At 67.0% G+C, this 230686-nt stretch carries 192 protein-coding genes and 1 pseudogene (1 of these 193 running past the window's edge); 113 read left to right on the top strand and 80 right to left on the bottom strand.

What is annotated here, in order from left to right; translation table 11 throughout:
• Both infA and CR918_RS08435 read left to right on the top strand, forming a co-directional pair.
• Positions 1-112, top strand: the 3' portion of a protein-coding gene (infA, locus tag CR918_RS08440) for a translation initiation factor IF-1 (protein WP_005409596.1). It extends 107 nt beyond the left edge of the window; 112 of the gene's 219 nt are visible here — the last part of the coding sequence; its start codon lies beyond the left edge, outside the window; it ends in the stop codon at positions 110-112.
• A gap of 204 nt (positions 113-316) precedes the next feature.
• Positions 317-712, top strand: a complete 396-nt coding sequence (locus tag CR918_RS08435) for a hypothetical protein (RefSeq protein WP_025879129.1) — start codon at positions 317-319, stop codon at positions 710-712.
• 73 nt (positions 713-785) lie between these two features.
• Here the strand turns inward: CR918_RS08435 and clpA are convergent, their stop codons facing one another.
• On the bottom strand, positions 786-3068 hold the full coding sequence (gene clpA, locus CR918_RS08430; protein WP_099842446.1) for an ATP-dependent Clp protease ATP-binding subunit ClpA: 2283 nt from the start codon (positions 3066-3068) through the stop codon (positions 786-788).
• Positions 3069-3205: 137 nt separating this feature from the next.
• Here clpA and CR918_RS08425 point away from each other — a divergent pair, with 137 nt between their 5' ends.
• Complete coding sequence (locus tag CR918_RS08425) at positions 3206-4018, top strand: APH(6) family putative aminoglycoside O-phosphotransferase (RefSeq protein WP_099842445.1); 813 nt, start codon at positions 3206-3208, stop codon at positions 4016-4018.
• A gap of 46 nt (positions 4019-4064) precedes the next feature.
• Here CR918_RS08425 and clpS read toward each other — a convergent pair whose 3' ends face one another.
• Positions 4065-4391 carry an ATP-dependent Clp protease adapter ClpS gene (gene clpS / locus CR918_RS08420; RefSeq protein WP_025879127.1) on the bottom strand — a complete coding sequence of 109 codons (327 nt, stop codon included), beginning with the start codon at positions 4389-4391 and terminating at the stop codon, positions 4065-4067.
• A 113-nt stretch (positions 4392-4504) separates the two neighbouring features.
• On the opposite strand from clpS, the gene CR918_RS08415 reads away from it, so the two are divergent.
• The 8 genes and pseudogenes from CR918_RS08415 to CR918_RS08380 all read left to right on the top strand — a co-directional run bounded on the left by CR918_RS08415 (position 4505) and on the right by CR918_RS08380 (position 10179).
• A complete protein-coding gene (locus CR918_RS08415) occupies positions 4505-4993 on the top strand; it encodes a hypothetical protein (protein WP_025879126.1) in 489 nt (162 codons plus the stop codon).
• A 1-nt stretch (position 4994) separates the two neighbouring features.
• A pseudogene (locus tag CR918_RS08410) lies at positions 4995-5455 on the top strand (NUDIX hydrolase).
• Positions 5452-6594 (top strand): tRNA 2-thiouridine(34) synthase MnmA, encoded by a 1143-nt coding sequence (gene mnmA / locus CR918_RS08405; RefSeq protein ID WP_025879124.1) that lies wholly within the window; start codon positions 5452-5454, stop codon positions 6592-6594. Before CR918_RS08410 ends, mnmA begins: the two are co-directional and overlap by 4 nt.
• The gene (gene hflD, locus CR918_RS08400; RefSeq protein WP_093818272.1) at positions 6591-7205 is read left to right on the top strand and encodes a high frequency lysogenization protein HflD; all 615 of its coding nucleotides are present in this window, start codon (positions 6591-6593) and stop codon (positions 7203-7205) included. The genes mnmA and hflD overlap by 4 nt, the downstream gene beginning before the upstream one ends.
• Positions 7206-7379: 174 nt before the next feature.
• Positions 7380-8570 (top strand): methyl-accepting chemotaxis protein, encoded by a 1191-nt coding sequence (locus CR918_RS08395; RefSeq protein WP_025879122.1) that lies wholly within the window; start codon positions 7380-7382, stop codon positions 8568-8570.
• Between the two features lie 98 nt (positions 8571-8668).
• Positions 8669-8884 carry a hypothetical protein gene (locus tag CR918_RS08390; RefSeq protein ID WP_080148816.1) on the top strand — a complete coding sequence of 72 codons (216 nt, stop codon included), beginning with the start codon at positions 8669-8671 and terminating at the stop codon, positions 8882-8884.
• A 154-nt stretch (positions 8885-9038) separates the two neighbouring features.
• A complete protein-coding gene (locus tag CR918_RS08385; RefSeq protein WP_099842444.1) occupies positions 9039-9503 on the top strand; it encodes a hypothetical protein in 465 nt (154 codons plus the stop codon).
• Positions 9504-9651: 148 nt separating this feature from the next.
• Positions 9652-10179, top strand: a complete 528-nt coding sequence (locus CR918_RS08380) for a hypothetical protein (protein WP_025879120.1) — start codon at positions 9652-9654, stop codon at positions 10177-10179.
• Positions 10180-10346: 167 nt separating this feature from the next.
• Here the strand turns inward: CR918_RS08380 and CR918_RS08375 are convergent, their stop codons facing one another.
• Positions 10347-13106, bottom strand: a complete 2760-nt coding sequence (locus CR918_RS08375) for a bifunctional diguanylate cyclase/phosphodiesterase (protein WP_025879118.1) — start codon at positions 13104-13106, stop codon at positions 10347-10349.
• Between the two features lie 143 nt (positions 13107-13249).
• On the opposite strand from CR918_RS08375, the gene CR918_RS08370 reads away from it, so the two are divergent.
• Positions 13250-15352 carry a sensor histidine kinase gene (locus CR918_RS08370; protein ID WP_099842443.1) on the top strand — a complete coding sequence of 701 codons (2103 nt, stop codon included), beginning with the start codon at positions 13250-13252 and terminating at the stop codon, positions 15350-15352.
• A 4-nt stretch (positions 15353-15356) separates the two neighbouring features.
• A complete protein-coding gene (locus CR918_RS08365; RefSeq protein WP_025879116.1) occupies positions 15357-17132 on the top strand; it encodes an EAL domain-containing protein in 1776 nt (591 codons plus the stop codon).
• 95 nt (positions 17133-17227) lie between these two features.
• Here the strand turns inward: CR918_RS08365 and CR918_RS08360 are convergent, their stop codons facing one another.
• From CR918_RS08360 to flgA, 4 genes are all read right to left on the bottom strand, one after another.
• Entirely contained in the window at positions 17228-18445 is a 1218-nt protein-coding gene (locus tag CR918_RS08360) for an ATP-binding protein (RefSeq protein WP_025879115.1), read from the bottom strand.
• A gap of 92 nt (positions 18446-18537) precedes the next feature.
• Complete coding sequence (locus tag CR918_RS08355; RefSeq protein ID WP_025879114.1) at positions 18538-18876, bottom strand: flagella protein; 339 nt, start codon at positions 18874-18876, stop codon at positions 18538-18540.
• Positions 18873-19178 (bottom strand): flagellar biosynthesis anti-sigma factor FlgM, encoded by a 306-nt coding sequence (flgM, locus tag CR918_RS08350; protein WP_025879113.1) that lies wholly within the window; start codon positions 19176-19178, stop codon positions 18873-18875. The genes CR918_RS08355 and flgM overlap by 4 nt, the downstream gene beginning before the upstream one ends.
• Before the next feature lie 75 nt (positions 19179-19253).
• Positions 19254-19910, bottom strand: coding sequence for a flagellar basal body P-ring formation chaperone FlgA (gene flgA / locus CR918_RS08345; RefSeq protein ID WP_099842442.1), 657 nt, complete (start codon positions 19908-19910; stop codon positions 19254-19256).
• Positions 19911-20042: 132 nt separating this feature from the next.
• On the opposite strand from flgA, the gene CR918_RS08340 reads away from it, so the two are divergent.
• The 65 genes from CR918_RS08340 (at position 20043) to CR918_RS08020 (ending at position 89632) form a co-directional block, all read left to right on the top strand.
• Entirely contained in the window at positions 20043-20987 is a 945-nt protein-coding gene (locus CR918_RS08340; RefSeq protein ID WP_025879111.1) for a chemotaxis protein, read from the top strand.
• Positions 20988-21147: 160 nt separating this feature from the next.
• On the top strand, positions 21148-21543 hold the full coding sequence (flgB, locus tag CR918_RS08335) for a flagellar basal body rod protein FlgB (protein WP_025879110.1): 396 nt from the start codon (positions 21148-21150) through the stop codon (positions 21541-21543).
• Positions 21544-21546: 3 nt separating this feature from the next.
• Positions 21547-21954, top strand: coding sequence for a flagellar basal body rod protein FlgC (gene flgC / locus CR918_RS08330; RefSeq protein ID WP_025879109.1), 408 nt, complete (start codon positions 21547-21549; stop codon positions 21952-21954).
• Positions 21955-21977: 23 nt separating this feature from the next.
• Positions 21978-22661 carry a flagellar hook assembly protein FlgD gene (locus tag CR918_RS08325; RefSeq protein ID WP_025879108.1) on the top strand — a complete coding sequence of 228 codons (684 nt, stop codon included), beginning with the start codon at positions 21978-21980 and terminating at the stop codon, positions 22659-22661.
• 32 nt (positions 22662-22693) lie between these two features.
• The gene (gene flgE / locus CR918_RS08320; RefSeq protein ID WP_032974827.1) at positions 22694-23917 is read left to right on the top strand and encodes a flagellar hook protein FlgE; all 1224 of its coding nucleotides are present in this window, start codon (positions 22694-22696) and stop codon (positions 23915-23917) included.
• A 32-nt stretch (positions 23918-23949) separates the two neighbouring features.
• Complete coding sequence (locus CR918_RS08315; protein ID WP_025879106.1) at positions 23950-24699, top strand: flagellar basal body rod protein FlgF; 750 nt, start codon at positions 23950-23952, stop codon at positions 24697-24699.
• A 103-nt stretch (positions 24700-24802) separates the two neighbouring features.
• Positions 24803-25588 (top strand): flagellar basal-body rod protein FlgG, encoded by a 786-nt coding sequence (gene flgG, locus CR918_RS08310; RefSeq protein WP_025879105.1) that lies wholly within the window; start codon positions 24803-24805, stop codon positions 25586-25588.
• 22 nt (positions 25589-25610) lie between these two features.
• A complete protein-coding gene (flgH, locus tag CR918_RS08305; RefSeq protein ID WP_025879104.1) occupies positions 25611-26303 on the top strand; it encodes a flagellar basal body L-ring protein FlgH in 693 nt (230 codons plus the stop codon).
• A 2-nt stretch (positions 26304-26305) separates the two neighbouring features.
• On the top strand, positions 26306-27448 hold the full coding sequence (locus CR918_RS08300; protein WP_025879103.1) for a flagellar basal body P-ring protein FlgI: 1143 nt from the start codon (positions 26306-26308) through the stop codon (positions 27446-27448).
• 1 nt (position 27449) lies between these two features.
• Positions 27450-28643 carry a flagellar assembly peptidoglycan hydrolase FlgJ gene (gene flgJ, locus CR918_RS08295; protein ID WP_099842441.1) on the top strand — a complete coding sequence of 398 codons (1194 nt, stop codon included), beginning with the start codon at positions 27450-27452 and terminating at the stop codon, positions 28641-28643.
• An 8-nt stretch (positions 28644-28651) separates the two neighbouring features.
• Positions 28652-30532 (top strand): flagellar hook-associated protein FlgK, encoded by a 1881-nt coding sequence (gene flgK, locus CR918_RS08290; protein ID WP_099842440.1) that lies wholly within the window; start codon positions 28652-28654, stop codon positions 30530-30532.
• The gene (gene flgL / locus CR918_RS08285; protein WP_033831049.1) at positions 30529-31731 is read left to right on the top strand and encodes a flagellar hook-associated protein FlgL; all 1203 of its coding nucleotides are present in this window, start codon (positions 30529-30531) and stop codon (positions 31729-31731) included. Before flgK ends, flgL begins: the two co-directional genes overlap by 4 nt.
• Before the next feature lie 563 nt (positions 31732-32294).
• Positions 32295-33515 (top strand): flagellin, encoded by a 1221-nt coding sequence (locus CR918_RS08280; RefSeq protein ID WP_099842439.1) that lies wholly within the window; start codon positions 32295-32297, stop codon positions 33513-33515.
• A 72-nt stretch (positions 33516-33587) separates the two neighbouring features.
• Positions 33588-34763, top strand: a complete 1176-nt coding sequence (locus tag CR918_RS08275; RefSeq protein ID WP_099842438.1) for a flagellin — start codon at positions 33588-33590, stop codon at positions 34761-34763.
• Between the two features lie 86 nt (positions 34764-34849).
• Positions 34850-36028 carry a flagellin gene (locus tag CR918_RS08270; protein ID WP_099842437.1) on the top strand — a complete coding sequence of 393 codons (1179 nt, stop codon included), beginning with the start codon at positions 34850-34852 and terminating at the stop codon, positions 36026-36028.
• Between the two features lie 443 nt (positions 36029-36471).
• Entirely contained in the window at positions 36472-37890 is a 1419-nt protein-coding gene (gene fliD / locus CR918_RS08265) for a flagellar filament capping protein FliD (protein ID WP_099842436.1), read from the top strand.
• Between the two features lie 129 nt (positions 37891-38019).
• Positions 38020-38436, top strand: coding sequence for a flagellar export chaperone FliS (gene fliS / locus CR918_RS08260; protein WP_025879005.1), 417 nt, complete (start codon positions 38020-38022; stop codon positions 38434-38436).
• Positions 38433-38726 carry a hypothetical protein gene (locus tag CR918_RS08255; protein WP_099842435.1) on the top strand — a complete coding sequence of 98 codons (294 nt, stop codon included), beginning with the start codon at positions 38433-38435 and terminating at the stop codon, positions 38724-38726. Before fliS ends, CR918_RS08255 begins: the two co-directional genes overlap by 4 nt.
• On the top strand, positions 38723-39301 hold the full coding sequence (locus CR918_RS08250) for a PilZ domain-containing protein (protein ID WP_099842434.1): 579 nt from the start codon (positions 38723-38725) through the stop codon (positions 39299-39301). Before CR918_RS08255 ends, CR918_RS08250 begins: the two co-directional genes overlap by 4 nt.
• Before the next feature lie 91 nt (positions 39302-39392).
• Positions 39393-40025 (top strand): response regulator, encoded by a 633-nt coding sequence (locus CR918_RS08245; RefSeq protein ID WP_025879002.1) that lies wholly within the window; start codon positions 39393-39395, stop codon positions 40023-40025.
• 304 nt (positions 40026-40329) lie between these two features.
• On the top strand, positions 40330-41739 hold the full coding sequence (rpoN, locus tag CR918_RS08240; protein ID WP_080148826.1) for an RNA polymerase factor sigma-54: 1410 nt from the start codon (positions 40330-40332) through the stop codon (positions 41737-41739).
• Positions 41740-41753: 14 nt separating this feature from the next.
• Entirely contained in the window at positions 41754-42131 is a 378-nt protein-coding gene (locus CR918_RS08235) for a response regulator (RefSeq protein ID WP_025879000.1), read from the top strand.
• Complete coding sequence (locus CR918_RS08230; protein WP_099842433.1) at positions 42128-43633, top strand: sigma-54 dependent transcriptional regulator; 1506 nt, start codon at positions 42128-42130, stop codon at positions 43631-43633. The genes CR918_RS08235 and CR918_RS08230 overlap by 4 nt, the downstream gene beginning before the upstream one ends.
• A gap of 248 nt (positions 43634-43881) precedes the next feature.
• Positions 43882-44298 carry a hypothetical protein gene (locus CR918_RS08225; RefSeq protein ID WP_099842432.1) on the top strand — a complete coding sequence of 139 codons (417 nt, stop codon included), beginning with the start codon at positions 43882-43884 and terminating at the stop codon, positions 44296-44298.
• A gap of 518 nt (positions 44299-44816) precedes the next feature.
• The gene (fliE, locus tag CR918_RS08220; RefSeq protein WP_025878997.1) at positions 44817-45182 is read left to right on the top strand and encodes a flagellar hook-basal body complex protein FliE; all 366 of its coding nucleotides are present in this window, start codon (positions 44817-44819) and stop codon (positions 45180-45182) included.
• A gap of 12 nt (positions 45183-45194) precedes the next feature.
• Positions 45195-46841, top strand: a complete 1647-nt coding sequence (gene fliF / locus CR918_RS08215) for a flagellar basal-body MS-ring/collar protein FliF (RefSeq protein WP_025878996.1) — start codon at positions 45195-45197, stop codon at positions 46839-46841.
• Between the two features lie 10 nt (positions 46842-46851).
• On the top strand, positions 46852-47838 hold the full coding sequence (fliG, locus tag CR918_RS08210) for a flagellar motor switch protein FliG (RefSeq protein ID WP_025878995.1): 987 nt from the start codon (positions 46852-46854) through the stop codon (positions 47836-47838).
• Complete coding sequence (locus CR918_RS08205; RefSeq protein ID WP_099842431.1) at positions 47835-48476, top strand: FliH/SctL family protein; 642 nt, start codon at positions 47835-47837, stop codon at positions 48474-48476. Before fliG ends, CR918_RS08205 begins: the two co-directional genes overlap by 4 nt.
• Positions 48473-49873 (top strand): FliI/YscN family ATPase, encoded by a 1401-nt coding sequence (locus CR918_RS08200; protein ID WP_025878993.1) that lies wholly within the window; start codon positions 48473-48475, stop codon positions 49871-49873. Before CR918_RS08205 ends, CR918_RS08200 begins: the two co-directional genes overlap by 4 nt.
• On the top strand, positions 49870-50337 hold the full coding sequence (gene fliJ / locus CR918_RS08195) for a flagellar export protein FliJ (protein ID WP_025878992.1): 468 nt from the start codon (positions 49870-49872) through the stop codon (positions 50335-50337). The genes CR918_RS08200 and fliJ overlap by 4 nt, the downstream gene beginning before the upstream one ends.
• Positions 50337-51500: a flagellar hook-length control protein FliK gene (locus CR918_RS08190; protein WP_099842430.1), complete on the top strand. Its 1164-nt coding sequence runs from the start codon at positions 50337-50339 to the stop codon at positions 51498-51500. The genes fliJ and CR918_RS08190 overlap by 1 nt, the downstream gene beginning before the upstream one ends.
• A 222-nt stretch (positions 51501-51722) precedes the next feature.
• The gene (locus CR918_RS08185; protein ID WP_099842429.1) at positions 51723-52238 is read left to right on the top strand and encodes a flagellar basal body-associated FliL family protein; all 516 of its coding nucleotides are present in this window, start codon (positions 51723-51725) and stop codon (positions 52236-52238) included.
• A gap of 10 nt (positions 52239-52248) precedes the next feature.
• Positions 52249-53253: a flagellar motor switch protein FliM gene (gene fliM / locus CR918_RS08180; protein WP_025878989.1), complete on the top strand. Its 1005-nt coding sequence runs from the start codon at positions 52249-52251 to the stop codon at positions 53251-53253.
• Complete coding sequence (gene fliN, locus CR918_RS08175; RefSeq protein WP_025878988.1) at positions 53250-53585, top strand: flagellar motor switch protein FliN; 336 nt, start codon at positions 53250-53252, stop codon at positions 53583-53585. Before fliM ends, fliN begins: the two co-directional genes overlap by 4 nt.
• A complete protein-coding gene (fliO, locus tag CR918_RS08170) occupies positions 53582-53986 on the top strand; it encodes a flagellar biosynthetic protein FliO (protein WP_099842428.1) in 405 nt (134 codons plus the stop codon). The genes fliN and fliO overlap by 4 nt, the downstream gene beginning before the upstream one ends.
• Before the next feature lies 1 nt (position 53987).
• Positions 53988-54767 (top strand): flagellar type III secretion system pore protein FliP, encoded by a 780-nt coding sequence (fliP, locus tag CR918_RS08165; RefSeq protein ID WP_025878986.1) that lies wholly within the window; start codon positions 53988-53990, stop codon positions 54765-54767.
• Positions 54768-54876: 109 nt separating this feature from the next.
• Positions 54877-55146 (top strand): flagellar biosynthetic protein FliQ, encoded by a 270-nt coding sequence (locus CR918_RS08160; protein WP_005413254.1) that lies wholly within the window; start codon positions 54877-54879, stop codon positions 55144-55146.
• A gap of 16 nt (positions 55147-55162) precedes the next feature.
• On the top strand, positions 55163-55954 hold the full coding sequence (gene fliR / locus CR918_RS08155; RefSeq protein WP_099842427.1) for a flagellar biosynthetic protein FliR: 792 nt from the start codon (positions 55163-55165) through the stop codon (positions 55952-55954).
• A gap of 161 nt (positions 55955-56115) precedes the next feature.
• On the top strand, positions 56116-58245 hold the full coding sequence (locus CR918_RS08150; RefSeq protein WP_099842426.1) for a putative bifunctional diguanylate cyclase/phosphodiesterase: 2130 nt from the start codon (positions 56116-56118) through the stop codon (positions 58243-58245).
• Positions 58246-58411: 166 nt separating this feature from the next.
• Positions 58412-59542 (top strand): flagellar biosynthesis protein FlhB, encoded by a 1131-nt coding sequence (flhB, locus tag CR918_RS08145; protein WP_033831035.1) that lies wholly within the window; start codon positions 58412-58414, stop codon positions 59540-59542.
• Positions 59539-61641 carry a flagellar biosynthesis protein FlhA gene (gene flhA / locus CR918_RS08140; RefSeq protein WP_032974843.1) on the top strand — a complete coding sequence of 701 codons (2103 nt, stop codon included), beginning with the start codon at positions 59539-59541 and terminating at the stop codon, positions 61639-61641. The genes flhB and flhA overlap by 4 nt, the downstream gene beginning before the upstream one ends.
• A 145-nt stretch (positions 61642-61786) precedes the next feature.
• The gene (flhF, locus tag CR918_RS08135) at positions 61787-63418 is read left to right on the top strand and encodes a flagellar biosynthesis GTPase FlhF (RefSeq protein ID WP_099842425.1); all 1632 of its coding nucleotides are present in this window, start codon (positions 61787-61789) and stop codon (positions 63416-63418) included.
• The gene (locus CR918_RS08130) at positions 63405-64292 is read left to right on the top strand and encodes a MinD/ParA family ATP-binding protein (protein WP_025878980.1); all 888 of its coding nucleotides are present in this window, start codon (positions 63405-63407) and stop codon (positions 64290-64292) included. The genes flhF and CR918_RS08130 overlap by 14 nt, the downstream gene beginning before the upstream one ends.
• Complete coding sequence (locus CR918_RS08125) at positions 64289-65032, top strand: RNA polymerase sigma factor FliA (RefSeq protein WP_025878979.1); 744 nt, start codon at positions 64289-64291, stop codon at positions 65030-65032. The genes CR918_RS08130 and CR918_RS08125 overlap by 4 nt, the downstream gene beginning before the upstream one ends.
• Before the next feature lie 19 nt (positions 65033-65051).
• Positions 65052-65444 (top strand): chemotaxis response regulator CheY, encoded by a 393-nt coding sequence (cheY, locus tag CR918_RS08120; RefSeq protein WP_005413247.1) that lies wholly within the window; start codon positions 65052-65054, stop codon positions 65442-65444.
• A complete protein-coding gene (locus CR918_RS08115) occupies positions 65444-66049 on the top strand; it encodes a protein phosphatase CheZ (RefSeq protein WP_025878978.1) in 606 nt (201 codons plus the stop codon). The genes cheY and CR918_RS08115 overlap by 1 nt, the downstream gene beginning before the upstream one ends.
• A gap of 2 nt (positions 66050-66051) precedes the next feature.
• Positions 66052-67878 (top strand): chemotaxis protein CheA, encoded by a 1827-nt coding sequence (locus CR918_RS08110; RefSeq protein WP_099842424.1) that lies wholly within the window; start codon positions 66052-66054, stop codon positions 67876-67878.
• A gap of 146 nt (positions 67879-68024) precedes the next feature.
• A complete protein-coding gene (locus CR918_RS08105; RefSeq protein WP_025878976.1) occupies positions 68025-68765 on the top strand; it encodes a flagellar motor protein in 741 nt (246 codons plus the stop codon).
• A 1-nt stretch (position 68766) separates the two neighbouring features.
• Complete coding sequence (motD, locus tag CR918_RS08100) at positions 68767-69780, top strand: flagellar motor protein MotD (protein ID WP_025878975.1); 1014 nt, start codon at positions 68767-68769, stop codon at positions 69778-69780.
• A 4-nt stretch (positions 69781-69784) separates the two neighbouring features.
• A complete protein-coding gene (locus tag CR918_RS08095; protein WP_025878974.1) occupies positions 69785-70567 on the top strand; it encodes a ParA family protein in 783 nt (260 codons plus the stop codon).
• Complete coding sequence (locus tag CR918_RS08090) at positions 70564-71928, top strand: chemotaxis protein CheW (RefSeq protein ID WP_099842423.1); 1365 nt, start codon at positions 70564-70566, stop codon at positions 71926-71928. Before CR918_RS08095 ends, CR918_RS08090 begins: the two co-directional genes overlap by 4 nt.
• A 94-nt stretch (positions 71929-72022) precedes the next feature.
• The gene (locus CR918_RS08085; RefSeq protein WP_059064119.1) at positions 72023-72331 is read left to right on the top strand and encodes an STAS domain-containing protein; all 309 of its coding nucleotides are present in this window, start codon (positions 72023-72025) and stop codon (positions 72329-72331) included.
• A complete protein-coding gene (locus tag CR918_RS08080) occupies positions 72328-72693 on the top strand; it encodes a response regulator (RefSeq protein ID WP_025878971.1) in 366 nt (121 codons plus the stop codon). The genes CR918_RS08085 and CR918_RS08080 overlap by 4 nt, the downstream gene beginning before the upstream one ends.
• A 45-nt stretch (positions 72694-72738) precedes the next feature.
• On the top strand, positions 72739-74718 hold the full coding sequence (locus tag CR918_RS08075) for a chemotaxis protein CheA (protein WP_099842422.1): 1980 nt from the start codon (positions 72739-72741) through the stop codon (positions 74716-74718).
• A gap of 385 nt (positions 74719-75103) precedes the next feature.
• Complete coding sequence (locus CR918_RS08070; protein ID WP_099842421.1) at positions 75104-77350, top strand: methyl-accepting chemotaxis protein; 2247 nt, start codon at positions 75104-75106, stop codon at positions 77348-77350.
• Between the two features lie 213 nt (positions 77351-77563).
• Positions 77564-78337 carry a flagellar brake protein gene (locus CR918_RS08065; RefSeq protein ID WP_099842420.1) on the top strand — a complete coding sequence of 258 codons (774 nt, stop codon included), beginning with the start codon at positions 77564-77566 and terminating at the stop codon, positions 78335-78337.
• A gap of 292 nt (positions 78338-78629) precedes the next feature.
• Complete coding sequence (locus CR918_RS08060) at positions 78630-79121, top strand: chemotaxis protein CheW (protein ID WP_099842419.1); 492 nt, start codon at positions 78630-78632, stop codon at positions 79119-79121.
• A 137-nt stretch (positions 79122-79258) separates the two neighbouring features.
• Positions 79259-79642, top strand: coding sequence for a hypothetical protein (locus CR918_RS08055; RefSeq protein ID WP_025878966.1), 384 nt, complete (start codon positions 79259-79261; stop codon positions 79640-79642).
• Positions 79643-79740: 98 nt separating this feature from the next.
• A complete protein-coding gene (locus tag CR918_RS08050; RefSeq protein WP_099842418.1) occupies positions 79741-82116 on the top strand; it encodes a methyl-accepting chemotaxis protein in 2376 nt (791 codons plus the stop codon).
• Positions 82117-82633: 517 nt separating this feature from the next.
• A complete protein-coding gene (locus CR918_RS08045) occupies positions 82634-84898 on the top strand; it encodes a methyl-accepting chemotaxis protein (RefSeq protein ID WP_099842417.1) in 2265 nt (754 codons plus the stop codon).
• Positions 84899-84930: 32 nt separating this feature from the next.
• Positions 84931-85800: a CheR family methyltransferase gene (locus CR918_RS08040; protein WP_032975462.1), complete on the top strand. Its 870-nt coding sequence runs from the start codon at positions 84931-84933 to the stop codon at positions 85798-85800.
• A complete protein-coding gene (gene cheD, locus CR918_RS08035) occupies positions 85797-86393 on the top strand; it encodes a chemoreceptor glutamine deamidase CheD (RefSeq protein WP_025878962.1) in 597 nt (198 codons plus the stop codon). Before CR918_RS08040 ends, cheD begins: the two co-directional genes overlap by 4 nt.
• Positions 86390-87463, top strand: coding sequence for a protein-glutamate methylesterase/protein-glutamine glutaminase (locus CR918_RS08030; RefSeq protein WP_099842416.1), 1074 nt, complete (start codon positions 86390-86392; stop codon positions 87461-87463). The genes cheD and CR918_RS08030 overlap by 4 nt, the downstream gene beginning before the upstream one ends.
• An 87-nt stretch (positions 87464-87550) precedes the next feature.
• Positions 87551-89146 (top strand): hypothetical protein, encoded by a 1596-nt coding sequence (locus CR918_RS08025; RefSeq protein WP_099842415.1) that lies wholly within the window; start codon positions 87551-87553, stop codon positions 89144-89146.
• Between the two features lie 129 nt (positions 89147-89275).
• Positions 89276-89632, top strand: a complete 357-nt coding sequence (locus CR918_RS08020) for a hypothetical protein (RefSeq protein ID WP_133119676.1) — start codon at positions 89276-89278, stop codon at positions 89630-89632.
• 115 nt (positions 89633-89747) lie between these two features.
• On the opposite strand, the gene CR918_RS08015 is transcribed toward CR918_RS08020, so the two are convergent.
• The 4 genes from CR918_RS08015 to CR918_RS08000 form a co-directional block, all read right to left on the bottom strand.
• Positions 89748-91514: a WG repeat-containing protein gene (locus CR918_RS08015; RefSeq protein WP_165780892.1), complete on the bottom strand. Its 1767-nt coding sequence runs from the start codon at positions 91512-91514 to the stop codon at positions 89748-89750.
• Between the two features lie 125 nt (positions 91515-91639).
• Positions 91640-94231 (bottom strand): bifunctional aconitate hydratase 2/2-methylisocitrate dehydratase, encoded by a 2592-nt coding sequence (acnB, locus tag CR918_RS08010; protein WP_099842412.1) that lies wholly within the window; start codon positions 94229-94231, stop codon positions 91640-91642.
• Positions 94232-94272: 41 nt separating this feature from the next.
• On the bottom strand, positions 94273-94674 hold the full coding sequence (locus tag CR918_RS08005; RefSeq protein WP_049466025.1) for a type II toxin-antitoxin system VapC family toxin: 402 nt from the start codon (positions 94672-94674) through the stop codon (positions 94273-94275).
• Positions 94675-94680: 6 nt separating this feature from the next.
• On the bottom strand, positions 94681-94905 hold the full coding sequence (locus tag CR918_RS08000) for an AbrB/MazE/SpoVT family DNA-binding domain-containing protein (protein ID WP_025878955.1): 225 nt from the start codon (positions 94903-94905) through the stop codon (positions 94681-94683).
• 190 nt (positions 94906-95095) lie between these two features.
• Between CR918_RS08000 and bamE the strand changes: the two genes are divergently transcribed.
• Both bamE and acnA read left to right on the top strand, forming a co-directional pair.
• Positions 95096-95467 (top strand): outer membrane protein assembly factor BamE domain-containing protein, encoded by a 372-nt coding sequence (bamE, locus tag CR918_RS07995; RefSeq protein WP_025878954.1) that lies wholly within the window; start codon positions 95096-95098, stop codon positions 95465-95467.
• A gap of 257 nt (positions 95468-95724) precedes the next feature.
• Complete coding sequence (gene acnA / locus CR918_RS07990) at positions 95725-98478, top strand: aconitate hydratase AcnA (RefSeq protein ID WP_099842411.1); 2754 nt, start codon at positions 95725-95727, stop codon at positions 98476-98478.
• A 264-nt stretch (positions 98479-98742) separates the two neighbouring features.
• Here acnA and CR918_RS07985 read toward each other — a convergent pair whose 3' ends face one another.
• A complete protein-coding gene (locus CR918_RS07985; RefSeq protein ID WP_088101333.1) occupies positions 98743-100293 on the bottom strand; it encodes a BCCT family transporter in 1551 nt (516 codons plus the stop codon).
• Positions 100294-100463: 170 nt separating this feature from the next.
• Here CR918_RS07985 and betI point away from each other — a divergent pair, with 170 nt between their 5' ends.
• From betI to CR918_RS07960, 5 genes are all read left to right on the top strand, one after another.
• The gene (gene betI / locus CR918_RS07980) at positions 100464-101054 is read left to right on the top strand and encodes a transcriptional regulator BetI (RefSeq protein WP_025878951.1); all 591 of its coding nucleotides are present in this window, start codon (positions 100464-100466) and stop codon (positions 101052-101054) included.
• Between the two features lie 41 nt (positions 101055-101095).
• On the top strand, positions 101096-102568 hold the full coding sequence (gene betB, locus CR918_RS07975; protein WP_099783888.1) for a betaine-aldehyde dehydrogenase: 1473 nt from the start codon (positions 101096-101098) through the stop codon (positions 102566-102568).
• Between the two features lie 101 nt (positions 102569-102669).
• Positions 102670-104352: a choline dehydrogenase gene (gene betA, locus CR918_RS07970; RefSeq protein WP_059064112.1), complete on the top strand. Its 1683-nt coding sequence runs from the start codon at positions 102670-102672 to the stop codon at positions 104350-104352.
• Positions 104353-104570: 218 nt separating this feature from the next.
• A complete protein-coding gene (locus tag CR918_RS07965; RefSeq protein ID WP_025878948.1) occupies positions 104571-106247 on the top strand; it encodes a long-chain fatty acid--CoA ligase in 1677 nt (558 codons plus the stop codon).
• Between the two features lie 161 nt (positions 106248-106408).
• Positions 106409-107281: a crotonase/enoyl-CoA hydratase family protein gene (locus tag CR918_RS07960; protein WP_025878947.1), complete on the top strand. Its 873-nt coding sequence runs from the start codon at positions 106409-106411 to the stop codon at positions 107279-107281.
• A 114-nt stretch (positions 107282-107395) separates the two neighbouring features.
• On the opposite strand, the gene CR918_RS07955 is transcribed toward CR918_RS07960, so the two are convergent.
• The 8 genes from CR918_RS07955 to CR918_RS07915 all read right to left on the bottom strand — a co-directional run bounded on the left by CR918_RS07955 (position 107396) and on the right by CR918_RS07915 (position 119450).
• A complete protein-coding gene (locus CR918_RS07955) occupies positions 107396-109567 on the bottom strand; it encodes a response regulator (RefSeq protein WP_032975476.1) in 2172 nt (723 codons plus the stop codon).
• Positions 109564-110709: a cyclic di-GMP phosphodiesterase response regulator RpfG gene (rpfG, locus tag CR918_RS07950; protein ID WP_025878945.1), complete on the bottom strand. Its 1146-nt coding sequence runs from the start codon at positions 110707-110709 to the stop codon at positions 109564-109566. Before rpfG ends, CR918_RS07955 begins: the two co-directional genes overlap by 4 nt.
• Positions 110710-110912: 203 nt before the next feature.
• Complete coding sequence (lysS, locus tag CR918_RS07945) at positions 110913-112424, bottom strand: lysine--tRNA ligase (protein ID WP_025878944.1); 1512 nt, start codon at positions 112422-112424, stop codon at positions 110913-110915.
• A 346-nt stretch (positions 112425-112770) separates the two neighbouring features.
• The gene (locus CR918_RS07940) at positions 112771-114411 is read right to left on the bottom strand and encodes an acetolactate synthase large subunit (RefSeq protein WP_025878943.1); all 1641 of its coding nucleotides are present in this window, start codon (positions 114409-114411) and stop codon (positions 112771-112773) included.
• A 75-nt stretch (positions 114412-114486) separates the two neighbouring features.
• Positions 114487-115878 carry an NAD-dependent succinate-semialdehyde dehydrogenase gene (locus CR918_RS07935; protein WP_099842410.1) on the bottom strand — a complete coding sequence of 464 codons (1392 nt, stop codon included), beginning with the start codon at positions 115876-115878 and terminating at the stop codon, positions 114487-114489.
• A 631-nt stretch (positions 115879-116509) separates the two neighbouring features.
• The gene (locus CR918_RS07925; protein WP_025874707.1) at positions 116510-117292 is read right to left on the bottom strand and encodes a helix-turn-helix transcriptional regulator; all 783 of its coding nucleotides are present in this window, start codon (positions 117290-117292) and stop codon (positions 116510-116512) included.
• A gap of 99 nt (positions 117293-117391) precedes the next feature.
• A protein-coding gene (prfB, locus tag CR918_RS07920) for a peptide chain release factor 2 (protein WP_099783880.1) occupies positions 117392-118517 on the bottom strand; the annotation gives its coding sequence in 2 pieces (ribosomal slippage) (positions 117392-118441 and positions 118443-118517; 1125 coding nt in all).
• Positions 118518-118607: 90 nt separating this feature from the next.
• Positions 118608-119450 (bottom strand): LytTR family DNA-binding domain-containing protein, encoded by an 843-nt coding sequence (locus tag CR918_RS07915; RefSeq protein ID WP_099844286.1) that lies wholly within the window; start codon positions 119448-119450, stop codon positions 118608-118610.
• Between the two features lie 197 nt (positions 119451-119647).
• On the opposite strand from CR918_RS07915, the gene CR918_RS07910 reads away from it, so the two are divergent.
• Positions 119648-120937 (top strand): acyltransferase family protein, encoded by a 1290-nt coding sequence (locus CR918_RS07910; protein ID WP_243379018.1) that lies wholly within the window; start codon positions 119648-119650, stop codon positions 120935-120937.
• Here CR918_RS07910 and CR918_RS07905 read toward each other — a convergent pair.
• The gene (locus tag CR918_RS07905; RefSeq protein ID WP_099842408.1) at positions 120876-123785 is read right to left on the bottom strand and encodes a VIT domain-containing protein; all 2910 of its coding nucleotides are present in this window, start codon (positions 123783-123785) and stop codon (positions 120876-120878) included. The genes CR918_RS07910 and CR918_RS07905 overlap by 62 nt on opposite strands.
• Before the next feature lie 133 nt (positions 123786-123918).
• On the opposite strand from CR918_RS07905, the gene CR918_RS07900 reads away from it, so the two are divergent.
• On the top strand, positions 123919-124968 hold the full coding sequence (locus CR918_RS07900) for a DUF1176 domain-containing protein (protein WP_099842407.1): 1050 nt from the start codon (positions 123919-123921) through the stop codon (positions 124966-124968).
• 40 nt (positions 124969-125008) lie between these two features.
• On the opposite strand, the gene recJ is transcribed toward CR918_RS07900, so the two are convergent.
• Positions 125009-126766, bottom strand: coding sequence for a single-stranded-DNA-specific exonuclease RecJ (gene recJ / locus CR918_RS07895; protein WP_099844284.1), 1758 nt, complete (start codon positions 126764-126766; stop codon positions 125009-125011).
• Between the two features lie 121 nt (positions 126767-126887).
• On the opposite strand from recJ, the gene CR918_RS07890 reads away from it, so the two are divergent.
• Together CR918_RS07890 and CR918_RS07885 are read left to right on the top strand one after the other, a co-directional pair.
• Entirely contained in the window at positions 126888-127928 is a 1041-nt protein-coding gene (locus CR918_RS07890; RefSeq protein ID WP_099842406.1) for a DUF1176 domain-containing protein, read from the top strand.
• Positions 127873-128994 (top strand): DUF1176 domain-containing protein, encoded by a 1122-nt coding sequence (locus CR918_RS07885; protein ID WP_165780891.1) that lies wholly within the window; start codon positions 127873-127875, stop codon positions 128992-128994. The genes CR918_RS07890 and CR918_RS07885 overlap by 56 nt, the downstream gene beginning before the upstream one ends.
• A gap of 36 nt (positions 128995-129030) precedes the next feature.
• Here CR918_RS07885 and CR918_RS07880 read toward each other — a convergent pair whose 3' ends face one another.
• From CR918_RS07880 to dapB, 6 genes are all read right to left on the bottom strand, one after another.
• Complete coding sequence (locus CR918_RS07880; protein ID WP_099842404.1) at positions 129031-129951, bottom strand: phosphoglycerate mutase; 921 nt, start codon at positions 129949-129951, stop codon at positions 129031-129033.
• Positions 129952-129954: 3 nt separating this feature from the next.
• Positions 129955-130419, bottom strand: a complete 465-nt coding sequence (greA, locus tag CR918_RS07875; RefSeq protein WP_025874725.1) for a transcription elongation factor GreA — start codon at positions 130417-130419, stop codon at positions 129955-129957.
• Between the two features lie 8 nt (positions 130420-130427).
• Positions 130428-133670, bottom strand: coding sequence for a carbamoyl-phosphate synthase large subunit (gene carB / locus CR918_RS07870; RefSeq protein WP_099842403.1), 3243 nt, complete (start codon positions 133668-133670; stop codon positions 130428-130430).
• A gap of 54 nt (positions 133671-133724) precedes the next feature.
• Positions 133725-134273: a hypothetical protein gene (locus CR918_RS07865; RefSeq protein ID WP_033831007.1), complete on the bottom strand. Its 549-nt coding sequence runs from the start codon at positions 134271-134273 to the stop codon at positions 133725-133727.
• On the bottom strand, positions 134273-135403 hold the full coding sequence (gene carA / locus CR918_RS07860) for a glutamine-hydrolyzing carbamoyl-phosphate synthase small subunit (RefSeq protein WP_099842402.1): 1131 nt from the start codon (positions 135401-135403) through the stop codon (positions 134273-134275). Before carA ends, CR918_RS07865 begins: the two co-directional genes overlap by 1 nt.
• Positions 135404-135692: 289 nt before the next feature.
• A complete protein-coding gene (gene dapB / locus CR918_RS07855; RefSeq protein WP_099842401.1) occupies positions 135693-136421 on the bottom strand; it encodes a 4-hydroxy-tetrahydrodipicolinate reductase in 729 nt (242 codons plus the stop codon).
• A 159-nt stretch (positions 136422-136580) separates the two neighbouring features.
• Here dapB and CR918_RS07845 point away from each other — a divergent pair, with 159 nt between their 5' ends.
• Together CR918_RS07845 and CR918_RS07840 are read left to right on the top strand one after the other, a co-directional pair.
• The gene (locus tag CR918_RS07845) at positions 136581-136976 is read left to right on the top strand and encodes a MerR family transcriptional regulator (protein ID WP_099844283.1); all 396 of its coding nucleotides are present in this window, start codon (positions 136581-136583) and stop codon (positions 136974-136976) included.
• 55 nt (positions 136977-137031) lie between these two features.
• Positions 137032-137613 (top strand): NAD(P)H-dependent oxidoreductase, encoded by a 582-nt coding sequence (locus tag CR918_RS07840; protein ID WP_099842400.1) that lies wholly within the window; start codon positions 137032-137034, stop codon positions 137611-137613.
• A 204-nt stretch (positions 137614-137817) separates the two neighbouring features.
• Here the strand turns inward: CR918_RS07840 and CR918_RS07835 are convergent, their stop codons facing one another.
• From CR918_RS07835 to CR918_RS07825, 3 genes are read right to left on the bottom strand one after another with little or no spacing between them, the layout of a single operon-like run.
• Positions 137818-138072, bottom strand: coding sequence for a DUF6587 family protein (locus CR918_RS07835; RefSeq protein WP_025874739.1), 255 nt, complete (start codon positions 138070-138072; stop codon positions 137818-137820).
• Positions 138072-139934 carry a ferrous iron transport protein B gene (gene feoB, locus CR918_RS07830; RefSeq protein ID WP_099842399.1) on the bottom strand — a complete coding sequence of 621 codons (1863 nt, stop codon included), beginning with the start codon at positions 139932-139934 and terminating at the stop codon, positions 138072-138074. Before feoB ends, CR918_RS07835 begins: the two co-directional genes overlap by 1 nt.
• On the bottom strand, positions 139931-140185 hold the full coding sequence (locus tag CR918_RS07825) for a FeoA family protein (protein ID WP_025874743.1): 255 nt from the start codon (positions 140183-140185) through the stop codon (positions 139931-139933). The genes feoB and CR918_RS07825 overlap by 4 nt, the downstream gene beginning before the upstream one ends.
• Positions 140186-140305: 120 nt before the next feature.
• Here CR918_RS07825 and CR918_RS07820 point away from each other — a divergent pair, with 120 nt between their 5' ends.
• The 7 genes from CR918_RS07820 to CR918_RS07790 all read left to right on the top strand — a co-directional run bounded on the left by CR918_RS07820 (position 140306) and on the right by CR918_RS07790 (position 147106).
• Positions 140306-141094, top strand: coding sequence for an enoyl-CoA hydratase-related protein (locus CR918_RS07820; protein ID WP_025874745.1), 789 nt, complete (start codon positions 140306-140308; stop codon positions 141092-141094).
• 1 nt (position 141095) lies between these two features.
• On the top strand, positions 141096-141482 hold the full coding sequence (locus CR918_RS07815; RefSeq protein WP_099783864.1) for a VOC family protein: 387 nt from the start codon (positions 141096-141098) through the stop codon (positions 141480-141482).
• Between the two features lie 171 nt (positions 141483-141653).
• A complete protein-coding gene (locus CR918_RS07810; protein WP_099842398.1) occupies positions 141654-142547 on the top strand; it encodes a hydroxymethylglutaryl-CoA lyase in 894 nt (297 codons plus the stop codon).
• On the top strand, positions 142544-145117 hold the full coding sequence (locus CR918_RS07805) for a sensor domain-containing protein (RefSeq protein WP_099842397.1): 2574 nt from the start codon (positions 142544-142546) through the stop codon (positions 145115-145117). Before CR918_RS07810 ends, CR918_RS07805 begins: the two co-directional genes overlap by 4 nt.
• 79 nt (positions 145118-145196) lie before the next feature.
• Complete coding sequence (locus CR918_RS07800) at positions 145197-145967, top strand: SDR family NAD(P)-dependent oxidoreductase (protein ID WP_033830999.1); 771 nt, start codon at positions 145197-145199, stop codon at positions 145965-145967.
• A gap of 49 nt (positions 145968-146016) precedes the next feature.
• The gene (yeiP, locus tag CR918_RS07795) at positions 146017-146583 is read left to right on the top strand and encodes an elongation factor P-like protein YeiP (RefSeq protein ID WP_006363947.1); all 567 of its coding nucleotides are present in this window, start codon (positions 146017-146019) and stop codon (positions 146581-146583) included.
• Positions 146573-147106 carry a hypothetical protein gene (locus CR918_RS07790; RefSeq protein WP_099844282.1) on the top strand — a complete coding sequence of 178 codons (534 nt, stop codon included), beginning with the start codon at positions 146573-146575 and terminating at the stop codon, positions 147104-147106. Before yeiP ends, CR918_RS07790 begins: the two co-directional genes overlap by 11 nt.
• 74 nt (positions 147107-147180) lie before the next feature.
• Here CR918_RS07790 and CR918_RS07785 read toward each other — a convergent pair whose 3' ends face one another.
• The 4 genes from CR918_RS07785 to CR918_RS07770 form a co-directional block, all read right to left on the bottom strand.
• On the bottom strand, positions 147181-147885 hold the full coding sequence (locus tag CR918_RS07785) for a COG3650 family protein (protein ID WP_099842396.1): 705 nt from the start codon (positions 147883-147885) through the stop codon (positions 147181-147183).
• A gap of 84 nt (positions 147886-147969) precedes the next feature.
• Positions 147970-148362: a nuclear transport factor 2 family protein gene (locus tag CR918_RS07780; protein ID WP_099842395.1), complete on the bottom strand. Its 393-nt coding sequence runs from the start codon at positions 148360-148362 to the stop codon at positions 147970-147972.
• Complete coding sequence (locus CR918_RS07775) at positions 148343-151507, bottom strand: multidrug efflux RND transporter permease subunit (RefSeq protein ID WP_099842394.1); 3165 nt, start codon at positions 151505-151507, stop codon at positions 148343-148345. The genes CR918_RS07780 and CR918_RS07775 overlap by 20 nt, the downstream gene beginning before the upstream one ends.
• Positions 151508-151528: 21 nt before the next feature.
• Complete coding sequence (locus CR918_RS07770) at positions 151529-152677, bottom strand: efflux RND transporter periplasmic adaptor subunit (RefSeq protein WP_099842393.1); 1149 nt, start codon at positions 152675-152677, stop codon at positions 151529-151531.
• A gap of 130 nt (positions 152678-152807) precedes the next feature.
• Here CR918_RS07770 and CR918_RS07765 point away from each other — a divergent pair, with 130 nt between their 5' ends.
• Entirely contained in the window at positions 152808-153524 is a 717-nt protein-coding gene (locus tag CR918_RS07765; RefSeq protein WP_059064093.1) for a response regulator, read from the top strand.
• Entirely contained in the window at positions 153524-154591 is a 1068-nt protein-coding gene (locus CR918_RS07760) for an ATP-binding protein (protein ID WP_025874770.1), read from the top strand. The genes CR918_RS07765 and CR918_RS07760 overlap by 1 nt, the downstream gene beginning before the upstream one ends.
• On the opposite strand, the gene CR918_RS07755 is transcribed toward CR918_RS07760, so the two are convergent.
• From CR918_RS07755 to CR918_RS07745, 3 genes are all read right to left on the bottom strand, one after another.
• Positions 154569-156401, bottom strand: a complete 1833-nt coding sequence (locus CR918_RS07755; protein ID WP_099842392.1) for a DUF7844 domain-containing protein — start codon at positions 156399-156401, stop codon at positions 154569-154571. The two genes, CR918_RS07760 and CR918_RS07755, sit on opposite strands and share 23 nt — an antisense overlap.
• A 40-nt stretch (positions 156402-156441) precedes the next feature.
• Positions 156442-156741, bottom strand: coding sequence for a DUF2388 domain-containing protein (locus CR918_RS07750; RefSeq protein ID WP_032975508.1), 300 nt, complete (start codon positions 156739-156741; stop codon positions 156442-156444).
• A gap of 62 nt (positions 156742-156803) precedes the next feature.
• Positions 156804-158192, bottom strand: coding sequence for an FAD-binding oxidoreductase (locus CR918_RS07745; protein ID WP_025874775.1), 1389 nt, complete (start codon positions 158190-158192; stop codon positions 156804-156806).
• Positions 158193-158361: 169 nt separating this feature from the next.
• Between CR918_RS07745 and serA the strand changes: the two genes are divergently transcribed.
• On the top strand, positions 158362-159603 hold the full coding sequence (gene serA, locus CR918_RS07740) for a phosphoglycerate dehydrogenase (protein WP_032975510.1): 1242 nt from the start codon (positions 158362-158364) through the stop codon (positions 159601-159603).
• Positions 159604-159720: 117 nt separating this feature from the next.
• Here the strand turns inward: serA and CR918_RS07735 are convergent, their stop codons facing one another.
• Positions 159721-160335, bottom strand: coding sequence for an NUDIX hydrolase (locus CR918_RS07735; RefSeq protein WP_099842391.1), 615 nt, complete (start codon positions 160333-160335; stop codon positions 159721-159723).
• Between the two features lie 132 nt (positions 160336-160467).
• Between CR918_RS07735 and CR918_RS07730 the strand changes: the two genes are divergently transcribed.
• The 5 genes from CR918_RS07730 (at position 160468) to mtnC (ending at position 166005) form a co-directional block, all read left to right on the top strand.
• A complete protein-coding gene (locus tag CR918_RS07730; protein ID WP_025874781.1) occupies positions 160468-161943 on the top strand; it encodes an amino acid permease in 1476 nt (491 codons plus the stop codon).
• 97 nt (positions 161944-162040) lie between these two features.
• On the top strand, positions 162041-163468 hold the full coding sequence (locus CR918_RS07725) for an amino acid permease (RefSeq protein WP_099842390.1): 1428 nt from the start codon (positions 162041-162043) through the stop codon (positions 163466-163468).
• 547 nt (positions 163469-164015) lie between these two features.
• Complete coding sequence (locus CR918_RS07720; protein ID WP_059064090.1) at positions 164016-164657, top strand: methylthioribulose 1-phosphate dehydratase; 642 nt, start codon at positions 164016-164018, stop codon at positions 164655-164657.
• Between the two features lie 91 nt (positions 164658-164748).
• Positions 164749-165306 carry a 1,2-dihydroxy-3-keto-5-methylthiopentene dioxygenase gene (locus tag CR918_RS07715; protein WP_025874787.1) on the top strand — a complete coding sequence of 186 codons (558 nt, stop codon included), beginning with the start codon at positions 164749-164751 and terminating at the stop codon, positions 165304-165306.
• A gap of 3 nt (positions 165307-165309) precedes the next feature.
• Positions 165310-166005: an acireductone synthase gene (gene mtnC / locus CR918_RS07710; RefSeq protein ID WP_099842389.1), complete on the top strand. Its 696-nt coding sequence runs from the start codon at positions 165310-165312 to the stop codon at positions 166003-166005.
• Positions 166006-166154: 149 nt separating this feature from the next.
• Here mtnC and CR918_RS07705 read toward each other — a convergent pair whose 3' ends face one another.
• The 6 genes from CR918_RS07705 to CR918_RS07680 all read right to left on the bottom strand — a co-directional run bounded on the left by CR918_RS07705 (position 166155) and on the right by CR918_RS07680 (position 176110).
• Positions 166155-168773, bottom strand: a complete 2619-nt coding sequence (locus tag CR918_RS07705) for a beta-mannosidase (RefSeq protein WP_099842388.1) — start codon at positions 168771-168773, stop codon at positions 166155-166157.
• 101 nt (positions 168774-168874) lie between these two features.
• Positions 168875-170101, bottom strand: a complete 1227-nt coding sequence (locus tag CR918_RS07700; RefSeq protein WP_099842387.1) for an AGE family epimerase/isomerase — start codon at positions 170099-170101, stop codon at positions 168875-168877.
• Positions 170098-171093, bottom strand: coding sequence for a carbohydrate kinase family protein (locus tag CR918_RS07695; RefSeq protein ID WP_025874794.1), 996 nt, complete (start codon positions 171091-171093; stop codon positions 170098-170100). Before CR918_RS07695 ends, CR918_RS07700 begins: the two co-directional genes overlap by 4 nt.
• A gap of 7 nt (positions 171094-171100) precedes the next feature.
• A complete protein-coding gene (fucP, locus tag CR918_RS07690) occupies positions 171101-172414 on the bottom strand; it encodes an L-fucose:H+ symporter permease (protein WP_099842386.1) in 1314 nt (437 codons plus the stop codon).
• 75 nt (positions 172415-172489) lie between these two features.
• Positions 172490-173539: a LacI family DNA-binding transcriptional regulator gene (locus tag CR918_RS07685; protein ID WP_025874798.1), complete on the bottom strand. Its 1050-nt coding sequence runs from the start codon at positions 173537-173539 to the stop codon at positions 172490-172492.
• Positions 173540-173635: 96 nt separating this feature from the next.
• Positions 173636-176110, bottom strand: coding sequence for a GH92 family glycosyl hydrolase (locus tag CR918_RS07680; protein ID WP_415847013.1), 2475 nt, complete (start codon positions 176108-176110; stop codon positions 173636-173638).
• A 1019-nt stretch (positions 176111-177129) separates the two neighbouring features.
• On the opposite strand from CR918_RS07680, the gene CR918_RS07675 reads away from it, so the two are divergent.
• A complete protein-coding gene (locus CR918_RS07675; protein ID WP_099842385.1) occupies positions 177130-180207 on the top strand; it encodes a TonB-dependent receptor in 3078 nt (1025 codons plus the stop codon).
• A gap of 162 nt (positions 180208-180369) precedes the next feature.
• Positions 180370-180564, top strand: coding sequence for a heavy-metal-associated domain-containing protein (locus CR918_RS07670; protein ID WP_025874804.1), 195 nt, complete (start codon positions 180370-180372; stop codon positions 180562-180564).
• A gap of 77 nt (positions 180565-180641) precedes the next feature.
• Here CR918_RS07670 and cueR read toward each other — a convergent pair whose 3' ends face one another.
• From cueR to hisS, 19 genes are all read right to left on the bottom strand, one after another.
• Complete coding sequence (gene cueR, locus CR918_RS07665) at positions 180642-181094, bottom strand: Cu(I)-responsive transcriptional regulator (RefSeq protein ID WP_025874806.1); 453 nt, start codon at positions 181092-181094, stop codon at positions 180642-180644.
• Positions 181095-181106: 12 nt separating this feature from the next.
• On the bottom strand, positions 181107-183608 hold the full coding sequence (locus CR918_RS07660; RefSeq protein WP_099842384.1) for a heavy metal translocating P-type ATPase: 2502 nt from the start codon (positions 183606-183608) through the stop codon (positions 181107-181109).
• 159 nt (positions 183609-183767) lie between these two features.
• Entirely contained in the window at positions 183768-186725 is a 2958-nt protein-coding gene (locus tag CR918_RS07655) for a TonB-dependent receptor plug domain-containing protein (protein WP_099842383.1), read from the bottom strand.
• 381 nt (positions 186726-187106) lie between these two features.
• Positions 187107-187838: a copper homeostasis protein CutC gene (locus CR918_RS07650; RefSeq protein ID WP_099842382.1), complete on the bottom strand. Its 732-nt coding sequence runs from the start codon at positions 187836-187838 to the stop codon at positions 187107-187109.
• Entirely contained in the window at positions 187835-188833 is a 999-nt protein-coding gene (locus CR918_RS07645) for a glycosylasparaginase (RefSeq protein WP_099844279.1), read from the bottom strand. The genes CR918_RS07650 and CR918_RS07645 overlap by 4 nt, the downstream gene beginning before the upstream one ends.
• A 52-nt stretch (positions 188834-188885) precedes the next feature.
• Positions 188886-189908 carry a glucokinase gene (locus CR918_RS07640; RefSeq protein WP_099842381.1) on the bottom strand — a complete coding sequence of 341 codons (1023 nt, stop codon included), beginning with the start codon at positions 189906-189908 and terminating at the stop codon, positions 188886-188888.
• Between the two features lie 84 nt (positions 189909-189992).
• Positions 189993-190277, bottom strand: a complete 285-nt coding sequence (locus CR918_RS07635; RefSeq protein WP_025874818.1) for a hypothetical protein — start codon at positions 190275-190277, stop codon at positions 189993-189995.
• Positions 190278-190331: 54 nt separating this feature from the next.
• The gene (locus CR918_RS07630) at positions 190332-191921 is read right to left on the bottom strand and encodes a calcineurin-like phosphoesterase C-terminal domain-containing protein (RefSeq protein WP_099842380.1); all 1590 of its coding nucleotides are present in this window, start codon (positions 191919-191921) and stop codon (positions 190332-190334) included.
• 159 nt (positions 191922-192080) lie between these two features.
• Positions 192081-192701: a bifunctional phosphoribosyl-AMP cyclohydrolase/phosphoribosyl-ATP diphosphatase HisIE gene (gene hisIE / locus CR918_RS07625; RefSeq protein WP_099842379.1), complete on the bottom strand. Its 621-nt coding sequence runs from the start codon at positions 192699-192701 to the stop codon at positions 192081-192083.
• Positions 192691-193467, bottom strand: a complete 777-nt coding sequence (gene hisF / locus CR918_RS07620) for an imidazole glycerol phosphate synthase subunit HisF (protein ID WP_049464459.1) — start codon at positions 193465-193467, stop codon at positions 192691-192693. The genes hisIE and hisF overlap by 11 nt, the downstream gene beginning before the upstream one ends.
• Positions 193461-194195 (bottom strand): 1-(5-phosphoribosyl)-5-[(5-phosphoribosylamino)methylideneamino]imidazole-4-carboxamide isomerase, encoded by a 735-nt coding sequence (hisA, locus tag CR918_RS07615; RefSeq protein WP_099842378.1) that lies wholly within the window; start codon positions 194193-194195, stop codon positions 193461-193463. The genes hisF and hisA overlap by 7 nt, the downstream gene beginning before the upstream one ends.
• Positions 194192-194794 carry an imidazole glycerol phosphate synthase subunit HisH gene (gene hisH, locus CR918_RS07610; protein WP_025874829.1) on the bottom strand — a complete coding sequence of 201 codons (603 nt, stop codon included), beginning with the start codon at positions 194792-194794 and terminating at the stop codon, positions 194192-194194. Before hisH ends, hisA begins: the two co-directional genes overlap by 4 nt.
• Entirely contained in the window at positions 194791-195864 is a 1074-nt protein-coding gene (hisB, locus tag CR918_RS07605; RefSeq protein WP_025874831.1) for a bifunctional histidinol-phosphatase/imidazoleglycerol-phosphate dehydratase HisB, read from the bottom strand. Before hisB ends, hisH begins: the two co-directional genes overlap by 4 nt.
• Complete coding sequence (gene hisC, locus CR918_RS07600) at positions 195861-196955, bottom strand: histidinol-phosphate transaminase (protein WP_099842377.1); 1095 nt, start codon at positions 196953-196955, stop codon at positions 195861-195863. The genes hisB and hisC overlap by 4 nt, the downstream gene beginning before the upstream one ends.
• Positions 196952-198247 carry a histidinol dehydrogenase gene (hisD, locus tag CR918_RS07595; RefSeq protein WP_093819685.1) on the bottom strand — a complete coding sequence of 432 codons (1296 nt, stop codon included), beginning with the start codon at positions 198245-198247 and terminating at the stop codon, positions 196952-196954. The genes hisC and hisD overlap by 4 nt, the downstream gene beginning before the upstream one ends.
• A complete protein-coding gene (gene hisG, locus CR918_RS07590; protein WP_033830971.1) occupies positions 198244-199155 on the bottom strand; it encodes an ATP phosphoribosyltransferase in 912 nt (303 codons plus the stop codon). The genes hisD and hisG overlap by 4 nt, the downstream gene beginning before the upstream one ends.
• Positions 199156-199189: 34 nt before the next feature.
• Positions 199190-199498, bottom strand: coding sequence for a YerC/YecD family TrpR-related protein (locus CR918_RS07585; protein ID WP_099842376.1), 309 nt, complete (start codon positions 199496-199498; stop codon positions 199190-199192).
• A gap of 164 nt (positions 199499-199662) precedes the next feature.
• Positions 199663-199932, bottom strand: a complete 270-nt coding sequence (locus CR918_RS07580; RefSeq protein WP_099842375.1) for a hypothetical protein — start codon at positions 199930-199932, stop codon at positions 199663-199665.
• 23 nt (positions 199933-199955) lie between these two features.
• Positions 199956-201353 (bottom strand): histidine--tRNA ligase, encoded by a 1398-nt coding sequence (hisS, locus tag CR918_RS07575; RefSeq protein WP_025874842.1) that lies wholly within the window; start codon positions 201351-201353, stop codon positions 199956-199958.
• Between the two features lie 139 nt (positions 201354-201492).
• Between hisS and CR918_RS07570 the strand changes: the two genes are divergently transcribed.
• Positions 201493-202245, top strand: a complete 753-nt coding sequence (locus tag CR918_RS07570; protein WP_033830968.1) for a Crp/Fnr family transcriptional regulator — start codon at positions 201493-201495, stop codon at positions 202243-202245.
• A gap of 151 nt (positions 202246-202396) precedes the next feature.
• On the opposite strand, the gene thrC is transcribed toward CR918_RS07570, so the two are convergent.
• The 6 genes from thrC to CR918_RS07545 all read right to left on the bottom strand — a co-directional run bounded on the left by thrC (position 202397) and on the right by CR918_RS07545 (position 209242).
• Complete coding sequence (gene thrC / locus CR918_RS07565; protein ID WP_099842374.1) at positions 202397-203686, bottom strand: threonine synthase; 1290 nt, start codon at positions 203684-203686, stop codon at positions 202397-202399.
• Between the two features lie 29 nt (positions 203687-203715).
• Positions 203716-204630: a homoserine kinase gene (locus tag CR918_RS07560; protein WP_099842373.1), complete on the bottom strand. Its 915-nt coding sequence runs from the start codon at positions 204628-204630 to the stop codon at positions 203716-203718.
• On the bottom strand, positions 204627-207131 hold the full coding sequence (gene thrA / locus CR918_RS07555) for a bifunctional aspartate kinase/homoserine dehydrogenase I (RefSeq protein WP_080148954.1): 2505 nt from the start codon (positions 207129-207131) through the stop codon (positions 204627-204629). Before thrA ends, CR918_RS07560 begins: the two co-directional genes overlap by 4 nt.
• A gap of 85 nt (positions 207132-207216) precedes the next feature.
• Positions 207217-207354 (bottom strand): hypothetical protein, encoded by a 138-nt coding sequence (locus CR918_RS21135; protein ID WP_164745120.1) that lies wholly within the window; start codon positions 207352-207354, stop codon positions 207217-207219.
• Between the two features lie 138 nt (positions 207355-207492).
• On the bottom strand, positions 207493-208443 hold the full coding sequence (locus tag CR918_RS07550) for a DMT family transporter (RefSeq protein ID WP_088100681.1): 951 nt from the start codon (positions 208441-208443) through the stop codon (positions 207493-207495).
• A gap of 67 nt (positions 208444-208510) precedes the next feature.
• Positions 208511-209242 (bottom strand): helix-turn-helix transcriptional regulator, encoded by a 732-nt coding sequence (locus CR918_RS07545; protein WP_099842372.1) that lies wholly within the window; start codon positions 209240-209242, stop codon positions 208511-208513.
• Positions 209243-209323: 81 nt separating this feature from the next.
• Here CR918_RS07545 and CR918_RS07540 point away from each other — a divergent pair, with 81 nt between their 5' ends.
• On the top strand, positions 209324-210103 hold the full coding sequence (locus tag CR918_RS07540; RefSeq protein ID WP_099842371.1) for a DUF6491 family protein: 780 nt from the start codon (positions 209324-209326) through the stop codon (positions 210101-210103).
• Here the strand turns inward: CR918_RS07540 and CR918_RS07535 are convergent.
• From CR918_RS07535 to CR918_RS07525, 3 genes are all read right to left on the bottom strand, one after another.
• A complete protein-coding gene (locus CR918_RS07535; RefSeq protein ID WP_099842370.1) occupies positions 210100-211152 on the bottom strand; it encodes a linear amide C-N hydrolase in 1053 nt (350 codons plus the stop codon). The genes CR918_RS07540 and CR918_RS07535 overlap by 4 nt on opposite strands.
• A 63-nt stretch (positions 211153-211215) precedes the next feature.
• Entirely contained in the window at positions 211216-211629 is a 414-nt protein-coding gene (locus tag CR918_RS07530) for a DUF6691 family protein (RefSeq protein ID WP_099842369.1), read from the bottom strand.
• Positions 211626-212063 carry a YeeE/YedE family protein gene (locus CR918_RS07525; RefSeq protein ID WP_099783801.1) on the bottom strand — a complete coding sequence of 146 codons (438 nt, stop codon included), beginning with the start codon at positions 212061-212063 and terminating at the stop codon, positions 211626-211628. Before CR918_RS07525 ends, CR918_RS07530 begins: the two co-directional genes overlap by 4 nt.
• 117 nt (positions 212064-212180) lie before the next feature.
• Between CR918_RS07525 and CR918_RS07520 the strand changes: the two genes are divergently transcribed.
• On the top strand, positions 212181-212468 hold the full coding sequence (locus CR918_RS07520; protein ID WP_099844277.1) for an ArsR/SmtB family transcription factor: 288 nt from the start codon (positions 212181-212183) through the stop codon (positions 212466-212468).
• Between the two features lie 3 nt (positions 212469-212471).
• On the opposite strand, the gene CR918_RS07515 is transcribed toward CR918_RS07520, so the two are convergent.
• The 5 genes from CR918_RS07515 to CR918_RS07495 form a co-directional block, all read right to left on the bottom strand.
• Positions 212472-212900 carry a BLUF domain-containing protein gene (locus CR918_RS07515; RefSeq protein ID WP_033830961.1) on the bottom strand — a complete coding sequence of 143 codons (429 nt, stop codon included), beginning with the start codon at positions 212898-212900 and terminating at the stop codon, positions 212472-212474.
• Between the two features lie 82 nt (positions 212901-212982).
• Positions 212983-214122 (bottom strand): hybrid sensor histidine kinase/response regulator, encoded by a 1140-nt coding sequence (locus CR918_RS07510; protein ID WP_025874868.1) that lies wholly within the window; start codon positions 214120-214122, stop codon positions 212983-212985.
• Positions 214119-214694 (bottom strand): chemotaxis protein CheB, encoded by a 576-nt coding sequence (locus CR918_RS07505; RefSeq protein ID WP_080148964.1) that lies wholly within the window; start codon positions 214692-214694, stop codon positions 214119-214121. The genes CR918_RS07510 and CR918_RS07505 overlap by 4 nt, the downstream gene beginning before the upstream one ends.
• Complete coding sequence (locus CR918_RS07500) at positions 214694-215518, bottom strand: CheR family methyltransferase (protein ID WP_032951761.1); 825 nt, start codon at positions 215516-215518, stop codon at positions 214694-214696. The genes CR918_RS07505 and CR918_RS07500 overlap by 1 nt, the downstream gene beginning before the upstream one ends.
• Positions 215515-218613, bottom strand: coding sequence for a response regulator (locus CR918_RS07495; protein WP_099783799.1), 3099 nt, complete (start codon positions 218611-218613; stop codon positions 215515-215517). The genes CR918_RS07500 and CR918_RS07495 overlap by 4 nt, the downstream gene beginning before the upstream one ends.
• 151 nt (positions 218614-218764) lie before the next feature.
• Between CR918_RS07495 and CR918_RS07490 the strand changes: the two genes are divergently transcribed.
• Both CR918_RS07490 and CR918_RS07485 read left to right on the top strand, forming a co-directional pair.
• Positions 218765-219919 (top strand): two-component system sensor histidine kinase NtrB, encoded by a 1155-nt coding sequence (locus tag CR918_RS07490; protein WP_415847015.1) that lies wholly within the window; start codon positions 218765-218767, stop codon positions 219917-219919.
• Complete coding sequence (locus CR918_RS07485) at positions 219916-220275, top strand: response regulator (RefSeq protein WP_025874874.1); 360 nt, start codon at positions 219916-219918, stop codon at positions 220273-220275. The genes CR918_RS07490 and CR918_RS07485 overlap by 4 nt, the downstream gene beginning before the upstream one ends.
• An 88-nt stretch (positions 220276-220363) precedes the next feature.
• Here the strand turns inward: CR918_RS07485 and CR918_RS07480 are convergent, their stop codons facing one another.
• Positions 220364-224065 carry a TonB-dependent receptor gene (locus CR918_RS07480; RefSeq protein WP_099842368.1) on the bottom strand — a complete coding sequence of 1234 codons (3702 nt, stop codon included), beginning with the start codon at positions 224063-224065 and terminating at the stop codon, positions 220364-220366.
• Entirely contained in the window at positions 224062-230241 is a 6180-nt protein-coding gene (locus CR918_RS07475) for a CshA/CshB family fibrillar adhesin-related protein (RefSeq protein WP_243379007.1), read from the bottom strand. The genes CR918_RS07480 and CR918_RS07475 overlap by 4 nt, the downstream gene beginning before the upstream one ends.
• Positions 230242-230686: the final 445 nt, after the last annotated feature.

Below are 230686 nucleotides of genomic sequence, written 5' to 3'. Positions count from 1 at the left end.
CTCCGGCCGCATGCGCAAGAACTACATCCGCATCCTCACCGGTGACCGGGTCAAGGTTGAAATGACCCCGTACGACCTGACCAAGGGTCGTATCACCTACCGAATGAAGTAAGCGGCTGGCGCGTTGCGCCACCTCGACAAGGCCAGCCCTGGACGCTGGCCTTTTGTCATGCCTGGAATCCGGCCCTGCCGGACGGCACCCTGACCGAATGCACCGTGACATCGGTCAGCCATGCTTGCGGCAGATTCGCATTCGCAGCGGCGGCGTCATCGTGGCATCCGATCCAGTCCGGATCGCCACCCCCTGCCCCCTGCCATGAACGTGACCTCCCTGCCCGCTGGCTTCGCCGCCCTGGTATTCAGCACTGCCGCCCTGATCGCACCCGCCGCCCAGGCCGCCGACACGCCGTCGGCAAGCGCCGGTGACAGCTGCATTGCCTTGAGCGAAGACCAACAGATCGTCCGCGCCGGCGCCGATCGCGATGTGCTGCTGCGCAATGGTGACCAGCACTACCGCGTGGTGTTCAAAGCCTCCTGCAACGGCGCCGTGACCTCGCGCCGGCTGGCCTTTGAAACCCAGGGCGAAAGCAACCAGCTCTGCGCCGGCTCACGCAGCGTACTGAAGACCGACCGCGCCAGCTGCACGGTCGAGCGGATCGAACCCCTCGAAGCTGCCACCTTCCAGCGCATGGCCCGCCAGCGCAGCCGCTGAGGAGCTGACACGACAAGGGCGGCCTGCGCCGCCCTGTCGTTGCTTCCGTTGCCGGGCGCTGCCCGGCACATCCTTACTCCACCGTGGCCGGCAACAGCCGTTCCGGCTCGGCCTGCGCCTCGACCACCAGCTCGTCGTTGCGCACGTCGATGCTGACCTTGCCACCGTTGACCAGCTTGCCGAACAGCAGTTCGTCGGCCAGCGGGCGCTTCACCTTGTCCTGCAGCACCCGCGCCATCGGGCGGGCGCCCATCAGCGGGTCGAAACCGTGGTGGGCCAGCCAGTCACGCGCAGTCGGTGTGGCCGACAGGCTGACGCGCTTCTCCTGCAGCAGCATCTCCAGTTCGATCAGGAACTTGTCCACCACGCGCAGGATGTGTTCGAAGCCCAGCGGCTGGAACTGCACCACCGCATCGAGGCGGTTGCGGAATTCCGGGGTGAACGCACGACGGATGGTCTCCATCGCATCGGTGGCGTGGTCCTGCTTGGTGAAACCGATCGAGCGCCGCGAGGCCTGCGCCGCGCCGGCGTTGGTCGTCATCACCAGCACCACGTTCTTGAAGTTGGCTTCGCGGCCGTTGGTGTCGGTCAGCACGCCGCGGTCCATCACCTGCAACAGGATGTTGAAGATGTCCGGGTGCGCCTTCTCGATTTCATCCAGCAGCAGCACGCAGTGCGGCGTCTTGACGATCTTCTCGGTCAGCAGGCCACCCTGGTCGAAGCCGACGTAGCCCGGGGGCGCACCGATCAGGCGGCTGATCGAATGCGGTTCCATGTACTCGGACATGTCGAATCGGACCAGTTCGATGCCCAGCTGCAGCGCCAGCTGCTTGGTCACCTCGGTCTTGCCGACACCGGTGGGGCCGGCGAACAGGAAGTTGCCGATCGGCTTTTCCGGATTGCCCAGGCCCGAGCGTGCCAGCTTGATGGCCGACGCCAGGGTGCCGATGGCCGGATCCTGGCCGAAGATCACCATCTTCAGGTTGCGCTCCAGGTGCTGCAGCACATCCTTGTCGGTGGCGCTGACCTGCTTGGCCGGGATGCGCGCCATCTTGGCGACGATGGCCTCGACTTCCTCGACGTCGATCAGATCCTTGCGCTGGCCTTCCGGCATCAGGCGCTGGCGGGCACCGGCCTCATCGATCACGTCGATGGCCTTGTCCGGCAGCAGGCGATCGGCGATGTGCTTGACCGACAGGTCGACGGCGGCCTGCAGCGCTTCATCGGCGTAGGTGACGCCGTGGTGGGCTTCGTACTTGGACTTCAGGCCCTGCAGGATCTCGTAGGTTTCGCCCACGGTCGGCTCGACGATGTCGATCTTCTGGAAGCGACGGGCCAGCGCCCGGTCCTTCTCGAAGATGCCGCGGTATTCCTGGAAGGTGGTCGAGCCGATGCAGCGCAGCTCGCCCGACGCCAGTGCCGGCTTGATCAGGTTGGAGGCGTCCATGGTGCCGCCCGACGCCGAACCGGCGCCGATGATGGTATGGATCTCGTCGATGAACAGCACCGCATTGGGCACCTTCTTCAACGCGGTCAGCACGCCCTTCAGGCGCTTTTCGAAGTCGCCACGGTATTTGGTACCGGCCACCAGCGCGCCGAGGTCGAGCGAATAGATGACCGCATCGGCCAGCACGTCCGGCACCGAACCCTCAACGATGCGTCGGGCCAGGCCCTCGGCAATCGCGGTCTTGCCGACGCCGGCCTCGCCCACGTACAGCGGGTTGTTCTTGCGGCGGCGGCACAGGACCTGGATGGTGCGCTCGATCTCGTCGGCACGGCCGACCAGCGGGTCGATGCGACCGGCACGGGCCTGCTCGTTGAGGTTGCTGGCGAACTCGGTCAGGGCATCGCCCTTGGGCTCGCCTTCGCCCCCTTCCATGCGGCCCTCACCCTCGGAGGAGGACGGCTGCTCGCCTTCCTCGCCCAGCTTGGCGATGCCGTGGGACAGGTAATTGACCACATCCAGCCGGGTGACATCCTGCTGGTTGAGGTAATAGACCGCGTGGGAGTCCTTCTCGCCGAAGATGGCAACCAGCACGTTGGCGCCGGTGACCTCCTTCTTGCCGGAGGACTGCACGTGGTACACGGCCCGCTGCAGCACGCGCTGGAAGCCCAGCGTGGGCTGGGTATCGCGGCCGTCATCTTCGGCCAGGCGGGACACGGAGGCCTCGATGGCCTGCTCCAGCTCCTGGCGCAGGCGGTCGGCGTCGGCGCCACAAGCCTTCAATACGGCCTGGGCGGATGGGTTGTCGAGCAGTGCCAACAGCAGGTGTTCGACCGTCATGAACTCATGTCGGGCCTCACGGGCGCGCTTGTAGCACTGGCCGATGGTGTGTTCGAGGTCTTTGCTGAACATGGATTACTCCGGCGGCAGTTGGAGACAATATGCGGCCTGACTACACGATTTCCATCACCCTAGCGGATTGCGACGTTCAGATGGCGTTAGCACTACCAAACGCTTGATCATCGTTCACTCCAGGACAGCCCACCCACATGAGCGAACCCTACCTGAGCCGCTGGCGATTGCGACGTGATGGTCCTTCGATCCGTACCCCCCATGCCCGGCTCTGGCCGGTGCTGACCGCCTCTGGCGAGGCGGCCATGTTGAAGGTGAGCACGGAGACAGAGGAACAGAACGGCCATCGCCTGCTGCGCTGGTGGAACGGCGATGGTGCCGCACGCCTGCTGGCCCACGAGGGGCCGGCGATCCTGATCGAACGGGCGCACGGCGATTCGCTGCGGCAACGCTCGATCAAGGGCGAGGACGACGCCTGCACCATGATCCTGTGCCAGGTCCTGCAGCAGCTGCACCGGCCACGGAGCGCGCCACCAGAAGATCTGGTCTGCCTGCGTAGATGGTTCGCCGATCTGCTGCAACCAAGGGCACCGCTGCCGCCATTGCTGGAACAGTGCAGATCGCTGGCGATGGCACTGCTGGAGGACGAGCAGGAGATCCGGCCCCTGCATGGCGACCTGCACCACGACAACATGCTGGATTTCGGCGCGCGGGGCTGGCTGGCGATCGACCCGAAGCGGTTGCTGGGCGACCGCGCGTTCGACTACACCACGATGTTCAGCAACCCGGACCTGTGCGGGCCGGGCATCCATGTGGCAACACGACCCGAGCGCTTCCATGCCCGGGTGGAACAGGTCTGCCGGCTGGCCGATCTCGAGCGCACGCGGCTGCTGCGCTGGATCGCGGCCAGTGCCGGCCTGTCAGCGGTGTGGTTCAGGGATGATGGCGACCCGGCCGACATCGATGAGGCGGTGGCCGTGATGGCCCTGCAGGCGCTGGCGGAGGCGTGACTCGAACCTGGCAGGTGCCCACCCTGGTGGGCACGCCGCGCCAGGGTCAGGCCTTTTCCATCGTGCACAGCAGCGGGTGCTGGTTCATCCGCGCGTACTCGTTGACCTGGGCCACCTTGGTTTCGGCCACTTCGCGGGTGAACACACCGCAGACGCCACGGCCACGGGTGTGGACGTGCAGCATCACCTGGGTGGCCTTGTCCAGGTCCATGTTGAAGAACTGCTGCAGGACGTCCACGACGAAATCCATCGGGGAGTAGTCGTCGTTGAGCAGCATGACCTGGTAGAACGGCGGCGGCGCCACTTCCGGGCGCGCGGGCTCCACGGCAACGCCGTGCTCGTGGTGGGAATCGGGGGCGGACTCGCGAGGCATCTGCCGATTATAAGGGGTGCGACGGCCTTGCGTAGGCCCCGCGTGGAATGGACGGCACGGGCGCCCGCCGTCACAATTGCACCTTCCCACACACTTGGTTTCACAGGATCTTCATGAAAAGGACCCTTCTCTCCGCCCTGCTGATCGCCCTGGCTGCCGCGGGCACCGCTGGCGCTGCGACCACCACTGACAGCACGAAGGCCGACAAGGCCGTTGCCCGTCACCTGGAAAAGCTGGGTTACACCTACGAGGTCGATGAAGACGGCGATTACCAGATGGTGTTCGATGTCGAAGGCGATCGCACCCAGATCGTCTATGTGCGCTCGTCGGTGGAAGACTTCGGTACCCACAACATCCGCGAGATCTGGTCGCCGGGCTACACCTCGCAGACCAAGCAGTTCCCGGTGGCCGTGGCCAACCGCCTGCTGGAAGATTCGCAGGACGCCAAGATGGGCGGCTGGGTGAAGCAGGAATCGACTGCGATGTTCGTGGTGAAGATCGATGCCGACGCCACCTCCGACCAGCTCAGCGACGCCATCGATGCGGCCATCCGCACCGCCGACGCGATGGAGCTGGAGCTGACCAAGAAGGACGATCTCTGAGTTGAACACCTCGCCGGACCCGCGCTGGGCACCGCATGCAACCGTCGCCACCGTGGTGTCGACGGCGGCAGGGTGCTGCTGGTGGAAGAAACCATCGAGGGCCGGCAGGTGCTGAACCAGCCGGCCGGGCATCTTGAGCCGGGTGAAAGCCTGGCCGAGGCTGCCCTGCGCGAGACCGTCGAGGAAACCGGCTGGACGGTGGAACTGACCGCCTTCATCGGCTGCTACCAGTGGACCGCCGGTGACGGAACCCCGTTCCTGCGCTTCTGTTATGCCGCGCGCCCGGTCTCGCACGACCCGGCGCGGCCGCTGGATGCCGGCATCGATCGGGCGCTGTGGATGACCCCGGCCGAACTGCAGGCCGCCGCCGGACGCCAGCGCAGCCCGCTGGTCTGGCAGGTGCTGGCCGACTACCTGGCCGGCCAGCGCTATCCGCTTGCACTGGTCCGGGAGGTCGCATGAGCAGCCCTCGGGTGATGGTTGGCGTGTCTGGCGGCGTGGATTCTTCCGTGGCTGCCTGGCGCCTGGTGCAGCAGGGCGAGGCCGTGGCCGGTCTGTTCATGCAGAACTGGGCCGACGACGGCAGCGGTGACTGCCGCGCCGAGGACGACCGCCGCGACGCGGTAGCGGTCTGCGGACTGCTGGGCATTCCGTTCCATTTCCGCGATTTCTCCAACGAATACTGGCAGGGCGTGTTCGAGCACTTCCTGGCCGAATACGCCGCCGGCCGCACGCCCAACCCGGACGTGCTGTGCAACCGCGAAGTGAAGTTCAAGCACTTCCTTGATGCGGCCCGCGAACTGGGCGCCGAGCGGATCGCCACCGGCCATTACGCACGCATTGCCCAGCGCGGCCATCAGTGGCTGCTGCTGCGCGGCGCCGACCGCTCCAAGGACCAGAGCTACTTCCTGCACCAGCTGGGGCAGGAGCAGCTGGCGGCCACCCTGTTCCCGATTGGTGACCTGGAAAAGAGCGACCTGCGCCGGATCGCCCGCGACGTCAGCCTGCCAACCCACGCCAAGAAGGATTCCACCGGCATCTGCTTCATCGGCGAGCGCGATTTCCGTGAGTTCCTTGGGCGCTACCTGCCGGCCAAGGCCGGGCAGATCCTCGATCCCAGCGATGGCAGCGTGATCGCCGAACATCCTGGCGTCTTCTATTTCACCCTGGGCCAGCGCGAAGGCCTGAACATCGGCGGCGTGCGCGGCCGCCCTGCCGCGCCCTGGTATGTGGTCGGCAAGGACGTGGCCAGCAACGTGCTGTACGTGGACCAGGACCGTGACAGCCCGTGGATGCTGTCCAACAGGCTGCGCTCGGAGACCGCGCACTGGATTGCCGGCGCACCACCGGCACGGCGTTTTGAATGCACCGCGCAGACCCGCTACCGCCAGCCCGATGAGCCGTGCACGGTGGATGTGCTGGACGACGGCAGCGTGCAGGTCACCTTCGCCCGGCCGCAGCGTGCAGTCACCCCCGGGCAATCCCTGGTGCTGTATGACGGTGAGGTCTGCCTGGGTGGCGCGGTGATCGCCGCCACCGACGCGCCGCTGGAACAGCGCCTGCGCACCACCCCTTCTCCTTTTGAGGTAATCGCTGCATGAGTTTCACTGTCGACGACCGCGTTCTGGCTTTGGCCGGCATTGCCCAGGCCCTGCAGCAGGTACGCCGTATCGCCGATACCGGCCACTCCGACGCCGCTGCCGTGCGCACTGCCGTGGACAGCGTGTTCCGCATCGATGCGGCCTCGCCGCAGGCGGTTTTTGGCGATCGGCACGCCCTGAAATCCGGCCTGCGCCTGCTGCACAATTATTTCCGCAGCCAGGGCCAGGACCCGATCCTGCCCAAGCTGGCCCTGTCGGTACTGCAGCTGGAGCGCCGCTTCGTGCAGGACGGCGCTACCGTGAACAAGGTCGCCTCGGGTATCGAGCGCGCCCAGCGCCAGGCCACCGAGCTGGGTGACAGCGGCCACCCCGATGTGCTGGCCGCGCTGGGCGGCCTGTATGCAGACACCATCAGCCACCTCAAGCCGCGGGTCATGGTGCAGGGCAACCCGCATTACCTGGGCCAGGCCGGCGTGGTGGCCGAGATCCGTGCGCTGCTGCTGGCCGCCGTGCGCGCCGCCGTACTGTGGCGGCAGCTGGGTGGCAGTTACTGGGACTTCCTGCTCAGCCGCAAGGCGATGGTCGAGGCCGTGGACCGGCAGCTGGCCTGAGGGCGGGGAGCCCGCCGGGCATGGCCCGGCGCTGGCGACCGAGCGCCCCGAGGACAGCGCCGGGCCATGTCCGGCGGACGGCGCCAGAAATCCGGCGCATTCAGTGAGCACATCGACGTTAAAGAGAAAGGGGGTACGGCCGATACATCCTCCGTGCACCTCCCGAGAACGTCCATGTACTCACGCATTTTCATCCGTCTGGCCGCCCCCCTGGCTCTGACCCTGCTGCTCCCCTTCGCCATCGGTTTCGAATGGCCGGTTGCCCTGCGTTGGGCGATCCTGACCACGATGACGCTGAGCTGGCTCGGCTTTGCGTGGTGGACCGCCCGCGCCCAGGCGCACCGTTCCCCGGAACATGCCCGTGTCCTGCGTGAGCAGGACCAGCTGCTGACCGAACTGCGCAACTTCGTCGGCAACGAGATCGACGGTTCGCGTGGTGAAGTGGAACGCGCCCGCGACCTGATCCGCCAGGCCGTCTCCAGCCTCGGCGGCAGCTTCGATGCCATGAACCGCAAGTCGCGCCAGCAGAGCCAGGCCCTGTCACGCATCGTCGACCGCGCTGGTGACGAAGGCGGCGCCGGCCTCGACGTTGCCCGTTTCGCCCAGCACGCCAGCCACCGCATGGAACAGCTGGTGGAAGCGCTGGAGCAGGTCAGCGGCCAGAGCAGCACCACCGTGCAGCACATCGACCAGATGGCGCAGCACCTGGATGGCATCTTCGCGCTGCTGGAAGACGTCAAGTCGATTGCCGACCAGACCAACCTGCTGGCCCTGAACGCTGCCATCGAAGCTGCGCGTGCCGGTGAAGCCGGTCGCGGTTTCGCCGTGGTTGCCGACGAGGTCCGCAACCTGTCCGAGCGTTCGACCACCTTCAACGAGCAGATCCGCAAGCTGGCACACAGCTCCAAGGATGCCATCGCCAAGGTCCGCGAGACGGTTTCGCACATGGCCTCGCGCGATATGGACCGCTCCCGTGAAGCGCGCCAGGAAGCGGCGGCGATGCTGGACAACGTGGCCCAGATCAACGCTTCGCTGGGTGACGGCATGCGCGAAGTGTCCGACTGCGCGCGCTCGATCGATGGCAGCGTGGCCGAAGCCGTGCGCGCCCTGCAGTTCGAGGACATCGCCACCCAGGCCCTGGGCGGCGTGCATACCCACCTGGACCGCCTGACCGCGATCAACCGCGAAGCGGTGGCCCTGCAGGAACTGCTGCACCGCAACGGCGGCGTGTTCGACGAAGAAATCGCCTCTGCCCTGCAGCGCACCGGCAACCGCCTGCGCGAACTGCGCAGCGAATGGGAGCGCCCGCCGCACAAGCCGGTTGCCCAGCAGAGCATGGGCGCCGGTACGGTCGAGCTGTTCTGATCCTGATGTCCGCTGCCCCGTCCGGCAGCGTGCGAGGCCCCGGTTCTGCCGGGGCCTTTGCGTGTGACCCGCCTTTGGATGCATCCTGCAAGCGCACCATGACCCTGATCCGCGCCCTGCCCCCGATCAACGAGAACGAGCGCCCGCGCAATGCGGGCGTACGTGAGCAGCTGCGCCAGCTGGAAGAGGTGGCCCGCGAAGAAATCCAGGAGCTGCAGAAGCTGGCCGACGCGCGCCCTGCCCCACCGGCAGCCGGCGATGACGTGCTGGGCCTGGCGTGGGACCTAGGGTTGGATGGGGAAGCCTTGAGGTAGATCCACGCCATGCGTGGATGGCTTTCACCCGAGCACCAGCCATCTCAGGTCTTCCTGTCGATTAGTGCCCGCTGCCAACAGCGATTTGAGAATTGTTGCATGGCTTGAGCCGAGCCGGCAGGACACACTGCCTTTTTGCAACCCAGACATCAGCATGACGCTAGACCTTCACAAGGCCCACGAAGCCTTCGAACAATTTTTGATGATCATGGACGACCAGATTGAATGGCTTGTCGACCAGGCGCACGTCCACGGCATCGACCTTGACGGCAGCCTGGAGAGCCTTGATCGCCTGGAGATCCTGTACACGACGATGGCTGCAACGCTATCGGAGGACGAACAGAATGCTTTGAGGGTTGTGTTTGCACGATATCTGGGCGATGTAGTGTGGGAGCATCACGGCGGCAAATGGACCCTGCCACTGGATGACCCCAAGGACATAAACTTCAACATGCCGGTTATCGTGGGACACTCATCCTGCCCGTGGCTGGAATTCAATCCCATCCATACGATGCGAGCCTATTCACTTCGGCCCAGGCCGGGAATGATCCGAAACATCGTCGCGCACAGTGTTGATCCACAGATTTTGGATCTCAGTGATCTGGCGGAAGAGGATTGATCCAGAGGGACTGCTGGCCACCTGCGCTTTCTCGGGCGTGCACGCCACAACGCTACGGATGTCCTGACATCATCCACGCTTGGCGTGGATCTACTGGCGTGGCGTAATCGCTATGGCATGATGCGCCGGTCCCGTTCATGGAAGACCGATGGCCATCGCCCTGATCGCATTGCTGCTGATCGAACTCCTGCTGCTGGCCCTCTGGGCGCCGTTCTTCTTCCGCACCGGCATCGCGCTGTTCAACCAGCGCATCGCCGCTACGCCGGCAGAGCTGGCGCAGCTTTCACTGGCCGGTCTGGAGCATGACCTGCCGCCCGATACCTGGCTTTGCCTGGTGTTCCGCGCGCTGCCGGACGGCAGCATCGCCTTTCGCGAGAGCTTCGTGCCGAGCGTTGGCCGTCGCTACTTTCCGCTGATGCGCGGGCGGGTGATGATCGATGCACGGCGCAGGGAGGTGCGGGTGATCGGGCTGTGCAGCTGGTTCGCGCTGGGCCTGACACTGATGCTGGTGCCGGTCATCCTCGTCCGACCCGCTGCGTGGCCGATGCTGGTGGCCCTGGTGCTGTTCTACATAGGCTATTTCATCCAGCGCCGACGCTATGTAGAGGTGGTCGAAGCGGTACGCGCACGACTTCGCTCCGAATTTCCGAAGCGCTTGGTTGCCGCGCCGCAGTAGATCCACGCCATGCGTGGATGGCTGCGAGTGCAGGCATCAGTGCCGACCAACGGTCGGCACCCACCAAAGCGTGCCCAACGGTCGCCCCCCCCCCCCCCCAGGCTTGCCCAACGGCACCCACCAGGGCTAGCCTTGGAGTAGATCCACGCCATGCGTGGATGAGTATGTCAGCGCGCCAGCATCACTTCGCTGGCGGCATCGGTGCGGCCTGGGGCGAGGTGCTGCTGGCGCAGCCACTGCGCCAGGTCGCGCGGTGTGAGCGGGCGCGAGTACAGGTAGCCCTGGATCTCGTCGCAGCCCTGGCGGCGCAGCATGTCCTCTTCCTGGTGCGTTTCCACGCCCTCGGCCACCACCTTCATGCCCAGTGCGTGGCCAAGATGGACGATGGCCTGGGTCACCTCGGCGGTGCCCGAGTCGTGCAGCATGCCCTGCACGAAGCTGCGGTCGATCTTCAGGCGGCCGACCGGGAAACGGTTGAGGTAGTTGAGGTTGGAGAAGCCGGTACCGAAGTCGTCCACTGCCAGCGGCACGCCGTGCCGTTCCAGCACATCGAAGCAGTGGCGCAGGATGTCGGTGTCACGGATCAACGCAGATTCGGTCAACTCCAGCTCCAGCCGCTGCGGCGGCCAGCCATGCGCGTGGCAGATCTCGATCACGCGCTCGGCAAAGCCACGATCACGCAACTGCACCGCCGACACGTTTACGGCGATGCGCTCGAAATGCAGGCCGGCACGATCCCACGCGGCTGCCTGGCGACAGGCTTCGGACAATACCCAGTCGCCGATGCGGACGATTTCGCCGCACTTTTCGGCGATCGGAATGAATTCTGCCGGGCTGCAGTAGCCGATGCCCGGGCGATGCCAGCGTAGCAACGCCTCGATTGCGGGGGGCTCGCCGTGATGGGCGTGCAGCAGTGGCTGGTAGGCCAGGCTGAACTCGTCGCGCTCGATGGCGCCGTGCAGGCCGTGCTCGATCTCCAGCCGGCGCTGGATCCGCGCCAGCGCGTCCTGGCTGTAATACTGATAGGTATTGCGACCAGCTTCCTTGGCCGCGTACATCGCCGCGTCGGCAGCGCGCAGCAGCGAATCGAAGTCGGTCTGGCTCTCGCCGAGCATGGCGATGCCCACGCTGGCGCCCACTTTCAAGGTGGTGTCGCCACGGCGCAGCGGCTCGGCCAGCGAGTTGATCAGCTTGCGCGCCACGTGCCCGGCATCTTCCGGTTCGGCCAGGTCGCGCAGCACCACGATGAACTCGTCGCCGCTGAAGCGGCCGAACAGGTCGTTGTTGCGCAGGTTCTGGTGCAGCCGGGTTGCGGCGGCCTTCAGCAGCGCATCGCCGGTGGCGTGGCCGAAGCTGTCGTTGATGTTCTTGAAGCCGTCCAGATCGATGAACAGCATCGCCAGCGAGGTGCCGCGATCACGCGCTTCCTCGATGGCTTCGGAGGTCTGCTCGCCCAGCAGCACCCGGTTGGGCAGTCCGGTCAGCAGGTCGTAGTGGGCAAGCAGTTCAATCCGCTCGTTCGCTTCGCGCTCGCGGGTGATGTCACGGAACAGGACCACAAAGCGCGGCGGCAGGCCATCACGACGGTCCAGTTCGATCAGCACCTGCACCCATACGCGCAACCCGGACTGGCGGTAGAAGCACAGATCCAGCTGCTCCGGCAGGCCGCCACCGGCAATGCGCCCCAGCGCGGCTTCAAACGCCGCACGCGAATCCTCGGCATACAACGCGAGCGCCTGGTCGAGGGTGATCGGTTCCTTGCGCAGGCCGTGGATGCGATAACACTCCTCGGTCCATTGCATGTTGCGCGTCGCCACTTCGATCTCGCAACCACCGATGCGCCCCAGCGCGGACACGCGGTTGAGCAGCTCGGTACGCCAGCGGATGAGGGCATCGGTCTGATGCTGTTCGGTGATGTTCTGCACCTGCCCCAGCAGGCGCTTGGGCTGCCCGTCCATGTCCAGCAACGGTTGCATCCACAACCGCAGATGCTGCGAGGGTTCGTTGCCGCGGGTCAGTTCCAGTTCGAGGTTAGCGGCCCGGCCATCGCGCCACAGGCGGCGCCAGGCCGCACGCAGTGCACCACGTGAGCGCGGGTGCAGCTGCTTGAGCCAGCGTCGCTGCCCCGGGATGCTGTCCTGCCGCAGCGCCAGCAGCGAGCGCAGTTCCGGCGACCACCAGAATTGCCGGCTGTGCGGATCGAACGACCAGCTGCCCATGCTGGCGATGCGCTGGGCTTCGCGCAGATGCAGCTGTTGCTCCTGCAGCAGGGCTTCCAGCTGCTTCTGCTGCTCGATGTCGGTATGGGTGCCGACCATGCGCAGTGGCTGGCCATCGGCGGTACGGGCCACCACCCGGCCGCGGTCCAGCACCCATCGCCACTGGCCATCGGCCTGGCGGAAGCGGAACTGGGCGCTGTACTGCTCACTGTCGCCGTGCAGGTGTTCATCCAGCGCGGCGCGCACCTGGGTGATGTCGTCGGCGTGCACGCGCGCCAGTATCTGCGTGGCCGTTTCCTCGCCCAGCGCGGGCGTGCGCGCCACGCGGTCGCTGGGGATGTCCCAGTCCCACAGGCTGTGGCCGGCGCTGTCCAGTGCAAGTTCCCAGCGACCGCCACCATCAACCGGCACCGGCTCGGGCACGCTGAGGGTGAAGGCGAGCAGGTTGCCGCTGCCGTCATGCACGGCGCGCAGGTGGCCATCGTAATGGCCGCGCGGGCCGCCCGGCAGCGTGCAGGCGACGATGCCACCGTCGGCGGCCAGCAGGCGCAGGTCTTCCAGCATCGGCGCGTAGGCGGCCACCGTGGCCGGCAGGCCATGCTCGCGCGCAGCCGGATTGGCCGCGAGCGGGCGCCCGCTGCGGTCGACGATGACCAGCGCCGAGGCGAGCGGATGCTGCAGCAGGCTGGCGATGATCCCTTGGTCCACGCGATCTTGCTCCGGATGAAACGCCCGACAGCGGGGCACGCAGTGGTTAACGGCGCCTGCGGCGGATAATTGAGTGGCCAGGGCACAGCTGCGCGGTAAGATGGCCCGTACCCCTTCTCCCTGCCCGCCTCCCTGCCCTGTCCATGCCCGTAGAACCGACCGGCACCGCCCCTGTTTCCGACCCGCGGATGGCGCAGGCGCTGGGGCGCGACCGTCGGCGCATCGTGCTGAGCTACCTGGCGATGGCGCTGGCCTGGATGATCGCCACCGACGGCGCGGTGACCGCGCTGGTGCCCGACCCGCAGCAGGCGGCGCTCTGGCAGAGCATGAAGGGCGCGTTCTTCGCTTTGGCCAGCGCCGGCCTGCTGTACCTGCTGCTGCGGCCGCTGGCCGAGCACGTGCTGCACACCCATGCCCGCCTGCAGGCCTCCGAACTGCGCCTGCGGCAGATGTTCGAGGGCAACCCGGGCCCGATCCTGGTGTATGACCTGGACAGCCTGGCCATCCTCGATGCCAATCCGGCCGCCTGCACCACCTTCGGCTGGGACCGCGAGGCGCTTCTGGCGCAGACCATCGACGTGCTCTGGCCACCCGGCCAGGACCAGGCGTTGCAGACCAAGCTGGAGGAGATCCGCGGCGCGCCCGACCAGCTGTGCATCCTGCGCGCGCAGTTGCAGCTGCGTGATGGCAGCCTGCGGCAGATGGAACTGCGTTCGAACGCGATCGACTACGACGGCCACACTGCGCGCCTGCTGATCGCCATCGACCGCACGGCCGAAGACCTGGCCCAACTGCGGCGCGACCAGGCATTGGCCCGCGTGGAAGAAGCCCACGAGTTGGCCCGGATCGGCGCGTGGGAGCTGGACCCGTCCACCGGCCAGGGCCGTTACTCCAACCAGGTCTATCGCCTGCTGGGCCGTCGCCCGCCCGAGGCGCGACGCTGGCACCGTTTCGACGAGCTGCTGGTGGCAGCCGACCCGGCCACGGCGGCACAGACCGACCAGGTGCTGGCCGAGCTGTGCTCGGGTGAGCAGGTGCAGGTGGACGTGCTGCTGCCGGTACTGGCAATGGATGGCCGTGCGCTGATGGTGCACCTGCGTGCCGCCAGCGGCGTGGATGAAGCCGGACGTGACCGGATACTGGGCACGTTGCAGGACGTGACCGAGCGTGAGCAGTCGCGGCGCCTGTTGCGCGAACGCGAAGAGCAGTTCCGCGAGCTGGTGCGGGTGCTGCCCGATGGCGTGGTGATCCTGTCCGACGAACATGTGCTGTATGCCAATGCGTGGGCGGCCGGCCTGTTCGGCTACGGCAGCCACACGCTGCTGGGCGAGCCGCTGTCGGCCCTGGTGGCAGGCGGCGACCTGGCCCGGATGCGCGCGCAGATGCGCGCCGGGCAGCCGCAGCACAGCCCGGGCCACAGCAGCGTGGTGGCCATGCAGCGCGCCGATGGCCGCAGCTTCCAGGCTGGCATTGCGGTGGGCGACGTGCGCTACGGCGGCCGCGACTGCAAGCTGCTGATCGTGCGCGACCTGAGTGAATCCGAACAGACCCGAAGCGCGCTGGAGACCAGCAACCGCGAGCTGCAGGCGATGGCCGGCCGCCTGTTCTCGCTGCAGGAGGACGAGCGCCGGGCAATCTCGCGCGACCTGCACGATGACATCGGCCAGGCGATCACCGCGATCAAGCTGTCGGCCTATGCGGCGCAGGACGAGGACGATGCGCAGCGGCGCGGCGAGGACCTGGCGCAGATCGTCAGCCTGGCTGATACCACTGTCGCCAAGCTGCGCGACATCTCCACCCTGCTGCGGCCGCCGCAGCTGGATGCGCTGGGCCTGGAAGCGGCATTGAGCTGGCAGGCACGCGTGCTGTTCCGCTCGTCCACCGTCGAGCTGCAGGCCGAGATCGAATCGCTGCCCACGCGCCCGGACAACAGCATCGAGCAGGCCTGCTTCCGCATCGCCCAGGAAAGCCTGACCAATGCACTGCGCCACGCGCGCGCCAGCCAGGTGGTGCTGCAGCTGCGCGACGTCGACCAGCGCGGGCTGCACCTGATGATCCGTGACGATGGCGAAGGGTTCGATCCGGATGGCCCGCGCGGCCTCGGCCTGATCGTGATGCGCGAGCGCGCGCAGAGCGTGGGCGGCCACGTGCGGATCGAGTCGGCGCATGGCGCCGGTACCCTCGTCGATGTCCACCTTCCTTACCAGCCCGCTGTTACGGCGGCCGTCGAGTCAGCGGAATACTGAGCCCATGTGGAACCCCAACCTGCCCCCGGTCAGCATCGATGATGCACCTGATCGCCTCGGCGCCGGCAACCCCGAGTTGCAGGCGATGGTCGCCGAAGCCGCCTCCGGAGGTACCCCGCTGATGCTGATGCATGTGGACATCGACCACTTCGCCTCGGTCAACGAGAACATGAGTGCGGAGGTTGGTGACCAGGCCCTGGTGCTGGTGGCCCAGCGCCTGCAGTCCTACCTGCGCGGACGCGGCATGCTGTGGCGGCATGGCAGCGATGAGTTCCTGATTGCCGTGCCGCGCACCGCCGATCTGCCCCTGGCCGAGGATTTCGCCGAAGAGATCCGCCAGCAGATGGAACTGCCCCTCTCGGTACTGCCCTATACGCTGTTCATGACCGGCAAGCTGGGCGTGAGCCTGTGCCCGGAGCACGCCAGCAATGCCTCACGCCTGCTCGACCATGCCGAGGATGCGCTGTACCAGGCCGCCCGCGAAGGCGGCAATGCGGTACGCATCCATGCGGTGGACACGCCGCCGAGCGCGCACAGCGAGAGCATCATCGCGCGGCAGATCGTCGATGCCATTCCCAACGGCGAACTGAAGCTGCGTTACCAGCCGCTGGTCAGTGCCCGCGATGGCCATGTGGTGGGCATGGAGGCGCTGCTGCGCTGGCAGTCGCCGACCCTGGGCATGCTGGTACCGGAGCGCTTCATGCGCACCGCCGAGCGCCTGGGCATCATCGTGCAGATTGGTACGTGGGTGCTGGAGGGTGCATTGAAGCAGGCCCGGCTGTGGCGCGACCAGGGCTTTGATGACTTCACCATCGCGGTGAATGTGTCCACCCTGCAGCTGCTGCGCCCGAATTTCTTTGCCGAAGTGATGGGCGTGATCCAGGCGTCCGGCGTGCCGGCGCAGATGCTGACACTGGAAATCAACGAAAGCGCGCTGACCAACAACGTCAACTTCGTCCACGAAACGCTGGCCAACCTGCGCAACGAAGGCATCAGCCTGAGCCTGGACAACTTCGGCACCGGCGATTCGAGCCTGAGTGCGCTGGTGCGCTACCCGGTGGACAAGCTGAAGATCGACCGCAGCTTCATCAAGAGCGCCCCGGCCGGCAACCGTGAAGCGGCGATCGCACGCGCGATCATTGCGATGGGCCATCAGCTGGGCATGACGGTGATCGCCAACGGCGTGGAATCGCAGGCACAGCTGGGCTTCCTGCGCCGCAACGACTGCGACGTGTTCCAGGGCTACCTGTTCGGCGAACCGATGTCCGCCGATGCCGCCGGCATGACCCTGCGCCGCCGCTACCTGCGCCCCGAAGCGTTCGCCGAAACCCGGCCGGACCGCACCCTGCTGCTGCTGGATGACGAGGAGAACGTGCTGCGCTCGCTGGTGCGCCTGTTCCGCCGCGATGGGTACCGCATCCTGGCGGCAGGCAACGTGCGCGATGCATTCGATCTGCTGGCCATCAACGATGTGCAGGTGATCCTGTCCGACCAGCGCATGAGCGACATGAGCGGCACCGAGTTCCTGGGCCGGGTGAAGATGCTGTACCCGGACACGATCCGGCTGGTGCTGTCCGGCTACACCGACCTTAACACGGTGACCGATGCGATCAACCGCGGTGCGATCTACCGGTTCCTGACCAAGCCGTGGAACGACGACGAGCTGCGCAAGCACATCCACCAGGCCTTCCGCACCTACGAGGAACAGCGGCGCAGCAACGGTGGCCTGGCGGCTGTCGAGCCGGCCGACGGCGGTGAGGATCGTTCGCCGCTGCGCTGAACCCCGCACACGGGTAGTGCCGGCCGCTGGCCGGCAGATGCGGGGTTTCCAGGTTCATCGGGTTGCCGGCCAGCGGCCGGCACTACCGTGCTGCTTCAGCGCGGCTGCTTGATCGGCAGCACCAGGCGGAAGCGCGAGCCGACGCCCGGGGTACTGTCCAGATCGATGCGGCCGTGGTGCTTGTTGATGATGCTGTAGGAGATCGACAGGCCCAGCCCGGTACCGCTGCCGACCGGCTTGGTGGTGAAGAACGGATCGAAGATGCGCTGGCGCAGTTCCGGCGAAATGCCGCCGCCGGTGTCTTCGAACTCGACCCACACCGTGTCGCCGTCCACGCCGGTACGCACGGTGATCGTGCCGCGCTCGGCGATGGCGTGGCCGGCGTTGAGCAGCAGGTTCATGTAGACCTGGTTCAACTCCGAGGGCAGGCATTCCACCAGCGGCAGCTGGCCGAACTCGCGCACCAGGTGCACCTTGTACTTGAGCTCGTTCCAGATGATGTTGATGGTCGATTCAAGGCCGGAATGCAGGTCGACCAGCTTCCACGATTCGTCGCGGCCGGAATAGGAGAAGTCCTTCAGGTCGCGCACGATGCGGGTGACGCGCTCGATGCCTTCGCGTGACTCGGCCATCAGCTGCGGCAGGTCGCGGCTGATGAAATCGATGTCCAGGCGGTCACGGATATCGTCGATTTCCGGAATCAACGCCTTCGGGTCGGGCGCACGCAGGGCGCGTTCGTAGGCCTCGATCACCGTGAACAGGCTGCGCAGGTATTCCTGCAGGCTGCCCAGGTTGGAATGCACGTAGCCGATCGGGTTGTTGATCTCGTGCGCCACGCCGGCGGCAAGCTGGCCGATGGACGCCATCTTTTCCGACTGCAGCAGCTTTTCCTGGGTGCCGTTCAAGCGCAGGTAGGCCTGGCGCAGTTCGGCATGGCGCTGCTGCAGTTCGCGTTCGTAGTCTTCCTGGCCTTCGATATGGCGGAACAAGGCCAGGTAGTGCCCCGAACCGGGTTCGCCATGGAAGTACAGATGGGCGATGACCACGCCCTCGCCCAGCGGCAGGCTGCCGTTCCAGTGACCGTGCTGGCGCGCATGTTCGAGCGCATCCGGCGGCAGCAGCTGGCGCAGGCGCTGTGGCGGCGGCAAGGTGCCTTCATCGCTGCCCAGCAGGCTCTGCGCGGCCGGGTTGGCCAGGGCGACCTGCCCATCTTCGGTGAACAGCAGCAGGCCTTCGCGCAGGCGCTCAAGCAGGGCCTGCAGCACCGGTTGCGGCGGAAGGGGGGCGGTAACCAGAACGTTGGCGGCAGACACGGCGGCTCGGGGCGATCAAACAGGCGCCCAATATACGCGTTCATGCGGCGGCCTACAGCCGCCATCGGGCGGTCAGCCGACCGCCGGTCCTGTCAGGCGACGGCGAGTGGCCGCCGCGCGGTGACGGTATGCGACTGGCCCTTCGCATCGTATGCCGAGGACTCTTCGGTGCGGCCCATCTGGCGCAGTGCCCAGTTGACCTCGCGCCGGCGCCGCGACAGCAGCACCCCGTTGGCGCGGTTGCGCTCGGCCAGTTCCTGCAGCTGCTCGCCCTCGCCCACCGGTGGCGCGCCTTCCAGCGCACGCAGCGCTTCCAGCTTCGCGCCGGTGGCACGGATCAGGGCGTGCACGTCGTGCTCGACCAGGGCCTGGCGTTCAACGTCCAGGGCCTGGGCAAGGCGCTGCAGCGGCTCGCTCATCGCCGCGGTCATCCTTGCAGCTGCTGGTCCAGTTCAAGCATGCGCGAAGCGATCGCGTCCGGATTGATCTTGTAGGTGCCGTTCTGCAGCGATTCGCGCACCGCTGCAACACGCTGGGCGTCGATCGCCGGGGCGGTGCTCAGCTCACGCTCGATGGCCTGCAGGTTGGTGGCTTCGCCGGTCAGGCGCAGGCTGTCGGCCGCCTCGACTGGACGTGCCGCCGAATCGGTGCTGACGCCGGGCTTGGCGGCCGGGGTGGTCACGCTGCGCAGTGCCTGGGGGACCTGCAGGTTGCCGTCGATTTTCTGGCTCATGGGGTGTCCTGGAGTTGCCGTACACAAGGGATAACGGCCGCAGGGCCGTGATCTTTAGGGGAATTCTGCATTATTTCAACGCGCCACGATTACGTCACCGGTCGCGTCCACCGTGCCCTGCACGATACGGCGCGAGGACAGGTTTTCCACCGAGACGCGCTCGTTCTGGCCGGCATCGCCCAGTGCGCGGCCGGCGATGCGGACCTCGACCGAACCACGCCGCGATACCAGTGCCACACTGTCTCCTCGCTTGATGAGACGCTGTGCAACCAGATCGTTGCTCGACAACAGTGTTCCTGCCGGCAACGGCCGACGGGCGATGCGGCCGATCGCTGCGGCAGGATCGGCCAGCACTGCGCCGGCAATCCGTGCCGCGTCACGCTGGGCAGTACTGATATCGGCGGCGGCGATGGATTCTCCAGTGCCGATGCCACGGGTCAGCACCAGCACGGTCTGGTTGCGGCGCACCTTCACCGGCACGAACAGGCGCCAGCCACCGGCGTCGGGACAACTCACTTCCACGGTGGTGTTTGCCGTGGGCTGCACCTGCAACGCGCCGCCGCAACGCGGAAGGCGCAGCGCATCAGCAACCACGGCCTCACCTTCAGTGCCGGCGGCCAGGGTCGACAACGCGGCAGCACGGATGCTGGCCACCGCCTGCCAGTCGGCAGCGGTTGCCCACGGCGCGGCCACGGCCATTGCAGTGGCAAGGAAAAGAACAATGCGGCGCATGGCGCCTCCTGTCGGTAAGACCTGGCCCAGACGCGTGCAAGCTGCGTGCCACAGGCACAGGGCGGACAGCTTCCCGGCCGCGGCCCTGCACTCGCCCTCAAGTTCCCCCCTGCCCGCGCCGATACAGCAGCCATGTCCCATGACCTGCTCAACCGGATCGACCAGCGAACCCGACTGGCCGGCCACAATCGCCTGGCGCTGCTGCTGTTCCGCCTCGGCGGACGTCAGCTTTTTGGCGTCAATGTCTTCAAGGTGCAGGAAGTGCTGCGCCGCCCGGAACTGTTCCAGGTGCCCGGCCTGCCCGGCCAGTTCGCCGGCGTGGCCGACGTGCGCGGCCGTTCGGTGCCGGTGCTGGACCTGGGCCTGGCCATCGGCCACCCCGAGCGCGAGCCCGATGCGGACACCGCACCCGGTTACCTGGTGGTGACCGAGTTCAACCGCTCGATCCAGGGCTTCCTGGTCAGCGGCGTGGAGCGCATCGTCAACATCGCGGTGGAAGACATCCACCCGCCGCCGGAACTGGGCGCTGAATCGAGCTACCTGACCGCGGTGACCCGCTTCCAGGGCGAGCTGATCCAGGTGATCGACGTGGAAAGCGTGCTGGCCGACATCGCCCAGGTGCGCGGTGAGGCCGTGCTCGACCCGGCCATGGCGATGCCCGCCGACGCCCCGCAGCTGCAGGTGCTGGTGGTGGATGATTCGCGGGTGGCGCGCCAGCAGATCCGCAGCGTGCTGGACCAGCTGGGGGTGGGCGCGACCCTGCTCTCGGACGGCAAACAGGCGCTGGACCACCTGCTGCAGATCCATGCCTCGGGTGAAAACCCGGCCGAACGCTACGCCATGGTGATTTCGGACATCGAGATGCCGGCGATGGACGGCTACACGCTGACGACGGAAATCCGGCGCCATGCCGGCCTGTCCGGGCTGTACGTGCTGCTGCATACCTCGCTGTCGGGCGTATTCAACAATGCGATGGTCGAGCGCGTGGGTGCCAACGCCTTCGTCGCCAAGTATTCGCCGCACGAGCTGGCCGACTTCGTGCTGGACCGCCTGCGCAAGGTGGCGATGGCGGCGTAAGGCCGCCGCACGCGTCTCCGCCGGGCACGGCCCGGCGCTACCAGACACCTGCTCCGACCCACGGTAGCGCCGGGCCATGCCCGGCGAGCGCGATGTTGCGCACCACGGTTCTGGCACACCGCTTGCAGCTTCCCGGGCAACGTTCCCGTGGGAGTGCACCGTGCGCAACCTGATTACCGACTACCTGGGCGTCCATGCCCAGGCAATGCCGTTGCGCGAACAGCGCATGAAGCTGATCGCCAGCAACCTCGGCAATGCCGACACCCCCGGCTACAAGGCCCAGGACCTGGACTTCGATTCGGCCCTTCGCCATGCGCAGGGGCTGGATGCCAACGGCCTGATGACCACCACCAACGAGCAGCACTACGAAATCGGTAGTGGCCTCAACCCGTTCCAGGTGGCCCGCGAGGGCGTACAGCCCAGCATCGACGGCAACACCGTCGACCCCGATGCCGAACGCGCCGCCTATGGCCGCGCTGCACTGGAATACCGCGCTTCGCTGAGCTTCGTCGAAAGCAAGGTGCGTTCCATGCTCACCGCGATCACGGGGCAATAAGCCATGAGCAACCTGCCGATCTTCGATATCGCCGGCTCCGCGCTGCAGGCGCAGTCGGTGCGCATGAGCACCATCGCCTCCAACCTGTCCAACGCTGACAGCATCGCCGGCTCGGCCGACGCGGTGTACAAGCCGCTGGAACCGATCTTCCAGGCGGTGACCAGCAAGACCGATCCGAACATCACCTCGGTGCAGGTCAAGGAGATCACCCAGAGCAACGCGGCGCCGATCAAGCGCTACGAGCCGGGCCATCCGCTGGCCGACGGCGATGGCTACATCTACCAGCCCGACGTCGATCCGGTGGCGCAGATGGTCAACCTGATCTCGACCTCGCGCAATTACCAGGCCGGCGTGGAGATGTTGACCACCGCCAAGGAACTGGCCCTGGCCACCCTGACCATGGGCCGCTGAGGCCCGCTGCACCGGACACCGCCATGACCACTGCCGTCAACAACCAGAGCAACCAGGACGTCTACGCCGCACTCGGCCTGAACGCCCCCAACAGCAACGCCACCAAGAAGAAGAACACGCTGGACCAGGCCGATTTCCTGCGCCTGATGACCGAGCAGCTGCAGCACCAGGATCCGCTGAAGCCGATGGACAACACGCAGATGGTCTCGCAGATGGCGCAGATGTCGACCGTGCAGGGCATCACCGATCTGAACAAGTCGGTGAAGGGCTTCCAGGAGTCGATGGCCAGCGACCAGGTGCTGCGCGGTGCCGCCCTGGTCGGCCACCAGGTGCTGGTGCCCTCGGAAAAGCTGGTGCTGGAAAAGGAAGGCTCGGTGGAGGGCACGGTTGCCGCGCCGGCCGCCGGCATCGTCACCGTGGACGTCACCGACGCCAACGGCGCCAAGGTCACCTCGATCAGCGTTGAAGCCAAGGCCGCCGGCGAGACCGCGTTCACCTGGGATGGCAAGGATGCCAACGGCAAGCGCATGGAGCCGGGCAAGTACAACATCGTCGCCAACCACGTCGACACCACCGGCAAGAGCACCAAGCTGTCCACCTTCGTGCAGGCACCGGTGGAAAGCGTGACCGTCGGTTCCGACGGCCTCTACCTGAATCTCAAGGGCCTGGGCACGGCCCCTCTCGACTACGTGCTCCGCGTCAGCTGAGCCGCACCTACCGCATCCAACAGGAGCATCCCATGGGCTTCAACATTTCCCTGTCCGGCATCAACGCTGCCAACTCGGACCTGAGCGTCACCGCCAACAACGTGGCCAACGTCAACACCACCGGCTTCAAGCAGTCGCGTGCGGAATTCGCCGACCTGTTCGCCGCCACCAGCTACGGCCTGTCCAAGAACGCGATCGGTTCGGGCGTGCGCGTCTCCAACGTGGCCCAGCAGTTCATCCAGGGCAACAACGAGCAGACCGGCCGCAGCCTGGACATGGCCATTTCCGGTGAGGGCTTCTTCACCATGAACATGAACGGTGCACGCGTGTACTCGCGCGCCGGCAACTTCCAGACCGACGCCGCCGGCTACGTGGTCAACCCGCAGGGCGCACGCCTGCAGGTGTTCGCTCCGAACGCCGACGGCACCAACTTCGACGCCGGCCGCCTGGTCGACCTGCAGCTGCTGACCACCGACAGCCCGCCCAAGCAGACCAGCGAGGTCAAGGTCGGCTTCACCCTGCCCGGCAATGCCAAGCAGCCGACGGTGACCACCTTCGACCCCACCAATTCCAACAGCTACAGCCATTCCAGCGGCGGCATCACCGTGTATGACTCGCTGGGCGTCAGCCACACCCAGGTGTCCTACTTCGTGAAGGAAGCGGCCACCAACGCCTGGACGGTGCACAACTACGTCGATGGCCAGCCGGCCGGTACGCCCACCCCGCTGACCTTCGACAACGCCGGCAAGCTGACCGCACCGGCCAACGGCAAGATCAGCCTGGGCACCTTCACCCCGACCACCGGCGCCGGCGTGCTGAACATGACGCTGGATGTGAGCGGCTCGACCCAGTACGGCGAGAAGTTCGCCCTGCGCAATACCCAGCAGGATGGCTACGCGGCCGGCAAGCTCAACGAGATCACCGTTTCGGAAACCGGCGTGGTGTTCGCCCGCTATTCCAACGGCGACGACAAGCCGCTGGGCCAAGTGGCACTGACCAGCTTCAACAATCCGCAGGGCCTGGAACAGAAGGGCAACAACCTGTGGGTGGAGACCTTCGATTCGGGCACGCCGCGCACCGGCGCCGCCGACACCTCCAACCTCGGCAAGATCCAGGCCGGTTCGCTGGAATCCTCCACCGTCGACCTGACCGAACAGCTGGTCAACATGATCACCGCGCAGCGCAACTTCCAGGCCAACGCGCAGATGATCACGACCCAGGACCAGATCACCCAGACCGTCATCAACATCCGTTGATGACCTGCTGACCCTGTCACGGAACTCCCCGCATGGATAAAGCCCTTTACGTGGCGATGACCGGTGCCCGCGCCTCCCTGCAGGCGCAGGGAACGCTCAGCCACAACCTCGCCAACTCGGACACCCCCGGCTTCAAGGAAGCGCTGGCCAACACCGAAGCCTTCCCGATCCGTGGCCCGGGCTTTGCCTCGCGGGTGGATGCACTGCACGTCGATGCGGGTTTCAACCGCACGGCCGGCGCGCAGCACATCACCGGCAAGCCGCTGGACCTGTCGTTGCAGACCGGCACCTGGCTTGCCGTGCAGTCCACCGATGGCAGCGAGGCCTACACCCGTGGCGCCGCGCTGTCGGTGACCCCGAACGGCCAGCTGGTGACCTCCAGCGGCCGTCCGGTGCTGGACGACAACAACAACCCGATCGCGATTCCGCCCTACCAGGCGATGGAGATCGGCAACGACGGCACGATCTCGATCATCCCGCAGGGCGAAGGCCCGCAGACGATGGCGATGATCGGCCGGATCAAGGTGGTGCAGGCGCCGGATGATCGCCTCGAACGCGGCCTGGATGGCCTGTTCCGCAATACCGATCCGCTGCAGCCGTTCGCCCAGGCGCAGGGCACGGCGGTGCACAGCGGCCAGCTGGAAGGCAGCAACGTCGATGCCGCCGGCGCGCTGGTGCAGATGATCCAGCTGCAGCGCCAGTACGAAATGCAGGTGCAGGTGATCAAGCACGGCGATGACAACGCGCGCAGCGCCAACAGCCTGTTGCGCCTGGGCAGCTGACGGAATTCCGGCACCGGCCCGCGCCGGTGCTGGCACGCCGCTTGCACTCCCTACCCCATGGGCCGCACCGCGCGGCCGGCTTCACCCAGACAGGACTCCGAAGATGAACCAGGCATTGTGGATCGCGAAAACCGGACTGGATGCGCAGCAGATGCGCATGTCGGTGGTTTCCAACAACCTCGCCAACACCAACACCACCGGCTTCAAGCAGGACCGCGCCAGCTTCGAGGACCTGTTGTACCAGCAGGTGCGCCAGCCCGGCGGTTCCTCTTCGGCACAGACCCAGCTGCCCACCGGCCTGCAGATCGGCACCGGCGTGCGCGTGGTGGCCACCGCCAAGAACTTCGAGCAGGGCAGCCAGCAGCAGACCGGCCGCGCGCTTGACGTGATGGTAAACGGCCGCGGCTTCTTCGAAGTGCAGATGCCCGACGGCAGCTCGGCCTACACCCGCGACGGCTCGTTCAAGATCAACCAGGACAGCGAGCTGGTCACCAACAGCGGCTACCCGGTGCAGCCGGGCATCCAGATTCCCGAAGGCGCGCAGTCGGTGACCATCGGCACCGACGGCACCATCAGCGTGAAGATGGCCGACGGCGCGGCATCGGTGGAAGTGGGTGCATTGACCCTTACCGACTTCGTCAATCCGGCGGGCCTGCAGGCACGTGGTGAAAACCTGTTCCTGGAAACCACCGCCTCCGGCCCGGCGCAGAACGGCAATCCCGGCCTGAACGGCCTGGGCACCGTGGTGCAGGGTGCGCTGGAAGGCAGCAACGTCAACGTGGTGGAAGAGCTGGTGTCGATGATCGAAACCCAGCGCGCCTACGAAATGAACGCCAAGGCGATCTCGACCACCGACTCGATGCTCGGCTACCTCAGCAACAAGCTCTGACCGCCCTCACCGGGAAACTGCCATGTCGCCCCTTTCTTCCTTCGCCCGTACTGCCCTCGCCTGCGCCGTGGCTGCCCTGCTCGGCGGCTGCGTGATCGCTGGCGACGTGCGCCCCTATCCGACGATGGCGCCGTTGCAGCCGATCATGCCGCCGCAGGCCGAACCGACCGCCGGCGCGATCTACGCCGCCGGCCCGACCCTGCAGCTGTATTCGGACCGCCGTGCGCGCGATGTCGGCGACCTGCTGACCATCACCCTGCTGGAAAACACCACCGCGCAGACCAGCGCCAACACCGCCACCAACAAGGAATCGAACCTGAGCCTCGGCACGCCGTCGATTCTCGGTGCACCGGTCACCCTGGGCGGCAAGGACATCCTGAGTGCAACGGCCAAGGGCGCACGCGACTTCACCGGCAAGGGCAACAGCGCGCAGAGCAACCGCCTGCAGGGCAACGTGACCGTGACCGTGGTGCAGCGCCTGCCCAACGGCAACCTGGTGGTGCAGGGGCAGAAGAACCTGCGCCTGAACCAGGGTGATGAGCTGGTGCAGGTACAGGGCATCGTGCGCCCCGGCGACATCAGCGCGGACAACACCGTGCCTTCCAGCCGCGTGGCCGAAGCGCGCATCGTCTATGGCGGCCGCGGCCCTGTCGCGCAGTCCAACGCGATGGGTTGGCTGAGCCGCTTCTTCAACTCCGGCCTGACGCCGTTCTGAGTATGGCCATGAAACTCTCCTTCTCTTCTTCCTGGCAGCGACGCGCAGCGTCGCTCTACTGTGCCGTGTTCATGGTCTTCGCAGTGGCTGCCCCCGCCAGCGCCGAGCGCATCAAGGACCTGGCCCAGGTGGGGGGCGTGCGCGGCAATGCACTGGTGGGTTACGGCCTGGTGGTCGGCCTGGATGGCAGCGGCGACCGCACCAGCCAGGCGCCCTTCACCGTGCAGAGCCTGAAGAACCTGCTGGGCGAGCTGGGCGTCAACGTACCGGCCAACGTCAACCCGCAGCTGAAGAACGTGGCGGCAGTGGCGATCCACGCCGAGCTGCCGCCGTTCGCCAAGCCCGGCCAGCCGATCGACATCACCGTGTCCTCGATCGGCAACGCCGTGTCGCTGCGCGGTGGCTCGCTGCTGATGGCGCCGCTGCGCGGTGCCGACGGCCAGGTCTACGCGATTGCCCAGGGCAACCTGATCGTGGGCGGCTTCGGTGCACAGGGCAAGGACGGTTCGCGCGTCTCGGTGAACGTGCCCAGCGTCGGCCGCATCCCCAACGGTGCGACCGTTGAGCGCGCCCTGCCGGATGTGTTCGGTGCCAGCGGCGAGATCACCCTGAACCTGCACAACAGCGACTTCACCACCATCTCGCGGATGGTCGGTGCGCTCAACAATGCTTTCGGCGAGGGTTCGGCGCGTGCCGTGGACGGCGGTACCGTTGCCGTGCGTGCGCCCACCGATGCCGGTGCGCGCATCGGCCTGCTGGCCCGTATCGAAAACCTGGAACTGACCCCGGGCGCTGCACCGGCCAAGGTAGTGGTCAACTCGCGTACCGGCACCGTGGTCATCGGCCAGCAGGTGCGTGTCGGCCCGGCCGCGATCTCGCATGGCTCGTTGACGGTGACCATCCAGGAAAACACCAACGTCAGCCAACCCAACGCTTTTGCCGGTGGCCAGACCGTGGCCACGCCGCAGTCGACCATCACCGCTACCAACGATGGCAGCCGGATGTTCAAGTTCAACGGCGGCACCACCCTGGACGAGATCGTGCATGCGGTGAACGCCGTTGGCGCGGCACCGGGTGACCTGATCGCGATCCTGGAAGCACTGAAGCAGGCCGGCGCCCTGAGCGCCGAGCTCGAGGTGATCTGACATGCGCATCACTCCCGCATTCGAACTCAGCCCGGCCCAGCAGAACGACCCGGCCAAGATCGACAAGGTCGCGCGCCAGCTTGAAGGCCAGTTCGCGCAGATGCTGGTCAAGAGCATGCGTGACGCCAGCTTCGGCGATTCGCTGTTCCCGGGTGAGAACAAGATGTTCCGGGAGATGTACGACCAGAAGATCGCCGAGGCGATGACCCGCGGCAAGGGCCTGGGCCTGTCGAGCATGATCACCCGCCAGTTGTCCGGCGCGCAGGCCGACGGCCCGGCGCTGGATACCCGGGTGGACCCGGCCAAGGCCAGCCGCGCCTACCAGCTCAATGCGCCCGCAGCGCCGTCGCTGCCGCTGCAGGACGCCGGCCAGGCCGTGCGCATGCTGCAGCAGATGGCGGCCGGTGTGCAGGATGGCGCGCAGTCCTCCCTCGCCCCGATGGAGCAGGCGCTGGACCTGATTGCGGGCCGGGAAAGCAGCGGCATGCATCGGTCGCTGGGTACCGACGATCCCTATGCCGGTGCCATCGGTGGCGCCGATTGGGCCGCTGCCAGCGACCAGTGGGCGCCGACCGCCAGCAACCGCGGCAGCAGCGGCACCCCGGCCGATGCACTGGCCACGCGCACCGCCGTCGCCCAGTTGGGCGCACACACCCCGGAGGGCTTCGTCGCCAGCATCTGGCAGCACGCGCAGAGCGCGGCCAAGGAACTGGGCGTGGACGCGCGCGCCCTGGTTGCCCAGGCAGCGCTGGAAACCGGCTGGGGCAAGCGCCAGATCAAGCATGCCGATGGCAGCACCTCGCACAACCTGTTCGGCATCAAGGCCACCGGCTGGAAGGGCCAGAGCGCTACCGCCGGCACCCATGAGTATGTCGATGGCGTGCGCCGCAACGAGACCGCCAGCTTCCGCGCCTACACCTCGCCCGCAGAGAGCTTTGCCGACTACGTGCGCCTGCTGAAGACCAGCCCGCGCTACCAGCAGGCACTGCAGGCCGGCACCGATGTGCAGGGCTTCGCGCGCGGCCTGCAACGCGCCGGCTACGCCACCGACCCGCGCTACGCGGCCAAGATCGCCGCGATCGCCGGCGGCCCGACCATCGAGCGCGCCGTGGCCGCCGTGGCCGACGCCGGCTCACGCATCGGCCAGACCTTCGCCAGCACCGCAACCGCGGCGCTGGGTATCACCCGTCGTTGAGGAACCCCATGTCCAGCGTACTTTCCACCGGTACCAGTGCCCTGCTCGCCTTCCAGCGTGCGTTGGCCACCACCAGCCACAACGTGGCCAACCTCAACACTCCCGGCTACAGCCGGCAGAAGGTCGACTTCGCCACCGCCACCCCGCAGAACTACGGCTATGGTGACGTTGGCAACGGCACCCGCATCGTCGACATCCGCCGCGCCGCCGACCAGCTGGCGATCTCGCGCCTGCTCGACAGCGGCGGCGAACTGGCACGCCTGAAGCAGCTCTCGGGCATGGCCGACCGGGTCAATGCCCTGTTCTCCGACGCGGCCACCAACGTGGCCGGGGTCTGGTCGAGCTTTTTCGATACCGTCAGCGGCCTGTCCTCCAACGCAGCGGGCACGGCCGACCGGCAGAACATGCTCGATGGCGCCAAGGCCCTGGCCAACCGCTTCAGCCAGCTCAACACCCACCTGAACAACCTCAATGGCGAGGTCAACAACGGATTGATGGCCGGTGCCACCGAAGTCAACCGGCTGGCGTCGGAGATCGCGCAGATCAACGGTGCCATCGGCACCAACATCGCCAACGCCGCACCCGACCTGCTGGACCGCCGCGACCAGCTGATCTCGCAGCTGGTGGGCTACACCGGCGGCACCGCGGTGATCCAGGACGGCGGCATCATGAACGTCTACACCGCCGGCGGCCAGGCGCTGGTGGTGGGCACCACTGCATCGAAGGTCACCACGGTGGCCGACCCGTACCAGCCCGAGCGCCTGCAGCTGGCGCTGCAGACCCAGGGCGGCACCATCACCCTGGACCCGAAGGCCGTGGGCGGCCAGATCGGCGGCCTGCTCGAGTTCCGCGACACCGTGCTGACCCCGGCCCAGGCCGAACTGGGCAAGCTGGCTGTGGGCCTGGCCGAGACGTTCAACAGCACCCATCGCCAGGGCGTGGATCTGTACGGACAGATGGGCGGCGACTTCTTCAACATCGGCACGCCGCGTGTCACCGGCAATGCCGGCAACACCGGCACCGGCGCGATCACCGCCAGCTACGGCGACCTCGGCAAGCTGGAAGCACAGAACATCGTGCTCAAGTTCGATGGCAGCAACTGGGCCGCCAGCCGCGCCGACACCGGCGCCAGCGTCCCGCTGACCGGCACCGGTACCGCTGCCGACCCGTTGATCATCAACGGCGTGAAGCTGGTGGTGGGGGGCAGCCCGGCGGCCAACGACCGCTTCCTGCTGCAGCCGACGGCTGGCGTAGCCGGCAGCCTGGAGATGGCGATCACCGATCCGTCGCGCATTGCCGCGGCCGCCGCCATCAAGGGCGCTGCCGCACTGGCCAACACCGGCACCGGCAAGCTGAGCGGCGTGACCGTGACCGATGCGGCCAACGCCAACCTGCGCAATCCTGCTGCGATCGTGTTCACCTCGGCCACCACCTACACCATCGATGGCGGCCCGCCGCAGACCTATACGCCCGGGCAGACCATCAGCGCCAACGGCTGGAGCTTCGTGCTCGATGGCGTGCCGAAGAATGGCGACACCTTCAACATCACCCCGACTCCGGCCGGCTCGTCGGACAACAGCAATGCCACCAAGCTGTCCAAGGTGGAATCGGCCAAGGCGTTCAACGCCGGCACGGTGACGCTGGGCGGCGCATTGGGCGGGCTGACCACCCAGGTCGGTGCAGCAGCGCGTTCGGCGGAGTATTCGCTGGGGGCGCAGCAGGTGATCGCCGACCAGGCACAGGCAGCGCGTGACGAAGTGTCCGGCGTCAACCTCGATGAGGAGGCGGCCGACATGCTGCGCCTGCAACAGGCCTACCAGGCCGCCTCGCAGTTGATCTCCACCGCCGATTCCATGTTCCAGACCATCCTGGGAGCCGTGCGCCGATGAGCAACCGCATCTCCACCGGAATGATGTACAGCCAGTCGGTTGCGCTGATGATGGCCAAGCAGGCCAAGCTCAGCCACCTGGAACAGCAGATCGCCACCGGCAGCAAGATCGTCAGCGCCAAGGACGATCCGGTCGCTGCAGGCGCTGCGGTGGGCCTGGACCGCAGCCTGGCCGCACTGGAACGCATGAAGCTCAATGGCAACAACGTGCAGAACCGCCTGGGCGTGCAGGAAAACACCCTGGCCCAGGTCAACGACCTGATGGCGCGCGTCAACGATCTGACCATCCAGGCCAGCAATCCCGCCTTGAGTGCGCCCGACAAGAAGACCCTGATCACCGAGTTGAACCAGATCCGCGAGGGCCTGCTGTCGCTGGCCAACAGCAGCGACGGCACCGGCCGCTACGTGTTCGGCGGCACCAACGACAGCGATCCGCCGTTCGCCAAGATTGACGGCAAGGTTGTCTATCGCGGCGACCAGACCCAGCGCCAGGTGGAAGTCGGCCCGGATACCTACGTGCGCGACGCCCTGCCCGGCAGCGAGATCTTCCTGCGCATCCCCACCGGCGATGGCTTCGTCGATGGCAGCGCAGCGGCAGGCAACGCCGGCAACGGCGTGCTGACCAACATCACCCGTGATGGCAGCGACAGCTGGAACGGGCAATCGTTCAGCGTGCGCTTCACCGCAGCCGATCAGTACGAAGTGCTGGACGGCGCCGGCAACGTAACCGGCACCGGCACCTACAAGGCCGGCAGCGAACTGGAGATCAATGGCGTTCGCCTGCAGATCGCTGGCGCGCCAGCAACAGGTGACAGCTTCAACGTGCAGGCCGCCAGCAGCCGCGACATCTTCGGCACCATGGACAAGCTGATCGCCGCACTGGATGCCGATACCGGCACCCCGGCGAAGATGGCCGCGCAGCAGAACGAGCTGCAGAGCGCATTGCGTGATGTCGGCCGCGCGGCGGAACGGATGATCGATTCGCGCGCTGCCGGTGGCGCGCAGCTGAAGGCGCTGGACAACGCGGCGGAGATGCGTGAGGCCAATGGCGTGACGCTGAAGACCACGCTGTCGGAGATGCGCGACCTGGACTACGCCGATGCGTTGAGCCAGTACCAGCTGGAAAGCACCGCGCTGCAGGCGGCACAGACGCTGTTCTCGCAGATGCAGTCGATGTCGCTGTTCAACAAGATCCGCTGATTCCACGCGCCAGCGCTGGAGCCCAAGGCCGCGATGCCCTGCATCGCGGCCTTTTTCGTTTCGGCGGTCATGTACCGCTGCGCTCGCCGGGCATGGCCCGGCGCTACCGAAGGGTTGGCCATGCCCGGCGGATGTTCCGAAGGGTTGGCCATGGTAGCGCCGGGCCACGCCCGGCGGATGTTCCGAAGCGCTGGCTCTGGTAGCGCCGGGCCATGCCCGACGGATGTTGCGAAGCGCTGGCTCTGGTAGCGCCGGGCCATGCCCGGCGGATGTTCCGAGATCGCCCATCAAGCCCAGCCGGCCCCCGCCGATACCTTCATCAGCGTGGGTTGGGCATGCCCGACCGCCCCTACCAGGAGTTGCCTTGACGCTTCTCCAGGGCGGAAATCCCCGGAAAAACAGCTTTCAGCGACGAAATTCGGTTGCAACGAAATTCCCGGCTAAAGGTTGTTGACAAAGCGCCGTTATTCATTTGGCAACGGCGAAGCACACAGCCAAACAAAAAAATCAGGCGGCGCTTCGTTCCATTCACCAACGGGTTCCACATAAGAGGAGACGACCCCATGGCACAGGTAATCAACACCAATACGATGTCGCTCAACGCTCAGCGCAACCTGAGCACCAGCGGCAGCTCGCTCGCCACCACCATCCAGCGCCTCTCGTCCGGCCTGCGCATCAACAGCGCGAAGGACGACGCCGCCGGCCTGGCCATCAGCGAGCGCTTCACCACCCAGATCCGTGGTCTGGACGTGGCCATCCGCAACGCCAACGACGGCATCTCGCTGGCCCAGGTGGCCGAGGGCTCGCTGAACGAAGTGGGCAACAACCTGCAGCGCATCCGCGAACTGGGCGTGCAGGCCTCCAACGCCACCAACTCGGCCAGCGACCGCAAGGCGCTGCAGGCTGAAGTGACCCAGCTGGTCAGCGAAATCGACCGCGTCGCCAAGCAGGCTGACTTCAACGGCACCAAGCTGCTGGACGGTTCGTTCACCAGCCAGCTGTTCCAGGTCGGCGCCAACGCCGGCCAGGCCATCGCCATCAACAGCGTGGTCAACGCCAAGGCCGATTCGCTGGGCGCGGCCAGCTTCGCCAACGTCTACACCGGCACCAGCCTGGCTGCAGCCGACAAGGCCACCGCCGATACCACCTACTCCGGCCTGCAGATCTCGGTGACCCCGCCGGGCGGCGCCGCCACCACGGTCACCATCAGCGACTTCACCGTGAAGGCAGGCGAATCGATCACCTCGGCCACCGCGGCCGCGATCAACAACAAGCTGGGCGAAACCGGCGTGGTCGCCTCCGTCAACGCCGGCGTGGTCAGCCTGGCCTCGGTCAAGGACGGCCAGACCTTCGCTCTGGGTGTCAGCGCGGCGACGCCGCCGGCCGGCGCCACCGCCGCCACCATCGCCGGCCTGGGCCTGACCGAGACCAGCACCAACGGCGGCACGCTGACCGGTGCAACGGCCAGCTTCGTCAAGGACCTGAACGTCACCACGGCCGAAGGCGCACAGAAGGCGATGTCCATCGTCGACAAGGCCCTCGAATCGGTCAACAGCGTGCGCGCCGACCTCGGCGCGATCCAGAACCGCTTCACCTCGGTGGTCGCCAACCTGCAGACCTCCTCGGAGAACCTGTCCGCATCGCGCAGCCGCATCCGCGATACCGACTTCGCCAAGGAAACCGCCGAGCTGACCCGCACCCAGATCCTGCAGCAGGCCGGTACGGCCATGCTGGCCCAGGCCAACCAGGTACCGCAGAACGTGCTCAGCCTGTTGCAGCGCTGACATGAGCCGCCCCCGGGGCACGTCGGGGGCGTCTAACCCAACTCACGTGCAACCGCTCAAGGACCTCTCCTCATGGCACAAGTAATCAACACCAACACGATGTCGTTGAATGCTCAGCGTAACCTGAGCACCAGCGGCAGCTCGCTGGCCACCACCATCCAGCGCCTGTCCTCCGGTTCGCGCATCAACAGTGCCAAGGACGATGCGGCCGGTCTGGCGATCTCCGAGCGCTTCGGCACCCAGATCCGCGGCACCGACGTGGCCATCCGCAATGCCAACGACGGCATCTCGCTGGCACAGGTCGCCGAAGGTTCGCTGACCGAAATCGGCAACAACCTGCAGCGCGTCCGCGAGCTGTCGGTGCAGGCCTCCAACGCCACCAACTCGGCCAGCGACCGCAAGGCGCTGCAGGCCGAAGTGACCCAGCTGGTTTCGGAAATCGACCGCGTCGCCAAGCAGTCGGACTTCAACGGCACCAAGCTGCTGGACGGCACCTTCTCCAGCCAGCTGTTCCAGGTCGGCGCCAACGCTGGCCAGGCCATCGCAATTGATAAGACCATCGATGCCAAGGCCAATGCCCTGGGTGGTGCGCAGTTCTCCAGCGGCACGGCGACGGCAATCGCCGGCACTGCCGACACGGACACTGCGATCGGCGCGTTCACCATCACCGACAGCAAGGGCACCGTCTTCAATTTCGGCGCCATGACCGTCAAGAGCGTCGGTGACGCTGCGGCCAACACCGCTGCAAACGGCAAGGCCGTCGTTGCCGCGATCAACGCCAAGATTGGTGAGACCGGCGTGCTGGCGGAGGCCGATGCCGCTGGCGCCCTGACCCTGACCTCGGTCAAGGACAGCGTGAACAACGCAGGCGCATTCACCGCCATCGCCAGCTCGCTGGCCGGGTTCGCCGCTGCCACTCCTGTGCCGGGCAAGCAGTTCGCCGACAAGATCGACGTGTCCACCGTTAAGGGTGCACAGCAGGCGATGGAAGTGGTCGACAAGGCCCTGGGTGCGATCAACAGCACCCGCGCCGACCTCGGTGCGATCCAGAACCGCTTCACCTCGGTCGTTGCCAACCTGCAGACCTCCTCGGAGAACCTGTCGGCGTCGCGCAGCCGCATCAAGGACACCGACTTCGCCAAGGAAACCGCTGAGCTGACCCGCACCCAGATCCTGCAGCAGGCCGGTACGGCCATGCTGGCCCAGGCCAACCAGGTGCCGCAGGGCGTGCTCAGCCTGCTGCGCTGATCCGCTCCTTGATCGACCACCGGGCGGCGGCCGAGCTGCCGCCCGGTTCCTGAAATACGTTCCACCTTCGCCAAAGGAAAAGCACCATGGCACAAGTCATCAACACCAACACCATGTCCCTGAATGCTCAGCGCAACCTGAGCACCAGCGGCAGCTCGCTCGCTACCACCATCCAGCGCCTGTCCTCCGGTTCGCGCATCAACAGCGCCAAGGACGATGCGGCCGGCCTGGCGATCTCCGAGCGCTTCGGCACCCAGATCCGCGGCACCGACGTGGCCATCCGCAATGCCAACGACGGCATCTCGCTGGCCCAGGTTGCCGAAGGTTCGCTGACCGAAATCGGCAACAACCTGCAGCGCGTCCGCGAGCTGTCGGTGCAGGCCTCCAACGCCACCAACTCGGCCAGTGACCGCAAGGCGCTGCAGGCCGAAGTGACCCAGCTGGTCTCGGAAATCGACCGCGTCGCCAAGCAGTCGGACTTCAACGGCACCAAGCTGCTGGACGGCACCTTCTCCAGCCAGCTGTTCCAGGTCGGCGCCAACGCCGGCCAGGCCATCGCCATCGATAAGACCATCGATGCCAAGGCTGGCTCGCTGGGCACCTCGACCTTCGCGAGCGGTGCAACTGACGCACTTGTCGCCAGCACCGACGGTGCACGCATCACGGGCAAGGTGATGGGCGTCGACATCGGCACCGTCGAGATCAAGGCCGGCGCCACCACTGCGGACGCGTCCAAGGCCGTCGCTACGGCAATCAACGCCAAGATCGGTGAAGCCGGCATTTACGCCGAAGCCAATGCCGATGGCACGATGAAGCTGACCTCGGTGAAGGAAGGCAAGACAGTCGCCGTCGCCGACATCGCTTTGGAGCGCAGCGACCTGAACGCTGGCACTGGCGTGTGGGGAGCCAAGGCGGCTGCAGCGGGATACACCGCTGGAACCGAAACCGCCGCCAACGTGCAGAAACTCGACGTAAGCACGGTCCTCGGTGCACAGCAGGCAATGGAAGTGGTCGACAAGGCCCTGGGTGCGATCAACAGCACCCGCGCCGACCTCGGCGCGATCCAGAACCGCTTCACCTCGGTCGTTGCCAACCTGCAGACCTCCTCGGAGAACCTGTCGGCGTCGCGCAGCCGCATCAAGGACACCGACTTCGCCAAGGAAACCGCTGAGCTGACCCGCACCCAGATCCTGCAGCAGGCCGGTACGGCCATGCTGGCCCAGGCCAACCAGGTGCCGCAGGGCGTGCTCAGCCTGCTGCGCTGATCCACGGCAAGAAGGCGCCGCTACCGTCGGGTTCAACCGACGGTAGCGGCAACCCGACAGCCACGGCGTACTCAGGTGCCGGCCATGCCCGGCCCGGGAAGCTTCCCGAACCGGCTTGGCATCGCCCGCCCCTGCGGACCTCTCTTTCAGCGTTGTGCATGTTGACTGTACGTACCGGGCGGCTTCGTCTCCCCCCGATTGTCAGTAGCCTGATCCCTCCCCTGCATTGGGGGAGGGTTTTTTACAGACCCCCGGCAGCCCGCGGTGAACCCACCCGCGCCCTGCCCCAGACCTCCTGCAACCGGCGTGCCAGAGCCGCCCCACCGGCCAGTGGCACGGCGCATGCATCAACGAAGTCCTCAAGACCCAGCGGCACAGGCCGCTATTTTCGTTGACGACGGGCCGCTGCACGACGGCCAGGCCCGTATACCAGGAGAAACGACGTGGCAGACTTTGGATACGGTGGCATTGGCTCAGGGCTGGACATCTCCAGCATCGTCAACCAGCTGGTCGCAGCGGACCGCAAGCCGGCCGACAATGCGCTGAACCTGCAGCAGTCCAAGACCAAGATGCAGCTGTCGTCGCTCGGCACGGTCACCTCGGCCTTCGACAAGCTGAAGACCGCCCTGACCGCGTTGAAGGCCACCACCGCCTTCGACACCCGTACCGTCAGCGCAACCGGCAAGGCCGGCCCCAACAACGCCGACGATGTGTTGACCGCATCGGTGGCGCTGTATGACCTCGGCACCAGCAAGGCGGCCGCAGCCAACGGTACCCACAAGATCGAGGTGAAGAACCTGGCGTCGGCGCACAAGCTGATTGCCGACACGTCGGTGCCCAAGACCGATACCTTCGGTGCCGGAACCTTGACGCTGACCGTCGGCGTGGGCGACAAGGCCAAGACGATGAACGTGCAGGTGGAGGAAGGCGACACGCTTACCACCGTCCGCAACAAGATCGATGCCGCCGGCCGCAAGGAAGGCGTGCAGGCCACGCTGATCAGCTCCGGCGACAACCAGTACCTGTCCATCGCCCAGGAAAAGACCGGCGCGGCCAGCGCGATCAAGCTGGAATACGCCGGCAGCGATCCCAAGCTGGGCGCACTGGTCGGCAGCCTGAAGGAGAACAGCCCCGCCAAGGATGCGGTGCTGACCATTGACGGCGTGGAAGTGGTGAGTGCCAGCAACACCGTGACCGACGCGGTGCCAGGCCTGACCCTGAACCTGAAGGTGCCGGGCCTGAGCACCGTCACCATCAGCACCGACACTACTGCCGCAACCAAGGTGATGCAGGAGTTCGTCACCGCCTACAACGCGGCCATCGCGGCGATCAACACCGAAACCAAGTACGACCCGAAGACCAAGGAAGCCGCCGCGCTGACCGGCGATGCGCAGATGCGGGGTGCAATCGCGCAGCTGCGCTCGACGATGTCCGGCGTGCTCAAGGACCTGGCAGGCGACCAGCTGGACGCCAAGGCACTGGGCCTGCAGACCCGCGGCTATCCCAACGCCGATGGCACCCTGGTGCTGGACAGCACCAAGTTCGCCGCAGCCCTCGCCGCGCAGCCGGAGAAGATCCGCCAGGCGGTCACCGGCGATACCGGTGGTGCCGGCCGGCTGTATTCACTGGTGGACGGCTACGTCAGCACCACGGTTGGCAAGGAAGGCGCCTTCGTCGCCCGCACCAAGGGGCTGAACACCACGCTGGACAACATCGACAAGCGCCGCAAGGACCTGGACGCGCGCATGGTCGGTGTCGAAGCCCGTTACAAGAAACAGTTCGTGGCATTGGACAGCCTGATGGGCAAGCTGCAGCAGAGCAACACCGCCCTGCAGCAGCAGCTGGCCCAGTTGAACCGCTGAGGAAACACGCACGGCGCTCAAGTTTGGCGCCGTACGCACCGATAACGGACGCAACAGCAATCATCGCAGTGCCGGCGTCAACGGTCCCTTCGACCGCACCCCGGCACCCCGCGCAAGGGAGAATCACGAATGTACGGTTCCAGCCGTCAGTACGCCGAGCAATACCGCCAGGTGGGTGTGACCAGTGCGGTCGCCGATGCCGATCCGCACAAACTGGTGGCGCTGCTGCTGTCTGGCGCGCTGGAGCGCGTGCGCCGTGCACAAGCCACCCTCGACCAGGGCGACCAGGCCGGCAAGGGCAAGGCGATCGGCGAGGCATGCGCGATCGTCGCCCACCTCAACGGCTCGCTGGACCATGAAGCCGGCGGCGAAATCGCCGGCAACCTGTCGGCGCTGTACGACTACCTGCTGCAGCGCCTGACCGAAGCCAACCTGCACAACGACCGCGCCGCGCTGGACGAATCGCTGCAGCTGCTGGGCGAGATCGACGGTGCCTGGAATGCCATTCCGCACGAACAGCGCCGTCCCGCGGCGGTGGCGCCATGAGCCTGCTTGAACTCAACGCGCAGCTGGATGCCTTCGAGAAGGCCCTCCACGAAGAGGCCTTCGAACAGGCCGACAGCCTGCTCGATGGCCATGACAGCACCCTGCACGCACTGCTGAGCCAGCCGCTGGGCAGCGCCGACCACGCGCCGCTGTCGGCCCTGCTGGAGCGCCAGCAGAGCCTGCTCGGCCTGCTGCGCCAGCGTCGCGACGCAGTCTCCCTGCAGATGCAGGACGGCCGCCGCTCCCTTCGCGCCGCGCATGCCTACCTGCAGGCAGAATCGCTGGCATGACCGTGCTGCCGACCACGTCCCTGCACCACCCGGCTGAAAGCGAGCTGTTCGACGAAACGCTCAGCTGTGAACTGGCCCTGCCCGCCGAGTTCCAGGCCGGCAGTGCAGTGGGCCGGACCAGCAGTGCCGAAGGCCTGCTGCGCAGCCTGGCACTGGTCGAAGACAGCCGCATCGACGAACACGAAGAACGCAGCGAAGCCAGCCTGCAGCTGCAGCGCCTGGAAGCCAAGGTGGACCTGACCATGGTCCTGCTCGGCCGCCTGATCCGCCAGCAGGGCCAGGAACCAACGCTGCGTCCGGTGCGCTGGTCGCGCCGTGGCATCCGCCTGCAGCTGGGCCCACGCAGCGGCAGCACGCCCGGCCAGGCCGGCGTTGTCCGCCTGCAACCCAGCGACTGGCTGCCCGACCATATCGACCTGCCGGTGGAAGTCGTCGCCGAAGCGGCCGATGGCGGTGGTGGTCACTATCTGTGGCTGCGCTTCCATCGCCTCGGCGATGGCCTGGAAATGGCGATGGAACGGCATCTGTTCCGGCTGCACCGCCGGCAGGTGGCCGAGGCCCGCCGCGCACGCTGAAATCTGCCACCATGCAGGCGGACGGACAGCCCTTGGCGTGCCCGTTCAGCTAAGTTAAGGTGGACCCCCCTCCCCAACCTCCAGCGTGCCTGTGCGAGTTCTCATCGTCGACGATCACACCCTGGTTCGCGCCGGCCTGGCGCGGCTGCTGCAGGGGTTTGCCGACGTGCAGCTCGTCGCCGAGGCCAGCAATGCCGAACAGGCACTGCAGATGGCCCTGCAGCACGCACCGGACGTGGTGTTGATGGACCTGTCGCTGCCCGGCCGCACCGGCCTGGAAGCGCTGAGCGACATCCGCCTGCGCGCCCCCGGTACGCGCATCGTGATGATGACCATGCACGACGACGCCGCCCACGTGCGCGACGCCCTGGATCGGGGTGCCGTCGGTTTCGTGGTCAAGGATGCCGCACCGCAGGAACTGGAACTGGCGCTGCGTGCCGCGCATGCAGGCCAGGTATTCCTGAGCCCGCAGATCTCGGCCAAGATGCTGGCGCCGATGCTCGGTCGCGAGAAACCGACCGGCATTGCCGCACTGTCGCCGCGCCAGCGCGAGATCCTTCGCCGCATCGGCAAGGGCGAGAGCAACAAGGAAATCGCCGCCGATCTTGGCATCAGCGTCAAGACGGTGGAGACCCATCGTGCACGCATGATGGAATCGCTGGGTTGCCGTCGCGCCAATGATCTGCTGCTGCTGGCCGCGCGCCACCAGCACGAACTGGAATGACGTCCCCGCGTCGGCGGTAACGCCGCAGCGCCACTGGCAGGGCCGGCCGGCGCCGAAATACCGTCACCCATACGCATCCCGACGGGATTCCGTACAGCACGCACGACCTGCCACCGTGGCCGCTGACCACGAATCAATGACTTGGCGCGCGCAATCGTCAAAATCCCGCGCTTGTGTAGGGGTTTTCCCTACACGGTGTCGGGAACACCACCAACACCCTCAGGAACCCCCCGATTCCGCCCTTGCCGGATCAAAAGCAAGATGTGTTCCACAAGGCGTCGGGGAGCGGCGCCGGGGAACCACGATGAAGGCTGCACTCTCGACCCAGCTGGGCCAACAACTTCACCTCACCCCGCAGTTGCTGCAGTCGATCCGGCTGCTGCAGCTCGACGGCCTGCACCTGGAACAGGAAATCCAGCGCCTGCTGGACTCCAATCCGCTGCTGGAAATCGAAGACGCCGAAGCGCCCGCCGCCGAAGCTACCGATCCGGCCACCACCACGCTGGATACGGCCGCGTTCGACGAACTGCCCGAATCCTCGATGTGGGAGGTGTCCGGCGCCAACTGGCAGGACGGCGACGACGACCGCATGGCGCGCATCGCCGCTGGCGAGTCGAGCGACCCGCAGCTGCGCGTGCTGCAGCGCCTGGCGCTGGACCTGGACGAGCACGAACTGGCCGTGGCCGCCTTCTGGCTGGAACACTGCGACGATGCCGGCTACCTGCAGGCACCGCTGGCGCAGCTGCAGCTGCTGGCCAGTGCGCAGTTCGACATCGATGCCGACGGCGTTGAAGCTGTCCGCCAGCACCTGCTGCAGGGCGAGCCGGCCGGCATGGCGGCGCAGGATCTGCGCGAATCGCTGCTGGCCCAGCTGTGCAGCCTGCACGGCGTGGTGCCGGCCCGGCATCTGGCTGCGCGCATCCTGCAGGGCGCGCTCGATGCCTTGGCCGCGCACGACTACCCCGCCCTCGCCCGCCAGCACGATGCCGAGATCGAGGACGTGCGCGAAGCCGTCCGCCTGATCCTGTCGCTGCAGCCGCGCCCGGGCGACAGCCTGCTGCCCGAGCGCAATGCAGTGGTGGTGCCGGACGTGGTCGCCTGGCACGCCGACGAACAATGGAAGGTGGCGCTGAACCCGGCCACCAGCCGACGGGTGTCGATCAACAGCCAGTACGAACAGGCTCTGGCTGACAGCGGTGAGGCTGCGCCGGCCCTGCGCGAGATGCTGCAGGAGGCACGCTGGTTCAGCCGCGGCCTGTCGATGCGTTACGACACCCTGCTGCGCACGGCGCGGGTGATCGTCGAGCGCCAGGCAGCCTTCCTGGTGCGTGGCGAAGAAGCCATGGCACCGCTGACCCTGAAGGAAGTGGCCGAAGAAATCGGCATGCACGAATCCACCGTTTCGCGCATCACCACCGGCAAGTACCTGCAGACCCCGCGCGGCACCTTCGAACTCAAGCACTTCTTCGCAGTGCGCCTGGAAGGGGCCAGCGTGTCCGGCCAGGCGGTCAAGGCCATGGTCCGCCGCCTGATCGACGCCGAACCGGCCGGACGCCCGCTGGCGGACGAGGCCATCGCTGGCCTGCTGTCCCGCCAAGGGGTGAACATTGCCCGTCGAACCGTCGCAAAATACCGCGAACAACTGGATATCGCCCCGGCCCGCGAACGGCGCCGGGTCAACGCCAGGCAACCGCAGCTGGCCCGGGTGGGCTGAAAAGGATGTTGGACATGAACAAGCTCACAGTTCTGCTGGTCGATGACCACGAGGGCTTCATCAACGCGGCCATGCGCCACTTCCGCAAGATCGACTGGCTGCAGATCGTCGGCAGCGCCGGCAACGGCCTGGAAGCGATCGAACGCTCGGAAAGCCTGCGCCCGCAGGTGGTGCTGATGGATCTGGCGATGCCGGAAATGGGCGGCCTGCAGGCCACCCGCCTGATCAAGTCGCAGGATGATGCCCCGTACATCGTGATCGCCAGCCACTTCGATGACGTCGAGCATCGCGAGCACGCACTGCGCGCCGGCGCCGACAACTTCGTCAGCAAGCTGTCCTACATCCAGGAAGTCATGCCGATCCTGGAAGGCCTCAGGGAGGAACGGTCGTGAGCGAATCGCGCATCCTGGTACTGGACAACGACGCGGTGCGTGCCGAGCGCACCGTGGCCCTGCTGGAATTCATGGACTTCAACCCGCGCTGGGTTTCCGACGCGGCCGATTTCGACCTGACGCGCCAGCGCCAGAACGACTGGATGGCGGTGATCGTCGGCAGCCTGGACGACAGTGCCGCCAGCACCGCCCTGTACGCCTGGCTGGGGGGCAGCAGCCTGCCGCCGCCGGTGCTGCTGGCCGACGGTGACGCGACTGCGTTCGCGCAGCGGCATGGCCTGCACGAAGCCAACATCTGGCCGCTGGAAGCACCGCTGCGTCACGCACAGATGGAAGCCCTGCTGCGCCGCGCCAGCCTCAAGCGCCTGGATGCCGAACACCAGGCCGGTGCCGTGCAGGACCAGGGCCCGACCGGCAACGGTCCGGCGGTCAGCGCACTGCGCACGATGATCGAGCAGGTCGCCGCGTTCGACACCACCGTGCTGGTGCTGGGCGAATCGGGCACCGGCAAGGAAGTGGTCTCGCGCAGCATCCACCAGCGCTCGCCGCGTCGCGATGGACCGTTCGTGGCGATCAACTGCGGCGCGATTCCGGCCGAGCTGCTGGAAAGCGAGTTGTTCGGCCACGAAAAGGGCGCCTTCACCGGCGCGCTGACCGCGCGCAAAGGCCGTTTTGAAATGGCCGAGGGCGGCACCCTGCTGCTCGATGAGATCGGCGACATGAGCCTGCCGATGCAGGTCAAGCTGCTGCGCGTGCTGCAGGAGCGCAGCTTCGAGCGCGTCGGCGGCAACCAGACCATCCGATGCAACGTGCGGGTGATCGCCGCAACCCATCGCGACCTGGAAAGCCGCATTGCCGATGGCAAGTTCCGCGAGGACCTGTTCTATCGCCTCAACGTGTTCCCGATCGATGTGCCGGCCCTGCGCGAACGTCGCGAAGACCTGCCGGCGCTGGTGGAAACCATCGCCACCCAGCTGGCGCGCACCGGCCGCGGCGAAGTGCGCTTCACCCCGGAAGCGCTGCAGGCGCTGGCCGGCTACGAATGGCCGGGCAACGTGCGCGAACTGACCAACCTGGTCGAGCGCCTGGCCGTGCTGCACCCGGCTGGCTCGGTGCGCGTGCAGGACCTGCCGGCACGCTACCGCGGCGACGCCGCGCTGGCCGTACCCGCTGTGGTCGCGGCCGCTCCGGTGGTCGCCAGCGAAGAACGCCTGGACCTGCGCAGCTTCTCGTTCCACACCCCGGGCAGCGGCAACCAGCCGTCGCTCGAGCATGGCATCGCCGTCAACCGCGCCGCAGCGCCGGCCGCGTTGCCGGACGACGGCCTGGACCTGCGCAACCACATGGCCAACATCGAACTGGGCCTGATCAACGAAGCACTGGAACGCACCCAGGGCGTGGTCGCCCACGCCGCCCAGCTGCTTGGCCTGCGCCGCACCACCCTGGTGGAAAAGCTGCGCAAGTACGGCATCGAACGCGAAGCGGCCGAACTGGCCAGCTGACACGCGTCACCAGCATGAAGGGGGCACGAACGCCTGGGCTTGCCCGGGCGTTGGTGTTTGTGGGGTCCGCCTGATGCGCGGGCGGGTGCGACGGTTCCATGGCAGCGTCCGGATTGCTCAGTAGATCCACGCCATGCGTGGATGCCGGGCGACGGTACCGAGAATATTTCGCTGCATTTGCACGTTTTCCTACAGACAACGCAACCGCACCGCGGAGCATGGCAAGGACGTCCCAACGAGGTTCCGCCATGCATCGTCTGACTCTGCTTGCCGCCCTGCTCTGCCCGGCCTTGGCCACAGCATCCAACTGCACGCTGCCCACCACACTCGACCAGCGCCAGTTCACCAACCTCAGCGATCCGCTGTACCAGCCAGATAATCCGAATGCCGGACGCATGGTGCAGGTCAGCTTCGGCAGCAATCAGTACGTGCTGCACATCCTCGGCACCGACCTCCGCATCGGCGGCAGCTACCGTTACCAGCAACTGGCTCCGCACATTGCGGAAATCCAGATGACAGAAGCCCACCCCGCCGGCCCCGCCCGCTACACCCTGCTGCTGACCTGCCTGACCGACCACCAGGGCCGCTTCATCTACACCCAGCACGACGGCCCCATCGCCCCACGCCAGCGCCAGAATTCCGGCCGCTGGACCCTGCAGCCATAGGCCAAAAAACCGACGCCGGTGAAATGACGCGTCACACGCCTCGAGAGCAGCATCCACGCATGGCGTGGATCAAGCGTGTCGACCAAGGTCGACACCTACCAAGAGCAGCGTGCCGACCAACGGTCAGCACCCACCAACAGCAGCGTGTCGACCAAGGTCGACACCCACCAAGCGCAGCGTGCCGACCAACGGTCAGCACCCACCAACAGCAGCGGGAAATTGTCGAAGGCGGGGTGGGTCCGGTTGCGGGGGTGTCCGCGGCATGGATGCCGCGGCCAAGCCCCCATGGACGGGTTCACGGCGTCCCCCGCAACCGGACCCACCCCACCATCCCTCAGGAAACCCGCTTTGGCTGTCGCTGTTGAGGTTGCCGGCCAGCGGCCGCCACTACCGCGGGGCGCGGGGTGCAACCCCACAAAGCACCCCCCCTCACTTCACTGAACCAATCAGCCATTTCGGCACGGCACTTGCACTAGCTCCAGCAGACACCCCCATCCCTGTTTCTGGAACCGTTGCAGATGTCCCACTCCGTCACTTCGATCCTTTCCCAGATCCGCTCCTACCAGACCCAGGTAGGACAGCCCGCGCTCAACCCGCTTGCCGAAGCGCCGCGTAGCAATGCCCTGCCGGGCACGGTGCTGGATGCGCCGCAGGTCCAGCCTGCCAGCTTCACTGAAACCCTGCGCGGCGCCATCGCCGGCGTCAACGATGCGCAACAGAAATCCGGCGCGCTGGCCAAGGCCTTCGAACTGGGTGAACCCGGTGCCGACCTGGCCAAGGTGATGGTCGCCTCGCAGCAGTCCCAGATCGCCTTCCGCGCCACCGTGGAAGTCCGCAACCGTCTCGTCCAGGCCTACCAGGACGTGATGAACATGCCGCTGTAAGGATAGAACCGCATGGCCCTGTCGCTCTCCAAGGAATCCCTGAACGCCGAAAAGGCGGGCCAGTGGTTCGATCGGCTGCAAAGCCTGCAGATCACCCGTCGGCTCGGACTGATGGCGATGATCGCCGTGGCCGTCGCGGCCGGGCTGTTCGTGTTCTTCTGGTCGCAGAAGCCGGGCATGGTGCCGCTGTACACCGGCCTGGACCAGAAGGCCACCGCTGAAGCGACCGATCTGCTGCGTGCCGCACAGATTCCGTTCCAGCTGGACCCGGCCACCGGCGGCATCACCGTGCCGGAGAAGAACCTGCACGATGCCCGCCTGAAACTGGCGGGCTCGGGCCTGACCGACAGCGGCAAGCTCGGCTTCGAGCTGATGGAGCGCGACCCCGGTTTTGGTGTCAGCCAGTTCGTGGAAAGTGCGCGCTACCAGCACGCGCTGGAAACCGAACTGTCGCGCACCATCAACACGCTGCGCCCGGTGCGCGATTCGCGCGTGCACCTGGCCATTCCCAAGCCCAGTGCGTTCACCCGCCAGCGTGATGTGGCCAGTGCCTCGGTCACCCTTGAACTGCGTGGCGGCCAGCAGCTGGAACGCAGCCAGGTTGATGCGATCGTGCACATGGTTGCTGCAGCCATTCCCGATCTGGCGCCGGAACGCGTCACCGTGGTCGACCAGAGCGGTCGCATGCTCAGCGTCAGCGACCCCAACAGCGAAGCGGCCGTCAACGCTGCCCAGTTCGAACAGGTGCGCCGCCAGGAAACCTCGTTCAACCAGCGTATCCGCGAGCTGCTGGAACCGATGACCGGCCCCGGCCGGGTCAACCCCGAAGTCAGTGTCGACATGGACTTCTCGGTGACCGAGGAAGCGCGCGAGCTGTACAACGGCGAGCCGCAGAAGCTGCGCAGCGAGCAGATGAGCGAGAACACCAGCAGCACGCCGGGCCCGCAGGGCGTACCGGGTGCCACCAGCAACAGCCCGCCGGGCCAGGCCGCCGCACCGGCCACCGCGCAGGCACCGACCGAAAGCAGCAAGAACGCGACCCGCAACTACGAGCTGGACCGTACCCTGCAGCACACCCGCCAGCCGGCCGGCCGCATCAAGCGCGTGTCGGTGGCGGTGCTGGTGGACAACGTGCCGCGCGCCGGCGCCAACGGCAAGGTTGCACCGCAGCCGCTGTCGGCGGCCGAACTGACCCGGGTCGAGGCACTGGTCAAGCAGGCCGTCGGTTTCAGTGCCGAGCGTGGCGACACCGTGTCGGTGATGAATGCCCCGTTCGTGCGTGACACCACGCCGGTGGAAGGCCCGGCCTGGTGGGAACTGCCGTGGGTGCACGATGCCGGCCGCATGCTGCTGGGTGCGCTGGTGGTGATGGCGTTGCTGTTCGGCGTGCTGCGCCCGGCACTGCGCGGCATCACCGGGCAGAACCGCAAGAACGAAGAACTGGCGCTGGAACCGCACACCGCGGACGTGCAGCTGGTCGATGACGATGGCACCCCGCTGCCGGCGCTGGGCGCCGACCGGGTCAGCCTGGGCGGGCCGGAAGCGCTGGCCCTGCCGGTGGATTCTTATGAGGAACGATTGCGGATGGCCCGTGAAGCCGTGAAGACCGACTCCAAGCGCGTGGCCCAGGTGGTCAAGGGCTGGGTGGCCAATGACTGAGGTCGCGCCCCTGACCGGCGTGCAGCGCGCCGCCGTCCTGTTGCTGTCGCTGGGTGAACTGGACGCGGCCGAAGTGCTGCGCCACATGGAGCCGAAGGAGGTGCAGAAGATCGGCATCGCCATGGCCACCATGTCCGACATCACCCGCGAACAGGTGGAACGGGTGATGGACCAGTTCAGCCAGGAACTGGGCTCGAAGACCTCGCTGGGCGTGGGCTCGGACGACTACATCCGCAACATGCTGGTGCAGGCGCTGGGCAGCGAGAAGGCCGGCAACCTGATCGACCGCATCCTGCTGGGCCGCAACACCACCGGCCTGGACGCACTGAAGTGGATGGACCCGCGTGCGGTGGCCGACCTGGTGCGCAACGAGCATCCGCAGATCATCGCCATCGTGATGGCGCACCTGGAAACCGACCAGGCTGCCGACGCGCTGAAGCTGCTGCCCGAGCGCACCCGCGTGGACGTGCTGCTGCGCATCGCCACCCTCGATGGCATTCCGCCCAATGCGCTGAACGAACTCAACGAGATCATGGAACGCCAGTTCGCCGGCAACCAGAACCTGAAGTCGTCCAACATCGGCGGCGTGCAGTGCGCGGCCAACATCCTCAACTTCATGGACAGCGGCCAGGACCAGGCGATCCTGGGCGAGATCGCGCGCATCGACGCCCCGCTGAGTGGCCGCATCCAGGACCTGATGTTCGTGTTCGACGACCTGGTGGACCTGGACGACCGCGAGATGCAGCTGGTGCTGCGCGAAGTGAGCGGCGAGCGACTGGGCCTGGCCCTGCGCGGCGCCGACATCAAGGTGCGCGACAAGATCACCCGCAACATGTCCCAGCGTGCAGCCGAGATCCTGCTGGAAGACATGGAAGCGCGCGGTCCGGTCCGCCTGTCCGACGTGGAAGTGGCGCAGCGCGAGATCCTCGCCATCGTCAAGCGCATGGCCGATGAGGGCACTGTCACCATCGGCGGCAGCGCGGAGGCGATGCTGTGAGCAACGTCGTGCGCTGGCTTGCCCCGGACCTGCTGGCCCAGCCCGAACCGGTGCTGGACCAGGACGAGGCCTTCGAACTCACCGAGCCGGACCCGGAGCATGAGCCCGAGCCGCCGTTGCAGCTGCCGACCCTGGAGGAAATCCAGGCGATCCAGGACAGCGCCGAGAAGGAAGGTTTCGACCAGGGCCATGCCGATGGCTTCAGCCAGGGCCAGGCCGAAGTGCGCCGCTTGGTCGCGCAGATCGAGGGTATCCTCGACAACTTCGGCCGGCCGCTGGCACGCCTGGAAAATGAAGTGGTCGGCGCCCTCGGCGAACTGGCGGTACGCATTGCCGGTGCGCTGGTAGGCCGTGCATACGAGGCCGATCCGGCGCTGCTGGGACAACTGGTCGGCGAGGCGATTGACGCCGTCGGCGGCAGCAACCGCGAGGTGGAAGTACGCCTGCACCCCGATGACATCACCGCCCTCGCCCCGTTGCTGACCCTGTCGCCGCAGCAGCGCCTGGTGCCTGACACCAGCCTGAGCCGTGGCGACCTGCGCGTGCATGCCGAAGCGGTACGCATCGACGGCACCCTGGAAGCCCGCCTGCGCGGCGCGCTGGACGCCGTGATCCGCCAGACCGGAGCCATCGCATGAACACCAATACCGCTTCGCAGCCGTCGCCGCCGGCCGACTGGGCCGTTGCCCGCAACCTGCGCCTGGCCAACCGCCTCGACGGCCTGAAAGTCGACACCGCGCACGGTCGCGGGCTGATCCGCGAAGGCGTGCTGCGGCGGGCGGTCGGCCTGACCCTGGAAGCGGTCGGCTGCGAAGCGCCGCTCGGCGCCAGCTGCAAGGTGGAAGTGGTTGACGGCGGCTGGGTCGATGCCGAAGTGGTCGGCTTCGCCGGCGAACGCACCTACCTGATGCCCAGCGCCGAACTGCACGGGCTGCTGCCGAATGCGCGGGTGGTGCCCTCGGCGCGTCGTGGCGGCGTGGAAGTGGGCGAAGGCCTGCTCGGCCGTGTCATCGACAGCGATGGCGTACCGCTGGATGGCAAGGGCCCGATCCGCGCTGAAGGCCACGTCGGCATGGCCGGCGTTTCGATCAATCCGTTGGCGCGCGAACCGATCACCCAGCCGCTGGACGTGGGCGTGCGCGCGATCAACGCGCTGCTGCCGATCGGCCGCGGCCAGCGTGTGGGCCTGTTCGCCGGCTCCGGCGTCGGCAAATCGACGCTGCTGGGCATGATGACCCGCTACACCGCCGCCGACGTGATCGTGGTCGGCCTGATCGGTGAGCGTGGCCGCGAAGTGCGCGATTTCGTTGAAAGCACGCTGGGCGAGGAAGGCCTGCGCCGCGCGGTGGTAGTGGCCAGCCCGGCCGACCGGCCGCCGCTGGCCCGCCTGCATGGCGCCTACCGTGCCACGGCCATCGCCGAATGGTTCCGCGACCAGGGCCTGAACGTCCTGCTGCTGATGGATTCGCTGACCCGCTTCGCGCAGGCGCAGCGCGAGATCGGCCTGTCGGTGGGCGAGCCGCCCACCACGCGCGGCTATCCGCCATCGGTGTTCGCCAAGCTGCCGGCACTGGTGGAACGTGCAGGCAACGGCGCCAAGGGGCGCGGTTCGATCACCGCCTTCTACACCGTGCTGACCGAAGGCGACGATCCGCAGGATCCGATCGCCGATGCAGCGCGCGCGATTCTTGACGGCCACATCCTGCTCTCGCGCCGGGTGGCCGACAGCGGCCTGTACCCGGCCATCGACGTGGAATCGTCGGTCAGCCGCGTGGTCACGGAAATCGCCGACGAACCGTGGCGTCTGCGCATCCGCAAGCTGAAACGGCTGGTCTCGGCCTACTCGGCCAACCGCGACCTGATCGCCATCGGCGCCTATCAGCGCGGCAACGACGCGGCGACCGATGAAGCCCTTGAGCGCTGGCCGGAAATCATGGAATTCCTCGGCCAGGATGTGGCCAAGGCCGCAGATCTACCGCACAGCCAGGCGGCGTTGCAGCGCCTGGTGGAACAAGAGAACGAGAGGCTGACATGATCCAGTCCAAGCGCATCGACCCCCTGCTGAAGCGGGCCCAGGAACACGAGGACGCGGTCGCCCGCGACCTGGCCGAACGCCAGAACGTGCTCGACACCCATCTGTCGCGCCTGGACGAACTGCGGCGCTACGCCGAGGAGTACGCCAACGCGCAGATGGCCGCGACCAGCCCGGCGCAGCTGTTGAACCGGCGCGCATTCCTGGACCGGCTGGACAGCGCGGTGGAACAGCAGCAGCAGACCGTCAACGGCAACCTCGAAAAAGTGGAGGCCGAACGCGCGCGCCTGATCCTGGCCAGCCGTGACAAGGCCGTGCTGGAGCAGCTGGCCGCCAGCTACCGCGCGCAGGAAAAAGTGGTGACCGACCGCCGCGACCAGCGCGAGATGGATGACATCGGCGCACGCCGCGCGCGCCTGGCACAGACCGAAGACCAGGACGATGGCGAGCAGGGAGGCCGGTCGTGATGCCCTCTCCGTTGAGCAGCAACGCCAGCGCACCGACGCCCGGCGGCAGTGGCAATGCCGGCAGCACACGCGCCTCGCGCAGCGATTCCGGCAAGGATTTCGGCCAGATGCTGCAGGGCGGCAGCGCCTCGACCGGCACGCCCGGTACCGCCACAAACGCCAGCAATCCGGCAACACCGGCCAACGCTGCAACACCACCCGACGGCAACCCGGGCAAGGCGACGCCGCGGCCGACCGACGGCGAAGCAGCCGCCACGGACGCCAGCACATCGACACCTGCTGTACCGGCAACGTCGGCTGCCAGCGACGACAAGGACACCCCGGCCAACGCGGACGACGCGCCCTGGCCGCCACTCGGATTGGCCGGCCTGATGCTGGCCGTGCCCACCGGCGTCGATCCGGCGCCTGTGCTGCCGCCGCCAGCGGCCAGCGATGCCGAAGGTGGCGCGCTGCCCTCCGCTGCACTGGCACCCGCGGCCGCCGCAGTGGCGACCAACGCGAGCCAGGGCGCGGCAGCGCCGGCCGCCAGCGCTCCGGCATCCGCTGCCGGCGATGATGAGGCCAGTGGCCTGCCGTTGCCGGAGCTGGTGATGGGTGGCAAGGCATTGGATCGTGCCGACGACGGTGACAGCCTGCAGATCGGCGACCGCGCACCTCCGGCGCCGCTGCAGCCCCCCCTGCCCGCCGCCCTGCAGGACCTGAAGGCCGCACTGGCCAGCAATGCCGTCTTCAATGGCGAACCGACTCCGAAGCCGGTGCTGGGCGATGATGGTTTCGACCAGGCCATCGGCGCGCGCATCGGCTGGCTGGCCGACCAGAAGATCGGCCATGCCCACATCCGCCTCAATCCGGAAGACCTGGGGCCGGTGGACGTGCGCCTGCAGATGAACGGTGACAAGGTCCATGCCAGCTTCAGCAGCCCGCATGTGGATGTACGCCAGGCGCTGGAAAGCAGCCTGCCGCGCCTGCGTGAACTGCTGGGCGAGCAGGGCTTCCAGCTGGCCCATGCCGATGTCGGCCAGCAGCACAGTGGCGACGGCACTCCGGGCAGCCCGGCGGGCGGCGGCGGTCGTGGTGGTGACGGAGAACCGTCACTGGGCGACACCACGGTGTCGGCGTCGCAGCTGATCCGCCAGCGCGGGTTGTTGGACGCGTACGCCTGACAGGCGTGCCAGCCAAGGTTGGCACCCACCAGAGCGGGACGGTTGGCACCCACCAGAACACGGGTAGCGCCGGGCCATGCCCGGCGGATTCCCGACATTCCGCCGGGCATGGTCCGGCGCTACCGATTTGAACACCCGACGGAATTCCGTCACCGCCCTCTCCGGCCGCTCCGGCACACCCCTTGCATATCCCGGTGAAGCAACCCTCAGGAGCTTCACCCCGTGGCCGCAGCCGCTGACAAAACCAAGAAGACCGCCGACAAGGACAAGACCGCCAAGCCGCGCAGTCCGATCCTGATCACCGCCCTGGTCGCCGTACTGGCCGCCGGTGCCGCCGGTGGCGGCGTCTGGTTCTTCACCCAGTCCAAGCACGAAGACAAGGCCGCGCAGGCGCCGAAGAAGACCACCACCCCGGCCCCGGCCCAGTACTTCGCGCTGGAACCGGCATTCGTGGTCAACCTCAACGGCTCGATCGACGGCCCGCGCTACCTGCAGGTGGAAGTGCAGCTGATGACCCGCGATCCGGCCGCGCTGGAAGCGATCAAGACCCATGCCCCGGCCATCCGCGCGCGCCTGCTGATGCTGTTCTCGCAGGTCAGCCCGCAGCAGATCGCCGACATCGCCGGCAAGCAGAAGCTGCAGGCCGATTCGCTGGCCGAAGTGCAGAAGGTGCTGAAGGCCGAGACCGGCAGCAACGGTGCCGACGACCTGCTGTTCACCAGCTTCGTGACCCAGTAAGGGCTCCCCGATGAATGACCTGCTGTCCCAGGATGAGATCGATGCCCTGTTGCATGGCGTGGACAGTGGCGCGGTCGAAACCGAGCCGGACGCCCCCAGTGGCGAAGCACGCTCCTACGATTTCGCCAGCCAGGACCGCATCATCCGCGGTCGCATGCCGACCCTGGAAATGGTCCACGAGCGCTTTGCGCGCCTGTGGCGGATCGGCCTGTTCAACCTGATCCGGCGTTCGGCCGAACTGTCCGTGCGCGGCATCGAGCTGATCAAGTTCAACGACTACATGCACTCGCTGTATGTGCCGACCAACCTGAACCTGATCCGCTTCAAGCCACTGCGCGGTACCGGCCTGATCGTGTTCGAACCGACCCTGGTGTTCGCCATCGTCGACAACTTCTTCGGCGGCGACGGGCGCTACCCGACGCGCATCGAAGGCCGCGAATTTACCGCCACCGAAATGCGGGTGATCCACCTGCTGCTGAAGCAGACCTTCGCCGACCTGCGTGAAGCGTGGGCACCGGTGATGGACGTGGAATTCGAGTACATCAACTCGGAGATCAACCCGCACTTCGCCAACATCGTGACGCCGCGCGAATACGTGGTGGTGTGCCGCCTGCATGTCGAACTCGACGGCGGTGGCGGTGACATCCACGTGACCCTGCCCTACTCGATGCTGGAGCCGATCCGCGAACTGCTCGACGCCGGCATCCAGAGCGACCGCAACGACCGCGACGAGAGCTGGGGCCGCACCCTGCGCGAGCAGCTCAACGTGGCCGAAGTGACCCTGTCCAGCGTATTGGCCAGCAAGCGCATGACCCTGCGCGACCTGACCCGGCTGAAGGTCGGCGACATCCTGCCGATCGACCTCAGCCCGCAGGTGCCGCTGTGCGTGGAGAACATCCCGGTGTTCACCGGTGAGTTCGGCGTCGCCAACGGCATGAACGCCGTAAAGATCACCGCTACCCATCCGCCGGGCACCCGTCCGCGCGTACCCGTCATCCAGGAAGACCCGCAATGAACGATATCGACGCCCTCGAACCGACCCCGGCCCAGTTCAGCAACCTGCAGGCCGATGAAGCGACCGGCCCGGATTTGAACCTGGACGTGATCCTCGATGTGCCGGTGACGCTGTCGCTGGAAGTCGGCCGCGCCCGCCTGCCGATCCGCAACCTGCTGCAGCTCAACCAGGGTTCGGTGGTAGAGCTGGAACGGGGTGCCGGCGAATCGCTGGACGTGTTCGTCAACGGCACGCTGATCGCCCATGGCGAAGTGGTGGTGATCAACGACCGCTTCGGCGTGCGCCTGACCGATGTGGTCAGCCCCAGCGAGCGGATCCGGAGACTGCGTTGAGCCTGCTCGCCACCACCCTGGCCGTCGCCACGACGGCCCCGCAGATCAGCCAGCATGCGCCGGCCGCACCGAGCCTGTTCGGTGCGGTACTGGCCCTGCTGGCAGTGCTGGCCCTGGTCATCGGCCTGGGCTGGCTGCTCAAGCGCCTGCCCGGCAGCGGCTTCCGCCCGGCCGAGGGCATGAAGCTGGTGGCGAGCCTGAATGTCGGCGCCAAGGAACGCGTGGTGGTGGTCGAGGTCAATGGTCAGCAACTGCTGTTGGGCGTCACCGCCGGCGGCATCAACGCCCTGCACACCCTGCCCGAACCGCTGCCACCGCCTGCGCCGGTACGCGTACCCGACCTGAAGAACCTGCCGAATTTCGCCCAGCTGCTGCAACAGCGGCTGCGCAAGGACCCCTGACATGCGTGTGACCCGTTCCCGTCTTGCCACCCTGCTGCCGTGGCTGAGCCTGATCGCCCTGTGCCTGCTGCCTGCGTTGGCGTTCGCCGCCCCGGGCGCGCCGACCACGCCGCTGCCGGACATCAACGTCGGCAAGATCGGCGGTGCGCCGGTCAGCCTGCCGTTGCAGACACTGCTGTTGATGACGGCGATCACCCTGATCCCGTCGATGCTGCTGGTGCTGACCTCCTTCACCCGCATCATCATCGTGCTGGGCCTGCTGCGGCAGGCGCTGGGCACCGGCCAGACGCCGTCCAACCAGGTCCTGCTGGGCCTGGCCCTGTTCCTCACCGCAATGATCATGCTGCCGACCTGGGACAAGGCCTGGAGCACCGGCATGGCGCCGTACCTCAATGGCGAGATCGACTTCCAGACTGCCTGGACGCTGACCACCACGCCGCTGCGCGCCTTCATGCTGGCGCAGATCCGCGAGACCGACCTGATGACCTTCGCCGGCATCGCCGGTCACGGCACCTACGCCAGCCCTGATGCGATTCCGTTCCCGGTGCTGGTCGCGTCGTTCGTCACCAGCGAACTGAAGACCGCCTTCGAGATCGGCTTCCTGATCTTCATCCCGTTCGTGATCATCGATCTGGTCGTGGCCAGCGTACTGATGTCGATGGGCATGATGATGCTGTCGCCGATGCTGGTCTCTGCGCCGTTCAAGATCCTGCTGTTCGTGCTGGTCGATGGTTGGGTGCTGACCGTCGGCACGCTGGCGGCCAGCTTCAATCCGGCCTGATCCGAAGGTCAGCCGAGCATGGCTCGGCTCTACAGAGGCGACGCCGGGCAGTGCCGGCCGTCGCATTGACCACCGCCGGGCATAGCCCGGCGCTACCGATGGAACCATGATGTCTCCCGAACTTGCCTTGACCGAACTGCGTGGCGGCCTGATTACCGTGCTCTGGGTGGCCGGCCCGCTGCTGCTGACCGTACTGGTGGTCGGCGTGGTGGTGGGCGTGGTGCAGGCGGCGACGCAGCTCAACGAGCCGACCATCGCCTTCGTTGCCAAGGCCGCGGCCCTCACAGCGGTGCTGTTCGCACTGGGCAGCCTGCTGATCGGCCATCTGGTCGAATTCACCACGCTGCTGTTCCAGCGCATCCCGCACCTGATCGGCTAGACGGACGCGCACGCAGATGGACGCCGCCACCCAGATGGCTGCCGACGGCCTGAACGCCTTCGGCATGATCGGCACCGTGCTGTGGACCATGCTGCGCATCGGCGCAGTGGCCATGGCGATGCCGATGATCGGTACCCGCGCGGTGCCCGGCCGGGTGCGGGTGATGCTGGCCGGCACCCTGGCCATCGCGTTGGCGCCGCTGCTGCCGCCGGTACCGGACTGGACCGGCTTCGACGCCGCCACCGTGCTGACCATCGCCCGCGAGCTGGCGATCGGCGTGGCCATCGGTTTCCTGCTGCGGCTGGTGTTCGAGGCTGGTGCCATGGCCGGCGAACTGGTCGCCCAGGGCACCGGCCTGGCGTTTGCGCAGATGAGCGACCCGCTGCGCGGCGGCACCTCCGGTGTCATCGGCCAGTGGTTCTATCTGCTGTTCGGCCTGCTGTTCTTCACCGCCAACGGCCACCTGGCGCTGATCTCGCTGGTGGTGGACAGCTACCGCGCCCTGCCCATCGGCGCGCCCCTGCCCGACCCGCACGCGTTCTTCAGCATCGCCCCGACCTTCCTGCTGACCGTGCTGCGTGGCGCGCTGACCCTGGCCATCCCGCTGACCGTGGCGATGCTGGCGGTCAACCTGGCCTTCGGCGTGCTGGCCCGCGCCGCGCCGGCGTTGAATCCGATCCAGCTGGGCCTGCCGGTCTCGCTGCTGCTGGGCCTGTTCCTGCTGACCCTGCTGGTCGGCGAAATGGGGCCGCCGGTGCAGCGCCTGTTCGATGCTGCCTTCCAGGCGGCCGGTGCGGTGCCCCCCTGACGTGGTCGTCACGTTCTGCTGCTTGCCGTCCCCCCCGGTGCCCGCGTTAGAGTGAATGCGCAGCGACCGGGGGGACGCTGCAACCGGCGGCTCTGGTCGCCCGCCTTGCGCATGCCCCACCGTAGTTTTTCCGTTGACAGGCAGGTCCGGGAGACTGACGAATGCTGGTAGGCACGTACAACCCATGGCTGGTGGCGACCTCATTGCTGGTTGCAGTGATGGCGTCCTACACCGCACTGGCGATGGCCGGGCGCACCGTCACCGCGCCCGGCAAGGGCGCGACCTGGTGGTGGCGCCTGGGCGGCGGATTTGCGATGGGGCTGGGCATCTGGTCGATGCACTTCATCGGCATGCTCGCCTTCGACCTGCCCATTCCACTGGGCTACGACCTGCCCATCACCCTGCTGTCGCTGGCACTGGCGATCGGCTCGTCGGTGTTCGCGCTCTGGCTGGTATCGCTGCGCACCCTGCCCCATCCTCGCCTGGCCGGCGGTGCGCTGCTGATGGGCAGCGGCATCGCCAGCATGCACTACGTGGGCATGGCCGCGATGCGCATGCAACCGGGCATCGACTACCAGCCGGTGTGGCTGCTGCTGTCGCTGCTGGTCGCTGTGGCCGCGTCGTGGACTGCCTTGTACGTGGCCTTCCGCCTGCGCGCGCAGCACACCCGCATCGGCGACCGCCTGGCCGCCGCCGGCCTGCTCGGCCTGGCCATCGTCGGCATGCACTACACCGGCATGGCCGCCGCCCGCTTCCCGGAAGGCAGCGTCTGCGGCGCAGCGGTGGGCGATGGCCTGCAGAACAACTGGCTGGCGATGCTGGTGGTGGTGCTGACCGTGGCGATCCTGGCGGTGGTGCTGGTGGTGTCCTGGCTGGACCAGCGGGTGGAGGCGCAGCTGTTGCGCCTGCGCAACTCGCTGCTCAGCACCTCCTTGACCGACGCCCAGCAGGAACTGACCCAGGCCGCGCTGCACGACCCGCTCACCCGCCTGCCGAACCGGTTGCTGCTGCAGCGGCGCATCCTGCAGGCCCTGGCCGAGGCCGAACAGGGCGGCAGCCGCTTCGCGGTGATGTTCATGGACCTGGATGGCTTCAAGCAGGTCAACGATGCCTATGGCCACCAGGCCGGCGATGCGCTGCTGGTAGCCGTGGCAGAACGTACCCGCCAGCTGCTGCGGCCGCACGACATGCTGGCACGGCTGGGCGGCGACGAATTCGTGCTGGTGGTGCGCATCGAACAGGACGAGGACCTGCCGACCCTGGCCCGGCGCATCCTGCAGGCGGTGGGCAGCGGCCCGCTGCTGCCGGACCACGAGCTGCAGGTGAGCGCCAGCATCGGCATCGCGATCTGCCCCGACCATGCCGCCAGCGAACGCCAGCTGATGGCCTTTGCCGATGCGGCGATGTACCAGGCCAAGGAGTCGGGCCGCAATGCGTTCGTGCTGTTCGCCGACTGGATGAACGACAGCGCCGAGCAGCAGTTCCGCCTGCTGGCCGACCTGCGCCGCGCGATCGGCAGCGAGCAGCTGTTCCTGCATTACCAGCCGAAGATCCGCGTGGCTACGCAGAAGGTGGCTGGTGCCGAAGCGCTCATCCGCTGGCGTCATCCGGAACAGGGCCTGATTCCGCCGGACCGCTTCATCCGCCTGGCCGAGCGCAGTGGCGCGATCAACGAGATCGGCCGCTGGGCGCTGGACCAGGCCTGCCAGCAGCTGCGGCACTGGCACGATGCCGGCCATGAAAGCTGGACGATGTCGGTGAACCTGTCACCGGTGCAGTTCAGTTCGCCGCACCTGCTGCAGGACGTGCGCGAGGTGATCGAGCGCTACGCGATCGCCCCGCGCAACCTGGTGCTGGAGATCACCGAAAGCACGGTGATGCGCGATACCGATACCAGCCTGCGCCTGCTGCAGAGTTTCTCCGCCCTGGGCGTGGGCATCTCGATCGATGATTTCGGCACCGGCTACTCCAGCCTGCTGTACCTCAAGCGCCTGCCGGCCACCGAAATCAAGATCGACCACGCATTCGTGCGCGACCTGGAACACAGCGCCGAAGACGTGGTGATCGTGTCGGCCATCGTTGCGCTGGGCCATGCGCTGGACATGGACATCGTGGCCGAGGGCGTGGAGACCGCCGCGCAGCGCGCCTACCTGGAGCGCCTCGGCTGCGACTACCTGCAGGGCTTCCTGCTGGGCCGGCCAGTGGACGCGGCCCGCTTCATGCAGCTGCACGACCTGCCGCGGCCACGGGTGGAACTGGCGCAGGGCCCGCAGGACCGGCCCCCGGGGTAGCGCCGGGCCATGCCCGGCGGATGCAATGATCCAGGCTGCCCGCTCGCCGGGCATGGCCCGGCGCTACCGGTACCTGCTCCGGCAGGCGCCCACTTCAGTTGGCACATGCACCCGTAACGGAACGATTCTTGCACGCACCCCGGCATCCCCTGCTGCAGTGCCTGTGATGTCCGAGAACGAATCCGCCGGCGAAAAAACCGAACAACCGACAGAAAAACGCCTGCGCGACGCCCGCGAACAGGGCAACCTGCCGCGCTCGCGTGAACTGGGCACGGCCGCCGTGTTCGGCGCCGGGGTGATCGCGGTAATGGCCATGAGCGGCTCGATGGCCAGCGGCGCCAGCGCCTGGATGCGCCATGCGCTCAGCCCCGAACAGAGCCTGCGCCAGCACCCGAAGGCGCTGTTCGGCCACTTCGGCGACCTGCTGCTGCAGCTGATGTGGGTGATCGCCCCGCTGGTGCTGGTCTGCCTGCTGGCCAGTTTCCTGGCGCCGGTGGTGATGGGCGGCCTGCGCTGGTCGGCCAAGGCGATGATGCCCGACATCAACCGCATGAACCCGATGAGCGGGCTCAAGCGCCTGTACGGCCCCGAAGCCATCGCCGAGTTCATCAAGTCGCTGCTGCGGGTAGCCTTCGTCGGCGTCGCCGCCGGCATGGTGGTCTGGACCAGCTTCAACACCCTGCGCGGGCTGATCCACCAGCCGCTGGAAACGGCCATCGGCGACGGCCTGGGCTTCACCCTGCGGCTGCTGCTGGCCACCGCCGGGGCGATGCTGGTGCTGGCCGCCATCGACGCGCCGTACCAGCGCTGGAACTGGATGCGCAAGCTGAAGATGACCCGCGAGGAGCTGCGCCGGGAGATGAAGGAAAGCGAAGGCAGCCCGGAAGTGAAGGGCCGCATCCGCCAGCTGCAGCAGCAGATGGCCAACCGCCGGATGATGGAGGCGGTCCCCACTGCCGACGTGGTGGTGGTCAACCCCACCCACTACGCGGTGGCCCTGAAGTACGAAGGCGGGGCCATGAACGCACCCACCGTGGTCGCCCTGGGCGTGGATGAAACGGCCCTGCGCATCCGTGAAGTGGCCGACGGCAACAAGGTCGCCATCGTCTCTGCCCCGCCTTTGGCACGCGCCTTGTATCGGGAAGGCCAACTCGGCAAGGAAATCCCCGTGAGACTGTATTCAGCCGTCGCCCAGGTCCTCTCTTACGTCTACCAGCTGCGCAGCTGGCGGACCGGCCCGATGCCGTCCACGCCGCACATCCAGGTTGATGAGTTCGGCAACGGGGGCCGTCCATGAGCGCCCAGGCATCCAGCTTCAATACCCGCCGCGCGCTTGAAATGATCCGCCAGGGCCTTGGCGCGCCGCTGATCGTGCTGGCCCTGCTGGCCATGGTCGTGGTGCCGCTGGCCGCGCCGGTGCTCGACGCACTGTTCACCTTCAACATCGCCATCTCGCTGATGGTGCTGCTGGCGGTGGTCTACGTGAAGCGCCCGCTGGACTTCACCATCTTCCCGATCGTGCTGCTGATCACCACCATGCTGCGGCTGGCGCTGAACGTGGCCTCCACCCGCGTGATCCTGCTCAACGGCCAGAACGGCCACGAAGCGGCCGGCAAGGTGATCGCCGCATTCGGTGAGTTCGTGATCGGCGGCAACTACGCCGTCGGCATCGTGGTGTTCGCGATCCTGACCATCATCAATTTCGTGGTCATCACCAAGGGCGCCGGCCGCGTCTCGGAAGTGACCGCGCGCTTCATCCTTGACGCCATGCCCGGCAAGCAGATGGCGATCGACGCCGACCTCAACGCCGGTTTGCTGACGCGCGAGGAAGCCAAGCTGCGCCGCGAGGAAGTACGCGAGGAAGCCGACTTCTACGGTGCGATGGACGGTGCCAGCAAGTTCATCCGCGGCGACGCGATCGCCGGCATCCTGATCCTGTTCATCAACATGCTGGGCGGCCTGGCCGTGGGCGTGCTGCAGCATGGCATGCCCTTCGGCGATGCCGCCGCCACCTACACCCTGCTGTCGATCGGTGACGGCCTGGTGGCGCAGCTGCCGGCGCTGCTGGTCTCCAGCGCGGTGGCGATGCTGGTTACCCGTGCCTCGCGCTCGCAGGACATGGCGCAGGCGATGACCGGCCAGGTGTTTGGCCAGTACCGTGCGCTGGCCATCACCGCCGGCATCCTCGGCGTGGTCGGCCTGGTGCCGGGCATGCCCAACGTCGCTTTCCTGACGCTGGCGGCCATCCTCGGCTTCATCGCCTGGAAGGTGTACCGCAAGGGCCTGGTGCCGGCGCAGGCCGACACCGCTGCAGGCGACGCCAACGCACTGAACGCGCTGGGCCGCCCCGCTGCCCCCGCACCCACCGCGGAACTGAGCTGGGACGAGCTGCGCCCGGTCGATCCGCTGGGCCTGGAAGTGGGCTATCGATTGATTTCGCTGGTGGACAGCAACCAGGGCGGCGAGCTGATGCCGCGCATCAAGGGCGTGCGCCGCAAGCTGACCCAGGACGTCGGCTTCCTGATTCCCTCGGTCCACATCCGCGACAACCTGGAACTGCCGGCCAACGGCTACCGGGTACTGGTGCATGGCGTGCCGGTGGCCACTGCCGAGATCCATCCCGACCGCGAACTGGCGCTGGACCCGGGCAGTGCCCTCGGTCCGCTGGAAGGCATCGCCGGCAAGGACCCGGCCTTCGGACTGGACGCGACCTGGATCCAGCCACACCAGCGCGCCCAGGCCGAAACCCTGGGCTATACCGTGGTCGACCCGGCCACGGTGGTGGCCACCCACCTTTCGCACCTGATCCGCGAGCACGCACCGGAACTGCTCGGCCACGAGGAAGTGCAGCACCTGCTGGCCAACCTGGCCAAGAGCGCGCCCAAGCTCGTCGAAGATCTGACGCCGAAGGCGCTGCCGCTGTCGGCGGTGGTGCGCGTGCTGCAGAACCTGCTGGTCGAGCGCATTCCGATCCGCCAGCTGCGCAAGATCGCCGAAGCACTGGTCGAACACGCCCCGCACAGCCAGGACCCGGCCACGCTGACCGCCGCCGTGCGCACCGCACTGGGCCGCTTCATCGTGCAGGAGATCGCCGGAATGTCGGCGGAGCTGCCGGTGTTCACCCTCAACCCGCAATTGGAACGTGTCTTGCAGGAGTCCACGCAGGGCAACGGCGCCGCGCTGGAACCCGGACTCGCTGAGCGACTGCACCAGAGCCTGGCCGAATGTGTCAGCAAGCAGGAAGCCCGCAACGAGCCCGCGGTGGTGCTGGTACCTGGCCCGGTGCGAGCCGCGCTGGCCCGCCTGGTCCGCCACAGCGTTCCGTCGCTGTCGGTCCTGGCCTACAGCGAGGTGCCGGAGGACAAGCGCCTGAAGCTGGTCGGAACGATCAGCTGACGCCGCCCTGCAACGCGCCAGAAAACAGACACCACTTTCAAACACCCGCAACAGACAGATTCCAAGGGGAACCCGAACCGTGCAGACCACCGACCATCCGCGTTCTCCGACCGCCACTCCGCCGACTTCGTCCCGTGACCACAGCATGAAAATCAAACGATTCGTCGCCGCCGACATGCGCTCGGCCATGAACCTGGTGCGCAAGGAACATGGTCCTGATGCCGTGATCCTGTCCAACCGCCGGATCGAGGAAGGCATCGAGATCGTGGCCGCCGCCAACTACGATGAGAGCGCCGTGCAGCGCGCCCTGGAAGCGTCGCGCCGCGACGTGGCACCGCCGCCCGCGCCGAAGCCGCGCAGCGCCGCCGACGCAGTGATCGCCGCAGTCACCCGCCGTCGCAGCAGCACCCCGGCACCGGAGCCGGTGGCCGCCACCACCTCGGCCGTCGCCGCCCTCGCCCGCGCCGCCGTCGGCGCTACCGGCCGCACCCTGGACAGCGCCGACGAGATAGTGCCGACGCGTGGCAGCACCGGCTTCGCCGCCACCCTGGCGCGCGCCGCCGTCAATGAATCGACGCTGCCGGAACAGATCTTCGCCCCGTTTGCCGACGCCATCGTGGCGCCCTCGCCCTCGCCCTCGCCTGCGGCAGCCGCGCCGGTGAACCGCGCCCGCTTCCAGATCGACCCGCCACTGGAAGACAGCGCGCAGCTGCCGGCAGTGACGCCGCCGCCGTTGCCGGTTGCCCTCCAGGCCACCACGGCACCCGAAGACCAAGCCTCACACGCGCAGGTTGCCGTGCAGCCGACCGAGGCTGCACCGGCACCGATGCCGGCGCTGGCGCCAGCACCTGCGCTGACCCTGGTCGCCGATGACGCCGAGATCCGCCACCTGCGCCAGGAAGTGGCCGGCATGCGCCAGGTGATCGAGCGCGAGATGAACCGCTTCACCGACGAGCGCCTGCGCGGCAGCCCGGTGCGTGCCACCGCGCTGGACCTGATGGACGAGTACGGCTTCGATGCCGGCATCGCCCGCGACGTGGCCATGCAGATCCCGCTGGAAACCGAAGCGCATCGCGGCCGCGGCCTGATGCTGGGGCTGATCTCGCGCAAGCTGCCGATCGCCCCGGTCGATCCGATGGAGGAAGGCGGCGTGATCGCCCTGGTCGGCCCGACCGGCGCCGGCAAGACCACCACCATCGCCAAGCTGGCCTCGCGCTTCGCCGAAGCCCATGCCGCCCGCGACGTCGCCCTGGTCACCACCGATACGATGCGCATCGGCGCCCGCGAACAGCTGTACGGCTACGGCCGCCAGCTCGGCATCGCCGTGCACGAGGCCAACAGCGGCACCGACCTGGACCAGCTGCTGGAACGCCTGAAGGACTACAAGCTGGTGCTGATCGACACCGCCGGCCTGGGCCCGCGCGACCGTGCGCTGGCCGCCCAGCTGCAGTGGCTGCGCGCCGCCCGCCAGGTCCGCACCCTGCTGGTACTGCCGGCCAACACCAGCTTCGGCGACATGGACGAGGTGGTCCGCCGCTTCGGCGCGGCCAACCTGCAGGGCCTGGTGCTGAGCAAGCTGGACGAGACCGGCCGCTTCGGCAACGCCCTGTCGGTGGCGGTGGACCACAAGCTGCCGATCACCTGGGTGACCGATGGCCAGGACGTCCCGGACGACCTGCACCGGGCCAGTGCAGCCAATCTTGTACTTCGCCTTGAAGATTTGCGCCGCGCGGCCGATATGCCCTGCAACCCGGAGTTGAACCATGCCGTCGCGTGAGTACGCCAAGCTGACCACCACCTTCCCGCTGACGGCGACCCGCAGCGAGCCGCTCGGCCCTGTGCGCACGATTGCCGTGACCGGCGGCAAGGGCGGCGTCGGCAAGACCAACGTATCGGCCAACCTGGCCGTGGCGCTTGCGGGAATGGGCAAACGCACCCTGTTGCTGGATGCCGACCTGGGCCTGGCCAACATCGACGTGATCCTGGGCCTGAGCCCCACCAACACCCTGGCCGACCTGGTCGCTGGCCGCTGCAGCCTGGATGACGTGATCATCGAAGGCCCGAACGGCGTGCTGGTGGTACCGGCTGCGTCCGGCCGCCGGCACATGGCCGAGCTGGCCCCGGCCGAGCATGTGGGCTTGGTCAACGTGTTCTCCGAGCTGGAGCGCGAGCTGGACATCATGGTGGTGGACACCGCCGCCGGCATCACCGATGGCGTGCTGACCTTCTGCCAGGCCGCGCAGGACACCGTGGTGGTGGTCTGTGATGAACCGGCCTCGATCACCGATGCCTATGCGCTGATCAAGGTGCTGTCGCGCGAACGTGGCGTGGACCGCATCCAGGTGGTGGCCAACATGGTGCGCGACCCCAACGAAGGCCGCGTGCTGTACGAGAAGCTGACCCGCGTCTGCGAGAAATTCCTCGCCGATGTCTCGCTGAACTACCTCGGCTGCGTGCCGCAGGACGACTGGCTGCGCCTGTCGGTGCAGCGCCAGCAGCCGGTGGTGAAAGCCTATCCGTCCAGCCCGTCGGCACTGGCGATCACCGAGATCGCCCGCCGCACCGCCCGCTGGCAGGCACCGACCGAGCCGCGCGGCGGCGTCGAGTTCTTCCTCGAACGCATCATCAAGCAGCGCGGGGTGGCAGCATGAAAGGCGCCGCCCAGTACAGAGAGGTCCAGCGCACGGCGGCCAACGAGGTCATCGCCCAGCACTCGGACCTGGTGCGGCGCATCGCCCACCATCTGGCGGCACGCCTGCCGGCCAGCGTTGAGGTGGACGACCTGATCCAGGCCGGCATGATGGGCCTGATTGAAGCCTCGCGCAGCTACGACGCCGACCAGGGTGCCTCGTTCGAGACCTACGCCTCGATCCGCATCCGCGGTTCGATGATCGATGAGATCCGTCGTGGCGACTGGGTACCGCGTTCGGTGCACCGCCGTGCACGTGACGCTGCGGCCACCATCCGCCGCCTGGAGCAGAGCACCGGCCGCGCCGCCAGTGCCACCGAAGTGGCCGCCGCGATGGAGATGCCGCTGCCCGAGTACCTGCGCCTGATGGAGGACGCCTCGCGCGGCCAGGTACTGAGCCTGGAGTCGCGCATTGAAGACCAGGGCGAGCTGGACACCGTCGCCCAGGGCGGCCCGACCCCGCAGCAGGTGCTGGAGCGCGGTGAATTCGGCCGCGAGCTGGGCAATGCCATCGGCCACCTGCCCGAGCGCGAACAGCTGGTGCTGTCGCTCTACTACGAGCAGGAACTGAACCTGAAAGAGATCGGCGCAGTGCTCGGCGTGAGCGAGTCGCGGGTCTGCCAGATCCACGGCCAGGCGGTCCTGCGCCTGCGTGGCCGACTGAAGATTTTCGAGGCGGCCGACGCCGGCCTCGAGAGCTGATCAACAAAGGAACTCTGCTTTGAACAAGAACATGCGCATCCTGATCGTCGACGATTTCTCGACCATGCGTCGTATCGTCAAGAACCTGCTGGGCGATCTGGGCTTCACCAATACCGCCGAAGCCGAGGACGGGCATGCCGCGCTGTCGCTGCTGCAGAGCCAGCCGTTCGACTTCGTGGTCACCGACTGGAACATGCCGGTGATGACCGGCATCGAACTGCTCAAAGCCATCCGTGCCGATGCCAAGCTGAAGACCCTGCCGGTGCTGATGGTGACTGCCGAAGCCAAGCGCGAGCAGATCATCGAAGCGGCGCAGAACGGCGTGAACGGTTACATCATCAAGCCGTTCACCGCACAGACGCTGGAAGAGAAGCTCGGCAAGATCTTCGAACGCCTGGCGGCCAGCGCTTGATGGATACCACGGTCGACAAGAGCGCCCTCGCCCTGCGCCTGCAGGAAGCCCTGGATGCACTGGAATCCGGCGACGAGGCGGCGTGGCGCCAGCGCATCGACGGCCTGGTCGCGCTGCGCACCCAGCCGATGATGAGCGGCCTTTCGCGGCTGGCCCGCGAGCTGGGCCAGGCGCTGGGCGAACTGCCGACCGTGCCCGATGAAGCCGGCGAGCTGGACGATGCCTGCGCGCGCCTGGACCACGTGGTGGCGATGACCGAACAGGCTACCCACCGCACCCTGGACCTGGCCGAAGAGTGCCGCAGCCTGACCGAACAGCTGCGCGCCGACGGCCTGCAGCCGGGCCAGGACGTGCAGCTCGACCGCATCCGCCACAACCTCACAGAGATCGCCCTGACCCAGAGCTACCAGGACCTGACCGGGCAGATCATCCGTCGCGTGGTGGGCATCGTCCGCCGCGTGCACGAAGGCTTCGGCGCGCTCGGCCTGCCGCCGGAACAGCATCGCACCGATCCGGAACTGGCTGGGCCGGCACTGAAGGGACTGGACCGCCATGCGGTCTCGCAGAACGACGCCGACGACCTGTTGTCGGATCTGGGGCTGTAACCATGGGCGCAGTAGCCGACGACATCACTGCCGATTTCATCATCGAGGCCCAGGAGATCCTGGATCGCCTCGGCGAACAGCTGGTGTCGCTGGAACAGGCACCGCAGGACAATGAACAGCTCAACGCGGTGTTCCGCGGCTACCACACGCTGAAGGGCGGCGCAGGTTTCCTCGGCATCACCGCAATGGTCGAGCTGTGCCACGCCGCCGAGGAAGCGCTGGGCGCCGCACGCGCCGGCCAGGCCGTCCTGCAGGCGCATCACTTCGATGCCGCCCAGCAGTCACTGGACTACCTGCAGTCGATGCTTGACGCGGTGTCTTCGGGCACCGAGCCGGGCTTTGCCCCGCCCGAACTGGTCGCCCAGTTCGACGTGCATGGCGGCGGCGCTGCCGCGCCTGCGGCCGCTGCGCCGGGTGCGGGCGGTGGCGACCTGATCACCGACGATGAATTCGAGGCCCTGCTCGACCAGTTGCATGGCGGCAAGGCGCCGACAACCGTGGCGGCGGCGAAGAAGGCCGACGACATGATCAGCGAGGACGAGTTCGAGGCATTGCTCGACCAGCTGCATGGCGGCGCCGCTCCGGGCAGCAACACCACCGCAGCGGCTGTTGCGGTACCGGCACCGCGACCGGCGCCCTCGCCGGCCCCGCCCGCTGCCAAGCCCGCACCCAACAAGCCTGTCGCCGAAGCCGAACACACCGTGCGCGTGGACACCAAGCGCCTGGACGCCATCGTCAACCTGATCGGCGAACTGGTGCTGTCACGAAACCGGTTGAAGACGCTGCGCGCGCGCCTGCGCGATGAAGAGCTGGACCGCGCCGTGTCCACGCTGGATATCGCCACCGCGCGCCTGCAGTCGGCGGTGATGCGCACCCGCATGCAGCCGGTCGGCAAGGTGTTCTCGCGCTTCCCGAAGGTGGCGCGCGACGTTGCGCGTTCGCTGAAGAAGGAAGTGGACCTGGAACTGATCGGCGCCGAAACCGAGCTCGACCGCAACCTGGTCGAAGCGTTGGCCGACCCGCTGGTGCACCTGGTCCGCAACGCCATCGACCATGGCGTGGAAATGCCGGACCTGCGCGAAGCGCAAGGCAAGCCGCGGATGGGCCACGTGCGCCTGTCGGCACAGCAGGAAGGCGACTACGTCAGCATCGAAGTGCAGGACGATGGCGCCGGCATCGATCCGGAAAAACTGCGCGCCAAGGCGCGCGAGAAGGGCCTGATTGATCCGGAAGCCGCCGCTCGCCTGAGCAGCGAGGAATGCCTGCACCTGGTGTTCCTGCCAGGGTTCTCGACCAAGCAGCAGGTCACCGACATTTCCGGCCGCGGCGTCGGCATGGACGTGGTGCAGTCGCGCATCCGCGAGCTGAGCGGGCAGATCCAGATCCAGTCGGAACTGGGCCGCGGCAGCCGTTTCATGATCCGCGTACCGCTGACCCTGGCGATCCTGCCGACCCTGCTGGTGCAGGCCGGCGAAGACGTCTACGCACTGCCGCTGGCCCGTGTGATGGAAGTGCTGCATGCGCCGCGCACCTCGCTGGGCTGGTTCGACGGCCGCGCCGTGCTCGACCGCCGCTCGCACACGCTGGCGCTGGTCGACCTGCGGCAATGGCTGGATGTGACGCCGGCCACCTCGCCCCTGCTGACCATCGTCGTGCTGCAGGCCGGTGAAGCACGCTTCGGGCTGGTGGTGGACCAGGTGCGCGGGCGTGAGGAAGTGGTCATCAAGCCACTGCCCAAGGCCCTGCGCGGCCTGCGTGGTTATGCCGGTGCAACCCTGATCGGCGATGGTCGCATGGCGCTGATCCTGGACGTGGACGGGCTGCGCTGAAGCCCGCCGGGCATGGCCCGGCGCTACCGGAAACGGCCCCGCAGGGTAGCGCCGGGCCATGCCCGGCGACCCGAAAACTGTGACTACCGTCTGTACACGACCTACCGGTGTCTCAAGTCCCATTCATACAAGCCGATACCGGACCCATGGATAGACTCAGCCTCATTGGACTTTTCCTCGCCCTGGCCTCGCTGGTCGGTGGCAGCATCCTCAAGGGCGCCGGCCTGGCGTCGTTGTGGTCGCCTGCGGCGTTCGTGATCGTCATCGTCGGCACCATCGCCGCCATCCTGCTGCACACCTCGCCAGCGGTGTTCAAGCACGCCTTCAAGATCGTGCGCTGGGTCGTGCGGCCGCCGCACAGCGACCGTCGTGAACTGATCCAGCAGATCGTGGAATGGAGCAACATCGCCCGCCGCCAGGGCCTGCTCGGCCTGGAATCGCAGGTGGAAGCGCAGCAGGACCCGTTCCTGCGCAAGGGCCTGCAGCTGCTGGTGGACGGCGTTGAACCCGAATCGATCCGGCACATGCTGGAGATCGAACTGGGCAGCCAGGAGCACCAGGACCAGGCCGCTGCCAAGGTGTTTGAAAGCATGGGCATCTATGCGCCCACGCTGGGCATCATCGGCGCCGTGCTCGGCCTGATCGCGGTAATGAAGAACCTCGCCGACCCGAGCAAGCTCGGCCATGGCATCGCCGCCGCGTTCACCGCCACCATCTACGGCATCGCCTCGGCCAACCTGCTGTTCCTGCCCATCGCCGCCAAGCTGAAGGGCGTGATCGCCCATTCCAGCCGCGACCGCGAAATGGTCATCGAAGGCCTGATCTCGATTGCCCAGGGCGAGAACCCGCGCAACATCGAAACCAACCTCTCCGGCTTCCTGCACTGACATGGCCCGCCGCAAGCACCACGAAGAGCACGCCAATCACGAGGCATGGGCCATCCCCTATGCCGACCTGATGACGCTGCTGCTCGCCTTCTTCGTGGTCATGTACGCGATCTCCTCGGTCAACGAGGGCAAGTACCGGATCATGGCCGACGCCCTCACCGATGCCTTCGGTGGTGCGCCGCGCACCATCAATCCGGTGCAGGTGGGCAACAAGCAGGTGCAGGGCGGCGGCTGGGACAGCCCGTCGGTGATCAAGTCCGGCACCAAGATCGGGCCGTCCGCGCCCGCGCCCTCGCACGACCCCACCCTGCTGCCGGCGATGGCCTCGCAGATGCGCATGCCGGTGTCGGTGCACAACCAGGAACAGATCGCGCGTGCCGAGCGCCAGCTCAACAGCATCGCCGACCGCCTGACCGCGGCGCTGGCGCCACTGATCGACCGCGGCATGATCAGCGTGCGCCGTACCGAACTGTGGATCGAAGTGGAGATCAACAGCGACATCCTGTTCCCGACCGGCTCGGCGGCGCTGGACGTGCATGCGCGCGACACCCTGGCCAGCCTGGCCGGCGTGCTGCGCGACGTGCCCAACAGCGTGCGCGTGGAAGGACACACCGACAACGTGCCGATCGCCACCGCCACCTTCCCGTCCAACTGGGAGCTGTCGGCCGGGCGCGCGGCCAGCGTGGTGCATCTGTTTGCCGACCAGGGGCTGCAGCCATCGCGGCTGGCGATGGTCGGCTACGGCCAGTTCCGCCCCCGCGAAGACAACGACAGCGCACAGGGCCGCAATCGCAACCGGCGGGTGATGGTCATCATCCTGGCCGACACCAGTCATTCGGTGGACCCGCTCGGCGAACGCCTGAATGCCGCCACCGGCGCTGCCCGCAGCGCCAGCGAACAGGCCGCCACCGCACCGGCCACCACCCCCACTTCCCCCATCGCACCGGTGCAGTTGCCACCGGTGCCGGCTGGCAGCCGCGTCGGCGCCGCCGTTCCCCCGGCAATGAAGGAGTAATCCGATGCGCATCTGGGCAGTCGCCAACCAGAAGGGCGGAGTCGGCAAGACCACCACCACCCTCGCCCTCGGTCGCGGCCTGGCCGCGCTCGGCCACCGCGTGCTGCTGATCGATCTCGATCCGCATGCCTCGCTGACCCGCGCCTTCGGCGTGCCGATCGAGCCGGCACCGGCCGGCGTGCTGGAGCTGTTCGGCGCACCGCCGGCCGACCTCTCCACGCTCAGCCATGCCAGCAACATCGGCGGACTCGATTACGTGTGCGCGCAGGCCTCGCTGGCCACGCTGGAACGACGCAGCGCCAACCAGCCTGGCCTCGGCCTGGCCCTGCAGAACGCGCTCGCCCGCCACCAGGGCCAGCACGACTACATCCTGCTGGACTGCGCACCGACCCTGGGCCTGCTGATGATCAATGCGCTGGCCGCGGCCGATCGCCTGATCATTCCCACCCAGGCCGAGCCGTTGGCCCTGCACGGCCTGGATGGCATGGTCCGCACCGGCGAGATGGTCGAGCGTTCGCGCCGCCGGCCGCTGCCGATCTCGATCCTGCCGACGCTGTTCGACCGCCGCACCCGCACCGGCAATGAATCGCTGCGCGCCATGCAGGACCGCCACGCGAGCCGCGTCTGGGAAGACGCGATTCCGATCGACACCCGCATCAGCAACGCGGCCGGCCTGACCCTGCCGAGCATCGGTGAGGACTACCCGGGACGCGGCCTGGCAGCCTATCGGCGTGCGTTGAACTGGATCCTCGGTGAGGACGCACGTGCCCTGGAGCAGGCGGCATGAACACCACCGGGATGCTGGACGACTATCTGGACGAGCTGCTCGGCGACATTGCCGTCGCACCGGTCGCCGCTGATGCCGCGCCACGCCCGACGAGCGCAGCAGCCGACGGCGAGCGCGAGCCGACCTGGGACGATCTGCCGGCCGAAGTGGTCTACGAAACCGACGCCTTCGCAGTGGCCCCGGCCAACGACGATGCTTCGCTCGAAGCCGCATTCGACGCGGCTGCCACGCCTGCGGCCGACACCGGGCGCGAGCCGACCTGGGACGATCTGCCGGCCGAAGTGATCTACGAAACCGACGCCGTCGCAGCGGCCCCGGCCAGCGACGACGTTTCGCTCGAGGCCGCCTTCGACGCTGCTGCCACGCCTGCGGCCGATACCGGGCGCGAGCCGACCTGGGACGATCTGCCGGCGGAGGTGATCTACGAAACCGACGCCGTCGCAGCCGCTCCGGCCAACGATGATGCGGCCTTGGAGGCTGCTTTCGACGCCGCCAACGTGCCTGCGGTCGACACAGAGCGCGAGCCCACCTGGGACGACCTGCCGGCCGAGGTCGTCCATGAAACCGCGTCGGTGGCCACTGCCGCTGTCGCACCGCCCGCGCCCGAACCCACCTGGGATGACCTGCCGGACGAAGTGATCTACGAAACCGACGCCGCCGACAGCCTGGCGCACACCGACAGCCCCGGATTGCAGGCCGCCTTCGAAGCCGCCGCCGACGGCGAAGTGGTTGCTGACATCGCTGCGCCGGCCATTGCCAAGGCCGCCGCGCGCCCCGCACCAGCAACGATGCCATCGATGACCCGCGCCGCTGTCGCACCGCCGCCGCAGTTCGCGGTGGACACCCCCTCCAGCAACCGCCCCGGTTCCTGGCAGGAGCTGCAGGCCCAGGCGCATCAGCCCGCCAGCAGCCCGCATCCGCAGAACCGCCGCGCCGGCGAACGCACGTCGCGTTGGCTGCGCCTGCGCTGTGGCACCCAGGCCTACGCGCTGGAACTGCTGAAGGTGCAGGAAGTGGTGCTGCCGGTGCCGTTGCTGCCACTGCGCGGCACTGCCCCGGAAATGCTCGGCATCATGAACCTGCGTGGCCAGGTGGTGCCGGTGATGGATCTCGGCCTGCACCTGGGTGCGGCCTCCGCCGAGGATGACGCGCAGACCCGCATCGTCGTGCTTGAGGAGAACGGCGAGACCCTGGGCCTGCGTGTGTCGGCCGTGGAGGACGTCGCCAACCTGACCGACTCGCAGATCGAACCACCCGATACCGCCCGCATCTGCCAGATCTCCAATGAACTGTTCCGTGGCGTGGCCCGCATCAGCCAGCGGCCGATGATCCTGCTCGACGCCACGCAGCTGCTGGGGTGAATCCGTGCTCTGAATCGGCGCTTCGCGCCGATACCCCTAAAGAACCGCCCCACGGTGCCGTTATGAATGCTGGAACCGTTTGTCCGGAGCAACGATGAGCACTGTCGAACTGGGTGAGGATCTCGGCATCGAGAGCAGCACCGAGCTCAAGAACCGCCTTTCGCCCTTGGTGGCGGAAGCAGGCGAGCTGACCCTGGATGCAAGCCAGGTCGGCCGCATCCACACCGCCAGCGTGCAGGTGCTGTGCGCCTTCGTGCAGGCCCGCCGCGAGGCAGGCCTTGGCACCGGCTTCCACGGTTGCACTGCAACCTTCCGTGACGCTGCACGCCTGCTGGGCGTCACCCAGGCCCTGGGCCTGGACGTACCCCATGACAACCTGAAATCTGTGGAGAACGCTGCATGAGCGCACGTATCTTGGTGGTGGACGATTCGGCGTCGATGCGCCAGATGGTTTCCTTCGCCCTCACCTCGGCCGGTTTTGCCGTCGAAGAAGCTGAAGACGGCGCGGTCGCGCTCGGACGCGCCAAGGGCCAGCGCTTCAATGCGGTGGTCACCGACGTCAACATGCCGAACATGGACGGCATCGCGCTGATCCGCGAACTGCGCCAGCTGCCGGACTACAAGTTCACGCCGATGCTGATGCTGACCACCGAGTCGGCAGCGGACAAGAAGTCCGAAGGCAAGGCCGCCGGTGCCACCGGCTGGCTGGTGAAGCCGTTCAATCCCGAACAGCTGGTCGCCACCGTGCAGAAAGTGCTGGGCTGATCGCCCCGCACTGCTCCCCCTCTTCGCTTCCGGATCGCCACTGCCATGAGCATGGACCTGCAACGCTTCCACGCCACCTTCTTCGAGGAGAGCCGCGAAGGCCTCGACGCCATGGAGGCTGGCCTGCTGGCCCTGGAATCGGGACAACAGGACCCGGAGATCATCAACTCGGTGTTCCGTGCCGCCCACTCCATCAAGGGTGGCGCAGGCACGTTCGGTTTCGATGCCATCGCCGGGCTGACCCATGTGCTGGAAACGCTGCTCGATGAGCTGCGGGCCGGCAAGCGCGCACTGGAAGGCAACGCCGTCGATGCGATGCTGTCGTCGGTGGACGTACTGCGCGCCCTGTTGCGCGAGGCCGAGCACGGCCAGCCCGCCGATCCTGCAGCGGTCGCTGCGGTGAAGGCGCGCCTGGAAGCGGTGCTGTCCGGCCAGGCACCCGCCGCCGCTGCACCCACTGCCGCCAGCAAGGTGGACGACACGCCGGAAGCCTGGCAGATCGGCTTCACCCCGGCGCCGTCACTGTTCATGAGTGGCAACGACCCGTTGCGCATCATCCGCGAACTGGAACACCTGGGTTCGCTGCAGGTGGCCGCGCGCATGGATCGCCTGCCCGGCTTCGCCCAGCTCGACCCGCTTGAAGCCCACCTGGCGTGGGACCTGGGCCTGGTCGGCAAGGTGCCGCGCAGCAAGATCGAAGACACCTTCGCCTGGGTGCTGGACGACTGCGAACTGGACATCCGTCCGGCCGCACCGCCAAGCCTGGCCACGCAGGCACCGGCTGCCGCGCCGGTCGCTGCGCCTGCGCCCGCCACTGCCGCACCGACGGCCAGCACCGGGGCCAGCCAGGAAGCAGAAACCTCCATCCGTGTCAGCGTCGACAAGGTCGATGCACTGATCAACCTGGTCGGTGAACTGGTCATCACCCAGGCCATGCTCAAGCAGGTCTCGCACGCGCTGGACCCGGTGCATGCCGAGAGCCTGTTCGCCGGCCTGGACCTGCTTGAACGCAATACCCGCGACCTGCAGGAGGCTGTGATCGGCGTGCGCATGCTGCCGGTCGACGCAGTGTTCCGCCGCTTCCCGCGCTTGGTCCGCGACCTGTCCGGCCGCCTGGGCAAGCACGTGCGCCTGCGCACCATCGGCGAAGGCACCGAGCTGGACAAGGGCCTGATCGAGAAGATCGCCGATCCGCTGGTGCATCTGGTCCGCAATTCCATCGACCACGGCCTGGAAATGCCGGACGTGCGTCGCGATGCCGGCAAGGACGAGACCGGCACGATCACCCTGGCGGCCTCGCACCAGGGCGGTCATATCGTCATCGAAGTCAGCGACGACGGCCGCGGCCTGAACCGCGAGAAGATCCTGGCCAAGGCGCAGGAACGCGGCCTGGCCGTACCGGACAACCCCACCGACTCGCAGGTCTGGGACCTGATCTTCCAGCCCGGCTTCTCCACCGCCGATGCGGTCACCGACCTGTCCGGTCGTGGCGTGGGCATGGACGTGGTCCGCCGCAACATCCAGGCACTCGGTGGCGAGGTGCAGATTGAAAGCGGCCTCGGCACCGGCACCCGTACGCTGATCCGGCTGCCGTTGACCCTGGCCATCCTCGACGGCATGACCGTGGCGGTGGCCGGCGAAACCCTGATCCTGCCGCTGGCCTACGTGCTTGAAGCACTGCAGCCGCAGCCTGACGACATCCGCAGCATGGCCGGCGAAGGCCGCGTGCTGCGCGTGCGTGGCGAATACCTGCCGATCCTGTCGCTGAGCGAGTACTACGGCTATGGCCAGCGTGCACCCGGCAGTGAATCGCTGGTGGTGGTGGTTGAAGGCGATGGCCAGAAGATCGCGCTGGAAGTGGACGAACTGGTCGGCCAGCAGCAGGTCGTGGTGAAGAACATCGAGAACAACTACCGCCGCATCGGCGGGGTCTCCGGTGCCACCATCCTCGGCGATGGCCGCGTCGCCCTGATCGTCGACATCGGCGGCCTGGTGCGTTCGCTGCGGGTGCCGCAGGCCGCCTGAGCTGCGCTACACGTTGTACCTGACCGCCGCCCTCCGGGGCGGCGGTTTTCGTTTGCGCGCGAGCGCAGGCAGCAATCGTACCCACGCGCAACGCGGCGGCGCCCGCAACTGTGACCTCCGTCGTCCTGCGTCGTGAACCTGATCGGGCGCATGGTTTCGCCTGAAACCACGCCGCCACGGCGAAAGCCCCGCCACTGTTTGCTTTCCGTTGGTTTCCCCTACGCCAGCGAATGTGACATCGGTCCATAAAGTACGGCGCAGCTGCGCCGCTATCTCGGGTTGACGGCAGTCACCGATCCTTCACCCGGCACCACCGTTCCCTCCTGCAACGACCTTTTGCCCGCGGCGCCGCCGCCGGTATTCTGCCCACCTTGGAGCACCCTGCATGAAGTGGTTCCACGATCTGCCCATCGCCCGCAAGCTGGCTGTGGGATTCACCCTGACCACCCTGATGACCGTCGTGCTGGGTGCGTTCGCCCTGGTCCGCCTGTCCGAAGCCAACGCCAAGCTGACCTCGATGGCGACCAACGACATTCCATCGGTGCAGTACCTCGGTGAAGTGCGCTCGCAGCTGGGTGAGTTCCGCACCTATGAACTGGCCCAGATCAGCATGCTGGACCAGCCGGAGAAAGTGGCCGACTACAACAAGCGCATGAACGACACCGCTGCAGTGGTGCGCGAGCAGCTGGCGGCCTATGCCAAGCTGCCGTCCGGCGACAAGGAGCGCACGCTGTACCAGGCCGTGCAGGCTGACGTCGATGGCTACTTCGCCGCCAATACCAAGCTGCGCGAAGCGGCCACCGCCGGTGATGGCGAAGCGGCCCGGCAGATTTCCGATGAGCAGTCGCGCCCCCTGCGCCGCAAAGCCTTCGAGGACCTGAAGACGCTGGGTGCGCTGCTGGGAACCCAGATGCAGGGCAAGATCGACGACGCCAACGCGACCCACCGCAACAGCATGCTGGCCATCATCGCCGCCATCGTGCTGCTGGTCGTGGTCGCCGCCACCCTGGCCGTGATCATCTCGCGCGCCGTGGTCGGCCCGCTGGGCAAGGCAGTGCATGCCATCCAGGCCGTCGCCCGCGGCGATCTCAGTGTCACTACCCAGGCCACCGGCAAGGATGAGGCGGGTCGCATGTTGGCGGCCACCGCGGAGATGACCGCGATGCTGCGTCGCTTCTCCGAGCAGACCCAGCTGATGGCACAGATGCATGCCGGCCCCGATATCAGCCACCGCATTCCGGAAGACTTCCCGGGCGTCTATGGCCAGCTCGCCGGCGGCATCAACACGGTCATCTTCGAACACCTCGATGCGATCCGTGATGCCATCGATGTGCTCAACCAGTACGCCACCGGCAACCTCGCCCCCGATGCGCGCCGGTTGCCGGGCAGCCGCGCGATCCTGCACGAATCGATGGATGCGGCCAAGGCCAGCCTGCTGGCCATCAACACGCAGATCCAGCAGCTGGCATCGGCCGCTGCCGCCGGCGACTTCAGCCAGCGCGGCGATGCGCAGCGCTTCGATCACGATTTCCGCGTGATGATCGAGCAGCTCAACAGCATGATGGAGGTCGCCGACGGCAATCTTGGCCAGCTGTCGCAGCTGCTGCAGTCCATCGCCGCAGGTGACCTGACCGCACGCATGGACGGCCAGTTCCACGGCGTGTTCGCCCGCATGCGTGACGATGCCAACACCACCGTCGCCCAGTTGACCCAGATCGTCAGCCAAATCCAGGCCAGCACCTCGAGCATCACCCTGGCCTCGGGCGAAATCGCCTCCGGCAACAGCGACCTGTCGCGCCGTACCGAACAGCAGGCGGCCAACCTGGAAGAAACCGCCGCCTCGATGGAGGAACTGACCTCTACCGTGCGCCAGAACGCCGAACACGCGCGCCAGGCCAACCAGCTCGCCATCGGCGCGCACGGCGTGGCCTCGCAGGGCGGTGAAGTGGTCGGCCAGGTGGTCACCACCATGTCGGCCATCGAAGCCTCCTCGAAGAAGATCGCCGAGATCATCTCGGTCATCGATGGCATCGCCTTCCAGACCAACATCCTGGCGCTGAATGCCGCAGTGGAAGCGGCCCGTGCCGGCGAACAGGGCCGTGGCTTCGCCGTGGTCGCCAGCGAGGTGCGTACCCTCGCCCAGCGCTCGGCCGCCGCCGCCAAGGAGATCAAGGGGCTGATCGACGAATCGGTCGGCAAGGTCGCCGAGGGTTCCAGCCTGGTCCACCAGGCCGGCAGCACCATGGGCGAGATCGTCGCGTCGGTGCAGCGCGTGACCGACATCATGGCCGAGATCTCCGCCGCCTCGCAGGAGCAGTCCGCCGGCATCGAGCAGGTCAACCAGACCGTGGTGCAGATGGACGAAACCACCCAGCAGAACGCCGCGCTGGTGGAAGAAGCCACCGCCGCAGCGCGGGCGATGGAAGACCAGGCCGCACAGCTGGGCGAGGCCGTCGCACGCTTCCGCCTGGCCGCACCGAGCGCGGGCAATGCGATACCGCGCGCAGCCATGGCCGTGGCCAGCAGTGCTCCGCGCAAGGCGGCGCCCGCATCCATCGCCGCACCGGCGCGCGTGCGCAAACCCGTTGCGCAGCCGGCCCTGGCCGGTGACGGCGACTGGCAGGAGTTCTGATCGCAGCATCGGGGTGGCCGCGCGCCACCCCGTCAGCGGAAAGGCAGCGCCGGGCCATGCCCGGCCCGGGCACCACGCTTGCCCGACCGCCGCGGGCATGGCACAACGGAGCAAACGAGTGCGTTCGGTGCTACATAAATCCGCAACGCAGCCGATACCTCTTTCGAGCCACGCGCCCACACGCGTCGGCGCCCGCCCCTGACCACAGATTCCATGTCCGACGGCCACGACACTGCACTGCCCGAAGTCCATGCGGCCGATGCCGCGGATGATCGCTTTCTGGTCCGCAACCCCCGCCAGGTGCGGCAGCTGCTGCGTTCACTGATCGACCAGCGATCACTGATCAACGCCCATATCGACGGCCGCGATCGATCCTTCCCCACCGCCCTGCTTGAACTGGACGACGACGAGGATTTCCTGCTGCTCGATGGCAGCCCGCAGGAGGCCTCCAACCGCGCCGCCGAACAGGCCGACCACCTGCTCTGCTTCGCCCAGCTGGAACGAGTGATGGTGCGTTTCCGCCTGCACGAACTGCAACGCGTGGACAACGAAGGCCACGTCGCCTTCCGGGCACCGTTCCCCGAGGAGCTAGTGCATCTGCAGCGACGCGAACTGTACCGGCTGGAGACCCCCATCACCGATTCACCGCACCTGCTGCTGCCGCCGGGCGAGGCCCAGGCCGAAGCGCTGTCGATGCGGGTGGTGGACATCAGTGGCGGCGGCCTGGCGGTGACCGTGCCCGTCGATTGCGCGATCTTCGGCCTGCAACAGCGCTACCGCGCGCAGCTGTCGATGCCCGATGGCCCAGACCTGCAGATCGAACTGGTGGTCTGCAACCTGCTGCCGCAACGCCTGCCCAACGGCACCGAGGTCAAGCGCGTCGGCATGCGCTTCGACGACCTGCCGCGCGGTGGCGACAGCGCCATCCAGCGCTACATCTTCCGCATCGACCGCCAGCGCAAGGCACGCCGCAACGGCGAGCTCTGACACCCCCACGGCGGGTGGTGCCGGCCGCTGGCCGGCAACCTCGAAACCGCGTGGATACCGGTGCCAGTAGATCCACGCCATGCGTGGATGCAGGAACCAGTAGATCCACGCCATGCGTGGATGCAGGAACTGCCGGCCAGCGGCCGGCACTACCCCTCCCCGGTAGATCCACGCCATGCGTGGATGCAGGATTGCCGGCCAGCGGCCGGCACTACCAGATGCCTAAAGTCCCCCACCCAGGGGCCGATATCGAGCCTGACACCGGCACTTCCGGCAGAACCAGGACCCCTCGATGAACGACAAGAACAGCTCCGCCGCCGGCGCCGATGGCGAATTCCTCAGCTTCACCCTCGGTGCCGAGCACTACGGCGTGGACATCCTCAAGGTGCAGGAAATCCGCGGCTACGACGCCGTCACCCGCGTCCCCGATGCCCCGGACTACATCAAGGGCGTGATCAACCTGCGCGGCACCATCGTGCCGGTGATCGACCTGCGCCTGAAGCTGCGCCTGGAAGACGCCCGCTACGACGCCTTCACCGTGATGATCGTGCTCAACGTGGACGACCGCGTGGTCGGCATCGTGGTCGACAGCGTCTCCGACGTGATCCCGCTGTCGGCCGAGCAGATCCGCCCGACCCCGGAATTCGGCGCCGCCGTCGACACCCGCTTCATCTCCGGCATCGGCACCCACGACGACCGCATGCTGATCCTGCTGGATATCGAAACCCTGCTGGACAGCGCCGACATGGGTCAGACCAACGTCGTCGAAGACGCTGCCGCCTGAGCAAACGGACCTTTTTCACGTTTCTGTTACGCAGCCCTTCAGTTCCCCTCATCCACGCCGATAGGGGGACAGAAGCCGGTCGCGCAGGAACGCGCCAAGGCCGGATCCACCATCACCATCCCCGGAGAATCACCCCGATGAAGTCCCTGCTTGCGTTCGTTTCGGCTGCCGTCCTGGCCACCACCGCTTCCTCCGCCTTCGCGCAGTCGGCCGAGATGATTCCGCCGGAGATGGCACCGCGCGCCGTCGGCAAGGACGGCATGGTCTGCGGCAAGGTCGAAAAAGCCCGCTTCGCAGAAGGTTCCGAAGGCCAGCCGACCTTCCTGTACATGGGCGGCGCCTTCCCGCGCCACACCTTCTCGGCACGCATCGCCGGCGAGAACCGCGGCAAGTTCTCCTTCCCGCTGGAAACCCTGGAAGGCAAGACCGTGTGCGTGATCGGCAAGATCCAGCGCGACGCCTCGCGCGCGGAAATCGAAGTCAGCTCGCCGTCCAGCCTGAAGCTGGCCAACATCAAGTAATCCGCTGTCCGTCAGACCGCGCCGGCCAGCGTGCCGGCGTGGCTGTTGCAACCGGGCCCCGCGCCCGGCCGCGTCTGCCTTAGGAGATCGCAACGCCCATGCCGTGGATCAACAACCTGAAACTGATGCCGAAGCTCATGCTGACCTTCGGTGTCCTCTTGCTGGTGATGCTGCTGCAGGGCATCGTCGCCTACCGTGGCCTGCATTCGCTGAACAACGTGACCACCGAACTGGCTGGTTCACGCATGGAGAGCATCCGCATGGCCGGCGAGATGCGCGGCATGCTCGGCGAGTACCGCAACAGCGCCTACCAGCAGCTGATCCGCGCCAGCGACGACGTCAAGGCCGACGCCCGCAAGCAGGCCGTCGAACTGCGCACCAGCATGGACAAGTCGATCAAGGACTATCCGAAGCTGGTCGACAACGCACAGCAGAAGAAGCTGTTCGACACCTTCGCCAAGGACTGGAAGGACGCGCTGGCCTCCTATGACAGCGTCACCGAAATGCTGGAGCTGGACCTGCCCGACGATGCGATCGACACCTTCGTCGGCGAGACCCGCACCAAACACCGCAAGGCCGGTGCCGCGCTTGAAGCGCTGATCGCCGAAGACAACCGCCTCGCCCGCGCCTCGCGCGACGAAGCCGCCTCCACCTACTCCGCCTCGGCCGTGCTGATCGTCATCGCCCTGCTCGGCGGCGCCGCGCTGGGCCTGGTGCTGGTGTGGCTGTTCGCCCGTGCCCTGGTCGGCAGCGTGCGTGGCGCCGTCTCGGTGGCCAACGACGTCGCCGGTGGCAAGCTCGATGGTCACATCGATGTCAGCCGCCAGGACGAAGTGGGCGAACTGATGCAGGCCATGCAGCGCATGCAGCGCGACCTGCGCGAGCGCACCGAAACCGACCAGGCCATCGCCCGCGAGAACCTGCGCATCCGCACCGCGCTGGATTACAGCTCGACCGGCGTCTACCTCACCGACCCCAACAACACCATCGTCTACAGCAACCGCGCCCTGCAGCAGACCCTGGCCCAGTACCAGGACGAGCTGCGCCGCGACCTGCCCGACTTCGACGTCCACGCCTCGCTGGTCGGCAAGCCGGTCACCGTGCTTGAACACCGCGGCGAGATGGACAACACCCTGCTGGCCAACCTCAAGCAGCATGGCGTTGCCCGCCGCCCGATGCAGTACGGCGATGCCCAGTTCGCCCAGGTCGTGTCGACCATCCGCAACGAAGACGGCGACACCGTCGGCTACGTGGTGGAATGGCGCGACCGCACCCAGGAAGCGCAGGTCGAGGCGGAAGTGGCACGGGTCATCGCCCAGGCTGCTGCCGGCGACCTGTCCGGCCGCATCGATGCCAACGACAAGGAAGGCTTCTTCCTGCAGCTGGCCCAGCAGATCAACGGCCTGCTGGACGCCAACTCGGGCAGCATCGAACAGATTTCCGGCCTGCTCGCCGCACTGTCGCAGGGTGACCTGACCGTGCGCATGCATGGCGACTACCAGGGCGTGTTCGCCCGCATGCGCGACGATGCCAATGCCACCGCCGCGCAGCTGAGCGAGATCGTCACCCGCATCAAGCAGTCCAGCCGTGCGATCAGCTCGGCCGCCGGTGAAATCGCCTCCGGCAACAGCGACCTGTCGCGCCGCACCGAACAGCAGGCCGCGAACCTGGAAGAAACCGCCGCCTCGATGGAGGAACTGACCTCCACCGTGCGCCAGAACGCCGAGCACGCGCGCCAGGCCAACCAGCTCGCCATCGGCGCGCACGGTGTGGCGTCGCAGGGCGGCGAAGTGGTCGGCCAGGTGGTCACCACCATGTCGGCCATCCAGGCCTCGTCGAAGAAGATCGCGGAAATCATCTCGGTCATCGACGGCATTGCCTTCCAGACCAACATCCTGGCGCTGAACGCCGCGGTGGAAGCGGCCCGTGCCGGCGAACAGGGCCGTGGCTTCGCCGTGGTCGCCAGCGAGGTGCGTACCCTCGCCCAGCGCTCGGCCGCCGCCGCCAAGGAGATCAAGGGCCTGATCGACGACTCGGTCGGCAAGGTCAACGACGGCTCGGCGCTGGTGCACAAGGCCGGCGCCACCATGGGCGAAATTGTTGCCTCGGTGCAACGCGTGACCGACATCATGTCCGAGATCTCTGCTGCCTCGCAGGAGCAGAGCGCCGGCATCGAGCAGGTCAATCAGACCGTGGTGCAGATGGACGAAACCACCCAGCAGAACGCCGCGCTGGTGGAAGAAGCCACCGCCGCCGCACGTGCGATGGAAGAACAGGCGGGCCACCTGAGCGAGGCAGTCTCGATCTTCGTGGTCGACGAAGCCGAAGCCGTGGTCGCCACGCGCGCACCGGCACCGCGCGCGTCTGCACCGGCAGCCCCGGCTCCGGCAGCGGCCGTACCGCCGGCCCGCCGCAGCACCGGCGGCCGATCCATGGCCACCGAACTGGCTGATGGAGACTGGCAGGAATTCTGATTCCCGCCTGACCTGAGGCACGAAAACGCCCCGGCCCTGCGCTGGGGCGTTTTCTTTTGCGGCCTCGCCAGGTGTTGTCCAGCCAACGGCGCAGTGCTTCCGGGGTCAGATCCGTTTTCCTGCGGAAAACGGATCTGACCCCTCTTTCCAATTGGAAACTCAACGCACTTGCCGTCCGACACCGGGATGCCAGATGAGTCGTGCGGGGATGGGCTGGCGGGACCGTTGGCGCCATGGATGGCGCCATCGAGCCCCCATGGATGGGTTTACGGCGTGTCCCGCCAGCCCATCCCCACACGGCTCGCCCTCAACATTGCAGGGCCGACCATCCGCTGTTGCTGTTGCTCTCGCTCCAAAAGCCTGCCGCAGGCAGCGCCGCAGCCGCCGCTGCGAACAAACCTGAATACGTTCGACCAGCCCACCTCAATCCCCCGCCCCCGCGGCCGATAACGGTCATGTCACCGCTGCTCCCGATCAGCACCGGCGCCTCCACCCACCACCACCCGGGTACTGCTCGATGAATCTCCTGCATCGCTGGCAACACTACTTCAGCAATCTCTCCGTCCGACGCAAGCTCAATCTGCTCACGCTGCTGATCGCACTCGGCGTGATCGCGCTCTCGGTGATCGCTGCCCGCATGCAGTACCTGGACCTCAATGAAACCCGCAAGTCGTCGTTGAAGACCCAGGTTGAACTGACCTACGGCATCCTCGACCACTACCACGGGCTGGCCGCCAGCGGCGAACTCACCGAGCCCGCCGCCCGCCAGGCCGCGCTCGATGCGCTGGCGCGCATGCGCGCCGACAGCGATACGTATTACTACAGCGTCTACGACACGAACTACCGCGTGTTGATGCATCCGTTCCGCAAGGACCTGATCGGCAAGGACATGAAGGACTTCCGCTCCGAGGACGGCGTGCAGCTGTTCCACGACCTGGTGGAAGTGGCTCGCAAGGGCGGCGGGGTGGTCTCCTACAAGTGGGCCAAGGCCAACAGCGAAGGCCTGTACGACAAGGCGTCCTACGCCGGCCTGTTCAAGCCCTGGAACTGGGTGGTCAGCAGCGGCGTATACATGGATGACGTGCAGCAGCAGGCACTGGTCTTCACCGCCATCATGACCCTGGCCGGCGGCGTACTGGTGCTGATCGTGCTGGCATTGAGCTGGGTCATCGGCAACCGCATCGCACGCCCGCTGAAGCAGGCCACCGCCGTGGCCGAAGGCATTGCCGGCGGCAAGCTGGACAGCCACATCGGCCCGCAGCCGCATGACGAAACCGGTCGCCTGCTCGAAGCCATGTCGCGCATGCAGCAGCAGCTGCACGCGGTCATCAGCGGCCAGCGCGAGATGGCGCGCCGCCACGATGGCGGTGAACTCAGCTACCGCATCGACGCCAGCAGCTTCCCCGGCGAATACGGACTGATGGTGCAGGAAACCAACGTCCTGGTCGGCAGCCACGTGCAGACCCTGCACGATGTGCTGAATGTCGTGCAGCAGTACGCCGTGGGCGACCTCAGCAGCGACATCGCGCGCTATCCGGGCGAAAAGGCGGCGATGACCACCACCGTCGACACGGTCAAGGCCAACCTCGGCCGCATCAACGCCGAGATCAAGCAACTGGCCAGTGCCGCCGCCGCGGGCGACTTCAGCCAGCGCGGCGATGCACAGCGCTTCGATCACGATTTCCGCACCATGCTGGAAAACCTCAATGCCATGATGGCAGTCAGCGATGACAACCTCGGCAAGCTCTCGCAGCTGCTGTCGTCCATTGCCGACGGCGACCTGACGGCACGCATGCACGGTGACTACCAGGGCGTGTTCGCCCGCATGCGCGACGATGCAAACGCCACGGTCAGCCAGCTGACCCAGATCGTCGGCCAGATCCAGGCCAGTGCCTCCAGCATCACCCTGTCGGCCGGCGAAATCGCGTCGGGCAACAGTGATCTGTCGCGCCGTACCGAGCAGCAGGCCGCCAATCTGGAAGAAACCGCCGCCTCGATGGAGGAACTGACCTCTACCGTGCGCCAGAACGCCGAACATGCGCGCCAGGCCAACCAGCTCGCCATCGGCGCGCACGGCGTGGCCTCGCAGGGCGGTGAAGTGGTCGGCCAGGTGGTCACCACCATGTCGGCCATCGAAGCCTCCTCGAAGAAGATCGCCGAGATCATCTCGGTCATCGATGGCATCGCCTTCCAGACCAACATCCTGGCGCTGAATGCCGCAGTCGAAGCGGCCCGTGCCGGCGAACAGGGCCGTGGCTTCGCCGTGGTCGCCAGCGAAGTGCGTACCCTCGCCCAGCGCTCGGCTGCTGCGGCCAAGGAGATCAAGGGGCTGATCGACGACTCGGTCGGCAAGGTCGCCGAGGGTTCCAGCCTGGTCCACCAGGCCGGCAGCACCATGGGCGAGATCGTCGCGTCGGTGCAGCGCGTGACCGACATCATGGCCGAGATCTCCGCCGCCTCGCAGGAGCAGTCGGCCGGCATCGAGCAGGTCAACCAGACCGTGGTGCAGATGGACGAAACCACCCAGCAGAACGCCGCGCTGGTGGAAGAAGCCACCGCCGCCGCGCGGGCGATGGAAGACCAGGCCGCACAGCTGGCCGACGCCGTGGCGATCTTCCGCCTCGACAACCAGGTCGCTGTCGCAGTGAAGGCGGTGACCGCCAAGGTCGCGCCGAAGGCTGCCAGCCCTGCGCCTTCGCGACCGTTGTCGACGCCCGCACCGATCCGCCGTACCCACTCCAGCACCGTCGTCTCCAACGACGGCGACTGGCAGGAATTCTGATCCTCGCGGCGGCTCCGGCCGCCGCCCCGCCGATGGACACGTCACCCGTGCAGAGCCCTACCCCCATCGTCAGCGGTACGCGCGAATTCGAATTCGCCGACCGTGATTTCCGCCGCGTCTGCGACCTGATCTACCAGCGTGTGGGCATCGCCCTCGCCCCGGCCAAGCGCGACATGGTGTACGGACGCCTGTCGCGCCGCCTGCGTACGCTGGGCATGCGCAGCTTCCAGCAGTACCTGGACCACCTGGAACAGGGTGATGGTGACGAGTGGCAGGCATTCACCAATGCGCTGACCACCAACCTCACTGCGTTCTTCCGCGAGCCGCACCATTTCGACAAGCTGCGCGAAGAGCTGCAGCAGCGCAACGGGCGCGGTCCGCTGCTGTTGTGGTCGTGCGCCGCCTCCACCGGCGAAGAGCCCTACTCGATGGCGATCACCGCCTGCGAAGCGTTCGGCACCCTGAAGCCGCCGGTACGCATCGTCGCCACCGACGTCGACACCCAGGTGCTGGCCACCGCCGGGCGCGGCGTCTACAACATCGACCGTGTCGCCGGCCTCGATCCGGACCTGCGTCGCCGCTATTTCCAGCGTGGCAGTGGCCCCAACGAAGGCCAGTGCCGCGTACTGCCGGCGCTGCGCGAACTGATCGAATTCCGCCCGTTGAACCTGCTGGCACCGCGTTACGACGTCGGCGGCCCGTTCGATGCGCTGTTCTGCCGCAACGTGATGATCTACTTCGACAAGCCGACCCAGCGCGCGATTCTTGGCCGCCTGGTCAACCACCTGGCCGACGACGGCCTGCTCTATACCGGCCACTCGGAGAACTACCTGCACGCGGCCGATCTGATCCAGCCCTGCGGCCGTACCCTGTACCGTCGTGCGGCAAAGGCCGGCGCATGAACGCATCACTGCGTACCGACGATGTGATGCGCTACCAGGACGCACGCTTCAAGACCATCGCCGCCAAGCTGCTGCCAACCCAGTACCTGGTGGTGGATGACACCACCGCGCTGACCACTACACTCGGCTCCTGCGTGGCGGCTTGCCTGCGCGACCCGGTACTGAAGATCGGCGGCATGAACCACTTCCTGCTGCCCGAAGGCAACGCCGGCGACGGCGCGCCCGCACGTTATGGCAGCTATGCGATGGAACTGCTGATCAACGACATGCTCAAGCGCGGCGCCCACCGCAAGCGCATCGAGGCGAAGGTGTTCGGCGGCGCCAACGTGCTGAAGGGTTTCACCAGCAATCCGGTAGGCACCCGCAACGCCGAGTTCGTGCGCCAGTACCTGCAGGCCGAACACATCCCGATCCTCGCCGAGGACCTGTGCGGCATCCATCCGCGCAAGATCTGGTTCTTCGCCGATACCGGCCGCGTGGTGGTGCAGCGCCTGCCACACGCCCACGAAGCCGAAGTCGCCGCGACCGAATCGGCCGTGCGCGCACGCCTGTCCAAGGCCCCGGTCACCGGTGGCGTGGAGCTGTTCGAATGACCCTGACCGGCAACGCCCCCTGCCGGGTCCTGATCGTCGACGACTCCGCCGTCGTCCGGCAGATGCTTACCGAGATCCTGTCCAGCGATCCGGCAATCGACGTGGTCGGCACCGCCGCCGACCCGCTGCTGGCCCGCGAGAAGATCAAGCGCCTGGCCCCGGACGTGATCACCCTGGACGTGGAAATGCCACGCATGGATGGCCTGGCGTTCCTGGAAAACCTGATGCGCCTGCACCCGCTGCCGGTGGTGATGATCTCTTCGCTGACCGAACGCGGCGCCGATACCACCCTGCAGGCACTGGGCCTGGGCGCGGTGGACTTCGTGTCCAAGCCCAAGCTCGACGTGGCCCGCGGCCTGCAGGGCTATGCCGATGAAATCATCGCCAAGGTAAAGATGGCTGCGCGTTCCCGGGTGCGCCCGCTGGTACGCGTGGCCGCACCGAAACTCACGCTGGACGCCGCCCCTGCCGCGCGCCCGGCAGCAACGCAGTTCCGCACCACCGACCGCCTGATCGCCATCGGCTCGTCGGCTGGCGGTACCGAAGCATTGCGCGTGGTGCTGGAAGGCATGCCCGCAGACGGTCCGGCCGTGGTGATGACCCAACACCTGCCCGCCAGCTTCAGCACCGCCTTCGCCGAACGACTGGACCGTCACTCGGCAATGGCCGTGCGCGAAGCCAGCGACGGTGAAGCGGTGCTGCCCGGCCACGCCTACCTGCCTCCGGGCGGCAAGCACCTGCGGATCATCCGCGACGGTGCGCGCTGGCGCTGCCGTGTCGACGATGGTCCTGCGGTGAACCGGCACAAGCCGGCGGTGGACGTGCTGTTCCGCTCGGTGGCACAGAGCGCGGGCGGCAATGCCATCGGCGCGATCCTCACCGGCATGGGCGACGACGGTGCACGCGGCCTGCTGGAAATGCGCCAGGCCGGCGCGCCCACACTGGTGCAGGACGAGGCGACCAGCGTGGTCTGGGGCATGCCCGGTGCAGCCTTCAAGCTCGGCGCGGCCGAGGAACAGGTGCCGCTGGAGCGCATTGCCGAACGACTGCTGGCGCTGGCCCGCGGCTGACCGACCACAGCGCCGCGGCGCTTCATCCCGTCTTTCAAACGCCGGCCCCGGAGGGGCCAGCTGTTTCGTTCTTCAAGGAGCTTCACCATGGCCCAGCGCCGCTTCCCCACCCGAACCTCGCTGCTGACTGCCGCGCTGCTGGCCCCGCTGGCGGCCACGTCTGCCGCACAATCAGCACCGCCGCACACAACACCCGTCGCTGCCACCGCCACCGCTACCACCACCGACCACCCTGCCCCCTGGACTGATCGCGTACAGATCCAGAGCGGTCCGGCCGGCGCGCTGAAGCGTATGCACGCACCCGACGTGGCGCTGCGCATCGTCACTCCCGATGACAGCGAGGCGCTCACGCCTAAGGGGCTCGCGCTTCTCTTCAGCGGCAACGAGCCGGACTACTTCCAGCGTAACAACCTGCCCGGCAGCATCATCGAAGGACAAGCCAGTCCCGCCATCACGCTGATGCCAAACGTGGCCAAGGCGCTGGTGGGCGGCTACTTCCGCTATGCACCCGACGCGCTGCCCGCGCAGACCAGTACCCTGCGCTTCAGTGCAGACACGTGGGCACTGGTGCACCAGGGCAACACGCGCAAGGATCCCCTCTACCGCCTCAACCATTCCAGCACGATCCAGCAGCGCCGCGCCGATGGCAGCCTGGCCGAGATCATCAGCTGCAACGACAGTGATGACCGGGCGACCCTGGGCGCGTGGCAGGCCGATGACTACGCCAGGCTCAAGAGCGCGGCGCAGAAGATCACCATGAAATGCATCGAGAAGCTGGTCAAGAGGATCCCCGCAATGTACCCGCGCCCGTTGGCCGCTGAAGATGTCAGCGCCTACGCTGACGGCGCCGCTCCCCCGGCACGGGTGCGCGTCTACGCAGCCCTGGGGCGCACCACCACCCTGTACACCGATGCCGCCTGCCGCGAGGATTACCGCGACAGGATCGACGTCAAGTACAACAACGCCGGCGACAAAGGCGTGCTCGGCATCCCCGTCACGGAAACCCTGCGCAGCAAAGAGAAGGAGCGGTTTTCCACGCTCAGCTACCAGGAATACGAAGTACCCGGTGGCAAGCCGCTGATCTTCGAGGCACGCTTCGACGCAAGCAGTCGCGTGTACTGCGACGGCAAGCTGTCGGGTCAGTTCGTGGCCAGGCCCGGTCAGGATTACGAAGTGGAATTTGAAGTGGCCGACAAGATCTGTCGGCTGCATATCCGCCAGGTGCATGCCGACGGCAGCATGACACCGCAGCAGACGCGGCCAACCCCCACGATCTGCGAGGGCACCCGCGCGCCGGTGCGCATCGAACCGCGGCAGGAAATGCAGGTCCTGCTGTTCACCCCGGGCAGGCTGCAGATCCAGGACACCACGCAGAACAGTGCGCCGCAGCAGCTGAGCGACGACGCCAGCGCCAACGCCGCACTGCAGCAGGTGCTGCAGCAGGCCAGCAGCGCCCCCGGTACGCGGTTGTGCATCGTGACGCCCGGCAGCACCTACAGCAGCCCACTGCGCGACGCGCTCTGGAACCGGCTGCTGGAGTCGCCACAGGCGCTGCCCAGTCTGTGGCTGGAGGCTGCCGCAGTCACTCCGTCGCACAGCGCCGCAGCAGGCGCCCAGGTCGACCTCGCCACCGCCATGACCCACTGCAAGGCCATCCCGATCAAGGAATTCGCCGCGTACTGATGGCCGTGCAACACGGGCGGGATGGGTCATGTCATCCCGCCTGCGTGTCGGCCGTGGTGCCGGCATGGGCCGGATGTGCTTTCATTGCAGCAACGCATAACGGATGCTGCGCGTGTCGACACGGATGTGGTGGAAAGCCCACCTGCTGGCCCTACTGGTGTCGCTGCCCGTGGTTCCGGCCGTCGCCAGTGGCGACCTTTCTACTTCGAGGCCCAGCACGGCGAGATATTCTTCACGCTGATGATGCTCGGCCGTGAGGACCCCGGCGAAGTAAACGTCAGCTGGAAGGGCCCATCGATTGCGGAGGTACCGAATGTTCGCCGCCGGTACTACATCGAATTCAACCGCGCCAAGCGGCGGGCCTACGTCCGCCCGCTCACCCGCGACGGCCTGCCCTGGTTCGAGATGGACGTCTCCGGCGGGCGCGGCAACGTGCTGTTCGCCGGCCAGCGCCTGCAGGGCACGGCGGACTGGACCATCCAGTAACAAAAAGCCCCCGGCTTGCACCAGGGACTTTCATCTCAACAGTATTCTCACCCGCTCGGGTAGCGCCGGGCCATGCCCGGCGTGATCTTCAATCCGCGTCAACCTGCCCCGACTGTCATCTGGGGCTCGGTCGCAAGCTCGCCAGAACGGATCGGTCAGGCTTCATCAGCTCCAAGGTCCGGTCTGCCTTCAATATCTCAAATAGACCATCCGCGCGATGATGAATCGATAGGATTCCCTGCTCAAACAGCATTGTTCCTGTGTCTGGATCAAGAAGATTAACCGTAACATCACCGGCACTGTTTCGCTCACGCACGAAAACCAAGCCATTCGAAACACTCACGTAGCCGTAGCGTGGCGCCAGCCTCCACCGCCCCGACCCATCCAGAAGCCCCCAGCGACCATGCAGTGAGAGGGCGTAGGCCCTCGTTCCATCCGCCAAGAGCGCCGGTGAGGGATCATTCGGCGTGAAATCAGCTAGCGCATTACCGCGCAGATCGAGTATGTGATACCCCGGGTCATACCCCGGCTGTTCGAATGCCGCGATCAGATTCGCACCCAGCGGCTCGATCCGTGGGTAGCGAGGAGGAATCAGCCAAGCGCCCCTGGCATCTATTACACCCCATCCTCCATCGGCTTGGGCCAACAGCAGTTGGTCATCCAGTCCTGCCGCGGTTTGAAAAGGCGCAAGTCGGTAGTACAGGGAAGACGAGATGCTGCCATCATCCAGCATCATGAAACGCACCCCCGCTTCGCCGGGCTTTTGATACTGGACCATCCTGCGGTTCAACGGATACAGGCCTGCAGTGTGTTGCGCAGAGCGCAGCGATCCATCCAGGCCTACAACGTATTCATCATCTTCCGAACTGAAGATTACATAGCCCACGCGTTCGGCGAACTCATCGGTCTTCATACAGTTGCCTGCAGGCGTCGGAAATATCGAACCCGCGCGCGTGAAGTGCAGGCACTCGCCGTCCTCGGTGACCGCCGAAAGCAGGTACCCACCTATTCCAAACTTGAACCGATATCGCCCCATCGGCGCCACTTGCACCCCGTGGGGATCCAACACGGTGTCGTTCCCGGCTTGGGTGGCGAGCGCGAAACCCGACCTGTTGAAGGTCATCCGGTCGTAGTCCTGGCGGCCTACGCCTGCAAGTGATCGATCGACCAGGCCGAAGTGCACACCATCCCGCGAAGCGATGGCAACTTCCGCATCATCATCAATGGCAATAAAGTCATTGAAGACTGGACCGGACTTGCCCTTCGCATCAAGGAAACTGGTCCTGCAACGTCGCCTTTCCTCGCTGCAGATTTCGACAGCCGGACTTCCAGCCCAGGCCGTCGAGCGCAGAAGATCCTTTTCTACCACTACCGTAAAGCGCCGAACCAAGCGGCCCCGTCCATCAAAGAAATCTATGCGTTTACGTACATCGGGCTCGTTCTGCAGCAACACCTCAGCCTCAATCAGCCCGTTGCCATGCGTCTGTACATGATCGTAGTGTCCTTTCACGACGACGCGTCCTGCTGAATTGATGACTCCCCAGTTCGTGCCACTTTTGAAGACCGCTGCCCCATTCTCGAACCCACGGATGTACTCCATTCCCCGATGCTCGGCCAGTCGTCGGCCCGTGCCATCCAGCACCACGCAGCGACCCTCATGACAGAGGCCGTGGCGTGTAGTGCTATCGAAACGTGGCGGCGGTTCGATGGGCTGTGGCATTGCGGGCGCCGGCGTCGCGCCTGCCGATGGCGCAATGGTCAAAAGTACAGAAGCCAATAGAATGCCCAGAGCCTGGGTGGTGACGGTGCGGCGATGCGTAGGGCAGGAAGTCAGCAGAAATGAGCGGCGCATCTCAGTCGAGACCGAAGAGGGGGCATCCACGGTAGGCGCCATGCATCTCCACAGAAATACAACTTCTACGAAAGTTCTCCGTCCACAAAAAACCCCCGGCTCTCACCGGGGGTTCTTCGTTTCAACGGGCTGCCGGCCAGCGGCCGGCACTACCCTCAGGCAGCGACCGTGTTGGCCACGTCCTGGTATTCCTCGATCTGGTCGAAGTTCATGTAACGGTAGATCTCGCTGCCGCTGGCGGCGATCACACCGATATCGGCCATGTACTCTTCCTTGGTGGGGATGCGGCCCAGGCGCGAGCAGATCGCCGCCAGTTCCGCCGAACCCAGGTACACGTTGGTGTTGCGGCCCAGGCGGTTCGGGAAGTTGCGGGTCGAGGTCGACATCGCGGTGGAGCCTTCGCGGATCTGCGCCTGGTTGCCCATGCACAGCGAGCAGCCCGGCATTTCCATGCGTGCGCCGGTCGCGCCGAAGGTGCCGTACACGCCTTCCTTGGTCAGCTCGGACGCATCCATCTTGGTCGGCGGGGCCACCCACAGGCGGGTCGGCAGGTCACGCTTGCCTTCCAGCAGCTTCGCAGCCGCACGGAAGTGACCGATGTTGGTCATGCACGAACCGATGAACACTTCGTCGATCTTGGCGCCAGCGACTTCGGACAGGGTCTTCACGTCGTCCGGGTCGTTCGGGCAGGCCACGATCGGCTCGTGGATGTCGGCCATGTCGATCTCGATGACGGCGGCGTACTCGGCGTCGGCATCCGGCTCCAGCAGCTCCGGGTTGGCCAGCCACGCTTCCATCTTCTCGATACGGCGCTGCAGCGAGCGCGGATCCTGGTAACCCTCGGCAATCATCCACTTCAGCAGCGTGATGTTGCTGGTGAGGTACTCGATGATCGGCTCCTTGTTCAGGCGCACCGAGCAGCCGGCCGCCGAACGCTCGGCCGAGGCATCGGACAGTTCGAACGCCTGTTCGACCTTCAGCTCCGGCAGGCCTTCGATTTCCAGGATGCGGCCGGAGAAGATGTTCTTCTTGCCAGCCTTGGCCACGGTCAGCAGGCCCGACTTGATCGCGTACAGCGGAATCGCGTTGACCAGGTCACGCAGGGTCACGCCCGGCTGCATCTTGCCCTTGAAGCGCACCAGCACCGACTCCGGCATGTCCAGCGGCATCACGCCGGTGGCAGCGGCGAAGGCAACCAGGCCCGAACCGGCCGGGAACGAAATGCCGACCGGGAAGCGGGTGTGCGAGTCGCCACCGGTGCCGACGGTGTCCGGCAGCAGCATGCGGTTGAGCCAGCTGTGGATCACGCCATCGCCCGGACGCAGCGAGACGCCGCCGCGGGTGGAGATGAACTCCGGCAGGGTGTGGTGGGTCTTGACGTCCACCGGCTTCGGGTAGGCCGCGGTGTGGCAGAACGACTGCATCACCAGGTCGGCCGAGAAGCCCAGGCAGGCCAGGTCCTTCAGCTCGTCGCGGGTCATCGGGCCGGTGGTGTCCTGCGAGCCCACCGAGGTCATCTTCGGTTCGCAGTAGGTGCCCGGGCGCATGCCCTGGCCTTCCGGCAGGCCACAGGCACGGCCAACCATCTTCTGCGCCAGCGAGAAGCCCTTGCCGGTGTCGGCCGGCTGCACCGGCAGGCGGAACAGATCGGTCGGGGCCAGGCCCAGCGCTTCACGCGCCTTGCCGGTCAGGCCACGGCCGATGATCAGCGGAATGCGGCCACCGGCACGCACTTCGTCGAACAGCACTTCGGACTTGACCTGGAACTCGGCGATCACTTCGCCGTTCTTCAGCGCCTTGCCGTCGTACGGACGCAGCTCGACCACATCGCCGTGCTCCATCTTCGACACGTCCAACTCGATCGGCAGCGCGCCGGCATCTTCCATGGTGTTGTAGAAGATCGGGGCGATCTTCGAACCCAGGCAGACGCCACCGGCGCGCTTGTTCGGGATGTACGGAATGTCATCGCCGGTCCACCACAGCACGCTGTTGGTGGCCGACTTGCGCGAGGAACCGGTGCCGACCACGTCGCCGACATAGGCGACCAGATGGCCCTTGTCCTTCAGCGACAGGATCTGCTGGATCGGGCCGCGCTTGCCGTCTTCTTCCGGGGTGAACGCGGCGTCGTCACGCTTGTTCTTCAGCATCGCCAGGGCGTGCATCGGAATGTCCGGGCGGGTGGTCGCGTCCGGTGCCGGCGACAGGTCGTCGGTGTTGGTCTCGCCCGGCACCTTGAACACGGTGACGGTCAGGCTCTGCGGCACTTCCGGGTTGCTGGTGAACCACTCGGCATCGGCCCAGCTCTGCAGTACGGCCTGGGCGTTGGCGTTGCCGGCCTTGGCCTTTTCCTGCACGTCGTGGAAGGCATCGAACACCAGCAGGGTCTTCTTCAGCGCGTCGGCAGCGATGGCGCCGACGCTGGCATCGTCCAGCAGCTGCACCAGCGGCGCGACGTTGTAACCGCCCAGCATGGTGCCCAGCAGTTCGGTGGCGCGCTCGCGGCTGATCAGCGGGTTCTGCTCGCTGCCCAGTGCGATCGCGGCCAGGTACGAGGCCTTGACCTTGGCAGCGTCATCGACGCCGGCCGGCACGCGGTGGGTCAGCAGGTCGAGCAGGAACTCGGCCTCGCCCTGCGGCGGGTTCTTCAGCAGTTCGATGACATCGGCCGTCTGCTGCGCGGTCAGCGGCAGGGGCGGGATGCCAAGCGCAGCGCGCTCGGCGACGTGGTGGCGGTAGGCTTCCAACATGACAACTCCCGGGTAATGCGTGAGGTGAATAAAAAGTGGGCTCAGGCTTGCGGCACGATCAGCTTCAGGCCCTTGAAGTAGTCGCGATAAAACGTGTCGTTCCAAGTGATCAGGCCATCGCACTGCAGCAGGGCGTGCGCGCCGATCATGAATTCGTCCAGGCCACGGCGCTGGCTGCCGCCGCGCTGGCGATGGCGGCGATGCATCTCACCCGCGCGCAGTGCCGACTTGGCTTCCAGCGCGTTGAAGTGCACGCCCATTTCTTCCAGCGCTTCCAGCACCTCGGCACCGCCGCGCAGGGCGGCGCAGATCTCGGCCAGGGTCGCGCCGCAGACCACCACGCGGCCACCGACAAGGCTCTGCCGCAGGCAGGCTTCCACCGCATCGGCCTGCGGGCCGTTGCTGAGCAGTTCGACCAGCACCGGTGAATCGACGGCGATCATCACCGCTTACTCCTCGTCGCGCAGGTCGCGCACGGCCGCGTCGGCCGATTCGAAGCCGTCCAGCGAGAACTTTCCACGGGCGCGGGAGATCGCATCGTCCACGCTCTTGCGCAGGATGATCCGGCTGCCTTCCAGCTCCACCTTCAGCAAGGTGCCCTTGGTCAGGCCCAGCGCATCGCGCACTGCCTTGGGCAGGGTGATCTGTCCGCGTTCAGCAACGGTGGCTTCCATGGGGTACGCCTCAAAAAGTATGTATGAATTATACATACCCGTCGCATCCGGAACAAACCTCCCGATATGTGACCCTGATCCCTCGTCAGTCGCAGCCGGGCGTTAGACTCGCCCAGCAGCCCTGCTGTGCCCCGGCTGGACGCCCCGGCGTTCCAACCGCACCTATCCGCTCCATAAATAAGGAAGTTTCATGCGCGCGCTCGCCCTTGCCCTGATCCTCGCAGCCCCGCTGGCCGTTTCGACGACCTCCGCCCATGCCAACCCGTTCGGCGCCTACACCACCGGCATCGAGATCACCCAGCAGCAGATGGACACCCTGGAAGTGGGCAAGACCACCCAGGACAACATCCGTGAGAAGTTCGGCGCCCCCGGCCGCCGCGAACAGCTGGGCGACACCCAGGTCTGGTACTACGACTTCGTGAAGATCAAGAGCTTCGGCAAGAACATCCAGGAAGCGACCGTACTGGAGTTCAACAAGCAGGGCGTGCTGACGGCCAAGTCCAAGAGCAACGCTGTCGGCAAGACCGGCAATCCGCTGATCGATGCCGCCAACGGCAAGTAAGTCCTGCAGCCGAGGCATTCCTGGACGGGGCGCCCATGAGCGCCCCGTCTGCGTGCGGGCCGGCGCAGAAACGATGCACACGCTGACACGAAGGCTACACACACCGCTGTAACCTTGCGTTCCAAGCCTGCCGGGTCATTGCCGGGCACTGGATCGCCGATACTGGGCAGGATCCGGGGCCGGAGTGCCACCGGCAAACGCAAGCAGGCCCGCCCATGCGGGCCACTGCAAGCCATCCGCAAGAGGAGTCATCCCGCATGAGCGATTCGTTCTCCACCCGCAGCCAGCTGGACGTCGGCGGCAAGACCTACGACTACTTCAGCCTGCCCAAGCTGGGCCAGCGCTTCGACATCTCCCACCTGCCCTACTCGATGAAGATCCTGCTGGAGAACCTGCTCCGGCACGAGGATGGCGGCGTCACCGTCGGCAAGGATCACATCGAGGCCGTCGCCCGCTGGCAGCCCAGCGCCGAACCGGATACCGAAATCGCCTTCATGCCCGCGCGCGTGGTCCTGCAGGACTTCACCGGCGTGCCCTGCGTGGTCGACCTGGCCGCGATGCGCGATGCGGTGGTCAAGCTCGGCGGCCGCCCCGAACAGATCAATCCGCTGATCCCCTCCGAACTGGTCATCGACCACTCGGTGCAGGTGGATGTGTTCGGCAAGCCCGACGCACTGGACCTCAACGGCAAGATTGAATTCCAGCGCAACCAGGAACGCTACGGCTTCCTGCGCTGGGGCCAGAAGGCCTTCGACAACTTCAAGGTGGTGCCGCCCAACACCGGCATCGTCCACCAGGTGAACCTGGAAAACCTGGCCCGCGTGGTGATGACCGCGGACAAGGACGGCAAGGCCGTTGCGTATCCGGATACCGTGTTCGGTACCGACAGCCACACCACGATGATCAACGGCATCGGCGTGCTCGGCTGGGGCGTGGGCGGCATCGAAGCCGAGGCCGCCATGCTCGGCCAGCCTTCGTCGATGCTGATTCCGCAGGTGGTCGGCTTCAAGCTGACCGGCAAGCTGCCCGAAGGCGCCACCGCCACCGACCTGGTGCTGACCGTCACCCAGATGCTGCGCAAGCTCGGCGTGGTCGGCAAGTTCGTGGAGTTCTACGGCGACGGCCTGCAGCATCTGCCACTGGCCGACCGCGCGACCATCGGCAACATGGCCCCCGAATACGGCGCCACCTGCGGCATCTTCCCGATCGACAACGAATCGCTGACCTACCTGCGCCTGTCCGGCCGCAGCGAAGAGCAGATCGCCCTGGTCGAAGCCTACGCCAAGGCGCAGGGCCTGTGGCACGACGCCAACAGCCCGCATGCGCAGTACAGCACCACGTTGGAACTGGACATGGGCACGGTGAAGCCCTCGCTGGCCGGCCCCAAGCGCCCGCAGGACCGCGTGCTGCTGGAAGACGTGCAGAAGAACTACCGCGACGCGCTGGTCGGCATGACCGCCAACCGCGACAAGCGCAGCGAGGATGTCTCCACCTTCGTCAATGAAGGCGGCGGCGCCGCAGTGGGCAACGAGCAGCTGGCCAAGGGCTACGCCGACATCGAGATGGACGGCCGGAAGGTGCGGCTGAAGGATGGTGCGGTGGTCATCGCCGCCATCACCTCGTGCACCAACACCTCCAACCCGGCGGTGATGATCGGCGCCGGCCTGCTGGCCCGCAACGCGGCCGCCAAGGGGCTGGACCGCAAGCCGTGGGTCAAGACCTCGCTCGGCCCAGGCTCGCGTGTGGTCACCGACTATCTTGAAAAGGCCGGCGTTCTCACCGAGCTGGAGAAGATCGGCTTCTACGTGGTGGGCTATGGCTGCACCACCTGCATCGGCAACTCCGGCCCGCTGCCGACCGAAGTCAGTGCCGGCATCGCCAGTGGCGACCTGGTGGTGACCTCGGTGCTGTCGGGCAACCGCAACTTCGAGGGCCGCGTGCACCCCGAAGTGAAGATGAACTACCTTGCCAGCCCGCCGCTGGTGGTGGCCTACGCCATCGCCGGCACCACCGACATCGACCTGACCACCGAGCCGCTGGGCACCGGCAGCGATGGTCAGCCGGTGTACCTGCGTGACATCTGGCCGAGCAACAAGGAGATCGGCGACGTCATCGCCGCCACCGTCGGCCCGGAAATGTTCAAGCAGAACTACGCCGACGTGTTCAAGGGCGACACCCGCTGGAACACCATCGCCTCGCCGGACGGTGACCTGTACGAATGGAGCGATGCGTCCACCTACATCAAGAACCCGCCCTACTTCGATGGCATGACCATGCAGGTCGGCAGCATCGATGATGTGCACGGCGCGCGGGTGATGGGCCTGTTCGGCGATTCGATCACCACCGACCACATCTCCCCGGCCGGCAACATCAAGAAGGACTCGCCGGCAGGTCGCTTCCTGCAGGAGCGCGGCGTGCAGCCGGCCGACTTCAACAGCTACGGCAGCCGCCGCGGCAACGATGACGTGATGGTCCGCGGCACCTTTGCCAACATCCGCATCAAGAACCTGATGTTCGGTGGCGAAGAAGGCGGCAACACCCTGTACTACCCGGGCAACGGCGGCCAGCCGGAAAAGCTGGCGATCTACGATGCGGCCATGAAGTACAAGGCCGACAAGGTGCCGCTGGTGGTGCTGGCCGGCAAGGAATACGGCACCGGCTCGTCGCGCGACTGGGCCGCCAAGGGCACCCTGCTGCTGGGCGTGAAGGCGGTCATCGCCGAAAGCTTCGAACGCATCCACCGCTCCAACCTGGTCGGCATGGGCGTGCTGCCGCTGCAGTTCCGCAACGGCGAAAACGCACAGTCGCTGGGTCTGGATGGCTCGGAAGTGATCGATGTCACCGGCCTGCAGGACGGCGCCAGCAAGCGCGCCACGGTCACCGCGACCAAGGCCGATGGCACGAAGAAGACCTTCGAAGTCTCGGTGATGCTGCTGACCCCGAAGGAAGTGGAGTACTTCCGCCACGGTGGCCTGCTGCAGTACGTGCTGCGCCAGCTGGCAGGTCGCTGAACCCTTCCGTGGACCCGATGGGCGGAAGCCCGGCCCCCGCGCCAGCGCGGGGGCGCTGCGGAGGCGCGCGAACCCGTGGTTCGCAAGCGCGCCTCCTCGCCCACCACGGTGGCCTGCTGCAGTACGTGCTGCGCCAGCTGGCTGCCAGGTAACGGGTAGCGCTGGGCCATGCCCGGCGGATCCCGGAAACAACGAAAAGGGCCGGATCCTCACAGATCCGGCCCTTTTCTTTGCTGCTCGCCGGGCGTGGCGGCCCGGCGCCACCTATCGTCGCGGCGCGTCCGGGTCGGTACGCAGCGCCTTCAGCAGGCCCCACATGTAGAACGCCAGGATGAACGAGAACGGCAGGCCGCACAGCACCACCGCCGTCTGCATCGCGCTGAAGTTGCCGGCCAGCAACAGGCCGACACTGGCCACGGTAATGCCCGCCGCCCAGAACACGCGCAGCCAGATCGGCGCGTCATGCCCATCCTCCACGCCATCATCGACACGCCGGGTGCACAGGTTGGCGATCATCAGCGTGCCCGAATCGACCGGGGTCAGGAACAACACGAAACCAATGACCACTGCCGCACCAGCGATGTACGGCGCCGCGGGCAAGTATTCCAGCAGCTTGAACAGGGTCATCGCCGCATCGTGCTGAGCCACTTGGCCCAGCACCGCCTGGCCATGGTTCAGCACCAGGTCGATGGCGGTGTTGCCGAAGATCGACAGCCACGCCAGGGTGAAGCCCAGCGGGATCAACAGTACGCCCATGATCACTTCGCGGATGGTGCGGCCGCGCGAGATGCGCGCCACGAACAGGCCCACGAACGGCGCCCAGGCAATCCACCACGCCCAGTAGAACAACGTCCACGAGCCCATCCACTCACGCCCCTTCGGGTCGTTGAGGTACATGTCGAAGCTCTTGCGCACGAACGCGCCCAGGTAATCGCCGGTGTTCTGCACCAGGCCATCGAACAGGTGCAGGGTTGGCCCGGTCACCAGCACGAACAGCAGCAGCAGGCACAGCAGGCGCACGTTGAGGTTGGACAGCCAGGCGATGCCCTTCTCCACGCCGGCAACCACGCCGATGGTGGCCACGGCCATCATCACCAGCACGATCGCCACCAGCACCTGCGGCGTATCCGGGATGTGGAACAGGTAGACCAGGCCGGACTGCACCACCAGTGCACCGATGCCGAGGTTGGTGACCATCGAGATCAGCGTCGCGAGGATGCCGAAGCCATCGACCATGTCGCCGATGCGGCCATGGATGCGCTCGCCGAAGATCGGGTACAGCGCCGAACGCAGGGCCAGCGGCAGGTTGCGGCGGTAGGCGAAGTAGCCCAGCGCCACGCCGACCAGCGCGTACAGCGCCCAGCCATGCAGGCCCCAGTGCAGGAAGGTCAGCACCATCGCTTCGCGGCCCGCGGCGACGGTGCCGCCGGGCTGCCCGGGCGGGTTGAGGAAATGATCGAGCGGCTCGTAGGCGCCGTAGTACAGCAGCGCGATGCCGATGCCGGCCGAGAACAGCATCGACACCCAGGCCACGTAGCCGAACGCCGGCGATTCCTCGTTATGGCCCAGGCGGATGCGCCCATACGGCGAGAACGCCAGCCACAGCACGAAGCCCAGGCAGGCCACGATCAGCAGCATGTACCACCAGCCGAACGCCGCCGAGACCTCGGCCTGTGCCCATTGCAGCCAGTGCTCGCTGGCCTCCGGGAAGAACACGGTCAACGCACCGAGGATGCCGATGGAGACCGACGAACTGAAGAACACGAAACGGTTCAAGCGCAGGGGCGAGCGCTTGGGATGAGCCAGGGAAGACATGGGGTCGTCTCATCAGTCCAAGGGGGCACATGGGCGGGGCCGGACCGGAAGCCGGGCCCATGGCGTGGGGGCGCGACCGGCATCGTAGGGTTTATTGATTGAACGTTCAATCAATAAAAAGTATGATCTTCACCAGCCCGGCATTCCGGGTCGCAATCCGTGGAGAGACAATGCCGAAGAAAGGCGTGGAACCGGTCCGCCGCGAGCAGCTGATCCGGGCCACTTTCCAGACCATCGACGAGATCGGCATGGCCGATGCCACCGTCGCCACCATCGCAAGGAAGGCCGGCCTGTCCAGCGGCATCGTCGCCCATTACTTCGGCGACAAGGACGGCCTGCTCAATGCGGCGATGCGGCAGATCCTGCGCGAGCTGAAGGCAGCCGTTGCCCGCTATCGCGACGCCGCCGCCGGCGACGCACGTTCACAGCTTCGCGCCATCGTCGATGGCAACTTCGACGACAGCCAGACCAACGGGACCGCCATGCGCGTATGGCTGACCTTCTGGGCCGCCAGCATGCATCAGCCGGAACTTGCGCGGCTGCAGCGCGCCAACGACCAGCGACTGTTCTCCAACCTCTGCCATCAGTTCAACCGCCAGTTGCCGCATGCACAGGCACGCCTGTCCGCACGCGGGCTGGCCGCGATGATCGACGGCCTGTGGCTGCGCGGCAGCCTGGTCGGTGGTGACTTCAACGCCGACAAGGCGCGCCGCATCGCCTACGGCTACATCGATTTCCAATTGCAGGCCAACGCGCCCTGAGCGCGCCACGACCCCGCCCCATCCCTTCCAGGAGCAAGCCGATGACCACCCTGCCCGTGCAACAGCTGTACATCCACGGCCGCCGCGTCGACGCCACCAGCGGCAAGACCTTCCAGACCGTCAACCCTGCCAATGGCCAGGTGCTGGCCGACGTGCAGATCGCCAGCCAGGCCGATGTCGAACGCGCCGTTGAAAGCGCCAGCGAAGGCCAGAAGGTGTGGGCAGCGATGACCGCCATGGAGCGCTCGCGCATCCTGCGCCGTGCCGTCGAGATCCTGCGCGAGCGCAACGACGAGCTGGCCCACCTGGAAACCCTGGATACCGGCAAGGCGCTGGCCGAAACCACCACGGTGGACATCGTCACCGGTGCCGACGTGCTGGAGTACTACGCCGGCCTGGCCACCGCCATCGAAGGCATCCAGCTGCCGCTGCGCGAATCGAGCTTCTTCTATACCCGCCGCGAGCCGCTGGGCGTGGTCGCCGGCATCGGCGCCTGGAACTACCCGATCCAGATCGCCATGTGGAAGTCGGCCCCGGCCCTGGCCGCCGGCAATGCAATGGTCTTCAAGCCGTCCGAAGTGACCCCGCTGACCGCGATCAAACTCGCCGAGATCTACACCGAAGCCGGCGTGCCGGACGGCGTGTTCAACGTCGTGCAGGGCCCGGGCCGCGAGATCGGCAACTGGCTGACCGAGCACCCGGTGATCGAGAAGATCTCCTTCACCGGCGGCGTGGCCACCGGCAAGAAGGTCATGGCCAGCGCCGCGTCCTCGTCGCTGAAGGAAGTGACGATGGAACTGGGCGGCAAGTCGCCGCTGGTGATCTGTGACGACGCCGATCTGGACCGTGCCGCCGACATCGCGGTGATGGCCAACTTCTTCAGCTCCGGCCAGGTCTGCACCAACGGCACCCGCGTGTTCGTGCCGCGCAGCATGCTGGCCGCGTTCGAAGCTGCCGTGGTCGAGCGCGTCAAGCGCATCCGCATCGGCGACCCGATGGCCGCCGAGACCAACTTCGGCCCGCTGACCAGCTTCCCGCACATGGAAAACGTGCTGCGCTTCATCGAAAGCGGCAAGAGCGAAGGCGCGCGCCTGCTGACCGGCGGCGGTCGTGCCACCGACGGTGCCCTGGCCGACGGCGCCTACGTGCTGCCGACGGTGTTCTCCGACTGCCGCGACGACATGACGATTGTCCGCGAAGAGATCTTCGGGCCGGTGATGAGCATCCTTGCCTACGACGATGAGGACGAAGTGGTGCGTCGCGCCAACGACACCACCTTCGGCCTGGCCGCAGGTGTGGTCAGCAAGGACATCAGCCGCGCCCACCGCATCATCCATCGCCTGGAAGCCGGTATCTGCTGGATCAACACCTGGGGCGAGTCGCCGGCGGAAATGCCGGTCGGCGGCTATAAGCAGTCCGGCGTTGGCCGCGAGAACGGTATCTCCACCCTCGGCCACTACACCCGCATCAAGTCGGTGCAGGTCGAACTGGGCGACTACGCCAGCGTGTTCTGACCGGCGCGTCCTGAGCACCGCCCATCGTCCGGCCACCGCGCCGATCCGACATTCCGCCGGGACGCCTGCATGCAGCGCGCCCGGCCTGCAGGAGAGCAACCATGAGCACCCATAACGAGTACGACTACATCATCATCGGCGCCGGTTCGGCCGGCAACGTGCTGGCCACCCGCCTCACCGAAGATGCCGATGTCAGCGTGCTTCTGCTGGAAGCCGGTGGCCCGGACTACCGGCTCGATTTCCGCACCCAGATGCCCGCCGCACTGGCCTTCCCGTTGCAGGGCAAGCGCTACAACTGGGCGTACAAGACCGATCCCGAGCCCTTCATGAACAACCGCCGGATGGATTGCGGTCGTGGCAAGGGCCTGGGCGGTTCGTCGCTGATCAACGGCATGTGCTACATCCGCGGCAACGCGATGGACTACGACAACTGGGCCGGCATGCCGGGCCTGGAAGACTGGACCTACCTGGACTGCCTGCCGTACTTCCGCAAGGCCGAAACCCGTGACATCGGCCCGAACGACTACCACGGCGGCGACGGCCCGCTGCGCGTCACCACGCCCAAGGCCGGCAACAACGAACTGTTCGCGGCGATGGTCGAGGCCGGCGTGCAGGCCGGTTACCCGCGCACCGACGACCTCAACGGCTACCAGCAGGAAGGCTTCGGTCCGATGGACCGCACCGTCACGCCGAAGGGCCGTCGTTCCAGCACCGCCCGTGGCTACCTGGATCTGGCCAAGCCGCGCCCGAACCTGACCATCGTCACCCACGCGCTGACCGACCGCATCCTGTTCTCGGGCAAGCGCGCGGTGGGCGTGCAGTGGCTGCACAACGACCAGCCGCAGCGCGCCACCGCACGCCGCGAAGTGCTGCTCTGCGGCGGTGCCATCGCCTCGCCGCAGATCCTGCAGCGCTCCGGCGTCGGCCCGGCCGACCTGCTGCGCAGCCTGGACATCGACCTGGTGCACCACCTGCCCGGCGTCGGCGCCAACCTGCAGGACCATCTTGAGATGTACCTGCAGTACGAGTGCAAGAAGCCGGTCTCGCTGGCCCCGGCACTGAAGCTGTACAACCAGCCGGCGATCGGCGCCGAATGGCTGTTCCTGGGCACCGGCATCGGCGCCAGCAACCAGTTCGAAGCTGGCGGCTTCATCCGCAGCGATGCCGAATTCGACTGGCCCAACCTGCAGTATCACTTCCTGCCGGTGGCGATCAACTACAACGGCTCCAACCCGATCAAGGCGCACAGCTTCCAGATGCATGTCGGCTCGATGCGCTCGCCCAGCCGCGGCCGCATCCACGTGCGCTCGAAGGATCCGCGCGAAGATCCCAGCATCCTGTTCAACTACATGTCGCACGACCAGGACTGGCGCGAGTTCCGCTCGGCAATCCGGATCACCCGCGAGATCTTCGCGCAGCCGGCGCTGGCGCCGTACAGCGGCCGCGAGATTTCGCCGGGCAGCGCGCTGCAGACCGACGCGCAGATCGATGCGTTCGTGCGCGAGCATGCCGAGACCGCCTACCACCCGTCGTGCTCGAACAAGATGGGCCACGCCGATGATCCGATGGCGGTGGTTGACGGCCAGGGCCGCGTGCACGGCCTGGAAGCCCTGCGCATCGTCGATGCCTCGATCATGCCGCAGGTGGTCACCGGCAACCTCAACGCACCGACCATCATGATCGCCGAGAAGCTGGCCGATGTGATCCGTGGCCGCGCCCCGCTGCCGCGCAGCACGGCTGCGTACTACAAGGCCAACGGCGCGCCGGTGCGCAACAAGAGCTGAGTCTCCGGACATCGGAAACATCCGCCGGGCATGGCCCGGCGCTACCAGGCGGGCTTTGCCTTCGGTCGCGCCGGGCCATGCCCGGCGGCTTTTGGCGCATACGGCCGCGCAGTGTCCACCCTCTTCGCGTTTTCCCTACGGGACGGTATGCTGCGGAGAGCGGTTCTGGCGGATACTGTCCGCGCCGCACCCATCATTACGATTCCTGGAGGGGGAATATGAGTCTGGATCGTCCCTGGCTGCAGAGCTATCCGAAAGGCGTTCCCGCCGAAATCGACGTCAACGAGTTCCATTCGGTAGTTTCGGTCTTCGACGCCTCCGTCGCGAAGTACCGCGACCGACCGGCCTACTCCAGTTTCGGCAAGACCCTCACCTACGGTGAGACCGACGCCCTGGTAGAACAGTTCGCCGCTTACCTGCTGGGCGAGCTGAAGCTCAAGAAGGGCGACCGCGTCGCCCTGATGATGCCCAACTGCCTGCAATACCCGATCGCCACCTTCGGCGTGCTGCGTGCCGGCCTGACCGTGGTCAACGTCAACCCGCTGTACACCGCGCGCGAGCTGAAGCATCAGCTGGTCGACGCCGGCGTGACCGCGCTGGTGGTGGTGGACAACTTCGGCGACACCGTCGAACAGGTCATCGCCGATACCCAGGTCAAGCAGGTCATCACCACCGGCCTGGGCGACCTGCTCGGCGCCAAGGGCACGATCGTCAACTTCGTGCTTAAGTACATCAAGAAGATGGTGCCCAACTACCATCTGAAGGGCGCGATCCGCTTCAAGCAGGCGCTCAAGCTGGGCAGCCGCCACACCCTGCCGAAGGTCGAGATCGACCATGACGACGTGGCATTCCTGCAGTACACCGGCGGCACCACCGGTGTGGCCAAGGGTGCGATGCTGACCAACCGCAACCTGATCGCCAACATGCAGCAGGCCTCGGCCTGGATCAGCGCGTCGGGCATCGAGATGGGCAAGGAATGGATCATCACCGCCCTGCCGCTGTACCACATCTTCGCGCTGACGGCGAACGGCCTGGTCTTCATGAAGTTCGGTGGCTGCAACCACCTGATCACCAATCCACGTGACATGAAGGGCTTCGTCAAGGAGCTCAAGTCGGTGCGCTTCACCGCGATCACCGGCGTCAATACGCTGTTCAACGGCCTGCTGAACACCCCTGGCTTCGATACCGTCGATTTCTCCTCGCTGAAGGTGACCCTGGGCGGCGGCATGGCCGTGCAGCGTGCGGTCGCCGAGCGCTGGAAGAAGACCACCGGCGTCACCCTGGTCGAGGCCTACGGCCTGACCGAGACCTCGCCGGCGGCCTGCATCAACCCGCTTACCCTGGCCGAGTACAACGGCTCGATCGGCCTGCCGATTCCGTCCACCGATGCCTGCATCAAGGACGACAACGGCAACATCCTGGCGCTGGGCGAAGTGGGCGAACTGTGCATCCGCGGCCCGCAGGTGATGAAGGGCTACTGGCAGCGCCCGGAGGAAACCGCCAAGGCCATCGACGCCGACGACTGGCTGCACACCGGCGACATGGCGAAGATGGACGAGCACGGCTTCTTCTACATCGTCGACCGCAAGAAGGACATGATCCTGGTGTCCGGCTTCAACGTGTACCCCAATGAAGTCGAGGACGTGATCGCGATGATGCCGGGCGTGCTGGAAGTGGCCGCGGTCGGCGTACCGGACGAGAAGTCCGGCGAGGTGGTCAAGGTGGTCATCGTCAAGAAGGACCCGAACCTGACCGCCGAGATGGTCAAGGAGCACGCCCGGGCCAACCTGACCGGCTACAAGCACCCCAGAATCGTTGAATTCCGAAAAGAGCTGCCGAAGACCAACGTCGGCAAGATCCTGCGTCGCGAACTCCGCGATACGCCCGCCCCGTAAGGGTTTCGGGAAAGTTGAACGCGCTCAGGCCCGGGTCGGCAACGACCCGGGCCTTTTCGCATGCGCCGGCCCGGGGCCGGTGTAGCATCGCCGCGTGAGTGGACCGTTCGGCCCGCCGGCCACCACCTTGATCTGCGGGCCGCACCGCCGAGGACCCTTCCATGAGTACCATCGAAAAGCTGCCAAGCAGCGGCTCGCCCTATGCCACCATCCGCACCCAGGACAGCGCCGACGGCGCCGCACACTGGCTGTTCATGCACGCCGATGCCTCCACCGGCGTGCGTCCCTGCTGCCGCAAGGACATGCTGGACGAGATGTGGAGCTACATGAGCGCCATCACCCGCGGGCCGGCGCAGCGCCACAGCGGCCAGCTGCGCCATTTCGTGCTGGCCTCCGACGCCGCCGCCTACAACCTGGGCGGCGACCTGGACCTGTTCACCCGCCTGATCCGCGAAGGCAACCGCGACCTGCTGCTGACCTACGCCCAACGCTGCGTGGAGGGCGTTCACCACCTGCACACCGGCTTCGGCGGCGACGTCCGCTCGATCGCCCTGATCCAGGGCGATGCGCTGGGCGGTGGCCTGGAAATGGCCCTGGCCTGCCACACCATCGTGGCCGAGGAAGGGTGCGGCATGGGCCTGCCCGAAGTGCTGTTCGGCCTGTTCCCGGGCATGGGCGCCTACTCGTTCCTGTGCCGCCGGGTGGCGCCGCAGCTGGCCGAGAAGATCATCCTCGATGGCCGTATCTACAGCGCCGAGGAGATGCACGCGATGGGCGTGGTCGACGTGCTGGTCAGGAAAGGTGAAGGCCGCGGCGCGGTCGAAGAGATGATCCGCCAGCAGCAGCGCCTGCCGCAGTCGTACCTGGCAATGAACGCCGCGCGCAACCTGGCACAGGCGGTCAGCTATGACGAACTGCTGGAAATCACCAAGGTCTGGGTCGATTCGGCACTGGCCCTGGGCGATCGTTCGCTGCGCACCATGGACCGTTTGATCAAAGCGCAGACCCGACGCGCCAATCTGGATGTGGCCTGATACGTTCCCCTCCCCCGCAGGGTTCAAGCCCGGCTGGCCACCGGGCTTTTTTTATGCGGCGCGCAGTTATCGACAACCCGCCGCGCAGGCCCGGCAGGCCCGGCAGGCCCGGCTCTACCGCTCGCCGTCGTCGGCCACGCCGCGTGCCTTGCGTTCGGCGCGCGCATCCAGCGCCTGCCGGCCTTCCTTGATGGCCCCCTGCAGCACCGCAAGACGCTGCCGCCATTCGGCCTTGAGCTGCCAGTCGGCCATCCGCATCAACTCACCGGCGCGGTTGGACGCGCGCACCAGGCCCAGATTGCTGGCCACGCCCTTGATCGCATGCGACTGTTCGCGGAAAGCACCCCAGCGTGCCGCTTCACCATCACCTTCGGCCTTGCGCAGGCACGATTCGGCATCGTCCAGGCACTGGCGGATGAACTCGCGCTCGAAACCCTCGCCCATTCCCAGCGACGCCAGCTCATCAAGCACGCCGGTATCGAGCACGCCATCGAGGTTGGTGACGGTGCGCACGATCGGCGGCGCACTGGCCTTGAGCTGAGCGTTGTTGGCAATCTCGGCCAGGGTGTCCAGCAGTCGCACGGCCACCACGGGCTTGGCCAGGAACGCATGTGCACCGGCCTGGGTACAGCGCTGGATGGCTTCGGGAGTGACGTCGGCGCTGAGCACCAGCACCGGCGTGCGCGGGCCGCCGCCAGCCTGCATCACCCGCAGCTCCTTCAGCATGTCCAGGCCACTCATGCCCGGCATGTGCAGGTCGACGATGGCCGCATCGAACTCGCTTTCAGCCAGTGCATCCAGCACCGCCTCGCCACCATCGACGCACAGCACCTTGTGCCCGGCCTTCTGCAGCAGCCGCTGCAGCACCATGCGGTTGGCCTCGTGGTCGTCGGCGACCAGGATCTGCATGCTGCGCACGCGCGCGCGATGGCGCAGGAACGGATCGGCGAAGGCGATGACGTTGCCGCCGGCACCGGTTTCGTCGCCAGCCGCGAGGGTCGGTACCGCTCCCGGGACCACCGGCTGCGGCGGCGCGAACGGCAGTTCCACCCAGAAGTGGCTGCCCTGCGGCGGGTTGTCCAGGTAACCGATCTCGCCGTCCATGGCTTCCACCAGCCCCTTGGCGATGGTCGTGCCCAGGCCGGTACCCTCATGGCGGCGGGCCATGCTGACGTCGGCCTGCTCGAAGGCCTCGAACAGACGCGGACGCATCGCCGGTGCAACGCCGATGCCGGTGTCGAGAATGTCGAAGCGCAGCCGCACCCCACCCTGGGTGTCGGCGTGGACAACGCTGACGCGGATCTCGACCCGGCCGTGATCGGTGAACTTGACCGCGTTGCCGGCCAGGTTGAGCAGGATCTGCCGCAGATGCCCGACGTCGCCGCGTAGGGTCGGCGGCACGGTCTCGGCCACCTTCACCCGGTAGTCCAGGCGCTTGGCCTTGGCCTGCGGCAACAGGATCAGGCCGATCGCCTGCATCACTTCGGAAAGAACGAAATCCTCGGCGACCACGCGCAGCTTGCCGGCCTCGATCGCCGAGATGTCCAGCACTTCCTCGACCAGCGCCAGCAGGCTGCGCGATGACGCCTGGATGGTACTCACGCACTCACGCTGCTCGTCATCCAGGCGCGTGGTCGCCAACACTTCTGTCATGCCATTCAATCCATTGAGTGGGGTACGAAACTCGTGGCTCATGTTGGCCAGGAATCGACTCTTGGCTTCGCTGGCGCGCCGCGCCTCGGCCATCGCTTCGGTCAACTGCCGCAGCAGCGTGGAAAAATACAGGGGAACCGCCGCCAGGCCAAGCCACAGGCCGATGGCCAGGCGTGCGTTCTGTTGCCAATAGGGGGTCGACAGCGCGGTACTGCCGAAGCTGACCATCGCCATCGCCACGGCCACATACAGGTAGTGGTTGCCGAAGCGCATGCCGTTGCCCACCGTCACCCACATCACCACGATGTAGACCCACGACAGCGGCTCGCCCATCTGGATCATGCCGGCAGCGATCAGGCCGTAGTCGGCCAGCATGCCCAGTACGCGGCGCGGATCGGAACGCTGCGGCCGCCACAGCAGCCAGCCGAACAACAGCAGCGACAGACTCAGCCCCGTCAACACGATCGCCAGCACACCGACATACTGGGTGTGCGGCAGATCGTGCCGCGCCGAAGGCAGCAGCACGTAAGCCAGGATCAGGCTGATCAGGACGATGCGGACGATCTGCTGCCCGTGCTCGCTGTCCTGCCGCTGGGACAGGCGCAACCGCAATCGCGACAGCAGGCGTTTCACGCGCCCAGTCCCGGCCGTGCAGAGGCGGTGGAGTGCTCGGCGCAGATCTGTTCCAGCTGCTCACGACCGCGCAGCAACGCGTCCACGCAACGCGGATCGAACAGGCGCCCGCGCTGGGCATACAGGTAGGCCATGGTGGCTTCCATCGTCCACGCTTCCTTGTAGGGGCGCGGCGAGATCAGCGCATCGAACACGTCGGCCACAGCGACGATGCGTGCCTCCAGCGGAATCGCATCGCCGACCAGGCCATCGGGATAACCACTGCCGTCGTAGCGCTCATGGTGACGCAGCGCGATCAATGCACCGACCTGGATGAAGCGGTTCTGGCTGCCACTGAGCAGTTCATGGCCAATGCGTGGATGCCGGCGCATGATCGCCAGCTCCTCATCATTGAGCTTGCCCTGCTTGAGCAGCACCGCATCGGGAATGGCGATCTTGCCCATGTCGTGCAGCGGCGCGGCCATCTCGATCAGCTTGACGTCGTCTTCCGGCAGGCCCAGCTGCTCGGCGATCAGGCCAGCCACGCGCGCCATGCGCTCAAGGTAGGCACTGGTGCCGGCATCACGGAACTCGATCGCACGCGCCAGCCGCGAAAGCGTCTCGCGCTCGCGCTCCTCCACCTCGTGCATGCTGGCCAGCAGCCGCTGCTCCAGCGACAGCGCACGCTGCTTCACGTTCTCGGTCTGCTGGCGCAGCTGCAACAGGTTGTAGCAGCGTGCGCGCAGTTCGCGCGGGCGGATCGGCTTGACCAGGAAATCGATCACGCCGGCTTCCAGTGCTGCCTGGCGGATCGGCTCATCACCCACCACGGTGATCAGGATCACCGGAATATCGCGATGTTTGGGCAGCCGGCGGAAGCGGCGGGCGAACTCCAGCCCGTCCATCTCCGGCATGCGGTAATCGAGAAGCAGCAGGTCGACCGGGTACGATTCGCACCATGCCAACGCCGTCAACGGATCGCCGAAGTCATGCACGCTCAGTTCCGGCGCGATGTCCTCGATGACGTGACGGAGCATCGTCCGTGCGGAAGTCTGGTCATCGACGATGACGATGTTCAAGGCGTTCTCTGCCTGCTTTCTCGACCATGCTGAAAGGTCAGCGGGCGAGGATACCCCGCCGCTGTGCACGCTGGCACCCTGCATCGGCTCGACTCCCGTCACAAGCTCCCCGATTCATGATCGTCGTCACAATGTGAAGCGGATTCTCCACATCGCGGCCTCCCCTGACCCCATGAAGCCATAGCCGGTGTCAAGGTTGTGCAATAACGATACGCCGAGTGCGGGATGCGTCAATGGCGCCGTCTCAAACCGAGACGACGCGCACAAACGGACGCCGAAAACGCCGGTTACTGCTCCGGACGCATGTACGGGAACAGCAGCACGTCGCGGATCGAGCTGCTGCCGGTCAGCAGCATCACCAGGCGATCGACGCCGATGCCAAGGCCGCCGGTCGGCGCCATTCCGTACTCCAGCGCACGGATGTAGTCGGCGTCGTAGTGCATGGCCTCGTCATCGCCGCCTTCCTTCGCCGCCACCTGCGCCTGGAAGCGCTGGGCCTGGTCTTCCGGGTCGTTCAGCTCGGAGAAGCCGTTGGCCAGTTCCTTGCCGTTTACGAACAGTTCGAAGCGGTCGGTATAGCCCGGATCGTTGTCGTTGGCGCGGGCCAGCGGCGAGACCTCCACCGGGTGATCGGTGATGAAGGTCGGCTGGATCAAGGTGTGCTCGACGGTGGCTTCGAAGATCTCCAGCAGCAGCTTGCCCCAGCCGTAGGACGGCTTGACGCGGATCTTCAGGCGCTCGCAATGGCGCAGCAGCGCGTCACGGTCGGTGCAGTCGGCCGCGGAGATTTCCGGGTTGTGGTGGCGCACCGCCTCGTCCATGCGCCAGCGGCGGAACGCCGGGCCCAGGTCGATGTTGGCGCCGTCCCACTCGACCACGGTGGTGCCGTTCACCGACTGTGCCACGTCACGGATCACGCCTTCGGTCAGGTCCATGATCTCGTTGTACGTGGCATAGGCCTCGTACAGTTCCATCATGGTGAATTCCGGGTTGTGGCGGGTGCTGACGCCTTCGTTGCGGAAGTTGCGGTTGATTTCGTAGACGCGTTCCAGGCCACCGACGGTCAGGCGCTTGAGGTACAGCTCCGGCGCAACGCGCAGGTACAGGTCAAGGTCCAGCGCGTTGTGGTGGGTGGTGAACGGCTTGGCCGCCGCGCCGCCGGGGATGTAATGCATCATCGGCGTTTCGACTTCGAGGAAGTCGCGGTTGTCCAGCCATGCACGCATCGCACGGATGATCTTCGAGCGCTTGATGAAGACCGCGCGCGACTCCGGCGTCACGATCAGGTCGACGTAACGCTGGCGATAACGCTGTTCGACGTCGGCCAGGCCATGCCACTTGTCCGGCAGCGGGCGCAGCGACTTGGTCAGCAGACGGATCGATTCGGCCTTGACCGACAGCTCGCCGGTCTTGGTGCGGGTCAGGCCACCTTCGACAGCGATGATGTCGCCCACGTCCCAGCCCTTGAAGGCGGTGTAGGCATCACCCAGCACGCTGCCCTGCAGGAACAGCTGGATGCGGCCCGATTCGTCCTGGATCTGGGCGAAGCTGGCCTTGCCCATGACCCGCTTGGCCATCAGGCGACCGGCCATCTTCACCTGGCGGCCGTTGCCTTCCAGGGTTTCGGCGGTCCACTGCTCCGCATCGGCGAATTCTTCCTGCAGGCTGCCGGCGAAGTCCTCGCGACGGAAGTCGTTCGGATACGCGATCCCCTGCCCGCGCAGCGCTTTGAGTTTCTCACGGCGCTCGGCGATCAACTTGTTTTCGTCGACGGGGGGGGTATCGGTAGCTTCGCTCATGGATCTGCGGGAATCGTGTAGTGAGGGGGAGTGTTGCGCCCGGCGCAGCCGGTTGCCCAGCATACCAAAAGCGCCCTGCCCCGGCCTCGGGCCGCCCCTGCTCCGGTAGCCGCCAACCTTGGTTGGCGCCCACCGTGTCGACCAAGGTCGACACCTACCGGGCTCCCAGGAACCCCTGCCGCAGTCGATCAACCTCGATCCAGCGCCCTGGTAGCCGCCAACCTTGGTTGGCGCTCTACCGCGCCGGGCATGGGAAGGCATCCACGCATGGTCTGGATCTACTGTGTCGACCAAGGTCGACACCTACCGGGCTCGGGGGCGACACCTACCGGACCATGCCCCGGATTCACCCGTTCCCGGGGAATGCCTGCCGCAGCTCATCCACCAGCACGCGCTGGTTCTCCGAATAGTCCACCGGCACCGACACCAGATGCACGCCGCCCGCGGTGAAGGCTGCTTCCAGGGTCGGAATGAACTGCTCGATCGCCGTCACCTCGTGCCCCTGGCAGCCATAGGCCTCGGCGTATTTGACGAAATCCGGATTGCCGAAGGTCATGCCGTAGTCGGCGAAACCATCCACCGCCTGCTTCCAGCGGATCATCCCGTAGGCGCCGTCGTTGAGGATCAGCACTACCAGGTTCAGGCCCAGCCGTCGCGCGGTCTCCAGCTCCTGGCTGTTCATCATGAAACCGCCATCGCCACACACCGCCAGCACGCGGCGCTGCGGGTACAGGATCGAGGCCATGATCGCCGACGGCAGCCCCGCGCCCATCGTTGCCAATGCGTTGTCCAGCAGCAGCGTATTGGCCACCTGGGTGCGGTAGTTGCGCGCGAACCAGATCTTGTACATGCCGTTGTCCAGCGCCACGATGCCGTCCGGCGGCATCACCTGGCGCACGTCATGCACCAGCCGCTGCGGCGTGAAACCGGCCTCTTCGGCGCGATCGGCGATGTGCTCCAGGATCGTCGCGCGCAGCGGCAGCAGTGCAGCGGCGTTGTCCACCCTGCCCTCGATACGGTCGGCCAGCAGGGTCAGCGAGCGGCCGATATCGCCGATCACCTCCACCTGCGGGAAGTACACCTGCTCCACCGCGGCCTGCGAATAGCCGATGTGGATGACCGTGCGGCCACCCGGGCGCATCACGAAGGGCGGCTTCTCCGTCACCTCGTGGCCAATGGTCACGATCACGTCGGCCTGATCGATGGCCATGTGCACGTAGTCGCGCTCGCTCAGTGCCGCCGTGCCCATGTACAGGCCCGAGCCACCGGCCACCGCGCCCTTGCCCATCTGCGTGGTGACGAACGGGATGCCGGCCCGCAGTACGAAGGCCGACAGCGCTTCGCTGGACTGCGGTCGCGACGCCGCCGACGCGATCACCAGCAGCGGCCGCTTGGCCTCGCGGATGATCTGCGCCGCACGGTCCAGCGCCTCGGGACTGGCGATCGGCCGATCCACCGGGTGTGGCGGGATCAGTGCAACGTCCTCGACCTCCATCGCCGCGATGTCCTCGGGCAGTTCCAGCAGCACCGGCCCGGGCCGCTCTTCCAGCGCCGTGCGGAAGGCCTCGCGGACGATGGTGGGGATGGTGCGCGCCGAAACGATCTGCCGCGCCGACTTGGTCAGCGGCTTCATCGTGCTGACGATATCCACGATCTGGAAGCGCGCCTGCTTGCTGGCCACGATGCCCTTCTGCCCGGTGATCATGATCACCGGCCACGCGCCGAGCAGTGCGTAGGCGGCACCGGTGGTGAAGTTCAGTGCACCCGGGCCGAGCGTGGCCAGGCATACGCCGGGCTTGCCGGTCAGGCGGCCGTAGGTGGCGGCCATGAACACGGCAGCCTGTTCGTGGCGGGTGATGACCAGCTCGATGCTGGAGTGGCGAAGCGACTCGACGACATCGAGGTTCTCTTCACCGGGAATGCCAAAAATGCGCTCGACGCCCTCGTTTTCGAGTGCGGCGACGAGCAGATCGGAACCCTTGGACATGGAATGACGTCCTTCTCGCAGTGCGTGATGATGGAACGTTGCAGGGATGCTGACAGGAACGGTGGATGGCCCGCGTCAACGGCGGTCGAACCACACCGTCTGCGCGTTGACGAACTCGCGGATGCCGAAGTGCGACAGCTCGCGGCCGAAGCCGCTCTTCTTCACTCCGCCGATCGGCACGCGTGGATCGGAGGCAGAGAAACCGTTGACGAACACGCCACCGGTCTGCAGCCGGCGCGCCAACTGCATCGCGCGGGCGTGGTCGCCGGTCCACAGATTGCCGCTCAGGCCGAACTCGCTCTGGTTGGCCAGTTCCACCGCATGGTCGGCGTCGCGCGCGCGGCTGATCGACGCCACTGGCCCGAAGGTCTCGGTGTCGAAGGCCTGCATGCCCGGCTCGACGCCAGCCAGCACGGTGGGTGCATAGAAACTGCCGGGGCGATCGAGCTGCTTGCCGCCCACGAGCAACTGCGCACCGGCCTCGACCGACGCACGCACCTGTGCATCAAGCTGTTCAAGCAGGTCCTGCCGGGCCATCGGTCCGATCCGGTTGCCGGCCTCGCGGCCATCGCCCACGGTCAGCGCCTGCACGCGCTCGCAGAACAACGACACGAAACGCTCATACACGGCGTCTTCGACGATGATGCGCTTGCCGGCAATGCACACCTGCCCGGTGTTCTGGAAGCGCGAGGCCACCGCGGCATCGACCGCTGCCTCCAGGTCGGCGTCGGCCAGCACGATGAATGGATCCGAGCCACCCAGCTCCAGCACCACCTTCTTCAGCGCCTGCCCGGCCTGCGCGGCGATGCTGCGCCCCGCAGCGACGCTGCCGGTCAGGGTCACGGCAGCGATGCGGTCATCGGCGATGGCGGCACTGGTTCCCTCGCGGCTGATGTTGGCGGCGATGAAGGTGCCGTCCGGCAGGCCCGCATCGCGCCACGCAGCGGCGAGCAGCCCGGCGGTGCCGACGATGTTCTCGGCCGGCTTCAGCAGGAAGCCGTTGCCGCCCATGAGGATCGGCACGGCCGCGCGCATCACCTGCCAGTACGGGAAATTCCACGGCATGATGCCCAGCACAACGCCCAGCGGCAGGTAGGAGACATAGGCCTTGTTGTCGGCCACCGCAGTGGGTTCATCGCGCAGGAACGCCGCACCGTTGTCGGCGTACCAGTCACACAGCACCGCGCACTTCTCGATCTCGGCCAGCGACTCGGCCTGGACCTTGCCCATCTCGGCAGTGGCCATCGCGGCCAGCGGTTCACGGTCGCGGCGCAGCACGGCAGCCATCGCACGCAGCACGCTGGCGCGTTGTTGCAGTGACTGCGCGCTCCAGGCTGCAAAACCGGCCTGGCCGCGGTCGAGGATGGCTTCCAGCTCGGCGTCGGTGGCGAAAGGGTGGCTGGCGATCTGCTGGCCGGTGGCCGGATCGCGGGAAATGGCAGCGGGGGCTGCGGGGGAAGCGGACATGCAGGTCTCCTGTTGTCTCGACAACGGGCGGCTGCCCGTTTCCTGACAACGAATGTGGACCCGATCGATGGCAGCAACAAGGCGTCTGCGTATCCTGTGACCTGTACTTACCTGCCTGAATGGGGTTGATCGGCAGGGCTGCGCCCGGGTACGCGCCATCGCATGCGCGCTGCCGCTCCCACGCTTCGCTACGCGAACCGCGGGCCCCACTTACCAGCCCCCATACCCCCGCCGCTTCGCGGCCGCCCCCTGACTCAGGGGGCTCTTCCCCAGACCCAACCCGTCGCTTCCAGTAGATCCACGCCATGCGTGGCTGAATTTCCATCGAGATCGACTATCTCGAATTGAAACCGAAAAGCATCCACGCATGGCGTGGATCAACGTGTCGACCAAGGTCGACACCTACCAACAGCAGCGTAGATCTGTCAGAGGTGGGGCGGTGTCGGAGTGCGGGGTGTCCGCGGCATGGATGCCGCGGCCAAGCCTACACGGACGTACTTGCGGCGTCCCCGCACTCCGACACCGCCCCGCCACCCCACGGAAAGCCCGCTGTTGCTGTTGCTATTGAGGTTGCCGGCCAGCGGCCGGCACTACAGCAGGTGCAGGGCTGCAAGCCCTGCCAAACAACCCCTTACCTTCGCGGCAGGTAGGTCACCAGTGACAGGTCATGCCGGCTCTCCGGCACCAGCGCCACGTACTGCAGGTCCAACAGCCCGCGCGTGGGATGGTTCAGCTTCTTCGCACCTTCGTCGAAACGACGCACATCGTGCTCGGGCCACCACTGGCGGAACTGCTCGCTGTGCGCACCGATGTCCTCGGCCAGTGCCAGGAACGGCGCCTTGTCCGGCGCTTGCGCCATCGCCGCGCGGAAGCTGGCCAGCAGCCCGCGGGTCATTTCTTCCCAGTTGAGGATCAACGTGCGGTACGGCGGATACAGGAACATCAGCCGCAGCGTGTTGCGTTCGTGCGGCGCCAGCTGACCGTAATCAACAAACAGATCGGCGATGGCAGGATTCCAGGCCAGGATGTCGAATCGGGTATTGCGCACGTAGGCCGGGATCGGCTGCATCGCCTCCACCAGCTGGCGCAGGCCGTCAGTTACCGTCTCATCAGGCGATTCCAGCGGCACGCCATAGCCGGACAGTGCGAACGCGTAGGCGCGCTCGTCGTCGCTCAATCGCAGTACCTGCGCCAGGCGCTCCAGCACCTCGGGCGAGGCGCGCACTTCGCGGCCCTGCTCGATCCAGGTGTACCAGCTGACACTGACCCCGATCGCCAGTGCGACTTCCTCGCGCTTCAGGCCCGGCGTGCGTCGGCGGCCGGCTGGCAGCCCCAGCGTTGCTGGGTCGACCCGCGCACGGCAGGCCTTGAGAAAGCCTCCCAGTTCCTTGCGTTCGGCTTCACTGCGCATCATCGCCCTGCCCTGCAGGTTTCAACGGCGTTGCGGGACGCCGAAGACGTCCCGCAACGCATGGCCCGGGCAGCGGACGGTACCGCTGTCGCCGGGCACGCATCAGGCATCGATGCGCTTGGAGCCGACCGCCAGGCCGGCCTTCAGGCTGGCCTCGACGAACTCGTCCAGGTCACCGTCGAGCACCTTCTGCGTATCCGAACGCTCGATGCCGGTGCGCAGGTCCTTGATACGGCTCTGGTCGAGCACGTAGTTGCGGATCTGGCTGCCCCAGCCGATATCGGACTTGGTGGCTTCCACCGCATCACGCTCGGCGTTGCGCTTCTGGATCTCCAGCTCGTAGAGCTTGGCGGCCAGCATCTTCATCGCGTTGTCGCGGTTCTGGTGCTGGCTGCGGCCGGTCTGGCAGGCCACGACCGTGTTGGTCGGGATGTGGGTGATACGCACCGCCGACTCGGTCTTGTTGACGTGCTGACCACCGGCACCGGACGAGCGGTACACGTCGGTACGCAGATCGGCCGGGTTGATGTCGATTTCGATGTTGTTGTCCACTTCCGGCGACACGAACACCGAGGTGAAGCTGGTATGGCGGCGGTTGTCCGAGTCGAACGGCGACTTGCGCACCAGGCGGTGCACGCCGGTCTCGGTCTTCAGCCAGCCGTAGGCGTAGTCGCCTTCCACGCGGAGCGTAGCCGACTTGATGCCCGCGACGTCGCCACCGGACACTTCCATCAGCTCGGTCTTCCAGCCACGCGATTCACACCAGCGCAGGTACATGCGCAGCAGGATCTCGGCCCAGTCCTGGGCTTCGGTACCACCGGCACCAGCCTGGATGTCGACGAACGCCGGAGCGTTGTCCATCTGCCCGGAGAACATGCGCTGGAATTCCAGCTTCTCCACGTGCGCCTGGTGCTTGTCCAGGTCGGCCACCACGGCCAGCGCGGTGTCCTCGTCCTGCTCGGACTCGGCCAGCTCCAGCAGTTCGGTGGCGTCGCTCAGGCCTTCCAGCACCGCGGCGATGCCGCCCACGGTCTTTTCCAGGGTCGAGCGCTCGCGCCCCAGGTTCTGGGCGTACTCGGCGTTGTTCCAGACGTCGGGGCTTTCCAGCTCCCGCGTTACTTCCTCAAGACGCTCTTTCTTGGCGTCGTAGTCAAAGATACCCCCGGAGCGACAACACGCGATCGGTCAGATCGGCGATGCGCTGGCGGACAGGATTCAGTTCGATCATGTCGGCGGTTATGCATTCAAAAGATGACTGCAAATGATACCGCAGGCCGGGGTGAACCGGCGCAGAAGCCGGTCCCGCCCTGCCACGCCCCTACCCGCCCAAGGCCTGGCGCAGCAACGGCAGCTGGCGCCGGCTGCAGGGCACCTTGGCCCCATCGGCCATGTGCAGCAAGGCCTCGCCGCCGTCCAGCGGCTCGATCGAGCGCAGCTGGTCACGGTTGACCAGCCAGCTGCGGTGGCTGCGCAGGAACAGGACCGGGTCCAGCCGCGCCTCCAGCACCGCCATGGTGATCCGCAGCGGGTAGTCATGCCCGCGCACCCGCAGGTTCACGTAGTTGCCGGCGGCCTGGGCGTACTCGACGTCGGCCGTGGCCACCAGGAACTCCTTGCCCAGCTTGCGCACAAGGAAATGGTCGGGGCGATCGACCGGTTCGACCGGCGGGCCCTCATCGGGGGCGGCCAGCAGGGTCGCTTCACCCTGGCGGCGGCGGCCGAACCAGGCCAGGGCATGGACTGCCGAGACCAGCAGCGCATAGGTCTGGATGTCCTTGAAGAACTCGTAGAACCATTGCGCCGGCCAGTCCCCAAAGGTGTAGTGGCTGCCAAGCACGGCGTGGGCGGCCTTGCGCAGCAGGACCATCGCACTCACATGCAGCAGCCACCACGCAACCGCGCCCAGCAGATACGGCGCCAAGCGCTGTCGCCAGGTATCGGCGTGCAGCGGCCAGCGCGACGCGGCGCGGATCAGCACCGCCAGCAGCAGCAGCGACACCAGCGCACTGCTGAACTCGTCAATCGTGGCCGCCATCCATTGGGAGGGCAGCCCATCGCGCGCCGCCATCATGGCCTTGGCCAGCACATTGGCCGCCGCCGTCCCCAGGAACAGTACGACCCAGAACACGGCTGCCTGCCGCCCTTGCCTGCCGGTGCCCATCGATTCGCCACGCACGTCCGGGTCCTGCTGGTTGTACTCATCCATCACTGGATTATCGCCAACCACAGCCCCACTGACGCACGCCATTCGTCCCCCAGCCCCGCCACTGGGCCCTGCAGGGCATCCAACCGCCCCTTCCTGCTGGCGACAGCCCACAAGGACTTCCACTCTGCGAGGACGCCAACACGGATACCGCCATGACCCGCCGCCACGACCTCGACACCCTGCGTATCGGTGCCTTCGGGCTGTTGATCCTCTACCACGTGGCCATGGCCTACGTGGCCGGATGGGACTTCCACCTCAAGAGCGTCCACACCGCGGAGTGGCTGCAATGGCCGATGATCGCGCTGAATCGTTGGCGCATGCCGCTGCTGTTTGCCATCTCCGGCATCGCGCTGGGCCTGTGCCTGCCCGCGCAGGGCGGGTGGCGATTCGCGCTGCGGCGCGGCGGGCGGCTGTTGTTGCCGCTGTTGTTCGGCATCGTCGCGGTCGTTTCGCTGCAGGCCTACTGTGAAGCGGTGGACAAGGGCGACGTCACGCCAGGGCTCGGTGCATTCCTGTGGCGCTACTGGCAGTTCCGGCCGTGGCCGGGAGCCAGCTTCACCGGTGCCGCCTATGGCTTCACCTGGAACCACCTGTGGTACCTGGCCTATCTGATCCCTTACACGCTGCTGGCGATCGTGTTGGCCAGCGTAGTGCGACCGCTGCACCACCGCCTGCCGGGCCTGCCTGCGGGCGACCGCTGGGTGGCCACGCTGGGCCTGCTGCTGCCGGTGGTGTGGCTGGCGTGGGCGCTGCTGGTGATCCTGCCCGCCCACCCGCCAACCCATGCGCTGGTCGATGACCTGTACGTCCACGCCGAATCGCTGCCCCTGTTCCTCGGCGGCTTCCTCGCCGCGCGCTGGCAGCGCGGCTGGGATCTGCTGGTGCGCGGCCGGCGGTTGACCCTGGCGCTGGCCGTTGTCGGGCTGACTGTCGAACTGGGCATCCGCGCGTTGGGGCGGATGCCCGACCTCGGCGATCTGCCGCAGTGGGTGCTGGCGCTGCCGTGGGCGCAGACCGAGCGCGTTGGCCGAGCGCTGTACACCTGGTGTTCCCTGCTGGCCCTCTTCGGATGGGCGCAGGTCCTGCTGGCGCGGCCATGGCGCGGGCTGGGCTACTGCCGCGAGGCGGTGTTCAGCTGGTACATCCTGCACCAGACCGTGCTGATCGTGCTGCTGTACTGGTTGCGGCCCTTGCAGCTGGGCGCGTGGCTGGAGCCGGCGCTGGTGATTGTCGGCACCGTCGCCGGCTGCCTGCTGATCCACGAACTGCTGGTGCGCCGTGTGCGCTGGCTGCGGCCGCTGTTCGGGTTGCGTGCCGATCGCAACGGCGCAGTGAGCATCACGCAGGACCACAGCGCCGGCCGCGGGGCATGGCCCGGCGCTACCGCACCTCGAACTCGCCGACCAGCACCGTCTCGGCACGATCCTTCAGCCGCATCGTGACCATCTGGTCCTTCTGCTTCGGCGTGCCCCAATGGGTGGTCAGGCGCAGCATCAGCGTCGTCGCACCAGTCACCAGCTGCTGGCGGCTGCCGAAGTAGTTCGCCTCCACCTTGTACTTGCCCGGCTTGGCGTTGCGCAGCGAGAACTGTTCCGGACCATAGCCACCGGTGAAGTCCTGCGACATCTGCCCACCCTGGTAGGTCAGGCGGTTGCCGTAGTACGCACGCTCGCCGTTCGGGTCGGTGACCCACAGGTCCATGTCGCTGTTGTCGGCATCCCAGGCCAGCACCACGCGCAGGTCCAGTGGCATCGCCTGCAGCAGGCGCGGGTCGATGCCGGTGGTATCCAGGCGCGGCTTGCTGCCGGCCACCAGGTTGGTCAGTTCATCCAGGGCGATCAGCGCAATGCCGTCGAAACGACCATCCCACGGCCGCACGACCACCTGGTACAGCGGCGCCAGCGCCTGCTGCGGCTTGCCCGCTGCGGCCAGCGCCAGGCCCAGATCACGGAAACTCTGCGGTTCTTCCTGCCCCATCGCCAGCACCTGCTCGAACACCGGCACCGCCAGTGCGGGTGCATCGGCCTGCAGCAGGCGATAGCCGAGAACGCGCAGCAGATGGCGGTTGTCCAGCTCCATCTCGGCCAGGTTGGACAGCACGCGCAGGGCAAGATCGCGCTGGCCCTGTTCGATCAACAGGTCGGCCACGTCGAGGAAGAACGCACTGCTGTTGGCGTTCGCAGCGCGCTCGGCCAGATAGCGGTCGTACAGTTGCGACGACGGTCCCTGGCGCAGGCGGCGGGCAACCGGCGAATCCGATTGCCAGGCGGCCAACCGGATTCCCAGCTGACCGTCATTGGCGGCGGCCGGTGCATTGGACGCCGTGGGTTCGATGGCAACGGCATCCATCGCGGCCTCCAGGCCCGCAGGTGCCTGCCGCGGCGGCGATCGACGGGCGCGCGCGCTGCTGGACTCCGCCCGCTGCTCGGCGGCAACGGCCATCGGCGCTGGCGCGGGAGGAGGCGCGGCGAGCATCGCCACCGGGGCAGCCGCGGACGCGTCCTGACCGACCACTTCCAGTGCCTTCGCCTGCACGCGCATGCCCTTCGGCCAACTGCGGCTCCACCATTGCTGGCGCTGCTGCCACTGCGTCACCACCTTGTCCAGGCGCTGACGGTCGGCGGCATCGCGATCTGCAACCTGGCGTGCGAAGCGCTGGTCGTACTGGGCGCGCAAGGCACCTGCGGGGCGGATCGCGTAGCGCAGGTAGTCGTCCAGCGTTTCCAGCACGATCAGTGAAGTGTCCGGGCCCACCAGGCTGAACTGCTGCGACAGGCGCTGCATCGCCTCGCGATTGCCGCGCCGATCGGTCGACAACTGCTGCAGGCGTGCCTGTGCCCACAGGCCGGCCAGCAGATCGCCATCGGCGCTGGTGGAGCTCTCCGGCAGTGCCTGCCATTGCCCACCGGCAATGCGCACCCGCATCGGCACACCTTCGGCCGCCAACCGCGCATGCAACCACAGCCAGCCCTGGGCCTGGCTGCGGCGGTCGACCACCACGTCCTGCACGCCACGGCCGGCATCGATCTGGACATCCAGCGGCATCGACAGCAGCTCCCGTGCAGCGGCATCGATATCGCTGCCGAGCGCCACGAAACTGCCAGCATGCCCCTCGCTCCAACCGCGCAGGCGGGTGGCATCGGTGCGTGCGCCGGCACTGCTGACCGCAAACAGGCGCTGATCGGCGGCCAACGCCGGCAGTGCTTCCGGCCCATAGGTCAGCAGGCCGTCGCTGACCATCAGGTACTCCTTCACCGAGGGCTGCGGCTGCCACTGCGCCAGCGCGCTGGCGCCATCCGGCTGCACCGCCATCAACGCGCGCCGCAGTTCACTCCAGTCACCGCTGCGTATACGGAAACGACGCACGGGCTCGGCGCGATCACGCAGCACGGTCAGCGCGACGTTGCCCTCGCCCATCGCAGCAAAGTAGCGATCCAGCAGCGCGAACTCGCGGGTGCGGTCGCGCTGGCCTGCGGAACCCGAACCGTCCCACAGCAGCCCCACTTCCGACGGCACACGGCGCGGCGCGGTCGACGTCGGCACCGGCAGCTGCGCCAACAGGTAGTGACCGTCCTGCCAGCGGGCAACCTGCACCTGTGCCTTGCGCTCGGCCGGCAGCGTCCATTGCAGCTGGGCCGGCAACTGCGCGCCACGTCCTTGCCAGTGCAGGCGGCCATCGGCGATGCGGAACGGCGCGCTTCCTGCATCAGCCCCCTTCGGTGCCCGCACGTCCAGTTCGACGGCTGCGGCGCCGGCGACGAACTGCAGCGGCAGTGTCCAACGCCAGCCCTGCCCGGCATATGCCAGCGGCTCGCGTACGACCAACTGCACGCGGCGGCTGCCGCCGGCCGGCAGCGGATACACGCGCAGCCGGAACTGGTTGCCGGCGGTCTGCTCCAGCAGGCCCGGGTCGACGCCACGGCGGGCGATCTCCTCGAACACCTGACGACCGCGGTCCTTGGGCACCGGTACTGCCTCGCGCAACTCGCCGTTGATGTCCAGGGCGAACCCGGTGATCTGCTGGCCCTCGGCCAGCGGGAACTGCAGCTCGCCTTCCAGCACGCGCTGGTTGGGGTTATGGAACTCCAGGGTGATACGGGTCTGGGCGATACCGGCCTGGACCTCGCCTTCGATGCGGGCATGTCGCAGCTGCACGGGCTGTTCGGCGGCGGGCGCGATCAGCAGCGGTGTGGACGTCATCGGCGGTGCCGGACGCCGCGACGCCTGGGGCAGTGCCGGCCAGCTTGCCAGGGCCAACAGCAGTACGGTGCAGCAACGGGCGAAGACCATGACAGGACTCCAGTGGGATCGTGACTGCTTGAACGCACCAACCGGGTGGACGGGGTTAACGTGATTCGATGCTGGTTCTTCGCTGCCCCTGGGCGCACCATGTGCGACTTCCCGATCCCGTGCAAGGATGCCCATGCGTTCTCCCCTGCTTCCCACCCTGCTGGCCCTGTGCTGGCCGTTGGCCGCCAGCGCCGCCGATGCGCCTGCAGGCCTCTATTTCCAGCATCACGACTGGGTCGTGGCCTGCGACAACACGCGCACGTGCCGCGCGGCCGGCTACGCCAGTGGCGATGACAGCACCCTGAGCGTGCTGCTGACCCGGGCGGGCGGCCCCAATCAGGCCATCAGCGGTCGGATGTCGTTGCAGCCGATCGATGACCAGCCGCAGCCCAAGGGCGCGCTGCACCTGCGCATCCAGCAGCGTGACCTCGGTGTGCTGGCGCCGGCCACGGAGCCGGGTGTCCATGTGCTCAGCGCGACACAGACCAGCGCAGTGCTGTCCGCGCTGGTGCGCGATGGTGGCATCGCGGTTGTCGATGCCGCCGGCCACACGTGGCCGCTGTCGGACAAGGGCGCAGCGGCTGTGCTGTTGAAGACCGACGAGTTCCAGGGCCGGGTGGGCACGCCGGGCGCGGTGATGCGCAAGGGGGCCGCTGCCGAAAGCAGCGTACCTGCCGCCGTTGCCAAACCCGTGGTGCGCAAGGCACCGACGCTGTCGACGCCACCGGACGACCCGGCGTTTTCCAAGCTGGCCGCCTCGCCGGCGCTGCGTGCGGCGCTGCGCGCCACTCTGGAAGAACCCAGCTGCGAAGGCCTGCTCGACACCGACCCGGATCTTCCGATCAGCAATTCACCACTGCAGATCCAGCGCCTGGACGCCAAGCATCTGCTGGTCAACGTCCCCTGCTGGCGCGCGGCCTACAACAGCGGTGATGGCTACTGGGTCATCGGTGAGAAAGCGCCCTACCAGCCGCAATGGGTGACCAGCGACGCGATCGACTACGGCGACGGGCAGATCGTCGCCTCGCACAAGGGCCGCGGTCTGGCCGACTGCGTGTCGGATGAAACGTGGACCTGGGATGGCACCCGCTTCGTCGCGACCTCGGCCATCAGTGGCGGCCTGTGCCGCGGCGTTCCCGGGGGTACCTGGGAACTGCCGACGCGGGTGACCGACGTACGCTGACCCTTCCGAAGCGGTAGCGCCGGGCCATGCCCGGCATGGACTACGCCGGCAGGCAGTGCTCGACGATCAGCTGGATGGCTGCGCCGCCACGATAGTCATCGCAGGCGAGCCGGTAGGCGAGATGCACGTGGCGGCCGGGTGCATTGCCGTGCCAGCCACCGAAATGGATCGCGTTGATCGTGCCGGGTACGCCGGGCAGGCGCAGTTCCAGCTTCAGATGACGCTCCTTCAGCACGCGCCAGTTGGCCACTTCGAAGTGGCCATCGAACAGCGGCTCGGGAAAGCCCTGCCCCCATGGTCCCGCCAAACGCAGCGCATCGGCATGGCGATGATCGAGTTCGTCCGCGGCCAGTTCGCCGTCGCTGAGCACCTGCTGCTGCAGTGCAGCCGGGTCGAGCATCTCCAGCACGGTGGCGACGAACGCGGCTTCGAAGGCAGCCAGATGATCCAGACGCATGCTCAACCCGGCGGCCATCGCGTGACCGCCGAAGCGCTCGATCAAGCCGGGATGGCGTGCATCGACCAGCGCCAGCGCATCACGGATATGCAGGCCGGGGATCGAACGCGCCGAGCCGCGCAGGGTGTCGGCGCCCGGCTCGGCCGGAGCGAACGCGATCACCGGCCGATGCAGGCGATCCTTCATCTTTGAAGCAACCAGGCCAACCACGCCGGGGTGCCAATCAGCATCGAACAGGCAGGCCGCCACCGGGCGCTGCCCTGCGGTATCGAGCACCACCCGCGACAGCGCGTGTTCGGCGTCATCGGTCATCGACTGCTGGACCGCACGCCGCTCGGCGTTGATCTGTTCCAGCGTCTGCGCGATGTCGCGGGCCTGCCGCGGATCTTCGGTGAGCAACAGGGCAATGCCCAATGACATGTCTTCCAACCGACCGGCCGCGTTCAAGCGCGGGCCAAGCCCGAAGCCGATGTCGGTGGCGGTCAGGCGTGCGGCGTCGCGACCACTGGCTTCGATCAGTGCCTTCAGGCCGACGCAGCCCTGGCCATTGCGCAGCCGGCGCAATCCCGCGCTGACCAGGGCGCGATTGTTGGCATCGAGCACCACCAGGTCGGCCACTGTGCCCACCGCCACCAGGTCCAGCAGCGTGGTCAGGTCCGGCCCTTTGCCATCGGCAAATACCCCCGCTTCGCGCATCTGCCGGCGCAGCGCCATCAGCACGTAGAAGATCACGCCGACACCGGCCAGCGCCTTGCTGGGGAAGGCGTCGCCGTCGAGGTTGGGGTCGACGATGACATCGGCCGGTGGCAGCTGTGGACCGGGCAGATGGTGATCGGTCACCAGCACCTGCCAGCCACGCGCCTTGGCCGCGGTCACGCCGGCATGGCAGGCAATGCCGTGGTCGACGGTGACCAGCAGATCCGGCTGCAGCGCAGCCAGCTCGTCCACCAGAGACGGCGACAGACCATAGCCGTGCACCATGCGGTTGGGCACTGCGTGGAAGACATGTTGCGCGCCCAGCATGCGCAGCCCACGCACACCAACCGCGCAGGCGGTGGCGCCGTCGCAGTCGAAATCGCCGACTACCAGGATGCGCTTGTCGGCGGCGATGGCTTGCACCAGCAGGTCCACTGCCGCGTCGATGCCGGTCAGCAGTTCCGGCGCATGCAGGTTGCCGAGCTTGGGCAGGGCCAGCTCCGGCGTCTGCGCACCGCGTGCGGCGTACAGGCGTGCCAACAGTGGCAACGTGCCCTCCGGCCAGCTATCGGGCGCGACTGCATCGCGACGGCGGATCATCGGCGTATCGGAAGACGGCAGCGCAGCATCGGCGGCAAGGGACATCGGCATCGCCGGGTTGCGGAAGACCCGAGCATGATACCCCGCTCGGCTCGCCAGGCTCTTCCGGGCTTGGCGCAGGCGTGGCGATCGCCCATGCTTGTTCGCTTCTGAAACGGAATTCGCCATGTACCGCCTGCTGTCCGTACTGCTTGCCAGCCTCCTGCCACTTGCTTCCCAGGCCGCAAACACGCCGCCAACCCCCGGTATCGAGTTCGTACACCACGACTGGTTCCTGGCCTGCGACAACACCGGCACCTGCCGTGCAGCCGGCTACGGCCCTGAGAAGGCGGACAGCCTGCTGGGCCTGATGCTGGAACGTGCCGGCGGCCCCGGCACGGCAGTGAAGGCGCGGCTGCGGGTCGGTGAGGATGGCGAAAGCGCAGTGCCTGAAGGTTCAATGCGCCTGCACGTGAACGGCCGTGATCTGGGCCCAGTGCAGGACACCGGGGCCGACGAGGCAGTGATGCTGCGGCCGGCGCAGGTAGAAGGCCTGCTGGCCGCCCTGCCCGGCCAGGCCCGTATCGAGGTGATCGACAGCAGGGGCACGCGCTGGCCGATTTCCGATCGTGGTGCCGCCGCGGTGCTGCTGAAAATGGACGAGGTCCAAGGGCGCGTGGGCACGCCCGGTGCGCTGGTACGCCGCGGCACGCGTGCCGAAGCGAGCGTGCCCGCCGCAGTGGCCAAGCCGGTGATCGTGCGCGGTGTGCTGGCGGCCGGCCGCCCCGGCGATAGCGGGCTGGGCAGCAGCGAAGCGCTGCGCGACGCGCTGATTGCCACGCTCGGCGACAACGACGACTGTCCGCGCCTGATCGAGTACAAGGGAACACCGGAAATGGTGATCGAGCGGTTGGACGACCACCACGTGCTGGTGCAGGCGTTGTGCCAGATGGGCGCGTACAACTACAGCAATGGCTTCTGGATCGCGCGCGATCAGCCGCCGTTCGCACCTGAGACGGTCACGCTGGAGGCAGAAGGCTTCTCGCGCTCCGATCGCACGTTGTACGCGCGCTACAAGGGCCGCGGCATCGGCGATTGCGTTTCCGGCTGGGACTGGGCCTGGGATGGCCGCAGATTCCAGCCAAGCAGTGCGTTCAGTACCGGTCTGTGTCGTGGCGTGGCGGGCGGGCACTGGACGCTGCCGACGCTTGTCAGCACGGTCCGCTGACCCGGAAACCTGGAACATGACTACGCTTCGATTTCCTCTACTGGCGCTGGCGTCACTGATGCTGGCACCTGTCAGCTTCGCCGGCACGCCCGCGCAGTTCACGTTCCTTGAACAGAACGGACACCTGGCATGCGATAACACAGGCACCTGCCGGATGGTGGCGTTCGGCCCACCGGCCGCGTTGATGCTGGGCGTGCTCATCGAGCGTGCCGCTGGACCAGACACCCCCGTGACGGCGCGATTGTCGCTGGCTGATGGCAGTGACGGCGCGCCCCGCAGCCCGCGGGTGCATCCAGAGGGCCGGCTACGGCTGCATGTGGATGGCGCGGACCTGGGTGATATCGGCCCGGTGGATGCGCTTGAGGCCGGCCTGGCTCTGGCACCACCACATGCGCAGGCGCTGCTGGATGCACTGGTGCGCGGGCGGCCGGTCAGGATGACCGACACGGCGGGCCAGGCATGGCCACTGGCAGAGAGCGGTAATGCCGCACTGCTGCTGAAGATGGACGAGGCACAGGGCCGCTTGCACACCCCAGGGGCGTTGGTGGGCAAGGGTTTGCGGCCGGAATCGCAGGTGCCGGCCGCACGGGTGGCACCTCGCCTGGTGCCGCCACCGCTGCTGGTTGAAGCCCACGACGAGGATGCCGCGCTGGCCGAACGTGCCGATCTACTGCAAGCGCTGCTACCGCGCGCCGAGGCCGGCGCGGGTTGCGCTGCAGCCTCTTCCCGCTACCTGCGCATCGAGCGGATCGATGCAACGCATGTGCTGGCGATGTTGAACTGCACGACCGGCCGCTACATCCGGCCAGCCGGCAGCTGGGTGATCCGCGACCGAACGCCCTTTGCGCCCGTGCCGATCACCGCATCCACGCTGTTCCCGCTCTACCCGCACGCCGTGTTCCTTGAAGAAGGCCTTGCAAGCGCTACGGACCGCTGCGGGACAGACCGGCATTGGGCCTGGGATGGAGCCCGCCTGGTGCTGGCGGCAACCTTCGTCGGCCGGCACTGCCTGGGCGCCGGTCAGCGCCACTGGCAACTGCCGACCTACGTTACGGAATTGCGCTAGGGCATCCGCCGGGCATAGCCCGGCGCTACCACCACGTCAGGCGTCGTGAAGCTGCCGTGGCTTCTTCCAGAACTGCCAGCGCTGGCCGCGATCCAGCTGGAACTGCAGGCCGTCCTCGAAATCCAGCACCAGCCGCTGCAGCTCGCCACGCTTGAGCGCGGCCAGCAGCGGCCGGATTGCATCGTTGCCCAGCTGCTGCAGCGAGCGCAGCTGGCGCAGGTCGACCAGTGCATCGACCGACTGCTCGCCATCCACCGCGACACCTGCGGCCTGGGCCAGACCCTGCAGCAGCGCATCGCGGCTGCGCACCTGCGCGTGCGGCGTGGCCACCGATACCGGCATCACGCCACCACCCCAGAACCACAGCGAATTGATCGGCTGCTGGCCCTGCGCGGCGCGCTGCTGGTTCCACGAGTGGGTGTGCAGCAGCACCTGCGCTTCGGTCATCAGTGCGCGCCAGCGACGGCCCGCCTCGCCCGGCGGCAGGTGCAAGAACAGGTCATCACCCAGCACCTCGTCGGGGCTGTCGAACTCCGGCAGTTCAGTACCGATGGGCAGGCGCAGGTACCAGCGTGACGGATCGGGTGCATCCAGCACGAAGCCTGCATCCGCAAACAGCGGCTGCAGCACGGGCAGCAACGCCAGCGTATCGGCCAGGCTGGGCCGCAGCGTTTCGCCGTGGCCCATCATCCGCGCGCCATGCATGTCCGGCACCATGCAGGCCGGATCGGCACGCAGCCAGCAGGCGCCGGCGGCATCACCGACGTCACGCTGGCGGGTCAATGCGGCCACCGGCCAGTGCGGCGCGGCCACCGTGAAGTGGCGCAGCAGCTGCGCGCGTTCACCGGCGTCGCCCTGCGAGGTGGTGGCGCGGCCCAGGGCGCGCGCCACGTCATCCGGCAATGCAGCCACCGCAAAGCGGCTGCGTGCCGGCAACAGCAGGGTTGCCGTCGCCACGGATCAGTCCTGGTAGCTGACGCTGACGATCTCGTACTCGCGCTGGCCGGCCGGCGCATCGATCACGATCGAGTCACCTTCCAGCTTGCCGATCATCGCGCGGGCGACCGGCGAGGAAATCGCGATCAGGCCGAGTTTGATGTCCGCTTCCAGATCACCAACGATCTGGTACTTCTTCTCTTCGTCCGATTCCACGTCGGCCAGGATCACGCTGGCCCCGAACACCACCTTGGAGCCTGCATTGAGCTTGCTCACGTCGATGATCTCGGCGTGCGACAGCTCGCCTTCCAGCTGCTTGATGCGGCCTTCGATGAAGCCCTGTTCCTCGCGCGCGGCGTGGTACTCGGCGTTCTCCTTCAGGTCGCCGTGCTCGCGCGCTTCGGCGATCGCGGCAATCACCTTCGGACGCTTGACCGACTTCAGGTGATCCAGTTCGTCGCGCAGACGCTGCGCGCCCTTCATCGTGATGGGTGCTCTCATGCGTTCAACTCCTTGTGCAGTTCCTGCAGCGACCAGACCGGGCCGGTACCGCGGAATTCCAGTGAATCCACCAGCGCCTTGGCACCGGCAATGGTGGTCGAATAGGTGACACGGTGCTGCAGTGCCTCGCGACGGATCGAGAACGAGTCGTTGATCGCGGCACGGCCTTCGGTCGTGTTGACGATATAGACGATCTCGCCGTTCTTGATCGAATCGACGATGTGCGGGCGACCCTCGACCACCTTGTTGATGATCTCGCAGTCCATGCCGTGCTGCTGCAGCCACGCTGCGGTACCACGGGTGGCAACCAGGCTGTAACCACGCGCCAGCAGGGCCTTGGCCACCGGCAGCACGCGCTTCTTGTCCGGGTCGCGCACCGACACGAACGCCTTGCCCACTGGCGGCGCCTTGATGCCACCGGCTTCCTGCGCGCGCGCGAAGGCGGCGTTGAAGCTGCGGCCCACGCCCATCACCTCACCGGTGGAGCGCATCTCCGGCCCGAGGATCGGGTCGACGCCCTGGAACTTGGCGAACGGGAAGATCGCTTCCTTCACCGAGTAGTAGTCCGGCACGATTTCCTTGGTGGCGCCCTGCTCTTCCAGGGTCTTGCCGGCCATGCAGCGGGCCGCGATCTTGGCCAGCGGCATGCCGGTGGCCTTGGACACGAAGGGCACGGTGCGCGAGGCACGCGGATTCACTTCCAGCAGGAAGATGGTGTCGTTGCCATCCTCATCGGTCTGGATCGCGAACTGGGTGTTCATCAGGCCCACCACGTTCAGGGCCTTGGCCAGCTCGACCACCTGGCGACGCAGCTCGGCCTGGGTTTCAGCCGACAGCGAGTAAGGCGGCAGCGAGCAGGAGGAATCGCCCGAGTGCACGCCAGCCTCTTCGATGTGCTCCATCACGCCACCGATCAGGACATTGCCCTGGGCGTCGGCAATGATGTCCACGTCGCACTCGACGGCGTTGTCGAGGAAGCGATCCAGCAGCACCGGCGAATCGTTGGACACCTTCACCGCGTCACGCACGTAGCGGGCCAGATCGGACTCGCCGTAGACGATTTCCATCGCGCGGCCACCCAGCACGTAGCTCGGGCGCACCACCAGCGGGTAGCCGATCTCGCGCGCCAGCAGCAGGGCTTCCTGGTCGTTGCGGGCAATGCGGTTCGGCGGCTGCTTCAGGCCCAGCTGTTCCACCAGCTGCTGGAAGCGCTCGCGGTCTTCGGCCAGGTCGATCGAGTCCGGGCTGGTGCCGATCACCGGCACGCCGTTGGCTTCCAGCGCGCGTGCCAGCTTCAGCGGGGTCTGGCCGCCGTACTGCACGATCACGCCCTTCGGCTGCTCCAGCTCGACGATTTCCAGCACGTCTTCCAGGGTCAGCGGTTCGAAGTACAGGCGATCGGAGGTGTCGTAGTCGGTCGACACGGTTTCCGGGTTGCAGTTGACCATGATGGTTTCATAGCCGTCCTCGCGCAGCGCCAGTGCCGCGTGCACGCAGCAGTAGTCGAACTCGATGCCCTGGCCGATGCGGTTGGGGCCACCGCCGAGGATCATGATCTTGTCGCGGTTGCTCGGTGCGGCTTCACACTCGTCCTCGTAGGTCGAGTACAGGTAGGCGGTGCCAGTGGAGAACTCGGCGGCACAGGAGTCCACACGCTTGTACACCGGGCGCACCTTGTGTGCGCGACGCAGCGCACGCACGGCCGCTTCGTTGGTGCCGGTCAGCTGGGCCAGGCGGGCGTCGGAGAAGCCGGCACGCTTGAGCTTGCGCAGGCGCGCCGCATCCAGTGCGTCGATGCCATCGGCTGCGACCTGGGTCTCGGCGGCGATGATTTCTTCGATCTGGTCCAGGAACCACGGATCGATGTAGGACAGCTTGAAGATGTCCTCCACGCTCATGCCGGCGCGGAACGCATCGGCGACGAAGAACAGGCGCTCCGGACCCGGCGCCTTCAGCTCGCGGCGCAGGGTCTGCAGATCGTCTTCACTGGTCAGGTCCAGGCCGGTCGGGTCGAAGCCGACCTTGCCGGTTTCCAGGCCACGCAGGGCCTTCTGCATCGATTCCTGGAAGGTGCGGCCCATCGCCATCACCTCGCCCACCGACTTCATCTGGGTGGTCAGGCGCGCATCGGCAGCCGGGAACTTCTCGAAAGCGAAGCGCGGAATCTTGGTGACGACGTAGTCGATGGACGGCTCGAACGAGGCCGGGGTCAGGCCGCCGGTGATCTCGTTCTTCAGTTCGTCCAGGGTGTAGCCCACGGCCAGCTTGGCGGCAACCTTGGCGATCGGGAAGCCGGTGGCCTTGGACGCCAGCGCCGAGGAACGCGACACGCGCGGGTTCATCTCGATCACCACCACGCGGCCGGTGTCCGGGTTGATGCCGAACTGCACGTTCGAACCACCGGTATCCACACCGATCTTGCGCAGCACTGCGATGGAGGCATCACGCAGGCGCTGGTATTCCTTGTCGGTCAGGGTCTGCGCCGGGGCCACGGTGATCGAGTCACCGGTATGCACGCCCATCGGGTCCAGGTTTTCGATCGAGCAGACGATGATGCAGTTGTCCGCGGTATCGCGGACCACTTCCATCTCGAATTCCTTCCAGCCCAGCACCGACTCTTCGACCAGCACTTCGGTGGTCGGCGACAGTTCCAGGCCGCGGTTGACGATTTCGATCAGCTCTTCGCGGTTGTAGGCAATGCCGCCGCCACTGCCGCCCAGGGTGAAGCTGGGGCGGATGATGGTCGGATAGCCGACGCGGGTCTGGATCTCCAGCGCTTCGTCCAGGGTATGGGCAACGGCAGCGGTCGGGCACTCCAGGCCGATCTCGCTCATCGCCACGCGGAACAGCTCGCGGTCTTCGGCCATCATGATCGCTTCGCGCTTGGCGCCGATCAGCTCGACGTTGTACTTCTCAAGCACACCGTTGTCGGCCAGGTCCAGCGCGCAGTTCAGCGCGGTCTGGCCACCCATTGTCGGCAGCAGCGCGTCGGGCTTCTCCTTGGCGATGATCTTCTCGACGGTCTGCCAGTTGATCGGCTCGATGTAGACGGCGTCGGCCATCTCCGGGTCGGTCATGATCGTGGCCGGATTGCTGTTGACCAGCACCACGCGGTAGCCCTCATCTCGCAGGGCCTTGCAGGCCTGGGCGCCGGAGTAATCGAACTCACAGGCCTGGCCGATGACGATCGGGCCGGCACCGATGATGAGGATGGTCTTGAGGTCAGTGCGCTTGGGCATTTTCTTCTCTAAGTCAGTACAGCGTGACAAGGGGGAGTGATCGCACGCTGTCGATCAGGAAATCTCTTCGGGTTTCAGCGCAATCCCGCACTGGTCCTGCAATCCCTGGCTCAGTTTCACCGCAAATTCGTCAGGGACGCTCATTGCATCGAAACCAGCATCCAGGCGCTTGAAGGACGTACTGCCGAGAAAGGCGTCGAATCCGGCGGCGTACGCCTCGTCGTTGACGTTGACCGACGCGTCCGCTGCCGACTCCGGGAGCGCACGGGTGAGGATCAGGTAACCCTTTCCGGACGGTGTGGCCAGGAAGCGCGACCAGTCCGCGACGATCACGTCACCGTCCTCGCCAAGGCTGTTGATCAACGACTGGCGCGCATGAACGTAGAAGAACGACTGGATGGAGGTGCGGGCGCATTGGCGATCGCTTTCGGCCAGCGCTTTGAGCGTTGGCACCTCCTCGACCATCATCGCCGCCGACGACGCACCGACCGAGTCCTTCTTCAACGTGTGCAGCAGCGCGTCCATGTCCGCAGCGGACGCCGGCGCAGCCTGTGCCGCACCCGCGGCGCAGCACAGCGACAGCAGCAGAGCGGCGCTGCGCATCAAGCCTTGGCCTCGGCCATCAGGGTCACAAAACGATCGAACAGCGGACCGACGTCATGCGGGCCCGGCGAGGCTTCCGGGTGGCCCTGGAACGAGAACGCCGGCACATCGGTGCGGGCGATGCCCTGGTTGGTGCCGTCGAACAGCGAACGGTGGGTCACCCGCAGCGTGGGCGGCAGACTGGCTTCATCGACCGCGAAGCCGTGGTTCTGCGAGGTGATCATCACCCGGCCGCTGTCCAGGTCCTGCACCGGATGGTTCGCGCCGTGGTGGCCATGGCCCATCTTGATCGTCTTCGCGCCCGAGGCCAGGCCCAGCAGCTGATGGCCCAGGCAGATACCGAAGGTCGGGATCTTCACGTCGATGAAGGTCTTGATCGCGGCGATCGCGTAGTCGCACGGTTCCGGGTCACCCGGGCCGTTGGACAGGAACACGCCGTCCGGCTTCAGCGCCAGCACTTCAGCGGCCGGGGTCTGCGCCGGCACCACGGTGACCTCGCAGCCGCGCTCGGCCAGCATGCGCAGGATGTTGGTCTTCACGCCGAAGTCGTACGCCACGACCTTGTACTGGGCCGGCACGCTGACGAAGGCGTTGGCATCCAGGTCCAGCTGGCCCTCGGTCCAGACGTAGGTCTTGTCGGTAGTCACGACCTTGGCCAGATCCATGCCCTTCAGGCCCGGGAACTTGCGGGCCGCTTCCAGTGCCTTTTCCACATCGATGCCGTCGCCGGCCATCAGCGCGCCGTTCTGGGCGCCCTTCTCGCGCAGGATGCGGGTCAGCTTGCGGGTGTCGATGCCGGTGATGGCGACCACGCCACGCTGGATCAGCCAGTCCTGCAGCGACACCTGGCTGCGCCAGCTGCTCGGGCGGCGCGGTACGTCGCGCACGATCAGGCCGGCCGACCACACCTTGGACGCTTCATCGTCCTGGTCGGTCATGCCGGTGTTGCCAATGTGCGGATAGGTCAGCGTGACCATCTGCCGGGCGTAGGACGGGTCGGTCAACACTTCCTGGTAGCCGGTCATGGCGGTGTTGAACACCACTTCACCGACGGACAGGCCGGGCGCGCCTACGGATTCGCCCTCGAATACGGTGCCGTCTTCGAGGACGAGGATTGCGGCTTGGGTCACGGAATTCTCACTTTGGCTACCGAGGGGGTGCCGAAGTCACGCCTGCGCTTCACGGAAATCCGGTTGCAAAAAAGCGCGGACGTACGGTCTGGGACCGGTCCGGCTTTCGTGATTCGGCGAGTGCGAATTGTAGCGGTGCCGGGGCGCTCGCGCCAGCGGTTATCGCCATTCATGAACAGGCGATTGCGCATTCATTTCAATCCGGGGCCGTATGCAGGCACCCAAGGGTAGCGCCGGGCCATGCCCGGCGGATCTGCCACCGACGCCGGGCATGGCCCGGCGCTACCGTTTACAGGGGCCCGTCCAGCAGGTCCCGCACCCGGTAGCTGCCAGCCGCCCGACCCTGCAGCTGGCGAGCAGCAAACAGCGCCCCGCGGGCGAAGATGTCGCGGTTGGTGGCCCGGTGCACCAGTTCGATGCGCTCGCCCAGCCCGGTGAACTGCACCAGATGCTCGCCGACGATGTCTCCGGCGCGCAGGCTGGCGTACTGCGGCTCGGCGCCGCCCCGCTGCGCCGCGGCGCCCAAGGTCAACGCCGTGCCCGAGGGCGCGTCCTTCTTCTGCGTATGGTGCGATTCGACGATGTCGCAGTTCCAACCGGCCAGCGCCTGCGCCGCACGTTCCACCAGCTCATCGAGCACCGCCACGCCCAAGCTGAAGTTCGACGCCCACACCAGCGGGATCTTCGCCGCCGCTGCTTCCAGTGCCTGGCGCTGCGCGCTGGAGATGCCGGTGGTGCCCGATACCAGTCCCGCACCGCGCTCCACGCACAGTGCCAGCAGCGCATCGAAGCCCTCGGGCAGGCTGAAGTCGATCGCCACATCGAACACCGGCGCCCCCGGCAGCTCGCTGGCCGCGAAGAACGGCACGCCGTCGATCACCCGCTGCGCCGGCGCGCGGCCGGTCACCGCAGCGACGATCTGCAGGGAATCAGGATGTTCGGCGGCCAGCCGCAACAGGGCTTGGCCCATGCGCCCGGAGGCGCCGTGAATAAGCAATCGCAGGGGAGTCTGGTTCATGCACGCAGGCTAGCGGCAGCACGCATGGTCCGGCAAGCACTGTCGCTGCTACGCTGCGTGCCCCTTCAAGCGCTGGCCCGCACCTCATGCACCTTTGCAAACCGCCCGCGCCAAGCGCTGACGCCGTCATGCCGCCTGCGCGGATGCAGGGCTGAAACGGTGCGCATTTCCGAAGTCGCCCGCCGCACCGGCGCCAGCGCCAAGGCCATCCGCCTGTACGAGGCACGCGGCCTGCTGCCGCCAGTGCCGCGCCTGAACCGCTATCGCGACTACAGCGAGCAGGACGTGGCCTGGGTGCAGCTGATCCGACAGGCACTGGGGCTGGGCATCGGCTTGGCCGCCATCACCCGCCTGCAGCGCGGCGACGGCCAGCTGGACTGGCCAGCCGTGCTCGCCCTGCTGGAACGCCAGCGCACTGCGATTGCCGCCGAGCGCGAGCGCCTTGCCCGCACCGAGATCGAGCTGCTGCATGTGGCTGACGAGCTGCGGCAATGGCTGCAACAGGGCGATGGTCCCTGCGTGCTGGCCCCCGCTGGCTGCCCCGGCGGGGTTTGACTCTGCCCTTGGGGCATAGCGCAACGTCGGTCGCCTTCCAGCCTCCGAGACTGCCGTGTCCCGCTCCATCCTGATCCTGCTTGGCCATCCCGACCGCGACAGCCTGTGCGGCGCCCTCGCCCAGCGCTACGCGACCGCCGCCCGCAACGCCGGCCACCGCGTGCACTTGATCGCCCTGGGTGAACTGCAGTTCGACCCGGTGCTGCGCCACGGTTATCGCCAGATCCAGCCGTTGGAAACCGACCTGCAGGATGCAGCAGACGCGATCCAGGCCTGCGATCACCTGGTGCTGGTCTACCCGACGTGGTGGGGCGCGATGCCGGCACTGCTGAAGGGCTTCTTCGACCGCGTGCTGCTGCCGGGCTTTGCTTTTCGCTACCGGCGCGATTCGGTGTGGTGGGACCGGCTGCTGGCGGGGCGCAGCGCGCGGGTCATCACCACGCTGGATACGCCGCCCTGGTACTACCGCTGGATCTACCGCGACCCGGGCATCACCCAGATCCGCGCCACCATCCTTGAGTTCTGCGGCATCCGCCCGGTGCGCGTCAGCCGGCTGGGCCCGGTACGCAGCAGCACGCCGCAACAGCGCGAACGCTGGTTGGCGCTGGCTGCGGAGTTGGGTGCGCGCGCACGTTGACGCATCACGGCGAACCGGTCGCCTCACCCTGCCTGCAACGTAGATCCACGCCATGCGTGGATGATCAATTCCGACACCGCTGGAGGGCAGCGCTGGGGATGGGTAGATCCACGCCATGCGTGGATGATCAATCGGCAGTGCGAACCAAGGTCCGCACCCACCAGGGAAGGTCCGCACCCACCAGGGCAGCGCCCAGACGCCTCTCTAGTGCTGCTTCGGCGGTGTCGGTCCGCAGCTGTCGCAGCCGCCGCACGCCCCGCCACCGCCAGTGGCCGGCGGCGCGATCTTCCGGCCCAGCGCCTGCAGCCAGGCCGCACGGCCCGGCTTCAGCAGCGCCAGTGCCAGCGCACCGCGCAGCTTGCGCACGGTGCCGGGCGCCTGCTTCTTCAGCACCACCCAGGCACTGACCAGCACGGCCACCGCGATGATCAGGTACTGCACCAGCAGGCCGGCGTCCATCAGCCGCCTCCCAGCGCCACGGTCACCTGGTAGGTGATCAGCGCCGCGACATAGGCCGCAGCAAACAGGTAGAACGCCGAGAAGCCCATCGTCTTCCACGAGTTGGTCTCGCGCTTGATGGTGGCCAGCGTCGAGATGCACATCGGTGCGTAGATGAACCACACCAGCAGAGCCAGGCCGGTAGCCAGCGACCAGCCGTCGGCCACCACCGGCGACAGTGCGGAGATCGCCGCATCGTCATCGGCGGCCGACAGCGCGTACACCGTCGCCAGCGAGGACACCGCTACTTCGCGTGCAGCGAGGCCCGGGATCAGCGCGATGCAGATCTGCCAGTTGAAGCCCAGCGGCGCGAAGATCGCGGTCATCGCGTGGCCGATCTGGCCGGCGTAGCTGTAGTCGATGGCCGGCATCGTCGCGTCGGCGGGCGCGCCCGGGAACGACAGCAGGAACCACAGCAGGATGGTCAGCGCCAGGATGATGCCGCCGACACGCTTGAGGAAGATCATGCCGCGCTCGTACAGGCCGACGGCGAGGTCGCGCGGATGCGGAATGCGGTACGACGGCAGCTCCAGCATCAGCGGGTGCTCGCTCTTGTCGCGGCGCCACTTCTTCATCACCCACGACATCACCAGCGCGCTGAGGATGCCCGCCACGTACAGGCCGAACAGCACCAGGCCCTGCTGGTTGAAGATGCCGATCCTGCCGGCCGGTATGAACGCACCGATCAGCAGCGCATATACCGGCAGCCTTGCCGAGCAGGTCATCAGCGGTGCCACCAGGATCGTGGCCAGGCGGTCACGCGGGTCCTGGATGCTGCGGGTGGCCATGATGCCCGGCACCGCGCAGGCAAAGCTGGACAGCAGCGGGATGAACGACCGCCCCGACAGGCCGGCCGCCGCCATCATGCGGTCCAGCAGGAACGCGGCGCGTGGCAGGTAACCGGACTCTTCCAGCACCAGGATGAAGGCGAACAGGATCAGGATCTGCGGCAGGAACACCACCACGCCGCCCAGGCCGGCGATGATGCCGTCGGTCAGCAGGCTGGTCAGCGGACCTGCCGGCAGCACGCTGGCGGCCAGTTCACCCAGCCAGGCAAAGCCGGCCTCGATGCCATCCATCAACGGCGTGGCCCAGGCGAACACCGCCTGGAAGATCAGGAACATCACCACCACCAGCGTGATCAGGCCGAACACCGGATGCAGCAGCCAGCGGTCCAGCGTGTCGTCGATCTTCGCCGTCCGTGCCGGCATCCGCACGGCTGCGGCCAGGATCGCGCGCACCTGCGCGTGGTAGTCCACACCGCTCTCAACGCCGGCCAGCGGCGCATCCAGGTGCGGCACCATCGTATCCAGGCGTTCCACCAGTGCACGCGCGCCCTGCTTGCGTACCGCCACGGTTTCCACCACCGGCACACCGATCTCGCGCTCCAGCGCGGCCACATCGATCTGGATGCCGCGGCGCTGCGCGGCGTCGACCATGTTCAGGGCGATGATCATCGGCTTGCCCAGCTCGCGCAGTTCCAGGGCGAAGCGCAGGTGCAGGCGCAGGTTGGTGGCGTCGATCACGCACAGAAGGACGTCCGGCGCGGCCTCGCCCGGGTAGAACCCCCGGCACAGGTCGCGGGTGATCGCCTCGTCCAGGCTGGCCGGCTGCAGGCTGTAGGCGCCCGGCAGGTCGAGCACGGCGAACTCGCGGCCGGACGGCGCACGCAGGCGGCCTTCCTTGCGCTCAACGGTGACGCCGGTGTAATTGGCGACCTTCTGCCGGCTGCCGGTCAGCTGGTTGAACAGCGCGGTCTTGCCGCTGTTGGGGTTGCCGACCAGCGCGATGCGCAGCGGGGCGGCGGTTGCGGTGGCGCTCATGCACGTCCCTCCTGGCTGGCCGGGTCGATGACCACGCGCCGGGCCTCACTGATACGCAGCGCGAAACGGGTGAACCCGACCTGCACCAGCAGCGGCTCGCCACCAACCGGGCCTCGCGCCACCAGGCGCACTTCCTCGCCCTTGACGAAGCCCAGCTCGCGCAGGCGCCGGGCGATGGCATCGTTGGCATGCAGGTCCTGCACGGAATCGACCACGGCCGAGGCGTGCAGGGGCAGTTCGGACAGCGTCATCTAGCGTGTTCTCTGCTGGATGTAAATGGTTCTCGATTCTAACATTCCCGCGTCGCGTCATGGCCCATGACCAATGGCCCGCTATGATCCATACAGGTATGGAGCAACCCCCGGAATCCCATGAACGATGCTTTGCAGATCGAGCGCAACGGCGCTGTCCTGACCCTCTGGCTGAACCGGCCGGAGCTGCACAACGCCTTTGACGCCGGCCTGATCGCCCGGCTGACCGCAGCCCTGGAAGCGGCCGGCCGCGATGACACGGTGCGCACGGTGGTGGTGGCCGGCCACGGTGCCTCCTTCTCCGCCGGTGCCGACATGCAGTGGATGCGCGGCATGGCCTCCGCCAGCGAGGCAGACAACCGTGACGACGCCCTGGCCCTGGCCCGCCTGATGCGCACCCTGGACGAACTGCCCAAGCCCACCCTCGCCCGCGTCCACGGCGCCGCCTTTGGTGGTGGCGTCGGCCTGGTGGCCTGCTGCGATATCGCCATCGCCACCACCGCCGCCCGTTTCGGCCTGACCGAAAGCCGCCTGGGCCTGCTGCCGGCAGTGATCTCGCCCTATGTGATCGAGGCCATCGGCAGCCGCCAGTCCCGCCGCTGGTTCGCCACCGGCGAGCACTTCGACGCCGACACCGCCCTGCGTATCGGCCTGATCCACCAGCTGGTGGAGCCCGAACGCCTGGACGAGGCGGTGCAGCGACAGCTGGCCCTGCTCGACAAGGCCGGGCCGATCGCCTCGGCTTCGGCCAAGCTGCTGGTCCGGCAGGTTCGCGACGCCCATGATCGCGACAGCCTGGACCGTGACAATGCCGCCCTGATCGCTCGCCTGCGGGTATCGGCCGAAGGCCAGGAGGGCCTGGGTGCCTTCCTCGACAAACGCGCGCCGCACTGGGTCACGGAGGCCTGACATGCTGGACCATATCGGCTTGAACAGCGGCGACCTGCCGCGCAGCAGGGCCTTCTTCCTGCAGGCGCTGGCACCGCTGCAGATCGGCGTGGTGATGGAGGTCAGCGCCGAACAGACCGGCGCCCACGACCATGTGGGTTTCGGCAACCACGGCAAGCCGTTCTTCTGGCTGGGCAATGCGGCGCCGCTCAGCCAGGGCGTGCACGTGGCCTTCGTCTGCGCCGGACGCGCCCAGGTTGATGCCTTCCACGCCGCCGCGCTGGCCGCAGGGGGGCGCGACAATGGTGCGCCCGGCCTGCGTCCCTGGTACCACCCGGACTATTACGCCGCCTTCGTGATCGACCCCGACGGCAACAACATCGAGGCGGTCTGCCACCTGCCCGGGTAGACCCCTGCGTCGCCACCAGACGCGGGCATGGCCGCTTGTGCGACCCGCCTGCGTATCTCATCTGGCAGCCTGGCGAAGACCGGGCCGCCCCCGTTTCCCAGGAACCGTCGTGACCCCAGCCGATCCCATCCGCCCTGCCCGCCCCGCCCCGCTTTTCATGGGGGTGCCGCGATGAGCGATTTCGTCCGCATCGTCGAGGTCGGCCCGCGCGACGGGCTGCAGAACGAAAAGCAGGCCGTGGCCACCACCGACAAGATCGCACTGATCGATCGCCTGTCGGCCACCGGCCTGCGTACGATCGAGGCCACCAGCTTCGTCAGCCCGCGCTGGGTCCCGCAGTTGGCCGATGCTGCCGAGGTCTATGCCGGCATCCAGCGCCGCCCGGGCATCGCCTATCCGGTGCTGGTGCCGAACGAACAGGGCTACGACCGTGCGCGCGCCGTCGGCGTGCAGGAAATCGCGGTGTTCACCGCTGCATCGGAAGCCTTCAACCGCACCAACACCAACGCCGGGATCGATGAATCGCTGGCCCGCTTCGAGCCGATCCTGCGCCGCGCGGCCGCCGACGGCGTGCGCGTGCGTGGCTACGTCTCCACCGTGCTCGGCTGCCCGTATCAGGGCGAGGTACCGCTGGCCGATGTGGTGCGCGTCGCCCGCGCACTGCACCAGATGGGGTGCTATGAGATCTCGCTGGGCGACACCATCGGCGTCGGCACGCCACGCAAGGCCCGCGCGATGCTGCAGTCGGTGGCTGCCGAGATCCCGATGAGCGCACTGGCCGTGCACTTCCACGATACCTACGGCCAGGCCATCGCCAACATCGCCGCCTGCCTGGAAGAAGGCGTGCGCGTGGTCGACAGTGCGGTGTCCGGTGCCGGCGGCTGCCCGTACGCGAAGGGCGCCAGCGGCAACGTGGCCAGCGAGGACGTGGTGTACCTGCTGCAGGGCCTGGGCCTGGAATGCGGTGTCGACCTGCCGTCGCTGGCCGAGACCGGCCGCTGGCTGGCCGGACTGCTCGGCCGCGCGACCGCCAGCCGCGTCGGGCAGGCGCTGGCAGCGACATGAACGACAGCGGCCCGCGCGACCGTCCGGCCATCGGCGATACACCCGCCGCAACCGACGTCGCGCTGGCCGCTCTGGACGCGGCGCTGGCTGCTTCGCCGCCGCCGGCCCAGGCCAGGCTGCTGCGCCAGGCACGGCAGGCGCTGGCCGATGCGCAGCAGCGCGAACTGGATACCCAGGCACGCTATGCCGCGTTATTCGACGCCGTGCCCGACCCGGTCAGCATCCTCAGCGCCGAAGGCGTGGTGCTGGACGTCAACCGCGCAGGCATCGTCGCCTACGACCGCCCGCGCGAGGACATCGTCGGCCAGCCGATCGAACTGCTCAATCCCGACCTGCCCAGCGACCATCTGCAACCGGTGTGGGAAGCGCTGAACCGCGGCGACACCTACGTCATCGAAGTGACCAACATGCGCGGTGATGGCAGCCGCTTTCCGGTGGAGGTGCACTCGGCCGGCTTCCAGGACCGCGGCCAACCCTGCATCGTCGCCGTCGCCCGCGACCTGAGCGGGCGCTGGCGCGCAGAGTCACGCTATCGCCTGTTGATGGAATCGATCGACAAGGGCGTGATCCTGTTCGACCGCGACCTGCGCGTGCTGTCGGCCAACCCGGCCGCACATCGCATCCTCGGCCTCACCGGTGGCGGCGTGGGCTTGAACGCGATGCTCGATCCCGAAGCGTGGATCATCGTCGACGAGCATGGCCACCCGTTGACCCAGTCACAGTGGCCGACCAGCCGCTGTTTCCAGGCCGGGCGGGTGATCCGCAGCACCATCATCGGCCTGTACCACCGCCCGCGCGGACGCATGCTGTGGTTGTCCACCACCAACGTGCCGGTGTTCGGCAACGGCTGCGACCAGGCCGACCATGTCTATGCGATGTTCAGTGACATCACCGAACTGAAGCGCAACAACACCCTGTTCGCGCGCGCGCAGTCACTGGCCCATATCGGCGGTTGGGAGTGGGATCGCGGCCTGCAGCGCCTGTACCTCACCGATGAAGCGCGGCGCATCGTCGGCCAGCCGGCCGACCTGGAGGACATGCCCGACCTGCTGGACTGCCTGCGCAGCGACGACCGCGCCGCCCTGCAGCAGGCGCTGGCCGACACCATCGAACACCGCAGCAGCTTCGGCCTGGAGCTGCAGGGCCAGCGCCGCGATGGCCACTCGTTCTGGATACGGATGATCGGCGAGGTCTCGGCCGGCGATGTCGATGCCGCCCGCATCACCGGCACCGTGCAGGACATCACCGAGCGCAAGCAGGCCGAGGAAACCCTGCGCGTGCAGGCCCGCACCGACCCGCTGACCGGAATCATGAACCGCGATGCGGTGCTGAGCGACCTCGGCGTGCGCATGGACAGCCCCAGCCACGACCGCGTGGCGGTGCTGTACATCGACCTGGACCGTTTCAAGGTGGTCAACGACCTGCTTGGCCACAACGCCGGTGATGAACTGTTGATCGAAGCGACCCGGCGCATCGCCACTGCGATCGGCACCGAAGGCCTGCTTGCACGCTTTGGCGGCGACGAGTTCCTGGTGATCTGCGATCTGCGCGACCAGCCGGACCAGGCCGAACAGCTGGCCGAACGCATCACTGCGGCGTTCTCGGCACCGTTCCAGCTGGGCAGCGACGAGTTCCCGGTGACCGCCAGCATCGGCATCGCCCGCGCACCGCGCGATGGCAACCGGCCGCAGCAGCTGATCCAGAACGCCGACACGGCGATGTACGAGTGCAAGCGCCGCACCCGCAACGGTTGGCAGGTGTTCTCCCCGGAACTGGCACAGCGCCAGCATGACCGCCTGCAGATCGAGAGCCGGCTGCACAAGGCCCTCGATGGCGACGAGTTCCATCTGGTGTACCAGCCACAGGTCAACCTGCGCAGCGGCGCCACCATCGCCTGCGAGGCGCTGATGCGCTGGCACAACATACAGCTGGGGCCAATGCGCCCGGACCTGTTCATCCGCCACGCCGAGCACACCGGCGACATCGTGCGCATCGGCCAATGGGCGCTGCGCGAAGCCTGCCGGCAGGTACGGCAATGGCAGGATGACGGGCTCGGCCTGGTGCGGGTGGCGGTCAACGTGTCCTGGCGCCAGTTCGTCGGTGAGGATCTCGCCCGCTGGGTGCGGCAGGTGCTGGATGAGTTCGGCCTGCCCGGCAGCGTGCTGGAACTGGAGTTCACCGAGCGGGTGCTGATCGAGGATGCGCCGGACACCCTGCGCACCTTCGCCCGCCTGCGCGAAATGGGGGTGATGCTGACCATCGATGACTTCGGCGAAGGCTACAGCGCCCTGAACTACCTGCGGCGCCTGCCCATCCATGGGCTGAAGCTGAGCCAGTTGTTCGTCGAAGGCATTCCCCGCAACCGCTCGGATGTGGCGGTGTGCGAGGCAGTCTGCGCGATCGCGCGCAGCCTGGGCCTGGGCGTAGTCGCCGAGGGCGTGGAGACCGAGCCACAACGGCAGTGCCTGCTCGACCTGGGGGTGACCGTTGGCCAGGGTTTCCTGTTCGCCCATGGCCTGCCCGCCGCCGACTTCGAGCGTCGCCTGCGCCGCGCCCGCGAACTGGGCTGAGGCCGGCGGCGCAGTGCACAACGGCGGCTGCCGTCGCTTCCGTTAGAATCGGCGGTTCTTGAACCTGCAGGACCGTGCAATGCAGCTGTCTTCCGTACGTGCCGTGATCACTGGCGGCGTCTCCGGCCTCGGCCTGGCCGTGGCCCAGCACCTGGTTGCCGAGGGCGGCAAGGTCGCCCTGTTCGACCTCAACGACGCCAAGGGCGCGGCCGCTGTTGCCGAGCTGGGGCAGGACAACGCCCGCTATTTCAACGTCAACGTCAGTGATGAAGCGTCCGTGTCGGCGGCCATCGACCAGGCCTGCGATTTCCTCGGCGGCCTGAATGTCGCCATGAATTGCGCCGGCATCCTCGGCGCTGGCCGCGTGCTGGGCAAGGAAGGCCCGATGCCGCTGGCCGGGTTCCAGGGCACGGTGATGGTCAACCTGGTCGGCAGCTTCAATGTCGCCAAGGCCGCAGCCAACCGCATGCAGCACAACGAGGCCGGCGTGGACGGCGAGCGCGGCGTCATCATCAACACCGCCAGCGTTGCCGCCTACGAAGGCCAGATCGGCCAGGCCGCCTACTCCGCCTCCAAGGGCGGCGTGGTGGCGATGACCCTGCCGATGGCCCGCGAGCTGTCGCGCTTCGGCATCCGCGTCAACACCATCGCGCCGGGCGTGTTCTGGACGCCGATGGTCGATGGCATGCCCGAAGCCGTGCAGGAATCGCTGGCCGCCTCGATCCCGTTCCCGTCGCGCCTGGGCAAGCCGGAAGACTTCGCCAGCCTGGTCGGCCACATCCTCGGCAACACCTACATCAACGGCGAGACCATCCGCCTGGACGGCGCCACCCGGCTCGCTCCGAAGTGATTCCCCCCGGGCGCCGGGACGGCGCCCTCCCCCAACGACCAACATCATCATGAAAGCCAACGACATCAAGAAGGGCAACGTCGTCGAGTTCAACAACGGCGTCTACCAGATCCGCGACATCGAGCGCAGCTCGCCGCAGGGTCGCGGCGGCAACGTCCGCTTCCGCTTCATCATGTACAGCGTGCCGGGCGGCAACAAGCTCGACGCCAGCTTCGATGCCGACGACAACCTGGTCGAAGTCGAACTGCTGCGCCGCCAGTCCACCTACTCGTACAAGGACGGCGATGCGTTCGTGTTCCTGGACGACGAGGACTACACCCCCTACACCCTGGACGCGGACGTGATCGGCGATGACGCCGGCTACATCACCGACGGCCTGACCGGCATCTACGTGCAGGTGATCGACGAGCAGCCGGTGGCCATCCAGCTGCCGGCCTCGGTGGTGCTGGAAGTGATCGAGACGCCGCCGGAACTGAAGGGCGGTACCGCCACCAAGCGCCCGAAGCCGGCCAAGCTCAACACCGGCATCGAGATCATGGTGCCGGAGTACATCGTCAACGGCGAGCGTGTGCTGGTGAACACCGCCACCGGCGAATTTGCCGGCCGTGCCGATTAATCGCGCTGCGCTGACCGCCTTCCTGTCCCTGCTCGTGGCGTGCTCGCCGCGGGCAGCGGACAGCACCGGTGACGTCGCGGCGGACGCGGTGACGCAGCCCCCCGCAGCGGACACCGCTGCCGCTGCGGTTGCACCGGCTGCAGATGAAGCAGATGCTGCGGCGACGCTGGCAGGTAGCCCCGAGGAGGAGCAACAGGCGCGGGCTGCGGCCGGTTGCAGCGTCCCCAACGACGTCGCTTTCGTGCAGGACACCCGCATCTACTGCGACATGCCCGCCGATGTGCAGGCCTTCATCGAACGGGAGAACAGCTGCCAGCATTTTGCCGGCGAAGAACCCTACGACGACGCCCGTCGTCGCGAGCTGGAGGCCGCCATCGCCAGGTTCTGCGACGATCGAGAGAAGATCTTTGCCGACCTGGTGGCCCGCCATCGCGACGACTGCGCGATCCGGCAGGCGTTGATCGGCGTGAACCTGCGCTACGACCTGTCCCCCGATCTGGATCTGAAGCCCTGCGAGGGCTGACGGAAAAAAAAAGGGGACGGAGGGGATTACATCGTTCATGGCACAAACAACGTAATCCGCTCCGCCCCTTTTTCTTATTTGCCGCCGAAGTTGCCACAACCGTGGTACTGGCGCGTGCCCACGGCCAGCATCGCCTTGGCCTCGAATGTCTCGCCACTCATGCCGTCCTGGCAGGTGGTGCGCTGGAAGCTCAGCTTGATGTCGGTGCCATCCGCCGCCTTGCCAACCCAGCCATCGGCACCCTCGGTCGGTTTGGCGACGGTGAAGCGGCGCTCGCCGTAATCCACATCCACCTGCAGGCCCGGCGTATCGCCGTCGACGACGGCAAGCCAGCCCGGCTCGTTGCCGGTGGCACGGAACGCCGCGTTGCCGGCACTGCCATCGCCCTCGGTCGCTTCCACCGCGCTGCATTCACGGTCCGCCTCGCCCTTCAGGCTGAGCAGCGCGTCGTCACTGCCGCGGGTCCAGAAGCTGTTGCCCTTGCCGTCGCCATACTTCGCACCGGAGGCCGCACGTTCGGAGGACATCGCGAAACTGCGCCCGCCAATCACAACCGTCGCTGCGTCCTCTCCGTTGAAGGTCGCGCGCGCATCAAGGTCACCGCAGCGATAGAGGGTTTGGTTGCCGGCGCCATCGCCGCCGCCATCAGCAGCGGCGGCCACCGGCGCAGGCGTTGCGGCCGCATCGCCTGCATTGCTGGCGGCCGGCGTCTGTGCCGGTTGACAGGCACTCAACACCAGGCCCAGGGAAGCCGCCATCAGGCTGGGAAGTACACGCATGGCTCGACTCCTTGTCGACACTTCAGGAACCGGGAAACGTACCACCTGCATGCAGAAGGGGGCCTGAAAGCTGCATGACCCTGTTCAGCCTGCCAGCACCGCCATCGACAGCAGCTGCGCGCCGCTGGCACTGGAAGCGCTTGTCCAGACGCGCAACAGGCGCAAGCGCTGCACGTGTTCGCGTCCCCGCCAATGCACATGCAGCTGAACATCGCCGGACAACAACGCCAGCCGACCACACAGCAACGTCTCGACCGCATGCGCCTGCAGCGCATGAATCTGTAGATGCCCTTGCTGCCAGTCCCTCAGCCAGGGCAGGTCGAGCATCCGCCCGCCCTGCCCGTCCATCATGAACAACACCGGTGACAGCAGCGCAGTGGCTGCGCCATGGTCGCCGTCCAGCAGCGCATCGCGCAGCTGCTGCTCCAACACGCGCAGCTGCGCCTCGTACAGGCCCTCAGGGTTCCTGCTTTCCATCCACCTGTTTTCCATCCACGCTCCCTCCCGGCGTCGGCCGGCGTCGGCGCAGGCGCTGCGCAAGCCACTGCTGCGCCCCCTGCACCACCACATAGAACACCGGCACGAAGAACACGGCCAACACGGTCGCACTGACCATGCCGCCGAACACGCCGGTACCGATGGCCTGTTGCGTTTCCTTTGAGGCCCCCTGGGCCAGCATCAGCGGCACCACGCCCAGCGCGAACGCCAGCGAGGTCATCACGATCGGTCGCAACCGCAGGCGTGCTGCTTCGATGGTCGCCTCGACCAGACCGCGTCCCTGCTGCTGCAGTTGGCGGGCGAACTCGACGATCAGGATCGCGTTCTTCGCCGAAAGTCCGATCACCGTGATCATGCCGACCTTGAAGAACACGTCATTGGGCATCCCGCGCAGCAACACCGCAGCAACAGCGCCGAGCAGGCCCAACGGCACCACCAGCATCACCGCCAGCGGGATCGACCAGCTCTCGTACAGTGCCGCCAGCACCAGGAACACCACCAGCATCGACAGCAGCAGCAACCACGGCGCCTGGGCACCCGACTCACGCTCCTGCAGCGACTGGCTGGTCCACTGCAGGGCAAAACCCGCTGGCAGCTGCTCGGCAAGGCGCTCCATCTCGACCATCGCCTGGCCGGTGGACACCCCGCCGGCAGGTGCACCGGACAGATTCAATGCCGGGAACCCCAGGTAACGTTGCAGCTGCAGCGGCGCCTCGGTCCAGTGTGGGGTGACCAGTTCGGACAGCGCCACCATGCCGCTTTCGCTGTTGCGGACATACAGCTTCAGCACGTCCTCCAGCTCCATCCGGTACGGCGCATCGGCCTGCATGATCACCTGCTGCATGCGCCCGCGATTGGGAAAATCGTTGACGTACTGCGAGCCCATTGCCGCCGACAACGTGGCACTGATGTCGGTGAACGCAACGCCCATCGCTTCGGCCTTGGCGCGATCGATGTCCAGCCGTACATTGCTGCCCGCCGGCAGGCCATCGGCATTCACATCGGCCAGCAACGGACTTGCCTCTGCCAGCTTCAACAGCTGCTGCAGGGCAGCGCGCAGCTCCGCCTGGCCCTGTCCGGTACGCGCCTGCAGCGCCAGCGAGAAGCCGGAGGAACGGCCAAGGCTGTCGATGGCCGGCGGCATCACGCTCATCACCTCGCCTTCCGGGACCGTTGCCATGGCCTGCTGCGCCGCCTTCACCTCGTCCGATGCGGTGCTGCCGCCGCGTTCACCCCAGTCCTTCAACATGGTGTAGGTCAGCGCCGCACTTGGGCCGGAACCGGAAAAGCTGTAGCCGAGGATGGCCTGGTTGGACGCGATCGCCGGCCGCGAGGCGACATGCTGTTCGTAGGCTTCGACCACCGCCAGCGTACGCTCGGCGGTTGCTTCGGCCGGCAGCTGGATGGAAGTCATGAAATAGCCCTGGTCCTCTTCCGGCAGGAACGCACCCGGCAACCAATGCAGGCCGATCAGCAGTGCCACCAGCAAGGCAGCGAACAGGCCCATCACCCGGCCACTGCGCCGCAGTACGGCCGCCACGCCCTGCTGGTAACGCCCGGTCATCCGCTCGAAGCCGCGGTTGAACGCACCGAAGACGCCGCCGCGGCCATGGTGACCACGTGTGCCCTGCCGCAGCAGCGTCGCGCAGAGCGCCGGGGTCAGGCTCAGCGCCAGCAGTGCCGAGAATAGGATGGACACCGACATCGCCACGCTGAACTGGCGGTAGATCGCACCAACCGAACCACTGGCCAGCGCCATCGGGATGAACACCGCCGTCAGCACCAGGGTGATGCCGATCACCGCACCGGTCAGCTCACGCATCGCCATGATCGTGGCCTCGCGCGGCGGCAGCCCCTCTTCGGCCATGATCCGCTCCACGCCCTCGACCACCACGATCGCGTCGTCAACAATGATGCCGATCGCCAGCACCATGCCGAACATGGTCAATACGTTGATCGAGAACCCCAGCGCCAGCATCACCGCGAAGGTGCCCAGCAGCGCGATCGGCGCGACCAGGGCGGGGATCAGCGTATAGCGCCAGTTCTGCAGGAACAGGTACATCACTGCAAACACCAGCAGCATCGCCTCGATCAGGGTCTGCAGCACCTTCTGGATCGATACTTTCACGAAGGGCGCGGTATCGAACGGAATGCTGGATTCGACACCCTGCGGCAGCAGCGGCTGCAGGTCGGCCATGCGTTCGCGCACCGCCGTGGCGGTACGCACCGCATTCGCACCGGGGCGCAGCTGCACGCCGGCGGCCGTCGCCGGATAGCCATCTTCGCGCGTACCCCAGGCATAGCTCTGCGCGCCCAGTTCGACCCGGGCAACGTCGCCAAGCAGCACGCGCGAACCATCGGCACCGGCGCGCAGCACGATCGCCGCGAACTGTTCGGGCGTGGACAGCTGGCCTTCGGCACTCAAGGGCACGGTGATGCGCTGGCCAGGAACGCCGGGCGAATCGCCGATGCGGCCCGGCGAGATTTCAAGGTTCTGCTGCTCGATCGCGCTGGCGACATCGCCCATGGTCAGGCCGTAGCCGGTCAGGCGGGTCGGGTCCAGCCAGATCCGCATCGCCTGTTCGGCACCGAACAGCTGCACGCGGCCGACGCCGTCAATGCGCCGCAGCTCCTCGATGATGTTGCGCGCCATGAAATCGCCCAGCGCCGCTTCGCTGACACTGCCATCGGGTGAGCGCAGGCCCACCAGCATCAGGAACCCCGAGTCGGCCGCCTCCACGAACAGGCCGTTCTGGCGCACGCTGCGCGGCAGGCGCGGCTCGATCGCCTTGATCCGGTTCTGCACGTCCACCTGCGCCAGCTCAGGGTCGGTGCCGGGCTTGAAGGTGGCGGTGATCGACGCTTCACCGGAGGTGTCCACCGACGATTCGAAGTACAGCAGGTGTTTGACGCTGGACAGCTCGCGCTCGATCAGGCCGACCACCGCATCATTCAATGTCTGCGGGCTGGCGCCGGGATAGCTGGCATAGATGCTGACGCTGGGCGGTGCGACCGCCGGGTAGCGCTCGACCGCCAGCCGCGGAATGGCCAGCACGCCGGCCAGGATGACGAAGATCGCCAGCACCCAGGCAAATACCGGGCGATCGATGAAGAAACGGGCCATGTCGTGGGTTCCTGGAAGGGCTCAGCCCTGGCGTTCGGATGTCGGCGGTGCGCTGGCACTGGCGACCGGCACCTGCCAGTTGCGCGGATCGACCAGCACGCCTTCCTGCAGGCGCTCCTGGCCTTCCACCACCACCTTCTCGCCGGCCTTCAGGCCGTGCCGCACCAGCCATTGCCGGTTGACGCTGCCGTCCACCTCCAGCGTGCGGATCACCGCCTTGCCATCGGCGGCGATGACCCAGGCATAGGCCTGGCCACCGGCGCTGCGCAGCACTGCCTGCTGCGGCAGCAGCAACGCGCTGGCCGGCGCACCACGCGGCACCCGCGCACGCACGTACATGCCCGGCAACAACTGCCGCTCCGGGTTGTCGACCAGGATGCGCAGGATCACATCGCCGGTGCGAGCATCGACATTGACACCGGAGAACAGCAGCCGGCCGCGCTCGGGCAGCGGCGTACCCGCCGCGCCGATGATCGTCACCGGCAACTCGCCGTCCACCGCGCTGCGCTGCAGGGACTGCAGCTGCGAAGCAGGCTGGCGCACGTCCACGTAGACCTGGTCGATCTGCTGCACCACCGCCATCGGATCGGCATCGGCGACGCCGACCAGCGCGCCTTCGGTCACCAGTGCCTGATCGATGCGGCCATCGATCGGTGCACTGACCGTGGCGTAGCGCAGGTCGAGCTGGCGTCGCGCAAGGATCGCGCGCGCCTCGTTGACCGCTGCCCGGGCCTGCTCATGCTCGGCACTGGCATCGTCGCGGTGCTGCTGGCTGACCGCCTGTGCGGCCGCCAATGCCTGCAGCCGCTGTGACTGCACCCGGCTGCGACCCAGTGCCGCCTCGCTGCGCTGCAGGGCAGCCAGCGCCGAATCGACGTCGGCGCGGAACGCCGCCGGGTCGATCTGGAACAGAGGCTCTCCGGCATGCACCTCCGCGCCCTGCTCGAACATCCGGCGCTGCACGATGCCGCCGACCTGCGCACGGATCTGCGCGGTGCGCACCGCCGCCACCCGACCGGGTAGTTCATCATCGCGCTGCACCACCTGCGGGCCAACGGTGACCACGCTGACACGCGGCACGGCTTCGACGGTGGGTTCGGGGCGGGAGCAGGCCGTCATGGCCAAGGCGAAGGCCGCGACCAGCGCGACCGGAGTCCTGAAGGTTCTCATTGCTGTGCACAGTGCCGCAGACGCGGCTGAGGAATCATGAAGCGCGCAGTGTGCGTGGCGATGATGGGGTTTCGATGGAGGAACTGTGGAGATACGATGGAGGACAAGCACCTTCCGGCCTCGCCTTGCCATGCATGCCTCCCCTGCCCTCGCGGCGCTGGTCCTGATCGTCGAGGACGAAGCCGAGATCGCCGACATCCTTGCTGCCTACCTTGAACGCGAGGGCCTGCGCACCCTGCGTGCGGCCGATGGCCAGATCGCCCTGGACCTGCATCGCAGCATGCGCCCGGACCTTGTGCTGCTGGACGTGCAGCTGCCGCGACTGGATGGCTGGAGCGTGCTGACCCAGCTGCGCCAGCGCGGTGAAACGCCGGTGATCATGCTGACCGCGCTGGACCAGGATCTGGACAAGCTGACCGCATTGCGGATGGGTGCCGATGACTATGTGGTCAAGCCGTTCAACCCGGCAGAAGTGGCGGCGCGCGTGCGTGCAGTACTGCGGCGTACGCTGCGCAGTCCGCGGGCGGATGCCCCCAGCGCCCTGCGCGTGGGCCCGCTGCTGATCGACACCGCCACCCACGCCGTGCATGTGGAAGGCGACGGCTACAGCCACGAACTGCTGCTGACCCTGACCGAGTTCAAGCTGCTGCATTGCATGGCATTGGCCCCGTCACGGATCTTCAGCCGCAGCGAACTGATGCACGAATGCCTGCCGGAAAGCGAAGCACTGGAGCGCACCGTGGACAGCCATGTCAGCAAGCTGCGGCGCAAGCTGGACGAAGTGGGTCTCACCCAGATTCCGGCCAGCGTGCGCGGTGTCGGCTACCGATTGATGGCCGACCGCTGATGCGTCGCTCCGGGCTCAGCCGGCACATCATCGTGTCGATGTCGCTGATGGTCGTCGGCGTCATCGTGATGGTGATCCTCTCGTCGTGGCTGCTGTACGCCGTACTGATCGAGTTCTTCCCGGCCAGCGCCGAAGAGCCGGAAGGTTGGCTGCCAAGCGGACCGGAGCTGGCCTGGATGGTCGGGGTGATCCTGACCGGTCTGGCGCTGGCGATCGCTGCCTCGTTCCGACTGGCCCACCGAATCCTGTCGCCGCTCAATTCACTGGTGGACAGCGTGCGTGCGCTGGCTGGCGGCGATCTCGGGGCGCGCGCCACGGCCGAGGCCAACTCGCCCGGCGAGGTCGCAGCGCTGGTGGACGATTTCAACGCAATGGCACGCCGCCTGCAGCATATGGAAAGCGAACGGGTGATGTGGCACGCGGCCATCGCCCACGAACTGCGCACGCCGGTGACGATCCTGCGCGGCCGCCTGCAGGGCCTGGCCGAAGGCGTGTTCCAGCCCGATGAGTCGCAGTTTCGCAGCCTGCTCGCGCAGGTCGAGGGCCTGTCACGGCTGATCGAGGACCTGCGGGTGTTGAGCCTGGCCGACAACGCCCGCCTCGACGTGCGCCGCGCCCGTACCGATGTGGTGGCCGAGGTGCATTCGGTGATGACCCTGGTGGATCCCGCGTTCCGCAGCGCCGGCTTCGTGCTGGAGCTGGAAACCAGCCGCGAGGAGCACCCCGCCCATTGCGACCCGACGCGGTTGCGGCAGGCGCTGCTGGCCTTGCTGGAAAACGCGCGCCGCTATGCCAACCCGGGCAAGGTACGCATCGCCGTGCATGACACCGTGGCCCATGTGCAGGTGGCGATTGAAGACGAAGGCCCGGGCATCGACCCGGCCCTGCATGCGGACATCTTCAATCCATTCATGCGCGGCGACGGCTCACGATCGCGCCTGGGCGGTGGCAGTGGCCTCGGCCTGGCGGTGGTCAAGGCCATCGCCGATGCGCACGGCGGCCAGGTCTACTGCACCCCGGGCACCAGCGGCGGCAGTCGTTTCATCATCGAGCTGCCGCGCCAGTAGGCGGCACTGCGGCCGCCTGCTCGCGCACGTGCGCACCCAACACAGCGAGATTGCGGTCGATGTCATCCAGCTCGCGCTGCTGTGATGACGGCAACTGCGCGCGCAGCTGCACGCGCAGTGCCTGCCAGGCGGGTACCGCCTGTACGCTGGCAGCGGCCGCTGCCCGTGCCACCTCCGCCTGTTCGTCCGCCTGCGGCAGGCCGTAGCCAGCGTCGGCCAGCAACTGGCCCGGCCGCAACCACTGCCCGCTCTGTTCCAGCAACGCGCGCAGCGAGCGGGTAGCGCTGCTGTCCGGGTTGGCCAGCAACCGTCGCTTCAGTGCATCGCGCGCACGCAACTCCGCGCGCCGCTGCGCCGCCTGTTCCAGCAGCAACAGGCCGGCACTGGCACGTACATCACCACGCAGCAACCACGGTGCGCGCTGTTGCGCCGGTAGCGCCAGCCATGCGCGCACATCGCGCGCCGGCAGCGCCATCTGCGCGGCGGCAACCGCGAACAACTGCTGGTAGTGGTCGCGCGCAGAAGCAAAGTAGTAGCCCTGCGCCTGGGCCTGCGCGGGATCGGCCAGCACCTGCTCATCCAGCGCATGCAGGCGCGCCAACCGTCGCCGCAGCCCGCGCGGGCTCAGCTGTGCCAGCCCGGCTGAGCCCAGGCGCGGAACACCGGCCTGCAGCAGCTTCGCCGTCTCCACCGCGCAGTTGTTGCTGACGAAGTAATAGCGACCGTCATAGCTCCAGTGCACCTGGGCGGTGCGCTCGAGCAGGCTGGCGATCTCGCTGCGGACCAGCTGCAGCGGCAGCGAGGCCAGTCCGCGCAGTTCGACCTTGGTGTATTCGTCCACCACCTGCTGCAGCGGCAGCACGAACAGGCGCGAAGGATAACCACCGGTCAGCCCGCGCCAGTTGGAGATCTGCACATCGCCGACGAAGGCGCGGAAGGACAGCACCCGATGATGCTCCAGGTCCAGCCTGCAGTCCGGGCCCGGTGCGCGCCCAGGACGGCAGATCACCAGCCGCAGCATGCTGTGGCCCCAGCGGCTCATCGGCTGCGCACTGCCTTCGGCGAACAGGTAGTCCACGGCATACACCCGCGCCGGGTCCAGTGCGAGCAGCGATGCAGCGCCCTCTTCCGCATCGGCCTGCAGCAGCGGAACGGTGCCCACACAGTGCGGCGCGGGCAGCGAGGGCGGCGTACCGAAATGCGCCTGGTACCACTGCGCCAAGGCCGGACGGCGGCAGGCGAACTCTGCATCGAGCACGAAGTGTTCGGCGTTCACCGCCAGGTACTCGGCCGGGTCGGTCAGTTCGTAGGCATCGGGACTGCGGTCGCGGAAGGCGTTGTCACCGCGACCCAGATGCCAGGGCTTGCGCTGCCAACCTGCAAGGTCACGCCAACGGGCGCTGCGTGACCAGTGCGCCCCCGTGCGGTCGGCAACATGGGTCAGCTCGTGCACCAGCGCACTGCGCCGTGCGCGTCGGGCACCGGCTACATCGTCGTCCAGCAGATCGCGGCGCAGCGCGATGCCCCCGGCGAAGGCACGGCCATGCACATTGGCGGGCAGGTCGTCACGCCAGCCGACCTGCACCTGCGTGGGCAAGGCACGCAGCAGGCCGTCGGGCAGCAACGACTGCACATCAGCCAGTGTCTGCATTGCGACCTGCTGCTGCGCCGAGCTCAGCCCGGCCGGGTCCAGCTGCAGGCGGTCGGCGGCATGGGCCGTTGGAATGACCAGCCACGCCAACGCAGCGAGCCAGCCCATCCGCTTCCGTCGCGTTGGGCCATGCCCGGCAGCGTTCCACGCAGGTGTCATGAGGTTGCCGGCCAGCGGCCGGCACTACCCGGGCGCTGGATCAACGCGCCAGCAGGGCGCGTGCCAGCTGCAGGTCGCTCTGCTGCTGCGCAGCTGCATCCTGCTCACGCAGGTGCACCAGTGCCGCCTGCAGGCGCGCGCCACGGATCTGGCCATCGCTGGCGACAAACGCAGCCGCATCATCGCGGGCAGCCAGCACCACCTTGTCATCGCCCGAACTGCTGCCCGAGGAACCCGAAGAGGCGCCCGTCGCCGAACCGGCCGAGGTGCCGGCAAAACTCGAAGCGACGCCGGCCAGCGGCAGGGACAACAGGGCAAGCAGCAGGAACGGACGGATCATGGTCAGGGAGTTCATCGATTGGGTGGGTGGAGCGTAACGGCTGGGTGAAGACTTTGCCCGTGTCAAAGGTCGAACAATTTGCCGGGATTCAGCCGCCCTTCGGGATCGAATGCGCGCTTGACCGCCTTCATCAGCGCGATCTCGGCCGGTCCACGGGTGCTGTCCAGGTAGCCCTTCTTGACCAGACCGATGCCGTGCTCGGCCGAAATGCTGCCATTGAAGCGCGCCAGCACCTGCGCCAGCAGCTTGGTGACATGCTCGCACTGGCTTACGAAGTCCGCGTCGCTGGTGCCGTCCGGCTTGAGCACGTTGATGTGCAGGTTGCCGTCGCCGATGTGGCCGAACCAGACCACGTCGAAGTGCGGGTAGGCCTCGCCGATCAGCGCCTGGGTCTCGGCCAGGAACGCCGGCATCGACGAGATCCGCACCGAGACATCGTTCTTGTAGGGCTTGTAGCGCGCCAGCGCCTCGGTGATGCCCTCGCGCAGGCGCCACAGCTGCGCCGCCTGGGCATCGCTGGCACTGATCACGCCGTCGCTGACCCAGCCGTTGCCCATGCAGTCCTCGAAAGCCGCCATCGCCGCCGCTTCCTGCGCCTCGTCACCGGCAGCAAACTCGGTCACCACGTAATACGGATGCACCTCATCGAACGGTGCCTGCGCACCATGGGCCAGAACATGTTCCAGCGCCCGGTCGGTGAAGAATTCAAAGGCCTGCAGCTGCAGCCGCGCACGGAAGGCGGCGAACACCTGCATCAGCACATCGAAGCTGGGCAGCGCCAGCAGCATCACGTTGCTGGCCGGCGGCGGGTCGGTGAGTTTCACCGTGGCCTCGACGATCACGCCCAGCGTGCCCTCCGATCCGATCAGCAGCTGGCGGAAATCGTAGCCGCTGGAGTTCTTGATCAGGCCCTTGTTGAGTTCGAGCAGTTCGCCCGTGGCGGTAACCACTTTCAGTCCGGCGATCCATTCACGGGTATTGCCGTAGCGGATCACCCGGATGCCACCGGCATTGGTGGCGATGTTGCCGCCGATCGAGCACGACCCGCGCGCCGCGAAGTCCACCGGATAGATGAGGCCATGTTCAAGGGCCGCGTTGTGCAGCGCCTCCAGCGGCATGCCGGCCTGCACCACCAGGGTGCGGTCGACCGCATCGTAGTCCAGCGCCTTGTTCATCCGCTCCAGGCTCAGCACCAGCTCGCCATTGGCCGCTACCGCACCGCCGGAAAGGCCGGTGCGACCGCCGGAGGGAACCACCGCCACGCCCTCGGCCGCGGTCCAGCGCATCACCGCCTGCACTTCTTCAACCGTGGCCGGCAACGCGATCGCCAGCGGCGCCGGTGTCCAGCGCCGGGTCCAGTCGCGGCCGTAATGCTCCAGGTCGGCAGGGTCGGTCTTCAGCTTCAGGCCGGGACAGGCCTGCTGCAACGAGGCGATGCGGGAATCGGTCATGACGGTCCAGCGCGGGGCGTGAAGAACGGGCAAGCGTGCCAGTGGCCGGGCCCAGCGTCCAGCCCTGCAGAGCCTTCAATAGCTGCAGTTGCAACCAATTGCGCACTGCACCATGGGCGTTGCGATCTGGCATAGTGGTCAGCCCCTGTCCCACTGGCCGTGCCACCCCATGTCGCCGAAGAAGACCTCGTTCCCGAAGCAGGATATCCGCGTGCTGTTGCTGGAGGGGGTCAGCCAGACCGCCGTGGAGGTGTTCAGCGCCGCCGGCTACAGCCAGATCGAGGCGCACACCAAGGCGCTTCCCGAGGACGAACTGAAGGCGCGCATCGCCGAAGCCCACATCGTCGGCATCCGCTCGCGCACCCAGCTCAGTGCCGAGGTGCTGGCCGAGGCCAAGCGCCTGATCGCGGTCGGCTGTTTCTGCATCGGCACCAACCAGGTCGACCTGGATGCGGCCGAGCTGGCCGGCATTCCGGTATTCAACGCGCCCTACTCCAATACCCGCAGCGTGGCCGAACTGGTGATCGCCGAAGCGATCATGCTGACCCGCGGCATCCCGCAGAAGAACGCCGAATGCCATCGCGGCGGCTGGTCGAAATCGGCCAGCGGCAGCCATGAGGTGCGCGGCAAGGTCCTGGGCATCATCGGCTACGGGCACATCGGCACCCAGGTCGGCGTACTGGCCGAATCGCTGGGCATGCAGGTGATCTTCCACGATGTGGAAACCAAGCTGTCGCTGGGCAATACCCGTGCGGCGGCCAGCCTGGACGACCTGCTGGCGCGTGCTGACATCGTGACCCTGCACGTGCCGGAGACACCGTCCACGCAGTGGATGATCGGCAGCACCGAGCTGGCGAAGATGCGCCGCGGCGCGCACCTGATCAACGCCGCGCGCGGCACCGTGGTCGACATCGATGCGCTGGATGCAGCACTGGCCAGCGGCCACATCGGTGGCGCTGCACTGGATGTGTTCCCGGTCGAGCCGAAGGGCAACGGCGATATCTTCGAATCGCCGCTGACCCGCCACGACAACGTGATCCTGACCCCGCACGTGGGCGGCAGCACGCTGGAAGCGCAGGACAACATCGGCATCGAAGTGGCGGCCAAGCTGGTGCGCTACAGCGACAACGGAAGCACCCTGTCGGCGGTCAACTTCCCGGAAGTGACCCTGCCCGAGCACGCCGACAGCCTGCGCCTGCTGCACATCCACCAGAACGTGCCGGGCGTGTTGTCCAAGGTCAACGAGATCTTCTCGCGGCACAACGTCAACATCGACGGCCAGTTCCTGCGCACCGACCCGAAGGTGGGTTACGTGGTGATCGACATCACCGCCAGCGAGGAGCAGGCCAGCGCGGTGCGTGACGAGCTGGCGGCGATTCCGGGCACCTTGCGCACCCGCATCCTGTATTGAGATGTACGTCGCCGGGCGTGGCCCGGCGGAATGCGTCCGGCATTGCGTCATCCACGCGTGGCGTGGATCTACCAGGGCGATCCCGGAGTAGATCCACGCCGTGCGTGGATGCGTCTTTCAGCGCGCCAGCCAACGGCGCGCCATGCGCTGCATCGATTCGTCCGACTGGGGATCGCTGGCGACCTCGGCCACCGGGCGCCAGGCCAGCTCCAGCGACTCCTCGCTGAGCACGAAATCCTCTCCCCCCAGCGCACGGATCACGAAACGCACGTCGTAGTGCCAGTGCCCCGGAACATCCTTGCGCTCGGGAATCCAGTGCTTGTCGATATCGAAGATGGCCGGATCATCCAGCACCAGGCCGGTCAGGCCCGATTCCTCCTCGGCTTCCTTCAACGCTACCCGGGCCAGATCGCGGTCGCCGTCGGCGTGGCCACCCAGCTGCAGCCAGCGCTGCAGCTTGCGGTGGTGGGTCAGCAGCAACCGCTGGCCATCGGCGCTGACCAGCCAGCAGCTGGCGGTGAAGTGGCCGGCCAGGCGTTCGCGGCGGAATGCATCTTCCGCATCGTCGATCAATGTGCTGAATTCGGCAGCAAGGGCGTCGTGGGCGGGTTCTTTGCGCGCATAGTCATGCAGCAGGCCGCGCAAGCGATCGTCAAGTGCGGCAAGGGATTCGGTGGTTTCGCTCATGAATGCGGGGTGCCTGGAAAAATACCTGCCATTATCGCCGTTCATTGTTGCGTTTGCGCTTGTGCGGTGCCTTCAGCATTGGCTAAGGTACAGCGGGCCGTTCGCACGGCTTTCACGATTCCAGGCCGCCGGCAATGTACTGGCGGCCCTCCCAATCCGATCATCAGGAAGTACTGCATGCTGAAAGCTCTGTTGAGGGTCAAGCCGGTCGAACCGGCCGGGCACGTCGATGCCGGCGAACCCATCGAAGGCAGCCTGGATGGCGAAGCCACGTTGAAACGGACCCTCACGGCGAAACACCTCATCATGCTTGGCATTGGTGCGGTGATCGGCGCAGGCATTTTCGTGCTTACCGGCCAGGCCGCGGCCAACCACGCCGGCCCGGCGGTCATGCTGTCGTTCGTGTTCGCCGGCATCGCCTGCGCGCTGGCCGGCCTGTGCTACGCCGAGTTCGCAGCGATGATGCCGGTCTCCGGCAGCGCCTACTCCTACTCCTACGCCACGCTCGGCGAGGGCATGGCCTGGTTCATCGGCTGGTGCCTGGTGCTGGAGTACCTGTTCGCCTCGGCCTCGGTCGCGGTGGGCTGGTCGGCGTACCTGATCAGCTTCATCACCACCACGCTGCACATGCCGTTCCCGGACGCGCTGAGCGCGGCGCCGATCGCCTGGAACGGGCACGAGTTCGCCGCCTCCGGCAAGCTGTTCAACCTGCCGGCGGTGCTGATCGTGGCGGCGGTGACCGGCCTGCTGTACGTGGGCGTGACCCAGTCCGCGTTCGTCAACGCGATCATCGTGGCCATCAAGGTCTTCGTGATCTGCCTGTTCGTGGGCATCGGCGCGGCCCACGTGGACCCGGCCAACTGGCACCCGTTCATCCCGGAAAACACCGGCGTGTCCGGCGAGTTCGGCTGGAGCGGCGTGTTCCGGGCGGCCACCATCGTGTTCTTCGCCTACATCGGCTTCGATGCGGTCTCCACCGCCGCCGGTGAAACCAAGGACCCGCAGCGCAACATGCCGATCGGCCTGCTCGGCTCGCTGGCGGTGTGCACCATCGTCTACATCATCGTCTGCGCGGTGCTGACCGGCATGCTGCCCTACCACCTGCTGGGCACCGACAAGCCGGTGGCCACCGCGCTGGAAGCCTACCCGAGCCTGTCCTGGCTGAAGACCGCGGTGGAAATCGGCGCGATCGCCGGCCTGTCCTCGGTGGTGCTGGTGATGATGATGGGCCAGACCCGCATCGCCTACACCATCTCGCGCGATGGCCTGCTGCCGAAAGTGTTCGGCAAGGTCCACAAGCGCTTCCGCACGCCGTACTGGGCCACGATCGTGGTCGGCGTCATCGCCGCGTCGCTGGCCGGCCTGGTGCCGCTGAACGTGCTGGGCGAACTGGTTTCCATGGGCACCCTGCTGGCCTTCGCCACGGTCTGCATCGGCGTGCTGATCCTGCGCTACACCCGCCCGGAGCTGCACCGTCCGTTCCGCGTGCCGCTGGTGTGGGTGATCTGCCCGCTGGGCGCGCTGTCGTGCCTGTTCCTGTTCTGGCAGGCGTTCGTGGTGCATTGGCACCTGTTCGTAGGCTGGACCGTGCTGGGCCTGCTGATCTACTTCGGCTACGGCATGCGCCACAGCAAGCTGGCCAAGTCGCCCTGATCCTCCCGACGGGCCGGCCCCTGCGCCGGCCCGTCGATATCCGCAAGCATTTCCGCCCGCGCCCGGTCACCGGGCGCATCGCACAAGACCACCACACATGTTCAAGCAACTGTGGGCCACCAAGCATCCGCATGCCGCCCATGAAGACGCCAACGGCCTGAGCCTGCGTCGCCACCTCGGCCCCTGGGGCCTGACCGCGCTCGGCATCGGCGCCGTGATCGGCGGCGGCATCTTCGTCATCACCGGCCAGGCCGCCGCCAACCACGCCGGCCCGGCCATCATGCTCTCGTTCGTGCTGGCCGCGATCTGCTGCGCCTTCTGCGCCCTGGCCTATGCCGAGTTCGCGGCGATGGTGCCGGTTTCCGGCAGCGCCTACACCTATACCTACGCCACCTTCGGCGAGCTCTCGGCCTGGTTCATCGGCTGGATGCTGGTGCTCGAGTACGGCGTCTCCGCCTCGGCCGTGGCGGTCAGCTGGACCGGGTATTTCCTCAGCCTGCTCAGCCATTTCGACATCCATCTACCGGCGGCGCTGGTCAGCGCCCCCTTGGACGCGCAGCTGCGGCCCACCGGCGCCATCGCCAACATTCCCGCCGCGATCCTGGTGCTGCTGTTGACCTGGCTGTGCTACGTCGGCATCAGCAAATCCTCGGCGATGAACATGGCCATGGTCATCCTCAAGACCGGGCTGATCGTGCTGGTGATCGTGGTCGGCTGGAAGTACGTGGACACCAGCAACTGGACCCCGTTCATCCCGGCCAACGAAGGCCCCGGCAAGTACGGCATGGAAGGCGTGCTGCGCGGCGCGGCGATGGTGTTCTTCGCCTACATCGGCTTCGAAGCGGTATCGGTGGCCGCGCAGGAATCACACAAACCGCAGCGCGACATGCCGATCGGCATGATGCTGTCGCTGGTGATCTGCACGGTGCTGTACATCGCGATGGCCGCGGTCATGACCGGCCTGGTGCCCTACCAGCTGCTGGGCACCGATGAGCCGGTGGTGACCGCCGTGGCCGCGCATCCGCAGCTGGGCTGGTTGCGCGTGGTGGTGGAAGTCGGTGCGTTGATCGGCCTGTCGTCGGTGGTGCTGGTAATGATCATCGGCCAGCCGCGCATCTTCATGATCATGGGGCGCGACGGCCTGTTGCCGCCGGTGTTCACCAAGATCCACCCGAAGTACCGCACGCCACATATCAACACCGTCATCACCGGCATCGGCATCGCCCTGCTGGCGGCGCTGTTCCCGCTGGACATCCTTGGTGAACTGACCTCGATGGGTACCTTGATCGCCTTCGCGGCCGTGTGCGCCGGCGTGCTGATCCTGCGCCGCACACAGCCGGACCTGCCGCGCCCGTTCCGCATTCCGGGTGCATGGCTGGTCTGCAGCCTGGGCGTGATCAGCTGCCTGGCGCTGCTGTCGGCGATGACGCTGCACAACTGGATGCTGATGGGCGTGTGGACGTTTGTCGGCTTCGTGATCTACTTCTTCTACGGCTTCAGGCACAGCCGCCTGCGCGGGAAGTAAGGTTTTCTGCATTGCAGGGCCTGCGGCCCTGCACCCGCCGTTGAAGCCGAAGCAACGGCAACAGCAGGGCTGAGGGTTTGGCGGGGCAGGTTGGGTTCGCGGGGGACGCCGTGAATCCGTCCCTGGAGGCTTGGCCGCGGCATCCATGCCGCGGACACCCCCGCGAACCCAACCCGCCCCACCTCCGACAGCCTCCTGCCCCGTCCGGCAGATCCACGCCATGCGTGGATGAAGCGTTCCGGGAAATGAATGTTCGGGGACGAATCTACTGTAGAGCGGAGCCATGCTCCGCTCCGAGCACGCGCAGCGAAGCGACCCGCTTCTGCCTTTCTTTCTTCAATCCGTGGCTGGCCGCGCGGAACCTGTCCGTGGCCGGTCGGGTGGGCTGCGCAGGGGTGTCCGCGGCATGGATGCCGCGGCCAAGCCCCCATGGACGGGTTTACGGCGTCCCCTGCGCAGCCTACCCGACCGGCCAACCCACGGAATCTGCTTCTGACGCCAGCCACGAGGGGCTCAGCCGTTGGCCGAATCCAGTAAAATCGCCCCCATGAACACCCCCACCTTCCCCTACGACACCGCGCGCCTGAGCGAACTGGCCCAGCTGCTGATCGACAACGTCCGCGAACTGGCCCAGGCCGGCTGGACCCCGGCCACCAGCAGCAACTTTTCCCACCGCCTGGACGACCGCCACGCCGCGATCACCGTCTCCGGCAAGGACAAGGGCCGCCTGATCGAAGACGACATCATGGTCGTGGACTTCGATGGCAAGGCCGTCGGCCGCCCGCTGCGCCCGTCCGCCGAAACCCTGCTGCATACCCAGCTGTATCGCCGCTTCCCGGAGATCGGCTGCGTGCTGCATACGCATTCGCCGGTGCAGACCATCGCCTCGCGCCTGTATGCACCGCAGGGCCATATCCGGGTGGAAGGCTACGAACTGCTGAAAGCCTTCGCGGGCAACAGCACCCACGAGATGGCCATCGACATCCCGGTGTTTGCCAACACCCAGGACATGGACGTGCTGTCGGCCCAGGTCGACGCCCTGCTCGACACGCAGACCCTATGGGGCTACCTGATCGACGGCCACGGCCTGTATGCCTGGGGCCGCGACATGGCCGAAGCACGGCGGCACATGGAAGCGTTCGAATTCCTGCTGCACTGCGAGCTGGAGCTGCGCAAGCTGCGCCGCTGAAGTTTCCGGCACGGCCAGATGCCGTTCTGGAATCAGGCCGTCAATGCCACCCTGCTACCCTGTCCTTCCCCGAGACGTTCAAGCTGCCGCCATGAGCCGACTGCGCATCTACGACGATACCCATCCCGAATCGCCGCTGCTGGACACCCAGGACGGCGCGATCATCGCTGCCGAACTGCAGAAGATCGGCGTCACCTTTGAGCGCTGGCAGGCCACCGCGCCGGTCGCCCCGGGCGCAAGCCAGGACGAAGTGTTCGCCGCCTACCGCGCCGACATCGACCGCCTGGTTGCCGAACGCGGCTTCAAGAGCGTGGACGTGGCCTCGATCGCCCCGGACAACCCGAACCGCGCCGAGCTGAGGAAGAAATTCCTCGACGAACACTTCCACAAGGAAGACGAAGTACGCTTCTTCGTCGCCGGCTCGGGCCTGTTCACCCTGCACGTGGGCGACAAGGTCTATGAGATCGAGTGCGTGAAGGATGACCTGATCGCCGTGCCCGACGGCACCACCCACTGGTTCGACATGGGTGATGAGCCCAGCTTCGTGGCGATCCGCTTCTTCACCGAACCGGATGGCTGGGTCGGTCACTTCACTGGCACTGACATCGCGCAGAAATTCCCCCGTTACATTCCGACCCAGGCGTCCTGATCAATGCAGCCCCGCGTCATCCTGACCGACATCGAAGGCACCACCAGCAGCATCTCGTTCGTCAAGAACGTGCTGTTCCCGTACGCACGCCAGGCGCTGCCCGGCTTCGTCGCCGACCATGGCCAGCAACCGGAGGTGCGTCGCTGGCTGGATGCAGTCGCCACCGAGATCGGCGGCGCCTGCCAGGACAGCCTGGTGGCCGAGACGCTGCAGGGCTGGATCGACCAGGACCGCAAGCACACCGCACTGAAGGCCCTGCAGGGGCTGATCTGGGACGCAGGCTACCGTCGTGGCGACTACACCGCGCACTTCTACCCGGAGGTAGCGCCGGTATTGAAGGGGTGGCACGCCTCGGGCCTGCCGCTGTATGTGTACTCCTCCGGATCGGTGCCGGCGCAGAAGCTGTTCTTCGGCTTCAGCGACGCCGGTGACCTGAGTCCGCTGGTGTCGGGCTGGTTCGATACCGAAGTCGGTGGCAAGCGCGAGGCTGACAGCTACCGCCACATCGTGCAGGCCATCGGCGTTCCCGCTGGCGAGATCCTGTTCCTGTCCGACGTGGTCGAGGAACTGGACGCCGCCCGCGAAGCCGGCCTGCAGACACGCCTGATCGATCGCCTGGACGACTACCCGATGCCGCGCATCGGCGACGCCGCCAACGGCCATGATCGCGTCGAGAACTTCCAGCAGATCCAGTTCTAACAGCTATCCTCTGCGCTCGCCGGGCATGGCCCGGCGCTACCGGGGTACGCTGCGGGAAACCGCCTTCGGTAGATGCCAACCTCGGTTGGCATTCGTAATGCCCGCCCAAAGCGTGCCAACCAAGGTTGGCACCTACCAGGGCGCCTCTCTCAACGATCGTTGAGGGTCTTCACCTTCAACGCCTCGCGCAGCGCGGCCAGATCCACTGGGCCACGCACGGCGATGTCGCGGGTTTCGCCCGGCAGCAGGTCCAGCAGGTTGTCTTCCACCTGCACGTCGAGCGCGCCGAAATCGATCCAGGCTGCGCGCACCAGCGCAGCGCTGTGCAGCCGCAGGCGATAGTGGTCACCGTCGATTGCCAGCGTTGACGTCAACTGCTGGCGTGGCAGCACCTGGTCCTTGGCTTCAACGAAGCCGACCACCTGCCGCGCCGTCACCTTGCCATCCTGCAGCAGCTCGAATACCGCCACCGTCCGCGCCGGCTCGGCGCCGGCCAGCAGCTCGGCATCCGCGTAGGTGCCGATATCGGTCACCCCGGCGGCAGCCAAGGTCACCGCCTGCTCGCGTCGGCGCAGCACCTTGCCCTCAACGTCCATCACCCGCAAGCGCCAACGTGCATCCAGCGCGGCACCATCGTTGATCAGGCGCACGCGCGTGCTGCCTTCATCGCGCAGTGCGGCCACCGTAACCGGCGCGAAGAAGCGCCGCGCGGCATAGTGCAGCGCCTTCCAGCGACCGAAGTAGTCCACGCTCGACCACGATGCTCCCGGCCAGACATCGTTGAGCTGCCAGTACAGCGAGCCCATCGTGTAAGGTCGCGAAGCGCGATGGTGCAGCGCCGCCAGGGCGATGCCATCGGCCTGCATCACCTGGCTCAGGTAGACGAAGTCCTCGAAGTCCTTCGGCGTGCCGTAGCCCAGTTCGATGTAGTGCAGCAGGCGTGTATTGCCCTCGCCGGCCATGAACTTCTGGTGCGCACGGATCACCGGGCTGTCGATTCGCTGTTCGGCACGGGTGGCGATCTGGTCCACCGTCGCCACCGCTGGCCAGGCCTGCAGGCCGTACTCGGACATGAAGCGCGGGGTCTCGCGCAGATAGGCCTGCACCGGCAATGCAGGATTGCCCCACACCTGCCAGTAATGCTTGTCGCCACGGGTGGAGTCGTTGGCCTTCTCGTCCAGGTCGTTGCTGGGCGAACTGGACCAGTACGGCACGCCCAACCCATCTTCGCTCACCACCTGGCGCAGGTCGTTGCCGAACAGGTCGACGTAGCCCTGCCAGACCTTCGCTGCGAACGCCGGATCGGCGGACTTCAGGTCACGGCCGTGGCCCCAGTCCTTCCACGCCGTTTCTTCTTCGTTGTTGCCACACCACAGCACGATGCTGGGATGGTGGCGCAGCCGGCGCACGTTGTCGCGTGCCTCGGCGACCACGCTGGCGCGGAATGCCGGGTCGTAACCCGGCTGCATGCCACCGCCGAACATGAAGTCCTGCCAGACCAGCAGGCCCAGTTCGTCGGCGATGTCGAAGAACGCATCGTCCTCGTAGTAGCCGCCGCCCCAGTTGCGCAGCATGTTCATGTTGGCATCGCGCGCGGCGACCAGTACCTGGCGCAGGCGCGCAGCATCAACGCGCGCGGGGAAGGCGTCGAAGGGGATCACGTTCGCGCCCTTGGCGAAGATCGGCGCCCCGTTGATGACGAAGGCGAAGCCCTGCCCTCCCTTGTCGTCCTGCTCGCGGCGCAGTTCGACGGTGCGCAGGCCGATGCGCTGTTCGCGCGCCAGCACCGGATCGGCACTGCCGTCCAGGCGCGCCTGCACGGTGTAGCGGTCCTGCGCACCATGGCCGACCGGCCACCAGCGCCGCGGCTTGGCCAGTTCAACCGGCACGTCCACGCTGTTCCGGCCGGGCTTCAGGTCGACCGTGCGCTGCACCCGTGCGACGCTGCGGCCGTCGGGATCCCGCACTTCAACGTCCACCGCCACCGGGCCGGCGACCGCGTCCTGCTCCACCTGCAGCACTACCGCCAGCTTTGCGTTTTCTGCATCAAGCGCATCAGTGCGTACGGCCAGGTCGGTCAACCGATGCGCATCCCATGCCTGCAGGTCAACGCCCCGCCAGACGCCGGCAGTAACGTAGCGCGGGCCCCAGTCCCACCCGAAGTGGTACGCCGGCTTGCGCGCGAAGTTGCCAACCATCGCGTCCTTGGGTTCATCACCGTAGGGCGAAGGATAGTTGCCGGCAATCCTGTGCGGCATTGCCTGCACGCCGGGCAGCAGCGTGCGGATCGGCGAACGGAACACGATCTGCAGCTCATTGCCCTTCGCACGCAGGCGATCTTCGACGCGGGCATGCCAGGTGCGGTGGGCATTGTCGGCGCGCAGCAGCGGCTTGCCGTTGAGCGTCACCTCGGCATAGGTGTCCAGGCCGTCGAAGCGCAGCTCGGCATGGGCCTTTGCCAAGCTGGCAGCGTCCACATCGAAACGGGCGCGGTACTCCCAGTCGGCCAGACCGATCCACTGCAGCTCGGCTTCGGGCGCACCGACGTAGGGATCGCGGATCAGCTCATGCGCCAGCAGATCGGTGTGCACGCTGCCTGGCACCGTGGCCGCGCGCCACTGCTGCAGGCCAGGATGGGCCGCGCCCTGCGCGTCACCGGGCAGCAGCCGGAACTCCCATTGCGCCTGCAGCGGTGCGGCGCCTGCCGGGAAGGCGCCAAGGGCGATCAACAACAGCAGCAGACGGACAGCGTTGGAAATGCGATGCACGTGATACTCCTGTTTTTCCGCCGGGTATGACCCGGCGCTACCAATGCCACACGCCACGGCAGCGCCGGACCACGTCCGGCGAGCGCGCAGCGCGGCAGACCTCAACGCACGACGTTCAGCACTTCGTAGCAGGCACCCATGGTGTGGTAATCCACCTTGCCGGCCGGGCTCTTCTCATCGCTGTACTTGCGGTTGTCGGCGTCGAGGATGCGGAACCATGCGCCGTATCGATGGTCGACGAAGTGCTCCCACGAGTACGCCCAGATACGGTCGTACCACTGCCAATAGCGGTCATCGCCGGTGCGCGCGGCCATCAGCGCGGCGGTAGCCAAGGTCTCGGCCTGCACCCAGAAATACTTGTCGTCATCACAGACGAAGCTGTCACCGCCGATCGGCGCGCCGTCCATGCCCGGCTGCCGGCGCGACTCCGGGGCGAAGCCGTAGTACAGGCCGCCGCGCACCTCGTCCCAGCTGCGCTCTACGGCCACATCGAACAGATGCTGCGCGGTCGGCACCAGCCAGTCGGCCTGCACGTGACGGTCCAGGATCAGCAGCAGCTTGGCCCACTCGGTCTGGTGCCCGGGCTGGAAGCCCCACGGCCGGAACAGGTGCTTGGGATCATCCAGGTTGTAGTCCCAGTCGATGTTCCAGTTGACGTCGTAGTGTTCCCAGACCAGACCGCCGGCCTTTGCGGCCTGGCGGCGGGTCATGTTGTCGGCCAGCTGCAGCGCACGCTCGACATAGCGCTGCTCACCACTGGCCTCGAACGCGGCCAGCATCGCCTCGCACATGTGCATGTTGGCGTTCTGGCCGCGGTAGCCGGTGAAGTTCCACTGGCCGTCGGCCTCGTCCCTGTACAGGCCGTGCTCGGCTTCCCAGAAGCGCGCCTGCAGCAGCTGCCAGGTTTCGTCCATCCACGTGCGGGCTTCTTCGATGCCTGCCTTCAACGCACAGCTGTAGGCGAGCAGCACGAAGGCCACGCCGTAGCAGTGGTTCATGTCGTCCTCTACCACACCATCGCGCAGAGTCCAGGCGTAGCCGCCGGTGGCCGGGTTGCGGTGAACCTCGCGCAGGTAGCGCACCCCGTGCTCGACCGCGTCGCGATACTCGGCGTTGCCGAATTCGCGGTAGGCCATGGCGTAGTTGAAGACGAAGCGGGTGCTGCTCACCAGATGACGATGGCTGGCATCGTAGATGCTGCCGTCGTCACGGAAGTAATGGAAGAAGCCGCCCTTCGGGTCGATGCAGCGCGGATGGTAGAACGCCATCGTATCGGCGATGTGGGCGCGCAGGAACGCGGGGGAACGGAAATCGGGTGAGGTGCTCATGCGGGGAGATCCTGTAGCTGCAGCAGCTGCTGCACTTCATCGAACGAGGGCATTGCAGCGAACGCGCCCTTGCGGGTCACCGCCAGTGCGCCAACGGCGGCGCCGAAGCGCAGCGTGGCGGCGATCGCCTGCGGGTCCTGGCAGAACGCGGCAAAGCCCGCACCTGCCCCACCCCGCTCCAGCAGGCCAACCAGCACGCCGCCGACGAAGGCATCACCGGCAGCGGTGGTGTCCACGGTGGCGACGCGGAAACTGCTGACCTTGCCCTGCGTTTCACGGGTATACCAATGCAGCGTGGCGGCGCCGTCGGTGATGATCACCCAGCGTGCCTGCGCGGCCAGCAGGCGACGCAGCACCAGCGCCTCGCCGTCATCGCCCAGCGGGGCGGCCAGGTAGTCCAGTTCCTCGCGCGACAGCTTGACCAGGTCGGCGCGCTCCAGCGCCTGCCACAGGCGCGGTGTCGGGTCGACATCGGCCGGCCACAGCGCCGGACGCAGGTTGAGATCCAGGCTGACCACCGCGCCGGCCGCACGCGCACGGTCCATGCCGGCGAACGTCGCTTCGGCAATGTCCGCTTCGGTCAGGCTGTTGGAACAGACGTGGAAACACTGCGCACCATCGAAGCAGCCGGCCTGGAAATCGCTGTCACGGAACAGCAGGTCGGCGGCAGGCGGACGGTAGAAGCTGAAGCTGCGTTCGCCGCCCGCGTCCAGTGCAACGAAGGCCAGCGCGGTTTTGGCCGCGTCGGTACGCACGATGTAGTCGGTGCCGACGCCGTGTTCGCTCAGGCTCTCCGCCAGGAAGTCGCCGAACATGTCGCGGCCGAGCATGCCGACGAACTGGGTCTTCGCACCCAGCCGCGCGGCGGCCACCGCGACGTTGGCCGGTGCACCTCCGGCGTACTGCAGGAACGCGCGCGGGGTATCGGCCGAGGCCGGCGGCTGCGCTAGTAGATCGATCAAAATTTCGCCGAAGCAGACGATGGAACCCATTTTCGACTCAGCCTCCCTGCGTGCCGGCAGCCGGCGCGCGGGCGCCGACCAGTCCGTAGAAAATGATGTAGCCGTAGCACAGCAGCGGCAGGATGAAGCTGGCCTGCACGCCGATGTGGTCAGCCAGGACGCCCTGCAGGTAAGGCACCACCGCGCCACCGACGATGGCCATGATCAGCAGGCTCGAACCCTTGCTGGTCAACGGGCCCAGGCGCTCGATGCTGAGCGCGAAGATGGTCGGGAACATGATCGAATTGAACAGGCCGATCGCCACCACCGAGTACAGCGCGACATTGCCGGAAGTCATCATGGTCAGCGCCAGCAGGCCCACGTTGACCAGCGCGAAGATCGCCAGCAGGCGGCTCGGCGAGAAGCGCGCCAGCAGCGCCGAACCGGCGAAGCGACCGATCATCGCCATCGTCCAGTAGGCCGACACATAGTGGGTGGCTTCCTGCTCGCTGAAACCGCCAATGGTGGGCATCGACAGGTAATTGACCAGGAAGCTGCCGATCGACACTTCGGCGCCAACGTAGAAGAAGATGCCGAGCACGCCCAGCAGCAGGTGGCGCTTGCGCAGCGCATCCAGATAGCTGTGCTGATGCCCCTGGTCAGCCTGCTCGGTGGTGTCGTTCAGCGCCGGCAGGCGGAACAGGAATACGAACAGGGCCAGCAGCACCAGCGCCACGGCCAGGCCGACGTAAGGGCCCTGCACTGCGTGTGCCTCGGCGGTACGGTAGGCGAGCTGCTCGGCGGCCGGCAGCGCGGCGATCTGCTCGCCGCTCATGGCCGTGTTGGACAGGATCAGCATGCCGCCGAAGATCGGCGCGATGGCCGTACCCAGCGAGTTCAGCGCCTGCGCCAGGGTCAGGCGGCTGGAACTGGTCTGCTCCGGACCAAGCAGGGCGACATACGGGTTGGCCGCCACCTGCAGCACGGTGATGCCGGTGGCCAGCACGAACAATGCACCGAGGAAGGCGCCATAGACGCGCAGCTCAGCGGCCGGCCAGAAGCCCAGTGCACCGATGCCGGCGATCACCAGGCCGGCCACGATGCCCTTCTTGTAACCCAGCGCTGCAACCAGCCGCCCTGCCGGCAGCGACATCAGGAAGTAGGTGCCGAAGAAAGTGAACTGCACCAGCATTGCCTTGGCGTAGTTCAGCTCGAACACCGCCTTCAGATGCGGAATCAGGATGTCGTTGAGGCAGGTCAGGAAGCCCCACATGAAGAAGATGGTGGTGACCACGGCCAGCGCCTTGCCGTTGGTGACGGCAGGCTGGTTGCCCGGGGAACCTGATGGGCGGGGCGTTGCGGAGATCGGCATGCGGTACGCGCCTCGATGCGCGAAAGGTCGTTGGTGCGTGGAAGGGTGCAATCAGTTCAGGAGCGAAGCATCAATTCAATTCGGACGTGCGGCGCTGCTTTCGCGGATGCGCAACTGTACCGGGGCGACCGTGCGCCGTGGTGGCGCATCCGGTTCCTCCAGCCGCTGCAGCAGCAGGGATGCCGCCTGCCGCCCGCGTTCGCGCGGGTCGGCCGTCAGTGTGGTCAACGGCGGCACGGCAACCGACGCTTCGGAAATATCGTCGAAGCCGGTCACCGCGAAGTCACCGCCGGGACGGATGCCGCGCGAGTTCAGGCCCAGCATCAGGCCCAGCGCGACGGTGTCGTTGTAGCAGACTGCTGCGCTCGGCCGATGGCCGTCGACGAACAGTTCATCGGTGCGCGCGGCCGCTTCCAGGCGGTTGGGTGCAGATTCGATCATCCAGCCCGGCGGCAATGCCAGCCCGGCCTCGGCCAGGGCCTGCTGGAAACCGGCACGACGCTGGTGGCAGGAACTCGATGCCGCGTGGCCACCGAAGAATGCGATCTGGCGATGGCCGCGCTCGATCAGGTGACGGGTGGCCAGGTAGGCACCATGCTGGTTGTCCAGGGTCAGGAAGTCCCAGTCGGCGCCTTCCAGCTCGCGGTTGAACAGCAGTACGTTGGCGTTGGCGCCCAGCACCTGCCGCAGCAGCGTGGCATCGCTGCCTTCGGCCGGCGACAGGATCAGGCCCGCAGGCGTGTGTTCCATCAATGTCGACAGCACCGCCTGCTGCCGCTCGGGCGACTCGCCGGTACTGCCGAGCAGGGTCACGTAGCCGCGTCCGCCCAGTGCCTCGTCCACACCGGAGGCGAATTCGGCGAAGAACGGGTTGGACAGATCGTTGATGACCAGGGCGATGCTGGAAGACGTGCGCCGCCGCAGGTTCGCTGCAGCGCGGTTGTAGACGTAACGCTGGCGGCGAAGCTCAGCCTCGACCCGGGCGCGGGTATCGACGTTGACCAGCGGACTGCCGCGCAGCACCAGCGACACGGTCGCGCGCGAAACGCCGATGGCACGGGCGATGTCGGTCACCGTCACCGCCTTGCCGGAACGCTTGCTGGAACTGTCGCTGTTGTCGTTCATCGTCTTCCCGCACTCCGATGGATGCTCAAGCCTAATGGATCGCGGCCCTGTCGTGCCGTGCCGTTCGCTGGGTTGCCTCGAACGGCACAGCCCGGCTCAGTGCAGCTGGCTGCCCGGTGCCGCGCACCAGGACACCGGCAGGTCCTTGACCGCCGTGCCCCAGCCCTCGGTCGGCGCCCGCCCGTCCAGCGCGAAGCGCAGCTTCGGGCCCTGCTGCAGCTGGCTCCAGCCCAGCCATACCGGGGCATGTGCCTGGCCGTCGACCTGCACGCCCTGCACGTACTGCAGGCGGCGGCCATCGGCGCCAGGTGCCTCGATGCGCAGGGTGCGGCCATTGCCCAGCTCGACCTCGACCTTGGCAAAGCGCGGCGTATGCAGCAGGAACTCGCCGCTGCCCGGCACCGCCGGGTACACGCCGATCGCACTGAACAGGTACCAGGCCGACATCGTGCCGAGGTCATCGTTGCCGGTCACGCCGTTGGGTGCATTGGTGAACAGCTGCTGCGCTGCACGCACCACCGCTGCGGTCTTCCACGGCTGGCCGATCAGCGTGTACAGCCACGGCGAGTGCAGGTCCGGTTCGTTGTTCGGGTTGTAGCGGAACTGGTTGTAATAGCTGTACGGCCCGACCACCCACTCCTTGCGGGCGGCATTGAGGGGGTCGGCCTGCAAAGCGTCCATGGCGAAGAAAGCATCCAGGCGGCGGCCGGCCTGTTCGCGGCCGTCCATCGCTTCGACCAGGCCCGGCACGTCCTGCTGCGCCAGCCACTGGTACTGCCACGCCGTGCCTTCATGGAAACCGTGATGCGAGCGTGGGCTGTAATGGCCATCGGCCGGTGTGTACCACTGGCCATCTTCGGTACGCGGGCGCGGGAAGCCGGTGAAGCCGGTCTCGGCGTCGCGCACCTGCGGGTCCCACACCTTGCGCCAGTTGCGGCCGCGCTCACGCAGCGTCGCCGCGTCCTGCGCATGGCCGAGGCCATCGGCCATCTGCGAAAGCGCACAGTCGGCCAGCGCGTACTCCAAGGTGGCCGAACCGCCGTGGTGCGGATCGACGTCCATGCCCTTGGACGGGAACGCGCGGTCGTAGACCACGTAGCCCTTGTCCAGATAGGTCGGGTTGCCGGAGCGACCGGCAGCACGCGAGTTCAGCGGCGGTGTACCGAACGCATTGCGGCGCAGCGCATCCCATGCCTGCCCTTCGCGGCCCTTGAGCGCACCGAAGCGCCACAGGTCGACCATGAAGGGGGTGACCGGGTCGCCGGTCATGATGTTGGTCTCGAAGTTGGCATAGCCCCAGCGCGGCAGCCAGCCGCCCTGCTCATCGATCGCCAGCAGGCTGCGGCCGATATCGCGCGCCACGTCCGGGCGCGTCAGTGCCAGCCACTGGTTCTGTGCACGGTAGGTATCCCACAGCGAGAAGTACTCGTAGTAGGTCCAGCCATCGGCGCGATGGATGCCATCGTCGTAGCCGCGGTAACGGCCGTCGGCATCGCTGCCGGTGAGCGGCTGCAGCAGCGCGTGGTACAGCGCGCTGTAGAACACGGTGCGGTCATCGCCATTGCCGCCCTGCACACGCACGCGTGCCAACTGCTCACGCCACGATTGCTGCGACAGCGCGCGCATGCGCTCGAAGCCCAGCAGCGCCCCGCCCTGCATGCCCTCGGCGCGCAGGTTGGTGCGCGCACCTTCGGCATCCACATGCGAAATCGCGCTGACGGCGGTGACCGACTGGCCCTTGGCCAGGTCGAAGCTGAGCCACGCGCCATTCGGCTTCTGCTCGCCTTCCATGCTGTGGCGCGCGCCCGGCAGGCCGCCGCCCTCACCCCAGGTGCCATGCGCCTTGAACGGGCGGTCGAACTCAATGCGGAACCAGGTGGTGTACTGGTGCCCACCGCAGAAACTCTTGGTGACCAGCTTGCCTTCCACCACGCGGTCACCCACCACATCGACCACGCTGCCGATCACCGAGTGGCGCTCGTTGGCCTGACCGACATTCACCAGCACGTGGCCATCGCCCTGGCGCTGGCTGAAGGTGTAACGCTCGGCAGCTGCGCGGGTGCGCGCGGTCGCTTCGGCGTCGATGCCGCCGTAGCTGGTCAGGCGCACCTTGTAGTAGCCGGCCTGGCCGATCTCACCGTCGTGGCTGTAGGCCGACGCATAGGTCTTGTGATTGAAGGCTTTCGCATCGGCGGTATCGAAGTCGCCGCCGGGGCCGATCGAACCGGTCACCGGCAGCACCGAGACCTGCCCACCCTGCTCCCAGCAACCGGCGCCGGACAGGAAGGAGTGGCCGAAGCCGCGGATCTTGTCGTCGTCGTAGCGCCAGCCCGAATAGTGGCTGCCGATCGGGCTGACCTGGATCAAGCCGAACGGTGCCGAAGCACCGGGGAAGGTGTTGCCGTCATCCTTGCTGCCGATGAAGGTATTGACCTCGCGTTCCAGCGCGGCCGGTGCGGCCTGCAGCCAGGGCGTCACCGCCAGTGCCAGCAGGCAGGCGATGCGGGCCAGGGGCCGATGGGACAATGCCGACAGGCGGCGGGCGGGACGACGGCGGGACAACCTGGTCACGGGCAGGACTCCTTGGCGGCAGGGCGGCAGCGAAGAACCGGCCGCACAGGCCGAGCCCTCGTTTCCATCAGTACAAATCCGCACCCCGGCGGATTTAGATCGATTCAAGTAGAGCATGGGAATTTCGCCCAATGCATTCTGCGGCGCAGCATGAGCGGGGGGCTTCGGCCGGGCTGCGCCCGGCACCCGCAGAGGCCTTCAGGCCAAGAAAACAGCAACAGCAACGGCGGGCTACCGAGCTGGGCGGGACGGTATGTGCAGGCAGGACACGCCGTAGACCCATCCATGGGGGCTCGATGGCGCCATCCATGGCGCCAACGGTCCTGCCTGCCCATACCGCCCCACCCCTGACAGTTTCCCGAGATCTGGTAGATCCACGCCGTGCGCGGATGGATGTTCCTACCGATTTCGAAATCATCGATTGGATTTCATCCATGCATGGCATGGATCCACGTGTCGACCAAGGTCGACACCTACCAGGACCACGCCATGCCATTCCGACAAATCGCGGAAATCTGTCGAAGGCGGGGTGGGTCCGGTTGCGGGGGCGTGAGCGCCATGGATAGCGCGACCGAGCTTACATGGACGTACTTGCAGCGTCCCCCGCAACCGGACCCACCCCGCCATCCCGCAGGAAACCAGCCGTTGCTGTTGCTGTTGCCCTGGCCTGAAGGCCTCTGCGGTGCCGGGCGCAGCCCGGCCGGCCCACCCCGTCTGCGCATGTAAACGCTTACAGCATTCTTCCGCGAAGGGTCATTTGCACGACACGTCACTGCCATATTGCGCAGCAACATGCGTCGGCGCGTTGGCCGTGCTAAAAATCGCCCCGCCCATCGCTTAGATCGATCCAAGACGACATCGCGATGGCCCGGGAGTTGGGGAGCAGGACAGGACGAGTCAGGGCATCTGCCAGGCGCTCGTCGCATCTGCAGGGCGAAGGCAAGATCGGCATCACGAATTAGATCGATTCAAGTTTCCGCGTCAGTCAGTCACCGGATCAATCCAGGAGAGAGGGAGAGATGGCAATGAAGCATTCAACACGTACGCAGGGCCACGACGCGTTGTCGCTGGCCATCGCGCTGGCCCTGGCCGCCGCCGTCGCCCCGCTTGGCGCTTCCGCCCAGCAGGCGTCAGCTACGACCGGCACGCAGGACGCCACCACCCTGGACAGCGTCCAGGTCACCGGCTATCGCTACGCGATCGAAAAGAGCCTGCAGCAGAAGCGCGACGCCAACGCCGTGGTCGAAGTGATCACCGCCGAGGACGTTGGCAAGTTCCCCGACAAGAACGTGGCCGACGCGCTGCAGCGCGTGCCCGGCGTGGTCATCACCCGCAGCGGTGGCGAAGGCAAGTCGGTCAGCGTGCGCGGCCTCGCGCCCGACCTGACCCTGACCCAGTTGAACGGCAACTACGTCGCCTCGTCGGAAACCAACAACGAAGCAACCCGTTCGTTCAACTACACCCTGCTGCCGTCGAACATGCTGTCCAGCGCCGAGCTGTTCAAGTCGCCGGAGGCGCGCATCGACGAAGGCGGCATCGGCGGCACGGTCATCCTGCACACCCGCCGCCCGCTGGAGATGGAGGCCAATTCCGGCTACGTCAACCTGGAAGGCACTTCGTCCGATACCAGCCACGACGTCGATCCGCAGGTGTCAGCGCTGTATTCCTGGCACAGCAAGGACGAGCGCTTCGGCGTGCTGGTCGGCGTGACCCAGCAGAAGCGCACCAGCCGCACCATGGAGACCAGCACCGAGGACTACCAGTGGTACGGCAACAACACCACCGCGCGCGATGCCAACGGCAACCTGCTGGAACAGGATGGCATCCACTACTGGTGGGGCCAATCCGGTTTCAACAACCAGACCGGCACGAACTACAGCGAATTCTTCATGCCGACCTCGGTGAACTTCGCGGTGAAGGAAGAGAAGCGCGAGCGCAAGGGCGGCCAGCTGACTTTCCAGTTCAAGCCGATCGACAACCTGACCCTGACCGCGAACTACTTCCGCTTCGAACTGCAGGGTGACTACACCCAGAACATGCTGAAGGTGCCGGAGTGGAACCTGGCCCGCTACAACGGCGATGGCAACTGGGCCGGTGGGCGCCTGCTCAACGGGCTGAGCTTCGATCCCAGTGGCAGCATCGTCACCGGCGCGCAGTACGAAAAGCTTGCCGGCAAGACCTATTACTGCAGCGAAGACCAGGCCGCCGCAGCTGGCCTGCCCCCGGGTGGCTGGGGTCCGGATGACTGCACCATCCCCACTCCGCAGCTGACCGGTGGCTACAGCAAGGAAAAGGCGCTTTCGCAGACGGCCGATCTGACCGTCGACTGGGACATCAGCCCGCTGTGGAAGGCCAGCTTCACCGGCGGCCGCACCTGGTCCAAGGGTGGCCCGTCGATGAATTTCCGCATGTCGGCCAAGCCTCGCCGCAAGGTGGGTGACCAGTGGCAGGCGGGCAACCAGTACACCGCGTGGGACCTGACCGGCACGCCGTCGCTGACCGTCTCGCCGGACATCCAGCAGCAGCTGATGGCCGGCATCGCCGAGGTCGATACCGGCTCCACCGATTCGTCGTGGATGCAGACCGAGGTCAAGCAGAACTACTTCCAGGCCGACGTCACCAAGATGTTCGAAGCCGGCTGGCTGGACTCGATCCAGTTCGGCGCCAAGTACCGCGACGGCCAGGTGCACCGCAATACCGGCAACACCTACTGGGTCTGCCAGGGCCTGGACCCGGCCGACTATGACAACAATCGTTACCAGGCCGGTTGCGATCCGACCGCAGGCAATGCGCAGCCGGGCTTCTTCCTGTCCAACCCGATCAGCAACATCGCCGGTGGCTTCAATGCCAACGTGTTCCCCGGCATCAACTACCCGGCCTACATCGACTACCTCAACCAGACCTACGGTGGCTCGCACAACCGTACCGAGGAAGACTTCGTCTACGACGTCAACGAGAAGATCTACTCGGGTTACTTCCAGGCCAACTTCCGTACCGACCGCGTGCGCGGCAACGTCGGCGTGCGCGTGGTGCGCACCAAGCAGTTCGCCCAGTCCAGCGATTCGGTCGAGCGCTTCAACGACTACTTCGTGGACAACGCCGCTGGTGCGCCGATGAGCTGCGATGACCCGGCTGCCGATCCGAACCTGCGTTGCCAGGGCGGCTTCGTGCGTCTGCCGGACAACCAGGTGCGCGACAAGGTCTATACCCTCAGCTCGCTGGAAAAGACCTATACGGACTTCCTGCCGAGCTTCAACATCGCCTGGGACATCACCGACAACCTGGTGCTGCGCGGTGCCGCGTCGAAGGTAATCGCGCGCCCGGGCTACACCAGCATCGCCTATCCGGGCGGCCTGCAGTACATCAGCCAGGAATACAGCAATGATCGTCGGGTCGCTGGCGGCACCGACACCCCCGGCTGGTACGGCTCGGGCAGCAACAAGGCACTGGAGCCGTTCAAGGCGGTGCAGTTCGACCTTGGCCTGGAGTGGTATTTCAAGCCGGGTTCGGTTGCAGGCGTGGCGTTGTTCCGCAAGAACGTGGACAACTTCACCGTGCCGGTCGTGCGCGACCAGCAGATGACCGTCGGTGGTGAAACGGTGGTGGTGCAGAAGTACAGCACCGAAGCCAACGGCCGCGACGGCGTGTCGCAGGGCGTGGAGCTGTATGGCCAGTACACCTTCGACATGGGCTTTGGTGTCCAGGCCAACTACACCTACAACGACACCAACCTGGCCTCGATCGTGCTTGATGGCGAAGAGATCGGTTCGTCGCCGCTGGTCGGCAGCGCCAAGAACCAGGCCAACGTCACCGTGTTCTACGAGAACGAGAAGTTCCTGGCCCGTGCCTCGTACAACCGTCGTGGCGAAGTGGTGGGCGGGCTCAACAACGGCCTGACCACCTACACCAAGCCGTACAGCCAGCTGGATCTGAACGTGGCCTACAACCTCACGCCGGACTGGACCGTGACCGCGGCAGTGCTGAACGCCACCAAGTCCGAGCTGCGCAGCTACATCGGCAATGACAGCCAGGCCCGCCTGCTGTCCAATCTGTATGCCGGGCGCCAGCTGTACTTCGGCGTGAACTGGAAGTTCTAAGGCATTACCCCCGCCTGCGGGCGGGGACGATCCTCCACGGCAGCCGCGCTGGTACAGGTGGCTGCCGTTTTTCGTGGGCCCTGCGCCGCGGGAGCGCTTGACCCTGCCATCGTTGCAAGGTGCACACTGCCTCCACCCCCAAGTGCATCGAAGGAGCTACAGATGGAATTCCATGTGGAAGGCATGACCTGCGGCGGCTGCGCGCGCAGCGTGACCAAGGCGATCGAGCTGGTCGACCCGGCGGCGACGGTGTCGGCCGACCCGCCCAGCCGCCGCGTGCAGGTGCAGACCTCGGCCAGCGAAGCGCAGATCATTGCAGCGCTGACCGAAGCGGGTTTCCCGCCGCGCCCGGCCTGATCGCCTGAGCCACTGCATGAACGATGCCCGCCCCGTGCAACTGCCGGGGCGGGCATTTTCTTTTCCGTATGTCGTCTTCAGGTCCTGCGCGCGCGCCTGCGTACCGCCCCGGTGGGCGCCGCAACCGGCGCAGCGCCCTCCTCGCCTTCGCCCAGCCGCTGCAGGATCGGGCACTCGGGACGATCATCGCCGGCGCAGCAGCTGATCAGTGATTTCAGCGTATCGGCCATCTGCCGCATGTTCTCGATGCGCTGTTCCAGATCATCGATGTGCTGCTCGGCCAGGCGCTTGACGTCGGCGCTGTGCCGCGAGGTGTCGTTCCACAGGCCCAGCAGGTCGGTGATCTCGGCCACCGAAAAGCCGAGATCACGCGCGCGACGGATGAAACGCAGCCGGTGCACGTCGGCCTGCGAATAGGCGCGATAACCCGCGCCGGTACGGTCAGCTGGCGGAATCAGGCCGATCTGCTCGTAGTAGCGGATCATCTTGGCCGACACGCTGGATGCCTTCGATGCTTCACCGATGTTCATGCCATCACTCCTTTACTGGGCCGCATGGGACGCCTCGACCATCGGCGCCTGGAAGCGCCGCAGGCGCAGCGCATTGCCGAGCACGAACACGCTGGACAGGGCCATGGCACCGGCGGCGAACACCGGCGACAGCAGCACGCCCCATACCGGGTACAGCGCACCCGCCGCGACCGGAATCAACGCGGTGTTGTAGGCGAAGGCCCAGAACAGGTTCTGGCGGATGTTGCCGATGGTCGCCTTCGACAGCGCGATGGCATTGGGCACGCCCTGCAGGTTGCCGGACATCAGCACCACGTCGGCCGACTCCACCGCGACGTCGGTGCCGGTGCCGATGGCCAGGCCCACATCAGCTTCGGCCAGCGCAGGCGCATCGTTGATGCCATCACCGACGAACGCAATCTGCCCGTAGGCCGCCTTCAACCGGCGCACCGCCTCCACCTTGCCTTCGGGCAACACCTCGGCCACCACTTCATCGATGCCGAGCTGGCGGGCGATGGCCTGCGCGGTGGCGGCGTTGTCACCGGTAATCATGGCCACCTTCAGACCCAGCTGGTGCAGGGCGGCAATGGCGGCCGGCGTACTCGGCTTGATCGGATCGGAGACGGCGATGATCGCCGCCAGGCGGCCATCGATGGCGGCATACAGCGGCGACTTTCCTTCGTTGCCGAGGCGGTCGGCCAGCGCAGCGAACATGCCGATGTCCACGCCCAGCGAACGCATGAAGCGATCAGCACCCACTTCCACCCGCGCACCGTCGACGCTGGCACGCACGCCCATGCCGGTCACCGACTCGAAATCAATCATCGCCGGCAACGCGATGCCCTCCTCCGTCGCCGCCTCGACAATGGCGCGGGCGATCGGATGCTCCGAGCGCGACTCCACCGCGGCCACCCGCGCCAGTACCTGCGCACGATCGAAGTCGTCGGCGATCTCCAGGTCGGTCAGCAGCGGGCGACCTTCGGTCAAGGTACCGGTCTTGTCCACCGCCACCACCTTGGCGTCCTTCAACAGCTGCAGCGCCTCGCCCTTGCGGAACAGCACGCCCATCTCGGCACCACGGCCGGTGCCGACCATGATCGAGGTCGGCGTCGCCAGCCCCATCGCGCATGGGCAGGCGATGATCAGCACGGCCACCGCGTTGACCAACGCGAAGGTCAGCGCCGGCGACGGCCCGAAGATCAGCCACACCAGGAAGGTGGCCAACGCCGCCAGCATCACCGCCGGCACGAACCACAGCGTCACCTTGTCGACCACGGCCTGGATGGGCAGCTTGGAACCCTGTGCCTGTTCAACCAGACGGATGATCTGCGCCAGCATGGTCTGCCCACCTACCGCCGTCGCACGCAGGGTCAGCGCACCCTTCTGGTTGACGGTGCCGCCGACCACGCTGCTGCCGGCCGACTTCTCCACCGGGATCGGCTCGCCGGTGATCATCGATTCGTCGACGTAGCTGCGACCTTCGGCCACCTCACCATCCACCGGCACGCGCTCGCCCGGACGCACTTCCAGCAGGTCGCCCAGCAGCACCTCGTTGATCGGGATATCGACGATGCGCCCTTCGCGGCTGACGTGCGCCACCTTGGCCTGCAGGTTGACCAGGCGCTTGATCGCCTCCGAGGTGCGGCCTTTCGCGCGCACCTCCAGGAACCGGCCGAGCAGGATCAGCGCGACGATCACCGCCGCCGCTTCGTAGTAGACATTCACCGTGCCCGCCGGCAGCAGGCGCGGGATGAAGGTGGCCACCACCGAATAACCGAACGCCGCCGCGGTACCCACCGCCACCAGCGAGTTCATGTCGGGCGCCAGGCGCAGCAGCGCCGGGAAGCCCTTCTGGTAGAAACGCCGGCCGGGAATGGCCAGGACCAGCGTGGTCAGCACGAACTGCAGGTACCAGCTGGCCTGCATGCCGATCGTGGACATCACCCAATGGTGCATGCCGGGGATCAGGTGCGAGCCCATTTCCAATACGAACACCGGGGCCGCCAGCACGCTGGCCAGGATCAGGTCGCGCTTCAGCGCCACCCGCTCGGCATCCTTCTTTTCCGCCGCTTCCTCGTCGACCTGGGTACCGCCATCGATCGCGCGTGCCGCATATCCAACCTTGTCGATCGCCGCCACCAGTGCATCGATGCCGGCAACGCCGCGCACGGTCGCACGCTCGGTGGCCAGATTGACGCTGGCGTGGCTGACGCCCGGCACCGCCAACAGCGCGCGCTCCACGCGGCCGACGCAGGACGCGCAGGTCATCCCTTCCACGGCCAGTTCGGTGGTCGCGGCGGGTACTTCGTAGCCCACCTTCTCTACTGCCTGGATCAGCGCATCGCGGTCGACCGGACCAGAGGAACGGATGTCTGCGCGCTCGGTGGCCAGGTTGACCGACACGCTGGCGACCCCCTCGACCTTGGCCAGGGCCGCTTCAACGCGGCCAACACAGCTGGCGCAGGTCATGCCTTCGATCGGCAGGCTGATGGTGGAAGCCGTCTCGTGGACGGCTGTGGGGCTGGAGGTGCTCATGGCCTGGTTTCCCTGGTTCCATCTGGAGGATGGTGACCAGCCTAGACCTTGCCATCGTGGGAAGGTCAAATCCACTCCACCCCGCCAATGTTCCATCAAAGCCACAGTAGAGCCACGCCATGCGTGGCAGGCGCCGGGCCATGCCCGGCGCCACCTCCCTCAGAACGTGAACACATACTCCAGCGCGAACTCGCGTCCCACCGCACCCAGCAGGCGGGTCGGGGCGAAATCGTAGTCGACCTTGTACGGGTCCTTGTGGTTCCAGCTGGTCGCATTGAAAGCGTTGTTCACGTACAGATTGACCTTCATGAACTCGGTCACCTGGTAGCCGACGTTGAAGTTCCAGGTAATGAACGGCCCCACCCGCCCGTAGTAGCGCGCCGTCTGCTGCCCCGCATTCGGGTTCGGATTGGCCGATCCATCCGGGCGCGTGGCAGGCTCCAGGCAGTTCAGCGACGGGCTGTCGCTGGGCACGTAGCCATCGGCGAACGGCAGGCAGCCACCGGGGTTGTCCAGGCGGTCGGTGCCCCAGTGGTAGCGCACGCCCGGCACCGAGCCGATGCGGTCGGCATACACGTTCGCATTCCAGTTGCCACCCTGCCACGCCAGGCTGGCGCGCAGCTTGCTGCGCAGGTCACGGTCGCGACGCTCAGGGTTCGGATCGTTGGCGTAACGCTGTTCTTTCGTCGAAATCTGGTTGGTGTAGTTCACCCCCAGCTGGAAGCTGCCCCATGCGGCCGTCTCCAGCCGGTAGCGCGCGCTCAGGTCGATGCCGCGCACTTCGCGGCTGGCCAGGTTGAACGGCCCGCGCTCGATCGACACCAGCCGGCCGCTGCTGTCACGGTTCACCCGGGCCAGGATGCCAGCGCAGTAAGCCTCACCCGCCGGGTTCGCCCACGGCGTGCCGTCCATGTTCTTGCCGGTCAGGCAGCCAGCTTCGCTGGCCAGCACTTCGTCGGCACCGACGTCGACGATCATGTCTTCCAGCTTGATCGCCCAGTAGTCAGCGCTCATCGACAGGTTCGGCAGCACGTCCCACACGAAACCGACCGTCCACGAATCGCCGGTTTCCGAGCGCAGCAGCGGCGTACCCCGGCGGTTCACATCGAACGCGTACCAGACATCGGTATTGCCCACGCCGCAGTTGTTGACCAGATAAGCGCCGCTCTCGATGCAGCGCAGGCGGTCGTAGGTCAGCACTTCGGAACTGCTGGCCTGGCCCAGCAGGTAGTGCATGTCCGGCGCGTGGAAGCTGGTCGCGTAGGAACCGCGCACCAGCAGCGACTCGAACGGCCGCCATTCCAGGCCGGCGTTCCAGGTGGTTTCCTTCTGGCTGCCGATATCCAGCGCTTCGCCGCCGCCGTCGGCCTTGTAGCTGCCGTATCGGTCGTAGCGTGCCGCCGCGGTGGCGATCAGGCTGTCGGCCAACGGGATCTTGAATTCGACACCGGCCGAGTAGCGGGTACGCTCGCCACCGCCGCGATCGACGTTCTGCAGATCGAAATCGATGCCCGCGCGCGGGTCCGGGCTGAGGTGATAGCCCTGCTTGGCCACTTCGGCCACCGCGGCGAACGAGATCGGCCCGGCCCAGCCCTGGAACAGTTCACCGGTGATGTCGGCCGAGGCCTGGTTGACGTAGGACGACGCCCGGTTCTTCGCTACCGTGCCCATCTGCCAGTACTGGTCCGGGGTGATCGGGTTCCACCAGCGCGACTCGTTCAAGGCGTAGATCGCCTCGCCATCGCCGGTGGTGCCCAGCCGTGGGCCGAGGAAGAAGTCGTACGACTTCTGCTCGTCGACCACGTTCTGCCGCTCCTCGACGCGGTAGTAGGAACGGCCGACCGTGGCGCTCCAGTCGAAGCGATCGGCCAGGCGCCCGCGCAGGCCTGCGCTGATATCCCACGACAACTCGCGGTTGGTATTGCGCAGCGTGTCCAGGCCACCGACTTCGTTCGGGGTGAACTGGCGCACGCCGAGCACCGGGCGATTGCGGTTGGCATCCCAGTAGTAACCGTTGGCATCGTCGATCAGCGACACGCTCGGCGGATTGGTGCCCCAGATCGCTTCGGAACGGTATACCGCCAGGTTGCTCCAGGCCTGCAGATCGTTGCCGAAATCGAAGGTGGCATACAGGTTGCCCGACAGGTTCTCCGAGCCGCCCGTCAACAGCCAGTTGGCGTAGTCGGCGCTCATGCCGCAGAGGCGGCCGGTGTTGCTCACCGTATTGGCGTTGTAGTTGTAGACCAGGCGGTCGGCGGTGTAGTACTCGCCAGCGAATTTCTCGCAGGTGCCGTCCGGCGGCGCCAGGCGCTGGCCGTTGCTGGGGTCGATCAACGCCAGGCCAGCGGTGGGACGGAAGCCGACCTTGCGCTGCTCCATGTTCCAGGACGGGTACAGCGCATCGTCGGCGTCGTCCATCTGCGGCCGGTCACGGCCGAACAGCGGATCGCGCTTGGTGTACTGCAGGGCGTAGGTCACGCTCCAGTTGTCGCCGGTCTTGCCGCCCGCCCAGGACAGATCCCAGGTATCACGCCCGCCTTCGGTGGAGGTGCCGCCGCGCACGCGCACTTCGTCGCCGTCGTAGTTGGTCTTGAGGATGACGTTGACCACGCCGGCGATGGCGTCTGAACCGTAGATCGCCGAAGCGCCGCCAGTCAGCACTTCGATGCGTTCGACCGCCGCCGCCGGAATGTTGCTGTAGTTGGAGAAATTGGTCTCGCCGCCATAGGGCAGCGGATAGTCGGCCACGCGACGGCCATTGACCAGCAGCAGGCTGCGGTTGGGGCCCATGCCTCGCAGGTTCAGGCCGCTCGCGTTGGGGGTGTGCGAGCCCCACTGCGACGCCGCCTCGACCGTGCCGGTCGCCTCGGTCAGGGTCTTCAGTGCGTCGTAGACGGTGACGAAGCCTTCCTTCTGGATCTGTGCGGCGCTGATCACGTTGACCGGGGCCGGGCCCTCGACGCTGGCACGCTTGATGCGCGAACCGGTGACGGTGACCGCATCAAGATCCTTGGTGGGCGACGGGGCCGCTTCCTGTGCGCCAGCGGCAAACGGCAGCAGGGCCAGGGCGAGGGCGTGGGACAGCAGATGACGGCGGTTGCGGACGGACTGAGCCATGGGCGGTTGCTCTTGGATGGTGGACGCGCGGTCGGATGGCGATCCCGGGCGTTGAATCGATCCATCTCGATTCGACCGCCCTCCCCTGTGGATCGATCCAAACTAAAGCACAGCTGAACCACGCCCAGCATGCGGCGGCGCAGCATCCACGCGACACGCGTCATTGTTGCCTGTTGGGCTGCAGATGAATCAATGGGTTGCACGACATCGTTATGGAAGCAGCACAGATGTCGATGACGCGATCGCGACAGTCGCGCGCAGAACGGTTTTGTCCGTGATCGGGTTTGCGCGTTCGCCGGGCATGGCCCGGCGCTACCGCGCATGCACCCATCGCGGTGCGGACCCGCCCCGGTAGTGCCGGGCCATGCCCGGCGGATTCGCTCAGCCGTCGAGCGCCTTCCGCAGCGCATTCACCGTGGCGGTGTCTGTCTGGCTCCAGTCCGGGTCCAGCCCGCGCAGGGCCGGGTTCTGGAACTGCATGGACGAACGTCGTTGCCCCTTGGCCGAGGCATGCAGTTCGAGACAGCCGGTCTTCCGCGCGACGGCGGCGATGTTGCCCGGGCCCAGCCCTGCGCCGGCCATGACGCTGATCCTGCCGGCCGCCTGCGCGACCAGCGCGGCCAGTACATCGGCACCGGCGTCGGCGCTGGCCTGGCCGCCGGACGTCAGCACCCGCTGGCAGCCCAGCCCGATCACCTGCTCCAGCGCCGCCGGCAGATCGCGCGCGGCATCGAAGGCACGGTGGAAGGTCACCTGCAACGGGCCGGCCGCGCGCAGCAGTTCGCGGCACAGCGGCAGGTCGATATCGCCCTGCGCATCCAGCGCACCGATCACCACGCCCTCGCAGCCCAGCGCGCGGCACTGGGCGATGTCGCGCAGCATCAGCTCGGTTTCCAGCGCGTCGTAGTGGAAATCACCTGGACGCGGCCGCACCAGCACGAACAACGGAATTGCCAGGCGCTCGCGGGCGATGGCGATGCTGGCAAACGACGGCGTGGTACCGCCTTCGGCAAGGTTGTCGAACAGTTCGATGCGATCTGCGCCACCGGCCTGCGCGGCCAACGCCGAAGCCACCGAATTGCTGGCGATCTCCAGCGTCAGGCGCGCGCTCACGCCTGCGTGCTCGTATAGATCGACGGTGAGTCGCGCAGGTCGTCCTGGCGCTGCGCATCGCACACCGCGTAGACGAAGCCGCGATGCAACGCATAGGCACCCACCTCGCCCTGCTTGTTCATGGCAAGGAAGCAGACCTGCAGTGTGCGGCTGGCCTCGGGGCGCTTGCGTACCACCCGGTCGATCGCTTCGCGGCAGGCCTGTGCCGGCGAACGGCCCTGGCGCATCAGCTCGACCACCAGGAACGAGGCCGCGTTGCGGATCATTTCTTCGCCCACACCCGAGGCGGTGGCCGCGCCCACGTCGTTGTCCACGTAAAGGCCGGCGCCGATGATCGGGCTGTCGCCGACCCGGCCGTGCAGTTTCCAGGCCATGCCGCTGGTGGTGCAGGCACCGGCCAGGTTGCCCTTGGCGTCCAGTGCCAGCATGCCGATGGTGTCGTGGTTATCGCTGTTGCCGGGAAGACCGCGGCGCTCGGCATTGATCTGCGGCGCGTACTTTTCGGTCTTCAGCCACTCACGCCAGGCCGCTTCGGCCTTCGGCGTCAGCAGGTGCTGGCGCTGGAAGCCCTGCTGCACGGCGAACTGCTGGGCGCCCTCGCCCACCAGCAGCACATGCGGGCTGTTCTCCATCACCCTGCGGGCCACCGACACCGGGTGCAGGATGTCGACCAGCGCAGCAACCGCGCCACAGCGGCCGTCTCCATCCATGATGCTGGCGTCCAGGCTCAGCACGCCGTCGCGGTCCGGGTTGCCACAATGGCCGACGGTGGGATTGCACAGCTCGCTTTCGGCCCAGCGTGCACCGGCTTCCACCGCATCCAGCGCACTGCCGCTCTGCGCCAGTACCTTCCACGCGGCCTGGTTGGCCGGCACGCCGAAGTCCCAGGTCGAGACCACCTTGGCGCCACCGTGCGTACGCGCCTTCACCGCCGGCAACGCTGCCACGCCTGCGGCCAGTGCACCGACCTGCAAAAACTGCCTGCGATCCACCATCTTCGCCTCCGTCTGCATGCTGCGCCCGCCGGCCCGATGCCGGCAGCGCCGATCAATCGTGCGCGGGGGTCCGCGCTGCGTGCCAGGCTGCGGCACCGAGCACACCCAGCTGGCCATGTTCGACCCGCCACACCGGCACCTGGCGCAGCACGTCGGTCAGCACCCCCTTGTTGAGGAAGCGCTCACGGAAACGGCCGTCGGCCAGGAAGTCCTGCACATGGGTGGAAATGCCGCCGGCCAGGTACACCGAGCGCGCGCCCACGGCGATCGCCGCGTCGCCGGCCAGGCTGCCCAGCCAGGCGCAGAACACCTGCAGGGTTTCCACTGCCAGCGCGTCGTCGCCTTGCCGCGCAGCCGCGATCAGCGCTTCGGTGCTGGTCCATTGCGGAGCCACGCCGCGCAGTTCGCACAGGCAGGGATACAGGTTCATCAGGCCGCTGCCGGACAGCACGCGTTCGTTGTCCACATGCGGCCAGCGCTGCAGCAGCTGGCCCAGCACATGCAGTTCCAGCGCATTGCCGGCGCCCAACGCAGCGTGGCCGATCTCGCTGGCCAGCACCGGGCGCTCGCCATCGGCGAAGCGCAACGCGGCGCCCAGGCCGGTGCCCGGCCCCAGCACCAGTGCCGGGAAGGTCTTGGCCGGATCGGCATCGCCATTCAGCGGCACCAGCGTGTCGGCCTGCAGGTAGGGAATGGCCAGCGCCACTGCTTCGAAATCATTGATCAGCTGCAGGTCGGGCAGGCCCGACTCGCGGCGCGTCGCCGACAGCGACACCGTCCACGGCAGATTGGCATTGATCAGGGTATCGCCGTCGAGCAGGCCGGCGATGGCGACCACCGCACTGGCCATCGGCTGGCCGAGACTGGCGGTGAAATCGGCCAGGATCGCCGCCAGGCTGGGGTGGTCGGCGCAGGCGTAGGTGCGGTAGCTGCCCAGCCGCGGCGCCTGCCCCGGCAGGGTCTCAGCCAACGCAAGACGGGCGAAGGTACCGCCGACATCGGCGACGACCAGGCTGTGGGGGACGCCGCTGCGGGCGGACTCGGATGGCGCCGGGGACACTGCTGCAACGTTCACGCTGGCCTGCTTGGATCGATTGAATCGTGCCGATTCTCAGGCATCGGACGGCCTTTGCCTAGCGCGGCGACAGCGCCGCCCGGGTCACATGCCTTCCTGCTCGGCCACCTGCACGCCATCCACCAGCACCCGCAGGCGCTGCGGGCGGAACCCGGCGAACAGCAGCGGCCGGGTCCGCTCCACCAGCACTTCATGGCCGGCGATATGGCGCTGCCAAGACTGTACCAGCGAGAACGAGAAGTGCGTGCCCGGATGCAGCGGATGCTGCACCCAGACCTTCTCGCTGGCGCTCTGCAGCATCATCGCGCCGGTGAACCAGTGGCGGCTGAGGGTGACCGGCGTGGTGCCGGCCATGAAGCGGATATCCATGCTGCGTCCTTTCGTGATGGAAGCTGGTGATCGAAGCCCGGCCCGCGCCCGCGCTCAGGGCTGCGCGGTCTGCAGGCTGTAGCTGGTGCTGGCGGTGAACACCACACCATCGGGCTGGGTGGAGCGCACCTCGACCTTGTGGCTGCCCACGGCCAGGTCGGTCGGCAACGCGCCACGCCACAGGTGCGGCGAGGCGGTGGCTTCCGGCGAACGGTCGTAGCCGCGCAGCGTGGAAGCCAGGTCGTCGGCCACGTTCTCCATCAGCAGGCGCGGATCAGGCTGGCTGACCTGCTTCATCGGCTGCCAGGCGCCGCCATCGACGCGGTACTCGACCACGCTGGCGTCCTCGCCCATGTACACGTTGGCATAGATGCCCCACGCCGGGTACGCGCCCTTGCGCAGCACCTTCGGTGCATGCAGACCGATCTGCTCGCTGGCGGCCGCACCGGCCACCCGGTACTGCAGGCGATAGCTGCCGTTGCCGGCCACGTCCAGCAGCGCATAGCCCTTCGGCGTGCCGTCGCTCATGGTGCTGTCCGGTACGCCGGCGGCATTCTTCACGCCCGACCAGAACGCACCGCAGTTGGCACCGACGTTGTACTCGTGCAGCGGCCTGGCGCCCTGCCAGCCGTCAGCCTTGCCGTGGTAGACGTGCTGCTGGGTGTGGCTGTGGCCACTGAGCACCAGCACGTTGCGGAAGTCCTTCAGCAGGTCGAACAGGCGCTGGCGGTCGGCATGGCGGAAGGTCTCGCGCCCCGGTGCCGCATCGAACAGCGGGATGTGCATGCCCAGCACCAGCAGACGGTCCTTGTGCAGGCCCTTCAGGTAGGCAGCGAGGAAAGCGAACTGATCCTCGCGCAGGCCACCCACATACCTGGGCTTGGCGTTGGGGTCGTACACCACGTCGTCGAGGAACACGAAACTGGCGCCCCCCTCTTCCACTGCATAGGTATCGGGGCCGTAGATGTTGCGCCAGCTGTCCAGCGAATGCGCATCATTGGCCGCGTCGACATCCAGGTCGTGGTTGCCGGGTACGTGGAACCACGGCACGCCGAGTTCGGTGGTGACCTTGTTGATCGCCGGGTACAGGGTCAGGTCGTCGTTGACGATGTCACCCAGCGTGGTGCCCAGGCGGGCCTTGGTCTGGCCCACCAGCGGCGCCACGATGGACTGCCGGTAGTAGCCGATGTCCTGCAGGCTGGCGGTCTGCGAGTCGGTGAACACCAGCATCTGGAACCCACGGCGGCTGTCATGCCGGTCGTTCTGCAGGGCGAAGTCCCAGTTGCGGGCAACGTCACTGGTCGCGGCGATGCCACCGTACTTCAGCGCCGGCGAACCATTCGGCCGGTAGTGCCGCCAGAACGACGGCAGGCCGTCGGCAGCCTTCGGGAAGGAATAGGCATCGGGCTTGATCACGAAGACCGTCTGCCCGTCACGCACCGGCAGGCTGTAGCTGCCGTCGGCGGCGGTCTTGACGATGGTTTCGCCATTGGACACCTGCACGCCGGCCAGGCCCGGGTCGGTCGCACCGCGGCCCGGCTTGCCGTCACGCTCCAGATAGACCTTGCCGCTGACCACGGTATCGGCGGCCCAGGCCGGCGAGGTCAGCAACAGGCAGCACAGCCAGGCGGCAGGCAGTTTCATGGGGGCGGTCCGGGAAAAAGAGACCGCCTATTGTAGATTCCGGCGATGACATCGCGCACGCGATTGCCGCTTTTCCTGTCGTGCCGGCCGCTGGCCGGCATTCCACCAGGCGTCCCTTGATCATCGGGTTGCCGGCCAGCGGCCGGCGCTATCGCGCCTCTAACGATGGCGCTTTTCCAGCACGTCGCGGGCATCTTCCAGCGACAGCCCGCGCGCGCGCAGCAGCACCAGCAGGTGGTACAGCAGGTCCGACGCCTCGCCCAGCAAGGCCTCATCGTCCTGCGCCACCCCGGCCAGCGCCGTCTCCACGCCTTCCTCGCCCACCTTCTGCGCGATGCGGCGGATGCCGCCTTCGAACAGGGACGTCGTATAGCTGCCGGAGGGGCGCAGCGCCTCACGCACGGCGACCAGCTGGTCCAGGCCACCGAGGAAGTCCTTCGGTGCGCCGTCGAAGCAGCTTTCCGCGCCGGTGTGGCAGGTCGGGCCTGCCGGGCGCGCCAGCACCAGCAGCGTATCGGCATCGCAATCGACGCTGATCGACTGCACCGCCAGCACATTGCCGGACTGCTCGCCCTTGGTCCAAAGACGCTGCTTGCTGCGGCTGAAGAAGGTCATGTGGCCGATGGCCAGCGTCGCTGCCAGCGACTCGGCGCTGACGTAGCCCAGCATCAGCACCTGCAGGGTGTCGGCGTCCTGCACAACGGCCGGCAGCAACCCATCGCCCTTGTCCCAGTACAGCGTTTCCAGCGCCTGCGGCGACGGCCGCACATCAATAGACATCCCGCACCTCGATCTGCTGCTCGCGCAGGTAGCGCTTCAAGTCGGCAATGGCGATGGCGCCACTGTGGAATACGCTGGCCGCCAGCGCACCGTCAACGTCGGCCTGGTCAAAGGCCTGGGCGAAGTGCTCCATCGTACCCGCACCGCCCGATGCGATGAGGGGCACCTGGCACAGCGCACGTGCCTGGCGCAGCTGCTCGACGTCATAGCCACGGCGCACGCCATCGCTGTCCATGCAGTTCAGCACGATCTCGCCGGCACCCCGGCGCTGCGCCTCGACGATCCAGTCCAGCGTGCGCAGCGGCACTGCCTGGGTTTTGTCCGGGTCGCCGCTGAAACGGCGCACGCGCCACTGGCCGTCGTCCTCGCGTACCGAGTCGACACCGACCACCACGCACTGCACGCCGAACTCTTCGGCCAGTTCGGTGATCAGTTCCGGGCGGCCCAGCGCGGGTGAGTTGATCGAAATCTTGTCCGCACCGGCGAACAGCACGCGACGCGCGGTCTCCACGCTGTCGATGCCGCCGGCCACGCAGAACGGGATATCGATCAGGCGCGCGATGCGCTCGATCCAGGCCACGTCCACCGACCGTGCCTCCGGGCTGGCGCCGATGTCATAGAACACCAGCTCGTCGGCGCCCTGGTCGCGATAGCGCTGCGCCAGTTCGGCGATGTCCCCCATGTCGACGTGATCGCGGAAACGCACGCCCTTGACCACGCGGCCATCGCGCACGTCCAGGCACGGAATGATGCGGCGGCTCAGCATGCCAGCGCCTCCGCCAGGTCCATGCGCTGTTCCAGCAATGCCTTGCCGAGGATCGCGCCGCCACAACCGGCGGCCTGTGCCGCAGCCACGTCGGCCACATCGCGGATACCGCCTGACGCCTGTATCGCCACGCCCGGCAGCAACGCTGCGAGGTGCCGGTACAGGCTGATGTTGGGCCCGGCCAGCATGCCATCGCGGGCGATGTCGGTGCACAACAGGTGACGCATGCCGGCCTGTGCATAGCGCTCGGCCAGCGCATCCAGGGTCACCCCCGCGTTCTCGGTCCAGCCATGCACCGGCAGCTGCCATTGCCCCTGCGCGTCCTGCCGTGCATCGAGGGCGATGGTCAGCCGCTCCGGGCCGAACTCGCCCAGCCAGCCGATCACCTGCGCCGGCTCGCGCACCGCCAGTGAGCCGATCACCACGCGGCTGGCACCCGCATCGAGGATGCGTGCCACGTCGTCACGGCCACGCACGCCGCCACCGGTCTGTACCTGCAGCGGGGTCTGCGCACGGATCGCGGCCAACAGCGGCGCCAACGTGTAGCCACCGGCACGTGCGGCATCCAGATCGACCAGGTGCATCCACTGTGCGCCCTGCGTGGCGAATGCGTGCGCACGCGGCAGCGGGTCGTCGCCATAGTGGGTTTCCTGCGCGTAGTCGCCCTGGCGCAGCCGCACGACGCGGCCGTCGCGGATATCCAGTGCGGGGTAGACGATGAAGCTCATGCAGCGGTGCCCTCGAGGAAATTGCGCAGCATCAGCGAACCGGTATCGCCGGACCGCTCGGGATGGAACTGGGCGCCGAAGTAGCGGCCCTGCTCGACCACGGCGGTGAACAGGCCGCCGTGATCACAGGCGGCGACGGTATGGCTGTTCAGCGGCGCGGCATAGCTGTGCACGAAATACGCACTGGCGCGCTCGGGAACCCCCTGCAGCAGCAGCGACGGGCGCAGCGGCAGCAGCCGGTTCCAACCCATGTGCGGCACGCGGATGCCACAGGCCGGCACCAGCTTGCGCACCACGCCGGGGATCAATCCCAGCGTATCCACGCCGGCCTCTTCGGAGCGGTCAAACAACAGCTGCATGCCCAGGCAGATGCCCATCAAGGGCACCTGCAGCTGGCGCAGCGGCTCGACCAGGCCCTGCGCATGCAGGCGCTGCATGCCGGGGCCGGCCGCGCCGACGCCGGGCAGGATCACCCGTTGCGCGCCGGCCAGGCCTTCAGCATCGCGGACCAGCTTCACCGTCGCACCAAGCCGTTCCAATGCGTAGCGCACCGAACCCAGGTTGGCACCGCCGGCATCGATCAGCACGACCTCGCTCACAGCGCCCCCTTGGTGGTCGGCAAGGCGGTGCCCTGCCGCGCCAGTGCCGGCCGCAGTGCACGTGCCAGGGCCTTGAAGCAGGCTTCAACCTTGTGGTGGTCGTTGTCGCCACGCACCTGCAGGTTGAGGTTCAGCCCGCTGGCGTCGCACAGCGAACGGAAGAAGTGCGGGACCAGCTCGGTCGGCATGTCGCCCACGCGCTCGCGCTTGAACTCGCCTTCGAACACGAAATACGGGCGGCCGCTGAAATCCAGCGCAGCACTGGCCAGGGTTTCATCCATCGGCAGGGTGAAGCCGTATCGGCCGATGCCGCGCTTGTCGCCCAGCGCCTCGCGCAGGGCCTGGCCCAGCGCAAGGCCGGTGTCTTCGATGGTGTGGTGTTCGTCGATGTGCAGGTCGCCCTCGGCGCGGATGTCCAGGGCGAAACCGCCGTGCTTGCCGATCTGCTCCAGCATGTGGTCGAAGAACGGCAGGCCGGTGTGGATGTGCGCATCGCCGGCACGGTCCAGATCCAGTTCGACGCGGATCTTCGTCTCCTTGGTATTGCGCTGGACCACCGCCGTGCGTGGTGCATCGGCCAGTGCGTGGGCGATGCCCGGCCAGTCCCACTCGCCGCCGAACTGTTCGGTGCGCAGCTGGAAGCCACGGATGTTGAGGTTGTCGGCGAACTGCAGGTCGGTGATGCGGTCGCCCACCATGCCCGAGCGCGCCCAGTCGATGCTGCGGTCCTGCAGGTAGGCCGTCATCAGGCCGATGCCCGGCTTGCGCGTCGGCGCGTTGTCGTGCGGCCAGCTGCAGTCGACCAGCACGTCACGGAAAACGATGCCCTGGCTTTCGAAGATCTGCAGCATCAGGTCATTCGGGCCATCGAAGCTGGCGCGCGGGTAGCTCTCGCTGCCGAGGCCATCCTGGTTGGTGACGATCACGAACTGGTAGCCGGCATCGCGCAGCTTCAGCAGCGCCGGGATCACCTGCGGCACGAAGCGCAGCTTCTCGTAGGCGTCGATCTGGAAATCCGCCGGCTCCTCGATGAGGGTGCCGTCGCGGTCGATGAACAGGATCGGCGTCATGCCGCGGCCCTCCGTGCCGACAGGGCCGCAAGCACGCGGTCGTTCTCTTCGGGGCTGCCGATGCTGATACGCAGTGCATCGCCCAGCTGCGGTGCGGCGCGCTGGTCGCGCACCACCACGCCGGCAGCGAGCAGCGCGTCGAACGCCACCTGCGCATCGGCAAAGCGGACCAGCAGGTAGTTGCCGGCCGATGCATATACCCGGCCGATGCCAGGCAGGCCCTGCAGGCCGTGGTGCAGGCGCTCGCGCTCGGTGATGACCGTGGCTACCCGCTCAGCGGTGCGCGCAAGCGCGGCCGGCTGCAGCGCCTGCACGGCCAGCTCGGCGCACGGCGTCGGCACCGGGTACGGCGCCTGGCAGCGGCGCAGCACGGCAATCAGCTCCGGCGCGGCGATCAAGGTGCCGATACGCGCGGCGGCCAGTGCGTGCGCCTTGGACAACGTGCGCAGCACCGCCAGGTTGGCGTGCGCGGCAAGCAGCGTGGTCGCCGAAGCGCGCTGCGCGTACTCGACATAGGCCTCGTCCACCACCACCAGCGCCTGCCCGCGCAGGGCAAGGGCCACGCGCTCGATCTCCGCCAGCGGGATATCGCTGCCGGCAGGATTGGACGGCGCGCACAGGAAAACGAGCTTGGCGCCCTTCCCCTTCGCAGCGGAAATAACCGCATCCAGGTCTGTGCGCAGGCCCTCACCATCGTCAATCAGCGGCACCTCGATCAACGGCGCACCCTGCAACCGCGCACAGACTGCGTACATGCCGAATACCGGCGGCGTCACCAGCACGCCATCGCGGCCCGGCACGCACAGGGCGCGCACCAGCAGATCGATCGCCTCGTCGCTGCCACGGCCTACCAGCAGCTGTTGCGGCTGCACGCCGTACAGCGACGCCAGCTCATCACGCAGCGCAGCCGGCTGCGGCTCCGGGTAGCGGCGGCTGCCCCCGGTGGCGTCTGCCGGATTGGCCCACGCTGATTCGTTCGCGTTCAGCCACACCTCGCCCTGCACAGCGCTGCTGCGCGCCGAACTGTAGCCGGCAAAGGCCTGCAGGTCCGGCCGTACCAGCGCCAGCACGCCGTCGATGTCCGCGCTCATGCGGCCACCTCCATGCGCAGTGCCACCGCACGTTCGTGTGCATCCAGTCCTTCGGCGCTGGCGATGATGCGCGCGCAGCCACCGATCGCGGCCAGGCCAGCAGCGGTCGCGCTCTGTACGCTGATCAGGTTCTGGAAGCTGGCCACGCTGACGCCACTGTAGGCGCGTGCGGCACCGGCGGTGGGCAGCACGTGGTTGGTGCCGCTGCAGTAGTCACCCAGTGCTTCCGGCGTGTAGTCGCCGAGGAACACCGAACCGGCCGCCTGCACCTGGTCCAGCCACGCGCGCGGTTCGCGCAGGGCCAGGATCAGGTGTTCGGGGGCGTAGCGGTTGCTGATCGCAAACGCATCGGCCAGCGACTCCACCTGGATCAACTGCGATGCCGACAGGGCCTGGCGGGCGATGTCCTGCCGCGGCAGCAGGGCCACCTGGCGCTCAACTTCGGCCTCGACGGCGGCCAGCATCGCCGCGTCATCGGTCAGCAGCAGCACCTGGGAATCCGGGCCGTGCTCGGCCTGCGACAGCAGGTCGGCGGCAACGAATGCAGGGTTGGCACCGGCATCGGCGATCACCAGCACTTCCGAGGGACCGGCCGGCATGTCGATGGCGGCGGCACCGTCCTGTGCCACCTGCTGCTTGGCTTCGGTGACGAAACTGTTGCCCGGCCCGAACAGCTTGTCGCTGGCCGGGATGCTTTCGGTGCCATAGGCCATCGCCGCGATCGCCTGCGCACCACCCAGCTTGAACACGCGTTGCACACCGGTCAGGCGCGCGGCCACCAGCACCGCAGGATCGGCCGTACCGTCGGCACGCGGCGGGGTGCACAGCACCACCTGTGGGCAAGCGGCCAACTGCGCCGGCACGCCCAGCATCAGCGCGGTGGACGGCAGTGGCGCACTACCGGCCGGCACGTACAGCCCAACCCGGCCGATCGGCCGCAGCATGCGCTCGCAGACCACGCCCGGCGCGGTTTCCACCGTATAGCCCTGGCCCATGCCGGCCGCGTGGAAGCGGGTGATGCGTTCGGCCGCTTCCACCATGGCCTGGCGCAGCTCGGCCGGCACCGCGGCATCGGCAGCTGCGAACTCGGCTGCGGAAACTTCGAAATCCTGCAGATCCACGCCATCGAAGCGCGCGGTGATCGCGCGCAGCGCGGCGTCGCCCTGCGTGCGCACCTGCGCGATCAGCGCGGCCACCGCATCACGGGTCTGCTGCGCCACGGTCTGCACCGGGCGGGTCAGCGCCGCGCTGCGTGCGGCCTCATCAAGTTGCGACCAGATCAGACGATTCATGCCAGCGACCGCTCCACGCTCAGTACCATCAGGCCCTGGGCGCCGGCGCGCTCCAGCTCTTCCATGCGCTGCCAGGTCAATGGACCGGGGCACATGGTCTGCAGGCGCAATGCACCGCCATCGGCAGGCAAACGCACCAACGGTTCGGCATCGGCCAGCAGCTGCGACAACGCGTCGACGCGGTCCTCGCTGGCGCGGAACATCAGCAGCTTGCGGTCCTGCCGCTGCACCACGCCGTCCAGGCGGCGCAGCAGCATGCTGCGCAGCGCGCCGCGCGCATCATCGGGAACGCGTACCGCACCGGCCAGCACGGCTTCGCTGTCGAGCAGGTTGTGTACCGGGGTGAGCTGGTTGGCACGCAGCGTGGCGCCGCTGGAGACCAGGTCGCAGATCAGGTCGGCGGTGCCCAGGCGCGGCGCGATCTCCACCGAGCCGGACAGTTCCACCACCTGTGCATCCACGCCCTGCGCGGCCAGCCACTGCTTGAGGATGGCCGGGTAGCTGGTGGCGATGCGGGTACCGGCCAGTTGTGCCGGCCCCTGCCATTGCCAGTCTTCCGGCACCGCCAGCATCAAGCGGCACTGGCCAAAGCCCAGCCCCCGCAATGCCTGGTAGGCATCGGCCAGGCCGATCTGGCGACGCGCGGCCGCCTGTTCGTCCAGTTCGTTGCGGCCGACGATGCCCAGGTCGCAGACGCCATCGGCGATCAGGCCGGGAATGTCGTCGTCGCGCACCAGCAACAGGTCCACCGGCAGCGATTCGCCGTAGCAGAACAACTTGTCGCGGCTCTCGCGCCAGCTCAGGCCACAGGCACTGAGCAGGTTGCGGGCGGGCTCGGCCAGCCGGCCACTCTTCTGGATGGCGATACGCAGCCGGTCTCGCGCCGGCGCTGCCTGGGTTGCACTCATGGGGGAGGTCTCGAAGTCTGGAACGGGGCGCGGATCAGCGCGAAGCAAGGCGGTCGACAGCGGCGGCATAGCCTCGATGGCCATGCTCGAGCGTGCGTGCCACCCGTCCGGTGGTGGTCACGCTGACGCCGGTGCGCTCGTGGATCTCGCGGTAGGGCACGCCCTGCTGCAGCAGCGGCACCACCTTCCAGCGGTCGGCCATGGCTTCCAGCTCGGCTGGCGTGCACAGGTCACGCAGGAAGGCGACCACCTGCTCCGGCTCGCGCAGCGCGGCAAAGGCCTGGGCCAAGGCTTCAAGATCGGCGTGCGGGTCTTTGGCGGCGATGTCGGGGCGGGCTTTCACGGGCGGGGCTCTTGCATCAATGTAATAGCGTGTTAGTACATTAACGCATTCTTTCAGGCCGCGTCAAAGGCACGACCAGGTTCCGCCAGGCCCGTTCAGGCAGCGGAAACGAAAACGCCCACCGGGCGGTGGGCGTTCGGATGCGGCAATGGACAGGGCTTCGATCAGGGCAGGCAGCGGACCTCTGCCTGCAGCGCGCCGCGCCGCAGGCATTCACCGAACAGGCTGCCCTGCCGGCTGGGACGGGACTGCAGGTTCTGCAGCGTTCCTGCCCGGCCCAGGCACGCCCGCTCGGCAAGGGCCTGCAGATCCTGCTCAAGCTGCGCTCGATCCATCACATGGCAGCGATCAGCCACCAGCTGGTAATACGCAGGGCCGATCCGGGTGCTGCGCAACGCCGGATCGCTCTGGCATGCCGCCAGCAGGAACAGCATCAGTGTTCCTGCAGCGGCACGCGTCACGGCATGACCCGCGACTGCTCCAGTTCCACCTGCAGGGTGCTGGCCAGTTCATCACGGGAGACTTCGAACTGCTGCTCGCGCAGCAGGTCCTTCACCGCCACCACGCCGCGCGCCAGTTCGTCCTCGCCAGCCAGCACCACGAAACGGATACCGGCCTTGGCCGCGTACTGGAACTGCTTGCCGATCTTCTTCGGCTCCATCTGCACTTCGGTGTTGATGCCACCGGCGCGCAGGCGGCGGGCGATGTCCAGCGACTGCGGCATGCCCTGCTCGTCCATCAGCGCCACCAGCGCCTGCACGCTGCTGGCCTCGATGCCCTCGATCAGGCCAGCTTCGCGCAGCTGCCAGAACAGGCGCGACAGGCCGATGGAAATGCCCACGCCCGGCAGCTTGGACTTGCTGTAGTGGCTGGCCAGGTCTTCATAACGGCCACCGGAACAGATCGACCCGATCTGCGGGTGGTCGGTCAGCGTGGTCTCGTACACCGTGCCGGTGTAGTAATCCAGGCCACGTGCAATGGAGAAGTTCAGGCAGTACGCGCTTTCCGGCACGCCCAGTGCCTGCACCAGCTGCAGTACTTCGCGCAGCTCGGCCACGCCGGCACGCAGGATCTCCGAGGAACCCGCACCGTCTTCCAGCGCTGCCAGCTGTGCCAGCGCATCGGCATGACCCTGCGAACGCACGGCGACGAAGGCCAGGATCTTCTCGACCTGTTCGGCCGGAATGCCGAAGCCCTCGCCCACCAGCGTCTCGCGCACGTAGTCGGGGCCACGCTTGTCCAGCTTGTCCACTTCGCGCAGCACTGCCAGCTGTCGTTCGCCCTCGGCCACGCCCAGGCTTTCGAAGAAGCCGCGCAGCAGCTTGCGGTTGTTCAACTGGATGCTGAAGTCACCGATGCGCAGTTCGGCAAATACCGCATGGATGACCGCCAGCACTTCGGCGTCGTAACGCACGCTCAGGCTGTCCTTGCCGATCACGTCGATGTCGCACTGGTAGAACTCGCGGAAGCGGCCGCGCTGGGCGCGCTCGCCACGGTACACGCGCTGCATCTGGTAACGGCGGAACGGGAAGGTCAGCTCGTGTTCGTGTTCGGCCACGTAACGCGCCAGCGGCACGGTCAGGTCGAAGCGCAGCGCCATCTCCGGCAGCGAACGATCACCGGATTCAGCAGCGTTGGCCAGCGCGCCGGTGGACTGCACGAAATACACCTGGCGCTCGGTTTCGCCGCCGGACTTGGTCAGCAGCACATCGGACAGCTCGAACACCGGCGTCTCCACCGGCAGGAACCCGAAGCGCTCGTAGTTGCGGCGGATGACGTCCAGCATGCGCTGGAACGCAATCTGCTCGCGCGGCAGCAGTTCAAGGGTGCCGGGCGGGGTACGGGGCTTGATCACGGGCGGAGCTCCTGCGGAATCGGGGACGTGGGAGGGGGCGACATTCTAGCGCCCCGCATCGCTCAGCCGCAGATAAGGGGTCCAACGGCCGCTTGAAGTATCATAAAGCCCTCCCCCGCCCGCGATACGCCCACGCAACATGTCCCGGCCTTCCGGCGCTCCGCCCGCCACCAACGACCCCGCCGCGCCGTCCTGCGCCACGCTGGACTGCCTGCACTGCTCGGTACGCCACCTGGCGGTGTGCTCTGCGCTGTCGCCCGATGAGGTGCAGGCGCTGGAACAGGTGACCGTGTCGCAGCAGCTGGCGATGGGCAGCACTCTCGCCCGCAGCGGCGAAGAGCGCCAGCATGTCTATACATTGACCGGTGGCGCGCTGCGGCTGGTGCGCACGCTTGCCGATGGCCGTCGCCAGATCAATGGCTTCGTGCTGCCTGGCGATTACCTGGGCCTGAGCGGCAGCGACCACCATCGCTACGACATCGAGGCCATCGCCGACAGCCGCGTGTGCCGCGTTGCCCTGCCGCAGATGAAGGGCCTGCGCGCCCGCTATCCGCACTTGGAGCGCAAGCTGCTGCAGCGCGCCTGCCAGGAGCTGGACGCCGCACAGGATGCCGCGCTGGCGCTGGCACGCCTGCAGCCGGCGGAAAAACTTGCTGATTTCCTGCTTCGCCTGGCCGCGCGCGAGGCCAAGCTGGGCGGAGATGGCCTGCGCGTCTCCCTGCCGATGGGCCGCGGCGACATCGCCGATCATCTGGGCCTGACGATGGAGACGGTCAGCCGCACCTTCACCAAGCTGCGCCAGCAGGGGTTGATCGCCCTGCCTCATCTGAACGTGGTTGAGATCCTCGACGAGGATGGCCTGCGCACGCTGGCCGGTGACGTGCAGGGCTGAGCGCCCGATCAGTATCGGCTTGCCGGCCAGCGGCCGGCACTACCACGATCGATTGGTGACATCTGCGGTTGCCGGCCAGCGGCCGGCACTACCCGTGATGCGTGGTTCTGGTAGTGCCGGCCGCTGGCCGGCAACCACGCAGACGCCTCCATCAACGCAACAACACCTCACGCAATGCCGCGTAGTCCGCCGCCAATGGCTCGGCATGTGCCGGACGCTGCAGCAATGCATCCAAGGCCGGCGGCACCGCCACTGCTTCGCCGATCAACGGTTCCACCACCGCCTCGAACTTCGCCGGGTGCGCGGTAGCAACCACCGCCCAGTCACCCTTGGCGCCACCGGCGCGCAGATCCTGCAGCACCTTCACCGCCGTGGCCGTGTGCGGGCAGAACAGTTCACCGTCGCTGGCATGGGCGCTGGCGATGGTCGCGCGGATGGTCACGTCATCCACTGCGAAGGCGCGGAACGCCGCCCGCAGCTCGGCATCGTCGCCCTGGTACAGCCAGCGCAGCCGCTCGAAGTTGCTGGGCGCGCCGACATCCATGGCGTTGGCCACGGTCGCAATGCTGGCCGCTGGCTGGTACGGGTCGCCACTGAAATAGCGCGGCAGCACCGCGTTGGCGTTGGTGGCCAGCACGATCTGCCCGATCGGCACGCCGAGCGCGCGCGCCAGCACTGCCGCCATCGCATTGCCGAGGTTGCCGGTCGGCACCACCAGGTTCAAGCGCCGCTGATGCTGCGCATGATGGCTCAGCGCCGCGTGCGCGTAATAGCTCATCTGCGGCAGCAGCCGGCCCAGGCTGATGCTGTTGGCGGAGCTCAGCGGCACCTGTGCCTGCAGATCGCGGTCGGCCAGCGCCTGCTTCACCATCGCCTGGCAATCATCGAACGAACCGGCCACCCGCAGCGCCTGGATGTTGTCGCCAAAGCAGCCGAGCTGGTGCGCCTGTCGCGGCGACACCCGCCCATCGGGATACAGCACCACCACGCGTACACCGGGCTGCCGATGGAAGGCCGCCGCTACGGCTGCACCGGTGTCACCGGAAGTGGCCACGACGATGGTCAGATCGCGTCCCTTGCCGGTCTGCAGCCGCGACAGCACACCGGCGAGGAAGCGCGCGCCGATATCCTTGAACGCCGCCGTCGGCCCGTGGAACAGCTCCAGCACATGGTCACCGCTGTTGCGCAGCGCGCGCAATGGCACGGGGAAATCGAAGGCCTCACGGCAGATCGATGGCAAGGCCTCGGCCAGCACATCGCCCGCGAAGAACGGCGCCAGCAGGTCAGCGGCGGTATCGGCCAGGCTCGTACCGGCCTGCAGCGCGCGCGGCGCCGGCAGCACCTCCGGTACGTACAGGCCACCATCAGGGGCAAGGCCGGCGGCGATGGCCGCACTGAGTCCAACGGCCGGCGACTGGCCGCGGGTCGAAACGAATTGCATGGGGTCGATATCCGGTAGGGAGGAAGGATTCAGCACAAGCAGGCTCCGGGTGCATCCAGCGGCGAGATCCAGGCATCACTGTCGAAGCCGGCAGCGGCAAACGCCGCACGCACCGGCTGCGCTGCCGCGCGCGCCTGGTCGGCATCTTCAAACCAGGCAAAGACGCTGGGCCCGGCGCCGGAAATGCCCGCGCCCATCGCGCCGGCGGCCAGTGCAGCATCGCGTGCCGCGTCGAAGCCCACGATCAGGCCCGCCCGCCGCGGTTCCACCAGCACATCGCGCAGGCCGGCGCGCACCAGCGAGGCATCGCTGCGATGGCAACCGCTCAACACCAGCGCCAGGTGGGCACTCTGCGCGACGAATTCGCCCAGCGCATAGCTGCCCTGCAGCGCCTGTCGTGCCCGCCGGGTCTCCAGCACCGCATGCGGATGCACCAGCAGGCTGTGCCAGCTGGCCGGCACCGGAATCGGCACCAGGCGATCAGCCGTGCACAGCGCCACGCCGCCCAGCAGCAGCGGGCCGACGTTGTCACCATGGCGGCCACCGCTGGCCACGGCTTCGCCATCCAGTGCGAACGGATACAGCGCCTCGCGCGGCAGCGGCATGTCCAGCACTGCATTGGCTGCCACCAGCGCGGCCACGCAGGAGGCCGCCGATCCGCCCATGCCGGAGCCGAACGGAATGCCCTTGTCGATCTCGATGGCGAAACCGAAGCCCAGCCCCAGCGCTGCGCGCAGCGAGATCAGCGCGGCGCCGGCGGTATTGCCTGGTGCGTCCAGCGGCAGTTCGACCGCACTGCCACGGATCGCATCGATGCGCACCAACGGTTCGTCGATGCGGCGCACGCTCACCGTATCGCCGATACCGGCGATGGCGTGGCCGAGGATGTCGAAGCCGACCGCCACGTTGGCCACCGATGCGGGTGCGAAAGCGCGTGCGATCACAGCCGCGCTCCTTCGCCGGCCGCCACCCGCAGCAGATCAGCGAACACGCCGGCAGCGGTGACTTCCGGGCCCGCGCCCGGGCCCTGCACCACCAGCGGGTTGTCGCAGTAGCGGCGGGTACGGAACTGCACCACGTTGTCGGTCAGCCGCAGGTTGGCGAACGCGTGGTCGGCCGGCAGCTCCTGCAGCCCGACCGACGCGCCATCCGGCCCCAGCCGCGCAACATAGCGCAGCACCGCGCCGCGTTGGCGGGCATCGTGCAGCCGGGCCAGCAGCGCCTCATCGGAGGCACCCAGGCGGGCCATGAAATCGTCCACGCTTCCTTCGCGCAGCAACGCCGGCACCAGGCTCTCCACCTGCACCTGCTCCAGGCTGAGCGCGTGACCGGCCTCGCGGGCCAGGATCACCAGCTTGCGCGCAACATCCACACCGGACAGGTCGTCGCGCGGATCCGGCTCGGTGTAGCCCATCGAGCGCGCCTGCGCGACCAGTGCCGAGAACGGCTGGCTGCCGTCAAAACGATTGAACAGCCAGGCCAGCGTGCCGGAGAAGATGCCTTCGATCGCCAGCACTTCGTCTCCGGTATCCACCAGGTCACGCAGCGTGGTGATCACCGGCAGGCCGGCACCCACCGTGGCCTCGTAGCGGAAGCGCGCACCACTGGCCGCCGCCGCCGCGCGGATGCGCTGGTAGCGTGCCAGCGGACCGGCGCCGGCCTGCTTGTTCGGGGTCACCACATGGATGCCGGCGGCCAGCCAGCCTTCATAGCGCTCGGCGACCTCGGCGCTGCCACTGCAGTCAATCACCACCGCGTGCGGCAGATGCGCGGCCAGCAGGTGCTCGGTGAAGTGGTCCAGATCGCTGGCCTGGCCGGCGTCCTGCAGCGCCTGGCGCCAGTCTTCATGCAGGCCATCGGCCTCCAGGCGCATGCGCGAGCGTGACGCAAGCGCGCGCAGGCGCAGATCGACATTGGCCTTGGCCAACAACTGCGGGCGCGCCGCCAGCAGCTGGTCCAGCAGCGCAGCGCCAACATTGCCCGGACCGATCACCCCCACCGCGAACGTCTGCGGCGACAGCCAGAACCCGGCATGCGCGGCACGCAACGCGCGGGTCGCATCGGCGCTTGCCACCGCCACCGAGATGTTGCGTTCGGAAGACCCCTGCGCGATCGCGAGGATGTTCACCTGCGCCCGGCCCAGCGATTCGAACAGCCGTGCGGCCACACCCGGCTGGCCCGCCATGCCATCGCCCACGGCGGCCAGCACGCTGACGCCCTCGCTGACCTGCACCCGCTGCACCTGGCCGGCAGCCAGTTCGTGCGAGAACGCCTGCACCACGGCATCGCGACCACGCGCCGCTTCACCCGCACGGACAACGCAGCAGATGGAATGTTCGGAAGACCCCTGCGAAATCATCACTACCGAGACCTGTGCCTGGCGCAGCGCGGCGAACACCCGTTCGGCGGTACCCGGCACGCCGATCAGGCCGGTGCCTTCCAGGTTCAGCAGGGCCAGATCCGTGCTCAGCGTCAGCCCTTTCACCGGGCCACGTGGCGAGCGCTCGGCGCTGATCCGCGTACCCGGATGGCTGGGCTGGAAGGTATTGCGGATGAAGATCGGCAGGCCCAGCCGGATCGCCGGTGACATCGTCTGCGGATGCACCACTTTCGCCCCGAAATAGGCCAGCTCGCAGGCCTCGTCGTAGCTCAGCGCGTGCAGCTGCACGGCCTCCGGCACCAGCCGCGGGTCGGCCGACAGCACGCCGTCGACGTCGGTCCAGATATGCAGTTCATCGGCGGCGAACAGTGCGGCGAAGATCGCGCCGGAGTAGTCACTGCCGTTGCGGCCCAGCGTGGTGACGCGGTCCTGGCGGTCGCGGGCGACGAAACCGGTGGCGACCACGCGCGACTGCGGGTGCTGCAGCCGCCACGCGGCAAGGCGGCCGGCACTGGCATCCCAGTCGACATCCACGCCCAGTTCGCCGTGGCCGACCACCAGCACATCGCGTGCATCCAGCACCGCGCAGTCCTCGCCCAGCGCGCGCAGGTGGGTACCGAGCAACTGTGCGGAGAACACCTCGCCCAGGCCCTGCACGCGGTCGAGCACCTCGCGTGGCAGTTCGCCGATCACCGCCAGCGCGGCCAGCACCTCGGCCAACTGGTCGAAGCGTGCATCGATCCAGTCCACGGTATCGCCCACCTGCTCACCCAGCAGCGCTACCGCGGCACCCCGATGCCGCGCGCGCAGCGCATGCCACGCCTCCTGCCAGCCGGCATCGCCCTGGGCTGCCAGGTGCGCCAGTTCGATCAGCGCATCGGTAACCCCCTTCATGGCCGAGACCACGCTGACCTGCAACGACTCGGGGCGGGCCAGCAGCAGGCCGGCGACATGGCGATAGCGCTCGGCGTCGGCCACCGAGGTGCCGCCGAACTTGTGCACGACAGTGGACGGCGCGGCCAGTGCGGACGCGGCAGGCGAATGGGCGGGAGCGATGGAAGACATGCAGACCTCGGTTGGAGGCCCCGTCGCATGCAGGTGGTCGAGTTTCCCCGTCACCTGGATGGTGCGGGGCCGTTGTTTTCGGGAGTTACACGAAGACGACGGGCCGCACCAGGGCAGTGGTGACGGTGGTGGTGGTAATGGTGGTGGTGATGGCGACCGGCGCAGTCGAACGGCCCGCGGTAGCGGGGGCGATCAGGCGGGCGTTGGCGGCATCAAGGACCATGGCCTACAGAAAACACCGCCGCGATGGTTGCTGTCAAGTGTTGCGGCGCAATATTTCTTTGCGGCGATCATCGGCCAACGTGCCGGCATTTGGTTGCAACTGAGACAAACGGGTGATCGTCGGCCTCAGTGCGTCGATTTAGCCGACATGTTCGGTGATTGCGCGCGGCGTGCGATGCGCATGCGCGCACAACAGCACCCCGCCCACCAGCAGCACGATCGCCAGCAGTTCCAGCAGGCTGGGCCAGCGCCGCTGCCAGGCGAAGGCGTACAGCAGCGCGAACAGGGTCTCGAACACGATCATCTGCCCGGTCAGGGTCAGCGGCAGCAGGCGACTGGCCCGGTTCCAGAACGCATTGCCGAGGATCGAGGCGACCACCGCCACGCCGGCGCTGATGGCCCAGAACCCACCCCATTGCGCAGCCGTATGCGCCTGGTTGTGTCCACTGAACGCCATCGGCACCAGCAGCAGCGACAACCCGCCGGTGGTGACGCCGGTCAGCAGTGACCAGTCGTGGCTGGAAAGGTCGGGCCGCCGCGACAGCCAGCGGCTGTTGCCGATGGAATACAGCGCCCACGAGAACAACGCACCGAACGCGCACAGCAGGCCGATCAGGCGTTGCCGCCAAGGCGTGCCCAGATGCTCGGACATCAGCGCCTCCCAGCCGACCATCGCTACGCCGAGCACGCACAGCGCCAGCGCCGGCAGCAGCTGCTTCAACGGCACCGCACCCTGCTCGCGCACGCCCACCAGGGTGACCACGACCGGAATCAGGCCGACAATCAACGAAGCAGCGGCGCCACCGGCCCACTGCACCGCCGTGGCCAACAGCAGGAAGTACACCAGGTTGCCGGCCAGGCTCAGCCACAACAGGCCGATCCACTCGGCGCGACCGAGCATCGGCGCCAGCCGCTTCCAGCGCGGCAGCAGCAGCACCACGGCGATCAGGCCATAGACCAGGTAGCGGCCGGCGGAAAGCTGCAGGGCATTGAACGTGCTCAACACGGCGGGCGCGAGGAAGACCACGCCCCACAGCGCACCGGCGGCGATGCCATTGGCGATGCCCAGGGCAATCGGGTTGTTGCGCATTGCAGGTTCACAGCAAGAACGGGCCGCGCAGTGTAAGCGGCCCCTTGCCGACCGGTCTTGACCGAGGCTACTGCCGGTTCGCTTCCGCAGCGTTGGGTGTGGCTCGCCGCCATGCCGCCGGCGTCTGCCCGCATTCGCGGCGCAGCGCACGGGTCAGTGCACTCTGCTCGGAATACCCTGCGGCCAGTGCGATATCGCTGATCGATGCCGGGCTGACCCGCAACTGGTGCTTGGCCCAGCGCAGGCGGCTGGCACTGAGCCACGCCTGCGGGCTGAGCCCGAACTCACGCCGGAACACCGCATGCAGGCGGCTTTCACTGATGCCGACAAAGGCAGCCATGCGCGCTACCGACCACGCCTGCCCCGGCATCGCCTCGACCACAGCGCACAGGCCCTGCAGGCGCGCACCACTACCGGCAGGCGCGAAGACCCGCAGCAGCTCCGGCAGCAGCTCCGGCAGCAGCGCTGGCACAGGCCGGCCTGTCCGCACCTGGGCAAGCCGCTGCCGCAGCGACAGCGGGAGATGCAGCCAGCGCTGCCGGCACAGGTGCTCCTGGGTCGCGTCATCGAGCACGCCCGGCCCGCAATCGACAATCACGAAACCGTTGGGACCTTCGGCCATCTGGTCGTGCGCTTCGCCGGCCGCCACGAATGCCCCCTGCAGCAGGTCAAGACGGCCGCCCCTGCCCTCCATCTCGAACTGCAGCTCACCCTGCAGCGGCAGCACCCACTGCGCATAGCCGTGGCGATCCAGGCCGGTGGCCTGACCGTAGTGCCGTAGATGGAAGATGGCGCCCATCCGAGCAGTCTGCGCGTGTAACACCTGCCGTGCAAACCGCTGCTATAGTCGGCCCGTCATCCAACGCAGGGAGTGCAGGATATGACTTACAGGCACGCACCCATGGTACTGGCCGCCAGCCTCGCGCTGGTGCTCACCGCCACGGCTTCGGCACAGGAACGCATGCCACCGGCCCCGCACTGCATGGACGCTGTCGGCGTCCAGGAAGTGGAGCAGGCATCACCGCGCTCGATCGCGCTGCGCGCCGCCTCCGGCCAAGCCTATCGCATCGACTTCGCCGAGGATTGCCCCGGCGTCCGCGCAGCCACCACGTTGAAGCTGGAAGCACCCGCCGGCTGGGCCTGCGGTCGTCCCAGCGAGCGCGTTGTGGTCGATGGCCACAGCTGTGCCGTCAGTGCAGTCACCCCGGTCCAGGCCCGCGACTATGCCAGCGTGGCCCGCGACAGCGACAGCCTACGCACGGCCACCCTGCCCGCCCTGACGATCCGCCAACGCAAGGATGTCCGTCGCGGCTTCGGCCGCTCGGCCTCGTACTGCTTCGCTACCCGCAACGTGCGTGCCTGGTCGTCCGATCCGCAAGGCATGCTGGTGGAGACCAATCCGCATCGCAATGGCGGCCATCGCTACTACCGCGTCGAACTGGGCAGCCACTGCCGCCAGCTCGACCGCGCGCCGCAGCTGAGCTTCCGCTCCGGCATGCAGAACGGCCTGATCTGCGGCAATCCCGGCGATCACGTCCTCGCCGCCGGGTTTGAAAACGGCGACCTGAGAAGCGACGGGCTGGCGCCATTGCCGCAGTACACCCGCGGCGCCTGCACGATCCAGGCGGTCTACCCGGCCTCCAGCCAGGCGTCGAACTAGCCGTCGACGCCGAGGAAGGTGAACGGTGCGCTGGGCACGAAATGGCCCAGTGCATCGCCGGCGAAGGTATTGCGCTGGTCACGGCCGAGATCGAGCTTGAGCACCTTTCCGCCGAAATCGACCTTGGTCAGGTCGACCCAGAAGGTGTTGGGCGTCAGTGCCGACTCGAAGAAATACAGGCGCCGCTTGTGGTCGGCGACCGTACGCCAGCGGGTGGACGAGATGTTGGGCTCGCCCGGCGTGGTGATGCCGAACGGTACCGACACGTTGCGGATCACGCTGAACACACTGGCCAGCGCCTCCACCGGATCTTCCGCTTTCGGAATCGCGTTGATGTAGAAGGACGCCCGCGCGAAGCGGTCGGCCGAACGGTTGGTGCCCGGCAGCATCACCGTGCCACCGATCTGCTGCCAGTAGCTGTTCAATGCCAGCTGCTGGTCGAAGATCGGCGAATTGGTCATCACCTGGTAGCGCCGATCATGGTGGATCACCTGGCGCCCGCCGATGTATTCGACGATCGCGCTGTCACCCGTGGCGTCGGACAGCGACAGATGCAGCGTCGCCTGGCGGTCCTCGCCCGGCACCTTGTCGGTGACGATCGAGTAAGGTTCGCGCTGCAGCGCGGTCACCGCCTCTTCCACCGTCGCGAAATTATCCAGCACGTACTGCGCCCACAACGAGATGGACAGACCGGGCTTGCCGCTGCGCCGGGCCGGGTACTCCGACTCGACCAGCCACAGCAGGTTGGCGACCAGGCCCTTCTCGTTCATGCCGTCGGTGGTGGAAATGTCATAGCCGGTGGCCACCACGCTGCCGTAGCGTGCAGTCCAGGCGATCGACCCAGGCCCCGCCTTTCCAGTGCGCGCAATGCCACGCGGCAACACGTAGAGATTGGTCGCCACGTCCACTTTCCAGTCCATCGAGCGGGCGGTGATGACATCGCCGTTGTCGCCCAGGTACACCGCGCGCGTGCAGGCCATCGCCGGCATTGCCGCCGTCGCCAGTGCCGCCGCCAGCAACGCGCCGCCTTTCCATTTCATCCGTGCCATGTCGTCCTCCGTTCCCCGGGAAAGGTGATCTGAACCCCGCAACGGTGAGACGAACGTGAAGCCTCAGCGCAGCCAGCGATCATGCAACCAGAAACCGGCAGCCATCGCTGGCACGAACCACAGGGCTTCGCGCGCGCCCACCGCAAACGCGGCCAGCGCGGGCCCCGGGCAATAGCCGACCCAGCCCCAGCCGATACCGAACAGCGCCGCACCCAGCAGCAACCGCGTGTCGACAGTCTGCGCCGTCGGCAGCTCGAAACGTTCGGCGCACCATGGCCGCTGCCGCCGCCGCAGCCAGAATTGACCCAGTGCGCTGACCAGCAGCGCCGACGCCAGCACCCAGGCCAGCGTGGGATCGAAGTCGCCAGCCACATCAAGGAACCCCAGCACGCGACGCGGGTCGGTCATGCCGGCCAGCGCGAGGCCGGCACCGAACAGGCCGCCGGCCACACCTGCCGCCCACAACCTGCGGCTCATGCCAGGCCTCCGCCGTGACGTAGCAGGAACGTGGTGAGCATCGCGCAGGCCATGAACACCAGCACCGCCACCAGCGATCGCCGCGATCCTCGGGCGAGGCCACAGACACCGTGGCCGCTGGTGCAGCCGTTGCCCAGCCGCGTACCCAGGCCCACCAGGACACCGGCAGCGATCAATTGCCAGGCCGGCAGCGCGTCGCGCAGCAAGGCGCGTGGTGGTTGTCCCGTGCCCGCCTGCCAGCTCAGCACCGCCGCAGCAGCCAACATCAGTCCGAGCAGGAAAGCCCAGCGCCAACCACGATCACCACGCGGCGCGGCCGCGGCGCCGGCAGCGATACCGCTGATGCCCGCCACCCGACCGAGCGTGGCCAGCAGCAGCACCGCCGACGCACCGATCAGGCCGCCGCCTGCAATTGCCGCCCATGGCAGGTTCATGCCCTGCCCCTCTGCATCGCGCGCATCGGCTTGCCCTTCAATTTAGATTTCTCTAAATTAGACTTTCCTGAACTACCGGGTCAAGCCGTGCCCAGCATCACCACCGACAGTGCCGCGATGGCTACGCATGCCGCACAAGCGGCCGCCCTGCTGAAATCGCTGGCACACCCGGCGCGACTGCGCGTGTTGTGTCGCCTGGTGGAAGGCGAAGCACCGGTGCCGGAACTGCAGGCCCTGACTGGCCTGAGCGCATCGGCGCTGTCACAGCATCTGGCCGTGCTGCGCAATCTGGAGGTGGTGGCAACGCGGCGGCAGGCACAGGCACTGCACTATCGGCTGCTGGAGGGTCCGGCGCTGGGGGTGCTGCAGGCCTTGCACGCGGCCTACTGCGTCCCGCAGCGTTAGCGGTCAGCCCGCGCTGAGTACCGGCCGCACGACCTCGGCCAACAGATCCACTGCCGTAAGCACGACGCTGTCACCGTTTACCGAGCGGGCGAATCCCGACCAGTCGCCTGCGGAAAGCTGGCGCAGCAGCGCGGCGTCGACCGGCAGCCCGCGCATTGCCCAGTACGGAAACTGGCGCTGGCCCAGCCGGCCACGCGCCAGCTCGACGATATCGACATGGCTGCCGGCCTGCAGGATGCGCTCATAGACCGAATCGATGCCATCAGGCGGGCCTTCGATGTACTGCAGGAAGCGTTCGCCGTCATGCAGCAGCACACCCGTCACCCCTGCCATCTTGTTGAAGCGCGCGGCATCCTCGACCAGCGTCTGCAGACGTGCGGCAGACAGATCCGGCTTGGCCTGGCTGACATAGGCGATGGCACGCAGTGGCATGGAGCTTCCTTTGCAAGAGTGGTGCCACGGTAGCAGTTGCGGACGAGCCCGTCTCAGTTCGCTCACGCGCCAGCTGAAGAATTCAGGAAACCGCCGGACTGCGCAAATCGGATCGACGAGGCAGCAGCGCCTCGAACACCACGTGCCCTGCCTCGTTGCGCGCGCTCAACTGGCCACCATGGGCACGCACGAACTGGTCCACGATGTACAGCCCCAGCCCGAGCCCGTTGCTCTGGTGGAAGCTGGCCTTGAAGGGTTCGAACAGGCGCGGCAGCAACGCCTCATCGACATGGCCGGTGTTGCGTACGCGCAGCGCGACCACCCGTGCATCGCCACCATCGACCTGCACCTGCACCGTCGCATCGGCGCCATGGGTGAGTGCGTTGCCGACCAGGTTGGCGACGATCTGACCAAGGCGATCCATGTCGCCCTGCAGCGTCGAATCGCCACGGACGTCCAGCGCGATCCGATCGCTTCGATGGCCGGCACCGGCCTCGACCAGCACCGCACGCGTCACCTCGGCCAGGTCACAGACGCTGCTCTGCAGGCGCAGGCCACCGCTGCGGATCCGCGAGAAGTCCAGCAGCTGCTCGACCATGCGTGCCATCCGCAGCGTGCTGGCCTCCAGGTAGCTCAGTGTCTGCTGCGCACCGGCATTGTCGTCCGGCAGTTCCAGCGACAGCTTGTCGGCACACAGCAGGATGGCCGACAGCGGCGTGCGCAGGTCGTGGGTCAGCACCGCGGCCATGGTCTCGTTGAGCTTCAACGCGCGCTCCAGCGCTTCGTTGCGCGCCTTCAGCAGCTGCCGCTGCTGGTAGAGCTCGATGAACACATTGACCTTGCTGAGGATCACCTGCGGTGCAACCGGCTTGTGCAGGAAATCCACCGCGCCGGTCTCGTAGCCCTTGAACACCCGCAACGGATCATCCGGCGAGGCGGTCAGGAAGATGATCGGCACATCCCGGCTGCGCTGCGAGCCACGCATCAGCTCGGCCAGCATGAAACCGTCGATCTCCGGCATGTGCACGTCCAGCAGCGCCAGCGCTACCTCATGCTCCAGCAGCAGCTCCAGCGCCTGCGCGCCAGAGTCCGCCAGCAACAGGTTGACGCCCTCGCGGCGCAGCAGCGCCTGCATGGCCACCAGGTTCTGCGGCACGTCGTCGACGATCAGCAGGTTGACCGGCGCCTGCGACTGGGCAGGGTCCGGCGGCAGCAGGTTCATGCAAACAACTCCTTCAGGCGGCGGCACATCAGTTCAAGGGGCAGCACGGCGTCAGCGCCGGCATGCTGCAGGGCAGAGGCCGGCATCATCGATGCCTCGGCCTCCTCGGGGCATTGCAACCAGGCCTGGCCGCCAGCGGCGCGCACGGCGGCCACGCCATCACTGCCATCGCTGCTGGCACCGGTCAGCAGGATCGCCAGCACACCCGTGCCGAACGCGGCTGCGGCCGATTCGAACAGCGGATCGATGGCCGGCCGCGAGAACAGCACCGGTTCGTCCATCGACAATGCGATGGCCTGCGTGTCCTCCACCAGCAGGTGGTAGTCCGGCGGCGCGAACGTCACCGTTCCGGCCTGCAGGGGCTGCTTGTCCTCCGCTTCGCGCAGGGCCAACGTGCAGTACGGCGCCAGCACCTCGGCTATGCGGCTGGAACGGTCGCGCGGCAGGTGCAGCACCACCAGCACCGGCACCGGCAGGGTGGCCGGCAACGCACCCAGCACGATCTGCAGGGCGGCCACGCCACCGGCCGATGCGCCGATCACCACCACGTCAGGGCGGAACATCGCCGCCATCAGGCCACCTTCCGGTACAGGCGGTGCTCCCGCGAACAGGCTTCGAAGGCATCGTGATGGCGACCGAACTGCAGCGACTCCTTGCTGCCCAGGCCGAGGAAGCCGCGATGCACCAGGGCTTCGCGGAACAGGCCCACCGCCCGATCCTGCAGGTCGCGGTTGAAATAGATCAGAACGTTGCGGCACGAGACCAGGTGCACTTCCGAAAACACCGTGTCGGTGGCCAGGCTGTGGTCGGCAAACACCACGTTGCGGCGCAGCTGGCGGTCGAAGACCGCGCCGTCGTAAGCGGTGCTGTAATAGTCCGACAATGAAGCGGTGCCGCCGGCGGCGAGGTAGTTCCGGCTGAACTGGGCCAGGCGGTCGATGCCGTAAGCGCCGGCCTCAGCCGTGGCCAGTGCAGCGGGGTTGATGTCGGTGGCGTAGACGATGCTGCGCTCAAGCAGGCCTTCCTCGTGCAGCAGGATCGCCAGCGACCACACTTCCTCGCCGGTACTGCAGCCGGCCACCCACAGCTTCACCGAGGGATAGGTGCGCAGCACCGGTACCACCTGTTCGCGCATCTGCCGGAAATACTCCGGGTCACGGAACATCTCCGAGACCTGCACGGTGAAGAACTGCATCGCCTGGGCGAACAGCTCCGGCTCGTGCAGCAGCCGATGCTGCAGGTCCGACAGGCGCTCGCACTCGTAGCGCTGCATGGCCTGGCTGACGCGACGGCGCAGCGAGGACACCGCATAGCTGCGGAAGTCGTAGTGGTAGCGCTGGTACAGCGCCTCCAACAGCACCTTCAGCTCCAGGTCGAACAGCGCCTGCTCGTTCATTGCCGCGAGCACCAGACCCGGCACAGCGATACCAGCTTGTCCACGTCGATGGGCTTGGCGATGTAGTCGTTGGCACCGGCCTGCAGGCAGCGTTCACGGTCATCGGGCATGGCCTTGGCGGTCAGCGCGATGATCGGCAGGTCCTGCAGATGGCGCTGCGCGCGGATCTCGCGCATCGCCTGCAGGCCATCCTTCTCCGGCATCATGATGTCCATCAGCACCAGGTCCACCTCGCGCTGGGCCAGGCGGTCGACGGCCTCCTGGCCGTTGCGGGCGATCTCCAGCGTCACCCCCAGCGGCTCCAGCACGCTGGACAGCGCGAAGATGTTGCGCACGTCGTCCTCGGCCAGCAGCACGGTGCGTCCATCGAGCACGGTGTCGCGGCGGCGCGCTTCGCGCAGCAGGCGCTGCTGGTCGCTGGGCAGGTTGGCCTCCACGCTGTGCAGGAACAGCGTCACCTCGTCGAGCAGGCGCTCGGGCGAGCGTGCACCCTTGATGATGATGCTCTTGGAGTAGCGGCGCAGGCGCTGCTCTTCTTCGCGGCTGAGGGCACGGCCGGTGTAGACGATGACCGGCGGGAAGCCGACATCATCGTTGCCTGCCATGTGCTCGAGCAGGTCGTAGCCACTGCCGTCGGGCAGCGACAGGTCCATCACCATGCAGTCGAAGGTGACCGTGCTCAGCTGCTCCACCGCTGCGGCAAGCGTACCGACAGCAGCGATCTGCAGCTGATCGCGGCCCAGCAGCAGTTCCAGGTTGCGGCGCAGATCGTTGTCGTCCTCCACGATCAGCAGGCGCCGCACGTCGCGCTGGCTGGTCTGTTCAAGCTGTTCGATGGCAGCCACCAGGCGCTCGCGCGTGGTCGGCTTGATCGCAAAGCCGATCGCGCCCAGTTCGCGTGCCACCTGGCCGCGGTCCATGCCCGAGACCACATGCACCGGAATGTGCCGGGTGTCGGGGTTGCGCTTGAGCCGTTCGAGCACGGTAAGGCCCGAAACGTCAGGCAGGCCGATGTCCAGCAGGATGCCGTTGGGACGCAGGTCCGCCGCCAGCGCCAGCGCCTCTTCGGCCGTGGTGGCCACCACGCAGTCGAAATCAAGCTCGTGCGCCAGCGTCACCAGGGCTTCGGCAAAGACCGCATCGTCCTCCACGGCCAGGATCAAGCGTCCCGCATGGTGGCGGCGGCCACGGTCATCGGCCACCGCTGCCACCGGCGCGGCACTGGACCGCTGGGCAAGGGGGGCTGGTGCCACGGGGGTGGCGGGTACCGGCTGCACCGGCACCGGCGCTGCGGCGCCTGCGCTGGCCTCGGCTGCCGGCGCGCCCTGCAGGGGCAATTCGAGAATGAAGCAGCTGCCGCGGCCCGGCTCGCTGTCCACCTGGATGTCACCGCCCATGCGCACCGCAAGGTCACGCGAAATCGACAGGCCCAGGCCGGTGCCGCCGTAACGGCGACGGGTGCTGCCATCGGCCTGGCGGAACGCTTCGAAGATCAGCTGCAGCTGGTCGCGTGCAATGCCGATGCCGCTGTCGGCCACTTCGAATCGGATCCGGCCATTGCCGCCGCTGCGAACGTGCAGGCTCACCTTGCCGTGCTCGGTGAACTTGACCGCATTGGCCAGCAGGTTCTTCAGGATCTGCTGCAGGCGCTGGTTGTCGGCCACCAGCTGGCTGGGGGCCAGGCCATCGGACTCGATCTGCAGCGTCAGGCCCTTCTGCCGCGCCATCGGCTCGAAGGTTTCGCGCAGTCGCTGCAGCACGCTGTCGACCACCACCACTTCGTCGGCCAGTTCGACGTGCCCTGCTTCGATGCGCGACAGGTCCAGGATGTCGTTGATCAGCGCCAGCAGGTCGTTGTTCGACGACAGGATCGCGCGGGCGTACTTGACCTGCTCGTCGCTGAGCGAGCCGTCCTTGTTGTCGGCCAGCAGCTTGGCCAGGATCAGCGAACTGTTCAGCGGGGTGCGCAGCTCGTGCGACATGTTGGCCAGGAACTCGGACTTGTAGCGCGAGGTGGCGGCCAGTTCATTGCTGTTGCGCACCAGTTGCCCCTGCGCCACCAGCAGCGCCTGCTTCTGCGCCTCCAGCTCGTGGGTGCGCTCTTCCAGCTGCACGTTGCTCTGTTCCAGCTCGGCCTGCTGCTGTTCCAGATGCGTCTGCGACTGCATCAGGCTGCGGCTCTGCTCTTCCAGCTCCTCGTTGGCCACCCGCAGCTCTTCCTGCTGTGCCTGCAGTTCTTCGCCCTGGCGCTGCGACTCCTCCAGCAGCACCATCAGCTGCCCGCGCAGCATCGAGGTACGCAGGGCCATGCCGATCGTTTCGGCGCAGCGCTCCAGCAGCTCGTCATCCAGCGCCCGCTGTTCGCCAACCGCCGCCCGGCCCAGCTCGAGCACGCCCACGATCGCGCCGTCGCTGCTGACCGGGGCAAGGATCCGTTCACGCACAGGCACGCGCCCCAGGCTGGTCTGCAGCTCCAGCGGAGCCGCTTCATCCCCCTGCAGATGCCGCGCCCGCTGGTCGCGGGCCACCTGCCCTGCCACCCCTTCCTGCAGGCCCAACGTGGCCGGGATACCGTTCGGCAACGCCAGCCCGCCGGTCAGCTGCAGGCGTCCGCCTTCCAGCCGGTAGAGCGCACCGACATCGGCACCCAGCTGGGTCGCCAGCGTCGACACCGCCGCTTCGGCGATCTGTTCCGGCCCGAGCTCACCGCGCAGGCTGAGCGCGACCGCGTTCTCCGCCTCCTGCAGCCACAGCGCACGCATCGCCTCACGTCGCGCCTGGATGGCGCGCGAGGCGATGAGTGCGATCATCAGGAAAGCCGCGCCACCGATCGACCGGTTGACGAACGAGAAGGATGAGTTGTTGCTGGCCGGCGCCACGTTGTAGCCCACCGCCAGCAGCACGCAGGCGCTGACAGCCACCACGAACGGCACCCGGGCGCTGCGCTGGAACACAGTGACGCCGATGGCCATGAAATAGGCCAGCCACACGGCATAGCCCAGGGGTACCACCAGTTCCAGCGCGGCCGTAGCCGCCACCAGTACCGCCGACGTCATCCAGATCCAGCGGTCACGCGTAGTCGCACCAGGACGCATGCAGGTCGGTTCCAGTTTGGAAAAGGGGACTGATGTTACTCCTTGTCGCATTCAGCCGCATACGACCAATGGCACAGGCGTCGCATGCACGCCCTCTTCACACTCCACTGCCTACGTTCTCGTGCCTGACAGAGGTAATACGCATTTCATCGTGGTCGCTGCCGCTTCGACGCCGTCCGTGCTGACGGACCCTTCCCGACAGCTGCGATTGCTGATCGACAGCGTGCGCGACCATGCGCTGTACCTGCTCGATCCCGATGGCATCGTCTGCAGCTGGAATCCCGGCGCCGAACGCATCAAGGGCTACCGGTCGGAAGAAGTCATCGGCACCCACTTTGGACGCTTCTACCTGCCAGCCGATCGCGATGCCGGCGAGCCGCAGCACCTGCTGCGACTGGCGGCGGAAAGCGGACACCATGCCGCCGAAGGCTGGCGGGTGCGCCGTGACGGGTCTCCGTTCCGTGCCAGCGTGGTCATCGAGTCGGTGGTCGAGAACAGCGAGCTCGTGGGCTTCGTCAAGATCACCCGCGACATCACTGAACAGTGGCAGGCGCAACGGCTCCTGCGCGACGCGCAGCGGGCGCTGCGCCAGACCCAGCAGTTCGAGACGGTCGGCCAGCTCAGCCGCGGCCTTGCCCACGAATTCAACAATCTGCTGACCACCATCGTCAATGCGCTGGACCTGCTGTCCGCACGCATGGGCGATGACGAGCGTGCCAACGCCCTGCTCACCACCGCGCAGGCGGCCAGTGATCGTGGCGCACTGCTGACCCGCCAGCTGCTGGCCTTCAGCACCGGGCAGACCCTGATCCGCGAAACGCTGGACATCAATGCGCGGATCCGCGACTGGTTGCCCGCCCTGCAGGCCACCTGCCCTGCCGGCGTCACTCTGGAAACCGCGCTGGCTGCGGACCTGCCTGCCATACTCAGTGATACCGTGCAGCTGCAGACCGCGCTCGCCAACCTGGTCGGCAACGCTGCGGACGCCACCGTTGGTGGCGGCCGGGTATTGATCGCCACCGCGCTGGAACACCGCATGGACCCCGACGCCGACACATCCCGGCAACGGACCTATGTGACGTTGAGCGTCTGCGATGAGGGCCACGGCATGGCCCCGGACATCGCCGAACGCGCGACCGAGCCTTTCTTCACCACCAAGGACATCGGCAAGGGCAGCGGCCTGGGCCTTAGCCAGGTATTCGGATTCACCACCCAGAGCGGCGGCTTCGTAGACGTGTCCACCACGCCCGGTGTTGGCACCACGGTCAGCCTGCTGCTACCCGCCACAGAGGAACCCAACCCATGACCGATGATCCGATCCGCGTACTGATGGTGGAGGACCAGACGGATCTGCGCGAAATGATCGGCCTGGCCCTGCGCGACTTCGGCATCGACGTGGCTACCACGGCCGATGCGCAGGAAGCAGTCGCGCTGCTGCAGGGCGATACGCGTTTCGACGTGGTGTTCAGTGACATCAGCATGCCCAACGGCATGTCGGGCATCGAGCTGAGCGAGCATGTTGCGCGCGACCAGCCGCAGGCGCGGATGATCCTTTCTTCCGGCTACGCACGCTCGCAGTTGCCGCCGCTGCCCGAGCAGGTGGAATTCCTGCCCAAGCCTTACCGGCTGCGGCAGCTGGTGGAGCTGCTCAGGCAGGCCTGAGCCGTTGCCGCCCTGCCAGGCATGGCCTGGCACTACTGGGTAGCGACCGTTGCGGCCCCGCCAGGCATGGCCTGGCGTTGCCCGGTCCTCAATAGCGACCCACCAGGTTCACGTACCAGCCGCGGTGGGTGTAGTCGAACTTCGTCAGGTCGTCACTGAAGTCGGTGAAGTTGTAGCCCACGCCAACCCGGAAGTTGCGGCCGACGTCGCGGTCCACGCCGGCCAGCCAACCCTGCCGGCGACCGCCATCCCGCACGTCCAGCAGGCGGTACTCCAGCAGGCCGTGCCATTGGTAGTACAAGTCATAGCGCAGCTGTGCTGCACCGAAGTTCGTGGCTGAATCGAACCACGGACCGGTGCCCCGGCCATAGCGGACCTCGCCTTCGCGTCGGGCCAGCTTGGCCGCCACTTCCCAGCGCTGGTCGATGCGGTACACGCCTTCCAGCGACAACACCTGGGTACGCTGGTCGTAGTCCACGCCGTTGACCTGGCCCATCGTCGACAGGTCGTACAGATAGCTGTAGCGGCCGAACAGCGCCCAGCGGTCATTGTCCCAGGGGCGGTAGGCAAAGCCGAGATTGCCCTCGATGAAGCGGGCGCCGGCCACCGGGTTGATCGCATCGTCGGTGTCGGCGTAGTTGAACCGCGCAGCGATCCGCCAGCTGTCATTGAGACGGTGGCTGAGGCGGTTGGTGCTGACCCATTGCGTGCGGCGCTCGGCACCGGTGTCGCGACGCCACTCCAGCTTGCTCTGCCACTCGGTACCCGGCGACGTGCGGCCGCCGGACAGGCTGACGGCCTTGCGGTCGACCTGGCCACTGCTCGCATCCAGCTTGCCGTCGCTGAGGGTGAAGCCCGCATTCCAGCCCACCGCCGGATAGAAATCCATGCCGAACGTGTTGGCCAAGCCGGATTCCTGGCCGGATTTGAGGAACTGGCTCTCGTTGAACACGTTGACCTGGTCGGACAGGCGCCAGCGCTGGCCCAGTGTCCAGCCATCCTGCGCATTCGGGCTGAACAGCGGGTCGTATTCACTGCGGTCGGTGGACTGGGTGAACGCACCATAGAAGCTGTGCTGCGGGGTCAGCTTGTACTCGGCATTGACCTGCGCGGCACTGCCCCGATCACCATCGCTCACCTCCGCGCCGATCGTGGACAGGTTGGCGAAGGTGTAGGTACCACCGGCGACCACCGCATCATTGTCCGCGTAGCGGCCATGATCGTCATCGACGGTCAGCTGGCCGCCGCCATAGATGTCCAGCGCGGTGCCGATGCGATGGGTGTAGCGCGCTGCCGCCAGCACACCGGCATTGCTGCCGATGCCGCGGTCTTCCTGCACCCGGCGCAGCTCGGCCGACACGCGGTCGTTGTCACCGATCCGCCATTCGGCGGTGGCCTGGGCCTGGATCAACGATTCATTGCCACGCCGTGCTTCGCTGTAACGCGCATACAGGCTGAAATCGTCGGTCACGTAGCCCAGCAGTTCGGCGCCCTGTTCGCGCACGCGCTGGCCGGTGTCGAAGCGACCCACCGAATAGCCTCCCTCGACCTGCCGCCACCAGGCGCCGGCACTCCAGTCGCGCTGGGTCCAGCCCAGCTCGCGCAGGTTCACCCGTGCCTCCACCGCGGTCGCCTCGCCTTCGCGCGGCCCCTCGGGGTTGAGGCGGGTGAAGCTCAGGCCACCATTGTCGGAGAAGAACACCGGCGCACTGGTCGCCTCGCTGCGGCTGTGCTCGACCTTCAGGTAGGTACCACGCCCGGCCTGCAGGGTCAGGTCCGCACCGCGCAGCGAATAGTCCTGCCCAGCGCGCTGTTCGTCCACATAGGTGGCGCCCACCGCCACGTGATCACCGAACCAGTGCTTGCCACGCACGCCAGCGGTGATGTCGTCACTGTCGAAGCCGGTCGGCACCCATTCGTAGTCGACGATCAGGCGCTGCTCGTAGCCATCCAGCGGCACGTCGCGGCTGATCCGGCGCAGGTTCTCGCGACTGACCTGGGCCAACGGCCGGGTCAGCAGGATGCGTCCCTGCAGCGCGTCGATCTCGTAGTCGGCACCGCGCACCAGCGAGACCCGCTGTTCGACACGGCCAGTGGTGCGGTCACGGATCTCCAGCACCACCTGGTCCGAGCCGCGCAGGATGCTGGCGTGGCGCAGGTAATACAGGCTGCCGCCGGTGCCGATGAACTCGCTGTGGCCCGGCGCGGTCTCGGCCTGCGAACCGAACAGGCGCAGTTCGGTCTGCGCATCGCCCCACGCATTGGCGCCGCGTGAGCGCCACGACAGCGCCGCACCGTACAGCGAACGCACGTACTGGGCGTACTCGGTGCCGCTCAGCCCGGTGTTGTAGTTGCCCCACAGCGCCTGGTTCTTGTCCCAGTCCATGCGCAGGTAGAAGCGGCCCATGCTGTCGACGTCGCGCTGGGTCAGCGAATCGTCGCCATAGGTGGGGTAATACAGGTCCGGGTCCAGGCTGCGGAACAGGTCCTGCGGATCGGCCGTGGTGAAACCGGTGAACAGTTCGTCCAGCGGCCGGTTCTGGGTATCGGCCTGCGCCGTCAACAGATAGCGGCCACGCGTCTTGGCCTTCAAATAGAACGCCAGGCGCCCGTCACTGAGCACATCGTCATCGCGCTCGCCACGGGCGACATCGCGGCCCGCACCACTGGCCTTGTTCTGGTACACCGTGACATCGGCCAGGCCCACGCCGAACAGATAGCTGCCGCTGACATCCACCTCCAGCGTGCGTGCGATCGCCGGCGCGTCGGGCCGCTCGACCCGCACGTCGAACACGTGGTGACCGATCGGCATCAGGTATTCAGCGGCGAATTTGCGGTCCTGGTCCAGCGGATAGCTTTCGCCATTGATCTTCAGTGCCGCGCCAAGCGGCAGGTCACGCCCCCGCAGGCGCACGCGCGAGCCGTACACCGGGATGTTCTGCTGGCGAAGACCGTTGCTGTCGAACACCTGCTCCAGCAGCGACAACGAGGCGGCCTGGTTGGCATCGACGGCAGTACCGCGGCGATCTTCCAGGGCGTCGCGCAGCTGCTGGTTGCCACGCTCCACTTCGGCCAGCGTCACCAGCTGCATGGACTGTGCCGAGGTCTCATCGACATTGCCCTCGGCATCGTACGCGCGCAGCACATAGACCAGGCGGTCGCCACGACGCAGCGGCGTGGACGCCGGCAGCGAACCGTCCCAACTGCTCTGCCCGACAGCAGCCACAGGCAGTTCAAAGGTCGCCAGGGGCGCGACCCGGTCACTGTCGCTGCCGCGGTAGAGGCTGACCTCCAGACGTTTGATGAACGCGGTGTAGTTGCCACGCACGAAGAATTCGACCGGACGCACGATGCGGCCCTGGTCGAACGCCACCATGCCCGGCGCCGAGATCGACAGCTCGGGCTGGCCCATGGCCGGGTCTTCGGTGGCCCAGATCGCGCCACCTTCCGGCAGGCGGATCATGAATTCACCGCGGACGGTCGCCTTGCCCGGCTCGTCCAGCGCCACGCTTACGCGCCGGTCCGGCTGCAGTACCTGCGATGACGAGCGCGTCGACGTGCCTTCGGTCACCGGCTCATCGAAGCTGCGCGAGCGCAGGGTGAACAGCAGGTCGCCCGCGGCGCTGCACTGGTTGCCCTCGCAGTGGATGGGCGCGCCATCGATGGACGCGTCGTTGGCCGGCGGCGGCGCGGCCTGCGCCGTTGCTGCCAGACCCAGCAGCAGTGCCTGGTACAACGCAGCGCGGTGCAGGCGGGCGGGACGCCGGACGACAGAGTGATGGGCGCTCATCGGCGGGCCTCCTGTTGGTGGGCCGCCGCGCGGGTGGCGGCGGTCTCCTCGTTGCGCACGCGCAGGCGTTGCTGCACGGCAGGGCTGAGGTGCACGCGCAGCGCTTCGAACACGGCATTTGCACGGCGCAGGCCCAACGCCTGGTTGTAGGCGTGGCCGCCACGCACATCGGTATGGCCGACCAGGCTGACCTGGCCACCCCCCATCTGCTCCAGGCGCGCGGCGATGGCAGCCAGCAGCGGCTTGAACTCCTCGCGGATCACCGCCTTGTCGGTGTCGAACAGCACGTTGCCCAGCAGCGCACCGCCGGCATCAACGCCAGCGACCAGCGAGTGCGGATCGCGCACGTCGGTACGCAGTTGCACCGACAGGCCAGCGCGCGAACCCTCAGCCACTTCGGCCTGCAGCGCATCACGCACGGCCACCGCACGGGCGAAGGCCAACGCCTGGCTTTCGCCGTTGGCGGCAATCACCACGTCACCGCCCTGGTAGCGATCGACCACCTCGGCCATCTTCGCCAGCACCGGACGATAGCTGGCACGCAGCTCGCTGCTGCCCGGGGCGAACAACACTTCGCCCAACGCCAGTTCGGCGCGCTCGGCGGCCGCCTGCGGCGACGGCGGCAGGCGCACGCCGAAGCTGAAGCGGGTCGGCACGCCCTGGGTAACCCGACGCAGCAACGGATTCTCGGTGGTCAGTCCGGAGCCCGCCGGTACCGTTGCCGGGTCCAGCTTGACGATGAAGTTGCGGCCCAACCGCGCATCGCCACCGTGCACATCGGCCAGGTGGTAACGACCGAACGGATCGGTTTCGATCAGCAGGCCCTCTACGGTGGCCAGGCGCACGCCGGGAATGCCCTGCTCCTGGATGCCGCTGTTGCGGATCAAGTAGGCCACCTCATAGCCTTCGGCCACCCGCGCGATCTCGCGATGCACGGTCGGCTCGGCCGCGGTCAGGCCCTTGGCCGCCTCGCCACTGCGCTGCACGGTTGCCACACCCTGCGCATCCAGCTGCAGGCGATGGCCCTGGGCGCTTTCCAGCACGAAATCATCGGTGAAGGACAGTTCGCGCAGGCGCTGGCGGATCACCACCTGATTGCTCTCGACGGTGTCCGACGTAGACGCCAGGCCGTGTATCACGCCCACCTGCACGCCATGCAGCAGGGGCGCGCTGGCATCGGCCAACGGCTGCGGTCCATCGCCACGATCCAGCGTTGTCGAACCCGGCACGTACGCGGCAGGCGCGAAACCGCCCTGCACGCGAACACCGGTCAGTTCCGCACTGTCCTGCCAGCCGTCGCCATCGCGGTCATCGAACACGGTGCCGAACACCAGGCTGTCTTCCAGCAGCGGGTCGGCATCCATGCGCACCTCTGCGGTCGCCACGTTCGACAGCGGCGTGCCGTCGCCGGCAGTAGCCACGGCCTGGTTGATGTGGTTGCCGGCACGCACGCCCGCGCCCACCCGCAACAGGTAGGTGATGGTGGCACTGCGGCCCACGGCGATGTCGACCGCGCCGATGCGCAGCGGGGTCTGGCTACCGCCCAGCGAGAACGCGCCGTCGTCGTCGGCCACGCGCATCGAGCCGTCCACATAGCTGAAGCCCGGCGGCGGCGTATCGACCACCACGCCGTCGCGCCAATGGCTGCTGCCGACGTTCTCGACCACCAACTGGTAGCGCACCAGGTCGCCCACCTTCACCAGCCGCGGGTTGGCGGTCTTGGTGATGCGCAGCGCGAAGTCCGAGATCACCTTGTGCCGCGTTTCGCAGGTGGTGCATTCCGGTGGCGGCGAGCCATCCGGGTACTGGCCGCGCAGGCGGTTGAGCACTTCCGTGCGTGCTTCCTGGTTGACGATGGCCTGGTAGACGAATTCATGTTGCCCAACGGGAGTACCGGTCGGCAGCGTGCAGACGATGTCGGTGCCCTGCTGCACGCAGCCTGCCGGCAGCGTGTCCACGCTCAGGCCCGCATCGGGCGTATCCAGCAGCTGCAACGGCTGGCGCAGCGAGGCGCGCTCGACGGTGGCCCGCAGGGTGTAGCGCAACCGGTCACCCGGACGCACTTCACTGCCACTTGCAGGGCCGGACAATTTTTCCAGCACCACGCGCGGCTCGGCCAGCACGTGCTCGGTGCTGCAGGTTCCCGTGCAGTTGGGGGTATCGCCGCCACTGCCCAGCACCGCGTTGCGGACGCTGCCACTGGCCTGCGCGTTGACCTGCGCGCGGTAGCCCAGCGTGTAGGTGCCGGGTGCGGTACCTGCCGGCAACGTGCACACCAGCGGATTGCTGGCATTGCAGGTGAAGGCGCCCGGCTGGGTCACCGACTGCAGGTCCAGGCCTGCGCCCAGGGTATCGGTCAGGGTGAGCACATCGGTGGTCTGCGAGTTGGCGACCACCACCTCGACGCTGTAGTCCACCGCATCGCCGATGTTGACCGGCGATGCCGTGCTGGAGGACTTGCGGTAGGTGACCGTCGCCGCCAGCACCGGGGTGGTGGTGGTGCAGTCGGTGGCACAGGTGTTGGTACCGGTGCCGCTGCCAAGCACGGCGTTGCTGACGCTGCCCTTGGCCTGCGCGTTCACCGTCGCGGTGTAGTTCACCGTGTAGGTGCCAGGTGCGGTGGCGGCCGGCAACGTGCACACCAGCGGGTTGGCGGCATTGCAGGTGAAGCCGGTGGTGGCGGTGACCGTGCCGAAGTCCAGGCCCTGCCCCATCGTGTCGGTCAGGGTGAATACAGCGGTGGTGCGCGAGCGGCTGACCACAGCGGTCAGGGTGTAGGCGATGCTGTCACCCACCTTGACCGAGCCGACCGCGGCCGAGGTCTTGCGATAGTCGATCTGGCTGCCAGCCACCGGGGTGGTGGTATCGCAGTTGACGGTGCAGCTCGGGTTGTCGCCACCGCTGCCGAGCACCGCGTTGGTCACCTGGCCGGTGGCCTGGGCGTTGACCACTGCGGAGTACGACAGGCTGTAGCTGCCTGGCGCAGTGCCGGCCGGCAACGTGCACACCAGCGGGTTGGCCGCGTTGCAGGTGTAGGCGCCGGCACTGGTCACGCTGCCGAAATCGAGGCCGCTGCCCAGCGTATCGGTCAGCGTCACCACGTCGGTGGTGCGCGAGTTGGTCACCACCGTGGTCAAGGTGTAGGCCAGGCTGTCACCCACCGACACGGGGCCGGCACTGTTCACCGACTTGGCATAGCTCACGCCCGGCGTCGCCACCGGCGTGGTGGTATCGCAGTTGGTCGTGCACGAGGGCGTGTCGGTGCCGGTGCCGAGCACGGCATTGCGCACCGTGCCACTGGCCTGCGCATTGACCGTAGCGGTATAGCTCAGGCTGTAGGTGCCCGGCACCGTCCCTGCGGGCAGCGTGCACACCAGCGGGTTGGCCGCATTGCAGGTGAAGATGCCCGCGCTGGCCACGCTGCTGAAGTCCAGGCCGCTGCCCAGCGTATCGGTCAGGGTGACCACATCGGTGGTGCGCGAACGCGCAACGGTCACGCTGAGCGTGTAGCCGATGCTGTCGCCCACCCGTACCGGTCCACCGGTGGAGGCCAGCTTGGCGTAGCTCACCTGCGGGCTGGCCAGTGGCGTGGTGGTATCACAGCTGCCGACACACGACGGATTGTCGGGACCGCTCGGCACTACGGCATTGCGCACCTGGCCAACCGCCTGTGCGTTGACGATGGCGGTATAGGAGAACGCGTAGCTGCCGGGCACGGTGCCGGCGGGCAGCGTGCATACCAGCGGATTGCCGGGCACGCAGATGAAGCCGCCGGCATTGGTCATGCCGCCGAAGTCCAGGCCAGCGCCCAGGGTATCGGTCAATGTGACGGCAGCGGTGGTGCGCGCATCGGCCACGACCACGCTCACCGTGTAGGCAACGCTGTCGCCCACCGCGACCGGGCCGGCCGTGGAGCTGGCCTTGGATACCGAGATGCGCGGCGCCGCCACCGGCGTGGTGGTGGTGCAGTTGCTGCTGCAGGTCGGAGTGTCGGTGCCGGTGCCCACCACCGTGTTGACCACCTGGCCGCTGGCCTGCGCGTTGACGGTGGCCGCATAGGTCAGGCTGTAGGTACCCGGTACGGTGCCCGCTGGCAGCGTGCACACCAGCGGATTGGCCGCATTGCAGGTAAAGGCGCCGGCGTTGGTCACGCTGGCGAAATCCAGACCGGTGCCGAGGGTATCGGTCAGGGTCAGCACGTCGCGGCTGTTGCCGTCGGCAATGGTGACATCCACGGTGTAGCTCACCGTCGCTCCCACCGCCACCGGACCGGTGGTGTTGGAGCGTTTTGCGTAGCTCACCCGTGTAACCGGAACGGTCACATCGCTGCGGGTGCAATGGTTGGCATCGGTACAGGCCTCGCCCGGTGCGGGCGGATTGCCACCATTGAACGGATCGTAGCCACCGCCGACGCTGGCGTGGTTGCGCAACAGGCCGCTTGCCGATGCGGACACGGTCACCGGCAGGGTGAAGCTGCTGCTGTCACCGGCGGTGCCGGCTGCCGACAGTACCTGGCTGCTGGTGCAGCTCACCGCCTGGCCGCTCGCCGTACAGCTCCAGCTGCCACTGCTGAGGGTACCGGTCCAGTTCGGCACGATCCCTGCCGGCAACTGGTCGCGCACGGTGATGACACCCGCCGGCACGTTCGGCGGATTGCCGGTCGGCACGTTGGTGGTGTTGCTGATCGTCAGCGTGTACTGGGTGCCGGCCTGGCCGTAGTTCCAGATGCCGCCGGTGGCATTGTTGCTCTTCACCACCTTCAGCGCGGGTGCGGTGATGGTGATCAGGTGGTCTTCCACTTCGCCGTCGTCGGCCACGCCGGTCGGCTGCTGGATCTGCGCCGCATTGGTCGCATAGCGCAAACGCACGTAACTGCTGCCTGCGCTTACCTGCGCGGGCACGGTCCAGCTCAGGTTGGCCCCGCCACCACTGCATGCAGCGATGTTGCTGCGCTCGCCCGGGTCGAATGTGCCGTTGCGATTGAAATCGATCCAGCCGGCCACGCTGCCGCTGCCCACGCACGCCACCGGTTGGCTGATCTGGGTACCGGCCTGCATCACCGTCAGCACGTAGCTCGCCGGCCAGGCGTTCTCTTCATTGGGATTGCCCGAAGGGAAGTTGTCGTCACCCTTCGCATCGGCGCTGTAGCTGCTCTTCTGCTCGGTATCCGGACCCATCGTGCCGAGGAAATCGGTCAGCGGCGGTGCCAGGCCACCCGGCGTATAGCCGGCGGTGTTGATGTTGGTGGGGGTGGCGTTGACCGGCAGGCCATCCGGGCGGAACTGCAGATCGTCCACCACATGCATGGCGTCGCCATAGCTCTGCGGCGCATCGCCGAAGTCGGCATACGGCACCAGCAGGCCGATGGCGATGGCGGTGGTGCCGCCACCGCGCATCGAGAAGCCCATGTTCACCGCGAGGTTGCCCGGCGCGTGCGCGGCATTGTCGAAATTGAGGAAGGTGACCGCAGCGGTGTTGTTGTCGTTGCCCGGCCCGAAGCGGATCACGCTGTTGCCGCCGCTGCTGGACTTGGTCACGTTGTAGGCACCTGCGCTGAGGTTCTTGCGCATCTCCACCACGTTCCAGGTGCCCAGTGCACTGGCTTCGACGAACTCGCCACTGTTGTTGATCGACTCGGCGTCGGCCATCACCACGCCGCGCAGGCGATACGGCGCACCGCCCAGGGTCGAGACACAGTTGATTTCGAAAGAGGATGTACCGCTGCTGCGCGAGATGCCTGCGATCAGCTGGTTGGCGCCACCGGTGCCACCGACGTTGTACAGGTCGTCCAGGCTGTCGCCGCTGAAGCTGCCCGGGCGATAACTCTGCAGGAGTCCGCCGCCACTGATGTTGGCCAGACTGCAGCTGACACTGAGGTTGATGCCCGCGGCCACCGGCATCGAGATCGACGAGGTATCACCATTGTTGAGCGTGACCCCGGCAGTGCCCAGGTCCGTGCCGCCACCCCAGGTCAGCCACAGCACCGTGTTGCGGTACGGGCTGGTGCCGCCGGTCGCGTAGGCCGCGGCCCAGGCCGACGATGGCAGCAGCACCGACAGCAGCAGCAACAGCAGACCGGCGGCCAGCCATCGCCCGGTCCGGCCGGGATGTGCACTTTTTTCAGGATGAACGGATTCACCGCCCGCGCTGATGCGCGACGTCGTCGACTGCCACATGTTGGTTTTTCCCCGTCATCAGCCCCACAGGGGAGCCGCTGTTCAGTGGGTACCGGGGAGGGTTCTGCCGGACCCGGAGACGCGTACGAATGCGTGTCTGCCGGTTCCGTGGCGACTACAACCGTCCCTGGACCCTGTTGGTCAGGTTCGCAAAACTGTGACGAAGATAACACAATACAAACAATTGTGTGATGTAGGTCACATTTAAGTTTGCCAAATCTGGCGCCGGCCCCACGAACACAGTTGTAGCAACCGGCCCCCGAGGCCTCGTGCACGGATCCGGCAGCCGGACCGCCCTTTCCGGCAATTCGTCACGCATTTTCGGAGCCGGAGCGAGGCGTTCGGCGGGGGCGCACACAGAAAAACCGCCGGGCCATGGGCTACCGGCGGGAGCTGAAGTGGAAGGGTGATCGCGCCGCGCTTGGCGGCAGCCAGGCTTCTACCA

The sequence above is a fragment of the Stenotrophomonas indicatrix genome, from assembly GCF_002750975.1.
GTDB lineage: Bacteria > Pseudomonadota > Gammaproteobacteria > Xanthomonadales > Xanthomonadaceae > Stenotrophomonas > Stenotrophomonas indicatrix.
Note: the sequence above shows the minus strand (reverse complement) of the source record. Positions and strands in the feature narration are given on the sequence as shown.

Bases quoted from the DNA above. Each gene is read 5' to 3' on its own strand.
- bamE (WP_025878954.1), top strand. From the start codon at position 95,096: ATGCGCGCGCTCGCCCTTGCCCTGATCCTCGCAGCCCCGCTGGCCGTT.
- CR918_RS07735 (WP_099842391.1), bottom strand. From the start codon at position 160,335: ATGAACGGCGATAATGGCAGGTATTTTTCCAGGCACCCCGCATTCATG.
- fliS (WP_025879005.1), top strand. From the start codon at position 38,020: ATGTACGGTTCCAGCCGTCAGTACGCCGAGCAATACCGCCAGGTGGGT.
- hisA (WP_099842378.1), bottom strand. From the start codon at position 194,195: ATGAGCTTCATCGTCTACCCCGCACTGGATATCCGCGACGGCCGCGTC.
- CR918_RS07520 (WP_099844277.1), top strand. From the start codon at position 212,181: ATGGCTACGCATGCCGCACAAGCGGCCGCCCTGCTGAAATCGCTGGCA.
- serA (WP_032975510.1), top strand. From the start codon at position 158,362: ATGTCGCCGAAGAAGACCTCGTTCCCGAAGCAGGATATCCGCGTGCTG.
- CR918_RS07815 (WP_099783864.1), top strand. From the start codon at position 141,096: ATGCTGGACCATATCGGCTTGAACAGCGGCGACCTGCCGCGCAGCAGG.
- CR918_RS08355 (WP_025879114.1), bottom strand. From the start codon at position 18,876: ATGACCGCGGCGATGAGCGAGCCGCTGCAGCGCCTTGCCCAGGCCCTG.
- CR918_RS07900 (WP_099842407.1), top strand. From the start codon at position 123,919: ATGCGTTCTCCCCTGCTTCCCACCCTGCTGGCCCTGTGCTGGCCGTTG.
- CR918_RS07700 (WP_099842387.1), bottom strand. From the start codon at position 170,101: ATGAGCACCTCACCCGATTTCCGTTCCCCCGCGTTCCTGCGCGCCCAC.
- flgE (WP_032974827.1), top strand. From the start codon at position 22,694: ATGGGCTTCAACATTTCCCTGTCCGGCATCAACGCTGCCAACTCGGAC.
- CR918_RS07500 (WP_032951761.1), bottom strand. From the start codon at position 215,518: ATGAACGAGCAGGCGCTGTTCGACCTGGAGCTGAAGGTGCTGTTGGAG.
- fucP (WP_099842386.1), bottom strand. From the start codon at position 172,414: ATGCCGATCTCCGCAACGCCCCGCCCATCAGGTTCCCCGGGCAACCAG.
- CR918_RS08095 (WP_025878974.1), top strand. From the start codon at position 69,785: ATGCGCATCTGGGCAGTCGCCAACCAGAAGGGCGGAGTCGGCAAGACC.
- CR918_RS07905 (WP_099842408.1), bottom strand. From the start codon at position 123,785: ATGGTCTTCGCCCGTTGCTGCACCGTACTGCTGTTGGCCCTGGCAAGC.
- CR918_RS08200 (WP_025878993.1), top strand. From the start codon at position 48,473: ATGAACACCAATACCGCTTCGCAGCCGTCGCCGCCGGCCGACTGGGCC.
- CR918_RS08390 (WP_080148816.1), top strand. From the start codon at position 8,669: ATGACCCTGATCCGCGCCCTGCCCCCGATCAACGAGAACGAGCGCCCG.
- CR918_RS08340 (WP_025879111.1), top strand. From the start codon at position 20,043: ATGTCCCATGACCTGCTCAACCGGATCGACCAGCGAACCCGACTGGCC.
- flgC (WP_025879109.1), top strand. From the start codon at position 21,547: ATGAGCAACCTGCCGATCTTCGATATCGCCGGCTCCGCGCTGCAGGCG.
- CR918_RS08055 (WP_025878966.1), top strand. From the start codon at position 79,259: ATGAAGTCCCTGCTTGCGTTCGTTTCGGCTGCCGTCCTGGCCACCACC.
- CR918_RS07535 (WP_099842370.1), bottom strand. From the start codon at position 211,152: ATGGCACGGATGAAATGGAAAGGCGGCGCGTTGCTGGCGGCGGCACTG.
- CR918_RS08000 (WP_025878955.1), bottom strand. From the start codon at position 94,905: ATGGAAGCCACCGTTGCTGAACGCGGACAGATCACCCTGCCCAAGGCA.
- motD (WP_025878975.1), top strand. From the start codon at position 68,767: ATGGCCCGCCGCAAGCACCACGAAGAGCACGCCAATCACGAGGCATGG.
- CR918_RS08105 (WP_025878976.1), top strand. From the start codon at position 68,025: ATGGATAGACTCAGCCTCATTGGACTTTTCCTCGCCCTGGCCTCGCTG.
- CR918_RS07645 (WP_099844279.1), bottom strand. From the start codon at position 188,833: ATGGTGGATCGCAGGCAGTTTTTGCAGGTCGGTGCACTGGCCGCAGGC.
- CR918_RS08370 (WP_099842443.1), top strand. From the start codon at position 13,250: ATGCCCGTAGAACCGACCGGCACCGCCCCTGTTTCCGACCCGCGGATG.
- CR918_RS07910 (WP_243379018.1), top strand. From the start codon at position 119,648: ATGACCCGCCGCCACGACCTCGACACCCTGCGTATCGGTGCCTTCGGG.
- flhB (WP_033831035.1), top strand. From the start codon at position 58,412: ATGTCCGAGAACGAATCCGCCGGCGAAAAAACCGAACAACCGACAGAA.
- flgJ (WP_099842441.1), top strand. From the start codon at position 27,450: ATGCGCATCACTCCCGCATTCGAACTCAGCCCGGCCCAGCAGAACGAC.
- clpA (WP_099842446.1), bottom strand. From the start codon at position 3,068: ATGTTCAGCAAAGACCTCGAACACACCATCGGCCAGTGCTACAAGCGC.
- rpoN (WP_080148826.1), top strand. From the start codon at position 40,330: ATGAAGGCTGCACTCTCGACCCAGCTGGGCCAACAACTTCACCTCACC.
- CR918_RS07630 (WP_099842380.1), bottom strand. From the start codon at position 191,921: ATGAAACTGCCTGCCGCCTGGCTGTGCTGCCTGTTGCTGACCTCGCCG.
- CR918_RS07965 (WP_025878948.1), top strand. From the start codon at position 104,571: ATGAGTCTGGATCGTCCCTGGCTGCAGAGCTATCCGAAAGGCGTTCCC.
- CR918_RS07695 (WP_025874794.1), bottom strand. From the start codon at position 171,093: ATGGGTTCCATCGTCTGCTTCGGCGAAATTTTGATCGATCTACTAGCG.
- CR918_RS08045 (WP_099842417.1), top strand. From the start codon at position 82,634: ATGAATCTCCTGCATCGCTGGCAACACTACTTCAGCAATCTCTCCGTC.
- CR918_RS08085 (WP_059064119.1), top strand. From the start codon at position 72,023: ATGAGCACTGTCGAACTGGGTGAGGATCTCGGCATCGAGAGCAGCACC.
- clpS (WP_025879127.1), bottom strand. From the start codon at position 4,391: ATGCCTCGCGAGTCCGCCCCCGATTCCCACCACGAGCACGGCGTTGCC.
- acnA (WP_099842411.1), top strand. From the start codon at position 95,725: ATGAGCGATTCGTTCTCCACCCGCAGCCAGCTGGACGTCGGCGGCAAG.
- CR918_RS07510 (WP_025874868.1), bottom strand. From the start codon at position 214,122: ATGAACCTGCTGCCGCCGGACCCTGCCCAGTCGCAGGCGCCGGTCAAC.
- CR918_RS07485 (WP_025874874.1), top strand. From the start codon at position 219,916: ATGACCGATGATCCGATCCGCGTACTGATGGTGGAGGACCAGACGGAT.
- CR918_RS07750 (WP_032975508.1), bottom strand. From the start codon at position 156,741: ATGATCCGTCCGTTCCTGCTGCTTGCCCTGTTGTCCCTGCCGCTGGCC.
- hisD (WP_093819685.1), bottom strand. From the start codon at position 198,247: ATGAATCGTCTGATCTGGTCGCAACTTGATGAGGCCGCACGCAGCGCG.
- CR918_RS07505 (WP_080148964.1), bottom strand. From the start codon at position 214,694: ATGGCGGCGATGTTCCGCCCTGACGTGGTGGTGATCGGCGCATCGGCC.
- CR918_RS07935 (WP_099842410.1), bottom strand. From the start codon at position 115,878: ATGTCCGCTTCCCCCGCAGCCCCCGCTGCCATTTCCCGCGATCCGGCC.
- CR918_RS08005 (WP_049466025.1), bottom strand. From the start codon at position 94,674: ATGATCGCCGTCGATTCACCGGTGCTGGTCGAACTGCTCAGCAACGGC.
- CR918_RS07655 (WP_099842383.1), bottom strand. From the start codon at position 186,725: ATGGCTCAGTCCGTCCGCAACCGCCGTCATCTGCTGTCCCACGCCCTC.
- yeiP (WP_006363947.1), top strand. From the start codon at position 146,017: ATGAAAGCCAACGACATCAAGAAGGGCAACGTCGTCGAGTTCAACAAC.
- thrA (WP_080148954.1), bottom strand. From the start codon at position 207,131: ATGTCTTCCATCGCTCCCGCCCATTCGCCTGCCGCGTCCGCACTGGCC.
- CR918_RS07925 (WP_025874707.1), bottom strand. From the start codon at position 117,292: ATGATGCGCAGTGAAGCCGAACGCAAGGAACTGGGAGGCTTTCTCAAG.
- CR918_RS07825 (WP_025874743.1), bottom strand. From the start codon at position 140,185: ATGACGCTGTCCGAACTGCCCCTGCACGCCTCGGCCGTGGTCGATTCC.
- CR918_RS07780 (WP_099842395.1), bottom strand. From the start codon at position 148,362: ATGGAAAGCAGGAACCCTGAGGGCCTGTACGAGGCGCAGCTGCGCGTG.
- CR918_RS08150 (WP_099842426.1), top strand. From the start codon at position 56,116: ATGCTGGTAGGCACGTACAACCCATGGCTGGTGGCGACCTCATTGCTG.
- CR918_RS07670 (WP_025874804.1), top strand. From the start codon at position 180,370: ATGGAATTCCATGTGGAAGGCATGACCTGCGGCGGCTGCGCGCGCAGC.
- flgM (WP_025879113.1), bottom strand. From the start codon at position 19,178: ATGAGCCAGAAAATCGACGGCAACCTGCAGGTCCCCCAGGCACTGCGC.
- fliF (WP_025878996.1), top strand. From the start codon at position 45,195: ATGGCCCTGTCGCTCTCCAAGGAATCCCTGAACGCCGAAAAGGCGGGC.
- hisG (WP_033830971.1), bottom strand. From the start codon at position 199,155: ATGAGTGCAACCCAGGCAGCGCCGGCGCGAGACCGGCTGCGTATCGCC.
- CR918_RS08115 (WP_025878978.1), top strand. From the start codon at position 65,444: ATGGATACCACGGTCGACAAGAGCGCCCTCGCCCTGCGCCTGCAGGAA.
- CR918_RS08300 (WP_025879103.1), top strand. From the start codon at position 26,306: ATGGCCATGAAACTCTCCTTCTCTTCTTCCTGGCAGCGACGCGCAGCG.
- flgG (WP_025879105.1), top strand. From the start codon at position 24,803: ATGAACCAGGCATTGTGGATCGCGAAAACCGGACTGGATGCGCAGCAG.
- CR918_RS08385 (WP_099842444.1), top strand. From the start codon at position 9,039: ATGACGCTAGACCTTCACAAGGCCCACGAAGCCTTCGAACAATTTTTG.
- CR918_RS07570 (WP_033830968.1), top strand. From the start codon at position 201,493: ATGTCCCGGCCTTCCGGCGCTCCGCCCGCCACCAACGACCCCGCCGCG.
- CR918_RS07725 (WP_099842390.1), top strand. From the start codon at position 162,041: ATGTTCAAGCAACTGTGGGCCACCAAGCATCCGCATGCCGCCCATGAA.
- fliR (WP_099842427.1), top strand. From the start codon at position 55,163: ATGGACGCCGCCACCCAGATGGCTGCCGACGGCCTGAACGCCTTCGGC.
- mnmA (WP_025879124.1), top strand. From the start codon at position 5,452: ATGAGCAGCCCTCGGGTGATGGTTGGCGTGTCTGGCGGCGTGGATTCT.
- CR918_RS08070 (WP_099842421.1), top strand. From the start codon at position 75,104: ATGAAGTGGTTCCACGATCTGCCCATCGCCCGCAAGCTGGCTGTGGGA.
- CR918_RS07685 (WP_025874798.1), bottom strand. From the start codon at position 173,539: ATGAACGACAACAGCGACAGTTCCAGCAAGCGTTCCGGCAAGGCGGTG.
- CR918_RS08125 (WP_025878979.1), top strand. From the start codon at position 64,289: ATGAAAGGCGCCGCCCAGTACAGAGAGGTCCAGCGCACGGCGGCCAAC.
- CR918_RS08025 (WP_099842415.1), top strand. From the start codon at position 87,551: ATGGCCCAGCGCCGCTTCCCCACCCGAACCTCGCTGCTGACTGCCGCG.
- CR918_RS07660 (WP_099842384.1), bottom strand. From the start codon at position 183,608: ATGAGCACCTCCAGCCCCACAGCCGTCCACGAGACGGCTTCCACCATC.
- CR918_RS08130 (WP_025878980.1), top strand. From the start codon at position 63,405: ATGCCGTCGCGTGAGTACGCCAAGCTGACCACCACCTTCCCGCTGACG.
- CR918_RS08275 (WP_099842438.1), top strand. From the start codon at position 33,588: ATGGCACAAGTAATCAACACCAACACGATGTCGTTGAATGCTCAGCGT.
- CR918_RS07785 (WP_099842396.1), bottom strand. From the start codon at position 147,885: ATGCGTGTACTTCCCAGCCTGATGGCGGCTTCCCTGGGCCTGGTGTTG.
- CR918_RS07775 (WP_099842394.1), bottom strand. From the start codon at position 151,507: ATGGCCCGTTTCTTCATCGATCGCCCGGTATTTGCCTGGGTGCTGGCG.
- CR918_RS07540 (WP_099842371.1), top strand. From the start codon at position 209,324: ATGACTTACAGGCACGCACCCATGGTACTGGCCGCCAGCCTCGCGCTG.
- recJ (WP_099844284.1), bottom strand. From the start codon at position 126,766: ATGTCCCTTGCCGCCGATGCTGCGCTGCCGTCTTCCGATACGCCGATG.
- CR918_RS08110 (WP_099842424.1), top strand. From the start codon at position 66,052: ATGGGCGCAGTAGCCGACGACATCACTGCCGATTTCATCATCGAGGCC.
- hisC (WP_099842377.1), bottom strand. From the start codon at position 196,955: ATGAGCGCGGACATCGACGGCGTGCTGGCGCTGGTACGGCCGGACCTG.
- flgA (WP_099842442.1), bottom strand. From the start codon at position 19,910: ATGCGCCGCATTGTTCTTTTCCTTGCCACTGCAATGGCCGTGGCCGCG.
- CR918_RS07805 (WP_099842397.1), top strand. From the start codon at position 142,544: ATGAACGACAGCGGCCCGCGCGACCGTCCGGCCATCGGCGATACACCC.
- feoB (WP_099842399.1), bottom strand. From the start codon at position 139,934: ATGAGCGCCACCGCAACCGCCGCCCCGCTGCGCATCGCGCTGGTCGGC.
- CR918_RS07915 (WP_099844286.1), bottom strand. From the start codon at position 119,450: ATGGGCACCGGCAGGCAAGGGCGGCAGGCAGCCGTGTTCTGGGTCGTA.
- CR918_RS07730 (WP_025874781.1), top strand. From the start codon at position 160,468: ATGCTGAAAGCTCTGTTGAGGGTCAAGCCGGTCGAACCGGCCGGGCAC.
- CR918_RS21135 (WP_164745120.1), bottom strand. From the start codon at position 207,354: ATGGTCCTTGATGCCGCCAACGCCCGCCTGATCGCCCCCGCTACCGCG.
- CR918_RS07960 (WP_025878947.1), top strand. From the start codon at position 106,409: ATGAGTACCATCGAAAAGCTGCCAAGCAGCGGCTCGCCCTATGCCACC.
- acnB (WP_099842412.1), bottom strand. From the start codon at position 94,231: ATGTTGGAAGCCTACCGCCACCACGTCGCCGAGCGCGCTGCGCTTGGC.
- CR918_RS08160 (WP_005413254.1), top strand. From the start codon at position 54,877: ATGTCTCCCGAACTTGCCTTGACCGAACTGCGTGGCGGCCTGATTACC.
- CR918_RS08060 (WP_099842419.1), top strand. From the start codon at position 78,630: ATGAACGACAAGAACAGCTCCGCCGCCGGCGCCGATGGCGAATTCCTC.
- CR918_RS07890 (WP_099842406.1), top strand. From the start codon at position 126,888: ATGTACCGCCTGCTGTCCGTACTGCTTGCCAGCCTCCTGCCACTTGCT.
- betI (WP_025878951.1), top strand. From the start codon at position 100,464: ATGCCGAAGAAAGGCGTGGAACCGGTCCGCCGCGAGCAGCTGATCCGG.
- flhF (WP_099842425.1), top strand. From the start codon at position 61,787: ATGAAAATCAAACGATTCGTCGCCGCCGACATGCGCTCGGCCATGAAC.
- thrC (WP_099842374.1), bottom strand. From the start codon at position 203,686: ATGCAATTCGTTTCGACCCGCGGCCAGTCGCCGGCCGTTGGACTCAGT.
- hisB (WP_025874831.1), bottom strand. From the start codon at position 195,864: ATGACGCCGATCCTGTTCATCGACCGCGACGGCACCCTCATCGAGGAG.
- CR918_RS08065 (WP_099842420.1), top strand. From the start codon at position 77,564: ATGTCCGACGGCCACGACACTGCACTGCCCGAAGTCCATGCGGCCGAT.
- CR918_RS08415 (WP_025879126.1), top strand. From the start codon at position 4,505: ATGAAAAGGACCCTTCTCTCCGCCCTGCTGATCGCCCTGGCTGCCGCG.
- fliN (WP_025878988.1), top strand. From the start codon at position 53,250: ATGAACGATATCGACGCCCTCGAACCGACCCCGGCCCAGTTCAGCAAC.
- CR918_RS07770 (WP_099842393.1), bottom strand. From the start codon at position 152,677: ATGAGAACCTTCAGGACTCCGGTCGCGCTGGTCGCGGCCTTCGCCTTG.
- CR918_RS07580 (WP_099842375.1), bottom strand. From the start codon at position 199,932: ATGCTGTTCCTGCTGGCGGCATGCCAGAGCGATCCGGCGTTGCGCAGC.
- cheD (WP_025878962.1), top strand. From the start codon at position 85,797: ATGAACGCATCACTGCGTACCGACGATGTGATGCGCTACCAGGACGCA.
- CR918_RS07635 (WP_025874818.1), bottom strand. From the start codon at position 190,277: ATGGATATCCGCTTCATGGCCGGCACCACGCCGGTCACCCTCAGCCGC.
- CR918_RS07675 (WP_099842385.1), top strand. From the start codon at position 177,130: ATGGCAATGAAGCATTCAACACGTACGCAGGGCCACGACGCGTTGTCG.
- hflD (WP_093818272.1), top strand. From the start codon at position 6,591: ATGAGTTTCACTGTCGACGACCGCGTTCTGGCTTTGGCCGGCATTGCC.
- flhA (WP_032974843.1), top strand. From the start codon at position 59,539: ATGAGCGCCCAGGCATCCAGCTTCAATACCCGCCGCGCGCTTGAAATG.
- CR918_RS08435 (WP_025879129.1), top strand. From the start codon at position 317: ATGAACGTGACCTCCCTGCCCGCTGGCTTCGCCGCCCTGGTATTCAGC.
- CR918_RS07475 (WP_243379007.1), bottom strand. From the start codon at position 230,241: ATGTGGCAGTCGACGACGTCGCGCATCAGCGCGGGCGGTGAATCCGTT.
- CR918_RS07755 (WP_099842392.1), bottom strand. From the start codon at position 156,401: ATGACACCTGCGTGGAACGCTGCCGGGCATGGCCCAACGCGACGGAAG.
- CR918_RS07835 (WP_025874739.1), bottom strand. From the start codon at position 138,072: ATGGACGCCGGCCTGCTGGTGCAGTACCTGATCATCGCGGTGGCCGTG.
- CR918_RS08190 (WP_099842430.1), top strand. From the start codon at position 50,337: ATGCCCTCTCCGTTGAGCAGCAACGCCAGCGCACCGACGCCCGGCGGC.
- CR918_RS08280 (WP_099842439.1), top strand. From the start codon at position 32,295: ATGGCACAGGTAATCAACACCAATACGATGTCGCTCAACGCTCAGCGC.
- CR918_RS07760 (WP_025874770.1), top strand. From the start codon at position 153,524: ATGCGTCGCTCCGGGCTCAGCCGGCACATCATCGTGTCGATGTCGCTG.
- CR918_RS07745 (WP_025874775.1), bottom strand. From the start codon at position 158,192: ATGACCGATTCCCGCATCGCCTCGTTGCAGCAGGCCTGTCCCGGCCTG.
- CR918_RS07715 (WP_025874787.1), top strand. From the start codon at position 164,749: ATGAGCCGACTGCGCATCTACGACGATACCCATCCCGAATCGCCGCTG.
- CR918_RS08225 (WP_099842432.1), top strand. From the start codon at position 43,882: ATGCATCGTCTGACTCTGCTTGCCGCCCTGCTCTGCCCGGCCTTGGCC.
- CR918_RS07810 (WP_099842398.1), top strand. From the start codon at position 141,654: ATGAGCGATTTCGTCCGCATCGTCGAGGTCGGCCCGCGCGACGGGCTG.
- hisIE (WP_099842379.1), bottom strand. From the start codon at position 192,701: ATGTCTATTGATGTGCGGCCGTCGCCGCAGGCGCTGGAAACGCTGTAC.
- fliJ (WP_025878992.1), top strand. From the start codon at position 49,870: ATGATCCAGTCCAAGCGCATCGACCCCCTGCTGAAGCGGGCCCAGGAA.
- CR918_RS08030 (WP_099842416.1), top strand. From the start codon at position 86,390: ATGACCCTGACCGGCAACGCCCCCTGCCGGGTCCTGATCGTCGACGAC.
- CR918_RS08255 (WP_099842435.1), top strand. From the start codon at position 38,433: ATGAGCCTGCTTGAACTCAACGCGCAGCTGGATGCCTTCGAGAAGGCC.
- hisF (WP_049464459.1), bottom strand. From the start codon at position 193,467: ATGCTGAGCCGCCGCATCATTCCGTGCCTGGACGTGCGCGATGGCCGC.
- CR918_RS07865 (WP_033831007.1), bottom strand. From the start codon at position 134,273: ATGCGCAGCGCCGCTCTGCTGCTGTCGCTGTGCTGCGCCGCGGGTGCG.
- CR918_RS08250 (WP_099842434.1), top strand. From the start codon at position 38,723: ATGACCGTGCTGCCGACCACGTCCCTGCACCACCCGGCTGAAAGCGAG.
- CR918_RS07800 (WP_033830999.1), top strand. From the start codon at position 145,197: ATGCAGCTGTCTTCCGTACGTGCCGTGATCACTGGCGGCGTCTCCGGC.
- flgH (WP_025879104.1), top strand. From the start codon at position 25,611: ATGTCGCCCCTTTCTTCCTTCGCCCGTACTGCCCTCGCCTGCGCCGTG.
- CR918_RS07545 (WP_099842372.1), bottom strand. From the start codon at position 209,242: ATGGGCGCCATCTTCCATCTACGGCACTACGGTCAGGCCACCGGCCTG.
- CR918_RS07525 (WP_099783801.1), bottom strand. From the start codon at position 212,063: ATGAACCTGCCATGGGCGGCAATTGCAGGCGGCGGCCTGATCGGTGCG.
- CR918_RS07985 (WP_088101333.1), bottom strand. From the start codon at position 100,293: ATGTCTTCCCTGGCTCATCCCAAGCGCTCGCCCCTGCGCTTGAACCGT.
- CR918_RS08270 (WP_099842437.1), top strand. From the start codon at position 34,850: ATGGCACAAGTCATCAACACCAACACCATGTCCCTGAATGCTCAGCGC.
- betA (WP_059064112.1), top strand. From the start codon at position 102,670: ATGAGCACCCATAACGAGTACGACTACATCATCATCGGCGCCGGTTCG.
- CR918_RS08315 (WP_025879106.1), top strand. From the start codon at position 23,950: ATGGATAAAGCCCTTTACGTGGCGATGACCGGTGCCCGCGCCTCCCTG.
- CR918_RS08365 (WP_025879116.1), top strand. From the start codon at position 15,357: ATGTGGAACCCCAACCTGCCCCCGGTCAGCATCGATGATGCACCTGAT.
- mtnC (WP_099842389.1), top strand. From the start codon at position 165,310: ATGCAGCCCCGCGTCATCCTGACCGACATCGAAGGCACCACCAGCAGC.
- CR918_RS08395 (WP_025879122.1), top strand. From the start codon at position 7,380: ATGTACTCACGCATTTTCATCCGTCTGGCCGCCCCCCTGGCTCTGACC.
- cueR (WP_025874806.1), bottom strand. From the start codon at position 181,094: ATGAACATCGGTGAAGCATCGAAGGCATCCAGCGTGTCGGCCAAGATG.
- CR918_RS08080 (WP_025878971.1), top strand. From the start codon at position 72,328: ATGAGCGCACGTATCTTGGTGGTGGACGATTCGGCGTCGATGCGCCAG.
- CR918_RS08235 (WP_025879000.1), top strand. From the start codon at position 41,754: ATGAACAAGCTCACAGTTCTGCTGGTCGATGACCACGAGGGCTTCATC.
- CR918_RS08050 (WP_099842418.1), top strand. From the start codon at position 79,741: ATGCCGTGGATCAACAACCTGAAACTGATGCCGAAGCTCATGCTGACC.
- flgK (WP_099842440.1), top strand. From the start codon at position 28,652: ATGTCCAGCGTACTTTCCACCGGTACCAGTGCCCTGCTCGCCTTCCAG.
- fliM (WP_025878989.1), top strand. From the start codon at position 52,249: ATGAATGACCTGCTGTCCCAGGATGAGATCGATGCCCTGTTGCATGGC.
- CR918_RS07515 (WP_033830961.1), bottom strand. From the start codon at position 212,900: ATGCCACTGCGTGCCATCGCCTATGTCAGCCAGGCCAAGCCGGATCTG.
- CR918_RS08075 (WP_099842422.1), top strand. From the start codon at position 72,739: ATGAGCATGGACCTGCAACGCTTCCACGCCACCTTCTTCGAGGAGAGC.
- CR918_RS08040 (WP_032975462.1), top strand. From the start codon at position 84,931: ATGGACACGTCACCCGTGCAGAGCCCTACCCCCATCGTCAGCGGTACG.
- rpfG (WP_025878945.1), bottom strand. From the start codon at position 110,709: ATGCAGGGTGCCAGCGTGCACAGCGGCGGGGTATCCTCGCCCGCTGAC.
- CR918_RS07765 (WP_059064093.1), top strand. From the start codon at position 152,808: ATGCATGCCTCCCCTGCCCTCGCGGCGCTGGTCCTGATCGTCGAGGAC.
- CR918_RS07820 (WP_025874745.1), top strand. From the start codon at position 140,306: ATGAACGATGCTTTGCAGATCGAGCGCAACGGCGCTGTCCTGACCCTC.
- fliE (WP_025878997.1), top strand. From the start codon at position 44,817: ATGTCCCACTCCGTCACTTCGATCCTTTCCCAGATCCGCTCCTACCAG.
- flgL (WP_033831049.1), top strand. From the start codon at position 30,529: ATGAGCAACCGCATCTCCACCGGAATGATGTACAGCCAGTCGGTTGCG.
- carB (WP_099842403.1), bottom strand. From the start codon at position 133,670: ATGCCCAAGCGCACTGACCTCAAGACCATCCTCATCATCGGTGCCGGC.
- CR918_RS07720 (WP_059064090.1), top strand. From the start codon at position 164,016: ATGAACACCCCCACCTTCCCCTACGACACCGCGCGCCTGAGCGAACTG.
- CR918_RS07480 (WP_099842368.1), bottom strand. From the start codon at position 224,065: ATGAGCGCCCATCACTCTGTCGTCCGGCGTCCCGCCCGCCTGCACCGC.
- CR918_RS08090 (WP_099842423.1), top strand. From the start codon at position 70,564: ATGAACACCACCGGGATGCTGGACGACTATCTGGACGAGCTGCTCGGC.
- CR918_RS08425 (WP_099842445.1), top strand. From the start codon at position 3,206: ATGAGCGAACCCTACCTGAGCCGCTGGCGATTGCGACGTGATGGTCCT.
- betB (WP_099783888.1), top strand. From the start codon at position 101,096: ATGACCACCCTGCCCGTGCAACAGCTGTACATCCACGGCCGCCGCGTC.
- CR918_RS07530 (WP_099842369.1), bottom strand. From the start codon at position 211,629: ATGAGCCGCAGGTTGTGGGCGGCAGGTGTGGCCGGCGGCCTGTTCGGT.
- CR918_RS07495 (WP_099783799.1), bottom strand. From the start codon at position 218,613: ATGCGTCCTGGTGCGACTACGCGTGACCGCTGGATCTGGATGACGTCG.
- CR918_RS07940 (WP_025878943.1), bottom strand. From the start codon at position 114,411: ATGTCCAAGGGTTCCGATCTGCTCGTCGCCGCACTCGAAAACGAGGGC.
- CR918_RS08380 (WP_025879120.1), top strand. From the start codon at position 9,652: ATGGCCATCGCCCTGATCGCATTGCTGCTGATCGAACTCCTGCTGCTG.
- lysS (WP_025878944.1), bottom strand. From the start codon at position 112,424: ATGAGCGAAGCTACCGATACCCCCCCCGTCGACGAAAACAAGTTGATC.
- fliP (WP_025878986.1), top strand. From the start codon at position 53,988: ATGCGTGTGACCCGTTCCCGTCTTGCCACCCTGCTGCCGTGGCTGAGC.
- CR918_RS07550 (WP_088100681.1), bottom strand. From the start codon at position 208,443: ATGCGCAACAACCCGATTGCCCTGGGCATCGCCAATGGCATCGCCGCC.
- CR918_RS08325 (WP_025879108.1), top strand. From the start codon at position 21,978: ATGACCACTGCCGTCAACAACCAGAGCAACCAGGACGTCTACGCCGCA.
- dapB (WP_099842401.1), bottom strand. From the start codon at position 136,421: ATGAACCAGACTCCCCTGCGATTGCTTATTCACGGCGCCTCCGGGCGC.